At 51.1% G+C, this 199,453-nt stretch carries 161 protein-coding genes, 4 pseudogenes and 1 CRISPR repeat array (1 of these 166 only partly in view); of the genes and pseudogenes, 108 read left to right on the top strand and 57 right to left on the bottom strand.

What is annotated here, in order from left to right:
• Positions 1-147 precede the first annotated feature (147 nt).
• Both B0F88_RS08610 and B0F88_RS08605 read left to right on the top strand, forming a co-directional pair.
• Positions 148-1,635, top strand: a complete 1,488-nt coding sequence (locus tag B0F88_RS08610; RefSeq protein ID WP_104423527.1) for a phosphomannomutase — start codon at positions 148-150, stop codon at positions 1,633-1,635.
• Positions 1,636-1,670: 35 nt separating this feature from the next.
• Positions 1,671-2,012 (top strand): hypothetical protein, encoded by a 342-nt coding sequence (locus B0F88_RS08605; protein ID WP_258076605.1) that lies wholly within the window; start codon positions 1,671-1,673, stop codon positions 2,010-2,012.
• A 168-nt stretch (positions 2,013-2,180) separates the two neighbouring features.
• On the opposite strand, the gene B0F88_RS08600 is transcribed toward B0F88_RS08605, so the two are convergent.
• Complete coding sequence (locus tag B0F88_RS08600; RefSeq protein WP_104423525.1) at positions 2,181-2,531, bottom strand: DUF4186 domain-containing protein; 351 nt, start codon at positions 2,529-2,531, stop codon at positions 2,181-2,183.
• A 75-nt stretch (positions 2,532-2,606) separates the two neighbouring features.
• Between B0F88_RS08600 and B0F88_RS08595 the strand changes: the two genes are divergently transcribed.
• Complete coding sequence (locus tag B0F88_RS08595) at positions 2,607-3,347, top strand: DUF434 domain-containing protein (protein ID WP_104423524.1); 741 nt, start codon at positions 2,607-2,609, stop codon at positions 3,345-3,347.
• A gap of 258 nt (positions 3,348-3,605) precedes the next feature.
• Positions 3,606-6,638: direct repeats of the CRISPR family, unit length 28 nt; unit sequence TTTCTAAGCTGCCTGTGCGGCAGTGAAC.
• Between the two features lie 131 nt (positions 6,639-6,769).
• On the opposite strand, the gene cas6f is transcribed toward B0F88_RS08595, so the two are convergent.
• From cas6f to csy1, 4 genes are read right to left on the bottom strand one after another with little or no spacing between them, the layout of a single operon-like run.
• Positions 6,770-7,348 carry a type I-F CRISPR-associated endoribonuclease Cas6/Csy4 gene (gene cas6f / locus B0F88_RS08590; protein WP_104423523.1) on the bottom strand — a complete coding sequence of 193 codons (579 nt, stop codon included), beginning with the start codon at positions 7,346-7,348 and terminating at the stop codon, positions 6,770-6,772.
• A 2-nt stretch (positions 7,349-7,350) separates the two neighbouring features.
• Positions 7,351-8,379 carry a type I-F CRISPR-associated protein Csy3 gene (csy3, locus tag B0F88_RS08585; protein WP_104423522.1) on the bottom strand — a complete coding sequence of 343 codons (1,029 nt, stop codon included), beginning with the start codon at positions 8,377-8,379 and terminating at the stop codon, positions 7,351-7,353.
• Positions 8,369-9,283: a type I-F CRISPR-associated protein Csy2 gene (gene csy2, locus B0F88_RS08580; RefSeq protein ID WP_104423521.1), complete on the bottom strand. Its 915-nt coding sequence runs from the start codon at positions 9,281-9,283 to the stop codon at positions 8,369-8,371. Before csy2 ends, csy3 begins: the two co-directional genes overlap by 11 nt.
• Complete coding sequence (gene csy1 / locus B0F88_RS08575; RefSeq protein WP_104423520.1) at positions 9,280-10,515, bottom strand: type I-F CRISPR-associated protein Csy1; 1,236 nt, start codon at positions 10,513-10,515, stop codon at positions 9,280-9,282. Before csy1 ends, csy2 begins: the two co-directional genes overlap by 4 nt.
• Before the next feature lie 365 nt (positions 10,516-10,880).
• Here csy1 and B0F88_RS08570 point away from each other — a divergent pair, with 365 nt between their 5' ends.
• Positions 10,881-11,228, top strand: a complete 348-nt coding sequence (locus B0F88_RS08570; RefSeq protein WP_104423519.1) for a type II toxin-antitoxin system RelE/ParE family toxin — start codon at positions 10,881-10,883, stop codon at positions 11,226-11,228.
• Here the strand turns inward: B0F88_RS08570 and B0F88_RS08565 are convergent.
• From B0F88_RS08565 to B0F88_RS08550, 4 genes are all read right to left on the bottom strand, one after another.
• Positions 11,222-11,536, bottom strand: a complete 315-nt coding sequence (locus B0F88_RS08565; RefSeq protein WP_104423544.1) for a helix-turn-helix domain-containing protein — start codon at positions 11,534-11,536, stop codon at positions 11,222-11,224. The genes B0F88_RS08570 and B0F88_RS08565 overlap by 7 nt on opposite strands.
• A 108-nt stretch (positions 11,537-11,644) precedes the next feature.
• Positions 11,645-14,932, bottom strand: a complete 3,288-nt coding sequence (cas3f, locus tag B0F88_RS08560; RefSeq protein ID WP_104423518.1) for a type I-F CRISPR-associated helicase Cas3f — start codon at positions 14,930-14,932, stop codon at positions 11,645-11,647.
• Complete coding sequence (cas1f, locus tag B0F88_RS08555) at positions 14,929-15,876, bottom strand: type I-F CRISPR-associated endonuclease Cas1f (protein ID WP_104423517.1); 948 nt, start codon at positions 15,874-15,876, stop codon at positions 14,929-14,931. Before cas1f ends, cas3f begins: the two co-directional genes overlap by 4 nt.
• Positions 15,877-16,019: 143 nt before the next feature.
• Positions 16,020-16,583 carry a putative metalloprotease CJM1_0395 family protein gene (locus B0F88_RS08550; RefSeq protein WP_104423516.1) on the bottom strand — a complete coding sequence of 188 codons (564 nt, stop codon included), beginning with the start codon at positions 16,581-16,583 and terminating at the stop codon, positions 16,020-16,022.
• A 195-nt stretch (positions 16,584-16,778) separates the two neighbouring features.
• On the opposite strand from B0F88_RS08550, the gene hrpA reads away from it, so the two are divergent.
• The 3 genes from hrpA to B0F88_RS19835 all read left to right on the top strand — a co-directional run bounded on the left by hrpA (position 16,779) and on the right by B0F88_RS19835 (position 22,502).
• Positions 16,779-20,693 (top strand): ATP-dependent RNA helicase HrpA, encoded by a 3,915-nt coding sequence (gene hrpA / locus B0F88_RS08545; protein ID WP_104423515.1) that lies wholly within the window; start codon positions 16,779-16,781, stop codon positions 20,691-20,693.
• 89 nt (positions 20,694-20,782) lie between these two features.
• Positions 20,783-21,670 carry a hypothetical protein gene (locus B0F88_RS08540; RefSeq protein ID WP_146083336.1) on the top strand — a complete coding sequence of 296 codons (888 nt, stop codon included), beginning with the start codon at positions 20,783-20,785 and terminating at the stop codon, positions 21,668-21,670.
• A 592-nt stretch (positions 21,671-22,262) separates the two neighbouring features.
• Positions 22,263-22,502 carry a hypothetical protein gene (locus B0F88_RS19835; protein WP_308472004.1) on the top strand — a complete coding sequence of 80 codons (240 nt, stop codon included), beginning with the start codon at positions 22,263-22,265 and terminating at the stop codon, positions 22,500-22,502.
• A 266-nt stretch (positions 22,503-22,768) separates the two neighbouring features.
• Here B0F88_RS19835 and B0F88_RS08530 read toward each other — a convergent pair whose 3' ends face one another.
• The 4 genes from B0F88_RS08530 to ppnP form a co-directional block, all read right to left on the bottom strand.
• On the bottom strand, positions 22,769-24,358 hold the full coding sequence (locus B0F88_RS08530) for an ABC-F family ATPase (protein WP_104423513.1): 1,590 nt from the start codon (positions 24,356-24,358) through the stop codon (positions 22,769-22,771).
• 185 nt (positions 24,359-24,543) lie between these two features.
• Positions 24,544-25,080: a YaeQ family protein gene (locus B0F88_RS08525; RefSeq protein ID WP_104423512.1), complete on the bottom strand. Its 537-nt coding sequence runs from the start codon at positions 25,078-25,080 to the stop codon at positions 24,544-24,546.
• Between the two features lie 65 nt (positions 25,081-25,145).
• On the bottom strand, positions 25,146-25,619 hold the full coding sequence (locus tag B0F88_RS08520) for a LabA-like NYN domain-containing protein (RefSeq protein WP_104423511.1): 474 nt from the start codon (positions 25,617-25,619) through the stop codon (positions 25,146-25,148).
• Positions 25,620-25,623: 4 nt separating this feature from the next.
• A complete protein-coding gene (gene ppnP, locus B0F88_RS08515) occupies positions 25,624-25,935 on the bottom strand; it encodes a pyrimidine/purine nucleoside phosphorylase (protein ID WP_104423510.1) in 312 nt (103 codons plus the stop codon).
• Positions 25,936-26,404: 469 nt separating this feature from the next.
• On the opposite strand from ppnP, the gene B0F88_RS08510 reads away from it, so the two are divergent.
• Positions 26,405-27,331: a cytochrome c oxidase assembly factor Coa1 family protein gene (locus tag B0F88_RS08510; protein WP_104423509.1), complete on the top strand. Its 927-nt coding sequence runs from the start codon at positions 26,405-26,407 to the stop codon at positions 27,329-27,331.
• Positions 27,332-27,410: 79 nt separating this feature from the next.
• Here the strand turns inward: B0F88_RS08510 and B0F88_RS08505 are convergent, their stop codons facing one another.
• From B0F88_RS08505 to smpB, 7 genes are all read right to left on the bottom strand, one after another.
• The gene (locus tag B0F88_RS08505) at positions 27,411-27,803 is read right to left on the bottom strand and encodes a hypothetical protein (protein WP_258076604.1); all 393 of its coding nucleotides are present in this window, start codon (positions 27,801-27,803) and stop codon (positions 27,411-27,413) included.
• Between the two features lie 216 nt (positions 27,804-28,019).
• Positions 28,020-31,634 (bottom strand): EAL domain-containing protein, encoded by a 3,615-nt coding sequence (locus B0F88_RS08500; RefSeq protein ID WP_104423508.1) that lies wholly within the window; start codon positions 31,632-31,634, stop codon positions 28,020-28,022.
• Positions 31,635-32,573: 939 nt separating this feature from the next.
• Complete coding sequence (locus B0F88_RS08490) at positions 32,574-33,149, bottom strand: class I SAM-dependent methyltransferase (protein WP_104423507.1); 576 nt, start codon at positions 33,147-33,149, stop codon at positions 32,574-32,576.
• Positions 33,127-34,188, bottom strand: a complete 1,062-nt coding sequence (locus B0F88_RS08485; RefSeq protein WP_104423506.1) for an NAD(P)/FAD-dependent oxidoreductase — start codon at positions 34,186-34,188, stop codon at positions 33,127-33,129. Before B0F88_RS08485 ends, B0F88_RS08490 begins: the two co-directional genes overlap by 23 nt.
• Positions 34,189-34,445: 257 nt before the next feature.
• Complete coding sequence (locus B0F88_RS08480) at positions 34,446-34,805, bottom strand: HopJ type III effector protein (protein WP_104423505.1); 360 nt, start codon at positions 34,803-34,805, stop codon at positions 34,446-34,448.
• A 21-nt stretch (positions 34,806-34,826) separates the two neighbouring features.
• Positions 34,827-35,393, bottom strand: coding sequence for a hydrolase (locus B0F88_RS08475; protein ID WP_104423542.1), 567 nt, complete (start codon positions 35,391-35,393; stop codon positions 34,827-34,829).
• Between the two features lie 83 nt (positions 35,394-35,476).
• Complete coding sequence (gene smpB / locus B0F88_RS08470) at positions 35,477-35,962, bottom strand: SsrA-binding protein SmpB (RefSeq protein WP_104423504.1); 486 nt, start codon at positions 35,960-35,962, stop codon at positions 35,477-35,479.
• A gap of 143 nt (positions 35,963-36,105) precedes the next feature.
• Between smpB and B0F88_RS08465 the strand changes: the two genes are divergently transcribed.
• The 5 genes from B0F88_RS08465 (at position 36,106) to B0F88_RS08445 (ending at position 39,986) form a co-directional block, all read left to right on the top strand.
• On the top strand, positions 36,106-37,470 hold the full coding sequence (locus B0F88_RS08465) for a sodium-dependent transporter (RefSeq protein ID WP_104423503.1): 1,365 nt from the start codon (positions 36,106-36,108) through the stop codon (positions 37,468-37,470).
• Positions 37,471-37,472: 2 nt separating this feature from the next.
• Positions 37,473-37,904, top strand: coding sequence for a type II toxin-antitoxin system RatA family toxin (locus tag B0F88_RS08460; RefSeq protein ID WP_104423502.1), 432 nt, complete (start codon positions 37,473-37,475; stop codon positions 37,902-37,904).
• Positions 37,897-38,169, top strand: a complete 273-nt coding sequence (locus B0F88_RS08455) for an RnfH family protein (protein ID WP_104423501.1) — start codon at positions 37,897-37,899, stop codon at positions 38,167-38,169. The genes B0F88_RS08460 and B0F88_RS08455 overlap by 8 nt, the downstream gene beginning before the upstream one ends.
• A gap of 165 nt (positions 38,170-38,334) precedes the next feature.
• Positions 38,335-39,390 (top strand): hypothetical protein, encoded by a 1,056-nt coding sequence (locus B0F88_RS08450; protein WP_104423500.1) that lies wholly within the window; start codon positions 38,335-38,337, stop codon positions 39,388-39,390.
• A gap of 341 nt (positions 39,391-39,731) precedes the next feature.
• Positions 39,732-39,986 (top strand): helix-turn-helix domain-containing protein, encoded by a 255-nt coding sequence (locus B0F88_RS08445; RefSeq protein ID WP_104423499.1) that lies wholly within the window; start codon positions 39,732-39,734, stop codon positions 39,984-39,986.
• Positions 39,987-40,139: 153 nt separating this feature from the next.
• Here B0F88_RS08445 and B0F88_RS08440 read toward each other — a convergent pair whose 3' ends face one another.
• Complete coding sequence (locus tag B0F88_RS08440; protein ID WP_104423498.1) at positions 40,140-40,691, bottom strand: outer membrane protein assembly factor BamE; 552 nt, start codon at positions 40,689-40,691, stop codon at positions 40,140-40,142.
• 149 nt (positions 40,692-40,840) lie between these two features.
• Between B0F88_RS08440 and fur the strand changes: the two genes are divergently transcribed.
• From fur to lolD, 3 genes are read left to right on the top strand one after another with little or no spacing between them, the layout of a single operon-like run.
• Positions 40,841-41,257, top strand: a complete 417-nt coding sequence (fur, locus tag B0F88_RS08435; RefSeq protein ID WP_104423497.1) for a ferric iron uptake transcriptional regulator — start codon at positions 40,841-40,843, stop codon at positions 41,255-41,257.
• A 27-nt stretch (positions 41,258-41,284) separates the two neighbouring features.
• A complete protein-coding gene (locus B0F88_RS08430) occupies positions 41,285-42,532 on the top strand; it encodes a lipoprotein-releasing ABC transporter permease subunit (protein WP_104423496.1) in 1,248 nt (415 codons plus the stop codon).
• A complete protein-coding gene (gene lolD, locus B0F88_RS08425) occupies positions 42,525-43,205 on the top strand; it encodes a lipoprotein-releasing ABC transporter ATP-binding protein LolD (RefSeq protein WP_104423495.1) in 681 nt (226 codons plus the stop codon). The genes B0F88_RS08430 and lolD overlap by 8 nt, the downstream gene beginning before the upstream one ends.
• Before the next feature lie 59 nt (positions 43,206-43,264).
• Here lolD and B0F88_RS08420 read toward each other — a convergent pair whose 3' ends face one another.
• A complete protein-coding gene (locus tag B0F88_RS08420; RefSeq protein ID WP_104423494.1) occupies positions 43,265-43,804 on the bottom strand; it encodes a DUF2062 domain-containing protein in 540 nt (179 codons plus the stop codon).
• A gap of 74 nt (positions 43,805-43,878) precedes the next feature.
• Here B0F88_RS08420 and B0F88_RS08415 point away from each other — a divergent pair, with 74 nt between their 5' ends.
• From B0F88_RS08415 to sufD, 11 genes are all read left to right on the top strand, one after another.
• The gene (locus B0F88_RS08415; RefSeq protein WP_104423493.1) at positions 43,879-46,176 is read left to right on the top strand and encodes a DNA internalization-related competence protein ComEC/Rec2; all 2,298 of its coding nucleotides are present in this window, start codon (positions 43,879-43,881) and stop codon (positions 46,174-46,176) included.
• 65 nt (positions 46,177-46,241) lie between these two features.
• Positions 46,242-46,691: an SUF system Fe-S cluster assembly regulator gene (locus tag B0F88_RS08410; RefSeq protein WP_104423492.1), complete on the top strand. Its 450-nt coding sequence runs from the start codon at positions 46,242-46,244 to the stop codon at positions 46,689-46,691.
• 127 nt (positions 46,692-46,818) lie between these two features.
• Entirely contained in the window at positions 46,819-48,267 is a 1,449-nt protein-coding gene (gene sufB / locus B0F88_RS08405; protein ID WP_104423491.1) for a Fe-S cluster assembly protein SufB, read from the top strand.
• A gap of 17 nt (positions 48,268-48,284) precedes the next feature.
• Positions 48,285-48,479, top strand: a complete 195-nt coding sequence (locus B0F88_RS08400; RefSeq protein ID WP_104423490.1) for a hypothetical protein — start codon at positions 48,285-48,287, stop codon at positions 48,477-48,479.
• Positions 48,479-49,240 (top strand): hypothetical protein, encoded by a 762-nt coding sequence (locus tag B0F88_RS08395; protein WP_104423489.1) that lies wholly within the window; start codon positions 48,479-48,481, stop codon positions 49,238-49,240. The genes B0F88_RS08400 and B0F88_RS08395 overlap by 1 nt, the downstream gene beginning before the upstream one ends.
• Positions 49,241-49,290: 50 nt before the next feature.
• Positions 49,291-49,449, top strand: coding sequence for a type II toxin-antitoxin system HicB family antitoxin (locus B0F88_RS19195; RefSeq protein ID WP_146083335.1), 159 nt, complete (start codon positions 49,291-49,293; stop codon positions 49,447-49,449).
• Positions 49,450-49,495: 46 nt separating this feature from the next.
• Complete coding sequence (locus B0F88_RS08390) at positions 49,496-49,732, top strand: hypothetical protein (RefSeq protein WP_104423488.1); 237 nt, start codon at positions 49,496-49,498, stop codon at positions 49,730-49,732.
• The gene (locus B0F88_RS08385) at positions 49,729-50,148 is read left to right on the top strand and encodes a type II toxin-antitoxin system VapC family toxin (RefSeq protein WP_104423487.1); all 420 of its coding nucleotides are present in this window, start codon (positions 49,729-49,731) and stop codon (positions 50,146-50,148) included. The genes B0F88_RS08390 and B0F88_RS08385 overlap by 4 nt, the downstream gene beginning before the upstream one ends.
• Positions 50,149-50,164: 16 nt before the next feature.
• Entirely contained in the window at positions 50,165-50,329 is a 165-nt protein-coding gene (locus B0F88_RS19335; RefSeq protein WP_181049860.1) for a hypothetical protein, read from the top strand.
• A 27-nt stretch (positions 50,330-50,356) separates the two neighbouring features.
• Positions 50,357-51,106 carry a Fe-S cluster assembly ATPase SufC gene (sufC, locus tag B0F88_RS08380; protein WP_104423486.1) on the top strand — a complete coding sequence of 250 codons (750 nt, stop codon included), beginning with the start codon at positions 50,357-50,359 and terminating at the stop codon, positions 51,104-51,106.
• On the top strand, positions 51,106-52,428 hold the full coding sequence (sufD, locus tag B0F88_RS08375; protein WP_104423485.1) for a Fe-S cluster assembly protein SufD: 1,323 nt from the start codon (positions 51,106-51,108) through the stop codon (positions 52,426-52,428). Before sufC ends, sufD begins: the two co-directional genes overlap by 1 nt.
• Here sufD and B0F88_RS08370 read toward each other — a convergent pair.
• Positions 52,423-52,989, bottom strand: coding sequence for a Uma2 family endonuclease (locus tag B0F88_RS08370; RefSeq protein WP_104423541.1), 567 nt, complete (start codon positions 52,987-52,989; stop codon positions 52,423-52,425). The two genes, sufD and B0F88_RS08370, sit on opposite strands and share 6 nt — an antisense overlap.
• Before the next feature lie 82 nt (positions 52,990-53,071).
• Between B0F88_RS08370 and B0F88_RS08365 the strand changes: the two genes are divergently transcribed.
• The 9 genes from B0F88_RS08365 (at position 53,072) to B0F88_RS08325 (ending at position 64,889) form a co-directional block, all read left to right on the top strand.
• Positions 53,072-54,295: a cysteine desulfurase gene (locus B0F88_RS08365; protein ID WP_104423484.1), complete on the top strand. Its 1,224-nt coding sequence runs from the start codon at positions 53,072-53,074 to the stop codon at positions 54,293-54,295.
• Positions 54,296-54,303: 8 nt separating this feature from the next.
• Positions 54,304-54,759, top strand: a complete 456-nt coding sequence (locus tag B0F88_RS08360) for a hypothetical protein (protein WP_146083334.1) — start codon at positions 54,304-54,306, stop codon at positions 54,757-54,759.
• Positions 54,760-54,819: 60 nt separating this feature from the next.
• Positions 54,820-55,272 (top strand): Fe-S cluster assembly sulfur transfer protein SufU, encoded by a 453-nt coding sequence (gene sufU, locus B0F88_RS08355; RefSeq protein ID WP_104423482.1) that lies wholly within the window; start codon positions 54,820-54,822, stop codon positions 55,270-55,272.
• 64 nt (positions 55,273-55,336) lie between these two features.
• Positions 55,337-56,221, top strand: a complete 885-nt coding sequence (locus B0F88_RS08350) for a class I SAM-dependent methyltransferase (RefSeq protein WP_258076603.1) — start codon at positions 55,337-55,339, stop codon at positions 56,219-56,221.
• Between the two features lie 75 nt (positions 56,222-56,296).
• Positions 56,297-56,617: a non-heme iron oxygenase ferredoxin subunit gene (locus B0F88_RS08345; protein ID WP_104423481.1), complete on the top strand. Its 321-nt coding sequence runs from the start codon at positions 56,297-56,299 to the stop codon at positions 56,615-56,617.
• A gap of 592 nt (positions 56,618-57,209) precedes the next feature.
• Entirely contained in the window at positions 57,210-59,414 is a 2,205-nt protein-coding gene (locus tag B0F88_RS08340; RefSeq protein ID WP_258076602.1) for a bifunctional SulP family inorganic anion transporter/carbonic anhydrase, read from the top strand.
• A 428-nt stretch (positions 59,415-59,842) separates the two neighbouring features.
• A complete protein-coding gene (nhaD, locus tag B0F88_RS08335) occupies positions 59,843-61,201 on the top strand; it encodes a sodium:proton antiporter NhaD (RefSeq protein WP_104423479.1) in 1,359 nt (452 codons plus the stop codon).
• A gap of 240 nt (positions 61,202-61,441) precedes the next feature.
• Positions 61,442-64,177, top strand: a complete 2,736-nt coding sequence (locus tag B0F88_RS08330; protein ID WP_104423478.1) for a cation-transporting P-type ATPase — start codon at positions 61,442-61,444, stop codon at positions 64,175-64,177.
• Positions 64,178-64,265: 88 nt separating this feature from the next.
• Positions 64,266-64,889: a DUF502 domain-containing protein gene (locus B0F88_RS08325; RefSeq protein ID WP_258076601.1), complete on the top strand. Its 624-nt coding sequence runs from the start codon at positions 64,266-64,268 to the stop codon at positions 64,887-64,889.
• A gap of 254 nt (positions 64,890-65,143) precedes the next feature.
• On the opposite strand, the gene B0F88_RS08320 is transcribed toward B0F88_RS08325, so the two are convergent.
• The 4 genes from B0F88_RS08320 to B0F88_RS08305 form a co-directional block, all read right to left on the bottom strand.
• Positions 65,144-66,379: a glycoside hydrolase family 5 protein gene (locus B0F88_RS08320; RefSeq protein ID WP_181049859.1), complete on the bottom strand. Its 1,236-nt coding sequence runs from the start codon at positions 66,377-66,379 to the stop codon at positions 65,144-65,146.
• A 372-nt stretch (positions 66,380-66,751) separates the two neighbouring features.
• Positions 66,752-67,063 carry a DUF190 domain-containing protein gene (locus B0F88_RS08315; protein ID WP_104423476.1) on the bottom strand — a complete coding sequence of 104 codons (312 nt, stop codon included), beginning with the start codon at positions 67,061-67,063 and terminating at the stop codon, positions 66,752-66,754.
• Positions 67,064-67,094: 31 nt separating this feature from the next.
• Positions 67,095-68,381, bottom strand: coding sequence for a chloride channel protein (locus tag B0F88_RS08310; protein WP_258076600.1), 1,287 nt, complete (start codon positions 68,379-68,381; stop codon positions 67,095-67,097).
• Between the two features lie 54 nt (positions 68,382-68,435).
• Positions 68,436-69,611 (bottom strand): cation:proton antiporter, encoded by a 1,176-nt coding sequence (locus B0F88_RS08305; RefSeq protein WP_104423474.1) that lies wholly within the window; start codon positions 69,609-69,611, stop codon positions 68,436-68,438.
• A gap of 366 nt (positions 69,612-69,977) precedes the next feature.
• Between B0F88_RS08305 and B0F88_RS08300 the strand changes: the two genes are divergently transcribed.
• From B0F88_RS08300 to B0F88_RS08285, 4 genes are all read left to right on the top strand, one after another.
• Positions 69,978-72,116: an HAD-IIB family hydrolase gene (locus tag B0F88_RS08300; protein ID WP_104423473.1), complete on the top strand. Its 2,139-nt coding sequence runs from the start codon at positions 69,978-69,980 to the stop codon at positions 72,114-72,116.
• Positions 72,117-72,131: 15 nt separating this feature from the next.
• A complete protein-coding gene (locus tag B0F88_RS08295) occupies positions 72,132-72,971 on the top strand; it encodes an HAD-IIB family hydrolase (protein WP_104423472.1) in 840 nt (279 codons plus the stop codon).
• A gap of 458 nt (positions 72,972-73,429) precedes the next feature.
• Positions 73,430-75,385 carry an alpha-amylase family glycosyl hydrolase gene (locus B0F88_RS08290; RefSeq protein WP_104423471.1) on the top strand — a complete coding sequence of 652 codons (1,956 nt, stop codon included), beginning with the start codon at positions 73,430-73,432 and terminating at the stop codon, positions 75,383-75,385.
• A 482-nt stretch (positions 75,386-75,867) separates the two neighbouring features.
• Positions 75,868-76,638 carry a 4-hydroxy-tetrahydrodipicolinate reductase gene (locus tag B0F88_RS08285; protein WP_104423470.1) on the top strand — a complete coding sequence of 257 codons (771 nt, stop codon included), beginning with the start codon at positions 75,868-75,870 and terminating at the stop codon, positions 76,636-76,638.
• Between the two features lie 228 nt (positions 76,639-76,866).
• On the opposite strand, the gene B0F88_RS08280 is transcribed toward B0F88_RS08285, so the two are convergent.
• From B0F88_RS08280 to B0F88_RS08270, 3 genes are all read right to left on the bottom strand, one after another.
• On the bottom strand, positions 76,867-77,736 hold the full coding sequence (locus tag B0F88_RS08280) for a universal stress protein (protein ID WP_104423469.1): 870 nt from the start codon (positions 77,734-77,736) through the stop codon (positions 76,867-76,869).
• Positions 77,736-79,229: a SulP family inorganic anion transporter gene (locus tag B0F88_RS08275; protein WP_104423468.1), complete on the bottom strand. Its 1,494-nt coding sequence runs from the start codon at positions 79,227-79,229 to the stop codon at positions 77,736-77,738. The genes B0F88_RS08280 and B0F88_RS08275 overlap by 1 nt, the downstream gene beginning before the upstream one ends.
• A gap of 156 nt (positions 79,230-79,385) precedes the next feature.
• Complete coding sequence (locus B0F88_RS08270) at positions 79,386-79,808, bottom strand: MarR family winged helix-turn-helix transcriptional regulator (RefSeq protein WP_104423538.1); 423 nt, start codon at positions 79,806-79,808, stop codon at positions 79,386-79,388.
• Between the two features lie 644 nt (positions 79,809-80,452).
• On the opposite strand from B0F88_RS08270, the gene B0F88_RS08260 reads away from it, so the two are divergent.
• On the top strand, positions 80,453-81,508 hold the full coding sequence (locus tag B0F88_RS08260) for an FAD:protein FMN transferase (RefSeq protein WP_258076599.1): 1,056 nt from the start codon (positions 80,453-80,455) through the stop codon (positions 81,506-81,508).
• 17 nt (positions 81,509-81,525) lie between these two features.
• Entirely contained in the window at positions 81,526-84,174 is a 2,649-nt protein-coding gene (locus B0F88_RS08255) for an MMPL family transporter (RefSeq protein WP_104423465.1), read from the top strand.
• A gap of 248 nt (positions 84,175-84,422) precedes the next feature.
• Here the strand turns inward: B0F88_RS08255 and B0F88_RS08245 are convergent.
• Positions 84,423-84,704 (bottom strand): annotated as a pseudogene (locus tag B0F88_RS08245) (Crp/Fnr family transcriptional regulator); the annotation flags it as partial.
• Positions 84,705-84,834: 130 nt separating this feature from the next.
• Here B0F88_RS08245 and B0F88_RS08240 point away from each other — a divergent pair.
• From B0F88_RS08240 to B0F88_RS08205, 8 genes and pseudogenes are all read left to right on the top strand, one after another.
• Positions 84,835-85,155: pseudogene (locus tag B0F88_RS08240) on the top strand (squalene--hopene cyclase); the annotation flags it as partial.
• Positions 85,156-85,388: 233 nt separating this feature from the next.
• Complete coding sequence (locus B0F88_RS08235; RefSeq protein ID WP_258076598.1) at positions 85,389-85,781, top strand: DUF4398 domain-containing protein; 393 nt, start codon at positions 85,389-85,391, stop codon at positions 85,779-85,781.
• Between the two features lie 18 nt (positions 85,782-85,799).
• Positions 85,800-86,690 (top strand): OmpA family protein, encoded by an 891-nt coding sequence (locus B0F88_RS08230; protein WP_104423462.1) that lies wholly within the window; start codon positions 85,800-85,802, stop codon positions 86,688-86,690.
• A gap of 105 nt (positions 86,691-86,795) precedes the next feature.
• Complete coding sequence (locus B0F88_RS08225; protein ID WP_006889773.1) at positions 86,796-86,936, top strand: DUF3096 domain-containing protein; 141 nt, start codon at positions 86,796-86,798, stop codon at positions 86,934-86,936.
• 65 nt (positions 86,937-87,001) lie between these two features.
• Positions 87,002-87,160, top strand: coding sequence for a DUF3309 family protein (locus B0F88_RS08220; RefSeq protein ID WP_104423461.1), 159 nt, complete (start codon positions 87,002-87,004; stop codon positions 87,158-87,160).
• A gap of 131 nt (positions 87,161-87,291) precedes the next feature.
• Positions 87,292-87,474: a CsbD family protein gene (locus tag B0F88_RS08215; protein ID WP_104423460.1), complete on the top strand. Its 183-nt coding sequence runs from the start codon at positions 87,292-87,294 to the stop codon at positions 87,472-87,474.
• 190 nt (positions 87,475-87,664) lie between these two features.
• Complete coding sequence (locus B0F88_RS08210) at positions 87,665-87,814, top strand: lmo0937 family membrane protein (RefSeq protein ID WP_104423459.1); 150 nt, start codon at positions 87,665-87,667, stop codon at positions 87,812-87,814.
• 315 nt (positions 87,815-88,129) lie between these two features.
• Positions 88,130-88,351, top strand: a complete 222-nt coding sequence (locus B0F88_RS08205) for a hypothetical protein (RefSeq protein ID WP_104423458.1) — start codon at positions 88,130-88,132, stop codon at positions 88,349-88,351.
• Between the two features lie 491 nt (positions 88,352-88,842).
• On the opposite strand, the gene B0F88_RS08200 is transcribed toward B0F88_RS08205, so the two are convergent.
• From B0F88_RS08200 to B0F88_RS08180, 5 genes are read right to left on the bottom strand one after another with little or no spacing between them, the layout of a single operon-like run.
• Positions 88,843-89,286, bottom strand: a complete 444-nt coding sequence (locus B0F88_RS08200; RefSeq protein ID WP_104423457.1) for a hypothetical protein — start codon at positions 89,284-89,286, stop codon at positions 88,843-88,845.
• Positions 89,283-89,726 carry a phage holin family protein gene (locus B0F88_RS08195; RefSeq protein WP_104423456.1) on the bottom strand — a complete coding sequence of 148 codons (444 nt, stop codon included), beginning with the start codon at positions 89,724-89,726 and terminating at the stop codon, positions 89,283-89,285. The genes B0F88_RS08200 and B0F88_RS08195 overlap by 4 nt, the downstream gene beginning before the upstream one ends.
• 13 nt (positions 89,727-89,739) lie before the next feature.
• On the bottom strand, positions 89,740-89,970 hold the full coding sequence (locus B0F88_RS08190) for a DUF883 family protein (protein WP_104423455.1): 231 nt from the start codon (positions 89,968-89,970) through the stop codon (positions 89,740-89,742).
• 30 nt (positions 89,971-90,000) lie between these two features.
• Positions 90,001-90,243, bottom strand: a complete 243-nt coding sequence (locus B0F88_RS08185) for a DUF883 family protein (RefSeq protein ID WP_104423454.1) — start codon at positions 90,241-90,243, stop codon at positions 90,001-90,003.
• 14 nt (positions 90,244-90,257) lie between these two features.
• Positions 90,258-90,572: a BON domain-containing protein gene (locus B0F88_RS08180; RefSeq protein ID WP_104423453.1), complete on the bottom strand. Its 315-nt coding sequence runs from the start codon at positions 90,570-90,572 to the stop codon at positions 90,258-90,260.
• Positions 90,573-91,239: 667 nt separating this feature from the next.
• Here B0F88_RS08180 and B0F88_RS08175 point away from each other — a divergent pair.
• From B0F88_RS08175 to B0F88_RS08165, 3 genes are all read left to right on the top strand, one after another.
• Positions 91,240-99,777 (top strand): GH36-type glycosyl hydrolase domain-containing protein, encoded by an 8,538-nt coding sequence (locus B0F88_RS08175; protein ID WP_104423452.1) that lies wholly within the window; start codon positions 91,240-91,242, stop codon positions 99,775-99,777.
• A gap of 302 nt (positions 99,778-100,079) precedes the next feature.
• Positions 100,080-101,039 (top strand): hypothetical protein, encoded by a 960-nt coding sequence (locus B0F88_RS08170; RefSeq protein ID WP_258076597.1) that lies wholly within the window; start codon positions 100,080-100,082, stop codon positions 101,037-101,039.
• Between the two features lie 58 nt (positions 101,040-101,097).
• On the top strand, positions 101,098-102,102 hold the full coding sequence (locus B0F88_RS08165) for an Lnb N-terminal periplasmic domain-containing protein (RefSeq protein ID WP_104423450.1): 1,005 nt from the start codon (positions 101,098-101,100) through the stop codon (positions 102,100-102,102).
• Positions 102,103-102,138: 36 nt separating this feature from the next.
• On the opposite strand, the gene B0F88_RS08160 is transcribed toward B0F88_RS08165, so the two are convergent.
• Positions 102,139-102,552, bottom strand: coding sequence for a hypothetical protein (locus B0F88_RS08160; RefSeq protein WP_104423449.1), 414 nt, complete (start codon positions 102,550-102,552; stop codon positions 102,139-102,141).
• Positions 102,553-102,655: 103 nt separating this feature from the next.
• Positions 102,656-103,360, bottom strand: a complete 705-nt coding sequence (locus B0F88_RS08155) for a Crp/Fnr family transcriptional regulator (RefSeq protein ID WP_104423448.1) — start codon at positions 103,358-103,360, stop codon at positions 102,656-102,658.
• A 475-nt stretch (positions 103,361-103,835) separates the two neighbouring features.
• Between B0F88_RS08155 and argA the strand changes: the two genes are divergently transcribed.
• The gene (gene argA, locus B0F88_RS08145; RefSeq protein ID WP_104423447.1) at positions 103,836-105,152 is read left to right on the top strand and encodes an amino-acid N-acetyltransferase; all 1,317 of its coding nucleotides are present in this window, start codon (positions 103,836-103,838) and stop codon (positions 105,150-105,152) included.
• Between the two features lie 9 nt (positions 105,153-105,161).
• The gene (gene cpdA, locus B0F88_RS08140) at positions 105,162-106,013 is read left to right on the top strand and encodes a 3',5'-cyclic-AMP phosphodiesterase (RefSeq protein ID WP_104423446.1); all 852 of its coding nucleotides are present in this window, start codon (positions 105,162-105,164) and stop codon (positions 106,011-106,013) included.
• Positions 106,014-106,026: 13 nt separating this feature from the next.
• Here the strand turns inward: cpdA and B0F88_RS08135 are convergent, their stop codons facing one another.
• Positions 106,027-106,575 carry an RNA pyrophosphohydrolase gene (locus B0F88_RS08135; RefSeq protein WP_104423445.1) on the bottom strand — a complete coding sequence of 183 codons (549 nt, stop codon included), beginning with the start codon at positions 106,573-106,575 and terminating at the stop codon, positions 106,027-106,029.
• Positions 106,576-106,736: 161 nt separating this feature from the next.
• Here B0F88_RS08135 and B0F88_RS08130 point away from each other — a divergent pair, with 161 nt between their 5' ends.
• The 7 genes from B0F88_RS08130 (at position 106,737) to B0F88_RS08100 (ending at position 113,353) form a co-directional block, all read left to right on the top strand.
• Positions 106,737-107,423 carry a histidinol-phosphatase gene (locus tag B0F88_RS08130; RefSeq protein ID WP_104423444.1) on the top strand — a complete coding sequence of 229 codons (687 nt, stop codon included), beginning with the start codon at positions 106,737-106,739 and terminating at the stop codon, positions 107,421-107,423.
• A 228-nt stretch (positions 107,424-107,651) separates the two neighbouring features.
• Positions 107,652-108,542, top strand: a complete 891-nt coding sequence (cysM, locus tag B0F88_RS08125) for a cysteine synthase CysM (RefSeq protein WP_104423443.1) — start codon at positions 107,652-107,654, stop codon at positions 108,540-108,542.
• Positions 108,543-108,629: 87 nt separating this feature from the next.
• Positions 108,630-110,681: a C4-dicarboxylate ABC transporter gene (locus tag B0F88_RS08120; RefSeq protein ID WP_104423442.1), complete on the top strand. Its 2,052-nt coding sequence runs from the start codon at positions 108,630-108,632 to the stop codon at positions 110,679-110,681.
• A gap of 137 nt (positions 110,682-110,818) precedes the next feature.
• Positions 110,819-111,685 carry an ion transporter gene (locus B0F88_RS08115; RefSeq protein WP_104423441.1) on the top strand — a complete coding sequence of 289 codons (867 nt, stop codon included), beginning with the start codon at positions 110,819-110,821 and terminating at the stop codon, positions 111,683-111,685.
• A gap of 350 nt (positions 111,686-112,035) precedes the next feature.
• Positions 112,036-112,515 carry a bacterioferritin gene (bfr, locus tag B0F88_RS08110; protein ID WP_104423440.1) on the top strand — a complete coding sequence of 160 codons (480 nt, stop codon included), beginning with the start codon at positions 112,036-112,038 and terminating at the stop codon, positions 112,513-112,515.
• Positions 112,516-112,531: 16 nt separating this feature from the next.
• The gene (bfr, locus tag B0F88_RS08105) at positions 112,532-112,999 is read left to right on the top strand and encodes a bacterioferritin (protein ID WP_104423439.1); all 468 of its coding nucleotides are present in this window, start codon (positions 112,532-112,534) and stop codon (positions 112,997-112,999) included.
• A 156-nt stretch (positions 113,000-113,155) separates the two neighbouring features.
• Positions 113,156-113,353, top strand: coding sequence for a (2Fe-2S)-binding protein (locus B0F88_RS08100; protein ID WP_104423438.1), 198 nt, complete (start codon positions 113,156-113,158; stop codon positions 113,351-113,353).
• A 21-nt stretch (positions 113,354-113,374) separates the two neighbouring features.
• Here the strand turns inward: B0F88_RS08100 and B0F88_RS08095 are convergent.
• Positions 113,375-114,053 (bottom strand): annotated as a pseudogene (locus B0F88_RS08095) (IS1 family transposase).
• A gap of 661 nt (positions 114,054-114,714) precedes the next feature.
• Positions 114,715-115,858, bottom strand: a pseudogene (locus B0F88_RS08090) (IS3 family transposase); the annotation flags it as partial.
• 141 nt (positions 115,859-115,999) lie between these two features.
• Here B0F88_RS08090 and B0F88_RS08085 point away from each other — a divergent pair.
• The 17 genes from B0F88_RS08085 (at position 116,000) to B0F88_RS08005 (ending at position 135,118) form a co-directional block, all read left to right on the top strand.
• The gene (locus tag B0F88_RS08085; protein ID WP_146083333.1) at positions 116,000-117,430 is read left to right on the top strand and encodes a calcium-binding protein; all 1,431 of its coding nucleotides are present in this window, start codon (positions 116,000-116,002) and stop codon (positions 117,428-117,430) included.
• Between the two features lie 47 nt (positions 117,431-117,477).
• Complete coding sequence (locus B0F88_RS08080) at positions 117,478-119,625, top strand: peptidase domain-containing ABC transporter (protein WP_104423436.1); 2,148 nt, start codon at positions 117,478-117,480, stop codon at positions 119,623-119,625.
• Between the two features lie 110 nt (positions 119,626-119,735).
• Positions 119,736-121,226: a TolC family protein gene (locus B0F88_RS08075; RefSeq protein WP_104423435.1), complete on the top strand. Its 1,491-nt coding sequence runs from the start codon at positions 119,736-119,738 to the stop codon at positions 121,224-121,226.
• Positions 121,227-121,738: 512 nt separating this feature from the next.
• Positions 121,739-122,326 carry a YdbL family protein gene (locus tag B0F88_RS08070; protein ID WP_104423434.1) on the top strand — a complete coding sequence of 196 codons (588 nt, stop codon included), beginning with the start codon at positions 121,739-121,741 and terminating at the stop codon, positions 122,324-122,326.
• Positions 122,327-122,328: 2 nt separating this feature from the next.
• The gene (gene rlmD, locus B0F88_RS08065) at positions 122,329-123,663 is read left to right on the top strand and encodes a 23S rRNA (uracil(1939)-C(5))-methyltransferase RlmD (RefSeq protein WP_104423433.1); all 1,335 of its coding nucleotides are present in this window, start codon (positions 122,329-122,331) and stop codon (positions 123,661-123,663) included.
• 18 nt (positions 123,664-123,681) lie between these two features.
• Entirely contained in the window at positions 123,682-124,188 is a 507-nt protein-coding gene (locus tag B0F88_RS08060; RefSeq protein WP_104423432.1) for a L,D-transpeptidase, read from the top strand.
• Positions 124,189-124,215: 27 nt separating this feature from the next.
• Positions 124,216-125,019: a tRNA pseudouridine(38-40) synthase TruA gene (gene truA, locus B0F88_RS08055; RefSeq protein WP_104423431.1), complete on the top strand. Its 804-nt coding sequence runs from the start codon at positions 124,216-124,218 to the stop codon at positions 125,017-125,019.
• Positions 125,020-125,095: 76 nt separating this feature from the next.
• On the top strand, positions 125,096-125,737 hold the full coding sequence (locus B0F88_RS08050) for a DUF2231 domain-containing protein (protein ID WP_104423430.1): 642 nt from the start codon (positions 125,096-125,098) through the stop codon (positions 125,735-125,737).
• Positions 125,738-125,861: 124 nt separating this feature from the next.
• Positions 125,862-126,494: a phosphoribosylanthranilate isomerase gene (locus tag B0F88_RS08045; RefSeq protein ID WP_104423429.1), complete on the top strand. Its 633-nt coding sequence runs from the start codon at positions 125,862-125,864 to the stop codon at positions 126,492-126,494.
• On the top strand, positions 126,491-127,693 hold the full coding sequence (gene trpB / locus B0F88_RS08040) for a tryptophan synthase subunit beta (RefSeq protein ID WP_104423428.1): 1,203 nt from the start codon (positions 126,491-126,493) through the stop codon (positions 127,691-127,693). Before B0F88_RS08045 ends, trpB begins: the two co-directional genes overlap by 4 nt.
• The gene (trpA, locus tag B0F88_RS08035; RefSeq protein WP_104423427.1) at positions 127,690-128,493 is read left to right on the top strand and encodes a tryptophan synthase subunit alpha; all 804 of its coding nucleotides are present in this window, start codon (positions 127,690-127,692) and stop codon (positions 128,491-128,493) included. Before trpB ends, trpA begins: the two co-directional genes overlap by 4 nt.
• 70 nt (positions 128,494-128,563) lie before the next feature.
• Positions 128,564-129,511, top strand: a complete 948-nt coding sequence (accD, locus tag B0F88_RS08030; RefSeq protein ID WP_104423426.1) for an acetyl-CoA carboxylase, carboxyltransferase subunit beta — start codon at positions 128,564-128,566, stop codon at positions 129,509-129,511.
• A 13-nt stretch (positions 129,512-129,524) separates the two neighbouring features.
• Positions 129,525-130,796, top strand: coding sequence for a bifunctional tetrahydrofolate synthase/dihydrofolate synthase (gene folC / locus B0F88_RS08025; protein ID WP_104423537.1), 1,272 nt, complete (start codon positions 129,525-129,527; stop codon positions 130,794-130,796).
• Between the two features lie 9 nt (positions 130,797-130,805).
• Positions 130,806-131,765, top strand: a complete 960-nt coding sequence (locus B0F88_RS08020) for an SPOR domain-containing protein (RefSeq protein ID WP_104423425.1) — start codon at positions 130,806-130,808, stop codon at positions 131,763-131,765.
• A gap of 16 nt (positions 131,766-131,781) precedes the next feature.
• Positions 131,782-132,273: a CvpA family protein gene (locus tag B0F88_RS08015; protein ID WP_104423424.1), complete on the top strand. Its 492-nt coding sequence runs from the start codon at positions 131,782-131,784 to the stop codon at positions 132,271-132,273.
• A gap of 30 nt (positions 132,274-132,303) precedes the next feature.
• Entirely contained in the window at positions 132,304-133,812 is a 1,509-nt protein-coding gene (gene purF / locus B0F88_RS08010; protein WP_104423423.1) for an amidophosphoribosyltransferase, read from the top strand.
• A 124-nt stretch (positions 133,813-133,936) separates the two neighbouring features.
• Positions 133,937-135,118 carry an O-succinylhomoserine sulfhydrylase gene (locus tag B0F88_RS08005; RefSeq protein WP_104423422.1) on the top strand — a complete coding sequence of 394 codons (1,182 nt, stop codon included), beginning with the start codon at positions 133,937-133,939 and terminating at the stop codon, positions 135,116-135,118.
• A gap of 43 nt (positions 135,119-135,161) precedes the next feature.
• Here the strand turns inward: B0F88_RS08005 and grxC are convergent, their stop codons facing one another.
• Positions 135,162-135,419, bottom strand: a complete 258-nt coding sequence (gene grxC, locus B0F88_RS08000) for a glutaredoxin 3 (protein WP_104423421.1) — start codon at positions 135,417-135,419, stop codon at positions 135,162-135,164.
• Positions 135,420-135,453: 34 nt separating this feature from the next.
• Complete coding sequence (locus B0F88_RS07995; RefSeq protein ID WP_104423420.1) at positions 135,454-136,104, bottom strand: class II aldolase/adducin family protein; 651 nt, start codon at positions 136,102-136,104, stop codon at positions 135,454-135,456.
• A gap of 192 nt (positions 136,105-136,296) precedes the next feature.
• Here B0F88_RS07995 and nrdR point away from each other — a divergent pair, with 192 nt between their 5' ends.
• The 8 genes from nrdR (at position 136,297) to B0F88_RS07955 (ending at position 142,207) form a co-directional block, all read left to right on the top strand.
• On the top strand, positions 136,297-136,749 hold the full coding sequence (gene nrdR / locus B0F88_RS07990) for a transcriptional regulator NrdR (RefSeq protein ID WP_104423419.1): 453 nt from the start codon (positions 136,297-136,299) through the stop codon (positions 136,747-136,749).
• Positions 136,749-137,834 carry a bifunctional diaminohydroxyphosphoribosylaminopyrimidine deaminase/5-amino-6-(5-phosphoribosylamino)uracil reductase RibD gene (ribD, locus tag B0F88_RS07985; RefSeq protein ID WP_104423418.1) on the top strand — a complete coding sequence of 362 codons (1,086 nt, stop codon included), beginning with the start codon at positions 136,749-136,751 and terminating at the stop codon, positions 137,832-137,834. Before nrdR ends, ribD begins: the two co-directional genes overlap by 1 nt.
• 8 nt (positions 137,835-137,842) lie before the next feature.
• Complete coding sequence (locus tag B0F88_RS07980; protein ID WP_104423417.1) at positions 137,843-138,499, top strand: riboflavin synthase; 657 nt, start codon at positions 137,843-137,845, stop codon at positions 138,497-138,499.
• Positions 138,500-138,512: 13 nt separating this feature from the next.
• Complete coding sequence (gene ribBA, locus B0F88_RS07975) at positions 138,513-139,616, top strand: bifunctional 3,4-dihydroxy-2-butanone-4-phosphate synthase/GTP cyclohydrolase II (protein WP_104423416.1); 1,104 nt, start codon at positions 138,513-138,515, stop codon at positions 139,614-139,616.
• Positions 139,617-139,774: 158 nt separating this feature from the next.
• Positions 139,775-140,251, top strand: coding sequence for a 6,7-dimethyl-8-ribityllumazine synthase (gene ribH / locus B0F88_RS07970; RefSeq protein WP_104423415.1), 477 nt, complete (start codon positions 139,775-139,777; stop codon positions 140,249-140,251).
• Positions 140,251-140,685, top strand: a complete 435-nt coding sequence (nusB, locus tag B0F88_RS07965; RefSeq protein WP_104423414.1) for a transcription antitermination factor NusB — start codon at positions 140,251-140,253, stop codon at positions 140,683-140,685. The genes ribH and nusB overlap by 1 nt, the downstream gene beginning before the upstream one ends.
• A 96-nt stretch (positions 140,686-140,781) precedes the next feature.
• Positions 140,782-141,717 (top strand): thiamine-phosphate kinase, encoded by a 936-nt coding sequence (gene thiL / locus B0F88_RS07960; RefSeq protein WP_104423413.1) that lies wholly within the window; start codon positions 140,782-140,784, stop codon positions 141,715-141,717.
• Complete coding sequence (locus B0F88_RS07955) at positions 141,701-142,207, top strand: phosphatidylglycerophosphatase A family protein (RefSeq protein ID WP_104423412.1); 507 nt, start codon at positions 141,701-141,703, stop codon at positions 142,205-142,207. The genes thiL and B0F88_RS07955 overlap by 17 nt, the downstream gene beginning before the upstream one ends.
• 40 nt (positions 142,208-142,247) lie before the next feature.
• Here the strand turns inward: B0F88_RS07955 and B0F88_RS07950 are convergent, their stop codons facing one another.
• The 8 genes from B0F88_RS07950 to B0F88_RS07915 form a co-directional block, all read right to left on the bottom strand.
• Positions 142,248-144,515 carry a PAS domain S-box protein gene (locus B0F88_RS07950; RefSeq protein ID WP_104423411.1) on the bottom strand — a complete coding sequence of 756 codons (2,268 nt, stop codon included), beginning with the start codon at positions 144,513-144,515 and terminating at the stop codon, positions 142,248-142,250.
• 89 nt (positions 144,516-144,604) lie between these two features.
• Positions 144,605-146,209 (bottom strand): ShlB/FhaC/HecB family hemolysin secretion/activation protein, encoded by a 1,605-nt coding sequence (locus B0F88_RS07945; RefSeq protein WP_104423410.1) that lies wholly within the window; start codon positions 146,207-146,209, stop codon positions 144,605-144,607.
• 133 nt (positions 146,210-146,342) lie between these two features.
• A complete protein-coding gene (locus B0F88_RS07940; protein ID WP_104423409.1) occupies positions 146,343-147,827 on the bottom strand; it encodes a FecR family protein in 1,485 nt (494 codons plus the stop codon).
• Entirely contained in the window at positions 147,824-151,891 is a 4,068-nt protein-coding gene (locus tag B0F88_RS07935; protein WP_104423408.1) for a beta strand repeat-containing protein, read from the bottom strand. The genes B0F88_RS07940 and B0F88_RS07935 overlap by 4 nt, the downstream gene beginning before the upstream one ends.
• A 106-nt stretch (positions 151,892-151,997) precedes the next feature.
• On the bottom strand, positions 151,998-154,232 hold the full coding sequence (locus B0F88_RS07930; RefSeq protein WP_104423407.1) for a CHASE2 domain-containing protein: 2,235 nt from the start codon (positions 154,230-154,232) through the stop codon (positions 151,998-152,000).
• Positions 154,233-154,314: 82 nt separating this feature from the next.
• Positions 154,315-155,970: an HD family phosphohydrolase gene (locus B0F88_RS07925; RefSeq protein ID WP_104423406.1), complete on the bottom strand. Its 1,656-nt coding sequence runs from the start codon at positions 155,968-155,970 to the stop codon at positions 154,315-154,317.
• Positions 155,971-156,112: 142 nt separating this feature from the next.
• Positions 156,113-157,039 (bottom strand): histone deacetylase family protein, encoded by a 927-nt coding sequence (locus tag B0F88_RS07920; RefSeq protein WP_104423405.1) that lies wholly within the window; start codon positions 157,037-157,039, stop codon positions 156,113-156,115.
• 116 nt (positions 157,040-157,155) lie between these two features.
• Positions 157,156-157,437 (bottom strand): PilZ domain-containing protein, encoded by a 282-nt coding sequence (locus B0F88_RS07915; RefSeq protein WP_181049858.1) that lies wholly within the window; start codon positions 157,435-157,437, stop codon positions 157,156-157,158.
• A 567-nt stretch (positions 157,438-158,004) separates the two neighbouring features.
• Between B0F88_RS07915 and B0F88_RS07910 the strand changes: the two genes are divergently transcribed.
• From B0F88_RS07910 to B0F88_RS07875, 8 genes are all read left to right on the top strand, one after another.
• On the top strand, positions 158,005-159,585 hold the full coding sequence (locus B0F88_RS07910; RefSeq protein ID WP_104423536.1) for a peptide chain release factor 3: 1,581 nt from the start codon (positions 158,005-158,007) through the stop codon (positions 159,583-159,585).
• 402 nt (positions 159,586-159,987) lie between these two features.
• Entirely contained in the window at positions 159,988-162,852 is a 2,865-nt protein-coding gene (locus B0F88_RS07905) for a DUF4347 domain-containing protein (protein WP_104423403.1), read from the top strand.
• A 34-nt stretch (positions 162,853-162,886) separates the two neighbouring features.
• The gene (locus B0F88_RS07900) at positions 162,887-166,261 is read left to right on the top strand and encodes a beta strand repeat-containing protein (RefSeq protein ID WP_104423402.1); all 3,375 of its coding nucleotides are present in this window, start codon (positions 162,887-162,889) and stop codon (positions 166,259-166,261) included.
• A 454-nt stretch (positions 166,262-166,715) separates the two neighbouring features.
• Positions 166,716-167,387 carry a ribose-5-phosphate isomerase RpiA gene (gene rpiA / locus B0F88_RS07895; protein WP_104423401.1) on the top strand — a complete coding sequence of 224 codons (672 nt, stop codon included), beginning with the start codon at positions 166,716-166,718 and terminating at the stop codon, positions 167,385-167,387.
• A gap of 180 nt (positions 167,388-167,567) precedes the next feature.
• Positions 167,568-168,482, top strand: coding sequence for an oxygen-dependent coproporphyrinogen oxidase (gene hemF, locus B0F88_RS07890; protein ID WP_104423400.1), 915 nt, complete (start codon positions 167,568-167,570; stop codon positions 168,480-168,482).
• Positions 168,483-168,644: 162 nt separating this feature from the next.
• Positions 168,645-169,832, top strand: coding sequence for an acetylornithine transaminase (locus tag B0F88_RS07885; protein ID WP_104423399.1), 1,188 nt, complete (start codon positions 168,645-168,647; stop codon positions 169,830-169,832).
• On the top strand, positions 169,822-170,730 hold the full coding sequence (gene argF / locus B0F88_RS07880) for an ornithine carbamoyltransferase (RefSeq protein WP_104423398.1): 909 nt from the start codon (positions 169,822-169,824) through the stop codon (positions 170,728-170,730). The genes B0F88_RS07885 and argF overlap by 11 nt, the downstream gene beginning before the upstream one ends.
• Before the next feature lie 37 nt (positions 170,731-170,767).
• Positions 170,768-171,439, top strand: coding sequence for a TIGR04211 family SH3 domain-containing protein (locus B0F88_RS07875; protein ID WP_104423397.1), 672 nt, complete (start codon positions 170,768-170,770; stop codon positions 171,437-171,439).
• 572 nt (positions 171,440-172,011) lie between these two features.
• Here B0F88_RS07875 and B0F88_RS07870 read toward each other — a convergent pair.
• The 4 genes from B0F88_RS07870 to B0F88_RS07855 form a co-directional block, all read right to left on the bottom strand.
• Complete coding sequence (locus B0F88_RS07870) at positions 172,012-172,398, bottom strand: DUF1987 domain-containing protein (RefSeq protein WP_104423396.1); 387 nt, start codon at positions 172,396-172,398, stop codon at positions 172,012-172,014.
• A 12-nt stretch (positions 172,399-172,410) separates the two neighbouring features.
• Positions 172,411-172,965: a SiaB family protein kinase gene (locus tag B0F88_RS07865; RefSeq protein ID WP_104423395.1), complete on the bottom strand. Its 555-nt coding sequence runs from the start codon at positions 172,963-172,965 to the stop codon at positions 172,411-172,413.
• A 16-nt stretch (positions 172,966-172,981) separates the two neighbouring features.
• On the bottom strand, positions 172,982-174,262 hold the full coding sequence (locus tag B0F88_RS07860) for a SpoIIE family protein phosphatase (protein ID WP_104423394.1): 1,281 nt from the start codon (positions 174,260-174,262) through the stop codon (positions 172,982-172,984).
• Positions 174,263-174,510: 248 nt separating this feature from the next.
• Positions 174,511-174,795: a hypothetical protein gene (locus B0F88_RS07855; protein ID WP_104423393.1), complete on the bottom strand. Its 285-nt coding sequence runs from the start codon at positions 174,793-174,795 to the stop codon at positions 174,511-174,513.
• Positions 174,796-175,280: 485 nt separating this feature from the next.
• Here B0F88_RS07855 and B0F88_RS07850 point away from each other — a divergent pair, with 485 nt between their 5' ends.
• The 5 genes from B0F88_RS07850 to B0F88_RS07830 are packed head-to-tail and all read left to right on the top strand — an operon-like array spanning position 175,281 to position 183,442.
• Positions 175,281-176,309 carry an ABC transporter substrate-binding protein gene (locus tag B0F88_RS07850; protein WP_104423392.1) on the top strand — a complete coding sequence of 343 codons (1,029 nt, stop codon included), beginning with the start codon at positions 175,281-175,283 and terminating at the stop codon, positions 176,307-176,309.
• Positions 176,293-178,254, top strand: coding sequence for a SpoIIE family protein phosphatase (locus tag B0F88_RS07845; RefSeq protein ID WP_104423391.1), 1,962 nt, complete (start codon positions 176,293-176,295; stop codon positions 178,252-178,254). Before B0F88_RS07850 ends, B0F88_RS07845 begins: the two co-directional genes overlap by 17 nt.
• A complete protein-coding gene (locus B0F88_RS07840; RefSeq protein WP_146083332.1) occupies positions 178,251-181,994 on the top strand; it encodes an ABC transporter permease subunit in 3,744 nt (1,247 codons plus the stop codon). The genes B0F88_RS07845 and B0F88_RS07840 overlap by 4 nt, the downstream gene beginning before the upstream one ends.
• On the top strand, positions 181,991-183,091 hold the full coding sequence (locus B0F88_RS07835; protein ID WP_104423390.1) for an amino acid ABC transporter ATP-binding protein: 1,101 nt from the start codon (positions 181,991-181,993) through the stop codon (positions 183,089-183,091). Before B0F88_RS07840 ends, B0F88_RS07835 begins: the two co-directional genes overlap by 4 nt.
• Before the next feature lie 12 nt (positions 183,092-183,103).
• On the top strand, positions 183,104-183,442 hold the full coding sequence (locus B0F88_RS07830; RefSeq protein ID WP_104423389.1) for an STAS domain-containing protein: 339 nt from the start codon (positions 183,104-183,106) through the stop codon (positions 183,440-183,442).
• Positions 183,443-183,461: 19 nt separating this feature from the next.
• Here B0F88_RS07830 and B0F88_RS07825 read toward each other — a convergent pair whose 3' ends face one another.
• Positions 183,462-183,938 carry an ATP-binding protein gene (locus B0F88_RS07825; protein WP_258076595.1) on the bottom strand — a complete coding sequence of 159 codons (477 nt, stop codon included), beginning with the start codon at positions 183,936-183,938 and terminating at the stop codon, positions 183,462-183,464.
• A gap of 279 nt (positions 183,939-184,217) precedes the next feature.
• Positions 184,218-184,367: a hypothetical protein gene (locus B0F88_RS19330; RefSeq protein ID WP_181049857.1), complete on the bottom strand. Its 150-nt coding sequence runs from the start codon at positions 184,365-184,367 to the stop codon at positions 184,218-184,220.
• Positions 184,368-184,498: 131 nt separating this feature from the next.
• Here B0F88_RS19330 and B0F88_RS07820 point away from each other — a divergent pair, with 131 nt between their 5' ends.
• From B0F88_RS07820 to B0F88_RS07785, 8 genes are all read left to right on the top strand, one after another.
• Positions 184,499-187,177: a cation-translocating P-type ATPase gene (locus tag B0F88_RS07820; RefSeq protein WP_104423388.1), complete on the top strand. Its 2,679-nt coding sequence runs from the start codon at positions 184,499-184,501 to the stop codon at positions 187,175-187,177.
• A 121-nt stretch (positions 187,178-187,298) separates the two neighbouring features.
• Positions 187,299-188,366, top strand: a complete 1,068-nt coding sequence (locus B0F88_RS07815) for an HD domain-containing phosphohydrolase (RefSeq protein WP_104423387.1) — start codon at positions 187,299-187,301, stop codon at positions 188,364-188,366.
• A 32-nt stretch (positions 188,367-188,398) separates the two neighbouring features.
• A complete protein-coding gene (locus tag B0F88_RS07810) occupies positions 188,399-190,051 on the top strand; it encodes a diguanylate cyclase (RefSeq protein ID WP_104423386.1) in 1,653 nt (550 codons plus the stop codon).
• Positions 190,052-190,193: 142 nt separating this feature from the next.
• Positions 190,194-190,946, top strand: a complete 753-nt coding sequence (locus B0F88_RS07805; RefSeq protein WP_104423385.1) for an Hpt domain-containing protein — start codon at positions 190,194-190,196, stop codon at positions 190,944-190,946.
• A gap of 116 nt (positions 190,947-191,062) precedes the next feature.
• Positions 191,063-194,902, top strand: coding sequence for a PAS domain S-box protein (locus B0F88_RS07800; protein WP_104423384.1), 3,840 nt, complete (start codon positions 191,063-191,065; stop codon positions 194,900-194,902).
• A 7-nt stretch (positions 194,903-194,909) separates the two neighbouring features.
• Positions 194,910-195,224: a hypothetical protein gene (locus B0F88_RS07795; RefSeq protein ID WP_104423383.1), complete on the top strand. Its 315-nt coding sequence runs from the start codon at positions 194,910-194,912 to the stop codon at positions 195,222-195,224.
• Positions 195,221-197,998, top strand: a complete 2,778-nt coding sequence (locus B0F88_RS07790; protein WP_104423382.1) for an ATP-binding protein — start codon at positions 195,221-195,223, stop codon at positions 197,996-197,998. Before B0F88_RS07795 ends, B0F88_RS07790 begins: the two co-directional genes overlap by 4 nt.
• A gap of 303 nt (positions 197,999-198,301) precedes the next feature.
• Positions 198,302-199,453, top strand: the 5' portion of a protein-coding gene (locus B0F88_RS07785) for an ATP-binding protein (RefSeq protein ID WP_104423381.1). It continues 630 nt past the right edge of the window; only the first 1,152 of its 1,782 coding nucleotides appear in the window; the start codon lies at positions 198,302-198,304; its stop codon lies beyond the right edge, outside the window.

The following is a 199,453-nucleotide window of genomic DNA, read 5'->3' as shown; positions in this document are numbered from 1 at the left end:
ATAAGCTCAACCATCGCCCTCGAAAAACACTCAATTTTAAAACACCTCATGAGGTCTTTTTTCCTGAACAAGAGAGGGATGCCGCATGATTACTAGAATTGCACTTCGGAGTTGAATCCGCCATATAACTTTGCAAACCAATTTCCCATGACAAAAATCAATATCCAACACATGATGGCCGAGAGCGGCGTGGCGTTCGGCACCAGCGGCGCGCGCGGGCTGGTCAGCCAAATGACCGATCAAGTCTGCGCCGCTTACAGCCTGGCGTTTTTGCACGGTCTGGGCCTTGCTAAACCGGGGCAAAGAGTCGCCTTGGGCATGGACTTGCGCCCGTCCAGCCCGGCCATCGTCCGCGCTTGCGCGGCCGGTATCCGCCAAGCCGGTTGCGAGGTGGATTTTTGCGGGATGCTGCCCACCCCGGCGCTGGCCTTGTATGCCTTGGCGCAAGGCATACCGGCCATCATGGTGACTGGCAGCCATATCCCGTTCGATCGCAACGGCATCAAGTTTTACCGGGCAGAAGGCGAGATCAGCAAAGCCGACGAAGCGGCCATCACGGGCGCCGAAATCGAGCTGGAGGAAAAAAGCTTATTTTTACCCCCTCATCCCAGCCTTCTCCCTGAGGGAGAAGGAGCCGATGCAAATGTATTGACCGTCAATCCCGCCGCCTTGCACCAGTACCGGCAGCGTTATACCGACCTGTTTGCAGCCGATTTGTTGAGCGGCTGGCGGGTCGGGATTTATGAGCATTCCAGCGCCGCGCGCGATTGCCTGAGCGATGTGCTGGGCGCACTGGGCGCGGATGTGGTCAGCTTGGGCCGCACCGATACCTTTGTGCCTATCGACACCGAAGCGGTCAGCGAGGAAGACCGTCAGCGCGGACTGGCTTGGGCGGCCGAGCATCGTCTGGATGCGATCATCTCTACCGACGGAGACGGCGACCGGCCGCTGATTGGCGACGAGACCGGCAACTGGCTGCGTGGCGACATTGTCGGCTTGCTGTGCGCGCACTTTTTGGGTGCGGATACCGTGGTCACGCCGGTGAGCTGCAATACCGCGATCGAAGCATCGGGACTATTTCGGCAGGTGATCCGCACCCGTATCGGTTCGCCGTATGTGATTGCCGGTATGGAGCAGGCGCTCGCTACGGGCGGCTCCAGCGTGGCGGGTTTTGAAGCCAACGGCGGCTTTCTGGCGGGTAATGGCTTGACTGTCGGACGGCAGGCTCTGGCCGCGCTGCCGACCCGTGACGCCATATTGCCCGCTTTGGCGGTGCTGGCGATGGCCCGGCAACAAGGTTGCAAAGTATCGGACCTGCTAGCCGGTTTGCCGCAACGTTATACCGCCAGCGACCGCTTGCAGGATTTCCCGGTTGCGAACAGCCGCGCGTTGCTGGACAGCTTGCAACGCGACGACACCGCTTATCGAAGCCTGTGGGATGATGAGCTGGGCGCGCCTGCCCAGCGGGATTTGACCGACGGCTTGCGCCTGACTTTCGAAAACGGCGAGATCGTGCATTTGCGTCCGTCCGGCAATGCGCCGGAACTGCGTTGCTATGCGGAAGCGGGCAGCATGGAACGGGCTCAGGCGCTGGTCACATTGACGCTGCAACGCATTGCCGACGGTTATAAATAACGTAGCATGATTAGAAAATATTGATGGAGAGCGTTATGAGTGCTTATATAAAGTCATCCTTGCTTGTTGCTATACTGCTATTGTCGGATGCGGCTATTGCAGCCCCTGCTTTCCTGCCGGAAGATCCGAAACGGCCTGCCGACAAGATCAGTCACGACCTCAACATCACGCAGGAACAGTTCACTGTCTGTTTCAGGAATGTTTCTCCGGCCCCGCAAGGAACGCGGCCTACTGCTGAGCGTGTCCATTCCAACAAGGCGATTCTTCTAAGTTGTCTGCAAAAGGCGAACCCCGGCATCACCAACGATAAGCTGGACGAAGTGATGGATCGATACCGTCCCGGCGGGCGCGAAGCACAATTGCCGGCGAATGAATAACGGTCCAGGGAAGCGCCTAATAAATCGCTTCCGTTCATGGTTCGACAGGCTCACCACGAACGGAATCGATAAGTTACCGTTCGTCCTGAGCCTGTCGAAGGACTAAATCAGCGCTCCCTAACGGTGCGGTTGACTTAAGTCGTTTGCAATACGGCTTGATTCACTGCTTTACATTTCATTATGCAGCCATCGTTCCAGGACCTTGAGTACATAATCCTCTTCATCCTGAGTCAGGGGACGCCCTTTTGGTATCCTGTGCCATTTTTCCAGACAACCGCGGCAGCAACAGGCTGTTGCATGTTGCGCTACAAAAACCGGATGACCCCGGAAAGGGGTTTGTTTGCCGTCATTTTTAATCACTGCCGGGGCCAGGCGCTTTGCGATAAAATCCCCGGCATGAACGATAATCGTCGGCAGTCCTTTGGTTTGCAAATAGACAAGGTCTTTGCCCTGGAGATGAAATTTTTTGCGGAAAGCCGACTTTGAGAGCGCCGCAAAGAGTTCGTCTAAATCTCTCATCAGGATGTGTTATTAATCTGTTGAACATCATTTCATTATGGGCGGATGACTTGTGATGAATCAAGGGCTGAATAGATGAATACCCACGAACAAAGACATCGTAGCGTACATTTGAACGACAAAGTGTTATTCGGCGGCGAACAATTACACCGCTTGCATGATGCGGTTTATGAATTTTGCTGGCTGCTTAATCGCGGCTATGCAAGGCACTCGGTTATTCAACTGGTTGGCGACCATCATCAGCTAGCAAAACGCCAGCGCCTGGCAATTTCCAGGGCGGCTTGTTCCAGTATCAACCGGGAGTTAAGACAGACAAAGTGTCTCCCTATTGAACAAATCGAAGACCGGCAATTGGTTATTGACGGATTTAATCTGATTATTTCCGTTGAAACGGCTATGGCTGGAGGATTATTACTGCGTTGCTGCGATGGTTGCATACGGGATATTGCCAGTATTCATGGGACGTACCGGCAGGTGCATGAAACCCGGCAGGCGATTGAGCTGATCGGCAACGTGCTGCAATCCTTTTCCCCCGCAAATGTGCTGTGGTTGTTTGACAAACCCGTATCCAATAGCGGGCGGCTTGCGGAGATGGTTCGGGACATTGCCAAGATTCATAGCTGGAACTGGCGGGCGGAGTTAATTGAAAACCCGGACCAGGCCATTCGGAGCAGCCGTAACATTGCGATTACCTCCGATTCGGCGATACTGGACGGGGGTGTACAGTGGGTAAACCTGGTCGCTTATCTTATAACCCACTATTTTCAGGACGCTTGGTTGATCGATTTTTCAGATGCTTTAAATAAGCCTGAATAAAACCAGCGGCTTATTTGCTCCCAATGCATTGGCTTGCCATTTTTCTTGTTTCCGCGCGCTACGCTCGTCGTTATACACAAGTCTTTAAAAATACGTCATCCCGGCATGGATTGCCGGGATTCACGACTGCAGGATGCAGGAGGTAGAGCAATGCATGGAGCAATTGCCGCGAATTGAGTGCTTTCATGCACTCCATCCATGCAGCGCGACAAACAAGACAAAAACTATCTGTGCGTAACATCAGTTTTTAATATTTATTTTCTAAGCTGCCTGTGCGGCAGTGAACGACAAGGACGACGACAAAAAAGCGCCCGTGATTTTCTAAGCTGCCTGTGCGGCAGTGAACAATTTTCCCCGGCGCTACCATTTTGGTTTTTATTTCTAAGCTGCCTGTGCGGCAGTGAACGGCTGAATTGAAGCGGCTAGGCAATCTAAACTTTTCTAAGCTGCCTGTGCGGCAGTGAACTTTAAAACAGTCGGGCGCAATATCGCCGCCTACTTTCTAAGCTGCCTGTGCGGCAGTGAACATCCCGCCCCCGCGCTGTCTCCGAAGGGTTTATTTCTAAGCTGCCTGTGCGGCAGTGAACAAAATGGAGGCTCTCAGTAGATGCGGTCGGAATTTCTAAGCTGCCTGTGCGGCAGTGAACAAATGTTGCTCACAGGGTTTTCGAGCATGTAGTTTCTAAGCTGCCTGTGCGGCAGTGAACTTACAGGTTCCATTTCCAGTTTCAGGATTATATTTTCTAAGCTGCCTGTGCGGCAGTGAACAAATAAAAAAAGTTCTCTGGGTCCGTCCCTTTCTTTCTAAGCTGCCTGTGCGGCAGTGAACCCATCTATCCGTAATGCAGCCATTTTTTGATATTTCTAAGCTGCCTGTGCGGCAGTGAACATTGCCCAGCATTAGCTGGGTCTACTACGCATTTTCTAAGCTGCCTGTGCGGCAGTGAACATTGCCCGTAATTCTGAGGATCTACAACGCACTTTCTAAGCTGCCTGTGCGGCAGTGAACATAATACGGAGTATCAAGAATGGCTAGATGCTTTTCTAAGCTGCCTGTGCGGCAGTGAACGGCTATCTCGATATCGCCGTTCAAAATGCACATTTCTAAGCTGCCTGTGCGGCAGTGAACGCTTAATCTAAACGGCAATTCGGCTGAGTTTATTTCTAAGCTGCCTGTGCGGCAGTGAACAGCCGCAACAGCGCCGCCAATAGCGCCTAATTTTTCTAAGCTGCCTGTGCGGCAGTGAACTAATCTTAAAGTGGCGATTTGACTATTCACTTTTTCTAAGCTGCCTGTGCGGCAGTGAACATTTCAGTGTTTGAAACTAACCGAATGGTTGATTTCTAAGCTGCCTGTGCGGCAGTGAACATTATTCTGATGCCGACACATCTAAAATAACGTTTCTAAGCTGCCTGTGCGGCAGTGAACTGATTCTGCGAAGTTGCGTGACGATAGGTAATTTTCTAAGCTGCCTGTGCGGCAGTGAACAAGATCGTCGCTCGCTGGTAACTGGACAACTATTTCTAAGCTGCCTGTGCGGCAGTGAACGCTGTAAACACTGGGTTTACCTGTGCGGCAATTTTCTAAGCTGCCTGTGCGGCAGTGAACATTGTCGATGCGGTTGAAGATCGTCGCTCGCTTTTCTAAGCTGCCTGTGCGGCAGTGAACACTGATACCTATGCCAACAATAAGTCATTGATTTTCTAAGCTGCCTGTGCGGCAGTGAACAGTTGTAAACTCAGAAGCCCAACCATACGACATTTCTAAGCTGCCTGTGCGGCAGTGAACCGCTTCCTGTGCGATATGAAATAGTCAATACTTTTCTAAGCTGCCTGTGCGGCAGTGAACTTGGACGGGTTAGATTCTCATTCAACATTGGTTTTCTAAGCTGCCTGTGCGGCAGTGAACAACGAAAGCGGAGAGGTCGAGATTGAATTTAAATTTCTAAGCTGCCTGTGCGGCAGTGAACTTCGGCCAACACATAATCAGCCGGACGTAAGATTTTCTAAGCTGCCTGTGCGGCAGTGAACTCGGCCAACACATAATCAGCCGGACGTAAGATTTTCTAAGCTGCCTGTGCGGCAGTGAACCCAACACTCCGCGAACTGCGAATATTGCTCTTTTTCTAAGCTGCCTGTGCGGCAGTGAACAACGCCTATTTCATCTTCCGCCAGAACTATTATTTCTAAGCTGCCTGTGCGGCAGTGAACTTTTCTGGACTTGTGCAAGCAGGCCGCGAGGCTTTCTAAGCTGCCTGTGCGGCAGTGAACTCATTACCGTCCGATCGTTGACCTCGACACTATTTCTAAGCTGCCTGTGCGGCAGTGAACAGAACAGCCCGACCCGCACCCGTACCTGGATTTTTCTAAGCTGCCTGTGCGGCAGTGAACTAAATCGTTTGCTGTTTTTTGGGATCATGGATTTTCTAAGCTGCCTGTGCGGCAGTGAACGGAAACCGCATTTTATCCGGGCGCTTAAGCGTTTTCTAAGCTGCCTGTGCGGCAGTGAACAATTTAGGAAAAGCTGCTGCATTAGTGGCCTTTTTCTAAGCTGCCTGTGCGGCAGTGAACACGAAATTGCCCAGGAATCGCTTTATGATCGTTTTCTAAGCTGCCTGTGCGGCAGTGAACGCGGTCAGCGGTTCGCCTTGACCGACTCGTTATTTCTAAGCTGCCTGTGCGGCAGTGAACGAAACTGGGACTGAACAGCGAAAAGTTCAACTTTTCTAAGCTGCCTGTGCGGCAGTGAACAATAGCGACGGAGTCGGTGCCGTTGGATCGCCTTTCTAAGCTGCCTGTGCGGCAGTGAACGGCTGCGGAAAGTAATGTGCTCAGCCGGATAATTTCTAAGCTGCCTGTGCGGCAGTGAACCAATGTTTCCGGTCATCCGGTTACGCTCAAAGTTTCTAAGCTGCCTGTGCGGCAGTGAACTGGTAACTGGCAGCCGCAACGAGGCAGCGGGTTTTCTAAGCTGCCTGTGCGGCAGTGAACCCCAGCGGCGAGATGAATCAGGGCGTCGTATTTTTCTAAGCTGCCTGTGCGGCAGTGAACGGAAACCTGCCTGGTCAGATATATACGTTACCTTTCTAAGCTGCCTGTGCGGCAGTGAACCGACGATTGACCGCCCAGAGGATGGTGTGCTTTTTCTAAGCTGCCTGTGCGGCAGTGAACGTCGAGTTGCTGTTGCCGGACATATCCTCACTTTTCTAAGCTGCCTGTGCGGCAGTGAACGTATGCAGATATAAATGGCGGCATAACCGGAATTTCTAAGCTGCCTGTGCGGCAGTGAACAGCAGATTTATCCGTGATAAAACAAATGCATCAACAGCTTAGGCGTATTTTTCCGTTTTTACCATTGAAAAACACGCCCAAGCTAATCGACTGATTTAAATGTGTTTTTAAAGAGCCTGACCTACCGATGGTCAAAAAACAGGAACGCTGCTTTGCCGGCTTAAGCCATAAGCGTTAAAACCTGCGTTGATTGGTTCCGGCGCTTCGACATAGCCTATAAACAAACGAAACCTTTCCCCGCTGCTTAGGCTTTTAATCCATACAAAAGGCGCATCGCTACGTTGCTCCGGGCAGCTTTCGAGTGCGGCCAGCGCTTGTTCAATGCCGATGTTTTCCCGCTTGGCCTTGCGCCTTGCCATTCTGGCGTTGCTGCTTTTAGGCTGAATCCGGTAATAACAGGCATGGGTTTGGATGCGGCCGGGGACGTTGCGTATGCCGGTCAGGTGCACAGAGTCGCTCAGGCGGTTCAGCCAGCGGCTTGCGTTAAAGCGTTCAAGCTCGGCTTCGGTTTCGGCCAGCAGCCGCAGTTTGTCGCCGAGTTGGTGCTTTGCTGCGTTGTAGCCCGGCAACGCTATGCCGATGGGGAATTTGCCGTTGCGGTCCTGCATCTCAACCAACCCTAAATGAATCTGTTGATAGACTTTCTCCCATAAGAAATGCAAGCCGATGTCGGCATCGGGCTGTAAGGTGATTTCCAGGTAGTGGTTCATGGTCAGTCCTTGCCGCTTTCGCCGAATACGCCGCCGCGCACCAGCACGGCCATCACGTAGTGTTCGTCGTTTTTGCCGGACAGCTTTTCGCCCCGCGCAAAACGGTCGAACAGGCTGTAAAAGTCGGCTTTTTCTTTCGGCGTGCGATAGGCCTTGCCCAGGTTGGTTACCGCTCCGTAAACTTCAATTGCTATCGGGCCGATGGCTCCGCCTTCAGGTTCCGGGTACCAGGTGTCGATGGTGCGCAAGGCGTTGCCGATTTTTTGCGAGTGCATGCCGGCAACGCCGTCGATGTGGTAGAGGATTTTGCTTTTTTTCGACTTGCTGTTGCCTTTGTCTAAAACCAGCTCTTCACTCGGATAAACATCCTGCGCCAAGCCGATTTGGGCATAGGCGTTGATTTCCAGCAGCAGGAACTCGGTTTTCCCGGCCAGCGCGTCGGCGATTTTTGCCGCCAGTTGGGCAATGTCGGCGTGGTCATGGTTAAAATCGCGGGTGCCGACGGACTTGGCATCGAATATCCAGGTTTGCTGTTCGCCTTCGTTGCGCACGGTTACAGCCACTTCAATCCGTTCCGCGCCGACCCGGTTGCGCCACAAGAAGCGGCCATTGGCGATGTTGGTTGCATAGCGCTTTGCCAGTTCGCTAAAGCCTTCCGAGTCGATATAGTTTTGGGCGGCATCTTTATAGCTGGCGTAGAATTCGGCATTGTTGCAAGCGGACGGTATTTCTATGCCGCTCAGCACTTTTAAGGTGAACGCCAGTTTTAAGGTGTCCTGGTCGCTGCCCAGGGCGCAGCTGTCGACGGTTTGCAGGTTCGGTTTTTCAACTTCCGCGTCCAGTTTCATCGGGTCGTTCTGCAAGTCTTTTTTCAGGCGGTTGGAAATGGTGCCGCGCACCGATTTTTCTTGGAGTTTCAGCGGTGCGGCCGCCTCGTTCCTGCGTTCCCAGCTCGTGCCGTACAAACGGCCGTCGGAAGGAACGAGTTTTTTCTCGAAGGCCAGTACGGTGACTTTCAGGTTATTTGCCATGATATTTTTCCTTGCTGTGTTGTTGAATCAGATAAAAGTGATTTTCGGCATCGTAATGGCTGTGCCAAAGCAGCTCGTCCAGGCGCTTGATGCGGTAGGGCATCACAAACTCGCCGAGTGTGACCAGGGATTCGGCAAAGCGGTGCGGGGTGTCCGGGTCGCGCTGGTTTTCGGCACTGCCCAATGCGCTGATGCCGTGAAAGCCGGTCGCAATCGGCACTATCCAGCCGGTTTTTTTGCGTTCGTTTTTTTTGCGTTTGGCGGTCCATTCGGTTTGTCCGTCTTCGCCGCTTTCGCTGCGGTGGCGGACGGTCAGGTAATCGAGCAGCGCAGTGACGGCATCGATGTCGCCGCCCTGGTTTTGCATGGCTTCGATCATTAAATCGCGGCGCTCTTTCAGCACATGGCTGGGCATCAGTTTGCGGGTGAGTTTGGCTAAGTCGTCTGCGCCATTCACTTTGAGTAGTTCCGGCTTTTTAAATTCCAGGATGTCGCCGCCCGCCAGTTTCAGCGTGCTTAACTGCGTTTCGACGGCCGCTAAAAAGGCGTCGGCATCGTCCTGATCAACGCCTTCGTATTCAAGCACCAACGATACGCTGAGATGGCAGCGGGCTTCCTCGATAAATGACGGGCGTTCGCCGTTTTTATCCAGCGGATTGCCGGTGCCGACGATCGAATGCACGTAATCGCCCCGGCCTTTGTAGGTTTGCAGGTCGATGCTGTGGCAGGCGACGGCGGCGCGGGTAAATGCCAACCCGTTAAATTGCCCGGCGCACAGTTTACGCTGCAAGGCGTGAGCGCCGCCCAGCCAGGCGGTCATCGCCGGGAAGCCGATGGTGTAAGGGCTGGACAGCGCGTTGGCGTTGTGGATTTTTACGTGCGGGATGATTAAAAAGCGGTTCATCGTAAATCCTCCTGCATAGCGCCAAGCACGGTGCGTATATGCGCCAGTTCGACATCGCCCAAAAAGACGGCTTTGTCTTTGCCGACAGTTTTTTCGTAGGCGATATAAAACCAGTCGGCGATGGCGCGGATGATTTCGTCCAGCCAAGCGTCTTGGTTTTCGCGCTGCTCGTTGTAGGCGGCATCCAGCCAGATTTTTTGCGCCAAGGGCAGGTTGGTTGCGTCAGACCAGCCGGGCGGTAGTTGCCGGAATTGCCAGACTTTTTCGATGATTTGTTCGGCGATTGAGCTTATCCAATAATCGCGGCCGTCACGGATGTCGATGGTGTTGTGGTTGACCATAAGCAGTCGGTGCAAGGCCTTAAAGCTGTCCTGATAATGTTTGTAATACAGGCTGTCGCTGAAAAAGCCGGTTTTAGGCGGCTGGATGGCGCGTGTTTCCAGTTGCGGCGGCAATGACGGCAATAAGTACGCGGTGCCGCCGTTTTGGTTGTTGAGTACGCTGATGTTTTGCGGCTTGGTGCCGCCAAAGCCGATCACCGACAGGTTATACAGTTCGGCGAAACCTTGTTCGTTATGAACTTGATGGCGGCGGTCTTCGCGGGCTTGTTTGGCCTCGTCGGAAAAACGCAGGACGTTAATGGCTTCCTTAAGCTTGAACATCAAACCCGACGGGGTGAGTATCGACAACAGGTGATAGCCGTCACCGACCGGAAAATAAACCTGCTTGATTTTTTCCGAGGTTTTGGCGGTATCCGAGCTTTGCTTGATGGCTAACAAGCCTTGCTGTAGTTCGGAAAAGGGCAGGGTGGATAGTTCGAATTGCGTTTGAATGGCGGCGCTGGTTTGTTCCAAATGCGCCAGCACGGTTTGCCCGTCGGTTAAGGTCAACGACAGGAATTTGTGGACATCCAGGGCGGCCGCATTGCCCAGCACGTCGAGGTCGGTATCGGCATTGCCGGTGCGCAAAAAGCCGTCGGGTTTGGGCCGGGCCTCGGCAATTATTGCGCTGGTCTTTGCGCTGGGGTGGGTGAATTTGCCGGGATGGCTCAGCATCGACAGCCAGCCTGCCCGCTTGGCCGCATCGGGCAACCAGTTGTCCAAGCGGAAAAACTCAGTCGCTTCAAGTTCAATAGCTCGCCTTTCTTGATCGCTGATGCCGGGTTTTAGATTCTTCTTGATCCGGGCAGCCTTGCGCTCGGACAAGAAGTTTTCGATTGCGGGGTCTAACATATCACTGTCCTTCTAAATTGATGGCGAAGGAGAGTGTAAGGTAGGGTTGATTGTAAGTCGACCCGTGCATTCATATTTTATGCTCGTTCCCACGCTCCTGTTTGGGAATGCAGTATTGGAAGCTCCAGCTTCCTGTCACGCGAAGCTGGAGCTTCGTATACCGAGTTCCCAAGCAGGAGCTTGGGAACGAGCGGAGCATTGTATTTTTTCATCCACTGCCGAACAGGCAGTTTGGAGTCTAATATTTAAAATTGTTTGTCCGTAACTTTTATGTGATCCATATGGGAGGGGATTTTTAACCCATACGCATCGCTTATTTTTGAGGTATGGGTTATCAAACGGTTTACCGCCAATGGAATTGTTGAATGAAAAAAGCGAAAAAATTTGCCTTTGTAAACGATGCCGCTGAAAAGGAATATAAAGATTTACCCGATAAAATACAGGATGAATTTGGTAAAGATTTAAGACGCATTCAGTTTGATGAAGAGCCGAAATTACCGGTCACCCATTTGGATAGTATTGGCGCAGGTGTTATTGAATTGAGAAAAAACGGCAGCCCGGCTTTTCGCTGCATTTATGTAGCAAAATATCTGGATACGATTGTTGTGCTACATGCCTTTGTCAAAACTACCAACGGTATTGATCGGCAAGCCATGAAAGCGGCCGATCAACGCTTAAAAGAGTTGCTGGCAGGGATAAAGAAAACTCACTGAATCGCTTTCGCTTTTATGACCATCGTGGCCTTTTGTAATGATGGCATAGTCCAGTTTATTTGAAAGCCGAGCTTATCCAGCATATCAAACAGCGCATCAATGGTGAATTTTTCAATTTTAGCGTTCATTAAATCGGATATGCGGGATTGTTTGACCCCAAGCTGTTTCGCCGCCTGCACTTGTGTCCATTGTTTACTTTCGATTATACGGCTAAGCATGATGGATAAGTCCATTTTCATGACCATTTTACTGGCGGTTTCCGCGTCGTGATTAACATGAAATGGGCTGTCGTAAAATTTTAATGGCATGATGAAAATGTCCGATAGTGACTGAGAATCTATGCCTGCATTATATATAATTTTAGATAATAACATCTAAATTATTGAGCCCGGCTCTTCATCCGTGCTCCATTGGCCCTATCGCGGTTTTTTCCAAAACCCCAATTGATCGCAATAGGCAAAGCGCCGACCTTTCAAAATATCATTCTCATCAATTTGCACGTTGATTTCGCCATAACGCAATGCGGTATTACGCAACGACCAGTTATTTCGTTCGGCCACGTCTTCAAGCAAAGACTGATAATCGCGATAAAGCCACCATCTGGCTTGTGCTTGTTCGCTCAATTTGATCGAGGGATCTATTTTGTATCGGTCTTCAACCGGGTTGTACTGGCCTTGAAGCGATTTCTCGACAAATACCCAATCGTCTTTTGCATCCGGTATCCGGTATAAGGTCTGTTGCGGCTGCTGTTTTCTAAACGGGCTGAGCTGTTGCGGCAGCGCCGTCAGCCACCAATACCCGCTTAGCCAGCCTTGCAGTTGCTCCGGGCCTTGTTTGTGATAAGCGGTAAGCAACTGTTGTATGCAGTAATGCTCCAAATCCGCCAGGCGTTCGGTCTCTTGCAGTTGGGTGTTGCGCTGGATGCGCGGCAAGGCGTTGAGTGAGGTCAACTGATCGGCGGGAATCAGCGTGCTTAAGTCGTGGCTGTCCAGCAGATGGTCTTTGCTTTCATAACCGGGGCGGCAATAGGCAGGGCTGTCATCGGCTTGGATTAACGCTTTCAGGTTGTATTGCAGCAAGGCGATGTTGGCGGTATCGGGCGTTTCGTCCCGGTGCCTGAGCACCCGGCCTGCCAGTTGGATGATCGAGCGGTACGACGAGGGTTCGACCACCGCCCAATCGAAATCGTGATCGCGCCCGACTTCTTCAACCGGCGTCGCCACCAGGATGAACAGCATGTTGGCGGCGCGGCTGTTATCGAGATGTTGCCGGATCAGCGGATGCTCGAAAACTGGCTCGGGGTCGTGGCGTTTTAATACGGCGTCCAGATGCTGCTCTTGATGATGGCGCAGCAACAGCAGTTGCTGGCTGTGGTAAGCCATGACCCGTATATCCATATCGTCGGGCCATTGAGCTTCCGCTAAATATTGAGCCAGCTTGATGCACGGCGGAATGTTCGCGACACGCACTACGCCGAATGAAACCCGCTTGTTGCTGTGCGGGTCGGGTCTGGCATGGCGGTGGTGAAGCGCGGCGGCGGTTTGTTGTATGGCGGTAAAAAATAGCTGTTCGAGGGTTTGATCATCGCCGATGCAAGGTTCGGTTTTATCCAGTGCGATAATCTCGGCTTTCCGGCGAACGGCTAATTTGTTTATCTTAAGCCGCTTTTTGCCGGTATAGGCTTGGTGAACCGAGCGGTAGGCTTCTATGTCGCCGTGGGACAGTGTCTCAATGCAGGTTGCAAACTCGTCAATCCAGGCGCAACCGATACGGCCGGCGACGTCGCGGGTCTTGGCAAACAGCCGCCAGCCTTCCCGGTAGGCGTTAAAATAGCCTTCGGCCAAATCGGGCGGAATGGTTGCTGAGGAAATCATCACTTTGCGCCCCAACATACCGGCCAGATGAATCAGGCGGCCTATTGCAATCAGGTCGGTTCCGTCGAAATCGTCGATTTCATCAATGACCAAATCCGAAGACATCAGCCGCAAACAGGGCAAGATATAACGCCCGCCGCGCGTGGTTTCGGTCGCGGGCATCAGGTGGTCGATGGTGCAAGCCAGCACCGGCGCGTAGAGGAATTTCTGCTTGCGCGGATCGATGTTGCCGCTTCGATCCGTCCACACGGTGCTTAACGCGCTTAAGGTGTCATCGGGTATATCGAAATCGATTTCGTTGTCTTCCCATAATTCTTCCGCCGATTCCGAGCCGCCGGGTGGGTCTGCTTGCGTATCTTGCGGTTTATGGTTTTGCGTGTGCAATTCCAGGATTGCCCGCGAGCCGATCAGCACCGCCAGCTCGGAATCGTCCAGGCCGATACGGTCGCGGTATTCGTCTCCGGTTTGCAAGGTCAGCGTGCGCAGGCCCAGCGCCAGCGCGTAACGCAGGCTGTCGCCATCCTTGGACAGCGCCTGCATGATTTTGGCGTTAGCCAGGGTTTTGCCGCAGCCGGTACCGGCCATGTTGACGGTGAAGAAACCGTAGCGTTGCCCGCTTAAACCTTGCTCGGTTTTCCAGGTTTTGATTTTGGCTACCGCGTCGTCTTGCCATTGAAAGCGTTTATCGGCGCTTTTTTGTTTCAGGCGTTTCACGTCGTAAGCGGCGGGCGGCTCGTCTTCAAACTTGGGCAGCAGATGGGTTGCGGTTAGCGCGTTTTTGGCAACGCCGAGCAAATGCTCGTCCAGTTTTTGCTTGAGCTGTTTGGTTTTACTGTCGGTATTGGCATACAGCGCCAGGGTGCCGTTCCAGCCCGTGTCGGCCGGCTGCGAGGAATAATGATGATCGCCCAGCATCAGCGAGAGCCGGGCATGATGCAAGACTACACGCCAGCTGCCGTCGGCCATCGCTTGCTCAAGGCGCGGCAGGCAGGCGATCAGTTTGGCCGCCCATTTTTGCAGTTGCTTAAGCCAGGGTTTCGATTGGCTGGGCAGGCCGTTGGGGAAATGGAAACAGGTGTCGGTATTTATATCGTTTTGGTAGCCCCACCCGGCGGTAATCCGTTTAAGCGTCTTTTGCAAGTCTTTAGCCGGTTCGCCCCGCCAGTCGTCTGAGTCATCCCAATTGATCGGCAGTTTATGGTGGGTTACGACCAGCCAAGCGACTAAACAGGAGGCATTGGGCAAGTCCGTCATGGGGTTTTTACTTGGGCTTAATGATTTTAATGCCGCCTCGTCTATATCGCCGTCAGCCAAGCGTTTAAGCCATCCGGCGTCTTCCTGTTCGCCGTTGATCAGCGCGGTCAGCAGCATTAGCGATACCCATTCATGGCGCAACGGGTCGGACTGCGGTTTCTTGGATGTCAATTTCTGCTGAAAACAGGCGGACGCTTTGCCCCAGTCGTGAAACAGCGCCGCCAATGCGGTCAAGGCTTTAATCAGCGGCAGGTAATGCCAATCGTTTTCCCACTGGGTGTTGATAACGGTTTTTTTCGTGGTGTTGACCGGCACGATGCCGAGCGCGTTGAATTTACGGCGATTGCCGACTATCCAGACCAGTTCGCTACGGCTGCGGCTGCGTTGCCAATGGCAGGAAACGGCGGTGTTTTTGGAAGCGGTTTTGCGCAGCAGTTTTTTGACGGCGTTTAACCCTTCGTTGGTGATGACCGTTTGCCAAGTGCAATCGCCGATGCGATTGGCAAACGCATCCAATACGCGGCGTGTTTTGGCTAAGGCGTTTTTCTCGCATTGCGAGACGAAGGTCACCATCATAGTTGGCTGCCTTCTAAACTGAGGGTTTTGACGGCTTCGAACATGAAATCCAGCGCTTTGTGTTGGGTAAAGTTTTGCAGGCATTGCTGGCGAAATTCCTGCTCGCTCATTTGTTCCTTGGCGCAGATAAACGCCCAAGGCAGGATCAGCGCGTCTTTTACCAGATCGGCGACGTCGAACACTAACGCGCCGCGCCGGGTTTTGCCGTGCATCACCGCAAAGCCGTGGGGTATGCCCAGCACCCATAGCGTGGTTGCGGCCAAGCCATAGGCCAGGTAATTGCCGTGATTTAAAAAGGCGTTGGCGTCGTCTTCGCCTGCATGGTCGCGGGCAAATCCGCCGTGTTGGGTACGGGCGGCGGCTATTTTGTAAAGGCTTTTGGTCAGTTGCGCTTCTGCGGTCAGCAGGTCGGTAACGCTGGAGCTGTGGCTTATTTTATCGTTGCAGTTGCTCAGGGCCTTTTCCACGTCGGCGTCATCGATATAAAAGCCGTAAGATTGCAGCTCTTTGTCTTTGCGCCAGACCTGCTGCAAATAGTCAATGCGCAACTGTTGGAAGCGTTTGGCGATGGTCAGGCGTTTGTTTTCGTCGAACCAGAACGCCAGCCAGTTTTGGATGTATTCGGTCGGCCGGTATTCGCTCTGCGGCGAAAGCCATTCCACTTCGCCTGCGGCAATCAGCGGTGTGCCGCCGCTGCCGCTGAATCCGATCAATACTCCGGCGGAAGCCAGCATCCTGACGGCGGACTGGGTGATCGATGTACCCATGCCCAGCAAGATGACCGTGGTGTTGGCGATTGGAATGTTCCAGTACTGCTTTTGGTCGTTGTCTTCGGTGAGATACACCACCCGGCCGTCTTTTTGCATGACCCGGCATTTTTCCAGGTAATAAATATTGGCGCGCTTGGAGTGTAATATGGCTTTTAGATCGGTTAATTGTTCCATAATCCTTGGGGCGAGAGAGTATTGCCCAAATCAGGCGTTATAGAACGCGGATGACACTGATCAGGCGGATTTAAACGGATGTGATTTTTTGAAAGCGTTTGTGCAGAACTTGACGAATGATTAAGCTAGCACTTTCTTATGCTTTATGCCGATAAATTTATTTGGCTTCCCTGCCGGTCTTTATCGCCGTTCTGAGTAGCCTGTATTTTCTGCATCAATTCGACTTGCGCTTGGGCGGCCATCGCCGTTGCCGCCGCCGCAACCTGCATATCCGCGCCGGAGGGTTGGGCCGGAGCCAGCGCGGCTCTCCTGATGGTGTCTGCTTTTCGTAGCGTTGCGGCCGGGTCGCCGGAAACCGGTGAGGTGTCTATGCTGACCTCGCCGCCGATGGCATACTGGCTGCCGTCAGGGCCTTGCTGGAATTCAAAACTGGCGCCGCTTACCGCAATGCTGCCTGCCGCAGCCAGATGCGCGGCTTCATGCGCCCTGACTTCGACATCTCTTTGTTTGAGTTCGTTAACGACTTTTATATCGGATTCGGAGAGCTCTCTGGTTTTTTTTGTGTCCGTTGTTTGGGAATCGGCAGGTTTTAACGCGGGGTCTTTTTGAGCGTCCTGATCCTGGCTGTTCGTCGGGGCGACCGGCTGCCGCTGAGAATAATCAGTTGGTTGTGCGGCGAATTTGGTATGGGATACGGAAGAAATCATGATGCACCTTCACATCAGATAAACAATTTTAAGTCTAATAAACAATCATTCAACAGTCTATGGATAAAATTAAAAACAGATAAATTAACGTATAATGCCGCATTTTATCCAATGCGGTTAAGCCGTTCGCGGTGAGCTTGTCGAACCACGAGCGGCTTCACTTAACGGCATTGCTAATTTATCCGGCTGTTTTAGATGTCCACCCCCGATCTTTTTAAGCAACTCACCCATCAGTTAGCGCATTGTCTAAACCAGGACAGGCATGGTTTAAAGCGGCAGTTAGACCGCTGCCGCAGCAAAAAATCCCCGGAAGAATTAACCGCGCTGGCGAGCCGTATCGAACGATCGGTCGCGGCCAGGAACAAGCGCCTTGCCGGCATTCCCGTACTGACATTCCCCGATTTGCCGGTCACCGGCAAAAAAGACGACATCGCCAAACTGATACAGGAAAACCAGGTGGTGATTGTCTGCGGCGAAACCGGCTCCGGCAAGACCACGCAATTGCCGAAGATTTGCCTGTCGATAGGCCGGGGCGCGGCCGGATTTATCGGCCATACCCAGCCCCGGCGGATTGCCGCGCGCACGGTTGCCGACCGTATCGCCGAAGAACTCGGCGAAACTATCGGCAAGTCGGTCGGTTACAAAATCCGCTTTAACGATAAAACCCACGCCGAATCGTTGGTTAAGCTGATGACCGACGGTATTTTGCTGGCCGAATCGCAAAACGATCCTTACCTAAACCAGTACGACACCATCATCATCGATGAGGCGCATGAGCGCAGCTTGAACATCGATTTTTTGATCGGTTACATGAAATGGCTGCTGCCTAAGCGGCCCGATTTAAAGCTGATCATCACCTCGGCGACGATCGATACGCAGCGCTTTTCCGATCATTTCAACAAGGCGCCGATTATCGAAGTTTCAGGGCGCACTTATCCGGTGGACGTGCGTTATCGGCCTATCGTTCCGAAAGAGGAAGCGGACGACGAAAAAGCAACGGATGAAACGGGGGATGAATTGCAAAACGCGATACTCGATGCGGTCGACGAGCTGTACCGGGATTTGCGCGGCGACATATTGATTTTTCTCAGCGGCGAGCGGGAAATCAGGGAGACCGCCGATTCGCTAAAAAAACACCACCCGACCCAATATGAAATCCTGCCGTTGTATTCGAAACTCAGCATCAGCGAGCAGGAGCGTGTGTTCAAGCCCAAGGGCGGCAAGCTGCGCATCGTGCTGGCGACCAACGTTGCGGAAACCTCGTTGACGGTGCCGGGCATCCGTTGCGTGATCGACACCGGCCACGCGCGGATCAGCCGCTACAGTCATCGCAGCAAAATCCAGCGCTTGCCGATCGAACGCATCTCGCAATCTTCCGCCAACCAAAGGGCAGGGCGTTGCGGCCGTGTCGCCGAGGGCATCTGCATCCGGCTATATTCGCACGACGATTATTTGGCGAGGCCTGAGTTTACCGAACCGGAAATCATGCGCACCAATCTGTCTGCGGTTATTTTGCAGATGATTTCGTTAAAGCTCGGCGACATTGAAGACTTCCCATTCATTGAGCCGCCCGAAGACAAGATGATCCGGGACGGAAAAACCGTGCTGCATGAAGTCAACGCGCTGGATAAATCGGGCAAGCTGACCGAAGTGGGCAAGCAGCTGGCCAAATTTCCGACCGACCCGAAGCTTGCCCGGATGCTGATCGCCGCCGCGCATGAGCATTGCCTGACCGAGGTCGCGATTATCGTTTCCGCGTTAAGCGTGCAAGACCCGCGCGAAAAACCCGCCGACAAGATGGCCCAGGCCGACCAAAAACACGCGGCGTTTCGTCATCCCGAATCCGATTTTTTAACGCTGTTAAATATCTGGAATACTTACGAGGACAAGAAAAAACACCTGTCCAACAGCAAGCTGCGCAAATATTGCACCGACAATTTCCTGTCTTACATGAGGATGCGCGAGTGGTTCGACATTCACGCGCAGATCATGCAGGTCGTCAAAGGCGACTTGAAAATGACGCCGAACACCGATGAGGCTAGCTATGAAAAGGTTCACCGCGCGCTGTTACCGGGCCTGCTGTCCAATATCGGTTTTCGCCATGAGCAATACGAATACCTCGGCGCACGGGGACTTAAGTTCTTCATCTTCCCCGGCTCCGGCCTGCATAAGCTCAAACCCAAATGGATCATGGCCGCCGAGCAGGTCGAAACCAGCAAGGTGTATGCGCGCAATGTCGCCAGGATCGAGCCGGAGTGGATAGAGCAATGCGCCGAGCATCTGGTCAAACACAACTATTACGATCCGCATTGGGAGAAGAAAGGTGCGCGTTGCATGGTGTCCTCGCGCACCTTGTTGTACGGCCTGACGCTGCAAGCCGGGCGCAAGATTCCTTACGACCATGTCGATGCCAAAGCCGCGAGGGAGATTTTTATCCGCTCCGCGCTGGTCGATCACGATTACTACAGTAACGCGCCGTTTTATGTCGCCAACCAGAAACTGCTCGAAGAAGTGGGCATGATCCAGCATAAGGGCCGCCGCGTCGATCTGGTCGAGGATGAGCAATGGCTTTATGAATTTTACGACAGCAAACTGCCGCCCGAGGTGGTCAGCGGCGTTACGCTGGATACCTGGCGCAAAACAGCGGAACGCGCCAACCCCCTTATCCTATTTTTAACCAGAGAGGATCTAACGCGTGAGCACGAGGAAGACTATGTCAACGAATGGGATTTCCCGAACACGTTCCCAAGCCAGAGCTTGGGAACGAGGGGCAACCTGACCATCCCGCTGCAATACAGGTTCGAGCCGGGGCATGACGAAGACGGCGTGACCGCGATTATCCCGGTGCATCAACTAAACCAAGTCTCGCAAACGGCTTTCGATTGGCTGGTGCCGGGCTTGCTGGAAGAAAAATGCATCGCGCTTATTAAAGCCTTGCCCAAGAACATCAGGAAGCATTTTGTGCCGGTGCCCGAGACCGTCAAGCAATGTCTTGAAATCGAACCGGACTTTAAAGGTTCGTTGCAGGAATGGCTGGGCAACCGTTTAAAAAAACTGACCGGCGAGGCGATTCCGTTAAATGCCTGGAATACCGAGACCTTGACCGACCACTTGAAAATGAATTTCCGGGTTGTGGACGATCAGGGCCAATTGCTGGATTACGGCCGCGACCTGAAAAAATTGCAGCTCAAGCATACCGCCAAAGCCGGAGACAGCTTCGACCAGATTGCCGCCGACGAACTGAACTACACCGGATGCATCGGCTGGGCATTCGACGACCTGACGGAGACTTACCAGTTTATTCAGAAGGGACAGGCCTTTGTCGGCTTCCCCGCGATCATCGATGAAGGCGATGCGGTCGGCGTGCGCATTTTCGATACCGAGCAAAAAGCCGCGTTACAGCATCAGGCCGGATTAATGCGTCTGTTTCAGCTGCAACTGCGCAAGGAATGCACTTATGTATTGAAAAATATGCCGAAGTCGGCGGTCGCGGAACTGACCTATAACCGCTTGCCGAAACATCCTATTGTCGGTAACGACGCTGAGGTTTCGTATAAAGACGACATACTTTATGTCGCCCTATACGGCGTGTTTGTCGAAGGCCGAACCATCCGCACCCAGCAGGCATTCGAGCAAAGCCTGCAAGCCAACAAATCGGGACTGATCAGCACCGCCAATGAAGCCGGGAAAATCGCGCTGGAAATTATGGAGCTTTACGGCGCTATCAAAACTCAGCTGAACCGCCTGAATGCGAATGACCCGCTTGCTAAGGACATTAACGAGCAGCTGGACTTGATGATTTATGCCGGGTTCATCCGCAATACGCCTTATCACCAACTCAAAGCTATTCCTCGTTATCTGAAAGCCATCCAATACCGGCTGGATAAACACGATAACACCCTGCAAAAAGTCCAGGAAGCCAGCCGTTATGCGACGCGGTATTGGAAAGACGTGGAGAAGCAAGCCAAAAAAGACAAGGTTATCCCGGAGCAAGACCCGTTCCGCTGGATGCTGGAGGAATTCAGGGTTTCGCTGTTTGCCCAACAGCTTAAAACCGCTTATCCGGTTTCGGTAAAGCGGATGGATAAGGCTTGGGATGAGAGAGGGTGAGGGTAGTTTGGGCTTGAGTGCGGTATTCGTTTATATGCGGTGCCTTGTTGTATATTTGGCTTAGTAAAAACAATCAATTGGATGAATTTATGACGAAAAGCGTGCCGATCCAGACCTCAGACGAAGCTAAGACCTATACTTGTTTGGCTACAAGTGGACGCCACAATCATGAAGAGGCTGTCAGGTCGCTTGAATATTACAGAGGCATGTTCTCCGGCGCAACCGATGAAGAAAGTAAAACCGTTTGGCGCCAAAAAATCGAAGAGCTAGAAACATGGCTTTCTAGCGAAGAGTACAAGTTCGGCGATTATCCACAGGGAATCAATCACGTTATTTTGGAGCTCATAGAATGGAGGGCAATACTATACGCCTTCCAGCATGTAGAAACAGAGAGCGATCCATTTAGGGAGCATGTTTTCTATCAACAATGGCTGATCGGGGCGTCATATGCCATGTTCTCACTCTTGGCAAAACTAACAGGCGCTGATAAGCGTGAAAATTCACTTCGAAAGCTGTGGTTGAATGTAGAAAAGTTTGTCGCGCGGGATGGCGCATGTTTGAAAGAAGAGCGCAAATTCATAAGTGCGCAATTGGATAAGGCTTCGGGTCAGTTCACCAATGATCGATCTAAAGCCATTCTGTTTCGCAATACTGTAATTGCACATAACGAAAAGAGTGTACAGGTAGAGTGGGACGCGATAGATGAGGATATAAGAGTCCTTGTTAGAATTTGGTCTATCTTGGTTTCTTGGTCGTCGAGGTTTGGAGTAATTTCCCCATTTCGGTCATCCGAGCAGGCTTTTTCTGGGTTGGACGGTCTATTCCAATCTGGCGAATTGTCATTATTAGCAATCCGCAGGCAGGAATATGTTGATATGGTTAAACTCTGGGCTCGCACTCATCTGCACAATGGTCAACCGGACTCTGGCGGCACTGCATTCGCGCAGATCTCAGTAACGCCTAAGGTCATATGTTGAGCCAAGCGAGTAGCCTGGATGGAGCTTGCGGAATCCAGGAAACCTGATGATTTAATCGCGGGCTCGTCCGCGAAGTCGAGATACTTTCTTTTGCGTCGCCAAAAGAAAGTGTCCAAAGTCCTGTAGACCGGAATAAAACGCTGTAAGGCGGAGTCGCCCTCAGGTAATCCGCCAAATGGAGTACAATTCGTAAGCCTAATGATTTTCGCTGGTTCCCAAGCTCCAGCTTGGGAACCCAGTCGTGGAAGCTCTAGCTTCCCGTCCACGATCAACAGACAAAGGGGCAAGCCATGCCTAGAAGCCGCTATCGCGTCCAATGCAACCCTTGTCCTCACTTCCTAACCGCGACGGTAAATCCTGGCTGCCGTTGCTTACCCGCCCGGAAACCGTAAATATTGTGCTGGACTCTTGGCGTTTTTTTACAGCAGGACTCGGGCTTCCAGCTATACGGTTATGTCATCCTTGCTTACCACCTGCATCTTATCGCCTTATCGCCGCTTCGGAAGATTTAAGCCATGATATATAGCGATTTAAATCTTATACGGCGAAGCAAATCAGCGCGCATCTGGAACAATGCCGCTCGGTTAAGTTGTTGGAATTGCCGGCGTTCTTCAAGCGTACTCATAAACAAGAAACTACGCATCAGGTATGGGAAGAAGGTAATCATCCGCAAATCATCGAATCCGAGGCGGTTATGCATCAGAAGTTGGATTACATTCATCAAAATCCCGTGAAACGCGGCTATGCCGATCAACCTGAGTATTGGCGCTATTCCAGCGCACGTAATTATGCCGGACAGGCGGGGTTGATTGAGGCGATAAGGGCGTGGTGAGCTACTCGGGAAGCCGGAGCTTCCACGACTGGGTTCCCAAGCTGGAGCTTGGGAACCAGCTAAATCACAATTATATAATTCCCACGCTCCGCGTGGGAGTTCAGTCCGTAACGCTCCAGCGTTGCGAAACAAAACACCTCGAAGCCGCACAGGTTCATCCGGGACGCTGAAGCGTCTTTAGCAGGGCAATCCCTGAGGGGTGTAAAAATATCCGTTCAAACCGGTCCAACTCAGTGTCATCCGTGTTCTATTAACCTTCTGAAAAGTTACGAAGCCTGACTGCTCAAGTAATCCTCATAATTGCCGTTGAAGTCGACGATACCGGTTGGCGTTAACTCGATAATCCGCGTCGCCAGCGACGACACGAATTCCCGGTCGTGACTGACGAATATCAAGGTGCCGGGATAATTTTCCAATGCGGTGTTCAGCGATTCAATCGATTCCATGTCCAAATGGTTGGTTGGCTCATCCAGCACCATGATGTTGTTTTTTTGCAGGATCAGCTTGCCGAACAGCATCCGGCCTTGCTCCCCACCGGAGATGACTTTTACGGATTTGTTGATGTCGTCCGCGCTGAACAATAAACGCCCCAAGGTGCCGCGTATGGCTTGGTCATCGTCCGATTCCTTGCGCCATTGCCCCATCCATTCGATCAGAGTCATGTCTTCGGCAAAGTCTTCGGCATGGTCCTGGGCGAAGTAACCTACTTCCGAGTTTTCAGACCATTTAACGATGCCGGTATCCGGCGTTAAATCGCCGACCAGCGTGCGCAGCAGGGTTGATTTACCGATGCCGTTGGGGCCGATGACCGCAACGCGCTCGCCGACGGCTACCATCAGGTTCAGGTCCTTGAATAAAGGCTGTTCGCCGTAACCTTTGCTCAATCCTTCGACTTCCAACGCCAAGCGGTGCAGTTTCTTGGTCTGATCGAAGCGGATAAACGGATTAACCCGGCTGGAAGGTTTGACTTCATCCAGCTTGATTTTATCCAGCTGTTTGGCGCGCGAGGTGGCTTGCTTTGCCTTCGATGCATTCGCCGAGAAGCGGCTGACGAAGGTTTGCAGTTCGGCAATCTGGGCTTTTTTCTTCGCGTTTCCGGCCAGCAGCCGTTCGCGAACTTCGGTTACCGCGATCATGTAGTCGTCATAGTTGCCCGGATAAACGCGCAGTTCGCCGTAATCCATATCGGCCATGTGGGTGCAGACGCTGTTCAAGAAGTGGCGGTCATGCGAGATGATGATCATCGTGCAATTGCGCTGGTTCAGGATGTCTTCAAGCCAGCGGATGGTGTTGATGTCCAGGTTGTTGGTTGGCTCATCGAGCAGCATGATGTCGGGATTGGAAAACAAGGCCTGCGCGAGCAAAACCCGTAGTTTCCAGCCCGGCGCCACGGAGCTCATCGGGCCGTTATGCTGTTCCAAAGGAATGTCCAAGCCCAGCAACAATTCTCCGGCCCTGGCTTCGGCGGTATAACCGTTGTATTCGGCGAACACCGACTCAAGCTCGGCGGCATGCATGTAGTCGTCTTCGGTCGCTTCCATATTGGCGTAGATGGCGTCGCGTTCTGACATCGCCGCCCACATTTCGGCGTGGCCCATCAGCACGACGTCAAGGACGCGTTGGTCTTCATAGGCGAATTGATCCTGGCGCAAGTTACCCAGGCGCTCATTGGGGCTGATGCTGACGTTGCCCGCCGAGGGTTCCAAATCGCCGCTCAATATTTTCATGAAGGTCGATTTGCCGCAGCCGTTCGCGCCGATCAGGCCGTAACGGTTGCCGTCGCCGAATTTGACCGAGACGTTTTCAAACAGGGGTTTAGCCCCGAATTGCATGGTGATGTTAGCTGTAGAGATCAAGTTTTTGTTCCGAAGATTAAGGGTAAAAGATTGTTGGATTGCACAGGGATTGATTCACCACGAAGGCACGAAGAGCACGAAGAAAATAATAGAGGAAACTTCGTGCCCTTCGTGCCTCGGCAATTGCTCCTGCATTGCTCTACCTCCTGCATCCATGCAGTCGTTCGTGGTGAAAAGCTTTTAAATTAATTAAGCCATGTTTCAGGCATTATAGTGGCGGTATTTTGATCGTCGCTGACCCAAATCTGCCCGTCCTGGATGCTGATTTGCAATTGCATGGTACGCTTTACCATCGGTGCGAGTTGATCGGTCGCTTCTTTGGGTAAATTAATAACCGTCAGGTTTTTAAAGCGTTCCAGCTTGTGTTGGATCTGGTTCCACCAGACGCTATTGCGTCCGCCATAGGTATAGATGATGACTTTATCGGCGCGATTAGACGCTTTGCGAATGCGTTTGTCATCGGGCATGCCGACATCAATCCACAGCTCAATGTCGTCGGTCAGGCTTTTTTGCCAGAGCTCAGGTTCATCATCGGTGCTCAGGCCCTTAGTGAATTGCAGCCGTTCCTCGGCGTTGATCACAAAAGCGAGCAGGCGCGCCATCATCCGCTCCTCGGTTTCCGAAGGATGCAGGGCAATGGTCAGGTTATGTGTTTGATAATAGCCCCTGTCCATGTCTGAAATCTGGCAGTCGGCTTTATAGATGGTTGACTTAAGCGCCATTGAACGGTTTTTTACGGCTTTGAAAAATAAAGCTCTATTCTAACAGGTTTTAGCCCTCGGGTGTTTTACAGTAGCAGCTTATCGTCTATGGCTATAAAACGGCCGGCCGAATTAATCAGCGAGGGTGCGGTCAGCGCCGGGACGCCGTAGACTTCCGTCGTTACGCCGTAAACGCTTCGGGCCTTGTTTAATAACAGATCGAAATCGCCGTCGCCGGATAACAAAACAATCACATCGACCTTGGCGGCATACTCGATCACATCCAGCGTAATGCCGACATCCCAATCGCCTTTCGCGGAACCGTCGCTACGCTGGATGTAAGGCTTCAGTTTGATTTCAAAGCCGATGTTTCTGAGGATCTGCTGGAATCCCTGCTGCTTGCTGTCGCCCTTGTCGATTGCATAAGCAAACGCCGCGACCACTTCCCGATTGGCGGTGGCCTGCATCCAGAATGCCGCGTAATTGAAATGCCGCCGGTAATTTTGCTTGGTGGTGTAATAGATATTCTGTACATCGGCAAAGATCGCGACTTTTTCCATGCCGTTATTTGAGGAATGAACAGCAATAATCGCTAGGGGTTTTAACTTTCATCGTGAATGCCGCATTGGCTGGCACATTGAAAGATTCGCCGCCTTTAACGCTTTGCCATTCCGCACCGGGCAATAACACATCCAGGTCGCCGTCGATGATTTCCATCAGTTCAGGGTCGGCGGTGTTGAAGGTGTATTCGCCGGGCAGCATAAAGCCCAAGGTTTTTGATGAGCCGTCGGCAAACTTGATAGTCCGGCTGCTGACATTGCCGCCGAAGTAGACATTGGCTTTTTTGACGACGCTTACGTTATTGAATTCTGACATGGGTTGTCCTTTATGGGGAATGGATAAATAAGGGGCGCAATGATACCAGATTGTCTTGCTTTAGTCAGATGCTGACTGTTACGAATGGAGCGCGTAGCGAATCCGGGGTGCATGGATGTGAAATTTCATGTCGATCAATCACTTGTAAAGCCGGGTTTTCGTTTATGGTGCGTAGCGGGGGGATTACCTGCATTAATCCGTTGCTGGCCCCATTTTTGGCTTGAGCGGTTTCCATATTGTTGTCTGGGGGGCGGTGGCAGTTAAGGCGGTCAATGTGGAATTGGTTTAGGTAAGTCTGATAATCGAGGTTGCTAAAGAGCGTTTGCCGCCGCTACGGAAAAGCCGCAGTATCGGTCTTTTTGTCTTACGTTTCGACGCTTTATTAATAAAAACCTACTTCTGTTATCATGACCAACAAAGCGGTGCCGTATATTCTAAGTCTAGATCTTTTCAATCACAGGAAAACAATATGGAAAACACTTCAGGACAAGGCCAGAAAGCAATCGTTCCGGCAGAAATTGACAGGTGGAACTGGGGGGCTTTTTTATTAAACTGGATTTGGGGCGTCGGTAATAACACTTTCATAGCGCTGCTCATGTTTGTTCCCTTGGTAAACTTCATTATGCCCTTTGTGCTCGGCGTGAAAGGCAGCGCATGGGCATGGCGGAATAAAGAATGGGAAAGCGTTGACCATTTCAAGGCGGTCCAAAAAAAATGGGCGTGGTGGTCGGTCATCGCGTATTTGTTTTTTATCGCATCTTTTACCGGCTTGTTCTTTGTGGCAATGATGTCAATTAAAGATTCGGACGCTTTTAAATTGGCCGAATCCCAGTTTGAGAGCAGCCGGCAAGCGGCAGAATTGATCGGAAAACCTTTTTCCACCGGCTTACCGTCCGGGAGCATAGAGGTCTCGGAGCCCGGCGGCAAAGCCACCGTTTCCTTTAGTGTGGAAGGTCCCAAAGGCGAGGGAACTGTCTATTTCGACGCGGTAAAAGAATTGGGACAATGGAAAATCAACAGCCTGATCCTTGAACAAGCGGCTACAGGCAAGCGCACAGATATTAGCCAGTCCGCTATGCCTGCGCCTGTCGAGGAAGCTGTAGACTCTGCTAAAAAGACCGGTTCGGACGAAGCTAATGCAGGTGCTGCTAAAGCCGTAGTCGGGGTGCGCAAACCTACCGGGGATGTCAATGAGTTCTGGGACAATTTGACCTGGGATGACCTGTCCGCTGAAGAGAAAAAGCTTTGGGCCGTTTTAGGCTGGAATGGCAGGATCTGGGGGTCTGAATCTGAATCCCCGGTTTCTGAGGGTACTTCGTGGAATAAATTAAGCAAGGAAGAGCGAGCGGCGTTAACTTCTTTAGGCTATAACGAAAAATCGTGGAATAAAGAATAACGGATCGTAGCCCGTGTTTTCACCCTGCAAAATTCTTGGTGAAAACACAAGCCCTTCACTTTAGGCGAACGAACTACGGTTAGTCGAAAGTGGCTGAAGTTTCGCCAGTTTTCTTGTTCCAATGGATAGTGATTTTTTCTTCCTTGCAAAGGTCAATATCCGTCCATTCCACTTCCTCTTTATCATCATAAACAACTTTTAGGTCGTATTTGCAGATTTCATTTTGGCTGGAAAATACTATTTTTGCGTTCTCGCCATCGCCTAAAACGTCCTGTCCCAGCACATCATTTAACCAATCATTCGCATTAGAGCTTGGAGACACGTAAACTTCATCAATGGTGTAACCTGTTTTGTTGACCAAAGTAAAGTCTTGTTGCCCGGCTGCTACGCCCACACCGCTGGCTGCTGAGGCCGCTATAGCGGTTATGCCGACCAAAAACCATTTCTTTATATTTAATGTCCCTTTTTTCATGTCTTATTTCTCTTAAAGTGGAGTTGAGATCTTGGCGCTGTGCGTAAGGAGAGCGGCCAAGCTTTATGGTTTTCACCGCCCATTTTACAAATTTGTTGTTTGGGCGAGGGCGATTGTTAATTAAATAAAATACTTTGTAAATATTTAGCTGAAAACAGTGATATCCCAAATAAGCCGAGAAAAACCCAAAACCTAATTTCTCATTTCCGGCAAGCGTCATGTTTTCCTCACAAACTCCTCGAACGCCCCTAATGCTAGCGGACGGCTAAACAAATATCCTTGATAAGCATGACAGCCGTGACGAAAAAGAAAGTCCCTTTGCGCGACGGTTTCGACCCCTTCGGCAATGACGGATAGGCCCATGGTTTCAGCTAAGGCGACTATCATTTTGGCAATGGCTGCGTCGTTGAGGTCAACCAGGATATCCCTGATAAAGCCTTGATCGATTTTCAACTGATCCAGAGGCAGTTGTTTCAGGTAGTAGAGAGACGAATAGCCGGTACCGAAATCATCCAGCGAGAACCCCACACCTTTGGCTTTCAATGCGGTCATCTTGGTAATGATGTCATCTACATTGGACACCAGCAGACTTTCGGTGAGTTCCATTTTGAGTTTACGCGGATCGGCTCTGGTGCGGTCAAGCACGGCTAGAACTTGATCGACAAAGTCGGTTTGACGGAACTCGCGAGCACTGACATTAACGGCCAATTCAAGATGCGCCGTTTCGTGTCGCTTAGCCCAGGTTGCTAACTGAGCGCAAGCGCTTTCCAACACCCAGTGGCCCAACTGCAGGATCAACCCTGTTTCTTCTGCCAACGGAATAAATTCCGCAGGAGACACTGTGCCGTGCCGGGAGTGCTGCCAACGTACTAAGGCTTCGGCGCCGGTTATCCGGCCTCCATCGTCTACTTGGGCTTGGTAGTAAAGCAGAAACTGTTGTTTCTGTAGACCTCGATACAGATCCGCCTCCAGGCTGGCGCGGGCTGTGAGCGTTGTCTGCATGGTCTGGTCGAAAAAATGCAGGGTGTTGCGGCCTGCTGCTTTGGATTGATACATGGCGATATCCGCCTGTTTCAGCAGCTCATCAGTGCTCCGTCCGTGATCGCTGAACAAAGTGATGCCAATGCTTGGAGTGCTGTGGTGTTTGTGGCCTGAAAGCCGGTAGGGCTGATTCAGCCTAACTAGAATTTTCTCGCCGACAGTCTTAACTTGGATTGCGGCTTCCTGGGCGGTCTTGCTCAAATTTTCAAGCATGATCACAAACTCATCACCGCCCAAGCGGGCGACAGTGTCGCATTCGCGTACACAGGCGGAGAGACGGGCAGCTACTTGTTGCAGCAGTAGATCGCCCTTGTCATGGCCGAGGGTATCGTTTAATGTTTTGAAGTTGTCCAAATCGATAAACATTATCGCGCCGTACATGCCGCTTCGGGTACTGGCCGCTTTGGCTTGTTGCAGCAGGTTCAGCAATAAGCGCCGGTTGGGCAATTGGGTAAGCGGGTCGTAGAAAGCCAATTGCTTGATCTCTTCCTCAGCCGCCTTGCGTTCGGTGATGTCGAGATGGGTGCCGACAAAATGGGTGACTTCTCCGGCTGTATCGGTCACTGCGGTGATGGTTAGCCACTTGGGATAGATTTCGCCGTTCTTGCGCCGATCCCAAATTTCTCCCTGCCAAGTCCCTGTGTGGGTGATGCTCTCCCACATCGCGGTATAAAAAGCCGCGTCATGGAGCCCTGATTTTAGTACGCTCATTTTACGGCCTACCGCCTCGTCGGCGGTGTAGCCGGTGGAGTCGGTAAACGTTTTGTTAACCCGCAGAATAACTGAGTTGGAATCGGTGATGACCATCGCTTCATGCGATTCGAATGCTGTGGCGGCAATACGCAGCTCTGCTTCGATCTGTTTTCGTTGCGTGATGTCGCATAATACGCTGGCAATACGGAGGCCATGTTGTGTTTGAATGGGGCTTAAGCTGATTTCCACATCAATTTCGCTACCGTCTTTGCGCAATGCCCGCATCTCTCTACCTGTACCCATCGGCCGTGGGCTGGGGGCGGCAACGAACATGCTGAGTAGCGTCTTATGTCTGGCTCGCAGGTGTTCCGGTAGCAGCATATCAATGGGCTGACCCAGCAATTCGCTATTCGGGTAGCCTAATAACTGTTCGGTATACCGGTTTACCTGGGTAATAGTACCTTGCCCGTCGCAAATTAATATGGCATCCGGCGCGGCATCGAAAACGGCGCGGTGAAACTCTTCGCTGGTTTTTAGGGCTTGTTCGGCTTGCTTGCGTTCGGTGATGTCGGTGGCGATTCCGCAGATAGCGTAAATCTCGCCGGAAATCCGCCGTAGCGGGAATTTGACCGAGATGTAGGTGTGGATGCCGTCGTCGTGAGGCACTAATTCTTCCACTTCCAGGGCTTGCCCCGATTGGATCACCTCTTGTTCGCTGCTGCGGATAGCGTCGGCTATGTCCTGGGGGAATATGTCGTAGGCGGTTTTTCCCTGGATTGTTGCATGGTCAATATGAAAGAGTTCTTCATAAAGCCGGTTTACAAGAATATATCGTCCCGCCACGTCCTTCATGAATATGATCGTGCGCGCATTATCCGTGATCGCGCGCAAGCGGTTTTCGTCTTCAATATGGGTGGTAAGCAGCGCTTGGAAGCCATCGGCCATTTCGTTGAAACTGTCGGCTACCTGGCTAAGTTCGTCTTTGGTGCCGAGATTAACCCGTTCGCGCAGATCACCGCCGGCAAAGGTCCGCGCCGAACGGGCTAGCGATTGAATACTGTCTTTCATCGCGTAATAGCTGCCGGTGAAGAAGTAGCACGCCGCCAGCAACAGTAAGCTAACGGTCCCGATGCTGATGCCGATTTTACGGTTTGCGCGTTCAATGCGATTGTGGATCAGCATGCGCGCTGTCGGCAGCAGAACTTCGTATATCTGCGCGTAATTTCTGTCGATCATCTCCGTTGTGATTTTGAAAAACTCTTTAGGGGATTCGGAAAAATGACCGGTCAAAATGTCCGAGCGTACAAGGTCGACAATTTTATGCGACGAATCGATGATGTCTTTGCTGGTTTCCGAGAGTTGGGGCTGTGTCCGGCTATTGAATCGGCCCGTTTTAGCGAAATTAATGGACAGGCTATTGAGCGTATCGTCAAGCTGGGCGATCAGGGTGATCAGCGTGTTTTTTTGGTATTCTGAGAGCTGTTTTTTACCCAAGATACCGGCACCGAAAGCGCGGACTTGCCCTAGCCGTTCGAGTGCTCTGGGAAGCTTCCATATGGCAGTGTCAATCAGGTAAGACGAATCGAGGCCGGGGTCAATGGTCAAGGCGTATTCATCCGCAACGGCCATCTCGAAGTTCAGCAGTGCGTCGATTAAATAGGTATGCGCTGCAAAATTTTCTTCTACGGTCCAGTTGACGCCGTCTGCTTGCAGCCTGTTCCAGACAGTCTCAATGCTCCGCCATTCCCCGCCCAGGACCAAATGGGCAGGTAGCAGGTTTTTTAATGCGTAAAAGGCAGCCGTTGCTTCAATTAACTTTGCGGTGCGCACGGCGCGGAAGTCTTTAATGCCGCCCAAAAATCCTGCCGATAGCCCGCGATGCTGCTGTATAAGCTGAACGGTCATGGAAATGGGCTTAATTAAGGCAATGCCCTCCAACTCCTGTTGCGATGTGCGTCTAACCTGATTGAGGCTTTCATAGAGGTTGTGCATTACTACCGTAATGGCAATCAGGTATATCAGCCAAAGTACCGTGAATTTCCATGTATAACTCAGCCTGTTCATCAGAGCGATAGCCGGAGAGAATAGTCTTTTCATGGTTGCTTCACCTGAATGGGTGTTGTTGGGTAATTAAATAACTGCCAACTAAATATTGGTGGTTTTAAACCACGGGTTAGCGTATTTCCTGTGGCTTAAAGCCGGCGCCGGAATAATTGTCAAAAGTTAACCGTTCAGTTCTCTGTTTTAAAAAAGGAGGACGAGTTTTTCAACAACCCTCTGTATCTTCTTTAAACAGGGAATGGACACCTTGCAGCGCGGCTCCGGCATTAGCGATTATGTTTTTTAAATAAAATGCCGATTTGTCAATTCAACTCCACTCTGCTGCAATATCAATTAATACGTTCGTCGTCAATCTAAGAGATAAGGTTTTGCAAAGCCTATCGCTATTAAAATCCCGGTAACGCTCCTGCGTTACAATGCGACAGCGGTCTTTTACCGATTCATGTGAGAGCGATTGATAAAAATAAGGTCTCCATGTCCGGTTAAACCCAGGTTGTGCGCCGCTGCCTTCACGGCGGCTGAGATATTGATAGTTAAATAGCCGTCGAAAATTGGATTGGCTGAACGGCTCAAGCACTTGCCGGTTCTCGTGTTGCAAGATTCTTGTGGCTTGTTTAATTCAGGCCAAAAAAAAGCGTCCCCAGACGGAATGCCTGAGGGATTCAGTCTGGTTAGACGCCTTTGTCAATAGAGTTCGCCGTTGAACCAAAATTTTTAGCGGCCCCGCATTGGGGTTTTAATGGAGTTTACAGCAATCGTTATGCCAAAGTTGTTGCAACGCTTGTCTGTATCTATATTTTAGTTAATACAGAAAGTTATATGTTGTTCTTTGAACCGGTGCTGTTTGGGGATTCATGAAAATGCATCGATTTAGTGCATTCAATCGTTAACATGCACCAATAGGATTTTCTGATAATCGGTTTTTTAGAACGCCTGGCGTACAGACCTGGGCGGTTCCCCGATGAATTGCTGTTGTCAGTATGGTTTGCGGATTACCAAAAGCCGGGGCGCTATGTCTTTGTGTTCTGTGCTGTAAACAGTGCTGACTTCAAATTGCCGGGTATCCAGTTGATTGCACCAGTTTGTGACCTGATCGGTTTCCAGATCGCCGCCGGGGTGGCCCGGATAGGCCAGTAGGGTGATGACGCCGTTGACGGCCAAAATCCGACTTGCGACAGTTAAGGCCGTCAATGTGGAATCGGTTTGGGTAATGACGCTTTTATCGCCGCCCGGCAGATAGCCCAGGTTAAACATGATTGCTTTAACGTTGCAGTGGAGTTGATCCGGGATTTTTTCGGCCATATCGGCATGGCTGGCCTGAATTAAGGTCAGGCAGTCCTGCAATCCGTTATGCCGGAATTTCTCCCGAGTCGAATCGATAGCCGCCCGTTGTATGTCAAAGCCGTAAACATGGCCCGACGGGGCAACTTGTTCGGCGAGAAACAAGGTATCGTGGCCGTTGCCTACTGTCGCATCAATCGCAATATCGCCGGGATGGAGAATGTTCTTGATCAGGTCGTGGGCGGTGTTAACCAGTGAAATGCGTTTCATAATAACGTTGAATATTGCAGGTTTTGGGCAGGGGGTTGCCGCTTAATAAGGCATCGGCGAAAAGCTGACTGTACCTCGGTATTTGCAAACTGCCTTTGGCGCCGAAGCCGTTAAAAATTGCCAGTTGCTGGTGCTTTGGATGCCAGCCGATAAAAGGTTGCTTGTCCAATGTGCAAGGGCGGATATTGGCCTGATGGTTGGTCAGGGTTGCCTTAGTCAAACCGGTTGAGACTTGGCTAAGGGCGGCCAGTAATTCGTTTTTGCCTTGTTCGGTAGTTCGGGTGTCTAGGTTTTCCCGGTCGAAGGTCGCGCCGATTCTAATTTGACGGGCGTTTAACGGGATCAGCCAGTTGCCGTAATTGAGAATTTTATCGGGCAATGAGATCTGGTGTTCCAATGTCAGAATCTCGCCTTTGACCGGTTGAAAAGGCAGATCACAAAACCAGGGGTTTTGCGTTGCCTGATGGCCTTCGCAGAAAATAATCTGCTTCGGGGCGATGTCCAGCCAGCGTAAAGACGGTTGCAGCTGAACGTCGCGGTAATCGAAATCAGCCTGCCGGTAGCTGTTGTCGGCAATGAAAAACGCTTTCAGGCAACTTAATAGCGGCCGGGTTAATAGATAGCCGGTCTGTTTTTGTTCCAGAAAACCGAAGGGTGTTGCAAGATTGTCGATGGTTTTACCGGGCGGCTGGATGCCGCCTAAATAAGCCTGATAATCAGGGTTGTTAATGCGTTTGGCGGCGTTTTTTAATTCGCTGTCGCTTTGGAAAATCCGCAGCATCGGTTTTTCTACATAAAATTCTTGATAGAAAAAATAGGCTAACTGGAAATAACGGCGCTTTGCTGCGGGCAACAGTGTATCGACATCGGCGGATTTTACGAAGCGCATGCCGGTGACCGGGTTGATCAGTCCAGCCGCAACTTGCGAGGCGTTTTCCCGGCCGTTATCGATAATGACAACTTTGCAGCCGCGTTGGATGAGTTCCCATGCAAGCAAGCTGCCTGCCAGTCCCTGGCCGATGATTAGAAAGTCGATCATGATTTTCGGATAGTTAAAATTCACCACGAAGGCACGAAGGATACGAAGAAAAACAAGGCGTGCTAGTTCCCAAGCTCCAGCTTGGGAATTCGGTGCAGGCAGCTCCAGCTTCCAGTCTCGCGAAGCTAGAGCTTCGTCATCTGGGTTCCCAAGTTGGAGCTTGGGAACCAGCGTATTTCTTATCTTAATGCGGTAACGCTGGAGCGTGGAAACGATAAAGAAAAACTTCGTGTCCTTCGTGCCTTCGTGGTGGGTTTTTATGTTTTTATGGGGATTAAGGCCTCGCCGCTAAAACGAATCCCATCCCAGCCGTAGCGCATGAAATTCCTGATGTTCTGGTGGCCTGTGCCGTTCGGGTCGTTTAAAACGTCCAGCCGGTAATAATCGCCAAACAGGTTTAACGTCTGTTGTTGATCGAGCCGGTTAAGTTGGGCGAAGGCGAAAATCTTGCAGGAACCTTCGTTAGTGCCGGCTTGATTGACCAACAACTGCTCATTCAGGCCGTTGCTGAATTCAGTGGCCTGGTAATCGTAGTTTTCAGTAATGACGGCGATAGTTTCATCAAAACCGACGTTTTCGTTGTTTTTTATTTTTTCAAGAAACGATGCGAGTGACATGTGTAAGTTTTAGGTGAAAAGTTAACGAAGTAAGCCTGAAATCTTTTTAAATTCAGGATGAGTCGAATCCCTGACCCATTCGAACAAGACCGATTCATAATTGGTAATGGTCGCGCCTTGCTGTTGCATGCGTTGTAAGGCGTAGAATTTATGTTCCGCCTTGCGCGAGCAAATGGCGTCTTCGACGACATGCACCTGATAGCCGAAATGCATCAATTCCAATGCGGTCTGGATTACGCAAACATGCGCTTCCTGGCCGACCAGTATAACTTGCTTGCGATCGGTGCTGGCTACGGTGTCGGTAAAGCCGTCGGCCGCACAGCAGGAAAAACCGGTCTTGTCGAAAATCAGGGTGTCTTCCGACAGTATGTCGGTGATGGTTGTATCGGTAGCGCCTAAGCCTTTGGGGTATTGTTCGGTTAGCAATACGGGGATGCCTAATAGTTCCGCGGCTTCAACCAGGCTGCGGGCGTTGGCCGTCATCAGTTCGGCGTCGCGCTCAGGCATGGCTGCGGATAATTTTGACTGTAAATCGACGACGATCAACAGGCTGTTTTTTAACGACAGGAGGTTAGGGTGTGTGGTCATTTTAATTTGAAGGAAAGGTTTAGGAGGCAAAAGGCAAAAGGCAAAAGGCAAAAAACACATCCTTCGCCCTTTGCATTGCGCCTTTAGCCCTTTTTCATAATCCGCGCTTTTTCACGTTGCCAGTCGCGGTCTTTTGAGGTGGCGCGCTTGTCGTGCAATTGCTTGCCTTTTGCCAGGCCGATTTCCAGTTTGGCCCGGCCGTTTTTCCAGTACATCGACAACGGAATCAAGGTGTAGCCTTTGCGCTCGACCGCGCCGATCAGTTTGTTCAGTTCGTGCCGGTTCAGCAGCAGTTTTTTGGCGCGAACAGCGTCCGGGTTGACATGGGTCGATGCGGACAGCAATGCCGAAATATGCGCGCCCAACAGCCAGGCTTCGCCCCGTTTTATCGTCACGTAACTCTCTTTAAGTTGCACGCGTCCATCCCTGAGGCTTTTCACTTCCCAGCCTTCCAAAACCAGCCCGGCTTCAAACCGTTCCTCAATCGAATACTCAAATTTAGCCTGACGATTAACGGCGATCGTGGCGTTTTGTTGCTTGTTGTTTTTCTTGGACTTTTTATCGGCCATAAGTGCGGGTTGAGATTTTTAAACTGACGGAAAGGAATAATTTTGCTATTTTACTCGATATTACTGCAATAGTCAGACAAAGCTCGCCACCAAGGATGCATCCGTGGTGATTTTATAATTATAAAGTTTTTACAGGCACACAAATGACGGATACAAAAAAATCAATTCATGGTGAATGGTCATCGCGTTTCGCATTTATTCTGGCGGCGACAGGTTCCGCAGTCGGTCTGGGTAATATCTGGAAGTTTCCTTATATTACCGGTGAAAACGGCGGCGGGGCATTCGTCATCGTTTATTTGTTGTGCGTGTTGCTGATCGGCATCCCCATTATGATGGCGGAAACCATGCTCGGGCGGCGCAGCCGGCAAAATCCCATCAACACCATGATAACCCTGGCTGATGAAGCCGGGGCCGACAAAAACTGGCATTATCTAGGTTGGATGGGCGTTACTGCCGGTTTTTTAATACTCTCTTATTACAGCGTTATTGCGGGCTGGGCTTCGGCTTATGTGTTAAAGGCCTTTACCGGCAGTTTTTTCGGCGCCGATGCGCCGGCGATAAAAGAGCTTTTCGACGGTTTTGTCGCCAGTCCGGTGCAGTTAGCTTTCTGGCATACCTTGTTCATGTTGGCGACCATGTTGGTTGTGGTGCGCGGCGTTAATACCGGCCTGGAAAAAGCCGTGCGTTTTTTAATGCCCAGCCTGTTTGTGCTGTTGATGTTGCTGGTGGCTTATGCAATGACTTTCGATGACTATTATGACCAAGGCATCAAATTCCTATTCACGCCCGATTTCAGCAAACTGACCGCTAACGGCGTATTGACCGCGATGGGACACGCCTTTTTCACGCTGAGCTTAGGCATGGGTGCGATCATGATTTACGGCTCTTATTTGCCGAAAGATGTGTCGATTTCCAGAACCGTATTTTTAATTGCAGGTACCGATACCGCGGTTGCGTTATTGGCCGGTATCGCCATCTTCCCGATTGTTTTCGCTGCCGGACTGGAACCGGCGGCAGGCCCCGGATTGATCTTTCAAACCTTGCCGGTTGCATTCGGCAACATGACCGGCGGCTGGCTGTTCGGCATTTTGTTTTTTGTAATGCTGGTGTTCGCCGCGTTGTCTTCATCCATTTCACTGATCGAACCGGCCGTTGCCTGGTTGATTGAAAATAAAGACATGACCAGGCAACAAGCCTGTATCTGGTCGGGTTCTGTAACCTGGCTGCTGGGATTAGGCACTGTTTTTTCATTCAATGTCTGGTCCGAGTTCAAGATTTTCGACAGAACTATTTTTCAATTACTGGATTATTTAACCGCCAATTTGATGTTGCCTATCGGCGGTTTTTGCATCGCAGTGTTTGCCGGTTGGATCATGAAGCAGCAACACACCGAGCATGAGCTGGACATGCCTAATCCGCTTAGCTATCAAGTGTGGAGGATATTAATTTGCTATGTGTCTCCCGCCGCTGTGTTTTTAGTATTCCTGCATGTGGTCGGAGTTCTTTAAGCATGACCGTTGTTCAAAAAAGCGCCTTGGTTAAATTCTCGGCGCAGCGGATGTTTGACTTGGTTAACGACATTGAAGCCTATCCCGAGTTTCTGCCCTGGTGCAGCGGCAGCCGAATCATCAAGCGCGAAGGCGACATCGTCGAAGCCGAGGTAATGATTTCCAAAGGCGGCTTTAAAAAATCCTTTTCGACCCGGAACAAGATTGATAACGGGCGCAGCATGAAGCTGTCCCTGCTGAACGGCCCGTTTTCCTCTCTGGAGGGAAAATGGGAGTTTATACCGCTACGCGAGGATGCCAGCAAGATTTCCCTGGACCTGGAATTCGAAATGTCAGGCAAACTGGCAAGCTTGGCGTTCGGCGCAGTCTTTAACCAGATCTGCAACACGATGGTGAGTTCGTTTACCGCACGGGCCAAAGCTGTTTATGGTTAATGTCGAAGTGGCTTACGCAAAGTCCGAAGAGCAGGCGATAGTCGCGCTGGCAATGGAGGACGGCGCAACGGTTGAAGCTGCGATAAACGCCTCAAGGTTGCTGGAGCGTTTTCCCGAGATCGGCTTGTCCGGGATTAATGCGGGTATTTTTGGTGTGGCCTGCAAACTGGATCAGCCCGTTAGTGAGGGCGATAGGATAGAAATCTATCGGCCTTTGGTTCATGACCCTAAAGAGGCCAGGCGGCAACGGGCTTTGAAGACTTGATGCTTCTTGTTTCTGCATACCATGCAAAATCCCAGGTGCTATCTTCCTGGACAGGCGAGGCAACAAAGCTCATTATTGTCAAGTTTTAATGGAAATAGCGTGAATGTTGCGGAAACAAGATAATAATTTGCTAAATTTTGCGAAGTAATATTACAGGAGTATTAGGTGTCTGTTATTGGTTATAGAGAATGGGGAATATGGACAAATCTAGACTTTTTTGGAAATGAAGCAAAAGTATTTGGTGTCGCCTATCTCAAAATCACGCCGTCATTAATGGCCGAGCAAACAATAGGTTTTATCTACGAGCAGATCGAGAGCATAAGGCAGGGGCAACAAGGCCAGTTTGAAGATCAACGATTGAAAAACTACTTTGACTTAGGTTGGATAACGCCAACAAATGAACTTGTAATACAAAAAATAGCCACAATTTTTACTCGTAATGAGTCAATTCAGATTTTTATTGAAGAGGCGCTAAATGAACTAGAGGGATTATCTTTATGCCTTGACTTTCCGCTCACCTGTAATGAAATTCAGTTTATTATACCTCCCACTCAACCTCATCATGGTATTGCATTTACTGCTTCGAGAAAACCGATTGGTAGGGCGATGGGATTCCGAATTGAGGAGCGAGGTGTTGCTTCAGAAAGATTAGCTAGTGATTTTAATGGCTTAATAAATTTGAACCTCATTCAAAAAGTTGCCGCAAGGCACTATCTCAATGGTCTTACATTGCTCGGTCTTGAAGATCAATATTCAGGTCTAATTGATGCCGCTTTTATGCAGTTTTATCAGGCGTGTGAAGTGCTCTGTGGGGAAAACTATATACTCAGTAATGTAAAAAAACATATTGCAGTTAATTACCCAAGTGAAGCAAGAGATCTTCAATTAATTGCGCATCATGTTTGGCAGATTAGACATAATTACTTTGGGCATGGCAATGTTAATAACAATATTACGAATTTGGTCAGTTTAGATGACACATTCAACGCTGCAAAGCAGGTATTAGTTGCTCGCTGGTTATGTAAGCGTCTTTTAGATCTAGATATGAATGCTAATCCGCTTGTAAGAGAAATGACGCTATATCATAATTATAATTCAGTATATTTTTCAGGTTCGATTGAGCATCTAATTAGCGAGTTTTATATAGGATATGATTATAAAAATGCTCCAGTATTAGATGAAAATGGAAATACACTTGAAACTGTGCAGCTTGGTCAATAAATCTAACCACGGGGATCTCAAGCGAGTTGGGTTTTGTAACCCAGGCCCTAATTTTTTGGGGCTTGGCTAATTGTTCATACTTAAGCCTTGTACGCTGGGCGTACCTTTTTTACTTTTAGATTGGGCTTAGATTGGGCTGATGATTTTCAGTCATGTAGGGGGGGGGCACCGCGCACCATTTACGAATGCCAAAATGACCAGGCTATTTTAAAACATTCCAACGGACCCATTTCAGGTATCAAAATTTCCAGTACGGTTGGACCCCGAAAAGGGGCGCGATGCACCTCCTACAGGCTGTGGGCTCGATGCCTTAAAGTAGAAGAAAGGTAGAGGGCAATGATATGAATGAATACCAAATAGCAAAAAAATCAATCGATGTATCTGTCGGTGAGTCAGTAAGAATCATCCGTGAGCTTCAAGAATTAAGTCAAAATCAATTGGCGGAACTTACCGGTATTCCCCAGTCCACTATCTCGGCAATTGAGCATGACAAGATAAATTTAGGCATAGAGCGCGCCAAAGTTTTAGCAAAAGCGCTTAAATGTCATCCTGCGGTGTTAGTCTTCCCCGGTTGGGATGCTGAGATTGCCGCCTAGGGAAGCGCTGAACAAATCGATTCCGCTGATGGTTCGACAAGCTCACCACGAACGGAATCAACAATTTACCGTTCGTCCTGAGCCTGTCGAAGGACTTAATCAGCGCTTCCCTAGCAATGTCGGGCAACGAAAAGCTGTCGCCCGACCTACATATTAAAGCGGCAGCTGATCCGATGATGACGCCGGTTTTGCGTCTGCTTTGCCGGATTTGGGCGTGTCCTCTGTGCCGTCATAGCCAAACAGGCCGGTGATCATTTCCCACATGGTTTTTTCTAGATCGCGCTTCGGTACGTCAACTGTAGTTTCATCCGATGTCTTGATAACGGGAACGGTGCTGGGTTTAAAGTCGCCTTGCACGCCGATCAGTTGTTCTTTATCAAAGAACAATGAAATTCTTTTTTGCTCCCTGTCTCCGCCGCCCTTTTGCGCCGAGTAGAGATAGTCCCACCGTTTCTGATGAAAAAAATCGACCAGCATCGGCGAACCCATGATGTAAAGCACCTGGCGTTTGTTCATGTCGGGTCTGAGCTGGTCGATCATGGATTGATCGACGATATTGCCTTGCTGGACATCTATGGTATAGACGCCGGGCAGGTTGGTCAGAATGGTGGTGCAGGAGGCGAGCGTTAGGCTTGCCGCGACTGCAAGGATGCAAGAGCTGTGGCGGTTGCCGGCTAGGTTTAAAGCAAAAAGCGGCTTTCTCATTTAAGGCTGCGGATATGTTTAAAATATAAAATGATACAGGATGTTAAGGGATTATCCTATAAAACTGTCATGCCCATACTGCCAAAAACAGGCTACAATGCGCGCAGTTCTTTATAAATTGCCTTATCCGGCATAAGCGGAGATTAGTTTTGGAAAACCATGATTTAAGGAATGCAGGCCTGAAGGTGACTTTGCCACGGATCAAGATTCTACAAATTTTAGAAAAGCAGGTCGATGACCGTCATTTAACCGCTGAACAAGTTTATAAGATTCTGCTGAGTGAAGACGAAGAGATCGGCTTGGCTACGGTCTATCGCGTTCTAACCCAGTTTGAAGCGGCGGGACTGGTAAGCCGCCATCATTTTGAGGGCGGCAATTCTGTTTTTGAACTTGATAGCGGTAGGCATCACGATCACATACTGTGCATGAAGTGCGGCAAAGTGGATGAATTCACCGATGAGGTTATTGAAGCCCGGCAAAAAGAAATTGCGGAAAAACTGGGCTATGAGTTAACCGATCACGGCCTTTATTTGTACGGTTTTTGCGCAAAGTGCAGGAAATCCTGATTTTATTACTTTTAGATTGTAGGCTTCATGTTTAAACCTCTCATTTTTTATATCGGCTTGCGTTATACGCGGGCCAAACGCCGAACTCAGTTCATTTCTTTTATCACGTTAACGTCCGTTCTGGGCATAGCCTTGGGCGTCACTGCGTTGATTGCGGTGTTGTCGGTGATGAACGGCTTTGAAGCAGAATTGCGCGAGCGGATTCTCGGCATGACTTCGCATGCGACCGTCACCGGACGGTACGGCCAGCTGGATAATTGGCAGGAATTGGAACAGAAGTTAAAAAACTATCCGCATGTACAAGGCGCTGCGCCTTTTATCAATGGCCAGGTGATGATCAATGCCGACCGGCGCGTTAGCGGCACCATGCTGACCGGTATTTTGCCGGAATACGAGTCCAGAGTGTCGGAGGTCGCCGATAAAATGACAAACGGCAAGCTGTCCGATCTGGTTCCAGGCGAATACGGCATTGTTTTAGGCGTTGAGTTGGCTAATTATCTGGGCGTTTTCATCGGCGATAAAATTACCGTGATCAGTCCGCAGATTAACTCGACACCGGCCGGGATTGTGCCGCGCATGAGACGGTTTACCGTGGTCGGTATTTTTAAGGTCGGCATGTATGAATATGACCGCAATATGGCGTTGATTCATCTTGATGACGCGGGCAAGCTGTTTCGTTTAGAAACTGCGGTGTCGGGGCTCAGGATCAAGCTGGATGACTTGTTTAATGCGCCGAAAATTACCCGCGCGCTTTCAAACGCTTTGTATGACGATTATCAGGTCAGCGATTGGACGCTGGCGCACAGCAACTTCTTCCGGGCGATACAGACCGAAAAACGGGTGATGTTCATCATCCTGTTGCTGATTGTCGCGGTGGCGGCTTTCAATATTGTTTCCACGCTGGTGATGGTGGTTACCGATAAACGCGGCGATATTGCTATTTTAAAAACCCAGGGACTGACATCGAGATCGGTCATGGGTATTTTTATGGTGTTGGGGGCCGTCATCGGTGTAGTCGGCACCGCGCTCGGAACCGTAGGCGGGGTGTTGTTGGCGTTGAATGTCGAGACCATCGTGCCGGCGATTGAGGAATTATTTCATGTCCAGTTCATGGCGGCCGATGTCTATTACATCAGCGAATTGCCGTCCAAACTGGTCTGGACTGATGTTTATGCGATAGCGGGCATGGCCTTTTTACTGTCATTATTGGCGACTATTTATCCTGCGTGGCAGGCGGCCAAAGTCAATCCAGCGGAAGTTTTAAGATATGAATAACAGCAACATACTGCAATGCCGGCAGTTGACCATGCGCTATGACCAGGGCGGGCTTGATGTCGAGGTTTTAAAAGGGGTCGATTTAAGCATCGGTGTCGGTGAACGCGTCGCCATTATGGGGGCGTCGGGTTCAGGCAAAAGCACTTTGCTGCATCTGCTGGGCGGGCTTGAGAAACCCAGCGGCGGTAAGGTGGTGTTGGACGGCGTTAATCTGAATGAAGTCGGCGCAGGCCAACTGGCTAAGTTAAGGAATAAGTCCTTAGGCTTTATTTATCAGTCTCATCATCTGTTGGGTGAATTTACCGTGTTGGAAAATGTGGCGATGCCTTTGTTGATTGGCGGGCGCACGGTAAAAGAGGCGAGTATTCGTGCGATAGAGTTATTGAAGCGGGTAGGGCTGGGACATCGAATCGAGCACAAACCCGGTGAATTATCCGGCGGGGAAAGGCAGCGCGCCGCAGTCGCCAGGGCGTTGATCAACAAACCCGGCGTGGTTTTGGCCGACGAACCCACCGGAAACCTGGACAGTAAAACGGCGGATCAGGTGTATCAGTTAATGCTGGAATTAAATCAGGAGCTGAATGTCAGCTTTTTGGTGGTGACTCATGACCATGATCTGGCTGCAAGAATGGGTAAGGTTTTGCATATGGAAGATGGGCTGATTTTAGGTTAAGGATAACAAGGCCAAAGGCCAAAGGCACAAGTGCTACTAAGTTCTTTTGCCTTTTGCCCTTAGTCTTTCGTCATTAGTCTTTTTTCCTTCCTTTCCGCCCATTTTTTGGTTACATGCTGTTGCCAGTAATATTGAATGCCGAAATAACCGGCAGCGGACGAAACTATACCCATAATGAAACAGCCGATCAGAAACGGCTGCCAGACATCGCCAAGCCCGGAGAACATGCCGCTTAGTGAAAATTCGGATTCATCGGCGCCGGCCGGTTGATTCATAAACCAGAGTCCGACTTCATAAGCAAAATAAAACAGCGGCGGCATCGTGATCGGGTTGGTTATCCAGACCAGTCCTACCGAAAGAGGCAGATTAGCCCTGTAATAAATGGCAAGCGCAGCGGCAATGGCCATTTGCGTCGGCGTCGGAATCCATGCGCAAAATAAACCCACGGCAAAAGCCATAGAGACCGAGCGTCTGTTCAAATGCCAGAGGTTGGGCTCGTGCAGTTTATCGCCCAAAAATTGAAGGCTCTTGTGCTGTTTGATGACGTCAGGATCAGGAATGAACTTGTCGATTAGTTTTTTTATAAGTTCTTTTGGCATCGCTATTTGTTTTCTAAAGTTATATTGTTCAGTCTATCAGGTTTTTCTTAACCTAAAAAACGCCCAGGTGTTAAATGGTTGTTTCCGCCCTGTCATTTTTAGCCGGGCTGTTGTCGGTTCAACAGTTGCCGGTATTGCCGGATATCCAATGGCTGATAGTGGGCGGCGTAGCGGCCTGCATTATTGCATGGTTGCGTTATTGGCGGTGGCTGTTTTTTTTGGTCGGCGTACTGTGGGCGATAGCGTTTGCGATGTGCCGATTGTCCGACCGGTTGCCTGAGTCCGTGGAAGGTGTCGATGTTCAGGTGAGCGGCGTTATAGCCGATCTGCCTGAGCGGGATGAGAAGCGCGTCCGTTTTGATTTTATTATTGAGGATGCTGGAACTGGCGCGGGCGCGGCGACCGTCATCGATCCGGTGCAACAATTACCGGGTAAATTGCGATTAAGCTGGTATTACCCTGATCAACCCGTCAAGGCGGGTCAGCATTGGACCTTTACCGTTAAATTAAAGCGCGTCCACGGAACAATGAACCCCGGTGGCTTCGATTACGAACGCTGGCTGTTTACCGAAGGAATCGGTGCGACAGGCTATGTGCGGCCAAGTCCGAAGCCTGTTTTGCTGGGGAGCGATTCGTCCTGGAGCAATATCGCTGTCTTTCGGCAGCTCATTACCGACCGGCTCTCAAACACATTAAGCAACAGCCCAAGTCTTGCGCTGATAAAGGCTCTGACGATTGGCGACGGTAATAGTATCACTCAACAGCAATGGGAGGTTTTCCGCAAAACCGGTACGACGCATCTGGTGGTGATTTCCGGCTCGCATATCGGGCTTATTGCCGGGCTGGTTTACTTTCTGGTGTTGAAATTATGGTCGTGGACCGGATGGCTTAGCCAGTCGCCGCAAAAGGTTGCGGCAATTTCGGCGGTGCTGGTTGCGGTGTTTTACTCAGGTCTGGCCGGTTTTTCGGTGCCTACCCAGCGCTCCGTGGTCATGTTGGCTGTTGCGATGACGGCCATTATTCTGCAACGTAACAGCCGCCCTTTGAATACCTTGTCCATTGCGCTGTTCGCGGTATTGATATTCGACCCCTTGGCGGTGTTGGCGGCGGGATTTTGGTTGTCATTTCTCGCCGTGAGCCTGATTGTTTATGCCGTTTCCGGGCGCTTAGGCAGGATTAAGCATGTTTGGACAGCAATAAAATTGCACTGGGTCACGTCGGTGGGTTTGTCGCCGTTGCTGTTGCTGTTTTTTCAACAGGTCTCACTGATTGCGCCGCTGGCGAACCTGATTGCGGTGCCGGTCATCAGTCTTTTGGCGGTGCCGTTGTCGCTGCTGGCTGCCGTTGTCATGTTTGTTTGGCCAATGCTGGCAGGCAAGCTGTTCTATTTTGTGGACACTGTGCTGCAAAGTTTGTGGTGGCTGTTGGTTCATTTAGCGGAAATCCCAGTGGCCTCTATCAATCATGCGCCGCCTTCGTATTGGGCATTGCTTTTTGCCGTGCCCGGCGTGTTGCTGTTGCTCGCTCCGGCAGGTATGCCGGCACGCTGGCTGAGTGTGGTGATGTTTTTGCCGTTGGCGTTTACCGATGCAGAGCAACCCGAGACCGGCGAGATTAATATGACGCTGCTGGATGTCGGGCAGGGATTATCAGTCGTCGTTCAAACCACTCATCATCTGTTGGTTTTCGATACCGGCGCGAAATTCTCCGAGCAAAGTGATATGGGGCAGAGCGTGCTGTTGCCTTATTTGCGCTCGCAAGGCGTCGCCAAGATCGACAGCTTAATCATCAGTCACGGCGATAACGATCATATCGGCGGCGCGGCATCGTTAATGCGCGGCATGCCCGCTGAAAAAGTTTTGACCAGCGTTCCGCAGCAGTTAAGCGGGTATGCGCCAATCGAGTGTGCAGCCGGTCAATCGTGGTCATGGGATGAGGTCGAGTTCACGGTGCTGGGGCCAAAGCAGGCGTTTGTTTCGGAAAACGACAATTCCTGCGTACTACAAATCCGGTCAAAACACAGCAAGGTATTGTTGACTGGCGATATAGAGGCTGCGGCAGAATCCTGGTTGGTTGATACTTACGGGGAAGGGTTAAAATCCGATGTGCTGGTTGCGCCGCATCACGGCAGTAAAACCTCGTCGACAGCCGGTTTTTTGCAGGCCGTAAATCCTGGCTATATATTGATCCCGGCAGGTTACAAAAACCAATTCGGCCATCCGCATAAAGATATTTTAGCGCGCTACCGGCAAGTTGATGCGAAATGGTTGAATAGCGCCGACAATGGCGCGATTACCGTTAGTGTTCAAGATAACGCTCTGGTAGTGCAGGGGATACGTCAGACCGAAAGTAAATATTGGAATGTTAAATAATAACCAACTTCTTTACTCTGTAATTAAATAGGACTAGAATAGTCCTCAATTATTAGGAGCAAGGTATGCTACGGCTGAGTAAATTAACCGATTATGCGACGGTCATCTTGAGTTTTATGGCCAGAGACAAGGCGCAGGTTCATGCCGCTATGGAAATAGCGGCGGTGACCGGCATTGCCTTGCCTACTGTCAGCAAAATCCTTAAGCTGTTGGTTAACGCGAAAGTGTTGATTTCGACGCGCGGCGCCAAGGGCGGTTATGTTTTAGCCAGGACGCCTGAAGAAATCAGCATTGCGACGGTTATCAGCGCGCTGGAAGGGCCGATCGCCCTGACCGAGTGCAGTATTTCGCATCAAGGCTGCGAGCAGGCTTCGGGCTGCGATATTGGGGGAAACTGGAGCTTGATTAACCAGACCATTCATAATGCATTAGAGTCGGTGACCTTGGCCGATTTAATCAGACCTGCTGCTATCCCGGAAGAAGTGTTTGTTCCGGTTGCCAGTTTATATAGATAGGCAGAAAAATGCTCCTCGGTAATTGCCCTGCATCGCCTAAAGCGCCTACTTTTGGTGCTCTACTACCGGCCATCCATGCCTTATGCATTTTTCTGTAACCATTACTTCCATGTAATTAAGAGATTTTATGTCAGCAAGTGAACAAGAAATCAAGAATCTGATCGGTAAGGAATACAAGCAAGGCTTTGTAACTGAAGTGGAAACCGACACTTTTCCGCCCGGATTGGATGAAGCGGTTATTCACAGGTTATCGAAGGTCAAGAATGAGCCTGAGTTTATGCTGGAATACCGGCTGAAAGCGTTTCGCCATTGGCAGACCATGAAGACGCCTAACTGGGCGTTCGTCAAGTTCGATCCTATCGATTATCAGGCGATCAGCTATTATTCCGCGCCTAAACGCAAGGAAGACGGGCCGAAAAGCCTGGACGAGATCGATCCGCAAGTGTTGGAAGCTTACAAAAAACTGGGCATCCCTCTGGATGAACAGGAGCGCTTGGCCGGTGTTGCGGTCGATGCGGTTTTCGACAGCGTGTCGGTGGCGACTACCTTTAAAGGCAGGCTGCATGAAGCGGGCGTTATTTTCTGTCCGATTTCGGAAGCTTTGCGTGAACATCCTGATCTGATTAAGCAATATCTGGGTTCGGTCGTGCCGCATACGGACAATTATTTTGCCGCGTTGAATGCAGCGGTATTTACCGATGGGTCGTTCGTTTATATTCCCAAAGGCGTGCGCTGCCCTATGGAATTGTCGACCTACTTCCGTATCAACGCCGCCAATACCGGGCAGTTCGAGCGCACCTTGATAATTGCCGACGAAGGCAGCCACGTCTCATATCTTGAGGGCTGCACCGCGCCGATGCGCGATGAAAACCAGCTGCATGCGGCGGTGGTCGAGTTGATCGCGCTGAAAGATGCGACCATCAAATACTCGACCGTGCAAAACTGGTATCCGGGCGATAAAAACGGCTTGGGCGGTATTTACAATTTTGTGACCAAACGCGCCGATTGTCGGGGCGAGAATTCTAAAGTGTCGTGGACGCAGGTAGAAACAGGCTCGGCGATTACCTGGAAATACCCAAGCTGCATCCTGACCGGCGACAATTCGACCGGCGAGTTCTATTCGGTGGCGCTGACCAATAATTATCAGCAGGCCGATACCGGCACCAAGATGATCCATATCGGCAAAAACACCAGCAGCACCATTATTTCCAAAGGCATTTCGGCAGGCAAAGCGCAGAATACTTATCGCGGGTTGGTCAAGGTGTTAAAGAGCGCGGAAAACGCCCGTAACTATACCCAGTGCGATTCGCTGTTAATCGGCGATAAATGCGGCGCGCACACGTTTCCTTATGTGGAAGTCAGGCAGCCGTCGGCGCAGGTCGAACATGAAGCGACGACCTCCAAGATCAGTGAAGACCAGCTGTTCTTTTGCCAGCAACGCGGACTGTCGGCGGAAGATGCCGTGTCGATGATCGTCAACGGTTTTTGCAAGGAAGTGTTCAGGGAACTGCCGATGGAGTTTGCGGTGGAAGCTCAGGCGTTGTTGGGGCTTAGTCTGGAAGGTTCGGTAGGTTAACGACTGGAGTTAATGTTATGGAATTAAAAAGACAATATATTGTCGATGAAGATAATCATAAAGTTGCGGTACAGCTCGATATTGATACTTTCGAGAAAATTGAAGATGTTTTAGAAAATTATGCTTTAGTTCAACTTATTAATGCGGATGAAAGTGAAACATTGAGTGTTGAAGAAGCAAAGAAATACTATGCGACTCTGGATAAAGCTTGATGGAAATAAGGGGTAGTAAAAAAATTGTAAATAAAAAACCACTCATGGGTAATTTGAGTGAATCAAATAATAACAAGACAAAGCACATTAACATATTAATTTGCATTGTTGTTTTGGCCTTTATTCTTTTGTTCGTTGTTGGTTTTTATTTCACTAATTTTCAATATCTGCCAGAAAGAAATGAAGTTTGGTGGCCATTTTTTCAATTTTTATCAGAAAAAAATGAAGATTGGGGAACATTCGGTGATTACTTTGGTGGAATACTTAATCCTGTTATTGCTGCATTTGCATTTTATTTGATTGCCGAGACCTATAAGTTACAAAATGTTTTGTTACAGGAGTCAAGGGATGCGCAATATAAGCAAATAAAATTAGCTGCACTAACTGCATCACTTAATTCGAACTTAACCAATATTAGTATTTTGCAGTCCGATAAATCCTCGTTATTAAATGAATTCTGCGGTTCATCAGGTGATAAAGAATTGGCCTCAAGAGTTAAAGTTCTTTGGAGTGAATCGTCTTATAGTTGTTTGCCTGATGATGATTATTTTGAAAAATACCAAGCTGAAATGGCTGCTGGACAAGCTGAATATGAGTCTTTGATAGAGCAAATTAAGGCTGACAAAGGTGATTATTTTGTTTTAATAATTAAAAGATTTATTGAAATTGATGTCGAAATTAAAGACCTAATAAATGAGAATGGCAAATTAAAGGCAAAAATAGGGGCATTTTTAAAATTGAAAGAACCATTGATGGACTGAAGTATGAAACCCATTAACTGGGCAATAGCTTGTGAATTTTAGGTTAAGTTATGAACAATAAATACACAGCAGTAATAAAACAAGACGGTGACTGGTGGTTAGGTTGGATTGAAGAAATTCCGGGAGTCAATTGTCAGGAAGCAACTTATGATGAGTTGGTTGAAAGTCTAAAAGTTACGTTACAAGAAGCTCTGGCTTTTTATTCATAAACATAATTTAAAATCACCTCCCTGTTTACCGTAGAAGGATAAAACAATGAACACAGCGCAACTTTTAAATGACATAGAACAGTTACCCACTGAAGCGCAACATCAAATCGAAGACTTTATTGTTTTTATCAAAACGCGTTATCAATTGGTAAAAAATATCCCTAGACAAGAAACCAAAGGCGAAAACAAACTCGATTTTAAATCATTTTTGCTTAATGCCCCTAAGCTAGAAGAAATTGATTTAGAACGTCAGCGGGACTATCCAAAGGATATTGAGTTTTGAAATACTTACTTGATACTTGCGCTATTTCTGAACTAACTAAACCTCAAGCTAATAGAGGTGTTATCGAATGGTTGGAAAGTACGAACTCGGATGACCTTTATTTAAGTGTCATCAATATAGGCGAAATCAAAAAAGGCATTAATAAATTACCCGCTTCCAAGAAAAAACAAGAGTTGTTATTTTGGCTGGAAACCTTACTTGAAGATTATCAAAATAGGATTTTAACAGTTGATTTAAATGTAATGGAAAACTGGAGTTTACTCGTTGCCAATGCCGAAAAAAAGGGACAGCCGGTTGCTTCTCTGGACAGTATTATTGCAGCAACGGCTTACACTCATCACTTAACTTTAGTAACCCGCAACGAGCGCGATTTTTATGCCTGCAATATTCCGCTGATTAACCCCTGGGAATTGTAAGCAACAGGATAACATCATGAACAGAAAACAACTTTTAAACGACCTGGAGCAATTGCCTCCCGAAGCGCTACGGCAAATAGAAGATTTTGTTGCTTTTATCAAAATGCGTTATCAGCCTGAATATAATCAGCGTCAACCGGAAGCGATTCAAGGTGATATAAATACAAACTCTCCCGTTTAGATTCTTAAAAAAACAATTGGAACCCTCATGCTCAGCATTAAAAACTTAACCGTCAACGTAAACGACAAACAAATCCTCAAAGGCATTAACCTTGAGATTAAGGCCGGTGAAATCCACGCGATTATGGGGCCGAACGGATCCGGTAAAAGCACCTTGTCGCATGTACTGTCGGGCAAGGGCGGTTATACCGTGACCGGCGGCTCGGCGACTTATCAGGGCAAGGATTTGCTGGAGATGGCGCCTGAAATCAGGGCGCGTGAAGGCGTGTTTTTGGCATTCCAGTATCCGGTGGAAATTCCCGGCGTCAGCAATATTTATTTGCTGAAAGCGGCGCTGAATTCGATACGCAAGCACCACGGTCAGCCCGAAGTCGATGCGATGGATTTTTTAACGTTGGTTAAAGAAAAAGTGCGCTTGCTGGAAATGGATGAGAAGTTTCTTTATCGCGCGGTGAACGAAGGCTTCTCCGGCGGCGAAAAGAAGCGTAATGAAATCCTGCAAATGGCTATTTTGGAACCCAAGTTGTGCATCATGGATGAAACCGATTCGGGCCTGGACATCGACGCGTTAAAAATCGTCTCGGAAGGCGTTAATTCCTTGCGTTCGCCGGAGCGTTCGTTTGTGATGGTCACGCATTACCAGCGTCTGCTGGACTACATCAAACCGGATAAGGTCCACGTTTTGGCGCACGGTCAAATCGTCAAATCCGGCGGCGCCGATCTGGCATTGGAGCTGGAAGAAAAAGGCTACAGTTGGGTTGAAGAGGCGGCAGCGTAATGAATACGGCGACAGCAAGCCGTTATGCGGCTGAATATCAAACGATAGCGCCTAAATTGCCGGGGCAAAGCTTGCCTTGGTTGCAGACGTTAAGAGCTAAGGCATTGGAACAATTTTCAGCGATGGGCTTTCCATCGCCGCGCGAGGAGGAATGGCGCTATACCAATGTGTCCGGTATTGAGAAGAAACTGTTTGTACCGTCGGCAGATTTAACTGCCGGTGATGTTAATGCCGAGTGGCTAAAATCGTATCAGCTGCAAGATACTTGGGTCCTGGTTTTGGTGAACGGCCATTTCTCGGCTGAGCTTTCGGTTTTGGACGGTCTGCCAGAAGGGGTTTCCGTGATGGGCATGGCCGATGCGCTGGCAAAACAACCGGACAAAGTGGAAAAATATCTGGGTGCAGCTGCCGATCAAGCAGAGCACAGCTTTATTGCGTTCAATACTGCATGGTTTACCGACGGCTTATTTGTGCATGTTCCGGCCAAGCTGGTTTTAGACAAGCCGATACAGTTGCTGCATATTGTGAACGGCGCCGACGCAATGGCGACGACCCGCAATATCATAATTACCGACGAAATGGCTGAAGTAAAAGTCATAGAGACGTTTATTGGAAATGACAGCGCCTATTTAACCGCCGCAGTCACCGAGGTTTTTGTTGAACAAAACGCCGATCTGACGCTGTATAAAATGCAAAGCGAGTCTGAAAAAGCCTACCATTTTGGCGGCAGCTACATTAAGCAGGCTCGGGATGCGCGGTTTACCCATCATAATTTTGCGTTTGGCGGCTTGCTGGCGCGTAGCGATGTTCACGTCGATTTGGATCATGCTTCGGAGTGCGAACTGAATGGTTTGTACTTAGGTATAAAGCGCCAGCATATCGACAACCATACCCGCATCAATCACTTGAAACCTTATGCGATTAGCCGCGAGCTGTATAAAGGCGTACTGGACGATAGGGCCAGGGGCGTGTTCCAGGGGCGGGTGATCGTGGCTGTCGATGCGCAAAAAACCGATTCGCAAATGAACAACCGCAACCTGCTGTTATCGGACGATGCCGAAGCGGATACCAAACCGCAGCTGGAGATTTATGCCGATGACGTCAAATGCGGGCATGGCGTGACGGTCGGGCAGCTGGATGAGAAATCCATTTTCTACCTGCAATCGCGTTGCGTAGATGAAGAAACCGCGCGTAACATGCTGACCTTTGCGTTCGCCAACGAGATGGTCGATAAGGTCAAGATTAAAAGCTTGCACGATATGGTTTTGGAACAAGTGCTGGCGCGCTTCCCGCAGGAAGGCGTGAACAAGGAATGGCTATAAAATATCGGCAATATTGATGCTGATCTGCTCTAACTGAGACAAGGTGACGGTATCGCCAACCCGCAACGTGGTTTTTTCGCCATAACAATCACCATGCGGTTGACGGTATACTTCAACGCAGGAGTCGTTCAGGTTCATCAGCCAGTATTCAGGAACATTGTGCAGCGCATACAAACGCAACTTCTGATTTTGGTCAAATATTAATGAGCTGTCGGCGACTTCAATTAGCAGCAATACATCGCCGGCATTAGGGTGACGGGATGAATAGAAATCATCATTGGGCTTTAACAGCATGAAATCAGGTTCAGGCTCGGAAAGGTCACCGAGTTGGAGTGGATTTTGTACGCTGGGAATAATGTCATCCGGCATTAATTTTGAGAATAGCTTATTGATACGATTTAAGTGACCGGAATGATTAAAACCTATAGACGCCATTTCCAATATTTCTCCTTCGATGAGTTCAAGGCGGCTGTCAGGCGGAAAAATATTGGCTTCACCCAATCTTTGCCATTCATTAATATCGGTTAGATGTTTACGCACACCCGTAGTTGCTATAGCCATTTTCTTAATCAGGGTCAGGTAAGAACGATTGGAATATAATACCTTGCAATTGAACAATCAATAATTTATTTGAAACATAGATATGACAAATTTCCCCGTAGAAAAGATCCGCGCCGATTTCCCGATATTGGCTGAACTTATTCGCAACAAGCCGCTGGTTTATCTGGATAACGCGGCCTCTTGCCAAAAGCCGCAGGCGGTTATCGACAGCATCGTGCATTTGTACAGCCATGATTACGCCAATGTGCACCGCGGCGTACATACTTTAAGCGTGCGTTCTACCGATAAGTTTGAAGGCGCGCGCACCAAGGTTAAAGACTTTATCAATGCGGCCAGCGATAAGGAGATTATTTTTGTCAGGGGCGCTACCGAAGCCATCAACCTGGTCGCGCAGACATACGGCAAAGCCAATCTCAAAGTCGGCGACGAGATTTTGATTACTGCGATGGAGCATCATTCCAATATCGTGCCTTGGCAAATGCTATGCCAGCAGACCGGTGCAGTGTTAAAAGTTGCGCCGATTAATCTGCAAGGCGAATTGATTTATGACGAATTTGAAAAACTGATCAGCGATAAAACCAAGCTGGTTTCAGTCGTGCATATGTCCAATGCCTTGGGTACGATCAACCCGGTTGAAAAGATTATCGCGGCGTCTCATGCCAAAGATATTCCTGTATTGCTGGATGGTGCGCAGTCTATTCCGCACATGGCGGTCGACGTGCAGGCGCTGGACTGCGATTTTTATGTTTTCTCGGGCCATAAGCTTTATGGACCTTCAGGCATCGGCGTGCTTTACGGCAAACAGGCTTTACTCGAAGCCATGCCTCCGTATCAGGGCGGCGGCGATATGATCCGTAAGGTTACCTTCGAAGAAACCGAATACAATGTATTGCCTTATAAGTTTGAAGCAGGCACACCGAACATTGCCGATGTGGTTGGATTGGGCGCGGCAATCGATTATCTGAATGCAATCGGTATGGATAAAATTGCCGCCTATGAAGCCGAGCTGCTCGACTATGCAACAGAAAAAGCCAGACAAATTAAAGGGCTTAGAATTATTGGCGAGGCTGAGCATAAAGGCGCGATTTTGTCTTTTGTGCTGGATAAAATCCATCCGCACGATATTGGCACCATGCTGGACAGCTTAGGCATTGCGATCAGGGCAGGGCACCATTGCGCTATGCCGGTCATGGACTTTTTTCAAGTTCCCGCGACGGCGAGAGCATCTTTTGCAATGTATAACACCAAAGAAGAAATTGACGTCTTAATGAAAGGCATAGAGTCCTTGATTGAGGTATTTGGCTAATGGTGTCAATGTTGAAATGGAAAATACCAGTGTATATATTGGCTGGTATCTCGGTGGTTGCGCTTTGGTTGTTTACGCTATTTTTGGGGCAAACATTTTTTACGACATGGACAGAGCGAGGGCAGTTTGGCGATCTTTTTGGTTCAGTTAATGCTCTATTTAGCGGCCTTGCCTTCGTTGCTCTTATTTATACCATTCATCTCCAAAGACAGGAGCTGTCGTTACAACGCACAGAACTTGAGCTACAAAGAAAAGAAATGGCAGCATCGCGAGGTGAGCTGGCTGCTCAAGTAGCTGTTCAGAAGTCTCAGGTACGCGCAACCATCGCTCAAATAAGAGTTGCAGCGGTAGAAGCCCGTATCGAAGCAACAAAATTGACGGGGAGTGGCCGCGATTCTCTCACTAATATATATAGTGAAGCTGAAAAAATTGAGGCAATCGCTAATGAATTGGAAAACGGCTAAATTGCCATTTAATAATGGCTAATCATTTTGATGCTGAACAAACTTCATAGAGAATAAATTATGTTTGAAGATTTACGAGATCTCTACCAAGAGGTTATTTTCGACCACAACCGTAACCCGCGCAATTTCCGCGTCATGGAAAATGCCGACCGGCAAGTGGAAGGTTTTAATCCATTATGCGGCGACCGCCTGACCTTATATTTGAAAATGGACGGCGACAAGATTGTCGATGCCAGTTTCCAGGGTTCGGGTTGCGCCATTTCGACGGCGTCGGTTTCGTTGATGACCGAGATAGTCAAAGGCAAAACCGAACAGGAAGCCGAAGACTTGTTTAAAAAGTTCCATGAAATGACCACCGGCAAGGATGAACAGATTAACCTTGAAGCGGTCGGCAAACTGGCGGTATTGGCCGGCGTGCGCGAATATCCGGCGCGGGTTAAATGTGCGACATTGGCTTGGCATACGCTGGATGCGGCGTTGAAGAACGAACAAAAGTCCATTTCTACGGAGTGAAATTTCACCACGAAGACACGAAGGACACGAAGTTTTTCTCTATGTTTTTCGTGGCTACACAGCAATGACTATGAATACCTCGCAGCAATACATCAGTGCCGCGCCTGTTCCCGACAGGCTTGCGGCATGCACACCATCCCTGGCGATTGCCGAGCCAGTTCCCGACAGTCTTACGGCATACACACCATCCCTGGCGATAAAACTAGGCGTACTTTACCCTGGGCAGGGTGATAGTCTGCCGTTCCAGCAGCTTGCGGAAAAGCTGGGCGTTCCTTTATACCAATCGCTCAATAGCGAAAACCCGGAAGAATTTTTTTTAACTTGGCGCGACGGCTGCTTAAAATTACTCGATAGGGAACTGATAAAAAAAGGCGGTTTAACGGTCGATATAGATCCGCGCAACGGCGAACAGCGTTCATGGCCCGCCCCCAAAGACGGCGCTTTAGCCCAGGCGCTTGGGCGCAAAACCAGGACCGTTGTCGATGCGACCACAGGCTGGGGCCAGGACAGCCTGCATATTTTCCGCATGGGCTACGAGCTGCTGTGCATCGAGCGTTCTCCTGTGATGGCGGAGCTTTTGGCAGACGGTTTCGCCCGATTGGCGCAGCAGGACTGGATACAGCGGCTTAATCTTGAGCCTCCCCGGCTGCTACAAGGCAATGCTATTAACTTGTTGGCCGGTTTGGAAAGCCCGCCTGACTGCATTTATCTTGACCCGATGTTCCCGCCCAAGCGCAAAAAATCAGCATTAGCCAAAAAATCGATGATGGTATTGCGCGATCTGTTGGGCGATGATCAGGATAAGGATCAGCTGTTCGAGGCCGCTTTAAACTCAGCCGGAAAGCGGGTCGTGGTGAAAAGCCCCGATTACGCGGAACCTTTGGGCGGCAAGCCGAGCCAAAGTTTTCAGGGCAAGTTGCTGCGTTATGATGTTTATTTAAAAGGCTAAAGATACAAGGCGAAAGGCTCATGTGGGGCAGTCAGAAAGTCGCCGGTTTTTAAACACTACGAGAACGGATGAAAAATGTCGGATTGGATAGATGCAGTAGATGAAAATGCTTTGGCGAATGGCGAGAATGTCGTCATCGATGTCGATGGTACGGATGTCGCGATCTTTAAAATCGACGGCCAATTTTATGCGATTGAAGATGTCTGCACCCATGACGGCGCTGAAATCGCCAGCGGCAGGCTGGAAGGCGATCAGATTATCTGTCCCCGTCATGGCGCGCGTTTTTGCGTCAAAACCGGCGCGGTAAAATCCCCGCCCGCCTATGAAGATATCGACTGCTTTCCGGTCAGAATCGAAAACGGCAAAGTGCAGGTCAGGGACAATCGTTGGGATTAATGTTGCTTTCTGTCCGTGAGTAGGCCGATCATATCACTTGAAGCGCTTCGCCGAAGGCGCAATGAATTATCCTTTCATGCTTCGTATGCCCGGCACGAAAGGGATAATTCAAAATATTAGATTGGTTGTCCGCAACGCCGCAGATCAAAACTGTCGAGGACTCAGGCGTCCTCCCTTATCGACTTAAATCATCCGTCATAGTGCCGAATCAGGGCGTTACGCCTGCTTGGTTATATCTCAGCGCCCGTTAATTCTGTCTGTGCCGTCGTTCACGCAGTCAAGCTGAATAACCGCTCCGCACACTAATCCATCTATTTGCCAATACGACATTTGTTTTTCAGCCTCATCCACACTTCCAATTGCGGTTTTCAGGATCAATCAAATATTCACAAATTGGAACCCTTGTTGTGAAAGGTTGATGAAAGGGAAGCAGGGTAGAGTGATAGCCAGTTAATAAGCCGAAGCGGCTTTTCGTTACTTTTTTTACTACGCAAACGAAACATTATCTATGTGTCTATCTTATCCACATAACGTCTAAGACATTAATAGCGATAAAGTTAATACTATGAAAACGCAAACAACAGAAATACGGATGAATTCAAACTCTGAAATGAATAACGGCGGCTTGTTCGCCAACCTGAAATACGATTTACCGGCAGGTGTGGCGGTTTTTCTGATAACCATACCGTTATCGTTGGGCATAGCGCTGGCTTCGGGTGCGCCGTTGTTCTCAGGATTGATAGCGGGTATTATCAGTGGATTGGTGGTTGCACCGTTGAGCGGCTCTTCGTTGGGCATCAGCGGCGCAACCGCCGGTCTTGCGATGATTGTCTGGACGGCCATCGACAAGCTGGGTTTCAATGGTTTTCTGTTGTCCCTGGTTATTGCGGGCGTTTTCCAAATTATCATGGGACTGTCCAAAGCCGGGGTTATCGCCTATTACTTTCCGTCATCGGTCGTTAACGGCATGCTGTCGGGCATGGGCTTAATTCTTTTTCTTAAACAGATTCCCCATGCTATCGGTTATGACCGCGATTACGAAGGCGATACTTCCTTTATTCAGGCCGATAACTACTCCTCTTTTACCGAGCTGGCGCATATGCTGGAATTCAGCTCACCCACAGCAATCATGATCGCGTTGACATCATTGGCGATTCTTTTCTTGTGGGAACAGCCGTTCATGAAGAAGCATCGTTTTTTTCAATTATTCCAGGGGGCTTTAATTGCGATTTTAGCCGCAGTGCTGATCAACGAAGGCCTGCAAAGTTTTTATCCTGAACTGGCGTTGAGCGGCAATCATCTGGTTATGATCCCGGTGCTTAACAATGCCGGCGATTTATTGAGCCAACTGCATTTCCCGGATTTTTCCTTGCTCAATAACCCGGCTGTTTATTTGGCTGCGTTAGCGATAGCTGTTGTGGCGAGTTTGAAGACGCTGCTCTCTGTAGAGGCGGTCGATAAAATGGATCCCTATAAAAGGGTGACCCCCACTAACAGGGAGCTGATTGTGCAAGGCATCGGCAATGCCTGTAGCGGCTTGATCGGCGGCCTGCCGATGGCGCAAGTCGTCGTGCGCAGCTCTATTGGCATTCAATCCGGGGCCAGAACCAAGGCGACAGGGATTATATGCGGGGTGCTATTGCTGTTTGCGGTCATTTTTATTCCAACCATGATCAACAAAATTCCGCTGGCCAGTTTGGCGAGCGTGTTGCTGGTTGTCGGCTATAAATTGATCCGGCCAAAAGTTTTTACCACGATGTACAAAGCGGGCATGTACCATTTCATCCCGTTCTGCGTGACCATCTTGGGCATGATTTTTACCGATCTGCTGATCGGTCTTGTTATTGGGCTGATTTTCGCCTTATTTTCGATATTGCTGGAAAATTATAAAAGCGCTTTTTATTTTAATGAGTCGCATATCGGCAATAAAACCATACTCAGATTATCCGAGCATATCTCTTTCCTGAATAAAGCCAATATCCAGCAAACCCTTGAACAGTTGCCCGATTATTCGGAAGTGGTGATTGATGCAACCCGTTCAAAATATATTGATTACGATGTTTTCGAAATCATCGAAAACTTCAAAATTGAAGCGCAACGCAAGCATATCAAGCTGACCATTGAGAATCTGCGCGGTTTCGGCGTGTTGCAACCGGTCGAGAATGCCAGGGCGCCAACCTACGATACCCAGCAATCGCTAACACCGGCCAAGGTGTTGGCGTTGCTGAAAGAAGGCAATGAACGTTTTGTTAATAACCTGAAATCCAACCGCAATCTATTGGAGCAAATTAACGATACCCGGAAAGGGCAGTTTCCGATTGCGATTATTCTCAGCTGTATGGACTCGCGTACTTCGGTCGAATTAATTTTCGACCAGGGCTTGGGCGATGTGTTCAGTGCGAGGGTCGCGGGCAACGTCATCAATGACGACATTCTGGGCAGCATGGAATACGCCTGTAAGCTGGCGGGTTCGAAGTTGATTGTGGTGCTGGGCCATTCGCATTGTGGCGCAGTCAAAGGCGCTTGCGCAAATGTCGAGCTGGATCATTTAAGCGGACTGCTGCACAAAATAAAACCGGCCGTGGATGCGGTACAGGCCGAAGAGTCTGTCGGAATCAGCGCCGGTAATGACGAAATTGTGCAAAAAGTGGCCGATAAAAATGTGCAGTTGACCGTCGAGCAAATCAAAAGCAAAAGCCCTTTACTGGACGCCATGTTACAAAGCGGTGAAATCGGTATAGTCGGCGGGATGTATGACATTGAAACCGGAAAAGTGAAATTCTATGCGGATGTTTAGCAGCGGATTTTATTGAAACTGCCATTTTGGGGGCAGGTTATGATTCCATTGGCTAATCGAAAGTACTGAACCGGTTGATCATGATCGGACTTGTTGTCGCGCTATTATGATGCGTGCTGCTTTATTTTCGGGTGGTTCGAATGAGCTCATAGAGCGTATTTTCCATACCAATCGCCAACAAAGCCAAATCACTGTCTCTTATCTGTTGTGGTTTATGGCGAGTGCTGACGGGCTTTTATAAACGGTTTAAATCATGGCTTCTTTTACGGTGGGCGTATTCGGTTTGGTCTTTTTTGCGTCCAGTTAATAGACAAGTTAGGATAGCCCCGGCATTCCAATAAAAAATACATGAAATTATAGCGGCCTAGCCGACCGGTAGTATCCTCCTTCTATTTTGTTTTTTCTCGGACTTAATTTTTATTAAAGCAATGTATCGACTATCCATTATTTTATTATCTCTTGTCGCAGTCCCCGCCCATGCCTCTGAATTGGCTCCGACGCTGGGACAGACCGGCTCGATAATCGGCATTATTTGTTTGGCGATGTTTGTCATTTCTTACGGTTTCGTCATGACCGAGGAATTTACCGGCTTAAGGAAATCCAAGCCGGTGATCATGGCGTCGGGTTTCATCTGGATATTGGCCGCTTACCTGGCGATACAAAACGGCTACGGCCGGGAAGAGATCAGAGGGCGGCTGATGCATGATTTAATGAATTATGCAGAGCTGTTGTTGTTTTTGCTGGTATCGATGACCTACACCAATGCGATGACGGAAAGGAACGTCTTCGAGGTATTGCGTAGCTGGTTAAGCAAAAAGCATTTCAGTTACCGGCAACTGTTCTGGATTACCGGCGTTATAGCCTTCTTCCTGTCTTCATTTGCCAACAACATGACAACAGCCTTATTGGTCGGCGCGGTGGTGATGGCGTTCGCCGATAAAAATGCTAAAAGCTTTGTCAATCTCAGTTTCATCAATATTGTCGTGGCGGCCAATGCGGGCGGTGCATTCAGTCCTTTTGGCGACATAACCACACTGATGGTTTGGCAGTCGGGCCATGTGGCTTTCGTCGAGTTTTTCCGGCTGTTTGTACCCGCTTTGTTAAATTTTGCGGTACCGGCGCTATGCATGCAGTTTTTTGTACCGAACAGCCTGCCCCCGGCCAAAAAACAAGAAGAAAAGGTCCTGCTTAAAACGGGTGCCAAACGCATTACGGCTTTCTTTATCTTGACGATTGTTTTCGCGATTCTCGGGGAACACTATTTATTTATCCCGCCTTTTATGGGCATGATGGTCGGACTGTCATTTTTAATGATGTTGAGTTATCACTTTTCAGTGTCGAACGCGTTTGAAGGCCATTACGACATTTTTAATTGCGTGCGCGATTCGGAGTGGGACACCTTGCTGTTTTTTTTCGGCGTGGTATTCGCGGTCGGTGGGCTCCAATTCATCGGTTACCTCGACCTGATGTCGCATACGCTCTACATCGATATGGGGCCGACCAAGGCCAATGTCACCTTAGGCATCCTGTCTTCCGTTATTGACAATATACCGGTTATGTTTTCAGTGCTCAGCATGCACCCTGAGATGAATGTCGCGCAATGGCAGTTGATTACCCTGACTACCGGGGTCGGCGGTTCACTGCTGTCGGTCGGATCGGCTGCCGGTGTTGCATTAATGGGGCAAGGAAAAGGGTTTTATACGTTCATGGGGCATCTGAAGTGGATGCCCGTTATCTTGTTGGGGTATATCGTCAGCATTTATGTTCATTTCATACTTAACGGTTGAACAAACCGCTTCCGTTCAAGGAGGCGAATCAACACGCTACCGTTCGTCCCCTGAGCTCGTCGGAGGACTAAATCAGCGCTTCCCTAAAGATGCCGCTTTAATGATCGACATCTATGCAACTCACTGCATTAATATAGTGAGTTGCAAATCGATGCCGCAGCCTCTCCTGACGGACTGCACTGCGTAAAACGTTTTTCGCGGACAGCGCGTAATCGGTTAATAACCATAATGAGGGTAGTAATGATGAAAAAGAAGAACACATCAGGCGGCCGCTCTTGGCATGCGCTTTCCCCCGGTATAATTTGCAGTGCTTTGGCCGGCACTGAACAGGGCTTAAGCGCACAGGAAGCAAAGCTGCGGCTGGCGCAACACGGCTTTAACAGGCTGACGCAAGCGGCCGGCCGCGGACCTTTCAAACGCTTTCTCGGCCAGTTTCACAATATGCTGATTTATGTATTGCTCATTGCGGCCGGTGTAACGGCGGCCATTGATCATTGGGTAGACAGCGGCGTGATCGTCGGCGTGGTGTTGATCAATGCGTTGATTGGATTTATTCAGGAAGGCAAGGCCGAGAAAGCTCTGGATGCAATACGCAATATGCTCACACACCAAGCCATGGTGCGGCGTGACGGCAAGAATTTTCTGGTACCCGCCGAGCAGCTGGTTCCGGGCGATATTGTCAGTTTGGAAAGCGGCGACAAAGTACCCGCCGATTTACGTCTTTTACAGGTCAAAAACTTGCGCGTCGATGAATCGATGCTCACCGGGGAATCTTTACCCGTCGAAAAAAATACGGAGGTTACCGGCGCCAATGCATCGCTGGGAGACCGCTTCTGCATGGCTTACTCGGGTACCTTGGTCGCCTACGGCACTGCGCTGGGCATAGTGGTGTCCACCGGCGACCTTACCGAAATCGGCCGTATCAGCGCCATGCTGCGCACAGTTCCACAATTAGCCACGCCGCTGCTGCGGCAGATCGCGCGTTTCAGCCAGTGGTTGACCGTTGCGATTGTAATGCTGGCCTCGGCGACATTCGCCTATGGTTGGACTATTCAGCATTCTTCTTTGACAGAGCTATTTATGTCGGCGGTAGGGCTTGCGGTGGCGGCCATTCCCGAAGGCTTGCCCGCCGTTATGACCATCACGTTGGCTATCGGCGTACAACGCATGGCCAAACGCAATGCCATTATCCGACGCTTGCCGGCCGTTGAAACCTTGGGCTCGGTTACCGTCATCTGTTCCGATAAAACCGGCACCCTGACCTGTAACGAAATGACCGCCAAATCGGTCTTCGTTAATAACAAACTATTTACGGTCGAAGGCGTGGGTTATAAACCGGAAGGCCGTTTTAAACTGGCGGACGAAATAACACCTGTAGAAGATCACCCGGATTTGCATGAGTTGCTTCGCGCCGCCGTATTGTGCAATAACGCAAGATTGGAGCAAAAAGCCGGGAACGGCGACAACTGGATTGTGCATGGCGATCCTACGGAGGGGGCATTGATTACCCTGGCACACAAAGCAAGGATGGAGCCCGATTTTCTCAATCAGGAAATGCCGCGCACCGACGTTATCCCGTTCGAATCGGAACATCGCTATATGGCGACACTGCATCACGACCATGGCGGCCATGCTTTTGTATTTATCAAAGGCGCGCCTGAGCGAGTGCTGGGCATGTGCAACCGGCAACGCATCGATGGCGAAGATGTGCCGATTCATATGGCCGATTGGCATCGGATAATGGATGAAATCGCCAGCGGCGGTCAGCGCCTGCTGGCGATTGCGTTCAAGGCCGTACCTTCGTCCCAGACTCAAATCAGCTTTGCCGATGCCGAAACCGGGCTGACGTTGTTAGGGCTTGTCGGCATGATCGACCCGCCGCGCCCCGAAGCTGTCAAAGCCGTGCTCAAGTGCCAACATGCCGGGATCAGAGTCAAAATGATTACCGGCGACCACGCGGCGACGGCTGTTGCTATTGCCGCACAGCTGAATATCGGTGACGGCTCGGTGTTGAGCGGAGAAGAGCTGGACCGGCTGGCCGACAGCGAACTGACGGCAGCCATCCGGGATGTCGATGTTTTTGCCCGCACCAGCCCGGAAAACAAGCTGCGTTTGGTGGCTGCGTTGCAAGCGGACGGTCATGTGGTGGCGATGACCGGCGACGGCGTTAATGATGCGCCGGCGCTGAAACGCGCCGATGTGGGCGTGGCGATGGGCAAAAAAGGCACAGAGGTCGCCAAGGAAACCAGTGAAATGGTGTTGGCGGATGATAATTTCGCTTCGATAGCCCATGCCGTTGAAGAAGGCCGCGGCATATACGACAATCTGCTTAAGTCGATTATTTTTATCTTGCCTACCGGTGGCGGTGAAGCGTTAATGATCGTCGCGGCCATCGTGATGGGCGAAATATTGCCGATCACGCCGGTGCAAATATTATGGGTGAACATGATTACCGCAGTGACCTTGTCGCTAACGCTGGCCTTTGAGCCGCCGGAACGCAACATTATGAGCCGCATGCCCAGAAAGCCTGATGAACCCTTGCTCTCTATGTTTATGATTTGGCGCATTGTGTTCGTGTCTCTGATTATGGTAACCGGCGCCTTCGGCCTGTTTCTGTGGGAGCGTTCGCTCGGCGCGCCGATTGAACTGGCGCGGACGGTTACGGTGAACACGCTGGTGATGTTTGAAATATTTTATGTCTTCAACAGCCGTTACCTGCACCATTCCGTGCTCAATCTGCATGGCCTGTTCGGCAACCGGTTGGTGTGGCTGGCTGTCCTGCTGCTGATTGCCTTCCAAATGGCTTTTACCTATTGGCGGCCCATGCAAGTGTTATTCGGCACTGTTGAACTAGATGCGCATGCCTGGCAAATGATTGTCGCCGTTGCCTCAACTGTGTTTATACTGATTGAAATCGAAAAGTTTTTTATCCGATTGTTTCTGTCCAAAGCAGTTGCGCGGAATAGCAGGAAATGAATAAGGGTATTTTAGATGCCCCGATTTTTAAGGGCGCGATTTGTAAATCGCTTCCTACATTTTGTTGAAACAGGATCAGGAGTCAAACATGCTTAATTTAATCAAGTCGAGTCTGAAATATTTTATCGTCGGTATTTTAGCGCTTATTCCGGTCGTTATTGTCATGCAGGTTCTGGTGTTTTTGGAGACCATCCTGAGGGATTTTTTTATCTATATTTACGGATATTCCAACAATGTCTTTATAACCGCTCTGGCATTCACGTTGTCTTTTATTGCCATTGCTTACACCGGCTATCGGGTCACAGTCTCCGAAAAAATGTGGGTGCTGCATCAGGTTGAATTGTTAATTAATCGGATTCCAATGATCAGGACGATTTACAGGGTCAGTAAAAAACTGGTCAACCTGCTCGGCAGCCGGGAAAAAAGCGTCGCCAAGGAAATTGTTTTTATTGAATACCCCAAGGATGGCTTATGGGTGCCGGCTTATGTCACCAATAAAGTCGGTGAAATGCTGGTCGTCTATGTGCCGACTTCGCCCAACCCAACTTCAGGGTTCACCATTATCGTGCACCAGTCGAAAGTCGTTAAATCGAGCATGGATATTGAAGCTGTTACCAGCTTTATTGTCAGCGTCGGGGTGGATTTGGCTCAAAAGGAGGAGCTTGAAAAGCTGGCCGACCTGAACCGCGCTGGAACCAGCGACGCCGGGTAGCGGGCAACGCTTATTTCTCCGTTAGCTAAGGATCGTGCATAAATTAATTTAGGCAATTACCATGAAGGACATGAAGACTTAAACCTTTCATGTCCTTCATGGTTAAAAAATGAAAAATAAAACTTGCTCAAGTTATTTCATGCACGTTCCTAACAAAATTGATGGGGTTGCAATGAGGTCATATTGAGCAGTATTAGGGGGTGCCACTGAGGTAGGCCATAACGTCTATCGCGTTAAGAAAGTCAGCTGCGCGCTCAAAGATCCCTGATATGGCTAATCGTCGGCCAGCTCACTAAATTTTTTGTTCCGCCTTTTTCTGATTTAGCGGTAAAGGCTTGAGTAGGCCGCTTCAGTTTTCGGCCTAAGGTTGCTTTTTGCATGGCGTTGATAACTGTAGGGTTGGGTGAAAAATATTCCGGCGTGTTCCACTGACTCCATTTGTATTTGATAGTGTTTAAATCATCCGTAGCAATATCGGCAACATTGCTGTTTTGCTCTGCTGTGTTGTACATTCCCCAATTATTGCGGCCCAACACCTTATAAGACCAAGTTGTCCAGTGGCTGCCGGTTTCTGTAAATTGCTGAAGTCCGTAATTCCAGGATTCGGCATTTCCGAACAGCGTGAATTCCCCTATAAAATGCGGTACGTTATATTTTGAACCCCATTTTTGAGCGTCCTGTATCCACCCATCCACAGAATTTTTCATCACCGTGAAGTCTTCATTGTTTTGCCATTGGTAATAGTGCAACGAATAGACGACATTCTCCCAGTTTTTCTCTTGGGGATTCGGAAGTGTATTCCACCACCAGGTAGCTTCCATAATGATGATATGGTCGGGATCAATCGTTCGGATAGCGTGATATAGGCGGTCGTAAAGATTAACCACCTCGGAACCCATCCCTCCGGGAAAGGTCTCGGAGGGTTCATTCAACAGGTCATAACCGGCCACGGCGGCATTGTCTTTAAAACGCGTGGCGAGAGTTTCCCAAAGCTCTACCAGTTGATTCTGATAGAGCGGGGTTGAATAAAGCAGAGCGCCGTTTTGCCGGCCTGAATGATGGGCTCCGTTTTGTGACCCCGGCGCGCCATGCATATCAAGGATAGTGTAGAGCCCATATTCCAACGCTTTGTTTACGGTCCATTCAATCCGGGATAAATCAATGGCGCCGGTATCGTCCAGTCTCCAGTTACCCTCATCATCCATATGGTTAAGCGCATATATCGGCAAACGGATACAGTTGAGACCGGCTTCGGCGATATTCTTGAAATCGGTTTCCGTGATCCAGGAATCCCAGTAAGCGTTGTAGAGATCCCAGACAGCCTCTTTACCAAAACGTTCGGTAAGAATATTTCGCGCATCCCACTCATTTGATGCCCCGGCTAATGGCGACATCCAGGGTTCGTGCACCCTCCAGCCTCCCAGGTTGGTGCCGTAAAGATGAACATCTTTACCCACGCCGTAATTGTCCCTGATCTCCGTTCCATCCACTTTAAGAAAATCCGAAGCGGAACAATATAAAGGTAACGTTATCGTCAGCGTCCAAATGAAGATGGGTATTCCAGGTAAATTTGAGAGAAAAACAGATTTCAGTTTCATAAATATCAATAGGGCTATCTTCAAAAGACTAACCGGTTTGGCGACGTTTGGCTCGCCAATTATACAATATCGATTCGGCAAGCCCTAAATCTTTGGCCGCCTTGGGAATGCCGTCACGGTCTGCACGTTCCAACGCCTACTCCTTAAACTGAGCTGTATATTTGTTGCGTATTGTTGGGGAGGTTGGTTCTTTTTTGGTTTTCATTTTTGACCTCGGAGTCAGGGATTACGCTCTTAGCCGAGTGTCGCTAGATCGGAGCAAGATCAATCTCTGATATGGCTAATTGCCGGCCAACTCACTATATGAGATAAGCCCATCTGGGTTTGAAGATGGTTGATTACGCTCTCAACCCGTTCAGGTAAGTCGTAGAATTCGATGACCAGCGGCAAATCCAGAGACAAGGTTAGTAGATGGCTGGTACGAATTATTCCGTCCGGGCCAAACCCCATAATCCCTTGGAATACCGTGATGCCTAAGACTTTTTCTTCGTCGTGCAAAAAATCAAAGATACTACCAAGCAGATGTTCGTCTTCCCGAAGATAAATCCGCGCTATCGTAATAGATTGAGTTGCCATAACTAATTCCTAAATAACGTATTTAATCGAATTACCGTCGTGCCGAACACATTGACGGCAATCGATAGGCTTCACATAAAGCAAGGTACAACGGTACCGAATGTATTAATTTAGATGTCCCGCTGGCCAAAAAAGCGGTCGCCATCAGCGGAATCATAATTTCATGGCTATTAGTCATTTCCATAACAATCACGAACGAGGTGAGCGGTGTTTGCAGCATACCCGAGAAATAAGCGGTCATGCTCAGTAAAATCATCGCTGAAGCGGGCGCAATCGGAAACCAGTTAGCCAAGTCGACACCAATCCCAGCCCCTGTTGCCAGTGATGGGACAAAAATACCGCTGGGTATGCCGCTAAAGAAAGTGGCGCACGTAGCGAGCATTTTCAGGAACGGATAAGAAGGTTCCATCGCTTGAGCGCTGTGTAATATGGCTTTGGTTTGTTGATAACCTGTGCCCACGGTCGCACCATTGGAGAAATAATTCACTGTAGCGATGATTCCGCCGCACGCTATAGCGATCACAACCATCGAGATGCCGGTTCGCTTGAGGAGTCGGCTGCCGAAAATAGTGATTTTGCTAAACAAGCCTCCCAAAAACCCGCCGATAATCCCGCATAACGGGATAGCAAACCAGCTTTGTCCTATTGGCATGATCAGCGATTCATCTTCAAAATAAATGTAGCTGTTTAATAACGCATAGGCGGTCACGCCGGAAAAAATAATGGCGGTTAATACCAGACTGCTGATTCGTTCTTCCAAGGTTCGGCCCATTTCTTCAACAGCAAAAATAATGCCCGCCAACGGGGTGCTGAACATTGCGGCAAAACCGGCCGCGCTGCCTGCCAGAATTAAACCTTTCTCTAAATAATGAGGCGGAAATTTAATCACTTTACCGAGTGACAACATCACCGATGCGCCGACATGCACGGCAGGGCCGCCGAAACCGACTGAGGCCCCGGAAAGCAGACCCATAATCGGCAGGAACATTTTCCCGATGGCAATTCTTAAGGAAATCAATTTGGCTGTTTCTTTAAAGTTGTCAGCAAATTCCAAGGCTGTTTTAACCTGTGGAATGCCGCTGCGTTCGCTGCCGGGAAAGAAACGAAAAGTGAGCCATGCAGTAAAGCCCAGTCCGACTGGCGGAATGACAAAATGAAACCAGGGGTATTGCAGCGCAAGAACGCGGTAGGTTTGCGCGGCCCATTCGCTGAGCATAGTCATCATGACGATGACCAGACCGACCATAATTGCGCCCAGCCAGAATACCAGACGTTGTTTCCAGGCGATATACGAAAATAGATGAAGAAATGGTTTCAAAATGAAAATTCTATCTCAAGGATAAGGTCGATAAATGTAATTTTTTCGTAAACATCACCAAGGCAAAACGAATTTACCGCGTAGTTTTACCGCCAACACGGGGAACAACAACACCGAAACCATACCCGCACCGACCAGGATTGACGCCCTGTCCGGCGGCATTAATCCAGAGGAAACGCCGATTTCGCTAATGATGACGATCAACGGAAGACCTGTGGACGAATAAAACATGAAAGGTATTTTTTCCTCGGCAGTCAGCTCATGCTTGTAAAAAAACAACGGAACGCCTCGAACCAGAACCAACAAACCCGACAAAAGAGCGATTTGTATCGGAGCGAGGGGGGTAGACCACAGGGCGCTGAGTTCGAACTTCATGCCTGCAACGATAAAGAAGATGGGTATCAGGAAGCCATAACCGATTGCGTCCAGCTTATGCTGCAACAGCTCGCCCTCCGTTCCTTTAATGGCGAGTCTGACCACCATGCCCGCAGTAAATGCCCCCAACACAATATTCAGGCCGAATTTAGCGGCGAGTGTGGCTAACAAAACTTGCAACAGGATACAAATTCTCACCGGAAGCTGGCCGCTGCTCTGCATGGTGTGCGCCAGTTTATCGAGCAATGGCGAGGAGCGCATGTGCAGGGCAACATTCGCCACGGCCAAGGAGATGATAATAAAGGTCACGACAAACAGCGTGTGTAAAAAAGTGTCATGGGTAGTGATCAGCAATAGCGAAATAATCACCAAGGGGCCAAACTCACCGACAGCCGCTGTTGCCACGATGTGCTTGCCGAAATCGGTGTTAAGTTCGCCACGGTCGCGCAGAATAGGGGCCAGTATGCCCAAGGCGGTGGTGGATAAGGCGGTTGCGGCCAATAAAGGCGGGCTCTGGATGAGTCCGATGACATTGAAGAAAAACATACAAACTATCGCCGACAGGAAGGTAATAAACCAACTGCCTACCGCTAATGACAAGGGTTTGCCGCGAATCTTGTCGAAATCTATCTCAAGTCCGACCAAGAACAGCAGAAAAGTTAAACCGAGTTGCCCTAACATGGCGATCATGCCGTCAGGATTAGCCAGATGAAAGACATGAGGGCCTATCAGTATCCCCAAAACGACTTCAAGCACCACGACAGGAAAGCGCACACTGCCCGGCAACTCGGCAAGGAGCGGAGCCAGCATCGCAACGAATGTGATAAGCAGAAGTTCAGAAGGATAAGCTTCCATGTATGGACTCCGGTAGATGTTAAATGACAGAGTAGAGCTGAATTCGATTGTAACAAGTTATCCGGTGCAGACCATTGTTTATTTGAGCCTGTGAAAGCCAGGCTTCCCGTTTCGACAACGCATTTGCAGTCTCGTTTGTACCATGAAGGCCCGGATGAGTCTCGAACCTTAAGAAAGGATTAATGTGTGCAATCCTATAATTAATAAATTCCTTAGATTCACTGGGACTGATCTGCTGCAACACGAACTGGTTTACAGACGGTTAGGGACATGGAAAAACGGTTCGGAATTACTGAAGCTAAAAATCCGGAATTTATGACCGGAGCGTATTTTTAAATACACCGGTAATTAAAGAGTCTATCTGCAATGATTGAGAACACTAATACCGAACCGCTGTATATCCTGTTAATCAGCGTTCACGGCTTGATTAGAGGCTGTGACCTGGAACTGGGAAGCGACGCGGATACCGGCGGTCAAACCAAATATGTCGTTGAGCTGGCCAAGGCGCTGGCAAAACAGCCGAATGTCGGGCGGGTGGATTTGGTAACGCGGCGGATAATCGACAGCGAAGTCGGCCCCGATTACGCAGAGCCCGTCGAACCGCTGTCGGAAAATGCACAAATAGTCCGTATCGAAGCGGGTCCCGAAGCGTATATTCGCAAAGAAGAGCTCTGGGATCATCTGGATAGTTTCGCCGATAATTTACTGAGTTGGCTGCACCGCCAACCGCGCTGGCCGGATATTCTGCACAGCCATTATGCCGACGCCGGTTATGTCGGCGTCCGCCTTGCGCATTGGACCGGGTTGCCGTTAATCCATACCGGCCATTCTTTGGGACGCGACAAATGCCGCAGGCTGCTCGCGATGGGCTTGGCGATGGAGGCGATCGAGCAGCGTTATCATATGTCGCGCCGTATCGGCGCCGAAGAGGAGACGCTGACCAACGCCGATCTGGTGATTACCAGCACCCGCAATGAAATCGAAGAGCAATACGAGCTTTACGATTGCTACACGCCGGACAAGATGGCAATCATACCGCCGGGAACCGATCTCGACATGTTTCATCCGCCCGCTTCCGCCGGCGAAAGCATTGCTTTTGCAAAAAAACTCAAGATGCCGCTGCATGAACCGGATAAGCCGGTGATATTGGCGATGTCCCGTCCCGACCAACGGAAAAATATCGTCGGACTGTTGGAGGCTTACGGGGAATCGCCGCGTTTGCAGCAGCTAGCCAATCTGGTGATCGTCGCCGGTAATCGCGAAGACATCCGGGAGTTGAGCGAAGGCCCGCAAGGGGTTTTGACGGAGCTGTTATTGGTTGCCGATTATTACGATCTCTACGGTCGGGTCGCGCTGCCGAAACACCACGCGGCTGACGAGGTCGCCGACATTTACCGTCTTGCGGCGGCATCCGGAGGCGTGTTCATCAATCCGGCCCTGACCGAACCGTTCGGCTTGACGCTGCTGGAAGCGGCCGCCAGCGGCCTGCCGCTGGTCGCCACCGAAAACGGCGGTCCGGTGGACATCATCGGCAATTGCCGCAACGGCTTGCTGGTCGACCCGGTGGACAAGACGGCGATGGCTGAAGCCTTGTTGACTATTCTCGAAAATCCGGAGCTTTGGCGGGAATTTTCCGCAAATGGCTTGCAAAACGTCGCCCGGTATTATTCTTGGGACTCCCATACGCAAGCCTATTTGCGAAAGATTCAGGCGCTACCGCAGCAAGCGGGCTCACTCCCGAAAGCCCCGCCGCTCGCCAAAACCGGCCGCTTCCGAAAACAAGCCATTTTTAGCGCTATCGATAATACTTTGTTGGGCGACGCCGAAGGCTTGGAGCAATTTGTAAAACTGATTCGCGAAAAACGTAAGAAGCTTCTATTCGGCATCGCCACCGGGCGGCGGCTGGATGCGGTTCTGGCGGTCTTTAAAAAACACAAGATTCCGATGCCGGATATTTTAATCACCAGTCTCGGCACTGAAATCTACTATGCGCCGCAACTGATCGCCGATATTGCCTGGACCTATCATATCGATCATTTGTGGACGCCTAACGTGCTGCGGCGCGTCATCAGCGGTTTGCCGGGCCTGACGCTGCAAGCCAAAAGCGAACAGAGCCGGTTTAAGCTTTCCTATCTTTACGACAGCAATAGCGCGCCGCCGATGGAAGAAATCCTTACGCTACTGCGGCAGCACGAATTGTCGGTCAATACGACGCTCTCGTTCGGGCAGTTTTTGGACTTTGTTCCGGCCAGGGCCTCCAAAGGCCAGGCATTGCGCTATGTCGCCCGGCAATGGAATATTCCGCTGGAGCGTATCCTGGCTACGGGCGGTTCCGGTGGCGACGAGGATATGTTGCGCGGCAACACCCTCGGGGTCGTGGTCGCCAACCGTCATTGCGAGGAGCTGTCCATTCTGGGCGATACCGAGCAGGTCTATTTCGCCGAGGGTTCGCATGCCTGGGGCATATTGGAGGCCATCGAACATTACGATTTTTTCAATCGCTAACAGAGTCCAAAGCCCATGAACAAACGCATCCTGATTTGTACCGATCTTGACCGCACCCTGCTGCCGAACGGCAGACAGCCCGAATCGCCCGGTGCGCGGGCGGCTTTTAGCCGACTGGTTTCGCGCCCGGAGGTGACCCTGGCTTATGTCAGCGGCCGGCACCGCGAGCTGGTTGAAGACGCCATCCGGGAATACGAACTGCCGTTGCCCGATTGGGTTATCGGCGATGTCGGCACGACTATTTATCAAGTACATACCGGAGAATGGCGGCATTGGCCTGAATGGGAGCAGGACATTGCCGCCGATTGGCAGGGCTTGACGGCAAACGATTTACGGCCTTTGTTTGGCGATTTACCGTTTTTGCGCCTACAGGAAGAAGCCAAGCAAAACCGTTACAAACTCAGCTATTACCTGCCGTTGCAGGCTGACATCGACGCGCTGCAACGGGAAATGCTGCGGCGGCTGGAAACCCGGCAAGTGGCGGCCGGCTTGATCTACAGTGTCGACGAAGCGACATCGACGGGACTGTTGGACGTGTTACCCGCGCATGCGACGAAACTCCATGCCGTGGAGTTTTTAATGCAACATCAGAGCTTCGATTACGCCAACACGGTTTTCGCCGGCGACAGCGGTAACGATTTGCCGGTGCTCGCCAGCGCGATTCAGTCGGTATTGGTCGCCAACGCCGATCTTGATGTTGTCGAGCAAGCCAAAACTCAAGCCCGGAAACAGGGAACGATGGCGGCGTTTTATTTGGCGCAAGGCGGTTTTTTAGGCATGAACGGCAATTACAGCGCCGGGATACTGGAGGGCGTTGCCCATTATCATCCCGGCACGCAGATTTGGATGGAATGACTTTGCAATTGAGCATAATGAATATATTTCGTGTCTTTGCTGGTTTGCTGGTTTTGCTGGTCCCCAAGCTCCTGCTTGGGAACCCAGTGAGCAAAGCTCCAGCTTTGCGAGACGGGAAGCTGGAGCTTCCTACACTGAATTCCCAAGCTGGAGAGCTTGGGAACTAGCGTATGTGCTATTTTTTATTCACCACGAAGAAATATAGATTGGAGCGCGACGGAGCATGTCAATAGAACGCGGATTTGACGGATTCCACAAGCGGGACGGGGTTTGCAACCCCGTCCCTAACGTTTTTGTGGCATTAGAGCTAAGTGGCTATATTGACAGTCGTAAAATGTTTCGAACGGGGCAACATGCCCCGTCCGGCTTGAGGTTTTTTTAAATCCGTCTTATCAGTGTCATCCGTGTTCCATCACGCGCGAATAGTCACTTAATTTTAGTTCCGTCAGGATAACGCTATGTACGAACAAGTTTCCCACTCGCTATTGAACGCCATTCTGGACGATTTAAAACCGGAAATCAGCAGGCAGGATTTGCGGCATTTTTATACCCGGCTGGGCGCTAATTTTTACGCCATTTATTCGCTGTTTTTTAACCTCTACGGACAGCGCAAGGACTTTAAGCCGCAAATGCAGCGCCTGGTGGAAACCATGGCTAAAGGCTATATCAACCGCTCCGCGGAACTGGAAAGCGTCGATATCGCGCGCGAACAGGATCATAACTGGTTCCTGTCGCAAAAATGGGTCGGCATGGCGCTATACACCAACGGTTTTGCCGAAAACCTGGACGATTTGGCCGACAAGACCCCGTATTTCCAGGAGCTGGGTATCAACATGGTGCATATCATGCCGATTTTGATGTGCCCGGCCGGCAAAAGCGACGGCGGTTATGCGATCAGCGATTTCCGCAAAATCGACGACAGGCTCGGCGACATTAACGATTTACGCCGCGTTGCCGGGGAATTCAGGAAACGCGATATTCTGCTGGTCTTGGATATAGTGCTCAATCATACCTCCGACGAGCATGAATGGGCTCAAAAGGCGGTCACGGGGGAGCGCCGCTATCAGGATTATTATTTCATGTTCGATAACCGGGAAATTCCCGACATGTTCGAACAAAGCATGCCGGAAATTTTTCCCGAAAGCGCGCCGGGCAATTTCACCTGGAATGCCGACATGCAAAAATGGGTGATGACCGTCTTCCACGATTACCAGTGGGATTTGAATTACAGCAATCCCGAAGTGTTCATTGAAATGCTCGACATTATCCTGTTTTGGGCCAATCAGGGCGTCGATGTGCTGCGTCTCGACGCCGTTGCGTTCCTGTGGAAAAAAATCGGCAGCTCCTGCCAGAACGAGCGCAATGCGCATCTGATTCTGCAATTGATGAAGGACTGCTGCCAAGTGACCGCGCCCGGCGTGTTGTTTATTGCCGAAGCGATCGTTGCGCCGGTTGAAGTGATCAAATATTTCGGCGAAGACGCCATTATCGCCAAGGAATGCGAAATCGCTTACAACGCCACGCTGATGGCGTTGCTGTGGGACGGCATTGCCACCACCAATGCCAAATTACTCTATCAGGGCGTGAAAAACCTGCCCGCCAAACTGGAACGGGCGACTTGGCTCAACTATGTGCGCTGCCATGACGACATCGGCTTCGGTTTCGACGACAACGATGTCCGGGCGGCCGATTACGAACCTTTCGCGCACCGAAAATTCCTGGTCGATTATTTCAGCGGTCAATTCGAAGCTTCGCCGGCCAGAGGCATGGTGTTTATGCGCAATGACGAGACCGGCGATGCGCGCATTTGCGGCTCGCTGGCATCGCTGGCGGGATTGGAAGCGGCAGCGGAAAGCGGCGATTCGGCCCTGATATTAGCCGCGGTCAATAAAATCCTGCTACTGCATAGCGTGATCCTGTCTTTCGGCGGCATTCCGCTGCTGTACAACGGCGATGCGCTGGGCGTCGTCAACGACTACAGTTATCTCGATGACCCCGGTAAAAGCGGCGACAACCGCTGGATTCACCGGCCCAAGATCAATTGGGAAAGAGCCGAATTGCGAAAAAGACAAGGCACGGTGGAATACAGCCTGTTCAGCGCATTGAAAAAAATGATCGCCATCCGCAAGGAAACGACTGCGTTCGCCGATTTCAACAACCGCGAATTACTTGACGTCGATAATGAGCATTTGCTCTGTTTTATCCGCTTCAATCATTTGCGGCCGTCGGAACGGGTCCTGGTGGTCGCCAATTTCGACGCCAATCCCCAGTATCTCGACCTGGATGTCATCAGTGGCCGGGGCATTAATCTTTACGGCCGGTTCGTCGATTTATACAGCGGCAGAAGTCCCGCCCAGTTCGATCGCCGGATCGTTTTGCAGGCTTATCAATTTTATTGGTTAACGGAAATATGAGCTGATTGGCCCGGATTTGTTTCGTCCCCACGCGTCAGGTTATTACTATCAAGTTAATGGTTGCGTATTTCCAGCGGTTGGAGTGCAAGGCCTCACTGGCATTAAGTTAAGCTGTTCGTGGTGAGCCCCATTCGACAAGCTCATGACAGGCTTCGATAAACTCAGGAGAGCCTTGTCGAACCATGAATGGCTTAACGACTTGTTCCGCTCACCCTTCGACAGGCTCAGGGCGAACGGAACAAGTCTTAACTTAATGGCAGTGGTGCAAGGCCTGGGAACGCGCGCGAAAAGTTGTGTAGATAGCTATGCCCGCATGGGCCTGAGAGGTATAAATTAGTCGCTATAACCACGATTTCGTTAATGTTTTTATTTTAAATAACAGTTGATACAAAATGCTTTTCCGCAAAACTTATTTGCTCATTGCATTTTTGCGGTTGGGTTAAACGTAGTTCTGCGAGTGAATGTATCAAAGGAGATTACCATTGAACCACAAAATAAGTATCGGCCTTATCGGCTACGGCAAAACGGGCAAAGCCGTCGCCAATGTACTGAGCACGGATTCACGCTTTGAACTGTGCTGGATTGCCCGCCGCACCGTGAGTGACAACGCTCAAACGCATCCGGATACTGCTATTCCGATTATTGGGATGGCGCAACAATCGTTCGAGGCATTATTCGACCGGCAGCCGGTTGATGCGGTAGTTGATTTTTCTTCACCGGAAGCCGTCCATCGCTATGGAGAAACGGTTCGTAAACACCGAATTATGTTGGTCAGCGCGATTTCCGCTTATTCGGAAAGCGATTTGGATTATGTCCGCAGTCTTGGGCGAAATACGCGTGTCATGTGTTCGCCCAATATTACCTTGGGCGTCAATTTCCTGATGACGGCGGCCAATCTGTTGCGCAAAATAGCGCCTTTCGCCGATGTGGAAATCCTTGAGCAACATTTTAAGGAAAAACCGGAGGTTTCAGGCACGGCATTAAAGATCGCGGAAAAATTAGGCGTGGATGACGATCAAATCACTTCGTTGCGGCTCGGCGGAATTATCGGTGAGCATGAAGTTATTTTCGGCTTTCCGCACCAAACAGTCCGTCTGGTTCACTCGTCAATCAGACGCGAGGCATTCGGCACGGGCGCAGCTTTTGCGCTATCGCATTTGGCAATCTGCGATATAGGCTTTTACACTTTCGAAGACTTGCTGATACATGCGGCACGTGATTTAAAGGGTCAAATCCCGGATTTTTCATCGTAGACCCGCCGGGGGGTAAGGTGTGAAGCTGTCGTATAACAATGAGCGCAGCACTGCCATTACGCGTTGTAGGAGCGGGCCATGCCCGCGATGAAGGCGCTACAACTCTGTATCGCTCTACCGAAATATCGCGGGCGCGGCCCGCTCCTACGCTGCTGTTGTACTTAACTTAATGGCCGTGGCGTAGCGCATGGGAACAAATTTGCTGAGCGCCTGTTACGTTCCGGCCAATCAGCGCAGCAACAGCAGCGGCTTTTTGGCATTCATCAGCATTTTGGCGGTAAAGCTGCCGAGCAGCAGGTCATGAAGGCGGGTGTGGCTGAATGCGCCCATCACGATCATATCAATATCATGTTTGTCCTGATATTCACAAAGCGCTTGGTCGGGCTTGCCTTGTAATTTTTTCGTGGTCACTTCAATGCCGCCGGCATTTTTCAGTTTGCTGACAGCCGCTTCAAGCAATTGTTCGGTCGCTGCGTCATCTTTGCTGACGTTAACCAGATGGCAAGTGAGGCCTTTATAAAGCGGACTGATGGCAACCATGTCGATGGCTTTTTCTGTCGCCTTGCTGCCATCATAGGCAATCATGATGTGCTGCGGCGCTTTGAACGTGTCGTTGACTACCAAAATAGGCTTATGCAACGAGCGAATGATGGACTCAAGTTTTGCGCCTATTTTGTCCGGCCGGTTTTCATGCGCTTTGCCACGGATGCCGATGACCAGGACCCGGATGCTTTCTTCAAGCTCGATTAGCGATTCAACCAGGCTACCGTGGCGCTGGTTGCTGTCGGGGTCGGCGATGCCGGCCTGGATGACCCGATCTTTGGCGGCCTGTAGCAATAGCTTGCCTTGCTGTAGTCGCAACTTGCTGCGTTGCTGTTCGACGGCGGTCAGTTCTTCAAGCAAATGCTCCTGGCTGCCCAAGCCGATGTTGCCGGACAAGTCCAGGGTTGCGGTGGTCTCGGGATGATGGTCGATGACATGCAGCAACTTTAACGGCGCATCGACGCGTTGCGCTATCCAGGCCGCGTAATCGCAGACCGCTTCGGTCAATGACGAACCGTCGATACATGCCAGCACTCTATTGGTATTTGTGTTCATTAATGACCTCCCATGACTTTTTCAATTTCTTCCGGTTTATCGTGGATGCCGAAGCGGTCGACGATGGTGGCGGTGGCTTCGTTCATGCCGATCAACTCCACCTCCGCGCCTTCGCGGCGGAACTTGATGACGGCCTTGTCCAAGGCGGTCACCGAGGTTATATCCCAGAAGTGTGCTCGGTGTAAATCGATGACCACTTTATCGACGGCTTCCTTGAAATCGAAGGCCGCAATGAACTTGCCCGACGAATTAAAGAAGATTTGCCCGATAACGCGATAAGTCCGAATGCTGTTCGCTTCATCCAGTTCCGATTCGACATACATGAAATGGCTGATTTTGTTGGCGAAGAATAACGACGCCAGCAACACGCCGACGAAAACGCCGAACGCCAGGTTATGCGTCCAGACCACGACAATCACGGTCGCCACCATCACCACATTGGTGGACACCGGGTGTTGTTTGAGGTTGACGATGGAACTCCAGCTGAAGGTACCGATCGAGACCATGATCATCACCGAGACCAACGCGGCCATCGGGATTTTGGAAATCCATTCGTCCAGGAACACCACCATGATCAACAGAAAGCTTCCTGCGATCAAGGTGGACAAGCGTCCGCGCCCGCCGGATTTGATATTGATAACGGACTGGCCGATCATCGCGCAACCGGCCATGCCGCCGAGCAATCCGGCGCCGATATTGGCGAGGCCCTGGCCTTTGCATTCGCGGTTTTTGTCGCTGGGCGTGTCGGTCAAATCATCGATGATGGTTGCGGTCATCAACGATTCCAGCAGGCCGACGACGGCCATCGGTGCCGAATAAGGCGCAATAATTTTTAAGGTGTCCCATGTCAACGGCACCTCGGGCCAGAGAAAAATAGGCAGCGTATCGGGCAACTCGCCCATGTCGCCGACCGTGCGGATGTCCAGCTGCCAATAAATGGCGATGCCGGTCAACGCGACAATGCAGACCAGCGGCGAGGGCAGGGATTTGCCGATCACCGGGAGATACGGAAACAGGTAAATGATCGCCAGTCCGCCTGCGGTCATTGCGTAAACATGCCAAGTGACGTGGGTAAGTTCCGGCAGCTGCGCCATGAAGATCAAAATCGCCAGCGCATTGACGAAACCGGTCACCACCGAACGCGACACGAAACTCATCAGGCTGCCGAGCTTCAGGTAGCCGGAGATGATTTGCAAAACGCCGGTCAGCAGCGTTGCCGCCAATAAATATTGCAGGCCATGATCCTTGACCAGCGTCACCATCAGCAAGGCCATCGCCCCGGTCGCCGCAGAAATCATGCCCGGCCTGCCGCCGACAAACGCGGTAATCACCGCAATGCAGAATGAGGCATAGAGCCCGACTTTGGGATCGACCCCGGCGATGATGGAAAAGGCAATGGCTTCGGGAATCAGCGCAAGGGCAACGACCAGACCGGCCAACACATCGCCTCGGATGTTGCCGAGCCAGTCCTGTTTTTTCGATAAAAAGAGCATTTCAGTCCTATAAATTAAAAAGGCTATGTGGGAACACAGCCAGAGAGCATAAAAAGTTATTCAAAGATGTGAGGGGTACTAAGTCGGTCAGCTTGGTGAAAAAACAGATTATCCGCTCAGTTTTATGCATACTTTTCAATGCCCAAGCCCATTAATTCAGATAGCTTCACCCAGGCTGGATTTAATGCGTTCCAGCAGTGCGGTCATCTGTTCTCGTTCTTGTTGCGTTAAGGTTTTAAGAACCTCCGCTTCCACCGCATCGGCAATCTCCCAAAGTTCCTGCATGATGGACTGCGCCTTAGGCGTGAGTTCCAGGCGGTAAGCGCGCCGGTCTTCGACGTCTTTATTGCGCCGAACCAAGCCCGATTCCTCAAGCAAGTCGATCTGCCTTGCCAGCGTAATCGGTTTGATTTCCAGAATTTCAGCCAAGTCGATTTGGCGGCAATTTTCATTTTCAGACAAATGCACCAAGGCTCTCCATTGGGCATGAGTAAAGCCGATATTTTCGGCTTCCTTGTTAAAACGTTGACGGATAACGTGACTGATTTCGTAACTCAGAAAACCGAATTTTGAATGCATAAACAATTGAAAGCGTAGAAGCTCGTAAAAAGCGCCAAGGGAAAGAAAATAATAGATATAATAAGTAATGGGTATTATATAAAACAAGTATCTTTCCTGCAATCTACGCACATCATGCGCAACAAATAACGTGATACCTCCTCGGCAGAGGCTGATTTTGACTCGCGCCTTAGCTGTAGTGCGCTGCTGCCATTAAGTTAAGTTCAAATGGAAATACGCTGTCATTAATTTAATGGCAGTGACGTAGTGCGTGGGAATGCGGTAAACATTATGGCGACTACTCAGTGCATAGAGAAATGGAACACGGATGACGCGGATCAAGCTGATAAACTGAAATATAAAGAACTTATTTTCCCTGGCGTTACCGTTAACAGACAGATGACTGATTTGGGGAGTATTCATAGTGACTCCGAGACAGGCAAAAATGCAGCCAGAACGGTTTGCATGTCTGTTCTACTGGGACCGCAAAGGGAAAACTTATTTTTTAAAAAGCTTTAGTGTCTTTCGGATTATAATAAAGAGCGCTCTAAAGACGGCACACGCGAGCGCAGCTAGGGCGCAAAATCACGTTTGTTAACGCATATTGCGCGTTTTATGAAGTTTATTACCGATAATTTGTGATGATAAAGAAACGGCAGACATGGATGACTAACCCACGAACTATAAAAACGGCATTATCCGGCGCTTTCCCGCATCATTTTACTGCCTGCATGTTTTTAGCCATGTTGGCAGGCTGCTCGGAACCAACCATTCAAAAGCTTGAAGGCCCTGCTCAGGGTACGACTTACCATATCAGCTATTGGTCCGAATCGCCGGTGGATGATAAAGCCGTTAAAGACGCCGTCGAAAACGAATTCGCGGCCATCGATAAACTGCTGTCCAATTACCGGCCCGATTCGACTATAGAAACATTCAACAGCATAGAGAATACCGATAGCCAGGAAGTCGGCGGCGAAATCGTGTCCTTGGTTAAAATCGCGCAAGTTGTAAACCAGGCCAGCCAAGGCTGCTACGATTTAACCATTAAGCCGTTGTTCGATTTATGGGGCTTTAAGGGCAATGCGCTGACGATTCCTAAAGACTCGACTATTCTTGCCACGCTGAAGCAAATCGGCATGGAAAAACTGGAAATCGTCGATGACACGCATCTGCGCAAAAAACAGGCCGACCTGAAAGTCGATTTGTCGTCGATTGCTCAAGGCTATAGCGTGGAGCGGATCAGCAAGGTGCTGGAGCAAAAAGGCATAAGCAATTATCTGGTCGAAATAGGCGGCGAGCTGAAAACCAATGGCTACAAACCCGGCCTTCAACCTTGGCGTATCGCCGTGGAAAGGCCGTTGCCGGAAGAACGGACGATGCATAAAGTCGTTACCATGCCCAAGGATTCGCCGATGGCGGTGATGACGTCCGGCACGTACCGGCATTATTTCGATGACCAAGGCCGGCGTTACAGCCACATTCTCGATGCCCGTAACGGAAGACCGGTCGGCCATAACCTGGTTTCCGCCACCGTCCTGATCGCTGATCCGACGGTTGCCGATGCCTGGTCCACCGCGCTGTTGTGCCTGGGAGCGAAAGACGGCATGGCGGCGGCCAATATGGCTAAAATCCCCGCCCTGTTCATCGAATTGCAGGGCAGCGAACTTATTGAATCCCGAAGTGACGCGTTAAACACTTTGAACACTCTCACCCTACATTAATGCCCGAATCCTGAGTTATGACATTCCAAACCCGCAGTCACAGTATTTTTTCACGTTGGGCAAGTTTGACGCTAGGCAGGCCGTTCATGGTTCTGTCCATAGTGATTTTGCTCAGCATTTTGGCCTTGGAATACACGGCCGGCCACTTAAGCATTAATACCGATACCGCCGAACTGGTCGCGCCCGATGCGCCTTTCCAGCAAAACCGCCGCAATTTTGAAAAAGCCTTTTCGCAGGATTTGCACACGCTGTTGCTGGTGGTTGAATCGGATACGCCGGAATTGACCAAATCGGCTACTAAACGATTGCTGCGCTTGCTCAGCGCCAACAAAGAGCATTTTAATTCGGCCTATATTCCCAACGACAACGAATTTTTCCGCCAGAATGGCCTGCTTTATCTCGATACCGACGAACTGCATAACTTATCCAACAATCTGTCGCTGGCCCAACCGTTTATCGGCAGAATTGCCCAGGAACCGAATCTGACCGGCTTTTTCTCGATTTTTGAAGACGCCCTGACCAACACCGACAAGACTCAGGATGTACCTATTGATTTCACTTCGCTGGTTGATAAGGTGGCGCTGGCCTTGCATAAAACGATCAATGGCGAAAACGCGTTGATGTCATGGGAGTCGATGATTGCGGAAAAGAAAACCGATTCCAACAGCGGCTTTATTATCGTCGCGCCCAAGTTTGATTTTACGCAAATCCGTCCAGCGGAAAATGCGATTGATTCGATCCGTAAAGCCGTTGCCCAAATTCAGGACCCCAACCTGCCTGCGGTTAAAGTTTGGGTTACCGGCGAAGTCGGTCTTGAAGATGATGAGTTGTCGGGCATGAGTACCGGCACGTTTACCGCCAGTATTTTCTCCATTGTGCTGGTGCTGTTTATATTATTGGTTGCCTATCGTTCTGTTTTGCTTACCTCCGCCACGTTGATGACGCTGGCCTTGGGCATGCTTTTTTGCGGAGCGTTCGCGGCTTTTTCGGTAAAAGAATTAAACCTGATTTCAGTGGCTTTTGCGGTATCCAATATCGGCTTGGGCGTGGAATATGCGATCCATTTTTGTCTGCGCTATCGCGACAATCTGATTCATCACATTCATAAAGAGCTGGCGCTACGCAGCACATTAATGAGCACGGCGCCATCGTTATTACTGTGTGCGGGAACCACGTCGATCGGGCTTTATGCTTTTATACCGACCGATTACAAAGGCGTATCCGAACTTGGCCTGCTGGCGGGCACCAGTCTGTTTATCTGCCTGTTAATTACCTTGATTGTCCTGCCGGCGCTGTTGAAAATCATGCCTGCTCCGGCAAAGTCCCAGATTAACGGAACGCGGAACGGACTTGAGAAATTGTCGAAAAAACTGGCGATCTTGCCGCTGCATTATGCCAAACCGATTTCCATCGCAACCTTTGCCATCGCCGTTATTTCCATCGTTTTGACCTTCAACGTGAAGACCGATTTCAATCCGATTAACCTTCGCGACCCTAACACCGAATCGGTTATTGCGTTTAAAAATCTGATGAAAGGCAAGGAAACCACGCCGATGACCTTGACCGTTCTGGCCAAGGATGAGAACAGCGCCAAAGCCTTGGAGCAAAAGCTTTCGGCCTTGGCTTCGGTCGATAAAACCGTCAGTCTTTTCGATTTTGAACCCACCGGGCAGGGCGACAAACTGGCCGTGATAGAGGAAATGGGCTTGATGCTGGGGGCGCAAACGCAAAATTTTCCCGCGCTCAAAAACGATACCGATCCTGTACCCGGCATTAAGCGCCTGATAAAAGCCATCGACACTATCCTGCCTCAAAAAACCGATGCTCATGAACGCACCGCGTTAAGCAATTTTAAAAAAGAATTGCAGGATATTTTGATCGAACTTGATGCGCGGCAGCAAACCAGTCGACGCCTGTTCATTGACAAAATCCAGACCACGCTGCTCGGTACCTTGCCGAGTCTCATGAACGAACTATCGGACAGCTTCAATGCCAAGGAAGTCACTCTGGCCGACCTGCCTGCCGACATCAAGGACAAATGGCTGAGCAAGAACGGCTCGTACCGTATCCAGATATTTCCCAAGAAAGACCTGAACGATTTAACCAGCCTGGAAGAGTTTATTACCGAAGTGCAATCCGTCGCGCCTGAGACCACCGACTTGCCGATCATGTATTGGGAATCGATGAAGGAAGTTATCTCCGCTTTCCAGGAAGCCATTGTGATTGCGCTGATCACTATCGCGCTGCTGTTGTTTGCGATCAGGCGCAATGTTCTCGATACCGCGTTGGTCATGACGCCGCTGATATTGGCCGGGCTGTTTACGATGGCGAGTGCGGTTCTGACCAATACGCCGATTAATTTCGCCAACATCATCGCCTTGCCGCTGTTACTGGGGCTAGGCGTCGATAACGGCATCCATATGGTTGAGAAGCTGCATCATTCTATGTCCGAAGAGCAGAATATCTATCAATCCAGCACGGCCAGGGCCATGTTTTACGGCGCGTTGACCACCGCCTCCAGTTTCGCCGGATTGGCGTTCTCGCCGCATCAGGGCATCGCCAGCATGGGTTTGATTATCACCATGGGCATATTCTGGATTATGGTTTGTACGTTTATTATTCTTCCGGCGCTGAGTAAATTGGTGTTGAGAGTTGAAGATAAATAGGCGGGATGCAACAAACATAGTTCACAGCATCAATCCGAAACGAACAGATACCCTGCCTTATCGGGGATATAGTATCTGCCGCGAACGACTTGCATGGATGCAGGAACGATTGCTGAGGCGGGGCAATATTCACGGAGCAATACGCGGAAATCTCCGAAGATATTTACGATGAAATTGACAGCGTTGAATAGCCGGGTAAATATGTCAAACATCCTGAATACGGCGACATTACCTAATTTGACGGCCGCTTAATGATTCGCTTCTAAGCCGTTCACTCTTTTTTGTAAAGGACTATACGAGGTTAATGGTGTGCGCCGGGGAGAGAAGAGCAGGCGATCAAGCTCTGCTTTGACCACTTCGTAGCATTCACAGGCCCGTGTCTGCAATCCCCGCCTATCCAGTATCGTGATGCGTCCCCGGCGGTACTCAATCAATCCGGCTTGCTGCAATTTACCGGCTGCCTCTGTGACGCCTTCGCGGCGCACTCCGAGCATATTGGCGATCAATTCCTGAGTCGTCATCAACTCGTGCAGTGTTCCGCCGCCACATTCCTCGGAATAGTTGAATTTCTTCAACGCGATTCGCACACCCGGCAAGCTCTCAATTCTGCGTTGAATTGGCTGGCGGCTAAGCAGTTGAAGGAACGAGCCGGGCGACTGGCGGAACCGGGGCGGGTGGGGAGAGGACAATGACAGCTATTACGACACCAGGAATCGCGGTGAATTCCATACCGGCACATCATTCCATACCGCGCTGGCATTGTTGGTATTATTGTCGGCTGGTGAAGCCGGCAGCCCTGAAGTCGAAGCCGGGGTCAATTATCTGCTGAAAAACCAGCAGTCTGACGGGTTTTGGGGTGACGAAAGCTTCAATGCGCCCGGCTTCCCCAAGGTGTTTTATCTGAAATACCACGGTTACGATAAATTCTTCCCGCTCTGGGCGTTAGGCCGCTACCGTAATGAGCGCCTCGCCGCAGTGTAACTGGATCCGGTCGGCATCATTCAATTTCCGCAGTGTAGCGCTTATGTACGCTAGCGCACTGTGCGCGTCTGCGGAAAGGTATCTAATTAACGCCGATGGCTCTCAGAATCGGCTGTTTCCCCTCCCCAATAGACTCACCCGGATTTCGGTATAGAAAGTGGAAGTCGCTGCAATGTAATACCTAATTCATTGTAACGATTGTGTTCGGCATTTAACTCAAAGGATAACAAATCATGAAAAAAACAGACCTCCTCAGATCGTTTCAAATGATGCGCGGCATCGGTGTAAGCGCGGCTGTTGCAATCTTTATAGCCGGTTGTGCGAGCATTCCCGCACCCACAGAACAGATGGCCGTTTCCAAGGTCGCAGTCAGCAATGCAACCAGTGCTGGAGGCAATGAGTTTACACCTCAGGCGCTTAAATCCGCGATGGAAAAAATGGATGCTGCCGAGCGGGCCATGACGGAGCAAGATTATTTGCGCGCCCGGCAATTGGCGGAACAAGCTCAGGTCGATGCTCAACTGGCTGCGGTAACGGCGCGTTCAGCCAAGGCACAGAAAGCAGCGCAAGAATTGCAGGAAGGTAACCGCGTGCTGCAACAAGAAATCGAACGTAACGCCCAATAATCATCAATGGAGCTCATTATGCAAAATAATAAATATTTCCCCATGACCCTGATCGCTGTCGCGATTGTTTCCGGTTGCAGTTCGATGCCGAAAAACTCATCCCTCACCGAAGCGCATAACAGTTACAACAATGCACGAACCAATCCCGAAGTCACGAATCTGGCAGCGGTCGAATTGAAAACAGCCGACGATTCCCTGAACAAGGCGGATTATGCCTTAAGCGAAGGTGAAAGCGATGATACCGTTGAGCATCTGGCCTACTTAGCCAAGCAGCAAGTGGCAATCGCCGAGGAAACCGCCAAGCGGAAAGCCGCTGAATCAGCGGTCGCCAACGCCGCCGCCAAACGCAACGCGGTCCGCCTTGATGCGAGAACGGCTGAAGCCGATGCGGCTAAACAGCAGGCGGCCTATGCGCAGCAAACCGTCGACCGTCAAGCTACCGAATTGGCGGTTGCCGGCGCCAATTCGGAGCGTGACCAAGCCATTATTGCTCAACAGGAAATGCTGCTCAAAGAGTTGAATGCCAAGAAAACCGAGCGCGGCCTGGTGATTACGCTAAGCGGCGACGTATTGTTTCGCACCAACAAGGCGCAGCTGCAAGCAGGCGGTCTGCGTAATGTGCAAAAATTGGCTGACTTCCTCAATCAATACCCGCAATACAAGGTGTTGGTTGAAGGTCACACCGATAGCATCGGCAGTAACAGCGCCAATCAGGCGCTGTCTGACCGACGCGCCTATGCCGTGCGGACGGCTTTGAACGACATGGGGATCAGCGGTGACCGCATCAGGACGCGCGGTTATGCCGATGCGTATCCGGTTGCGGGCAACAACACGGCGGCCGGTCGGCAATTGAACCGCCGCGTGGAAATAATCCTCTCCGACGCAAACGGCGACATTGTCCCACGTTAGGTATATTGACCATCCGGCGATGACGTTTTTGTGTTCGATACCGTACAGACTTTGTTCAATCTTGCCCATAAACTTTTATTTGATTTAACTTGAAGGATAACTCCGATGAATATTGCAATCGAACCCTTACTGGCATTGGTAATAGGCATATTAATTTTGCTGGTTCCGAGGTTTTTAAATTATTTCGTAGCCGTGTATTTAATCGTTGTGGGTATTTTGGGGTTAACGCACCATACCCTTACGTGAATGGCGATCTCACGGTCTCAGGCCGCGCCGTTTAGTCACGTTCTTTTTCAAACAGGAGCACTATCATGTCAATTGGCACAATCTTACTCATCATTCTTATTCTTATGCTTGTTGGCGTCCTGCCAACCTGGCCACATAGCCGGCAGTGGGGTTATGGTCCCACCGGTGGATTTGGGCTGGTGCTGATCATCTTACTGGTGTTGGTGTTATTGGGCATCATCTAGCCCCTGAGAAAATACTTAATCTATGTGCGCTGCCGTACCGACCCCATTCAGTTTTACATGTATTGTTTTAATGGAGCGTTGGAAAACATCATTCCACGTTTCAATTTGAACTAACACATCAGGAGACAGTCATGAACAAAGATCAAATAAAAGGCCGAGTCGAAGAAGCTAAAGGTAAAGTCAAGGAAGCCGCCGGCGTGTTGCTGGACGACGAGGGTATGGAGGTGGAAGGAAATATTCAAAAGGTCGTCGGCAAGGTCCAGAAGGGCTTTGGTGATCTCAAGGAAGATATCAAGGATAAACTTGACGATTAATACGAGAGCTGCTGCGTTGTACAGCCAAGTTGGACGGCTGTACGACTGCAACGGGATGCGATTTTAATAGGAGATGAACTTGAACTTGCCGTTGATTGGGCGAGCATCGCTTTGACTTTCGGCAATACTTCATCTGTTTGTCTGTGCGTTATATCGCCGTCAATTGACGGCCTCTTACGGAGAAGAACAAATGTTAGAAACTCTTGCAATCCTCTTAGTCATCCTCTGGATACTGGGTTTGGTCTCCTCATACACACTGGGGGGATTTATTCACATTCTGTTGGTTATCGCGATTATCGTGATCGTGTTGCGCGTCATTCAAGGCCGACGTGTCCTGTAACCATACTGGATGAATTTATGCCGCATGGTGTCGGCCTGAGCGATTCCGCTAGGCTCAGACGGTCTGGAGTACGCATCAAACCGTTCCCACGCTTCAGAGAGTGTGAAAGTACTGTGTAAACCGACTCAAAAATAGTTTTATATTTTTTAATGTATTGCTTTTTAAAGAAGCGTTGGAGTGCAAATCCAGGTTTGCACTCCACATTCTTAACACTTTGACACTCTCTTCAGTTTGGGAACCGGCACATTGGAAGCAACCGGTTTTATAGTAAGCGCCGCTTACTTAAGGGCATCATATATATTTAGGAGAGACAAGATGGGCGCAGTCAAGATTATGGCAATCGTACTGATTATAGCCGGCCTGTTAGGGCTGGTGTACGGTCAATTCAGCTACACACGGGAAACGCAGGAAGCCAAGTTAGGCCCGTTAGAGCTGACGGTTAAAGACACTGAGACAGTCAATGTTCCGGTCTGGGCCGGTGTGACGGCGGTAGCGGCAGGCGGCGCACTCCTGCTTTTTGCGAGCAGGAAGAGCTAGAGCTGAAGAGGCTGTAACACATCTGAAAGCCGCGCAATAACTTTAGCGTCACAAGGGGCGGCGGCAAATATAGCCCGCCGTTCAATGATCTCAGATATGGCAAGACCACGTTAGATGCCGACAGATCATCATAGCTCTTTAAGTCATGTCGATGTGCTGGTGAAACCAGCGTGAACAGCGTTGTTCAACTTAACTCCAGACAAAAAGTTACGGTTATGTGCGGCAACGTACAGAAAAATATTGACAATTTTATATTATTAACTGACTGAAAATAGTAGCTATTCGATAGATAGCATCTGGGTTCCAGGTGAGCCGTTTTACGAAAGCGTTGAAAGATTTAACTATCCTCCTCCATTAGGAACTCTATGATGCCCCCATTAAAGATCAGGAGGGCATTTTTTTTGTCCAATTGATTAGCTGTGTTCCGGGCTTTGGAGAATTGATTCGGATACCGAAACAGGCAATACAATGTGGGAGGTTGAAAAGCAATGCTATTGCCTCGATCTTCGGCGCACACCCGTTGCCTTGGAAGCCGCCATCGGATGGGATTGATATTCGGGCGCTTGACCTGCTACACCGGGCTGAAAGTAGGATTTGATTATCCAGGCCAGCGGCAAAGCCGTGTATAAAGTTCGAGCCGAAGTTACAAGGTTCAGTGCGATTTTCAAGGGTGTAGTTTCGGTCGCCTCAAGCTTATTGATAGTGCCGCGGACTTTGGATGTCCGAGGCTTGGTGAGTTCGCCAATAATAAATCCTATGCCGCCCGCCAGCAGCAAAGTAGCTGGAGCGGTCATCTGTTGATGTATCTTCCGAATCAATATAGTGGTGCGGATACCGATCTTTTGTTGACGATCCAACACCTGTCGTTCGGCATCCTTGATTTGAGCCGTCAAAGACTTGGATTTACTCCGGTTTAAAAGGTAGGCCGCCTTCATGATTTTTCCTTGTCATGCGGCTCTGGGGATAAGAGCCTAAGACTGCGGAGAGTTGCGGGAAATTGTAGATAATGGCTTTTGCGGCGTATCACGCCGCATAGAAGCAGTGCTAGCAGTAAATTGAAAGCGACGGCAAGCAGTATCGCGCTACCCGCCGCCACACCGCCATGCTCGATTAGCCACAACACGGCGGCCGCGAGGAGTCCCAGCCACGCGCTGCTCAGCAAGAGGGCGACGATGATCCCCGCTACTATCATAGCCACCACGCTTTCCCCGGCCCGCCGCGTTTCCAGAGCGGCGAGCCGGAAGCGATCATGGCTTAGCCCACGTAACTCCTGCCATAACGACTGGGCATCTTCCAGCACACCGGAATCTTTCCTCGGGTCGGCGCAGGTTGTAGTTTGTCCCGGAGTATCATTATTTACGGCGTTCGTACCCATAATGTTTGCCGGTCTAACGACCGCTTAGCAGCCGGCTCAACAGAAAGCCTGCCGCTACAGCGATACCCATCGACGTTGCCGGGTTGTTTTGAATATAACTGCGGCAATCGTTCATCATTTGTTGCTCGGCATTTTTCAGTTGCTCAGTTTTTTCGCCCAGTGCTTCTACTGTCTGGTTACTCGCACCGGCTATCTTATCGACAACCTCATGTGCGGAATTGGATGCTTTGTCTATAGTTTCCATGATGTCTTCCTCTCAGTTTTGAACGGCTTGTCATTCGGGTTTACGGCGATTGTTTAACAGACGGCTCAGCAGAAAACCGCCCGCTACGGCGATACCTATTGAGGTGATGGGGTTGTCGCGGACATAACCGCGGCAATTTTTCATCAAGTGTTGCTCGGCATTTTGCAGTTGCTCACCTTTTTCACCCAGCGCTTCGACGGCCTGATGGGTTGCGCTAGCGATATTATCGAAAGTTTCATGTGCCAGATTAGCTGCTTTGTCGGTGATTTCCATGATGGTTTCCTGGTTTATTTGAGACGCATGTCATTTTTGACGGATTCCACGCCTTTGACGCTACGGGCAATTTCGACCGCTTTGTTAATATCGGCTTTGGAGTTCACGAAGCCGCTCAATTGAACGACGCCTTTGAAGGTTTCAACATTGATCTCACCCGATCTCAGGTTGGGCTCATCAAATAACATTGCTTTGACCTTGGTGGTGATGACGCTGTCGTCAACATATTCTCCGGTTCCCTCATGCTTTTCCGTCGATGCGCAACCTGCGGCAGTCAGTAACGTCAAGGCCAAAAGAAATGCGGAAAAAAATTTAATTAGGTATTTCATGATTGAATCTCCGGTTAATTGATAATTTCAGTAGGCTGAAGCAGCCCGATGAAAATCATCGAAAGGCTTCAGGGGCAAACGGTCTGCCGAGATAAGCTTTACTTGCAATCAGATACCGCTTCGGCAACCGATTACAGGCCTCGTGCCGAATGCTCGACAGGAACCTTAAAGACACTTTAGCCGAGAAATTTGCTGTAGTCGGTACGGTAGAGCACATACCGGAACTGTGGATACTACGCTGTAATAGGGAAACTATATTCCTTCAATTCGGAAATCAGGGGGGTATTCGTCTTTAAAATTGAAATGGTCCAGATCATCAATTGACCCCATAAGCCGCAGTAAGGCAAGCAAGTGGCAAGGTCATGGCAGCCTGGCAGCGAGCGGTTTTATGTGCGTTACCGTACCGACGGCGTTAAATGTTGCGAGTAGACTGCTGCTTAGTGACTGAAACGACGAGCAACTGACTTGTCACAAAACAGATTCTTTGTCGATTTCATCGTCATTTAGTCTTCGGGTTTATTTTAGTTCTGTCAGGCTGTACTCAATCTCCTGCCGATGCATGGCATATGCACTTCCCGCCCAATTATCGTTCATTGTTTTCGTAGCCGAGCGGACTGCAAAAAAGGAGTAAAGCTTGACCGAGCGCGGTCAAAACAAGGGAGTACAGATGATTAAATTACGCGGACATAGACAGAAACCCAGGCTTGCGGCTCCGGGCGGTGAGGATGAACCCATCCGGTTTGAGTTATTTAGCAACGAACGTCTGGAACAGCATGCCGTTAGTTTAGCGAAAGCGCAAAAAGCCGAAGTTCATCCTGACGGACTCAAGCTGATGCCCAGGGTGCGAGAGAATTCCAGGGTGCTGTTTGATGCTTATCAAACTATAGGCAAGGCGGCGCGCGAACATCGGGCTATTACACCGGCCGCAGAATGGCTGTTAGACAATTTTCATGTGATTGAAGAGCAGATCAATGACATTAATCTCTATCTGCCCGAAAAATTTTACAAACAATTACCCAAGTTGACCGACGGCTTCCTTGCCGGTTATCCGCGCGTCTACGGCATTGCCTGGGCTCTTGTCGCTCATACCGATAGCCGATTTTCTCCTGAGCAGCTGGCTTGTTTCATGCGTGCGTATCAGCAAGTTCAACCGCTCAGCATCGGTGAGCTTTGGGCGCTGCCGATCTCGCTACGCATAGTGATGATCGAGAATTTGCGTCGACTGGCGTTGAAAATCATGCGTTCACAAGCAGGCCGGCAGTTGGCTGATGAGTTTATTGACCAGGCCGACCAGCCCGATTTTTCGCCGCGGACAGAGGTTTTGCCCGCCGAGCCTTTGCGCCAGGCCTTTGCGGTACAGCTGGTACAACGCTTGCACGAGCCGCATCCGGGGACACCGCCTGCACTCGATTTTTTGAATCGATGGCTGGGCGAACAGGGCGTCACGCTGGATGAAGTCGTGCATCGTGAACACGCCGTCCAGATTGCTGCAAACCTGACTGTACGCAATATTATTACCAGTATGCGCACCATCTCCGCGTTTGACTGGCCGCAATTCGTCGAAGATTCGAGTCTGGTGGATAAATGCCTGAGCACTCATCCGGTTTACAGCGCAATGGATTTTCTCACCCGTGACCGTTACCGTCATGCGATTGAAGATCTTGCCAAACGTTCGCCTTATTCCGAGGTGGAAATAGCGGCTAAAGTTATCGACAAGCTTGATCGTGCCGGTAAAGAATCCGGCGCTGACCAGAAAATACATGAACCAGGCTACTACTTGATCGGTCCCGGTCGGGGCGAGTTCGAACAAGAGGTCGGCTTTAATCCTACTTTCTATCAAAAGCTCCTGCGTGCTTATATCAAACATGCGACTTTTGCTTATCTTGGCAGCCTCGGGCTGTGCACGCTGATCTTGTTGGCGCTGCCTTTGGGCGCCGCTTTCGAGGCTGAACTGGGCGGTTTCTCTGTCGCCCTGATTACACTGCTGGCTTTATTTCCCGCTTCGGACATTGCTACGGGCTTGGTCAATCGATTGGTCATTGCCGTGGTGCCGCCACGCCATTTACCCAGACTTGAACTGAAGGACGGCATCCCCGATACGTTACGCACTTTTGTGGTGGTGCCGACGATGTTTGTCAGCGAGCAGAACGTGAAAAAACAAATCGATGAAATGGAGGTTCACTATTTGTCCAACCCGGCCGGCGATGCCCGTTTTGCCCTGTTATCCGATTGGGTGGATGCGGATCAGGAAACCCTGCCGGAAGAGGCTTTGCTGCTCCGCGTCGCCATTGACGGGGTGGACGCACTTAACGCCAAGTACGGGGAGCAGCGTTTTTTCCTGTATCACCGTAAACGTGTCTGGAATCCAGGCGAGAACACATGGATGGGCTGGGAACGCAAGCGCGGCAAGCTGCATGAGTTTAATCGTCTGCTGCGCGGAGCACAGGATACGTCCTTTATGCCGACTCATGGACAGCCTGCGTTTGCTCCGCCGGATGTCCGTTATGTTATTACGCTGGATGCCGACACCAAACTGCCTATCGACTCCATTCGGCAATTGGTGGGTACGGCCGCCCATCCGCTCAATTGGCCGGTTCTGGACCCGGTTACGCGTTGCGTCGTCAGAGGCTACAGCATTCTCCAGCCTAGAGTCACGCCGACCCTCCCGCAAAGACGGGAACACTCGTTGTTTCATCAGCTTTTTTCCGGCGCGTGCGGCATGGACGCCTATTCGACCTCCGTGTCCGAAGTCTATCAGGATCTGTTTGAGCTGGGGTCGTACAGCGGCAAGGGTTTGTATGAGGTCGACACATTTGAAGCCGCTTTGGCCGGGCGCGTTCCTGAAAACACCTTGCTCAGTCATGATTTGTTCGAGAGTGTGTTCGCCCGCTGTGCGTTTGTCAGCGATATTGAGTTGTATGAAGAATTTCCATCCCATACGGAAGTAGCCGCGTCTCGCTCACACCGCTGGGCGCGCGGCGATTGGCAGCTATTGCCCTGGATTTTTGGTCCTCTCGGCAAAGGCATGCCGCTGATTGGACGCTGGAAAATGCTGGATAATTTACGCCGGACTTTTTCAGCGCCGGGCGCATTTCTTACCCTGTTGGCGGCTTGGACTATTCCGAATGCGCCGCAAGGGATGTTGATCGGAATAGTGTTGATAGCCTTAGCCGTTCCCGCCTTACTGGCTATCGCTGCCGGAATGCGGCTTCGCACCGATATTCCGCTGCGTAACCAGTTGCGCGTCACGGCAGAAAATGTATTTATGGGCTTGAGTCATAGCCTGATTACGTTAGCCATGCTGGCTCAACAGTCTTGGTTGATGACCGACGCGATCGTAAGCACCTTGGTACGGCTGTTTATCACCCGGCGGAAATTGCTCAGGTGGGTCACTGCGCTGCAAGCGAAGACATTGGCCGGGCATGCTTTGGGGAACCTTATTAGGCCGCTGGCTAGCGTGACTATCGTGGTCGTTTGCGCCGCTACGTTAGTGCTGCTGTTCAATTCCGCTTCGATAGCGGTTGCCGCGCCATTTTTGTTGTTGTGGTTACTGTCTCCTGTTATTGCCCATATCCTGAGTTTGCCGCCGAGACTGGACCCGGCTGAGTCATTACTGCCTGACGATGCGTTGCAGTTACGCCAAGTCGCCAGGCGTACCTGGCGGTTTTTTACCACCTTCGTAACGGAGCGGGAAAATTATCTGCCGCCGGATAATTTTCAGGAAGATCCCGCCCCGGTGATTGCCCATCGCAGTTCGCCGACAAATTTCGGCCTCTATCTGTTGTCCGTGCTTGCCGCGCATGATTTCGGCTGGCTGGGTCTGATCGATACGGTTGACCGGCTGGAAGCGACCTTGAACACGCTGAACAAGATGTCGCGACTGCATGGACATTTTTACAACTGGTATGACACGCAGACTCTGCACCCTCTGGAACCCAGGTATGTATCGACCGTAGACAGCGGCAATTTGGCAGGACATTTATTGGTACTTATCCAGGGATGTAAGGAGCTGACGCAACATCCGCATGCGGTTTCCGTCGTGTTAGACGGAATTGCCGATACCCACAGACTGCTGTTGTCGGCGCTGGCCAAAATCAACGATGACCGGCGCATGCTGATAGTGACACAGGAGGATCTACAGAAAACTGCGGACAAACTGGGCGGTTTGTTGGCGTGTAACCCTGTCAACCATGAAGACTGGCTGCGTTTGTGGCGGCAAATTACCCTATGCGCCGACGGCCTGTTGGATCTGGCGCGGACTTACGCCGCCGAGCGTGGCGAACTGATGGATGACAGCGAAGTGTTGGCTTGGGCTACGCTGCTGCACGCTGACATTCATTCTCACGAGCGCGACATCGAAAACCTAGGCTCGTCGATACATTTTCGGCTTCCCCTTGGCGACCCTGCGCAACCCGAAGCCCAACGCTGGACAGTATTGACCCGTCGGCTGGATGCGTTGGCGGAACAGGCGCATCAATTATTTGTCGAGATGGATTTCCGTTTCCTCTATGATCTGAACCGGCACTTGTTTTCATTGGGATACCGCGTTGACGACGGTATTATCGATGACAGCTATTACGATCTGCTCGCCTCGGAAGCGCGCCTGACCAGCTTAATCGCCATCGCCAAGCGGGAAGTGCCGAGCACGCACTGGTTTCACTTAGGGCGTCGGGTGACACGCACCGCGAACGGCACGGTGTTGTTGTCCTGGTCCGGCTCGATGTTTGAATACCTGATGCCGTCGCTGGTGACGTATACGCCGCGCTACAGCCTGCTCGACCAGGCTTGCCGCCTGTCCGTGCAAAGCCAGATTGAATACGGCAAGGAACGCAAGGTGCCGTGGGGCGTTTCCGAATCGGCGTTTAACGGCCGCGATCGTTGGTTTACTTATCAGTACTCCGCATTCGGCGTACCCGGTCTGGGCATGAAGCGGGGACTCGCCTTCGATTTGGTTATCGCCCCTTATGCCACCGCTTTGGCGGCGATGTACCACACTCATGCTGCTACGGTAAATTTTGAAAGCCTGGAAAAACTTGGCGCATTGGGTCGTTACGGCTTTTTCGAAGCGCTCGATTTCACCCCGATCCGGCTTGCCGAACATCAAAAAGTGGCGTTTGTGCGCTGCTATATGGCGCATCATCAAGGCATGTCGTTGGTGGCTTTGGCTAATGTCGTATACGATGGCGTCATGCGCCGCCGATTCCATAGCACACCGATCATTCAGGGAGCCGAAATGCTGCTGCAGGAGCGGGTTCCTCAAGGTGCTGACAGCGCCATTCCTGACTTCACCCAAGCCGAAGCCGAAGTAAAAGAAATAGTCCAGCCCGCAGTGCGCCGCGAACCTTCGCCGATGTCCCTGGTACCCTCGGCGCAGTTACTTTCCAATGGCCGGTACGCGGTGATGATCACCGCCGCCGGATCGGGTTACAGTGTTTGTGAAAAGCTGGCGGTAACCCGCTGGCGTGAAGATGTGACCCGCGACTGTTGGGGCAGTTATATCTATTTGCGCAATTTGGCAGACGGCAGGGTTTGGTCGGCAGGATACCAGCCGACGGCTGCGGTTCCCGATCGATACGAAGTGGTTTTTCTCGAAGACCGGGTGCGCATCTCCCGCGAAGACGGGACTATAGCCAGTCACCTGGAAATCATTGTGTCACCGGAAGATGACGCGGAAATCAGGTGTTTGAGTTTGACCAATAACGGCTCGCATACACAGGAAATAGAGGTGACCTCCTATTCGGAAATTGTATTGGCGCCGCCTACGGCTGATAGCGCTCATCCGGCATTTTCAAATTTATTCATACAGACCGAATTTCTGCCGCAGGCATGCGGATTGATCGCGCAACGGCGGCCTCGGGCAGGCAACGATCCGCGAATTTGGGCGGCTCATGTGCTGGCGTGTAACGACCTCGGTGCAGGATTGCAATATGAAACCGACCGGGTAAAATTTTGCGGCCGCGGGCAAACGCTACGCGCGCCTGCCGCGGTGGTTGATGGCCGCCCGCTCAGCAATACGGTCGGCGCGGTGCTCGATCCGATTTTCAGTCTGCGTACACGGGTCGGCATCGAACCGGGCGCGACGGTTCATCTGACATTTACCACCTTGGTCGCCCCGTCGCGGGAGGTGGTTGAAGATTTAGCCGATAAGTATCACAACGCGGCTACGTTTAACCGGGTTTCCGATCTTGCCTGGACGCATGCGCAAATCCAATTACGTCATCTACGCATCAAGCCTGATGAGGCCCAGTTATTTCAATCCTTGGCTAATCGATTGCTCTACGCCGATTCTTCACTGCGGGCGAACGGCAAGCTGATGCAACTGAACACATTAAATGTTACCGGTTTATGGCGGCTTAGTATTTCCGGTGATCGTCCGATTGTATTGCTGCGGTTAGCGTCGATAGAAGACAGGGCTATTGCCGATCAGTTATTGCGCGCCCATGAATATTGGCGCATGAAATGTCTGTCCGTCGATTTGGTGATTTTGAATGAAAAAGAAATTACCTATAGCAATGAGTTGCAGACCTTATTGGAAGGCATGGTTCGGGAAAATCAAGCCTTTACAGCGCTTCACGAGTACGGTGGGTATGGCGATATTTTTGTGCTGCGCGCCGATCAGCTCACGGAGGAGGAGAGCGTGCTGTTGCAAACCTCGGCCCGCGCCGTGCTGTTGAGCACTCGCGGCACCTTGGCTGAGCAATTGACGCGGCATCCGAAGCCTACGCCGGATTTTATCCAAGCCAAAGTCTTGTCTGCGCCCGATGTTGACAGGAATGAGCCGTTAATCGCCACTGCGGATCTCGAATATTTCAACGGCTTGGGCGGATTTGCCGACGACGGGCGCGAATATGTGATCGTGCTGGGCAAAGGGCAATGGACGCCGGCGCCCTGGATTAACGTGATCGCCAATGCTGAATTCGGGTTTACTGTTTCTGAACTGGGCGGCGGTTGCACCTGGAGCCTGAACAGCCGCATGAACCAGTTGACGCCTTGGTCGAACGATCCGGTCAGCGATCCTCCCGGCGAAGTATTTTATATACAGGACGACGAGACAGGCGATTTGTGGACGCCGACGGCGCTGCCGATTCGAGTCGATAACGCCGGCTATGTGATTCGGCACGGCCAGGGTTACAGCCGTTTCGAGCATGCTTCCCACGGGATTCACAGTGAGCTGCTGCAATTTGTAAGCTCGGACGATCCGGTCAAGATTTCAACGTTAACCTTGAAAAACAATTCAGGCCGCCCGCGCAAACTGTCGGTTACAGCCTATGTTGAATGGGTGCTAGGCGCATCCCGCACCAACACTGCGCCTTATATTGTGACCGAGTTGGATCAGGCGACCGGAGCCTTGTTTGCTTACAACCATTTGGATATGGATTTCGGTCGGCGCATTGCTTTTGTCGACCTTGCCGGCCTACAAACGGCCTGGACTTGCAACCGGACTGAATTTATCGGCCGTAACGGCAGCTTGGATGCGCCGATAGCCTTGACTCGATCCAGGCCGCTTAAAAATCGCGTTGGAGCGGGGCTTGATCCTTGCGCCGCAATGACGGCACAGGTAGAACTTGCAATCGATCAAAGCATCGAGCTTGTGTTCCTGTTCGGGCAGGGCAGCGACCGCGAACATGCCGGTGAGTTGGTCAAACGTTATCGGGCTGCTGACATTCAACAAACCTTCACCAGCGTGAAACAATCTTGGGACAAGACGCTCAGGAAGATTCAGGTGAAAACACCGGACAGAGGTCTGGACTTGATGTTGAACGGTTGGCTGCTGTATCAAACCCTGAGCTGTCGAATGTGGGCGCGAGCCGCATTTTATCAGGCGGGTGGAGCTTTCGGTTTTCGCGATCAATTACAGGACTGCATGGCGCTTGCGGTAGCCCGGCCCGATCTTGTCCGCGCTCATATCCTCCGTGCGGCGACGCATCAGTTTGTCGAGGGCGATGTGCAGCATTGGTGGCACCCGCCTTCCAATCGCGGCGTGCGCACCCATTTTTCCGATGACCTTATCTGGCTGCCGTATGTGGTGTCTCACTATGTCAAAGTGAGCGGCGACAGGGCTGTGCTCGACGAAATAACGCCGTTCCTGGCAGGGCCTGTGCTTGAACCGGAACAGGAAGACGCCTATTTCGAGCCGGCTCCATCGGAGCAACAAGCCAGCCTGTTTGAGCACTGTGCGCGAACGCTGGATTTAAGTTTAAAAACCGGCGCACACGGCTTGCCGTTGATGGGCAGCGGCGACTGGAACGACGGTATGAACCGGGTGGGGCATTTGGGCAAAGGCGAGAGCGTTTGGCTCGCCTGGTTCCTGATCGCTACGTTGTCGGAATTTGCCGATGTGGCGGAATTGCGCGGAGATGCCGAACGCGCGGTACGTTGGCGCGAACACGTAATCAAGCTAAAAATCGCCGTCGAAGCTGAAGGCTGGGATGTGTCCTGGTACCGGCGCGCCTATTACGATGACGGGACGCCGCTTGGGTCCGCTGCCAACGCCGAGTGCCGCATCGATTCGCTGGCTCAAAGTTGGGGGGTTATTTCCGGCGCCGCCGACCCAGAGCGGGCGCGGCAGGCGATGAATTCGGCCAGGGAGTATCTGATACGGTATGGCGACGACCTGGTGTTGCTGTTTACGCCGCCCTTCGATAAAACCCTGCTGGATCCCGGTTACATCAAAGGCTATTTGCCGGGGGTACGGGAAAACGGCGGGCAATACACCCATGCGGCGGTCTGGTGCGTTATCGCCTATGCGATGCTCGGAGACGGCGATCAGGCAGTCGATCTTCTGCATATGCTGAACCCTATCAATCGCACCGCTAACCGGGCCGGCGTCTATGCCTACAAAGTCGAGCCTTATGTGATAGCGGCGGATATTTATGCCGTACCTCCGCATGTGCGGCGCGGCGGTTGGACCTGGTACACCGGCGCTGCGGGATGGTTTTACCGTGCGGGTATTGAATGGCTGTTGGGTTTGAATATCCGCGCCGGCAAAATGCATTTCAATCCTTGCATTCCGCGTGACTGGCGCAGTTACAGCTTAAGTTATCAACACGAAGAAACTCATTACGACATTACCGTCAACAATCCTGACGGCGTATCGAAGGGTATCGTATTGATCGAGTTGGACGGCGTTGCGCAAACGGCGAGTGACGGTATTCCGCTGTTGCATGACGGACAAAATCACCAGGTGTTGGTGGTCATGGGCTAGTTCTCGTTACCGCGCACAGCGTGGCGACGAGGGAATTTATCTTGAATTAGTGCTTCGCAGTGATGGATACTAACAGCACCCCATTTTGATAGACTGAATATCGTTTATTGGGGCTGCTGATAAGCTGAATTTGTACTTAATTTTGATTCCAACGCGTAATGGTTTTTACTTTGAAAAATATCGCAAGCGTCCGCTTTTTAGTTTCTTTGTTACTGCTGTGGATGTGTGCAGCCGATGTTTACAGTGATGCGAGTCATCTAATATCGTGCGGATCCTTCTATAGAACATTGAACGACTTGAACTTGCAGCGACCGCCAAGGCGGGTGCTGCTTGTGCCTTTACTGAGCCGGGATCCGCACACGACTGAAAGTCCGAGGTGGTCCGAACAGCCTGCCCGCACTCTGGAAGCGTTTTACCGGAACCGGTTCAATGCCAACGTCACGCAACTGCGCGACGTCTGGAGCTGGACGGATTATTTTCAACAGGTCGATCAAATAGTGAGGCATTCGCCGCCTTTCGACCGGGTTATGTTCATCAGTCACGGCGGTTTCGACGGCCCGGTGCTCAAAAATGCCGTGTTTTGGCAAAACTTTAAAGTAACGGGGAACAAAGGTGAGTTAGTTCAGCTTTCCGAGGCGCAACCGGGACTTGAGAATGAGTTGTCCATCACCTACGATGTCGAAAAAAACCGCGTATTCAGCAACTATATGGTCACGCGCTGGCCGGAGTTGGCGCCGATGAAATCGTCCGACATCCTGCGCCAGCTTAAAGGGCTGGAAAAACAGATACAGCCGCTGGATAACGCCTGTTTTCAACTTTATTGCTCGCCGGAGCGACTGGCTACAAGCCCGGAAGAGCAGCGCGGATACCGGCTTGAGCTCTGCGAACAAGTTTGCCGCGAACCTCTGTTCGATCAAAAGACATCTGTTGAAATATCCCCGGAACGGTTCTTTCATTTCACAAAATCCCTGAGTTCTCTGGTAACGGCAGACGGCCTGATTTTTTTCGGTTCCTGCAATCCGGGCAGTGCGGCGCCGGAAAAAGCACTGGAGCCGGATAAAACCGAGTTGTTGATCAACTCGACTTTGGGTGGCGGGCCGCACAAGAGTTACGTGCATTTGATTAGCGCAGTGACCGATCGGCTTACCGCCGGCCCGATAGGGCAAAGTAGCGCCGACGACATTGTAAATCGAATTATCATGTTTGAAACCGGCCGCCCGCAACGCAATTTATGCATCGTCGCTCCTTCTGGAGCTAAGTAATCTTAGAAAGCCACCGATTCCGGTGCGAGAGGTTGCACGCCAAGTTTTGGGCGGAATTATGAATAAACGCATCAAAGGATTTTTCCTGGCATCGATGCTGATCGGAACAACGGTCTGGGGCGTGTTGGCTGTATATTACGGCGACTCCCGGACAGGGTTGGCCCAAACCTGTGTGGCTGCGGCATTCGGTCTGTTCGGCTTTGCGGTATTAACAGGCGTTTTATGGTTTCGTTGGCGCATTCAATGGGTTACGGGACATCTAGTCGTGTTTATCGGCATCCTGGTTTGGTGGCTAGGGATTGCGCCTTCGAATGATCGAGCTTGGCAAAAGGATGTCAGTCAACTTCCCTACGCCACTTTTGATCGGGACATCGTCACGGTACATAATATCCGCAACTTTAATTACCGGACTGAATTTGATTATCAACCGGCTTATTACGATAAATCCTATGATGTAAGCAAGCTTGATGACGTGGATCTATTCGCCTTTTATTGGATGGGGCCTGCCATTGCGCATACGATCATAAGTTTTAATTTCGGTGAGCAGGATCATCTGGCTGTTTCGATTGAAACCCGCAAAGAGCTGAATGAGGAATATTCGACACTTAAAGGATTTTTCCGCCAATACGAGCTTATTTACGTCGCAGCCGACGAGCGCGATGTCATCCGCTTGCGCAGCAACTATCGCAAGAATACTCCCGAAGCGGGGTATCTTTACCGAATAAAAGGCTCGCAGAAAGACGGGCAACGCTTGTTTCTGGATTACCTGAAAAAGATCAACGAATTGCACGAAAAGCCTCGGTTTTATAATAGCTTGCTGGATAATTGCACCACGGCGATTTGGGTTCGTTCATCGGTCACCACGGAACATTTACCCTTTTCCTGGAAAATTCTGCTGAGCGGTTACCTGCCGGAATATCTCTATGAGTCGAAGCTGCTTGAGCAGCAGCTTCCTTTATCTGAATTGCAGCGGCAGGCTTATATCAATAGCTTGGCTCAGGCAGCAGATCAGGCGACTGACTTTTCCGAGCGAATACGCCTGATTCATACGCCGCGCCCGTAACGAGGATTTTTGACCTTAGGCCGGCACAGCAAAGAGTTACTCCTGGGGCCAGTAGAATGACAGCGAGGTTGCCCTGTTATTGCCTATCCTGGCCTTTTGCCGCATGACTTTCCCGTCTTTCTCAGCGGTAACGATGTAATTGCCTGGTTTGAGCCGGGCAAAAAGATAAGGTCCGTCAGTTACGGTTTCAACAAGCACGTTACCCTTTGCATCGGCAATTCGAACATTGAGGTCGGCAGCAAATTCGCCTGATCCTTTAGCGGCAAACAACAGGTTCAAATTGTAATCGCCTTTAATAGTTTTCATGGCATTACGTTCGTCCTCACCAATGCCGCCGCTTACGAATGTAACATCGCCTTGTGTCTGCGGGTTGAGTGGATATTCATCGGCAAATGCATACAGGCTGAACAGGAAACATGGAAGGATCAATGTATAGCGTAATTTTTTCATAAATAATTTTCCTTGAAAATTGGAAGGTTCAGTACATATTTACAGTGCGCGTATCCCAGCCTGGGCCATTGTACGGATGAGCGGCATCGGCGGCAGCCTAAGCCTAACCCAGAATACGCTCGTAGGTTTCATTATTAATCCGATAACACCCGCAAGAAGCGTCTTCCAGACCGACACGGTCGAGAATCGTGATATCCCCACGTTGGTAGTTGATGAGCTTTTGCTTCTGTAGTGAGTTTGCCGCTTTGGTGATGCCGACGCGCCGTACACCCAGCAAATGGGCCATCAGTGTGTGCGTGGCATGGAAGCTGTCGGATTGCACTCTGTCCTGAGCCATCAACAGCCAGCGGGCGAGGCGCTCCTTCACCAGATGGAACCGGGTACAGACGGCCCTTTGCGCGAGTTGACTCATCGATACATAGAGATAATGTTTCAACTTTAGCTGTAGCGCGGGGCTCTGTTCGAGTTCACGTAGAAACGATGTCGCCGTTATGCGTAGCGCTGGGCCGGCTCCCTGAACCATAGCGTGAAACGGCGCAACATCGACTCCCAGCATCAGGCTAATTCCGAACATGCCTTCATTCCCGATCAGCCCCATTTCCAAGTTTTCGCCGCTATTGAGGGGCGCCATCAAGGAAACGAAGCTTCCGGTCGGAAAGTAAACATACGGAATTATGTCTCCCGCGAGGTAGAGCTCCTCGGCAAAAACGAGATCGATTTGTTCGCAATGTGCGAGCAGCTGTTCTCTATCCTTGCGGGGCAGGGCAGCCAGAAGACGATTATTAGTAGGCGCAACTTGGTTGGACACGGATGCTCTTCTCCTGAGATATTTGGTGGAAACCGACAGGCGGTACAAAAATTCAGGACAATGGTAATAGCGAAGTCGGCGGTGACTAGGGAGGATGGCTCCACTAATCAGGAAACCAATCTAACTCAGACGCTTTCTGTCGTCTGTGCGTTAGCACACGTACAGTCGTTTGACCGGGAAAGCCTGGATTGAGGAGCGAAGTTTTTAGTATAGTACTCTCCCTATTTCAGACCACGGCTTAAGATAGAAAATCTTATCGAGAGGCAAAATGAAATATGACCAAGGTACGAAAAATCATACAACGGAACTTAAGGCTACTGCATTTCCATTATGCGATTATTTGTAGAACAAAATCGGACCAATTAGAAATAATTGTTATCATGCATTTAAGAAAAAATTATTGGCAATCTCGGACATAGCAAGTACTGTAGGATTGGCCGACGAAGAAAACCCATCTCACACTAATCAAATAATCATGGAAGCACAAAAATCATTCGTCAGCTGGTTTAGGGACTCATCTCCCTACATCCATGCCCACCGCAATAAAACCTTCGTTATCTCATTCGGCGGCGAAGCGGTGCTGGCTGACGATTTCGAACACCATGTCCATGATTTCGCCTTGCTCAGCAGTCTGGGCATACGCCTGGTTTTGGTTCACGGCATACGCCCGCAGATTGACCAGCGGCTCGTCAAACTCGACGTTCCGGCCCGCTTTCACAATAACCTCCGCATCACCGACGATGTGGCGCTGCAATGCGTCAAGGAGGCCGCCGGATTGGTTCGCGTGGAGATTGAAGCCTTGTTATCGATGGGGCTGGCCAACTCGCCGATGGCTGGGGCGAAAATCAAGGTGGCTTCAGGCAATTTTGTCGTCGCCAAGCCGATAGGTGTGATTGACGGCATTGACTATTGCCACACCGGCGAAGTTCGCCGCATCGACAGCGCGGCCATTCATCAGCAACTCGATCAGAACAATGTGGTGTTGATTTCGCCGGTCGGTTATTCGCCGAGCGGGGAGGTTTTTAATCTGTCGGCCGAACAAGTCGCCACGGCGGTTTCGATTGCATTAAAAGCGGAAAAGTTGGTTTTATTGACCGAGCAAAGTTGTTGCAACCCCGATAACGGCGAACAAATCCAGCAAATGACCACCGCTGAAGCTGGCGCCTTTTTGCAGCAACATTCAGATATATCCACCAGCATCAGCTTGCCGCTCAAAGCCGCGATGCAAAGCTGCCAATCCGGCATCGACCGCGTGCATTTGATCGACAGAACGATAGACGGCGCGCTGTTGCTTGAATTATTCAGCCGTGACGGCGTCGGTACGCTGGTCAGCTCAACCGCTTTTGAAGAATTGCGCCCGGCCGCGCTGAACGACATCGGCGGTATTCTGGAGTTGATCAAGCCGCTGGAGCAGCAAGGCAAGTTGGCCAAACGCTCCAGGGAAAAAATTGAAATGGAAATCGCCGACTACATTGTTATCGAGCGCGACGGCCTGATTATCGGCTGCACCGCTCTGCACCCCGATGTGCAAAACCGGTTCGGCGCGATTGCCTGTCTGGCTGTGCATCCTGATTACCAAGGTTCGGCCAGGGGCAATCGGATGCTTGAATATGTCTATCGTAAAGCCGGAGAACTCAAGCTTAAAAAATTGTTCGTGTTGTCCACGCAAACCATGCACTGGTTTATTGACCGGGGATTTTTATCGTCATCGATCGCTGATCTGCCCGATCCGCTCAAGGCGTTGTATAACCCGCAACGTAACTCTAAAGTCCTCTGTAAAGACCTTGCATAGTATTTGCCGATGACCGATAGTCCCGCCTGCATATCCATTCTGCAATTATCAGACCTGCATATTCTGGCGGAACCGCAAGATAAAATGCTGGGAATTAATACCGAGCATTATTTTCAGGCCTGTCTTGAGCAGGCGGTTCGACTCCGCTCACGACAGCCCGTTCGACAAAGCTCACGACAGGCTTTTGATGAACAACAGCATTTCGATTTGATTCTGCTGACCGGCGATTTGGCGCAGGATCCTTGCCCTGCCAGTTACCGGCGCATCTTAGGCAGCCTTGAAGCCTATGAAACGCCATGTGTTTGTCTGCCCGGCAATCATGATGATTATGAGTTGATGCAGCAGGTGTTTAATACCGACAGGATTAACTGCCGCAAACAGGTTTTACTGGATAACTGGCAGGTGATAAGCCTGAACAGCCAGATACCTGGAAAGCCGGGAGGTCGTTTGTCGAATGAGGAGTTGGGATTTCTTGAAAACTGCCTAACCGGAAAACCGGATCACCATGCACTTATCGCCGTCCATCATCATTGTCTCGAGACCAACAGCTCGTGGATGGACACCATGATCATAGAAAACAGGCAGGCGTTGTTGGCGATAGCAGGCAAATATCCGCAAGTCAAAGCCATAACCACCGGCCATATTCATCAAGTCATGGATATAAAGACGGCAAGCTTCCGCGTATTCGGCGTACCTTCAACCTGCTTTCAATTTGTGCCGGGAAGCACCGAATTCGGTGTGAACGACACGGCTCCGGGTTATCGATTAATAGAGCTGTATGCCGACGGCCGGGTTGAATCCGAGGTTGTTCGTTTGCCGGAGCCGTTAGCCGAGCTGCAAATAAATACGCACGGCTATTAAGGCCGCTTATGGCTTACCGCTTGCGTCTTTTGCCTCTTGGATTTTCAATTTCTTTAGCCAAGTACCCGGCTGGATCAACCGGCACGCTGTCGGCGGTCAGAATAGCGCCCAATTCGCTCATCGCTTTGAGATAAACCTTGCGCTTGAAATATACCACGTCTTTAAGCGGTTCCCAGTAATCCACCCAGCGCCAGTCGTCAAATTCCGGTTTGGCGCACTGGTCGAAACGCACATTGGATTCATGCGTTATCAAGCGCAACATGTACCAGATTTGCTTTTGGCCTATGCATAGGGGCAGGGAATTCTTGCGGATATAGCGCTCGGGCAGCTGGTATCTCAGCCAATAGCGGGTACGGCCAAGCACCTCGACGTGCTGTTGCTGCAGTCCGGTTTCTTCGCACAATTCCCGATACATCGCGGCTTCTGGGTCTTCATTCGGATTAATCCCGCCTTGCGGGAATTGCCATGAGTTTACACCCATTCGTTTTGCCCAAAACACGCGACCCTCGTCATTGCAAAGGATGATCCCGACATTAGGCCGGTATCCTTTAGAGTCAATCATGTTAAAACCTGTGTCTTTACCTTTCCTAGTTCTTTAATCCCGCTGATGGTAAAATTATAAAGATAGGTCAGTAAGTTAAATTAATGACTGCATTGTTCCATAAATAAAGTGCATACGCCATAGGGCGCAGTTCTTTTTAATTATTCGAGACAGGTCTAACCGTGAGCTTAGCGATTTTTGATTTAGATAACACCCTGATTGCCGATGACAGCGACTACTTATGGGGGCAGTTTCTTGTCGACCAGGGCATCGTCGATAAAGATCGCTATGAAAGCGCCAACGCCAAATTCTACGATGACTACAAACAAGGCACGCTCGATATTGTCGAATTTCTCCGTTTTTCTCTGCAACCTTTGGCGGACAATGACCCCGAGCAACTCTATCAATGGCGGGCGCAATTTATAGAGCAAGCGATCAAGCCCTTGTTGTTAAAACCGGCGCAACAGCTGATCGACAAACATAGAGACCGGGGCGATACCTTGCTGGTCATTACCGCAACCAACCGCTTTGTGACAGAACCGATCGTTCAACTGTACGGCATTGAAAATTTACTGGCGACCACGCCGGAATTTATCGATGGACGCTATACCGGCGGATTTGACGGCATTCCCTGTTTTCGGGAAGGCAAGGTTAAATTGCTTGAAGCATGGCTGGAAAATTCAAACGAAACCATGCAGGACAGCTGGTTTTACAGCGATTCCCACAACGACCTGCCGCTGCTTAAGCTGGTAGATCATCCCGTTGCCGTCGATCCCGATGAAAAACTGAGCGAATTTGCGAGTGCCGCCAATTGGCCGATCATCAGCCTTAGGAACGGCCAATGTCCGACGCATCATTTTCATAAATAAGAAGGTTAAATAGAACACGGATGACGCAGATGAGACGGATTTAAACGGATTTTATTTTTAAACCATGAAGAACATGAAAAGCATGAAGGATTTAAGTCTTCATGTCCTTCATGCTCTTCGTGGTAATTGCTTATATTAAATTATGCATATTCGTTAATCCGCCTTATCCGTGTTCTATTATGAAATTTGCAAACTTACTCGTCACCCACAACCGAGCCTATGACTACCATGACTTTTCCAACCATTGAATCTTTCGTCGGCAACACACCTCTGGTCAGGTTGCAGCGCTTGCCCGGCAATACCGGCAATACCATCCTGGTTAAGCTGGAAGGCAATAACCCGGCCGGTTCGGTCAAAGACCGGCCTGCACTGAGCATGATTAAACATGCAGAATTAAGAGGCGAGATCAAACCCGGCGACCGGCTGATTGAAGCGACCAGCGGCAATACCGGCATTGCGTTGGCGATGGCGGCGGCGATCAAAGGCTATAAAATGACCTTGATCATGCCGGATAACATGAGCGAAGAACGCAGGGCTTCGATGAAAGCCTATGGCGCCGAGATTATCCTGACGCCTGCCGCAGGCAGCATGGAAGCGGCGATTGATCTGGCCAGGGAAATGGAAGCGGCGGGACAGGGCAGGGTGCTGGATCAGTTTTCAAATCCCGATAATCCGCGCGCCCATTATGAAGGCACCGGGCCTGAGATATGGCGCGATACCCGTGGACAAATAACCCATTTCGTCAGTTCCATGGGCACGACCGGCACGATCATGGGGACTTCAAAATTCCTGAAGGAACAGAATGCCGGTATCCAGATTATCGGCGTGCAGCCGGAAGGCGAGTCCAAGATCCCCGGCATCCGGCGCTGGCCCAAGGAATATTTGCCGAAAATCTACATGGCTGACCGGGTTGACCGGATTATCGACGTCGATCAGGAATCGGCTGAAAACGTCACGCGCGCTTTGGCCGCACAAGAGGGTATTTTTGCCGGTGTTTCATCCGGCGGCGCTGTTCATGCGGCCTTGAGTTTGTCTGAGGAAGTTGAGAATGCGGTAATTGTGGTGATCATCTGCGATCGGGGCGACCGGTATTTGTCTACGGGTATTTTTCCTGGCTAATGAAAGCCAGTCGCCCTTATTATCATTCCCACGCTCCGTCGTGGGAACGCAGTCCTTGACGCTCCAGCGCCGCGTTGAGCCAAGTTAATGTGGGCGCGTTTTGCCAAGATAATCTGGGTCATCATCGCTGTTTCAACAACACCGATTGCCTACGCACTGGACAGCGTATCGCTAAATGTCGGCACTCTCTCAGGCGATCAATGGCAATTGGAAGGCGTCAATATCGCCTTGACCGACCTGCCGCAAAGCCCGCAAAAACTGGCGTTAACGATCAAGCGGTTAACCCTGCCCAAGCCTTTCAACGACCTCAATCTGGTCAATATCCGCTGTACTTCATTCACCTGGCAAAACAAGGAACTGTTGTGCGAACAAGGCAGAGCCCAGATGCGTTCAAAACGCTGGCAGTCGCCGGCCGCCAACTTTTCTTTTCATGTCACCGAAAAGCGCAGTTCGTTCAAGTTAAGCAATCTGCATCTGGCTGGAGGAACCGTTGCGGTTGACGGCGAAGAGCGGGGCGAGCTGTGGCAGTTGCAGATTGACGCCAAAACTGTCGACGGCAAGTTGATTCAACAGCTATTGCCGCAGGATCGGTTCAAACTGAAAACCGGCAAAATCGATATTAAGTTACATGCATCCGGCAGTCATGCCGAGGTACATGAGTTTACCCTAGCAACCGGGCTTAAGGATTTGACCGGGCAGACCAAAGACGGGAAGTTTGCCGCCGAGGCATTGGCATTGCAGTCAACTTTGAGCGCCCAAAACAATAACCGCTTGTGGCAATGGCAAAGTCATTCCGATGTTAACGGCGGTGCGTTATATGTCGAACCCCTGTATATGGAGGCGGCCGGACAAGCTATAGTTTTGGATGCGCAGGGCGACTGGGACGCATCGAAGCAACGCGTCGGAATTGATGTCGCCAGTTACCGGCATGAAAAAGTCGGGATGTTAAGCGGCAGCTCAATCGTTCGGTATGGTAATAGCGTAAATATTGAAAAGGCCGAACTCTCGTTGAACAGCGGTAACTTGCAGGACTTGTCCGCAATTTACCTGAAACCGTTTTTTGAACAGACTGTACTGCAAGGCGTCTCGCTCGCAGGCAGTTTAAAAGCCGATTTTTCCATTAATCAACAATCCTTAACCGCCTTGTCGGCACGCTTTGATAGCCTCGACATTATTGATGCTACAGGGCGTGGCGAGGTTCAGGGCGGCGTCGGCACACTTAACTGGGCGAATGACGAAGCCTTTAACAAGCCATCGGAATTGGCCTGGAAACACTTGCAACTGCGCGCCTTGCCGATAGGCCCGGCCAGTCTCTCGTTTCTGAGCCGGGGCGACAGCATCCGGCTGTTAAAAAAGACCCAGCTGCCTTTTTTGGGCGGCGAAATCGCCATCAATCAATTCAGTTGGCAGGCAAAAAAACAACAGGAAGCCGAGGTGTCGTTTGAAGGCGATTCAAGCGGCTTATCGCTTGAACAACTGTCCTTGGCCCTAAACTGGACGCCCTTGTCGGGTACCATCAGCGGACACATTCCCCGAGTCGAATACAGCAATAAAACGCTGAGTCTGGGCGGCGAATTGATCGTCAAGGTTTTTGACGGTGAAGTTAAGGTCAGTAATCTGGCCTCTTCGGGATTGTTTACCGATTTCCCCAAGTTTTTCTGCGACGTGGAAATTAACAACCTGGATCTGGATCAGCTGACCGGCAAATTTGAATTCGGCGGCATTACCGGCAAGCTATCGGGATACGTCCGGCAGCTGTACATGGAAAATTGGCATCCGGTCAGTTTTTTTGCTTGGCTGGGTACGCCGGAAAACGATGATTCACGGCACAGGATCAGCCAAAAAGCGGTCAAAAATATCGCCAGTATCGGCGGCGGTGGCGCCTCGGATATTCTGTCCAGAAGCTTTTTAAGTTTTTTTGAAACTTTCGGCTACGACAAGCTGGGTCTGGGCTGTTATTTACATGACGGCGTGTGCCAGTTGATGGGCGTGGAGGCAAGGGAATCAGGCTATGCCATTATCACCGGCGGCGGCCTGCCCAGGATTGAGGTGCTCGGCTATAATTCCCGCGTTGACTGGAACGTGTTGATGGAGCGATTAGAGCGTATTTCGTCATCGGACGAAGTCATCATTGAATAAGGTCTGTTATTTGAGCCCGGCAAAACATCAAGAAGGACACGAATAAATTTTCGGCTACTCAGTTAGCTACGTGCTACGGGAAACGATTTGCTTGCGTGTTAAAAAATCTTTGAATATCTACATAAAGTTATAGCGTTATGAACATGAGAAAAACGGCAAAAATAAAGCCCCATTATAACCAGGGTGAATCCTTGTCGCCCTGGCGGGAGTCGCTGAATGACATTATTTTTGGTTCTGAAACGCGCAAGGGAAAAGCGTTCGATACCGTTTTGAGTGTTTGCATTATGCTCAGCGTGTCGGTCGTGATGCTGGAGAGCATTGATGCGATACACCGGCAGTACACCCGGATATTGGATAGCGCCGAATGGATTTTTACCGTGTTATTTACCGTTGAATACGGCCTGCGCCTGATTAGTGTGCGAAGACCCTGGCTCTATGCTAAAAGTTTTTTCGGGATGGTGGATTTGTTGGCGATTTTACCGACTTACTTGATTGTCCTGATTCCCGGCGGACAGGGGCTAATGGCCATACGCGTACTGCGGTTGCTTAGGATTTTTCGTATTTTCAAATTATCGGAATACTTAGCCGAAGCTCATATTATGGTGGAGGCATTAACCAAAAGCGCCCGCAAGATAACAGTGTTTCTGTATGCCATTTTAATGTTGGTGGTTGTTTTCGGTTCGCTGATGTATGTGGTCGAAAGCGGCGAGGCCGGTTTCACCAGTATTCCGGTGTCGATTTATTGGGCCGTTGTGACTTTGACTACGGTCGGTTATGGCGACATTTCCCCGCAAACGCCGTTAGGCCAGTTGCTGGCGTCCACCATCATGATTGTCGGCTACGGAATTATTGCCGTGCCGACCGGCATCTATAGCGCCGAATTGATTAAGACCTATAGCCGGGGAAAAATAAGAAACGATGCCTGCCCTGATTGTGGAGAAACCGGGCACGATTTCGATGCGGCGTTTTGCAAATATTGCGGTCATCAGTTGGATGACTTTTGACGGCAAATAATATTACTCAGGTTATTTCGTCAGCGGAAAAAAGCGCGCTGCCCGGCCGCGCAACTAACTTTATTGGAACGGGCTAAGGAAATTCAAGCTCTCTTTACAAAACAGACTCTGATTTAAACGGGATATTTTTGATGTCTGGCGTAGACAAAATTATGTTCCAGGCGCGTCCTGTTTTCAGTCGGCGCAATCAAGCTTCCAAATAGCTGTGTTCAAAAAAATCACTATCAATCGTAAGGATTAGTTTGACGCCAAGGCTGTAGGGGATAAAATCACTGTGAAGGCTTATCAACTTGCCGTAAGCTATCGGATGGGTTCACATTTAATTTATTGAGGGGGTTATTATGAAAGGCGACAAGAAAATTCTGGAAATTCTCAACGGCCTGCTCGCCGGAGAGCTGAGCGCATCAGATCAGTACCTGATCCATGGCGAGATGTACGCCGATTTCGGCCTAAACCATTTGTCCGAAAAAAGCCTGCACGAGTCGGAGCATGAACGACTGCACGCCCGCGCCTTGATTCAACGCATTCTGTTTCTCGAAGGCAAGCCCAACTTAGTTAAACGCGAGGTTTTGACTATCGGCGGCACGGTGCCGGAAATGCTGAAAGCCGATCTGGACGTTGAATATCATGTCGTCGGCGAACTGAAGAAAGCCATCGCCGCCTGCGAAAAAGCCGGAGATTATGTGACCCGGGAGATGCTGGTCGTGCAACTGGACGATACGGAAATGGATCATGCTTATTGGTTAGAGCGGCAATTGCAGCTGATCAGGCTGGTGGGTCTGGAAAATTATCAGCAAAGTCAAATGAAACCGGGCATTTAAGAGCGAGGACTGCAACATGAAAGGCAATAAAAAAATCATCGAAATTCTCAACAAGGTGCTCAAAAACGAGCTGACCTCGATCAACCAGTATTTCCTGCATGCCCGTATGTTCCGTAACTGGGGGCTGGAAAAACTTAACGACTATCAGTACAAGCAATCAATTCGAGTGATGAAGGAAGCCGATGAACTGATTGAGCGCATCCTGTTTTTGGAAGGCCTGCCCAATCTGCAAAATCTCGGCAAGCTGTTGATCGGTGAAAATGTCGTCGAATGTTTAAACGGCGATTTGGAATACGAAAAAAATGTGCAGCGGCCGCTGTTAATAGAAGCCGTGGCATTATGCGAGGAATTGCAGGATTACGTCAGCCGCGATTTGCTGACGGAATTACTGGAACAATGCGAACAAGCCATCGATTGGCTGGAAACCCAGAAATCGCTGATAAAGGATGTCACCCTGCCTAATTATTTACAGTCACATATATAGCTGGGTGACGTAGATATTAATGCGATATGCCTAATAGCCGCAGCCTATGTTGCGGTTTTTATCATTAAAACGAAAGAGGTATTGACAGACGCTGAGAACTAAATGAGAATGCTTCTTGATAATTGCATGTTGTTGCACTATAGAGGAGTTCATTTCATGTATATATGCGTTTGCCAAGCAGTGACGGATCGGGAGATTCATCAAGCCGCCAAAAACGGAGCCAAAACACTCAGGGATTTACGCCGCGATTTGGGAGTGAGCATTGACTGCGGTCTTTGCGCCAGTTGCGCGCGCAAGTGTCTAAAAGCCGCCAACGAGGATTTTCTGGAAAATCTGCAAACAGAAGGCAATTAACCCCATCGAAAAAGGGCATTGTTAATTAAGTATAGCGTCCAGTTCGCCATTCCATTTCAACATCAAAAGCATGACAGAATATTTCAGCATGTCTTGGCTTTTGCTATAGCATTTAGACTTTCGGCGTAACCGAGCAAGAAAATGTCTGAACAAGCTGTTATATCCTTCTACCGTATAAGTTTCGGCTTTTGATTGAGTATGCAACTCCTTCGGAACGAATTTCTCATACGGGCTCCAGTAGTCACTCATAACCTGGGTTATGTCTTTATTTTTAACGGCGTCCCATAGCTTTCGCCCTGTTTCTGTGTCGCGGGAACCCACTTCGCAGTGGAGAAATCGTTTCCCATTTCGATCAACAGCAATCCAGATCCAGTAATAGTTTTTTTGGAACCAATGTAGGTATGCATCTCATCATTTCGACGACATCAACACCCGCAGCAGAGCGAATTGACTCAATTGACTCGCCGTGCGCCTTGATCCAGTTATATACAGCAACATGACTGCATTTCAGAAACCGGCCAATTGAACGAAAACCAAGCCCTTCAAGGTAAAGCTGGAGAGCTTGCCGTTTGATGGCAGGACTGATTCCTAAATAGCTGACAGTATGTCTATAGCCGCATGATTTGCACTTATACCGCTGTCTTTCTTTTATAATGCCATCTTTAGTACAGTCAACTGAACCACATTTTGGGCAATTCATACATAGCTCCCATTCAATGTAAATTGAATAAGTATAGACTATATTATTTTAACAGTGTCAATCTCCTTTTGGGTATGGCGTCTTTTTAGTAAATAAACGCCATTTTCGATTCCAATCTAATGGCAGTTATGTTTACGGGCTATATCGGGATAGAGTTACTAAAAATCTGATTATTATCACAAAAATTTGATTACCCTTACAAAGGCATGGACATTGAACATGTTGGAAGGCAAAATCTCGCTTTAGTCGGCTTACTTGTAAAGCTAGATTAATTTTCAGTGATTTAAAGGCCAGAAATCCGCAACACCAATACCCACATCAGCGAGCAGCCAAATATAACAATGCAGGACAGAATATCAATCCGATTGATTAATCAAAACCGATGAGGAATGAGAATTGAACGATGATGGAAAGCCCAATGAGAAACAGTGAATGAAAAAACAAGATTAATCCGATCCCATAGCAATATTTGTCTATATTATTGCTACTTAGATTTAACTCATAAGTGCAATCGGCACTAATCGGAAAAGAAAAAGGTAAAGTGGACCCCATTGTCCAGACAAAAAATACCTTAATTTAAGATAGAGCTCTGTTCGTACTCCAGCGGAATGGCGCTGTCCCAGTTTTCCAGCACGGAGGCTGATGCCTCATCCGTACCGTTAAATTTATCGACAATCTTTGCTCCGCCGCCCCTAGCCGATTTATAGACGTCATCCGGCGTTTTGTACCCCAGCGCTTGATGCCAGCGTTCCTGGTTATAGAATTGGAAGTACTGCGCCAATCCCATCAACAAATCCGGCATGTTGCTGTGCTGCTTTAAATAAACTTCTTCATATTTCACCGTTCGCCACAGCCGCTCGACAAAAATATTATCCAATGCCCGGCCTCGTCCATCCATACTGATCGTGATGCGGTTCTTGAGCAACACGCCGGTAAAGGCATCGCTGGTGAATTGCGATCCTTGGTCGGAATTGAAAATGGTCGGTGTACCGTACAGCTTGATGGCCTCTTCCAAACAGTCCCCGCAAAACCCTGAATCCATGGTGTTCGACAGTCGCCACGACAACATCTTCCGACTGTACCAGTCGATAATCGCCACCAGATAAACAAATCCGCGGGGCAGCCGTCGGTACTCCACACCTGATTGGGTCGAATAATGTCAACGCCACGGAGCAGGTACGGATAAATTTTGTGCTGCGGATGCGGTTTACTGGTATTCGGGCCGGGGGACATGCCGACCAAGCCTAATGTTTGCATCAATCGCTGCACCCGCTTGCGATTGACGCTATAGCCGCATTCACTCAGGTAAAGCTTCATGCGCCGTGAGCCATAAAACGGGTGCCTTGTGTACTCTTCATCCAGCAAGCGTAATAACACGAGTTCGCACTCATTCGTTTCTTTCAATAAGCGCTTTTTCTGCTCATAAACCACTGAGCGTGTGATCTTGAGAAGCCTGCATTGCGTTGATAACGCAACAGGGGCATTTGGCTCTATCCAGCTCTGGCGGTCATTTAAAGGCTGATCCCAGACTTTTTTTTAAGCCAGTCCAATTCCATGTTCAATTGTCCAATCTTGGCGTATAACCGGTCCGGGTCGCTTGCCGTATTAGCCGGTTTCGGCCCTCGCTTGCCTTCAAACAGGCTGCCCGCATTTTCCAATAACTCTTTTTTCCATTGGCTCACCTGATTCGGGTGTACCCCATGTTCTTGAGCAATTTCATTGATCGTCTTCATGCCTTTGACGGCCTCTAAGGCAACCTTGGCTTTTTGCGCTCCGGTAAAAATCTTCCGTTTCTTTTCACTCATTTTCGGCCTCTAATTTAGCTCAGAGCATAGCTTAAACTACTGTCTGGATTTCGGGGACCACTATAGAGTTCAAGCCAGTATCAGATAGAGAGCGTCCAGTTTGCCGATGGTACGAGTCTGAGCACCGCCCAGCTTACAGTGTTGAGCAAAAAGATTTACGGCAGCGAAGGGGCGGACACGCTGACCGGTCCTGGGGATAACAGCGCCCTTTACGGCTTGGGCGGAGACGACATCATCACGGCTACCGCTGGCGGTAATATCATCTACGGCGGCGACGGCAACGACACCGTGACCTTTGGCAGCTATACCAGCAATACGATAGAAGGCGGTGCGGGTAACGACCTGATTCAGTCCAGCAACGTGCTCAGCAGCAACAGCAGCTACGCCAATACCTTTACCGGCGGTACCGGCAACGACCGCATGGTCAGTGGCGGCAGCGCCGACACCTACCTGTTCAACCGGGGCGACGGCCAGGACAGCATCAACGACAACAGCTATGTCTCTTCCGGGGTGGCCGGTTTGGACAAACTGGTGTTTGGAGCCGGGATAACGGCGAATGACATCAATGCGGGTCGAAACGGAAACAACCTTCTACTCAAACTCACAGACCGATTAAATCCTGCGAACACGGATCAGATAACGATAGAAAATTGGTGGAGTGCAGATACCTACCGTATCGAAAATTTCCAGTTTGCGGACGGCACAAGCCTAACCAAGACTCAGCTAACCCAGATGGTCGGCACAACTGGTGGTGACAATCTTATCGGCACGGACTATGCCGATACATTAGCCGGGCTCGATGGCAATGATGTGTTAAACGGGAATGCAGGCAATGATATTCTACAAGGTGGGAATGGCAACGACATTTTGAACGACACAGCAGGCACAAATTTGTTGGACGGCGGCATGGGCGTCGATACGCTTACCGGCGTAGCGGGTAACGAATTGTTTGCAGGCGGAGCAGGCAACGACATTATCAATACCGGCGACGGAGCGGATGTTGTTGTGTTCAATCGTAACGACGGTCAGGATATTCTTAATGGCGGAATTGGAACCGACAACACCTTGAGCTTGGGCGGCGGTATCCAGTATTCCGACCTTGCCCTGTCAAAATCGGGCAACGACCTGATTCTGGAGGTGGGAAATAGCGATCAAATCACCTTGAGTGATTGGTACAACACCACCGCCAACCACAAGAGCGTCCTCAATCTACAAGTCATAGCCGATGTCATGGCGGGATTCGATCCGGCGTCAAGCGATCCGCTGCTGAACAAATCAATCCAGAATTACGATTTCACCGCCATCGTCAACGCTTTCGACCAAGCGAACGGTGGCAGCGCCAACTTCATGCACTGGAGCGCTACCGACAGCCTGCTCACCGCACACCTGTCCGCCGGCGACAGCGAAGCGTTGGGCGGCGATCTGGCTAATCAGTACGGCAAAAACGGCAACTTTAGCGGCTTTAGCCAGACTGCGGCGCAAGACGTACTGAGCAGTCCCGCTTTCGGCGCAAATCCACAACTCTTGCACGACTTGGCCGGATTGAGCGAAGGCATAGCGAGGCTGAGCTAAACGATGGCGGAGAAATGGAGCAACAAACGTGAAGCAGGGCATGAACGATGAGAGACGCACTGCACCGTAGGGTGAACGGCAAGAAAAAACTCTTGCCGATCAGTACCGAAACTTTTGTCTGGGCATTGCAATGCGCCTGCCAAGTGCATCGTGTGCCGTTTGATGCGGCAATGGCGTTGCGCCAGTTCTCTTCGCCCTATAACTCGGCAATCTTGCAACACGCCCTGCATGAACTGGGACTTAAAGGCCGTTGGCGCAAGGTACGGGAAGCGGATTTCGAACACCTGAACTTTCCGTGTTTTGCAGCACTCAACCCGGTCATCGATCCAGAGCCTGCTAAAGAGCAAAGTGAACCCGATGTGCAAGCTGAACAACAATTGGAAACGCACGGTCTCGCTCTGTTGGTGCGGCTGGAAAAAGATACGGTGCTGTTTTTTGAGCCGGGTAGCCAGGAGCCGCAACATCTTCCGCTGACTGAATTCACGGCACGTTGCGCCGGGCATGTGTTGCAGTTTGCCGCACCTAAAAGTAAGGGGGGAGATGAGGATGAAGGCCAGGAGTTCGGCTTCCGCTGGTTCGTGCCAGAATTGCTCAAGCACAAGAAGGTTTGGCGCGACGTGCTGCTGGCGTCGCTGGCTTTGCAATTGGTCGGCTTGGCTACGCCGTTGTTTACGCAGACTGTCATCGACAAGGTGATTGTCCATCATACGATGAGTACGTTGGTGGTGATCGCAGTCGGCATGGGTATTTTCTTGGTGTTCAATGCGGTGATGAGCTGGGTGCGGCAGTATCTGGTGACCCATACCGGCAATCGCATCGACTCGGTGTTGGGTGCGCAGGTATTCGCGCACCTGTTTAGGTTGCCGCTGCGCTATTTCGAACATCGATCGACCGGTACGCTGGTGGCGCGTCTACAGGGTATCGAAAGCATCCGCGAGTTCTTGAGCGGAGCGGCCGTCACGCTGATACTGGATGTGCCGTTTCTGGTGTTCTATTTGGCGATCATGTTCTATTACAGTTGGTTGCTTTCGGTGGCGGCACTGTCCATGTTGTTGCTGATCGTGCTGTTGAGTCTGGCCATTACCCCTTTGATGCGCGAGCGGTTAAATCAACAGTTTTTGCTCGGTGCGCGCAATCAATCGTTCGTTACCGAATATGTGTCCGGCATGGAAACGGTCAAATCCCTGCAAATGGAACCGCAGGTGGTGTCGCGCTACGGCGAATATTTAGCCGGTTATCTGGAAGCCGGATTTAATGCACGGCAACTGTCCAACAGCTACAACGTGGCCGCCAATACCCTGGAGCAGATGATGACGATGACGATTTTGTGTCTTGGCGCTTGGTTGGCGATGACGACTCAGGATTTTACCATCGGCATGCTGGTGGCCTTCCAGATGTTTGCCGGGCGGCTTTCTCAGCCGGTGTTGCGGATGGTCGGATTATGGCAGCAATTCCAGCAGGCCAACATTGCGGTCAAGCGCTTGGGCGATGTGATGCATGCCCCTACCGAGCCGTATTCGTTGAAGCCGGCAAGGGAAGGGGGCGGACAAGGTAAGGTGGAAATTCGCAATCTGGGTTTTCGTTATGCCGAGAATCTCCCTTACCTGTACCAAAACTTTAATATGAGCATTTTGCCGGGCCAATGCATTGCCCTGATGGGGCCGTCCGGTTCCGGTAAGAGTACGCTTGCCAAACTGATGCTGGGCTTCTATCTGCCCAGCGAAGGCAGCATTCATATCGACGACCACGACATCCGCCACTTTTCCGCCAATGAACTGCGGCATCACTTTGGCGTGGTGCCGCAGGAAACCGTCCTGTTCTCCGGCACCCTCTATGAAAACCTTATTTTTTCCAATCCGCACACCACCTTCGATCAAGTGGTGCAGGCTTGCAAATTGGCGGAAATTCACGAGGCCGTTGAGAAGCTGCCGGAAGGCTACCAGACCGTTATCGGCGAACGCGGGGTCGGTCTGTCAGGCGGACAGAAACAGCGGTTGGCGATTGCCCGTGCTTTGCTCAAGCGGCCTAAGATTTTGTTGTTCGACGAAGCGACTAGCAGCCTGGACAGCGCCACTGCGGAGCATTTTGCAGCCACCGTCAATCAGCTGAAAGGCAAAGTCACCATGCTGTTCATTACGCATCAACTACCCGCGAGCCTAAAGGTGGATGAGGTGGTGCGGTTAACTCAAGCGTAACTAAACCTGATTTGGGTCGTCGGAGTTCAAAGCTTGCTTTGAAAGTACCGGAGCGGAACCGGTCAACTGAAGTATCTTGTTAATCCAGTCATTAAATACAACAATCGAATATGATGAATAAAGCGTTGCGCTGTTTTGTTTGTGTAGTGTGGATCGGTGTTTCCGTTCCGGTGGTTTCAGCGGATGCTCAACTGCCTAAGGCGGAGGCTCGCGAAACTCCATCTTGTCGTTCGGGAACGACATTTAAGCCGCTTTCCCTGGCGGAAGCGGTTGTCGTTGCGATGTCTGAGCATCCTCAGGTTTTGATAGCTGAGCTGGAGTTAAAAAAAGCCAATACGCAGGTGTTGGCGGCAGTAACGCCGTTTCTGCCCACGGCCAGTGTTTCTATGCAAGGGGAGCGTTTTGTCACCCAAAATCCATCGGCTCAAACCACCTCCGTAGGATCGTCCGTTGTGGGCGGACAGCGAAGCCAGTATTCCAGTTATGCTTCGTTGAATGCTAACTGGAATCTCTTTAACGGCGGTAAAGATTTGGCCGGCTACCGCAGTGCGAAAGCGGGCGTCCAGGCCAGTGAGAACGATCTTGTCAGGCAGACTAATGAAACCTTAAGCACCGTATTGATCGCCTATAACGATTTATTCAAAGCGCAAACGGCGCTTTTGCACCAAGCCGAGATGAGCGAATTGTTGCGCGGTGTGTTGCAGCGGACCGAAAAAAGGTATGGGGAAGGTGTTGATAATCACATCGCATTAAGCCGGGAGAAAGTAACCTTTGCCAAAAGCGAGCAAGGCATGTTTCAGGTTTGCCAGACCTTGTTTGATAAGTCTGCGGTGTTGGCAAGAACGCTGGGATTGCGCCTTCCCGCCGGACATGTTTTTCGGCTTGAGACGCCTATTCCTGAGGTGGAACAGATGAACTTGAATGATGACGAGCTTGAGTTGATTGTCCAGGATGACCCGGGCGTAAAAGCCGCAAAAGAGCGGGTGACGATGGCACGGCATAAGCTTGAGCAGACACGAGCAAGTTTTTATCCCACCGTTGCCATGACCGGACGCTATGATTGGCTGGGACAGGACCCGAATAGTGTCGATGCGGCTATCGGTTCAACTTCGGCAAATAGTTACCGTTTCGGCGTCGTGCTTCAGCAACCCTTGGGACCTTTTACTTCGGAATATGCGGCTGTCGAAACAGCGCATGCCGATGTGCTGAAAACCGAGGCGCTCTATCGACAAGCGTTGATCGATGCCGAAACCAGGCTTCGAACGGTGTTGAATGCCAAAACCCAGACAGAGCTGTCCGCAAAATCCAGCCAGTTACAAACCGCCCAAACACGTTTAACGTTTCAGCAAACAAGCCAGTTATTTAAAGACGGCTATGCGGATCTTGATGCAGTGTCCAAGGCGCAAATCAGCCTGTCCAAGGAGCAAGAGGCCACTGATGAATTGTTATCGGATGCAAAGCTCGCCGCGTGGAATGCCTATCTCGTTTTACGTCCCGATGAATTCGCGGCGGCGTTGCTCGGGATAAATCATCAGGTGCTTACGGATATGGGCAACCCGCCTGAATTGTTATCGGAACATTCGAATAAAGTGTTCAGATAGCGTATTGGGTTAGGTCCGATGCTTTAGACGTGATTACAGAATTCCTCTATGCCGCCAGCAGAGCCGGTTTGTATCAGATTGATGTGAACGGCGACAACGTTTATCCCCGTTTTTTCGCCTAAATAGAGAAACGAGCCAAGAATGCACAATGCAAAACTTGAGCTCATTGTTTTATGGGGGGCAGGTTTGTCCTGCGTAGGCCCGGATTAATCGTAATATTTTTTCTTGGATTGCTATATATCGCTTCGGACAAAGGCGAACGCATCGTGCTTTTTTATGGAAACCGGGTTTTATCAAAGCTAATAGCAAGGAACGAAAAGTGAGCATGAGTCCTGCTGCCAGTTCTCTTGATTAGAGTCCGTTTCCCTTTTTTTATCCTCATTTTTTTATCATCTGCGTCAGTCTGCCGCGAATCGATGCGATCGGCTATAATCCCCCTGTTGACTTGAATTTATTGATGGAGCGGTTAGTCGGCATCAGACCAGTAATTATTGAATAGTTTGGAGAGCGTTATGAGAAAAATATCAGTATTAAGCGCGTTATTGTTGACTGCCTGTGTCACCATCAACATTTATTTCCCTGCCGCTGCCGCCGAAAAAGCCGCAGATGAAATCATCAAAGACATTCAAGGCATCACCCCGCAAAAAACGGAACCCAAGCCTAAGGCCGGTTTGCCGGATTGGCAGGTAGGTATGTATCGGATCATTGATACCGCGATCAATACGGTGGTTTCGTCCGCGCAAGCCGATGAGGCTGATCTGGCGATCGATAGCGCCGAGATCAGGCAGTTGCGCGCCACGATGGAAGGCCGCTTTGCCAGTCTTCAACCTTTATATGCGGCAGGTTTTATCGGCATACAGGCGGATGGTTTGCTCGCGGTCAGGGATATTGAAAGCGTGCCGCTTAAAGACAGGAATCAGGTCAATAAATTGGTCGCTGCGGAAAATGCCGACCGGCAAAGCCTTTATCAGGCGATTGCCAATGCCAACGGTCATCCCGATTGGGCGGCGCAAATCAAATCAACTTTTGCCGGCCGTTGGGTAACTAATGCCCAGGCAGGCTGGTGGTATCAATCCTCGGGAAGCTGGAAACAAAAGTAAACATGGCAAATAGAAGAAGAGTTAAAAAACCGTTACCGGCAGAGCCGGTTAAAGTCACGATTGAATCGTTGGCTCATGATGGGCGCGGCGTGGCGCATGTCGATGGCAAGGTGATATTTATTGATGAGGCCTTGCCGGGCGAAAAAGTGGAGTTCGTTTATACCGAAAGCCGCAAGGATTATGCGGAAGGCAAGGTCGTCAAGCTGTTAAGCCGCGCGGCCGACCGGGTCGATGCGTTGTGCGCGCATTACGGCGTGTGCGGCGGTTGCAGTTTTCAGCATGTGGAATCGGCCGCGCAAATTCGAATCAAGCAGGATTTGCTGGTCGATCAGTTCAAGCGCATCGGTAAGACCGAAATACCGGAGCTTTGGCAGCCGCTGGAAGGCCCGCATTGGGGGTATCGCAGCAAAGCGAGGATGGGCGTTAAGTATGTCGAGAAAAAGAACCGGGTGTTGGTCGGTTTCAGGGAAAGGCGGCATCCTTACTTAGCTGAGATTGAAAGTTGCGTGGTGATGAATCCTATTGTCGGCACCCGGCTGATGGCCTTGTCGGAAATGATCGGGGGTTTGACCATTAGAGATAAAATTCCGCAGATCGAAGTGGCTATCGGCGATCAGCAATGCGTGTTGTCGTTTCGGGTGCTGGAGCCGCCGACCGCTGCCGATAAGGAGCGAATGCGCGAGTTTGGTCATCGGCACGGCATATCGGTGTGTCTGCAATCCAAAGGCCCGGATACGATCGTGCCGCTGGATGGCGAGCCGGAAGTCATACCGACTTATGCGCTGCCGGATCTGGGCTTGGAGTTTAAATTCAAACCGGCCATGTTCACTCAGGTTAATTATGAGATTAACAGGCAAATGATCAACCGGGTGCTGGAAACGCTGGCGTTGAATGAAAACGACTCGGTGCTGGATTTGTTTTGCGGCCTGGGCAACTTTACCCTGCCGATGGCGAAATTTGCAGGTCGCGTGGTCGGCGTCGAAGGCGATCAACCTCTGGTTAATCACGCCAAAGAAAACGCCCGCCACAACGGCATAGAGAATGTTGAATTTTATGCGGCCGATTTGAGCAAGGATATTAGCGATCAGCCCTGGGCTAACCGTAAATACAACAAAATCATGCTCGATCCCTCCAGGGCCGGGGCTTCCGAGGTCTTGCATCATTTTAAAAAATGGCAGCCCGAGCAGATTGTTTATGTGTCCTGTAATCCGTCGACGCTCGCCCGTGATGCGGGTATTCTGGTTAATGAATTGGGCTATAAACTGATTAAGGCCGGGGTGATGGATATGTTTCCGCAAACGGGGCATGTGGAGTCGATAGCTTTATTTGAGAAATAAAGAACAGGGGGGGCGCCAATGAAAAAGAATGGGGTGGGCGATACGGAGAATTATCTGGATATTTGCATTGCCGGTCAGCAGCTGACTGTCTATGCGGATGGAAACAGGGTGGTGCATTATCCCGTTTCCACGGCAAAAAAAGGCGCGGGCGAATTGATGGGCAGTGAATGTACGCCCACCGGCTGGCATAAAATCAGGGCCAAGATTGGTGCAGGGCAGCCGTTAAATTCGGTTTTTGTCGGCAGACGCCCCACGGGTGAAATTTACAGCGCCGATCTGGGCGAGCAGCACCCGCAACGCGACTGGATGTTAACCCGAATCTTATGGCTGGGCGGCCTGGAGCCGGGCAAGAACCGTTACGGCAACGTCGATACCGCTTGGCGATATATTTATATCCACGGTTGCCCCGATCATTTAATCAACGGCCGTCCCGAATCGCATGGCTGCATTCGGATGAACAATGCGGATGTGCTGGATTTGTTTAACCGGGTCGAGGCCGGGGTTAAGGTTTATATTCATGAGTAATTTTTTTGTAAGCGTAAAGGTGCTTGAATGACGCGTATTGTCTTAGGCATCGAATACGACGGCAGCGGTTTCTCAGGCTGGCAATGGCAAACCCATCAGCGCAGTGTCCAGCAGGTGCTTGAGCAGGCTCTGTCGAGAGTCGCCAATCATCCAGTTACCGTGCAGTGCGCGGGAAGAACCGATACCGGTGTGCATGCGCTTGAGCAGGTTGTGCATTTTGACGCGAAAACAGAGCGCGAACTCCACGCCTGGATGCTGGGCGGCAACAGTAATCTGCCGGATGATGTCAGAATCACTTGGGTAAAACAGGCGATCGGTGATTTCCACGCCAGGTATAGCGCCATTGCGCGTTTTTATCGCTATGTCATTCTAAACCGCCCGATCAAATCGGCGCTACTACGCAATCAGGTGACTTGGCACCACAATCCGCTGGATGCCGATAAGATGCATCTGGCGGCGCAACATCTGATCGGCAAGCATGATTTTTCCTCGTTCAGGGCGCAAGGTTGCCAGTCCAAAAGCCCTTGCCGGGAGATGTATTTTATCGATGTGTACCGGGAGGACGATAAGGTCATTATCGATATTTCCGCCAACGCTTTTTTACATCACATGGTCAGAAATATTGCCGGGGTATTGATCGATATAGGCGCCGGAAAGCAGCCGCTAAACTGGACCCAAGAGCTGCTCGAGATTAAAAGCCGCAAACTGGGCGGCGTTACGGCGCCTCCTGACGGATTGTACCTGGGTGCGGTTTATTATCCTGATCATTATGGCATCGTCAAACATCCGGTGTTTGATAAGCTGCCGGCCGACGCCAGGCGACATGATTAAGGCATGGCATTGCTTATTTGCAATTGCCTGAATATCGAGTAGATTGTCTTTTTTACAAATATATAGTGATGTCGATATGAATAATTTTTTATCTTTTCAGGTTCACGGCGGAGGCGATCATGGCGGCATTGCTGACAGCGTTGCAGGTCTGTTGGCTTTTTTTGAGGGGCTTACAGCCCACGATTCGCCAGGTGTTTTTCCGGCATTAATGCCCGGCATTTCCAGCATGGATAATATTCATCCCTTGCTGGTACATTTCCCGATTGCATTTTTATCGACATTTTTCGTTTTGGATCTGTTCGGTACGCTGGCTAAAAAACCGCAATGCCGTAATGTCGCCGGCTGGCTGCTGTATTTGGGGGCAGTAGCCTCGGTATTTACGGTTATCGCCGGTTTCATTGCCGCAGGTTCTGTCCCGCATGGGGAGAATGTTCACGCCATTATGGAGCGGCACGAACATTTAGGCGTATCCGTACTTTCTTTGGCGGTTCTATTGTCGGCTTGGCGCATGAAAAGCGGCGGAATCATTCAGGGCGGAGCTAACAGTTTTTTCCTGATATTGGCGGCGTTGCTCTGTGGATTAATGATGCTGGGCGCCGATTTGGGCGGCTTGATGGTTTATAAATACGGTGTGGCGGTTAAGTCGCTGCAAGTTCCTGCGGCTGATTTCCATGAACACGATCATGAACATAGTCACGATCATGAGCACGAGCATTAAGCCGGCATACAGAACCCATGATTTTTATTACTTAACCCTTGTTGTGATTACAGACAAAATCATCATGCCATTTTATGGTATTCTAGGCGGCTAACTCTTTTTTGTTAAATTCTCATACCACTTTATGCGAACTCGCGTTAAAATTTGCGGCTTTACCCGCGTTGAAGATGCTGTTTGTGCGGCTCGGTTAGGCGTGGATGCTATCGGTCTGGTGTTTTACCCGCTAAGCCCGAGACATGTCGATATTGGTCAGGCTGTTAAAATTGTTAATGCCTTGCCCGCGTTTGTTTCGGTCGTCGCTTTGTTTGTCGATGAGCAAGAGTCGCGGATAAATGAGGTTTTGGACCAAGTGCCGATAGATTGTTTGCAGTTTCATGGCGATGAACCCGCTGAAGCTTGCAGGCTTTACGGCAAGCGTTATATGAAGGCGGTGAGAATGCAGGACGGCATCGATATTCCAAGCTTGGCCCGGCAATATCATGATGCGGCAGGGCTGCTGCTGGATGCTTATGATCCGGGAGCAAAAGGCGGTACCGGCAGTCGGTTTGACTGGAACAAAATTCCTGAGCATTGCGCCTTGCCTATCGTGCTGGCGGGAGGTTTGGACGAGAACAACGCCAGGCAAGCGGTGCAGACAGTAAGACCTTATGCGCTGGATGTCAGCAGCGGTGTGGAAGCGGAAAAAGGTGTTAAGGATGCGCTAAAAATGGCGGCATTCATACGTGAAGTTAACGAGGGTGACAGAATAATAATATGACAGAAAAATATAATATGCCCGATGAGAGAGGGCACTTCGGCCCTTATGGCGGAATGTTCGTCGGCGAAACATTGATACCGCCGATTCAAGAATTGAATGCCGCTTATCAGCAGTATTTAAACGATCCTGAGTTTATTGCGGAACTGGATGCCGATTTAAAATACTATGTGGGCAGGCCTTCGCCTTTATATCATGCCGAACGCTGGAGCCGGGAGCTTGGCGGTGCGCAGATTTATTTAAAGCGCGAAGATTTGAATCATACCGGCGCACATAAAATAAACAATACGATCGGTCAAGCTTTGTTGGCCAAACGCATGGGAAAGACACGGATTATTGCCGAAACCGGAGCCGGTCAGCATGGCGTGGCGACGGCGACGGTTGCAGCAAGGCTGGGCCTGGAATGCGTGGTTTACATGGGCGCCGTCGATGTTGCGCGGCAGTCTTTAAATGTGTACCGGATGAAGTTGCTGGGTGCGAAAGTTGTCGCCGTTGAGTCCGGTTCAAAAACCTTAAAAGATGCGTTGAACGAGGCGCTCAGGGATTGGGTGACCAATGTCGACAACACCTTTTATATCATCGGTACGGTTGCGGGCCCGCATCCTTATCCAGCAATGGTCAGGGATTTTCAGGCCATCATCGGTCGCGAAGCCAGACAGCAATGCCTGGACCAAGCCGGGCGCTTGCCGGATGCGCTGGTTGCCTGCGTTGGCGGCGGATCGAACGCCATCGGTTTGTTTTACCCGTTTATCGACGACCGTTCGGTAAAAATGATCGGTGTCGAAGCAGCCGGCGACGGCATTGAAACAGGCCGGCATTCCGCGCCTTTATGCGCTGGCCGTCCCGGCGTGCTGCATGGCAACCGGACTTACCTGATGGAAGATGACGATGGTGAAATCATCGAAACGCACTCCATTTCAGCGGGTCTCGATTATCCGGGCGTAGGCCCTGAACACGCCTGGCTGAAAGATACCGGTAGGGCCGAGTATGTCAATATTACCGACAATGAGGCGTTGGAAGGTTTTCATTCATTGACCCGGATGGAAGGCATTATTCCAGCGTTGGAATCCAGCCATGCGATGGCTTACACGATGAAGCTTGCGCCGACTATGAGCAAAGACGACATTATCATTGTCTGCCTGTCCGGTCGCGGCGATAAAGACATGCAAACGATGGCGCAACGCGAGGGGATAGAACTGTGAGCCGATTAGCCGCTACATTTGAAGCATTATCCAAAACAGGCCGCAAGGCGTTAATCCCGTTTATTACCGCTGGCGATCCGAGACCCGGTTTTACCTTGCCGATGATGCATGCAATGGTCGAAGCCGGCGTTGATATTATCGAATTGGGCGTGCCGTTTTCCGATCCTATGGTGGACGGCCCGGTTATTCAGCGGGCCAGTGAGCGCGCTTTAGAACATAAAATGAGCTTACGGCGGACATTGGCGATCGCGGCGGAATTTCGGAAAACCAATCAACATACGCCGGTGGTGCTGATGGGTTACGTGAATCCTATCGAAGCTATGGGTTACGAAGATTTTGCCAATGCCGCCCAACGCGCCGAGATTGATGGTGTTTTAACCGTCGATTTGCCGCCGGAAGAAGCGGAAGAATGCGTTGCCTTGCTGAAAGCGCGTGACATTGATCCGATTTTTCTATTGGCGCCCAACAGCAGTGATGAGCGTATTAAGAAAATGGACACTGCCGGCAGCGGTTATATTTATTATGTTTCGCTGAAAGGCGTAACCGGCGCCGGACATCTGAATACTGCGGATGTCGAAGCCAAGCTCAATCGAATCAGGGCCAATACCCGCTTGCCTGTGGCCATCGGTTTTGGCGTCAAAGATGCACAAACGGCAAAGACGGTTGCAGGCTTAGGTGACGGTGTAGTCATTGGCAGCGCTCTGATCAGCAAAATTGAAGCCAATCTGGATGAGCCGGAACGCGCTAAAAACGAAATAGTCGAGTTATTGGTCGCCATGCGCCAGGCAATGGATAACTAGAGAATAGATAAGTAGGATGGGCTGACGCAAGAAAGTCCATCAGGCAACAGCAACACAATGGGGCATATGAATGAGTTGGTTTGAAAAGTTAATCCCTTCAACAATTAGAACGGAAGGGTCGAATAAAAAAGGCGCCGTACCCGAAGGATTGTGGAATAAGTGCCCTAGCTGTAATGCGATTCTTTACAATACGGAACTGGAAAGAAATTTCAGTGTTTGTCCAAAATGCGAGCATCACATGCGCATTTCGGCCAGAACGCGATTGAATATGTTTTTGGACGAGGGCGGCCATGAAGAGATCGGAAAAAATGTTAAGCCCGTCGATCCGTTGAGATTCAAAGATAGCAAGAAATATAAAGACCGTGTTACACAGGCGCAAAAACAGACTAAAGAAAACGATGCGCTGGTGGTCATGAAAGGTCAGTTAAAGGGCCGGGATATTGTTGCAGCTGCGTTCGATTTCGGTTTTATGGGCGGGTCGATGGGTTCGGTGGTCGGTGAAAAATTTGTTCGCGGCATCAACAAAAGCCTGGAATTGGGCGTACCGTTTATTGTGTTTACGGCCAGTGGTGGCGCGCGTATGCAGGAGTCGTTGTTTTCATTGTTCCAGATGGCGAAAACCAGCGCGGCGTTAACCAAGTTGTCCGAGGCGGGACTGCCGTATATTTCGTTTATGACCGACCCGACCATGGGCGGCGTTTCAGCCAGTTTAGCCATGCTGGGCGACATTAATGTTGCCGAACCCAATGCCTTGATCGGCTTTGCAGGCCCCAGAGTCATAGAGCAAACCGTCCGTGAGAAACTGCCGGAAGGCTTCCAGCGCAGCGAGTTTTTACAGGAGCATGGCGCTATCGATATGATTATCGACAGGCGTGAAATGCGCGACAAAATAGCCGCTATTTTGGCGATACTGATGGCCGGTAGAGACGCTATTGCCCAACGCGCCGCTGCGGATACAGATCTGGAAGTAATTGCTGAAGCGGATGATGCCGGCCATCAGCCGGATCAGGAAGACTGACAAATATCGGTTAATGATACATTTTGATTCGCTACAGGGTTGGCTGAAATGGCAGGAAAGCTTACATCCTTTAGTAATTGATTTGGGCTTGGAGCGGGCGGCGCAAGTTTTTCATGCACTAAACCCTGATTATGTCAAACCACCGACCCTTACCGTAGCCGGAACCAACGGCAAGGGCTCATCTGTCGCTTATCTTGAGGCCATTTATACTGCGCAGGGCTATCGGGTAGGCGCTTACACATCGCCGCATATTCTGAAATATAATGAACGAATAAAAATAGGCGGCAAACCTGTTTCGGATGACCGGATTTGCGAGGCATTTGCCCGAATAGAATCGGTAAGGGGCGATACCTCGTTAAGCTATTTCGAATTTGGTACATTGGCTGCGTTGGACATATTCCACCGTGCCGGCGTCGATGTTCAATTATTGGAAGTGGGCCTCGGCGGACGACTGGATGCAGTCAATATCGTCGACCCCGACGTGGCATTGGTGACCAGCATCTGTATTGACCATGTTGAGTGGCTGGGAGGTACACGGGAAGCGATAGGCCGGGAAAAGGCAGGTATTTTCCGGGCGGAAACCCCGGCCGTCACAGGCGATCCCTCCCCTCCCGAATCATTGATACAGAGCGCTATTGAGCAGCATGCCTTGCTGTATTGTATCGGTAAGGATTTTACTTATAAAAAGCAGACGACAGGATGGGATTGGTTTTCTGCCGACCGGCAAATGCTACAATTACCCGATCCGGGTTTAAAAGGCGAGCATCAATATCGTAATGCATCGGCGGTTGTTTTTGCGTTGACCAAGATGGCCGGGGTTTTGCCGGTCACCGAAACATCAATCAGGCAGGGACTGGCAAATGTCCATTTAGCCGGACGATTTCAGCTGATTGACGGCGAAATCCCCGTGCTGCTGGATGTGGGGCATAATCCCCAGGCAGTCAGAACATTGGCTGACTATGTGACCGCTGTATTTCCCGGCAGACGCATCCATGCTGTTTTTTCTATGATGAAAGACAAGGACATCGCCGGTGTGCTTGAAATTATGAATCCAGTGGTTTACGACTGGTTTTTCGCGCCGTTGGCGAATCCCAGAGCGGCTACGGAATCGGTTATGCGTGAAGTTTTTTCGCAAAGTTCCGTGTCCAGAGTTTCTTTTGGTTTTGCCGATTTCACTGAAGCCTTTGCGGCCGCAAAAAATCAGTCGAATGAAGGTGATCTGTTACTGGTTTTTGGATCTTTCTTTTTGGTATCTGAGTGCTTGGTTGAATTTGAGAATAAGTGAGTAGACGAAATGGATCATGAATTAAAACAACGTTTGATTGGCGCCGTCGTTGTTACGGCCTTATGCGCTATTTTTATCCCGATGCTGTTCGATGATCCTGTCGATAACAGTGGGCAGGTAGTAAGCGAATTGAGTATTCCGGCTTCAGGTGGTTCAGGCGCCGATACGGCTGCAAAATTACCGGCCGGCGCCGATCAGGTTTTAAAGTTGCCGGACCCGGAGCCTTTATCCACCGAAACTGCGGGCGATACTCTTGAAAGCACCGGAGCTGCGGAAGAGGTGACGGAAGAGCCCGAAGCCGGTCAAGCGGAGCAGGGGCGTTCCGGCGAGTCTTTATATGCCGAATCCGAAGGTTATACCAATGCGGAAGAAACCGTCGAACCTGAAGGCAATCTGCCGAAGCAACGTCAAAAACAGACTCCGGTATCGGCAGAAGCCGCAGCTCCTCGCTTACGTCCTGTAGAAGACAACAGCATAGCCTCCAAGGCGCAAGTCAGAGATATTCGCGCAGAAACGGCGGTTAAAGAGGCGGCTGCAAAGGTTAAAAAAGCCGTAGAGCCGGTAAAGCCGGTAACGGTTAAAAAACCTGAAATTGCACCGCCAGCAGTCAAAACCAGCGGAACTCCGGCTGAAGCCACGCCACCACCGGCCGTTAAGACGCCTAGTAATGCAAAGAGCATTGCCGCCGCTGTCGCGGAAGCGAAAAAGCCGGAAGCGGCCCCTAAAACGAATGCAAAATTGGTGCGATGGTATATTCAGCTCGGCAGTTTTAGTAAAAAAGAAAATGCAATGTCTCTTTGGGACAGCTTGCGTGAACAAGGCGTGCCTGCCTCGCTGGATACCATTGAAACAGATAAGGGAACCGCATATCGTCTTCGGGTAGGTCCTGAGCTTGACGGGAAAAAGGCCGCGGCAATGAAGTTAAGACTGGATAAGCAAAACATAAAGGCAATTTTGATATCCGAGTGATGCGGGCAATGAAAGCATGATCTGGATAGATTTTACGCTTATCGGGCTTGTTTTTATTTCCCTTGTAATGGGGCTGCGGCGCGGATTTATCAGGGAGTTTTTTTCATTGGTCTTCTGGGTACTGGCCATTTGGGTGAGCTTGAGGTTTAGTCGTGAGTTTTCCGGTTTTCTTGACTCGACCATCAATCACCCGCTTGCCAAGATGACAGCATCTTTTTTGGCGTTATTTGCAATCACGCTTGGCCTTGGCGGTTTAATCGGTTTTCTATTGAGTGTATTGGCTAAAGACACCGGATTAACCTTCATGGATCGTTTCGGTGGGATGATTTTTGGCGTTGTTCGCGGCATGATTGTCGTTACAATCGTTGTTTTACTGGCGGGACTGACGTCCCTGCCCAAAGACTCATGGTGGACAGAATCAAAACTGATTCCGCCTTTTCAGTTGCTCGCCGTCTGGTTGCGAGATCATATTCCGTCAGGTATGGCGGAATTCATCAGTTATCGCTAATTTCTATAAAACAATGCAGGTTAAAAAATAATGTGTGGTATTGCCGCTATCGTTTCACATCAAGCTGTTAATCAGGAGTTATATGATGCTCTGACCGTGTTGCAACATAGAGGTCAGGATGCCGCGGGCATTGTGACCTGCGAGGCCGGCAGGCTGCATTTGCGCAAGGAAAACGGCTTGACCCGTGATGTTTTTACCAATGCTCAGATGTTGAGATTGAAAGGCAATATGGGTATCGCTCATGTCCGGTATCCAACGGCCGGTTGCACCAGTTCCGCGGAAGCGCAGCCTTTCTATGTGAATTCCCCTTTTGGTTTGACCCTTGCCCATAACGGTAATTTGACCAATACCGAAGAGCTGAAAAAAGCGCTGTTCGTAGAAGATCAACGACATATCAACACCGATTCGGACTCTGAAGTTTTGTTGAATGCTTTTGCTCACGAATTGCAGAGTTTGGGTAAATTGCAGTTAAGCGTGGACGATGTTTTCCAGGCGGTTTCCGGCGTGCATCGCCGTTGTCGCGGGGCTTATGCTGTTGTAATTATGATTGCAGGATTCGGGATTTTAGGTTTTAGGGATCCTAACGGTATCCGACCCATCGTGTTTGGGGAAAGAAAATCCGAGCAGGGTTCGGAATTCATGATAGCCTCCGAGAGTGTTGCGCTGGACGTGTTGGGCTTTGATCTGATCAGGGATCTTGAGCCTGGCGAAGCGGTATTTATTGAAGAATCAGGTGTATTGCACACCAAGCAATGCGCCGACAAGATAGATCATTGCCCCTGTATTTTCGAGTATGTCTATTTTGCCAGACCGGATTCAATCATTGACCGTATTTCGGTTTACAAGGCGCGGTTGCGTATGGGCGAGAAGTTGGCCAAAAAAGTGCAAAGAGACTGGCCGGATCATGATATTGACGTCGTTATCCCGATTCCAGACACGAGCAGGACAGCGGCTTTGCAGATGGCAAACCTGCTGGGCGTAAAGTACCGTGAGGGCTTCATAAAAAACCGTTATATCGGCCGGACGTTTATCATGCCGGGCCAGAAAATGAGGGAGAAATCGGTCAGGCAAAAATTAAACGCCATCAGCCTGGAGTTTGAAGGCAAGAATGTATTACTGGTTGATGACTCAATCGTCAGAGGCACTACGTCTGCGCAGATTATCCAGATGGCCAGGGATGCGGGCGCTAAAAAGGTATACTTTGCTTCCGCTGCGCCGCCGGTGCGTTATCCGAATGTGTACGGCATTGATATGCCGGCCGCGCATGAATTGATCGCCCATGACCGTACAGAAGATGAAGTCTGCGAGGCAATAGGCGCAGACCGGGTTATTTATCAGGAGTTGGGCGACTTGATCGATGCGGTTCGCAAAGGCAATCAGAGCATCAAGCACTTCGATACCTCCTGCTTTAGTAAGGAATATATCACCGGTGATATTGACGATGCGTATCTGGAGCGTACCGAGGCTTTGCGTAATGACAGTGCGCAAGCAGAAAAAAACTCGGAAAATTTCATCATCGGCATGCAAAACGGCGATTGAGGAGCAAGCAAGACTAAAGGCGAAGGGCGAAAGGCAAAGATCGGCCGGATTGGCGCCTATTTTTTGCCTTTCGTCCTTAGCCTTTTGCCTGATCTTTTTAACAAATAAATACGTTTAAAGACAAATGAAAGACATTAACTGGAACGACTATTCTCTGGAAACCCAGGCGATCAGGGCCGGGCATCAACGTACTCATGAAGATGAGCACAGCATTCCGATTTTCGCCACATCAAGTTATGTGTTTAAGAGCGCCGAAGAGGCCGCTTTGCGCTTTACCGGCCAGAAGCCGGGCAATATTTACTCCCGTTTTACCAACCCGACGGTCAGCGCGTTTCAGGAAAGACTGGCGTTAATGGAGAAAGGCGAACGCTGCCTGGCATTCTCCTCGGGCATGGCGGCCATCATGGCGGTCGGCATGGGGCTGCTCAAAGCCGGTGATCACGTGGTCTGTTCGCGCGGCGTGTTCGGCAATACCGTATTGATGTTCCAGAATTATTTCGGCAAATTCGGCGTTGAGACCGATTTTGTCGATTTGATCGATGCATCGGCCTGGGAGGCGGCGATTAAGCCGAATACCCGGTTCTTGTTTTTGGAAACGCCGTCCAATCCGTTGACTGAAATTGCCGATATTTCGGTGCTTGCCGACATAGCCCATAAACACGGCTGCCTACTGATCGTGGACAATTGTTTTTGCACTCCGGTGTTGCAAAAGCCTCTGGAACTGGGCGCGGACATTGTTGTCCATTCGGCAACCAAGTATATAGACGGGCAGGGACGTTGTGTCGGCGGCGCCGTTGTCGCCAGTGAAGAGATTATAGAAAAGTATATTTACCCCTATCTGCGCACCGGCGGTTCGACGATGAGTCCTTTTAACGCCTGGGTGTTCTTGTCCGGATTGGAAACGTTGGCGGTCAGGATGAAAGCGCATTGCGACAACGCCTTTGAGTTGGCTCTTTGGCTCGAACAACAGGCCGGAGTCGCCAAGGTTCATTATCCCGGTTTGGCATCGCATGCCCAGCACGAATTGGCCAAGCGTCAGCAAAGTTATTTCGGCGGCGTAGTCAGTTTTGAATTGACTGGCGGTAAGGATCACGCCTGGAAGCTGATCGATGCGACAGAAATGCTGTCGATTACCGCAAATCTGGGCGATGTTAAAACTACGATCACCCATCCTGCAACCACCACGCATGGCCGATTAACGCCGGAAGTCAGAGCGGCGGCCGGTATTAAGGATGGTTTGATAAGAATTTCCGTAGGATTGGAAAATGTTGAGGATATTAAAAAGGATATTTTAAGGGGGTTGTAAGCCTGTCGGGCATGCGGTTTATGCCCGACCGTTGCCGCTACATTTATGCCGTTTTCAGCAAATCATCCAGTTTCTTTTGTTGATCCAGCGCATGCAGCTCGTCAAAGCCGCCGACATGGTAATCGCCGATATAAATTTGGGGAACCGTCCGGCGCTTGGTTTTAAGCATCATTTCTTCTCTTAAACCGGGTTCGGCATCCACATTAATTTCCGTGTAGTGAGCGCCCTTTTTGTCGAGCAGGCGTTTAGCCATCATGCAGTAAGGGCAAATATTGGTGGTGTAGATCAGTATTTCCGGCATATTTCATTAACAGTTGCTGATAAAGCTTTGCATTTTATCGGTTAAGCGATTGTTGTTCAATGCTGATAGCCAGCGATAAGTGTTTAATCAGTTCCCAAGCCGCTTCCTGCATGTTTCTGCCGAAAGCGACAACGCCGTCTTCATGCCCCAGCATGGTAAATATTGAAGTGTGCGACAGCTTGCCGGATTGGAATAAGTGTTCAACAGCCGCCGCCATTTCTACCGTACCGTAGGGAACGTCGGCAGTCGTGTGGGGCAGTCCAAGCGCTATGGTATGTTTCCAGATGTCGGGACTGTGTGCGTGGATGATGGCTTGAATGGCATTGTCCTGGGCGTAAACGCTGGCATGGGTCAGTGACTCTGAAGAGGGCTTGCACAAGCCGCAGGATTCAATCCGGTTCCGGTGCGGTTCCGCTTTGACGATAAGACAATAATGTTCCCGGCTGAGTTGCTCGATATGTCCGGTTTGAGTTCCGCTGACGATAAATTGGTTGCTGTGCGGATCGATTCTTTGGCTGATATTGCCGAAGCCGATGTTGTCGTATCGATCCGGGACTTGTCCAATCAGTTCAAGCCGGACTGCGATAGTCCGCCACGCGTTGATTTCGGTTAATGGGAATAAAGGATCAATCGGTTGTTGCGTATGATTTAACTGATATTTGATGACGCCTTCTTGTTCTTTCATTTAGCTTTGCCTTGAGCGGTGTGGTTGAGCGGACATTATAGTTTAGAAAATAAAATACAGATAAAATGCAGAGTGTTATAAAATTAGCGGTTTTCAAATTTGACGACCGATTTTCCTGGGCTGCTTCTTGCAGCCGACGGCATTTCCTCCATTCATGGTGGTCATCGGTCTATATAAAACAGTGGCTTAACTATGCGATGTCCGTTTTGTGGGGCGCAAGATACGCGGGTTCTCGATTCCAGATTGGCGCATGAAGGCGATCAGGTTCGCCGCCGACGCGAATGCAACGCCTGTAAGGAGCGCTTTACGACGCATGAAGTGGCCGAGTTAACATTGCCCCGAATTGTTAAACGCAACGGCATAAGCGAACCTTTCGAGGAAAATAAACTGCGTGCGGGCATGCTCAGGGCGCTGGAAAAGCGGCCGGTAGGCAGCGATGACATCGAAGCCGCGATCAATCGGATAAAAAAGGATTTGATGGCAAAGGGTGAGCGGGAAATACCGGCGCAGGAGTTGGGCGAGCAAGTCATGAAGGAACTCAGTTTGCTCGATCATGTCGCTTTTGTGCGCTTTGCCTCGGTTTATCGCAGTTTTCAGGATGTCAGTGAATTCACCGATATGATCGAACATTTGCAGAAGAAATAATGACGGCGCCGCACGATGCTTTCTATATGGCGCAAGCCATTTCCTTGGCGAAAAAAGGCCGCTATACGACCGATCCTAATCCCCGCGTAGGTTGTGTTTTAGTCAGGGACGATACGGTGATCGGGGCGGGCTGGCATGTTAAAGCGGGCCAAGGCCATGCGGAAATCGAAGCGTTAAAAAATGTGCCGGATGCCAAGGGCGCGACCGCCTATGTGACGCTGGAACCTTGCAGCCATCAGGGCAGGACGCCGCCGTGTTGCGATGCGTTGATAAAAGCCGGAATCGCTCGGGTTGTTGCGGCCATGCAGGACCCGAATCCGCAGGTATCGGGCAGCGGGCTGGAAAAGCTTAAAGCTGCGGGGATTGAAGTATCCTGCGGCGTGTTGCAGGAAGACGCGATGGCGTTGAATCGCGGTTTCATCAAGCGCATGACCCAAAATCGCCCGTTTGTGCGCAGCAAGCTGGCAATGAGTCTGGATGGACGCACCGCGATGGCGTCGGGCGAAAGCAAATGGATTACCGGGGCCGAGGCCAGAGCCGATGTGCATCGGCTAAGAGCGGAAAGTTCGGCGATCTTGACCGGCATCGGCACCGTGCTGGCTGACGATCCGGCGTTGAATGCGCGTGTCGATGTAGACGTCTTGCAACCGATCCGAGTCGTTTTGGACACTGAGCTAAACATGCCTGTTACCGCGCAGATGGTTAAGCTTCCGGGACGCAGCCTGATTTTGACCTGTGCAGAGGACCAACAAAAACAACAGACATTGCAGCAGGCGGGTTTTGAAGTCTATCGACTGCCGGGAAAAAACGGGCGGTTGGATTTACATGCGGTGATGGATTTTTTAGGCCGGCAGCAAATCAACGAGTTGCTTGTTGAGGCGGGTTTCGTGCTTAACGGCGCGTTGCTGGCTGAAGGCTTGGTCGATGAATATGTCATTTATATGGCCCCCTGTATTTTAGGCGACCAAGGGCGCGGATTGTTTAACCTGCCGGGTTTGCAGCAGATGGCCGACAAAGAGCAGTTGAAATTGCGCGATGTCAGGCAGATCGGACAGGATTTAAAATTAACTTATACACCATTGTAGGGGCAGCAATGTTTACAGGCATTATCTTGGCAGTGGGCAAAATATCGGTAATCGAGCAGAAAGCCGGCGATTGCAGATTGACCGTAGCGACCGGAAAATTACCGTTGCATGATGTCGCGCTGGGCGACAGTATTGCCGTCAACGGCGTGTGCCTGACCGCAGTGGAACTGGGCGCAGATTATTTTTGCGCGGATGTCTCCAATGAAACCCTGTCCAGAACCACATTAAATGCCGCGGCAGTCGGCACCCCGGTCAATCTGGAACTGGCCTTGACTCCGTCAACCCGGTTGGGCGGGCATATCGTCAGCGGCCATGTCGACGGCATCGGCGCAGTGACGGAAAAGCGGGCGGACGGGCGTTCTTTCCGCTTCAAATTTAAAGCGCCTGACAACTTGGCCAAATATATTGCCGAAAAAGGCTCTATCTGCATCAACGGCATCAGCCTGACTGTCAATGAAGTCGACGGCGCCGTGTTTAGCGTTAACATCGTGCCGCATACGCTCAAGGAGACGACGTTGGGTGACGCGGTGGTCGGAACCAAAGTCAACCTGGAAGTGGATTTGTTGGCTCGTTATCTGGAGCGGTTAATCAAGGGTGATGCGGCGGCCAGAAGCCACAGCGGCATCACGGAAGAATTATTGCAAAAAAGCGGTTTTTTAGGTTGAGCCCAAGGGTAAAATGAATACTATCGAAGAAATTATAGAAGATTTACGCTTAGGCAAAATGGTCATCATTATGGATGATGAAGACCGTGAAAACGAAGGCGATCTGGTTATGGCGGCTTCATTCACGCGCCCTGAAGATGTTAACTTTATGGCGCGTTACGGCCGCGGCCTGATTTGTTTGACCTTGACCGGCGAGCGTTGCCAGCAATTGCGTTTGCCGTTGATGGTCAATGAAAACAAAACGGCGCATTCCACCAATTTCACCGTGTCTATCGAGGCGGCAACCGGCGTAACCACCGGCATTTCAGCAGCCGACCGGGCGCGTACCATTCAATGCGCCGTGGCGGCGGACGCCAAGGCCGACGATCTGGTGCAGCCGGGGCATATCTTCCCGTTAATGGCGCAATCCGGCGGCGTATTAAATCGTGCCGGGCATACCGAAGCGGGTTGCGATTTAGCCAGATTGGCAGGCGTGGAACCGGCGGCGGTTATCGTTGAGATACTCAATGAAGACGGTTCGATGGCAAGGCGCCCTGATCTGGAGGTGTTCGCCAAGCAGCACGACCTTAAAATCGGCACGATCGCCGATTTGATCCATTACCGTATCCAGCACGAAAACACCCTGGAACGCATCAGCGAATGCGCTTATCCGACCGAATTCGGCGATTTCAGGTTGTATGCCTATCAGGACAGGAATGACAATAATCTGCACTTGGCGCTGGTCATGGGCCAGGTTTCCGGCGACGAACCGGTTCTAGTCCGGGTCCACGCACGGAATCTGCTGGATGACGTGTTTGCATCCAAACGCAGCGATTGCAGTATTTCATTGCGCGAGGCCATGCAGAAAATAGCCGGGGAAGGGCGCGGAGTGCTGGTGGTTATCAGGCAAAGTGAGGATAACAAGTCGCTGGCGGAACTGATACATCATTATCAGTTGGAAGATAACGGCATCGTTAACGCCGTCCAGGCTGCCGGAGCCGCGGATTGGCGCACCACCGGCACGGGCGCGAGAATTCTGGCCGACCTGGGTGTGCGCAAACTGAAAGTTTTAGGCATCCAGAAAAAGTATGTCGCGTTGTCAGGCTTTGATTTGGAAGTCGCCGAGCATGTGGGTTGAAGATATTGACTTTATAGGCTAAAAAAATAATACCACGAAGGGCACAACGTTTTTACCCTGGTTTTCTTCGTGCCCTTCGTGTCTTCGTGGTGAATCAATTAATTGTTACAACGCGATTCCAATAACATTACCAGTTAATCACACAGTAGAGAAACATCATGTCAACACTAAAAACCTTTGAAGGGAATTTGCTCGTTCAAGGCGGAAAATTCTGCATTGTAGCCTCCCGCTTTAACAGTTTCATCGTTGAACAACTGGAAGCCGGTGCGATCGATGCGCTGGTGCGTCACGGCGCCAACAAAGCGGATATTCATCTGGTCAAGGCTCCCGGTGCGTTTGAATTGCCGATGGTGGTGCAACGCGTGGCGGCGACTAAAAAATACGATGCGATCATCGCCGTAGGCGCAGTAATCCGGGGCGGTACGCCGCATTTCGAATATGTCGCCGGTGAATGCGTTAAGGGCTTGGCCCAGGTTTCCCTGCAATATGACGTACCGGTCAGTTTTGGCGTGTTAACCGTCGACAGTATTGAGCAGGCGATAGAGCGCGCAGGCACCAAAGCCGGTAATAAAGGCGCGGAAGCGGCCATGTCGGCCATTGAAATGGTCAATTTATTTAATAATCTGGAAAACTAATGAGTCAAGCTCGAACCAATGCCCGAAAAGCGGCTGTACAGGCATTGTATCAATGGCAGATGGCCGGTCAGAGTCTTAGCGAGATTGAACGGCAGTTCCTGGAAGAAGAGCGATTGAAAGACGCTCAGAAAAGTTATTTTGTCGAGTTGTTTTACGGTGTGCCTAAAAATCTGGAAGCTATTGATCAGGTGCTGTCGGAATTTGTAGACCGTCCTGTCGATACGATAGACCCGGTCGAAAGGGCGATTTTAAGAATCGGCGTGTACGAGTTGTTGCATCGACTGGATATGCCGTACCGGGTTGTGTTGAATGAAGGCATTAATCTGGCCAAACATTTTGGCGCCGACGGCAGCCACAAGTATGTCAACGGCATACTGGACAAAGTCGCGCAGCAAAAAAGGGCGATGGAAATAAAGGCGAAAGGCGCAAGGTGAGGGCGGAAAGGCCTATACTTTTAGCCTTTAGCCTTTAGCCTTTAGCCTTTAGCCTTTAGCCTTTAGCCTTTAGCCTTTAGCCTTTAGCCTAATCTCATGCCCCTTTCCGAGTTTTCCCTAATCCGGCGTTTTTTCACCCAGCAACGTATCGCCAATCCCTCAACGCTGTTGGGCATAGGCGACGATTGCGCGCTGTTGTCCATTCCAGACGGCTATGAGCTGGCCGTGACCACCGATACGATGGTCGAAAATGTGCATTTTTTTGCCGGAGCCGACCCCGAATTGCTGGGGCATAAACTGTTGGCCGTGAATTTGAGCGATCTTGCCGGCATGGGCGCAAAACCGATTTCCGTGACATTGGCATTAACCCTGCCTAAGGTTGATGAAAACTGGCTGACGGCTTTTGCCAAAGGTTTTTTAAATCTGGCCGAGCGCCATTCGGTGGATTTGATCGGTGGCGATACGACCTCAGGCCCGTTGACCTTGACCGTTCAGGCTATGGGGCTAGTTCCGAAAGGCAGGGCGCTGAGGCGTTCAGCGGCCCGGCCCGGTGACTTTATTTATATGACCGGCTTCTTAGGCGATGCAGGGCTAGGCTTGAAAATAAAACAGGGGTACCGCTGTGCCGATTCCGACGCCGCTTTAACCCGGTTTAACCGGCCTGATCCGCAAATCGAAGCGGGGCTGGCCTTAATCGGCGTTGCCAATGCCTGCATCGATTTATCGGACGGCTTGGCCGGTGATCTGAGCCATATTCTGGAGCAAAGCCAAGTCGGCGCGTGTATCGATTGGGAAGCGCTGCCGTTGTCAAAACCGGTGCTCAGCTACATAAACAATACCGGCGATTGGGCTATGCCGTTGACTGCCGGTGACGACTATGAATTGTGCTTTACCGTAAGCCCAGATCAGGCCGAGCAATTAACTATAGCGGCTAGCAAAATCGGCATCATTGAAGCCAAGCCGGGTTTGCGCTTGAACAAATCAGGCAATATCCAACCATTAGAGGTAAAAGGCTTTGAGCATTTTTCTTAACACCCGGCTGGGTAAAAACAAACTGACACCCCGGCAGATCCTGTCTGACCCGATCCTGTTTCTGGCCTTCGGCTTCGGCTCCGGTCTGGCAAAAAAAGCTCCGGGCACCTTGGGCACATTGGCCGCCGTTCCGGTTTACTGGCTGTTTGCGCAAACCAATCTGTTCGTTTACAGCCTGTTGACGCTGATCGTGACCGTTGCCGGGATATGGATTTGCGACATTGCCGCAAAAAAACTGGATGAACATGATTTTGGCGGCGTCGTTTGGGACGAGATTGCCGGTTACCTGATAACGATGTGGCTGGTTCCCTTCAGTTGGCAAGCGATGCTGCTGGGTTTTGTTCTGTTCAGGTTCTTCGACATACTCAAACCGTGGCCGATTAAGTGGATTGACCGGAAGGTTCACGGCGGTTTGGGCATTATGCTGGACGATGTGCTGGCGGGCGTGTTCGCGGGCGCTTTGTTGTTGGCAGCTTCAGACTATTTTTGAGTCGGCATTTGTACTTTTCTGGATTAACGCGGCCCAGTCATTAATTCCGCTTAAAAACCATCAACGTAATATCATCGTTAAAGGATTCGCTGCCGCAAAATTGCTTTAGCTGTTCCAGCAGCGCGTCAATGATGGTCTGCGGCGTTTCCTGCCCATGTTCGGCGAGAATGTCGTTGACGCGTTTTAGGCCGAAAAACTCGCCATCAGCGTTTTCCGCTTCGGTTAAGCCGTCGGTATACAGCAGAATTAAGTCGCCTTCAGACAGCGTGGTGATTTTTTCTTCAAAGACCACATTTTTGTATACGCCCAATATTAACCCATCGGCATCGAGTTGCCTGCATTCGGATTGAAAAGAACTGAGCAGTAAAGGGGGCGGGTGGCCCGCATTGGCGAAACTCAATTGATGGTTGGAGAGGTCGTATTGCAAATAAAACAGCGTGATAAAGTAGTCGGACTTGTCCAAATCCTCAAACAGAAAATTGTTCAGTATGTTTAGGGTTTTTGCGGGCGTTCCCAGGCCGCCGGCCTGGGTTCGAATGGCGCTGCGGGTTTCGACCATAAACAGCGCGGGACCGATCGAATGGCCGGAAACATCGGCAATAATCATGTCCAGATGGTTTTCATCGCGGTAAAAATAATCGAAATAATCGCCGCCGACTTGGTCGGCGGGCAAGCAATAGCCGGTGACTTCAAAATGATTGGATTTGATCGGCGCCGACGGCGACAGGGATGCCTGGATGCGTTGGGCAATCTTGATTTCGCTTTGGGCAATGGCCAGATTGATTTGCGCTTGGCGGATTGCCGCTTCCGTCGCTTTTCGCGTGGTAATGTCTACGATGGTGCTCAGCACCAATGTTTCTTCTTTGCTGTCGATCAGGCTGAGGCCTATTTCAACCGGAAATTCGGTGCCGTCTTTGCGTAGCCCGTAGAGTTCCTGGCCCACGCCCATAGGCCGGGATACCGGGGCGGCGAGGTAGGCTTGGCGAAAACCGGTATGAGCTTCGCGAAAGCGCTCCGGCACTAATATTTCAACCGGTTGCCCCACTAATTCAGTGCGTGAATAACCGAAAGACGTCTCTGTTTGCGAATTGACCATCTCGATCGTTCCGGTCTTGTTGACCATGACAATCGCATTGGGCGCCGATTCCACCGCTTGTTGAAATCGATGCTCCAGGCGTTTACGTTCGGTTATGTCATGGATAAAACCGCTGAATATATAAGTGTTGCCCTGTTTTAACGGGGAAAAGTTTAGTTCAACCGGAAATTCAGTGCCGTCGCGGCGAATGGCGGTTTGCTCGATTAACCGGTTTATGAATGGGCCAAAACCGGTACGAAGGAAATGCCCCAACGCCCGACGATGCGCATCACGTTGTGCGGGGGGGATAATTAACTGGTCAAGGCGTTGGCCGATAGCTTCTTCTTTGGACCAACCGAATATTTTCTCGGCCGGGCGATTCCAATCGATAACAATGCCGTAAGCATCCATAATCACGATCGCGCTCAACGAGCTGTCGATAATGAGCCGGATGCGTTTTTCGCTTTCGATAAGCGCATCCTGGAAATGCATTCTGGCGGTAATGTCACGGTCAACGCCCCGCCATTTAAGCAGTTTCCCTTCGCCGTCGATAATCGGCAATCCGGTCGATTCGGTCAGTATCTGGCGGCCGTCTTTATGCCGGTAGTGGGACAATAATGCATAAAAAGGCCGGCGGCTGGTCACATATCGCTGTTGGTCTGCTTTATCCTGCGGGGCTAAAAACTCGGTATAGTGTTTGCCGAGTACTTCCTCCTGACGATAGCCGAGTATTTGAGTAACCGCGGTGCTGCTGTAGCTATAGTAGCCGTCAGGATCCTGCTCCCATAACCATTCGCCGGTCATTTCGGCCATTTGCCGAAAACGTTCTTCGCTTTCGGCCAGCGCGGATTTAGTGCTCAAGTCTTCAGCGGAGTCGGTGGGCTTGTCCTGAATCAGCAAAACAATGTCGGTTTTATAGGCTGTCCGAGGGGATAACAGACCAAGGGATATGAATGCCCGGATTTTGCGCTTGGTCTTGGTGAGTATGTCGCAGGCAAAGCTTGCCGCTCCCGGCTCGCGCTCTTTACCAGCGATTACATCGGCAAGGGCCGCCCGCCAGAGCACCTTGTCGTGTTCGGCGGCGTAGATCAGGTCGACAGGGCTGCCGATCAGTTCTTGCTCGGTATAACCTAAAAATGCGGCAGCGGAGGAGGTAAGCAGTTTAATACGCGGTACGGCCTCATCTGGAGGAGCCAGCTCTATGACAATGATATGGGATGCGGCCTGATGCATGTCTGTCAACTTGTCGGAAGTGTTTTTACGTGCAACGCGCTAAAGGTCGAACAGCGCGATAAAGTTCCGCGTAGAGTATGACTCAATCTTCAGTATTTGAACACAATATTGGCATGGATGCGGTTGTCTCCCGCTTTGGTAGTCCCCGCTTCGGCAGTGTCCAGCGCATTGGCAAAGGCAATATTGCCTAGAAAATACTCCTGCCATTGAAAGCGCGCGCCGATCCCTGTGCCGCTCAGGTTCCAGTCTTTGACTTGCCCCGGTGTAGCGCTTTGCAAACGGCCATGACCGTAGTCATAAAAGACAAATAAATTGGTTTTTTGCCCTTCGACTAGGCTCAGGGCGGGCCAAGCGGGCGTAGTGACTTCGAATTTTACAATTTCACCGCTGTCTGCCCCGGTTTCGCGCTGCTCATAGCCTCTGACATCAAAACTGCCGCCAATGCCGAGCTGTTCCCCGGCGATCAGCGGATTGTTGCTTTGCTGGCCGGTAAGGCTGGTTTGTATCAGCCAATTTTCAACATTGACCGAAAAACTGCCGCCGTAACGCAGCAAGTCCCAGTTTTGCTTGGTGTTAAGGCGGGACGCTTGGTAATGCGCGTCAGTATTGTGGCCGCCGAAGTCGGTATTGCCCACCCACTGCACATAATAGCCGGTGTGAGCGTTTTGCCAGGGATATTCGCCTTTATAAAGCACGCTGAACGGTACACTGCGGACATTGGCGCCGATTTGGCTGCTTTGAAATTGAACATCGTTGATGAAATAGCGGTTATCGATGCCCAAATCCAGGCTATGCTCGTATTTGCCCAGTTTGGGTAAAAACTGCTGATAATGGATGCCGTACATTTCACCGGCCCCAGTCACCGTTAAATCGGTCGCCACGGTGCCGACATTAACCGATGAACTGGCATAGTAGGCGCTCAACCAGCCTTTGAGCCGGTAGACCGGCAGGCTGTAGCTGAAGCCGTATTGCTTTACGGAATCCGCATGATCGGGAGAAGTCGAGTAGCTGCCGTTGACGATATGATCCAGGCCCCACAAGTTGCTGTACTGCAATGCGCCAGTCAACCGGTAAGCGCCCGAACTGGGCGTGCCGTAATTAGTGGCTATCAAGGACGCCTGATAAGGGCGGCGTTCCGAGACTGCAATATTGGCGTTCAGTTTATCCGGCATTTGGCTGGGTTTGAAGATGACCTGCACCTGTTTCGACGGATGCTTATTAGCCACTTTAAGCGCTTCGGATAAGGCCTGGGTATTGGGCGATTCGGTGTTGCTAAGAACCGGTAAACTGGCAATGACGTTGTTGCGGGTAAAGTGTTCATTGCCGGTCACTTCAATTTCGCCCAAGGTAAAGGAAATGACTTGCAGTTTGACATCGCCGCTGGCCAGCGTTTGCGGCGGCACTACCACCCGGTAAAACGGGTATCCCTGTTCGCGGATAACCTGTTCAAGCGCCTTGCTGACGTCTTGAAGTTCTTTAAGCGTGTAGGGCTTGTTTTGCAGCGGTTTAAAGTAGTCGTCGATAAACGTTTGGGACAGCGGCGATAAACCCTCAACCGAAAAATGCTCAATGTTAAATCTGAATTCCTGCGGTGCTGCGGCCAGACAAAACGCTTGCGGGATCAGGTATAAACCGGCGGCGATTAGAGTCGATCCGATGGATCGGGCGGTAAACCAATGAATTTTCTTATTCATCTCTAACGCTCTTTATGTTTTTTAGTGTGTGTGGTGATGTATTGTTTTTTCATGATTTTTTGGGGTGCCGAAGCATTTTCAGCATTATTCGCGCAGAAAGGTTATCAATGCAACGCGCTTTTACACTGCTACATTAACAACCTTCGAGTGAATTACCTGGATCGTTGTCAAATACTCCCGAATTACCGGATGAAGTATTGCCGGAGGAGGCTTCATCGGACTGAAACGTCGTTGTTTGTCCATCCTGATTTGTGGAGCCGGTTTCACCTTCTTTTACCGTGGCTTTTCCGCCGTTGTTATTCTCGACGGCGGTGTTTCCCCGAGTGGACTTAACCGATGTATCGCCTTCGCTGGGAGTTTTTGACTCGAATACTTTTTTGGGGTCGGATTTATTGGTATCCGGCCTGGGTGCGGGCGGTTGCGGGGCATTTTGCGGAGTGGGATATATCCGTGGAATTTGATCCGAACCGGTCGTGGTGCTGCTGCTTCCTTCCGGCACATCGAATTCTCCTGCTTCGTTCTGCAAAAACGATGTTCCTTGCCAGGTAGAATGATTAAGGGATGATCCGTCTGTATAGGAGTCCGTACCTGTGCCTCTGATGCCGATTGTTGCAACCGGCGTATCCAACGCAAAGGCGCTATGATCGTTCTTGCCGATGCTGCCAGTCAAGGCACGCAATCCGCCGGTTGTCAAACGCAATAAAATCCGGTCTTTTTTTCCGCTAACTTTGTAGTCATATTGTTTAATATCCATGTCGCTGTCGGCCTGTAACGTGATTTTCTCACCATCAGGAAATACCAACAGCGCGTAACTGTCCTTTTCGCTGTGAATGGAATCGGAGTTATACAGGGGGGCGCCTAATGACAGGGGGCGCTCTTTTGCGTCTTTTTCGGCGCGGTTTATCGCGCTGACTTCGCCTTTAATATCGACTACACGAGCGGCTACGCTTTGTTCGGTCCGGGTCCCGGCTGCTTGCTTCGCTTTTTCCGCGCACTCTTTGTCGCAAATATTTACCGTATATTCAGCTTTTTCGGTTGTGGGTTTAACGGTGGATGTCGGGGTTTTTATCTGGAAACTTTCGGGATTAGCTTTGGCTATGTCGCCGGTGCTGGTGTTGACTCCGCCTTGATGCAATACCAACTGAGCGGCTTTGTTGGCCGATTGGCTGTCGTAATGATCAATACTGAAGTTGCTGTTTGGCCGCACGGTAACTTTGGCGCCGTCGATAAACTCGACAATCACAAAACTGCGCTCGGTCGTTTGGATGTTGTCTCCCTGAAAAATCTCCGTGTCTTTACCGAGGATACGGGGTGCGGCGCCAGGTTGTTGCGCTGCGTTGCTACCTTTGACAAAACTGATGTGACCGACGACTTGAGGCTCCGCATAAGCGGGTAGGGTGAGAATTAATAAGCATAACCATAAACCATAACCCGCCAGAGACAGCGGTTGTCGTGGTTTACTCCAATTAAGGAGTGTAGCGCGGGAGGACTGTCCTTGGCCTCGCCGAAAAACCCCGGCGAAACCAAGGGTGCGCCATCCGGGTTCCGCTACAGCGCTTCCTGCAGTTGATTGAGCCGGTATGGGCGTTTTATTGAAAGAGGATAAATGGGCGGTCATTTAGTGCACTGCTTATTGGTGGTTGTTTTGCTTGGGTCGGAGGATTCACCAGTGCCGCCTTGTGGGTTGTTACCCGGTTGATCGCCTGACTGTTGTCCCGATTGAGTTGATGGCGCCACCACAACCGATATGATTTGTTCCAGGGAGTTTGTTGTGACTTCTTGCACCGATTGCGGCAAGGAGTCCAGGGTGACAGGATTGTTAGTCTGATCGTCTTCATCGTTATCATTATCTGTTTGGGTCGAAGCAGCGTCCGTATTGCTTTCGCCAGCGTTGCTGCTGCTACTACTGCTGCTGTTACTGCTGCTGTTGCTGCTGCTGTTGCTGCTGTTGCTGCTGTTGCTGCTGCTGCTGTTGCTGCTGCTGTTGCTGTTGCTGCTGTTGTTGTTGTTGCTGTTGCTGTTGTTGCTGTTGCTGCTGCTGTTGTTGTTGTTGTTGCTGCTGCTGTTGTTGTTGTTGCTGTTATTACTGTTGTTACTGTTACTACTGGTATTAGTACCGGTAAAAAATCCGCTATATGCAGCGCTATTAGTTCCGGCAAGCGAACCGCCTGTCAGGGTAATCTGACCTGAAGAGCCGACAGTAAGCGGGGCGTTAACGGTCAGGACGGAAGCGCTGCCGGCGGCAAGGTTGATATTGCCGGATGATGAAGTAATTCCGCTGCCGCCAGACACTGTGATCGGCGATGATGCGGTGATTGCAATATTACCGCGGGCGCTGATTGGCCCAAGACTTATTCCTGTCGTGCCAAAATCCCGGAGATTAATATAACCGGTAGATGCGCTCAGGTTGCCGATTTGGGAGACCTGGGTATGCAACCCGCCTACGCCGTAGATATTGATGAATGCGCTGATATCGAGCGAGCCGGCAATAATATCCGGGCTTGTGCCTGAGCCGTAGACCGAACCGGTAGTGGCCGTCAGATTAACGTTGCCGGTGCCTGCATTGATCTGTCCGGGTATCGACACGTCGCCTGTGGCGGCAGTCAGCGAAACAGCGCCATTGTTGGTGGTGATTCCGCTAACGCCGTCTACAGTGGTGACGGAAATCGGGTTACTCGATTTATATGAAAAAGAACCGCCTGAAGTCGAACCGGAAATGACGCCAACCGGGTTGGCTTCGGTCAATGTGACTGAAGATCCTGATAAACTGAGTCCGGGGATGGCGGCTATTGTTGCACCGGAAGCCTGGGTGATGGCGCCGCCGGAAGTCAAGTTCAGCCGGTTGGAAATATTCTTCAGCGCGTCCGTTGATAAGGTGTTTCCCAATGCCGACTTGACGGTAATGGCGCCGCTGTTTGCATCGCCTATGCGCAGGATCGGTGTGGTGATGGTGTTTAACTCGGCACTGCTCAGTTCAAGCGTAGTCAATGCGTCGCCGGTGGTAATAGCGCCAAGATCGATGGCGTTAGTGCTTAATAAACTGACAGCTGTGCTGCCATTGATGGTGCCGCCCAGAGCCATCTTTCCGGCCTTGAAAGTCACATTGGCGGCGCTTAAGGCGGCGTTATTGGTGATCATGCCGGACGATGTCGTCGTCGGAGTGGCAATATTGGCGTTCCATCCGGCGCCCAATGTGATATTACCGGAAGTGCTCAGATTATTGCTCAGCGTAATATTCCCCTTGGCCCACCATTCGGTATTGCCGGTGTAGGTTGCCGTTGGGATGATGAACCAGTTTGTATTGGTTGTTCCATTCGCGAAAAACTTAGTATTGGCGAAGGTATTGCTGCCGGAAAATACCAATGTGCCTTTTTCCTCCCGTAATAGAGTAAGACTGCTGGTACTGACATTATTGAAAGTCACTGTCGGTGAGTAGCTTGAAACTGCGTAGCCAATCTGCAGGCGTCCCGGTCCATTGATGGATGCGCCGTTAAACTTGTAATAGCCTGCGTGGGTTTCAGGTATCCATAGCGTTTTGCCGCTGTCGATATTGATAGTACCCGCAGCGACATCAAGATGCTGCATGGATAAGCCGTTGTGCAGATTGAGTATCCCGCCTGCGGCTTGCGAGAACCTGGCTTCCCAAGAGGTGCTCTGATTAACGTTGACGGTACCGGCATTGTTGATATTACCGTCTTGGGTACTCGAATTACTGAGAAATGACCAAGTCCCGGTCGAGCCGATGTTCAGCACGCCTCCGGAAAGGTTTTCGAAGGTCGATGCCGAGGACAGATAGGGACGGATAACTGACTTGCCCAGCATATTGAGGGTTCCGCTGTTTTCCCAGGTCTTCCCGCCGCTTAATTGAGCTTCCAAATTAGCTCCCTGGCCATTCAGGTTCAGGGTTGCTCCATTCTCTACCATGACCTTGCCGGCGCCGGGATTGAACACGACGGTAAGACCGTCTGTGCCGGTTGTTGAAGTGGTTTCGAAAGTTGTATTGCCGGAAGAGAGAAACTTAATGTTGTTGAAAGCATTAAAAGTCAATGTGGTCGAAAACGTATCGGATGAATTCTTGCTTATTACGATCGAACCATAAGAGCCGTCAAAGAAAATCTCGCCGCTTCCGGCCGAGCCTCCGCTTGATGTAGTCAACGAAACGCTGGTATAGCCGCCAAGAGCCTGATTAATTGTGTAATCGGATATTATAGAGTTTATCGAATCCGAGGGCGGAGCAAATGGATTGGCTGCACTCATGTTCACGTCTGACGAAGTGCCGGTGGCATGAATAATTCTAATGTTATTGGGATCAAGCAGCCAAGAACCTGAGCGGCCATTCGCAGCCGAAGCGTTGATCCGAACGCCCTCGACATCGAGGTATTGGCGCCCGGATGTTTCGATAAAACCGCCGTTGCCGGATTGCATGCCGCCTTGAGCGCTGATCGAACCGAAGGCCCGTGTTATATCATCCGCCCAGACGATGACTTTGCCGCCATCGCCATTGGTTTTGGCGTCGGCTTTAATAACGGTATCTTTGCCGGCATAAGTCGCTTTGGCATTGTGTATGGCGGGGTTTTTGCCTTGATAATCACCGCCTATTAAAACCCGTCCGCCGCCGTTTTCGCCGCTTGCGTCAATACGCGCTTGGCCGAGTACGCCGACCCGCTCGCCGAGCAGTTCTATGTTGCCGCCTTTGCCTGTCGTAAGCGAAGTCGAATCGCCGGTTTGGCCGGCCTTGGCTTCTATGACGCCTTGTGCCAGGGTGGCGCCGTCCTGGCTGTCTATATGGATGTTTCCTGCATTGCCCTGACTGTTATTAGCCGATATTTTGCTGCCGGCCGCTAACGTTATATCCTGCGCCGCAACCAGCCGGATATTGCCTTGCGCGTCAACCTCGACGCTGTCGGCATTGATCTCGCCGCTGTGTTTGATCGTGCCTGCAAACACGTTGATTGCGCCGCCTTCGGTTAACAGCTTGCCGAGGTTAACGGCGCTGTCGGCGGGCGCCTGGATTTGAAAACGAATATCAGGGTCATCCAGGTTGGTAATGGTCAGTTCATGTCCGGCTGCCAGGGTAATGGAGCCTCCATCGCTCTTGATAATGCCGTTGTTCTCAATTTGCGGGGCTATAAGGATAACATTGCCGTCCTTTCCGGCCCGGATAATGCCTTCGTTGACTATCTTGCCAGCGTCGGACCCCGCCATAAAATGGTAGTTGCCGCTAAGAAAGTCCTGATCGCTCAGGTTGAGGCTGGATGCAATCAGGCCTTGGGTATCGATCGTAGCGCCTGCGCCGAACACGATGCCGTTGGGGTTTATTAGGAAGACTTTACCGTTGGAGGTCAATTGTCCCAGAATTTCACTGGGGTTCTGGCCTATGATGCGGTTGAGTACTGCACTTTGGCCGTTTTGTTGAATAAATTGAGTGAGTTCGTTTTGGCCGATGTTGAAATTTTGCCATTGGATAATCGCATTCGGGCTGTTGGTGATCGTGGTCACACCCGGCGTAGCGGCGTCAATGCTGACTTGTCCGCTGACGACTTGCGCCCCCTCAGGATTGGCATAAGAAAAAGCAGGGTAGAGTGCCGCTAAAAGAGCCAGCTTAAGCGCGCGGCGCAGAGACAGGTTTGCGTCAAACAATGACTGCTGATCCGTCGGCTGTTTTTTACGGTTGTTTTTCATCGGCCCGCTTCCACGTTAATAGTTTGTTTAGTATAACATTTAGATAAGTAGTTATACCTATTCCTTCCATGAACGTGATAAAAAATGTGAGTTAATTCTTACAAAATTATTTGCTGGTATGGGTAAACGCACCATCCCAGTCGGTTCCGGGCGGCGATTCAAGGTAGTAGGCTATCCGTTTAAGATAAATGGAATATAATCTGTCATCTGGGTGTTGCCTGGCCAATTGCTCGAAAATGATTTGCGCGCTGGCCCATTGTTGTTGCCGGTAGCCATGCAGGCCTTGATTCAATAAGTCGAGAATCCGCATTTGTTCGGAACTGACGTCTTCCATTGCCCCCAAGGGTTCGTAAATAGTAATGGGTTTGTTTTTGCCTTTGACGCGGACTTTATCGAGTTCCCGGTAAACGAATTCAGGGGCGGCCTGAAGAGTGCTTTCGCTGACAATCATTTTTACGCCGTACTGTTTGGTAAGCCCTTCGAGGCGCGAACCCAAATTGACCGCATCGCCCATCACCGTGTAAGCCATGCGGAATTGCGATCCCATATTGCCGACGCTCATTTTTCCGGTATTAAGGCCTATGCCGATGTCAATTTCAGGCCAGCCTTTGGCTTTAAATTCCTGCTGAATTGAAGTTAAGGTTTGCAAGATTGTCAGGCCCGCTTTTACAGCGTAGGCGGCATGTTGAGGGTTGTGCATCGGCGCTCCCCAAAAAGCCATGATCGCGTCGCCGATATATTTGTCGATAGTGCCTTTGGATTCGTGTATGACGCTGGTTACCGGGGTCAAAATGCCGTTGATCAGTTCGCATAGTTCCTGCGGCTCCATGCCTTCGGAAATGGTGGTAAAGCCCCGGACATCGGAAAATAACACGGTCATTTCCCGGCTTTCGCCTTTCAAAGAAAACTCTTCATCCGATTGGCTCATTTGTTCGACCAATTCGGGCGGAATATATTGGCCGAACATATTGCCCATTTGTTTTTTCTTACGGCTTTCGAAGAAAAAACCGAAAAACAGCTGGATACCGTACAGGGCGATCAATAAGGTAATGGGGGTCGCCAACAAGGTATCGATGTTCCAGATTGCCCAACAGTAAAAATTGAACGCTATTCCAGAGACAAGCAATATGCCGAAGACAACAGCGGATAACAACGCGGGTAAACGCGGAAATACAAAGATTGCGGCCAAGCAGATTAACAGCAATTCGGCCAATTCAGCCGCAAGGATGTAGTTGGGTCTGGATTTGATGGCTTGGTCGAGTAAGCCGCTGAGAATGTTGGCATGCACTTCGACCCCCGCGTAGATGTTTTGTACCGGCGTTACCCGCAAATCGAGTAAACCCGCCGCCGAGGTGCCGACAATAACAATTTTGTCTTTTAATTTCTCCACATCGGCTACGCCATTAAGTACATCGGTTGCCGAAATATAAGTAAAGCTTCCTTGCCGTCCCCGGTAAGGTACTAAAAGGGCGCCGCTCTCGTCAACGGGGATGTGGAAGTTCTCAATCTCCAGGGCTTCCAGACGGCTATCGTAGTTATTTTTGCCATAGTGTTCGCCGGTAACGAATTTAATTTCCGGCATGCCCAGCAAGGTTCTGAACAATGCCAGCGACAATGCTTCATACAGCCGGTTGTTATAATTCATTAGCAGCGGCAGTCTTCGGTAAACACCATCCTCGTCAACATTGGGATTGTTAAAAAAACCGCCGGACATTGCCGCCGTTTGCAGTTTTGCCAGATTGGCGGCATAACTTTTTCCTTTGAACAGCAAAGAGCTGAACGGCAATCCGTCCGCCGCAGCCAAAGGTCTTGGCAGTATGCCTATCTCGGGGGTCTTTTCGGTGATATGACTGGTGAAATACCCCAGAACAACAGGCCGGGTTTCAAGGCTTTTGGCAAACATGTCATCGTAAGACAATTGCGGGCGCACCGTTTCCAATGCCAATAGAAAATCGGCATCTTTTTGTAGCGGGCCGGAGGCCAGTTTTTCCAGTAGCTCCACGCCGCCGCTGGTATCCGGCTCGGAAAAAACCACGTCAAAGCCTAGCAGTTTAATGTTGTAATAATCGAACAACATATCGACCAAATAGGCCAGCTTATCTCTACGCCAAGGCCAACGTCCCTCTTTGGCGAGGCTTTCCTCGTCAATGTCGATAATGACAATGCGGGGGTCTACGGTGTTGACAACGGTGGTTCGCAAGCGCAAGTCATATAAAATGTTTTCCATGCGTTGCAGGGTTGGAATATGCAGCCAATGCGCAGTGTGCGCGATGAATAACAGCGTGACCAGGGTACATGCCAAAAAGCGGTAAGATTTAAGCCATTTATTAGTGAATTTCATCAGAAGCCGGGGGCGCTGCGGCCTTTATTGATCTTGAAGATTTGGAAAAGGGTGCGTGATGCGCACCTTGCAAGATTGTTTATTAATCGATGTCGATTTGGAAGTCATCCAGAAATTTTTCAGCATATTTTTTGTAGATTTTCTGTTCAATAAAGGCATCGTACAGATCGGGATCAATGTGCTGCTCTTCTTTCATTTTCTTCAATATGGATAAGGCTTCGGAAAGCTTTTTTCCTGCTTTATAAGGCCGGTCTTTTGCCGTCAACGCCTCGAAGACATCCGCTATGGCCATTGCCCGCGCCTGAATCGACATTTCTTCCCGGTTCAGCCCTTTGGGATAGCCTTTGCCGTCCATGCGCTCATGATGACCGCCCGCAATTTCAACGACGTTTTGCAGATGCTTGGGGAATTTAATGGCTTCCAGCATCGAAATGGTGACGTTGATATGATTGTTGATGATATGTCGTTCTTCCGAGGTCAAGGTGCCTCTGAATATGCTCAAATTGTAAACCTCTTCATCGCTTAATAACGGCGCATCGGCATTGTTCAACGACCATCTAAGCTTTTGTAACGACTGAAGACGGGCAATGTCGCCATCCGACATCGCTTCTCCGCCGGTATTGCAGCGGCGGATAAACGCCAAATCGTCGTTTAGTTGGCTGATACCTGCCTGGAAGTTTTGTTCCAATTCCGGCGACGGGGCTTTATTGACCTGCTGATCAGCAAGCTGCTGTTTGAGATAGGCAATTTCCTGATCGCGTTTTAACACTTCAAAACGCGTTTCCAGCAAATGGATACGGTCAAAAATGGTTTCCAGCTTTGTCGCCTTGTCAATGACATGCTCGGGCGTGATGATTTTGCCGCAGTCGTGCAGCCAACTCGCGATGGTGAGTTCGTAACGGTCGGCTTCGCTAAGCTTGAAATCCTGTAAATAGCCATAGTCAGTATCATGCGCCGCCTCAGTCAGCATTGAAGTCAACTCGGGAACGCGGCGGCAATGCCCGCCCGTGTAGGGCGATTTCTCGTCAACGGCCGTCGCTATTAATTTGACCAGTGATTCGAACATGTTTTCCAGCTCGGTAATGAGCTGCTGCTTGGTTAAAACGGTGGCGGCTTGCGAAGCCAATGCTTCGGCAAAGCGTTGTGAGACTGAGTCGAACTTGATAATCTCTTTGGTTACAGGATCAAGGGCGTTAATCAGTTGCAGGATGCCGATGATCTCGCCTTGGTGATTCGTCAGCGGGATGGAAAGGAAAGATTTGGAACGGTAATTATTTTGCTTGTCGAATGCTTTGGTGCCGGTAAAATCGAAATTTACCGCGTCGTAGGCGTCTTCGATATTGATGGTTTTGTTGTTGTGGTACGAATAACAAACGACGTTCTTAAGATTAGGCTCCCCATTTTCTCCGTACAGAGGGATATTGGGAATGTTAATCGCATTGCCTTCGCCCCCCAAGCAAATACCCAGGCTGTCGGAGCGGATGATTTCTATTTTAATGGTATCGCCGTCAACCCGGTATATCGTTCCGCCATCCGAATGGGTAATGGATTTTGCCCCTACCAGGATTTTTTCCAGTAACTGCATCGTATCTTTTTCGGAGGAAAGCGCAATACCGATGTCGGTTAACTTTTCAACCTGTTCTATGATTTTTTGCATGGCGGAGGAAAATTCATTGCCGACACCGTTATCCATAGCGGTAGGGTTTTCAACCGGGTCGATGATGTTTTGTGTAGTCATGTGTGGTGCAGGGGTATTTTGAAAGTATTTTTGAACTATAGTCCAAGTGAGTTGACGACGCAAAAATAGATTGCCGTTTATCCGGCTTGCTGATCAAGGATCATAAAAATCGGCTAACAAGGCTCATCATAGTAATAGTGTGCTAGCCGTTCATTAGCGCTTTAACATGAACCGCAACACTGGCCGCTAATGCCTTGAGATTATAGCCGCCTTCTAACGCGGAAATAATCCGGCCTTTGCAGCAGCTGTCCGCGATGGACATCAGTTCTTCAGTAACCCATTTGAAATCCTCTTCAACCAGCATGATGGAGGCTAACGGGTCATCCTTATGGGCGTCAAAGCCGGCTGAAATCAGCAATAAGTCAGGTTTGAAGCGCCTCAGCGCCGGTAAAATAATACTGCTGTATTTTTGCCTGAACTCAACGCCAGAATCGCCCGCAGCCAGCGGTACATTGATAATGTTGCCGACTCCGGTTTCTGAGGGATGGCCGGTGCCGGGGTAATGCGGCATCTCATGGCTGGACGCGTAGAGCACATTGGGCTGATTGCAAAAAGCCGCCTGCGTACCGTTGCCGTGGTGGACATCAAAGTCAACAATCGCGATGCGTTCAAGTTGATAGTGGTGGCGCGCATAATTAGCCGCAATCGCGGTATTATTGAACAGACAAAATCCCATTGCCAGCGCGGGCTCTGCATGGTGACCAGGTGGGCGTACCGCGCAAAAGGCAGTGTCGGCTTTGCCGGTCAGGACTTTATCAACGGCATCGCAAACAGCGCCAACCGCACGAAGGGCGGCTTGCCATGACCCGGGCGACAGCACCGTGTCATGATCCAAGCAGCGTTCACCCTGTTCGGGGATAGCCTCATGAATCGCATCAATATGGAACTGGGGATGAATCAGCCTGATTTGCTGCTCTGTACCGAGCGGCGGAGATTGCCGGATTAAACTGGAGAACTCCGGCGCCGCCAATGCTTTTTCTATGCTTCTGAGCCGGTCAGCGCATTCAGGATGCCCGGCGCCTGTTTCATGAAAAAGAAAATCAGGATGATTGTAATAAAGTGTTTTCACAAAACCTCGTTTAAATATCCGTCAATTGGACGGCAGCGAGCAAAAAGTCTTATGCCTGCGAGATGCTCGCGTTAACATTTTAGTGATAGCCTGTTTGGCGGAGTAATTGCACGCAATCACCAATCGAATGTTGTGAAGTGCAGGCCGACTTCCCAGCCGTCCGCCGATTTGGCGGCGCGTACCACCCTGCCTTCACAGCGGAGACGGGTTATATTTCCGCCTGCTTTTTGCATTAGAATGAAGCATCGCAGCATCAAGCCCGGCTCAACAGCCTTATCCGTCGTAAAGTAAACCCCCGTAGTGCTCAGATTGCGTGTTACGCCCGTACCCGAGTCAAGCTCGACGATGCACGAAGTAAGGTAACGCTTCGCCCGTCGCTTTTCTTCGCTGCCGTCCATATCTGGCTCCATTTGATGATTAAACGGTGATGAATTATCAGGATAAGTCGGTCTACCCGCCACTAAAATTGGGCTGGAAGACATCCTGTCCCAAAACTTTGGGGATAATAGACTCTTTTTATGCGCAAGACAATTGAGCTATTTAGGATCTTAAAACTGTCTTTTGTCACTGCAACAGGGAAAACAAGAGCCGTTTGAGCGCTTGTGAACTTGAAAAACTAAAATGTAATTTAGCGCCTAAAGACGAATGTCTTACATCGTCAAATACGCTTAATTTCCGGGGATGATGGGATGTATTGCTCTATCTGACGGGGCATTTTGCCTTGTTCAAAGAGACGGAGGCTTACTTATTTTATTTAAATTAGGTAAAATCAGGTAGTTGTGAAGCAGTACTGGACTTTTTAAAAGTCCGGCTAACTGTTTAAGGCCGGTAATGCCGACCACCACCGGGATTTTTTTACATCAATGGTAAGGGAAGCCTTCAATCATCCGTTCGTCCCCGTTAAATCAATGGGTACTCTATTTAGTTGTGTACCGTGCGTACCTATTTTTGCATAAAACATGTCGATTACTGAAATAAGCTCTGAAACCAAGCGTCGTAGAACCTTCGCAATTATTTCCCACCCTGACGCGGGTAAAACCACACTGACCGAAAAACTGTTGCTGTTCGGAGGCGCAATCCAGCTCGCAGGTTCGGTAAAAGGCCGTAAAGCCGCACGTCATGCGACCTCTGACTGGATGGAAATGGAAAAGGAACGGGGTATTTCGGTGACCACCTCGGTGATGCAGTTCGAGCATAAGGACAGCATTATCAACCTGCTCGATACCCCAGGCCATGAAGACTTTTCTGAAGATACCTACCGCACCTTGACCGCGGTCGATTCCGCGCTGATGGTGATCGACGTCGCCAAAGGCGTTGAAGAAAGAACCATCAACCTGATGGAAGTGTGCCGTCTGCGTACCACGCCGATTCTGACTTTCATCAACAAGCTGGACCGGGAAGGGCGGGAACCTATCGAATTGATGGACGAGGTTGAAAACGTCCTGAAGATCAAATGCGCGCCGATGACCTGGCCTATTGGCATGGGCAAACGCTTCAAGGGTGTTTATCATCTGTATAAGGATGAAATCCACCTGTTCAGCGCTCAGCATGGCGGCAAGATTGCCCAGGCCGAAATCATCAAAGGCCTGGATAATCCCAAGTTGGATGAGTTGTTGGACGATCAGGCCCAGGAACTCAGGGATGAAATCGATTTGGTCAAAGGAGCCAGCCATGAATTCGATCTTGAAGACTATCTGGCGGGCAAGCTGACGCCGGTTTTTTTCGGTTCGGCGATTAACAACTTCGGGATTATCGAATTGCTGGATGCGTTCGCCGAATATGCGCCGTCGCCCAGACCTCGGCAGGCCGAGCAGCGCGAGGTGTTACCGGAAGAGCCCAACTTTACCGGCTTCGTATTTAAAGTGCAGGCCAACATGGACCCGTCGCATCGGGACCGGATCGCTTTTTTGAGAGTCTGTTCCGGCAAATTCGACAAAGGCATGAAGATTCATCATGTGCGTATCGGTAAAAATATCCAGGTTGCGAACGCGATCACCTTCCAGGCCGACAGCCGTAAAAGCGTCGAAGAAGCGTACCCCGGCGACATCATCGGCCTGCATAACCACGGCACCATTCAGGTCGGGGACACCTTTACCCAGGGCGAAACGCTTAAATACGGCGGCATTCCTTATTTTGCGCCGGAATTATTCCGCCGGGTGGTGTTAAAAGACCCGTTAAGAGCCAAAGCCCTGCAAAAAGGACTGGTGCAGTTGACCGAAGAGGGCGCGACCCAGTTATTCAGGCCGTTAAAGAATAACGACCTTGTTCTGGGGGCGGTCGGTGTGTTGCAGTTTGACGTCACCGCCTTCAGGCTTAAGAGCGAATACAACGTCGAATGCGTTTACGATGCCGTACCTATCTCAACCGTGCGCTGGGTCAGTTCCGACAAACCGGCCAAGCTGGAAGAGTTCAAGAAAAAGGCCTTTGACAACCTGGCCGAAGACGGCGGCGGTTACCTGGTTTATGTCGCCAACAGCAGGGTCAACCTGCAACTGACCGAAGAGCGCTGGCCGGACATTAAATTCAGCGCAACGCGGGAACTATAGCCTTTTATCCATTCATCATGTGGCGGAATCCCTCTTCCAAAGAGGCTTCCGTCCTACAAAACAGTCGTCTTTCCCGTTAGAGTAAGTGTTTGCACGAATTGTTTTATTGCCTTATGTCCTCTACTGTTCACAAGTATTCTGAAACAAGGAACACGTTTCAGGGCAAAGAAGCCCTCTAATAACGCAAATGACTTGGCGTATAAATTTGGTTTAATACAGGCGTTTGCCGGTGTCAGTAAAAGAAATTTTAGAGGTGGGTAAATAGATTATCTCTTCCCTTTAAGGTCTTGCTATGCGTATCAAGCCCCCACAACTATCACCTTGCGCCGCCTTAAATTACACTGACAACGCGCAAAATACTCAAGCTCTCTACGATAGCCTGTTATTTTTGAGAGCGCCGACATGAAATTTATCAAAAACCTGTTCAAATGGAAAACAGGCAAGATAAATTCAAGCCTGCCAGCTCCAGTAATCAAACCCTGCCGGACCATGATGATGTTGGAGCCGCGCATCATGTTCGACGGTGCGGCGGCGGAGACAACCGCAGATGCCGTGACCGACTCCGATCCCCTGATGCAAGATACCGCCGTCATTGATCAGGATGCCGCCAAGCTTGCTCAAGCCGCGGCTGATGTTGTACCCCCCGCAGCCGAACCGCAACGCAATGAAATTGTCTTTATCGAAAACAACGTGGCCGATTACCAGCAACTGGAGAATGGCGTTAAGCCCGGCACGGAGGTGTATGTACTGGATGCAGGACAGGACGGTTTGGCGCAGATGGCGCAAATACTGGCTGGGCGTAGCGGCATCGACGCCATTCACATCGTCTCCCACGGTTCCGACGGGGCGGTGCTGTTCGGCGCCACGTTTCTGAGTTCCGAGAATCTCCAGCAATATTCCGGCGAACTGGCCGTCATCGGCGGCGCGCTGACGCAAAACGGCGACATATTGCTGTACGGATGCGATGTGGGGGCAGGCGCAAGCGGCGCGGCGTTTGTTTCCGAATTGGCGTCCGCGACCGGGGCGGATGTGGCGGCTTCCAGCGGCCCCACCGGGTCGGCGGCGCTGGGAGGAGACTGGCGGCTGGAAACCCAGACGGGCGTTGTTGAATCCTCCATCGCCTTGACGGACGCAGAAACTGCGGATTACGGCTATCTGCTTTTTACTGAAAATTACAATACCGATCCCGGTCTAGGCGCGTTTCCGTCTTCTTTCACGCTGAACGGCTTCACCTATGCTTTCAGCGGCGGCGATGGCGGTAGTTTTGCTTGGGACAGCAGCTTAGGCGTGGGCGGCACGGGCGCCGTGACGCCGTTTAGCAATTCCACCAATACAAATACGACAGAAACCATCACCATCACCTATGCGAGCGGCGCGTTCAGCTTCACCAGCATACAGGTGAAGTCTCAGTCCGCAGCCTGGACGTTTACCGGCAAATTGAGCGGTTCCACGGCCGGAACCGATACGACAAGCGCGGCGGCGGGGTTTCAATCGGTTTCGTTCGGCTCTCCGACGATCATCGATACGCTGGTCATCACCGCAGTGAATTTTGATTCGAGTACCGATGCCTTTGACGATTTCATCACTACCGTACCGCCCGTCAACACCGTACCCGGCGCCCAGACGATGCTGGAAGACACGACACTTACGTTTTCCTCCGGCAACGGCAACGCCATCACCGTCAGCGACCAGGACAGCACGTCCCTGTCGGTGACGTCCGGTAGCGGTGGTTTGACATTGGCAGGCACTGGTGGGCTCTCTTTCACCACAGGCGACGGTAGCGCCGACGAAACGATGACTTTCAGCGGCACAATAACGGACATCAATACCGCGCTTGACGGGCTCCAATACACGCCTATCGCCAACGCTTTCGGTTCCGGCTATTCCACGTTGACGATCGCCGCAGGGGACGGCTCGTCCACCGACACCGACACGGTAACCATCAACGTCACGGGGGTAAACGACGCACCGACACTGACGGCGACAGCCGCCAACCCAACCTTTACCGAAGGCGGGGCGGCAGTGACCCTGTTCAGCGGGTCGGCGATTTCCACGGTGGAAAATGGCCAGACCATCACCTCGCTGACGCTGACGGTCAGCAACGTAGCGTCCACCGACGTGCTGAGCATCGACGGCAGCGACATAACGCTGACTGATTTAGCGACGGTGGCATCCACGGCGACCAACGCCATGACGGTAAACGTCAGCGTAACCGGCGGCACGGCGACAGTGACCATCACCAAAGCTGCGGGCATCAGCAGGACCCTTGCGCAAACGCTGGTGAACGGCGTCAGCTACCGCAACAGCGGCGACGACCCCACAGCATCGGGCGCGACGCGGGTGGCAACCCTGACCCAGATCAAGGATAGCGGCGGCACCGCCAACGGCGGCGTGGACAGCACCACGCTCAGCGTCGCCTCCACAGTGACGCTGACCCCGATCAACGACGCGCCGACGCTGACCGCGACAGCGTCCAACCCGACCTTTACCGAAGGCGGGTCGGCGGCGACACTGTTCAGCAGTGCGGCGGTTTCAGCCGTAGAATCGGCCGACAACATCGAGCAACTGGTGCTGACGGTCAGCAACGTCACCGACGGCGCGGCGGAAATTCTGAGCATCGACGGTTCCAGCGTGGCGTTGACCCACGGCAACTCAGTGACTACCGCCAGCAACAGCATGACCGCCGGCGTTTCGCTATCGGGGAACACCGCGACGGTGACCCTCAGCAAGGCGGGCGGCATTACCGCTGCCCAGGCGCAGACACTGGTCAACGCGCTGACCTACAGCAACAGCGGCGACGATCCCACGGCCGCCAACCGGGTGGTCACGCTGACCTCCATCAAAGACACCGGCGGCGCCAGCAACGGCGGCGTGGACAGCACCAGCCTCAGCGTCGCCTCCACGGTGACCGTGACGGCGGTTAACGACACACCGACACTGACGGCGACGGCTTTCAACCCAACCTTTACCGAAGGCGGAGCGGTAGTGACCTTGTTCAGCGGGGCGGCGGTTTCAGCCGTAGAATCGGCCGACAACATCGAGCAACTGGTGCTGACGGTCAGCAACGTCACCGACGGCGCGGCGGAAATTCTGAGCATCGACGGTTCCAGCGTGGCGTTGACCCACGGCAACTCGGTGACTACCGCCAGTAACAGCATGACCGCCGGCGTTTCGCTATCGGGGAACACCGCGACGGTGACCCTCAGCAAGGCGGGCGGCATTACCCGCAGTTCAGGCGCAGACGCTGGTCAACGCACTGGCCTATAGCAACAGCAGCGACGATCCCACGGCCGCCAACCGGGTGGTCACTCTGACCTCCATCAAAGACACCGGCGGCACCAGCAACGGCGGCGTGGACACCACCAGCCTCAGCGTCGCCTCCACGGCGACCGTAACGGCGGTCAACGACGAGCCGGTGGCGACGGCGGGCGGTACTTTGGCGTACACGGAGAACGGCTCGGCGGTAGCCATCGACAATACCATCGTGCTCAGCGATGCCGACGATACCCAGCTTACCGGAGCGACAGTGACAATCAGCAGCGGCTTTACCAGCGGCGACGTGCTGGGCTTCACCACCCAGAACGGCATCACCGGTAGCTACAACAGCGGCACCGGCGTGCTGGCCCTGAGCGGCACAACCAGCATCGCCAACTACCAAACGGCCTTGCGCTCGGTGACTTACAGCAGCAGCTCGGACAATCCCACCGCCAGCAGCACCGTCACCTGGGCGGTCACCGACGCCGCCGGCACCGGCAGCAACGGCGCGCAAACCAGCACCGGGGTCACCTCCACCGTCAACGTCACTGCCATCAACGACGCGCCGACGCTGACGGCGATAGCCGCCAACCCGACCTTTACCGAAGGCGGGGCGGCGGCGACGCTGTTCAGCAGTGCGGCGGTTTCAGCCGTAGAATCGGCCGACAACATCGGGCAACTGGTACTGACGGTCAGCAACGTCACCGACGGAGCGGCGGAAATTCTGAGCATCGACGGTTCCAGCGTGGCGTTGACCCACGACAACTCGGTGACTACCGCCAGCCACAGCATGACCGCCGGCGTTTCGCTATCGGGGAACACCGCGACGGTGACCCTCAGCAAGGCGGGCGGCATTACCGCTGCCCAGGCGCAGACACTGGTCAACGCGCTGGCCTATAGCAACAGCAGTGACGATCCCACGGCCGCCAACCGGGTGGTCACGCTGACCTCCATCAAAGACACCGGCGGCACCAGCAACGGCGGCGTGGACAGCACCAGTCTCAGCGTCGCCTCCACGGTGACCGTGACGCCGGTCAACGACGAGCCGACAGTATCAGCTCCTGCCTCGATTACGGTGACGGAAGATGGGGCCACGTCGCTAACCGGCATCAGCGTTAGCGACGTGGATGCCGGTAGTTCCAATGTGGTTGCCACTTTCACGGTGGGCAGCGGCGCTTTGACCGGAGATAGCGCTATCGCCACCGCCAATAGCGTTAATGTCGGAGGCACCTCCGGCGCGTTGACCCTGACCGGTTCGACTGCCAATATCAATGCCTTTATTGCCGCCGGCGGCCTCAAGTTCACCACGGCGTCCAATGATACAACTGCGGTGACGTTAGGCGTGTCGGTGAACGACCAAGGCAATACCGGCGCCAGCGGGTCGCAAAGTTCGGCCACCACCAACGTGACCCTCAATGTTACTGCCGTCAACGATGCTCCGACCATTACCAGTGGCACCACTTATATTTTCGCCGACACCGACGAAGAAACAGCTAGCGGCGGCGTGACGGTCAATGCTCACCTTACCGGCGCCGCATCCTGGACCGACCCGGACGGTACTGACGTTGCCAAAGGCATCGCCGTCACCGGCACGACGGGCAACGGTACTTGGCAATACTTCACCGACGGTGGTACCTGGACCGATTTCGGCACGGTATCCGGCACCTCCGCCTTATTGTTGGACGGCGCCACGCAAGTGCGCTACCAGCCCGATCTTGCCAATGGCGAAACCGCCTCCTTTATCTACAAAGCCTGGGACGAAACCAGCGGCGCAGCTTCCACCAACAATATACGGCAAACGGCAAATGCCGGCACAGGCGGCGGAAATACGGCGTTTTCCAGTGACAGCGCCAACGGCAGCATCACCGTCACCAGCGTCAACGACGCTCCCACCGGAGTAGGCAGTCTGACACTGGCCGCGATAAATGAAGATACGAGCAATCCTACCGGCACGGTTATCAGCGCCTTAACCGGCTACAGTTTTCAGGATGTGGATACCGGGGCCACTACGCCCGGCTTCCTGGTGGTGGGCAATAGCGCCAATGCAGCTACGGAAGGCGCATGGCAGTACAGCAGCGAAAGTGGCGCCAATTGGAAAGCCATCGGTGCAGTCGCGGACGGCGCTACTGCCCTGGCTCTGGCGAATACCACACAGCTGCGCTTCGTGCCGGCGGCTAACTTCAACGGCGCACCCACGGCCCTGAACATTCGCGTTCTGGATAATACTTACAACGGTGCTTTCAGCGCCACTGCGAGAGGCAATGAAACTCGCGTTACAGCAGACAGCTCGGCCAATGGAGGCGCTACGGCCATTTCCGGCAGCGTCAACACTATCAGCACCAACGTCACGGCAATTAATGACGCTCCAAGCTTTATCAAAGGCGCCGACCAGACTGTCAACGAAGACGCCGGAGTGCAAACGGTCAATAACTGGGCGACCGGCCTCAGCGCTGGCCCGGCTGACGAAAGCGGCCAAACCCTGAACTTTACCGTCAACAATGACAACAATGCACTTTTCAGCCTACAGCCGACGATCGACAGCAACGGCAACCTGAGCTACACCCCGGCGGCTAATGCCAACGGCAGTGCAACAGTGACCGTATCTATCAAGGATAGCGGCGGTACGGCCAATGGCGGCGTCGATACCAGCTCCGGCCAGACCTTTACCATCACAGTGAATTCAACGACCATCAACCTCAGTCAAATAAGCGGGAATACGGATGGCAAACAGAGCCCACTCATCAGTATGGTTAATACCGTTCGTGCGGACAATATTGCGGGAGCAGGCATTAATATCGACACAGACAAGAACAAGATTATTAGCGATAGCCTCAGTACAGATTATCGCAACAGCACAATCGACAGTTTTAGCTCCGATAATACCGGTTTCAGCACTAAACAGGCCATCGTTGTGTATATGGAGCTGGGCGTTGAGGCAAGCGGAAATAAAACGCCTGGAGACACCATTAACATGCCGTTCAGTGTCTTTGCCGGGCTGGATACGTTCGGAGGGGTAACGATTACTGCCGAGCTGTCTACCGGACAACGCTTGCCGCCCTGGATCAGCGTTGATCCAATTACGGGAGCCGTTACGGTAAAAGAGGGCGCTGTCGTGACTAACCTTATAATCGTGAAAGTCACCATCAGTGACAGCCGGGGAAACGAGGTGGTTGTTCTGGTCAAAGTACAGCCGAAGCAACAACAGCCTGATGACACAGAAAAGAATCAACCACCCGTCAAGGAAAAAGGGCAAGACCAGCAAAGTCGTGCGGGACATGCCGATAAGCAACCGGTTTACGTTAGCAAGCCAGGTTTGACTCAGCAGCTACAGATGGTGGGCAGTAAAGGCTTTGAGATGCAGCGTCTAAAACTGCTGGATAGTCTGGCAAGCCTTGTTAGCAATGACAAGGATGCCGCTTGAGTTTTAAAGTGGTCTCTAAAAAAGACAGAGTTTACGGCGCAGGGATTATCCCCTGCCACTATAGCAGGGGATAGAGCCGGTTGATTGATACCCTTTATTCCTGCTATCTTGATCTTGGTGCAACCGATGAGCTCAGGCACGCGGCTTATGCACTATTCGTCATCAAATGGATGATACGTCGTTAAAAGCGATTCGTGAAGCTGTGAATAGTGGTGACAAATTCGGTGCTGAGCGGTTCAAGGACGACATCGAAGCGAGGCTTGCAGGATCGGATGGATTAGGCATGCACTTCGGAGTTGAATCCGCCTGATTTATTATTTCATGCAAGAGTTGTTTGGTGCAATGTCTGCTTTTGTCTCGTTCCTACGCGGGCGCGGAAACGAGGTAACATCCTGTTAAAGATTAAACAAAATCGAAATTTAAAGTACAGTTACGTTAACCGGGGAGGTCGATCATGAACGACAAGCAACGCGTCGCCGAACACGCCGCTCAATTAGTCAAACACGGGATGCTGATCGGCTTGGGTACCGGCTCGACCGCCAATTACTTTATCGAAGCCGTCGCCCGTCGTTGTCGTGACGACGGCCTGCAAATCCAGGCTGTCGCCAGCTCGGTGGTCAGTACTATCAAAGCCCGGCAACTGGGCTTGCCGCTACGGGCGATGGAGCATGTCGGCAGGCTCGATGTTTACGTCGACGGAGCCGACGAAGTCAGTCCCGATCTGACCCTTTTGAAAGGCCGCGGCAGCGATCTGGTGCGGGAAAAACTGCTGGCCAACGCCAGCGACGCATTTTGGGTGTTGATCGATCAAAGCAAACAGGTCGAACGCATCGGCCAGAATTATCTGATTCCTGTCGAGGTGATGCCGTTTGCCTGGCAATTGGTGCAGCGCAGTCTGGCGGCCATCGGCGGCGAAGCCCAACTCCGCGCCAACGGCGACGGGCTGGCGGTCACTTCGCACGGCAGTCTGGTGCTGGACGTGCGCTTTCCTGTCGAATTTGACGGCAAACAGCTCAACGGCAAACTGGACGCCATTCCCGGCATCGTCGAACACGGTATTTTTCACGGCCTGACTACAGCGGTATTTTGCGGGCACGACGGGCAGGTGCGTGAACAATGGGCCTGACATAACGCGTGAGGTTGATTCGCCGTAGGCAGTCCACCGGCTGAGATTCGCGTTAGGACGATTGACGGTTTGCTGCGCGAAACCGCCCAACAGGCTAAAGCGGCAACAAGTCCCTTTGTGTATGCAGCCATATACTTCTAGAATATCAAATTCGCCTTTTCACAACCCCCGATCCCGCACATGAATATTGACGACATCAGCCAAGTAAAAAACTACCTGCTAAACCTGCAAGACCGAATCTGTACCGCGCTCGAATCCGTAGAGCCTGAAGCCCGGTTTGTCGAAGACCTTTGGGACAGGGCCGAAGGTGGCGGCGGCAGGACCCGAGTATTGGCTGGGGGGCAGGTGATCGAGCAAGGAGGCGTTAATTTTTCGCATGTGTCCGGTTTTAAGCTTCCGCCGTCGGCAACGGCCAAGCGCCCGGAACTTGCAGACCGGCAATTTCAGGCGATGGGCGTGTCGCTGGTTATCCATCCCAACAATCCTTACGTGCCGACATCGCATGCCAATGTGCGGTTTTTGATCGCGGAAAAACCGGGGGAGCCGTCTATTTGGTGGTTCGGCGGCGGTTTCGATTTGACGCCGTTTTATCCGTTTAAAGAAGATGTGCTGCACTGGCATCAAACCGCCCGCGCCGCCTGTCAGCCTTTCGGCGATGACATTTATCCAACTTACAAAAAATGGTGCGACGAATATTTCTTCCTCAAACACAGAAACGAAACCCGTGGCGTCGGCGGACTGTTTTTTGATGATTTGAACGAATGGGGTTTCGAGCAGTCTTTCGCTTTTATGCAAAGCGTCGGCAACCATTATATTGATGCTTATCTGCCTATCATGCAAAAACGCAAGGACACGCCTTATGGCGACAGGGAACGCGACTTCCAGCTTTACCGCCGTGGACGTTATGTTGAATTCAACCTGGTCTATGACCGCGGCACCTTGTTCGGCTTGCAATCCGGCGGACGTACCGAATCGATTTTAATGTCGATGCCGCCGGTAGCTCACTGGAAATACAACTGGCAACCCGAGCCCGGCAGTGCGGAAGCCGTGCTTTATGATGAATATCTCAAACCGCAAAATTGGCTGGGCGATTGAAGCTGAGATGGCGAATTTTGACTATATAAAACAGGGTTTTAATTTTAAAAAACGCCTAGGGTAATCAGAGCTTGCCTGGGACTAGATTGAAACCTATAATCGAGCATTTTTTTAATGGGCCTCAGATTGAGGACTGTATTCTTTAAATTTTGAACAGAAGCAATGACTAGCCACATTATGCCGACCTACGGACGTTTACCCATTACCTTCGAACGGGGCGAGGGTGCATGGTTGTTTGATCAAAACAATACCCGCTACCTGGATGCATTGTCCGGCATAGCTGTGTGCAGCTTGGGCCATGCTCATCCTGCCGTGCATCAGGCCATCTGCAAACAAAGCGAGAAACTGCTGCATACCTCGAACCTGTACGGCATCGCCGTTCAAGAGCAGTTGGCCGACAAGCTGACTGAAAAAAGCGGCATGGATAACGTATTTTTTTGCAACTCCGGTGCCGAAGCCAATGAGGCGGCGATCAAATTGGCGCGCAAATACGGTCACGAGCAAGGCATAGAAAATCCGGCGATTATCGTGATGGAAAAAAGCTTTCATGGCCGCACGTTGGCAACGCTTAGCGCTACCGGCAACACAAAAATCCAACAAGGCTTTGCGCCGCTGGTTGATGGCTTTATTCGCGTACCGTACAACGACGTCAACGCAATCGAACAGGCTGTCCTACAGAATAAGAACGTCGTCGCGGTGTTGGTTGAGCCGATACAAGGCGAGGGCGGCGTCAATATTCCCGCCGCCGATTATCTTAACCAAATCCGCAGTCTGTGCGACAAGCATAACCTGCTGATGATGCTCGACGAAATCCAGACCGGCGTAGGCCGTACCGGCAAATTTCTCGCGTTCCAGCATAACGGGATACTGCCCGATGTATGCACGCTGGCTAAAGCGTTGGGCAACGGCGTACCGATCGGCGCGTGTCTTGCCAGCGGCAAAGCGGCCAAAATATTCACCGCCGGCAATCACGGTTCCACCTTTGGCGGCAATCCCTTAGCCTGTAGCGCGGCTTTAGCGGTATTGGCGACACTGGACGCCGAAAACCTGATCGAGCAGGCCGCGCAAAAAGGCGATGCTATCAGCGCTGCGTTTAAACAACGGTTACAAGGTAATGCGCACGTCGTCGATATTCGCCATAAAGGCATGATGATCGGTATCGAACTAGACAGCCCATGTGCCGAGTTAGTGCAGGCAGCGCTGCAACAAGGTTTATTGATTAATGTCACCAGTGAAAAAACCATTCGTTTGCTGCCGCCATTTGTTATTAACGATCAGCAAATCGCTGAACTCGTAGAAACCTTATCGACTCTTATTCATAAGCATACGGATACTCCCTATGAATCCTAGACATTTCATCAGCCTGCTTGACTTATCCGGCGACGAGTTTCGTCGCTTGATCAACCGGGCCATCGTCCTGAGAAATAACCGCGACCCGAATTACCAGCCGTTAAAAGGCCAAGTGTTGGCGATGATTTTTGAAAAATCATCGACGCGCACCCGCATTTCGTTTGAATCCGGCATGAGCCACTTCGGCGGCAGCGCATTGTTTTTATCGCCCCGAGACACCCAGCTGGGCCGCGGCGAACCTCTGCAAGACAGCGCAAGGGTTATCTCCAGCATGGTCGATTGCATCATGCTTAGAACCGACAAGCACGAAACGGTGACTACATTCGCCCAATATTCAAGCGTCCCTGTGATCAACGGCTTGACCGATTTGCAACACCCCTGCCAATTGCTGGCGGACATGCAGACCTATTTTGAGCATCGCGGCGACATTCAGGGCAAGACCGTGACCTGGATCGGCGACGGCAATAACATGTGCCACTCCTATATTCATGCCGCAATGGTGCTGGATTTCAACTTGAACATCGCCTGTCCTGAGGGGTATATGCCGTTACAAGATATCGTCGACGCAGCCGGGGAGCGCGTCCGTTTCTTCGATACGCCGGTGGCCGCCGCCCAAAATTCGGATCTGGTCGTCACCGACGTCTGGGCCAGCATGGGGCAGGAAGAAGAGCAAAAACAACGCGAAATTGCGTTTAAAGATTACCAGGTCAACGCCGACGTCATGAAGGTCGCAAATAGCGACGCGCTGTTTATGCATTGCTTGCCCGCACACCGGGGCGAGGAAGTCAGCGCCGATGTGATTGACGGTTCGCAAAGCGTTATTTTCGATGAAGCAGAAAATAGACTGCATGCTCAAAAAGCGCTGCTGGAATTTCTCCTGTGCAATAAATCACGTTAGAATTGTCTTTCAGACGACCAACAATATAGAGATTCAAGTGAAAAAAATACTCAGCTCGTTTTTTATCTTACTGGCAGCTTTTAGTTCAGCGCAGGCTGAAACCGTTTATGTTACCGACAACCTGAATTTGTCGCTCAGGAGCGAAGAAAATAACAACAGTAAAGTTGTAAAGTTGCTCCCGACCGGCACCCCGCTTACGGTAATAGAAGAAAACAAAAGCACGGGTTTTTTGCACGTCCGCATGAATGACGGCACCGAAGGCTATATGCCGACCCGTAATACCATGAAGGAACCGACCAGCCGTTCTCAATTGGAGGCCGCAAACAAGAATCTGGCGGTTATACAGTCTGAAAATGCGGCACTGAAGGCTGAGTTGGCTACAGTTAAAGAATCCATCACGCCGGGAACCTCTCTTGAACAGTCGTTGGCGTCAGAGCGGGATCAGTTAAGCAGGGAACTTAACGAACTGAAAAAAACCGCTGCCAGCACCATAGAATTAAAAAATCAGCGCGACGAACTTCAAGAGCGCGTAGTGAATGTTGAACGTGAATTACAACAGTTCAAGCTTGAAAATCAGGCGTTGCAGGACACCACCAATCAGGACTGGTTTTTATACGGCGGCATACTCGCTCTTATCGGCGTTGTTTTAGGGTTTATTTTGCCTAAACTCAGCTGGCGCCGCAGCAGAAGCGGCTGGGATTCGTATTAATTAAGGCAAAAGACGAAGGACAAAGGGTACAAAAAGCCCGGTCCTTTAGCCTTAATTATGAGCGGCAATAAAGCAAGCGCTTTCTCTTCTCTGGGGAATCTCGAAAAACCTCGCATCTCGGCAAGCTCAGTATGAACGGTTCTAGGGAAATCAACCTGGAGATCTCTTCTTTATACACATCTCTCCAAAGTCTATTTGTTTAAGTTTAGACAAGGATCAGCCGGGCTTGTGTTTAACATGGGCCCAGCGTGTGGAACGGAAAAAATGAAGAAAACCGGCCACTGGTAGGTGGAGGGATGCAGCGTATTGTCAGAGGGCCGGGTGCGAGAACCCGATTCAAATAACGTCGCGTTAGCGGCAACTTTCAGCAGATCGCGTAACATCAGTTAGCTAAACAACCGGCAGGTTTTAGCTGATGGTTGTTTAGGGAAGCGCTGAACAAATTGATTTCGTTCATGGTTCGACAAGCTCACCACGAACGAAATAAAAAACTTACCGTTCATCCTGAGCTTGTCGAAGGATTAAATCAGTACTTCCTTAGCTGTTCGGACGATACGCAACGGACAGGATAATTACGCTAACACGATCGCGTTAAAATCGATCCAGGTAAAGTCTTCCTGAATATCCTGGCCCAACTCCAGAATCGTGTCGTCCTCTTCATCATGATGCCAGTTTAATAAAACAGTGTTTGGATGGCTTTTGGCATACTCGTTCAATAATTCAAACATGCTGTAAAAGATTTTAGTGCTGACGCTGTTGAAATAAGTCAGCTGAAAATTAAATTCAACAGGAGCGCCGTTGAGCGATTTTAAATGGCTTTGCAATTGTTTAAGGATGGGGCGGAAAAATTCGACGCCGTTTTCAGGGTACGCTTCGCCGGACATGCTCAGCGTATTGCTGGAAAATTTAAAATCGATTTCAGGCGTGTCTGAAGTGGCTGGAATGTATATGTCGGTCATGATGATAACTCCTTAAATAGTAGCTTTGAGATAAAAGCAAGACAGTTCGTCTTCATAACCTACTGCGTCTCTGATAGCGTATTCAATAGGTTCGACTGAATCTCTTGCCAGTGTTAAGAATCCGAGACCCGCACCTTTGCTCGTCGTATCTTCGCTGTGCTGATCGTTTTTTAATTGTGCGCGATAAGCTTGTCTGATCTCTTCAGCGCTCATTTCCAGAATAGGATCAAGCTTGTTGCGTATGCGCGTTTCATGCTGCTTCTGAATAAAATTGGCGCAGATGACATAATATTTATCCTCTTTCTTGCTGACCAGGATAGAGCCTTCCTTGGTATCGCCGGCATCGGGAACGCTAGGCGAGTAATGCATCGCGTTTTGTATCATTTCGATAAAAGTGGAGAATACCTTCCGGGATCTGGCGCCTTTTTCGTCCTGTTGCTGCAGGTTTTGTTTCAACGAGTCACTCATGGTTTTAATGACGTTCTGCGAAACAATACCGCTGTAATAAAAAACAATCCCGTTAGTATTGGCCTCTTCACGGAACACGCTAAATACATCGATAAGCATAAAAATTTCCTGTTAATTAAAATCTGAATCCCATCAGGCAGACATCGTCGCGCCGCTTCTGTTTTCCCTGATAGTCGTAATAGGTTTGCATGATGATGGACTCCTGCTCCGGCATGGGCTTGAGATAATGCTCCTGAAGCAGTCCCGAGAAACGTTTTTTGCCGAAAGCAATTTTCTTTAATCCGCCAATCTGGTCGATCAGTCCGTCGGTAGTCAGGTAGATGCACATCCCTTTGCTCAACGCGAGTTGTTGATTGGTCCATTGATAATCCATCGGCGTGTCGACATAACCTACACCTTTACGATCAGGATCCAGTAGCTGTACGTCGGATGAGGCGTCGCCTATGTAAAATAAGGCTGTTTTGGCGCCCGCATAAGTCAATGTGCTGTTTTGCGTATTGACCCAGCAGAAAGCCGTATCCATGCCGTCATCGGATTGCCCGTTCTGCTTGGTGGAAAAACGGTCGGCGTCAAAGCCTTCAGCGGCCGAATCGTTTATCTGGCCCAGCGCCGTCTTGACCTTTTTATTCATAATCGCCAGTGCGCCGGCAGGGTCGTGACGGTTGTCTTCGAGCAGGATGTGATCGAGAAAGGATGCCATAATCAGCGTCATAAAGGCGCCGGGAACGCCGTGCCCGGTGCAGTCGATCAACGCGAGAAAAAAGCCGTCATCAAATTTTTTGCAGAAATAATAGTCGCCGCCTACTTTGTCCCGTGGCTCCCAGTGCATGAAATAATCCTGCAACACGGCGGCCATGCTTTCTCTTGACGAACGCAGGAAAGATTTTTGAATCACGCTCGCATAATTGATGCTTTCCGTGACCAGCCGGTTTTTTTCCGCCTGCAAGAAGGAAACCACCCTGACTAAATCTTCACCGTTGCCGAGCCCCAGATAATCGCCGTTTTCATCGGTGATGATAAATCCGTCGTTCAGCGTTTTACGGCCAGAGCCTAATACCTTGAAACTGAGTGTTTGAATGCTCATGTTTTGATCGACAACCAGCGGTTCTTTGTCCATAAAGGCGATACAGCTTTTGCGGTCGAATAAATCATGGTGATAGGGTTTGGCCATGCCCTCCATAAAAACGTTGCGGGTAATCAGACCCATCGGCTTATTGTCTTCGACGACAGCAATGGAAATCAGCTCAGGATGCTCGTTCAGCAGCTTGGTGACTTCAAGATTGGTATGTTGGGGTGAGACCGGCGGGCAGACTCGCAGCAGGCTGCTGGCGATATATTCTGCCTCAATTTCTGACAGTCCGGCTCTCGATTGACTTAATAAGGATTGATCTAACATTGACTCGCCTTGATGCTGAAAATGGCATCAGGATAGATGACATTTATTACAAAATGATGAATCAGGGCGTGGTTCTAATTGCCTGGCAATAAAGTGCCAATCATTTCACATTTATGATCGCTGGAATGTGCCAGCAGTTTGCAGGAGACGATGACGGGTTAGACCCGGTTTGCGCCGGGTGCTACTTATTGGATGGCTTTACAACATAGTTAGGCACAGATACTGGACGGAACACGGATTCGGTCCTTTCAATTCCGAGGCTGTGATTGCATCCGGCTGACCGTTTTTAGCAGTTGCGACAGATCGTCCGGGGTTTGCGCCGCCGGTTGCGGCCCTTCTATTTTTTCTTGGCTCCAGTCGACTAATTCACCCGATCCCCATGACATCAAGGAGGCGAGTGTAAACACTACCATGCTGCGTGTCATGCCTCTGGGCAGGCCTTGACTATTCAGATAGCGATGGAAATAACCGGCTGCGATAAAGAATACAACGGTGGAGACGATCAGGTTCCAGGCGGAGGGTAGTGTGAACATTATTGGTTTTTCTCGTGGGTTAAAATGTTGCTTTTAGGTACATGTTAACAAAAAATTCGACAGTGCATGGATGGAGTGCGTAGAAAGCACTCAATGATCGCGGCGCGCCTTTTCTTTGGTTACTTTCTTTTCGACTGCATGGATGCAGGAGGTAGAGCACCAACAGTAGGCGCTTTAGGCGACGCAAAAGAAAGTAACTCGCTTTCGGGTGCGAGAACCCGATTCAAATAACCGTCGCGTTAGCGACACCTTTCTGCAACAAATAAAGACCGCGTAACATCGGTTTTTAATTGTGAAACAAACTTCAGGCTACTTTATCATTATGGTTTATATTGTGTTGTCGGCTGTCATTCTTGACGGACAGGTACACTGAGTTTTATTGCCAGCCGCATACCCCAAAAATTACTATAATTCATTAAGTTTATAGATTATGCAGAGGTTTTTAGTGCGTTGCTCTTGTCAGGAAGAGTCAAACAGAAGCGAGCATGAGCAAGATGTGGCATAAAAACCGTCTTCAACAAAAGAAGCATTCGATCATCGCAGTGATGTCTGTACTGTTCATGGCCTGTGTGCTCGCGCGTCCTGTTGGCGCCGCCGAAGTGCCTCTGAAAAACGCTTCCTTTATGCCACTGTGGGGTTCGCAGGCCCAGTTCGCCGGATATTACGTGGCTCTCGACAAGGGAATCTACGCCCGCCACGGTATCGACCTTAAAATCCTCAAGGCGGGGCCCGGACATACGCCCACTCAAGCTCTGGAAGAGGGCGCGGCGGATTTCGCCGTGGTCTGGCTTACCACGGCCCTTCTGCATCGCGCTGCCGGCAAGGAACTCGTTAACCTGGCCCAAATCATCCAGCGCTCGGCGTTGATGCTGGTTTCAAAAAAAACCGCCGGCATCAAGACCATCGCCGACATGGACGGCAAAAAGGTGGGATTGTGGGAAGGGGACGTATCAATACCGCCGCGCACACTGTTCGCCAACCACCGCATCAAGGTTCGGGAAGTTCGCCAGTCCCATACGGTGAACCTGTTTTTGCGCGGCGGCATCGATGTGACATCCGCGATGTGGTTCAACGAATACCATACGATACTCGATTCGGGAATCGATCCTGATGAATTGAACGTCATTTTCCTGAGAGACTGGGGCATGAATTTTATAGAGGACGGGATCTACGCGATGGAAAAGACTCTCCGTAACGATCCTGCCTTGGCGGCAGCCTTTGTCAACGCCTCGTTGGAAGGATGGCGCTACGCCTTCGAGCATCCCGACGAGGCGCTGGATATCGTGATCAAATATATGCGCGAGGACCATTTACCTGCCAACAGGATGCATCAGAAATGGATGCTGGACCGGATGCGGGATCTGATGATGCCGGTCAATCCTCAGGGAAGCTTCGGCAGCCTTACGGAGCAGGATTACGAGGCCGTAGGCCGTGCGATGCAAAGAAACGGCCTGATTGAAAGTTATCCCGACTATTCGACATTTTCATGGAAGTCCGATGCTCAGGAAAAATAGCATCGTCACCAAACTTGTGCTGGTCATCGCGCTGTTCAGCTCCGTGATCTTTGCGGTGACGCTCGGCTATAACTATTACCGGTCCCGCGTCATGCTGCAAGATGAGCTGGAAAGTAATGCGCGCAACCTCGCCATGTCATTGGTCAATCGGGTGGAGACGCAACTGACGGCGGTTGCCAAAGTGACGGAAGGGGTAGCCGGAGCGCTGGAGACAAGCAAGTATACGGAGCCGCAGCTTCACTCCCTGCTCAAAGCCACCGTCGAGAACAATCCCGAAATTTACGGCTCGGCCATCGCCTTTGAGCCCTACGCCTTCAGCGCCCAATCGCGCCTGTATGCGCCGTATTATTACAGGGAAAACGGAAAGATCGCCCTCAGCCGCCTGGAAAAGTCATACCAGTTTGTGCCTTACTTGTACTGGGATTGGTATCAGATTCCGCGTGAGCTGGGTAAACTCGAATGGAGCGAACCTTACTTCGATGAAGGCGCAGGCAATATTCTGATGTCGACCTGTTCGGTTCCTTTTTACGAGGAAATCAATGGCGATAAACAACTCAAGGGAATAGTGAGTGCGGACATTTCCCTCGACGCCCTGACGGAATACATCTCCTCCGTCAAGATACTCAAGACCGGCTACGCGGCCCTGCTTTCACGCAACGGGATGATATTGGCTCACCCGATGAAAGGCTCCATCATGAACGAGACCTTCTTCAGCATTGCAGAAGCGCGTCAGGACGCCTACCTGCGTGAACTCGGCAAGAAAATGATCAGGGGAGAGTCGGGCTTCGTCCATTACACGAGCCTGGTAGGGGTCAGAAGCTGGATGTACTACGCGCCGATCGCTTCGGCAGGATGGACGCTTGCCGTCGTTTTCCCCGAGGCAGAACTGCTTGAGAATGTCGGAAAGTTGAGCATGACCATGGCGGCGATGGGTTTTATCGGGATTCTGCTGCTGACCCTGGCGGTCATCTACATTGCCAAAACGGTCATAAAACCGCTCCAATTGCTGACTGTAGCGACCGATGAGATCGCTTCGGGGAATTTTGACGTGGATCTGCCCATAGTGCATTCGAACGACGAGGTGGGCGTTCTTACGCACGATTTTCAAGTCATGCAGGAGTCGCTGAAGGAATACATCAAGAACCTGACCGAGACCACCGCTGCCAAGGAGCGGATTCAGAGCGAGCTCAAGATGGCTACCAACATCCAGGCCAGCCTGTTGCCACGCCTGTTCCCCCCTTTTCCGAATCATCCCGAGTTCGATATTTACGCATCGATGGTTCCCGCTAAAGAAGTCGGCGGCGACTTCTACGACTTCTTTTTCATAGACGATAAGAACTTGTGTTTTCTGATCGCCGACGTTTCCGACAAGGGGGTTCCCGCTGCGCTGTACATGATGGTCGCCAAAACCCTGCTGAAAACCGAAGGCCAGCGGCTTGGCGAGCCCGATAAAATACTTTTCTCCGTTAACAACATCCTCGCATCGGACAATGAAAGCTGCATGTTCACCACGGTGTTCTGCGCTATCCTTGATGTCACGACCGGAGAGGTGCGTTTTGCCAATGCCGGACACAATCCACCGCTGATCATTGACTCGCAGGGTGTGCGCTACCTGAGCTTGAAACCGGGGCTAATGCTTGGCCCCATCATGGAAACGGTCTATGAGACTGAGCGAGTGACTTTGAAACCGGGCGATACCCTGTTTCTTTATACCGACGGCGTGACCGAGGCAAGAAGCCGGAAAGACGATCTGTATGGCGAGTCGCAACTGCGGGAGGCCCTGCAACTTGCCCCCAAAGAAGAACTTTCGGGCATGATCCACTGCATAAGCGAAGCGTTGGTACGACATGCGGGCGGTGCGCCACAATCAGACGACATCACCATGCTGGCGATAAGAATGACGAAGGATAATGCGAGCATGAACCATGCAGGGAAGGGCGGATGAAAAAAACGACGCTGTTGGCGCTGATTATTCTGGCGGCGCTCGCCATGCTGGCCGGATGCAAAGAAAGTGAAACCGTCATCGCCAGTCTGGATGATGCAAAAAATGCAAGAATCGGCGTGATGACCGGCTCAACCGGAGAGTCAATCACTGCCTCAAGGCTCCCCGAGGCCCAGGTCAAAAGTTTCGACGATATTATGGACGCCGTCGCCGCGATGAAATCCGGGCAACTGGATGCGATCGTAACCGCATTTCCCGCCGCGCTTCAGGTCTCGAAGAAGAATACGGAGTTGGGGTTGCTGTCCGAGCCGCTTGATCAAGAGGACACCGCGATTGCGCTCAGGAAAGGCAATGACGCGCTTCTGGCCTCATTGAACCGGATCATCTCTGAGCTGAAGAGCGACGGCACCCTGGAATCGATGAAGAAGCGCTGGTTCAAGCCGGATTTGAGCCCTTATGAAGAAATGAACATCACACTCCCCGCGGAAGGAGCGCCCCTAAAAATAGGCGTCAGCGCCACGCGGGAGCCGTTCAGTTTTGTCGACAAAGAGGGCAGGGTAACCGGGCATGACGGTGAGCTTGCGCGAATTATCGGCGCCAAACTCCAGAGGCCGGTCGAATTTTTCAATATGAAATTCATGGCGCTGATCCCGGCGTTGCAATCAGGCAAGGTCGATCTGATCGTAACCGGAATGACCGCAACAGATGAACGCAGAAAAGTTGTCGATTTTACTGAGCCTTATTACGCCAACGCACAGGTCATGCTGGTCAAAAAAAACGCCGCGGCAGCGCCTCCGCCCGGCATTGATAAGGGTAACGGGATTTCAAAACCGGGAGACATAGACGGTAAAAGAATCGGCGTCCTGGGCGGTTCCGCCGGAGATTTGGCGGCCCGCAGGCACTTTCCGAATGCAACTTTTCAGGTGTTTGTCGCGTCAGCGGATGCGGCCCTTGCGGTAAAGACCCGCAAAGCGGACGCCTTTATTTATGACAAGAGTGTGCTGCTTAATCTTGCCGAGAAAAATCCCGAATTGGTCATTGTCGATGAACCGGTGGACAAACTTGAAATTGCCGCCGCGATCCGCAAAGACAATGCCGCATTGCTTGCCGAGATCAATAAAGTGTTATCCGAACTGGACAAGGAAGGCGTCCTGCAGCAGCTCAGAACGAAATGGATTGATGCAAAATATGCGGCCGTGCCGGAGATACCGCCAATAAAAGACTCCGGCCGCGAGGAGGTGCTGAAAATGGGGACTTGCGCGATCATCGAGCCCTTTTCATTCCATGCGCATGGAAAACTGGCCGGTTTGGACATTGAGCTGAGCCAGTTGATCGGTCAGCGTCTCGGCAAAAAAATCGAGATCACCGACATGAACTTTGAAGCCCTGATCCCCGCGTTGCAGTCAGGCAAAATCGATTTTGCGCTTTCCAACTTTAATGTCACGGAAGAGCGTAAAAAGCTCGTACTGTTCTCTGCTCCGTATGTCGAGAACGACATCTCGGCGCTGGTTAGGCGGCCGCCGGTCTCTGATTCTGCCGCCAAAAAGCAGGACTCCAAGCCGGCATCCGTTGCAGACTTGAAAGATAAGCGTATCGGTGTGTTGGTCGGCTCCGCTCATGATACCTATGCGACGAAAAATTATCCTGATGCGACTATCCTCCAATACAAGTCCCCCGCCGATGTCGCCTTGGCGGTCAAGACCGGCAAGGTCGATGCCGCACTGTTCGATGCCGAACCCTTGCGCGAAATCATGCGCCAGGACGACAGCTTGGGATTATTAGGGGATTCCTTGTTTTCATTTTCCGTCGGGGTCGGTTTCGACAAAGACAATCAAGCCCTGAGGGATCAATTCAATCAGTTTTTAGCGCAGATCAAGCAAAACGGCGTCTACGCGGACATGATCCATCGCTGGATGGAACTGGGCGAAACGCGCATGCCGACGATCGGCGACGCGAAAAAGAACGGCGTTCTGGTCGTCGGCGTCAGCGATGCCGGATTGCCGTTTACAGCAGTCAAAGACAACCGGCTGGTCGGGTTCGATATAGAGCTTTCGGAAAGATTCGCGGCGTATCTCGGGAAACAGCTTAAGTTCGCCAACATGGATTTCGGCAGCCTGATTGCCGCCGTTTCCACCGGCAAGGCCGACATGATTTCCAGTTCCATCTACGTGACCGAAGAGAGGGAAAAACAGATCATTTTTTCCGATCCGTATTATGAGATGGACACCCGGATGTTCGCGTTGAAGCAAAATATCTTGTCGGTGAACGATGCCGGATCCGAACAAGGCAAGCGGAAAAAACTGACATCGATTGCCGATCTCCAGGACAAACGCATCGGCGTACTGCTGGGTTCCGTTCACGACAGGTACGCTATGGAACATTACCCCAACGCGACCACTCTCCAGTATAAATCCCCGTCCGACCTGCTGCTGGCTGTGAAATCCGGTAAGGTCGATGCAGCTATCTACACGCGGGAAACCTTGATTGAAATGCTTCGCGAAGACAGCGAATTGGGGCTGTTGGGGGATTCTTTGCTTTCCTACCCGATCGGCATCGGTTTCCGCAAGGGCAACGACCCATTGCGCGAACAATTCAATGAATTCCTGCGGCAAATCAAGTCAACCGGCGTTTACGGCGATATGCTGAAGCGCTGGATGGAAAACGGCGATACGCGCATGCCGGAGATCGCCAATGCAAAATCGAACGGCATGCTGATTGTCGGCATTGTCAGCGACAAGGGGCTTCCATTCGCGGTGGTCAAAGACAGCAAACTGACCGGTTTCGATATCGAACTTGCGGAAAGATTTGCGGCTTATTTGGGCAAAGAGGCCAAATTTTCCGATATGGAGTTCGGCAACCTGATTGCAGCGGTTTCCAGCGGCAAAATCGATATGATTGACAGCACCTTGATGATTACCGAGGAAAGAAAAAACAAAGTCGATTTTTCCGAGCCCTATTATGAGTTAGGCGCGAACGCATTCGCGCTTAAGAAAAATATTGCAGCCTTCGATACGAAGGAGGATTCGGCAAAAGACTCGTTGCCGTTCCTGACCAAGCTGGCCGACAGTTTTTACAGCAACATCATCCAGGAAAACCGTTACCTGCTGATATGGGACGGATTGAAGACGACGGTGATTATTTCGATATTCTCGACGGTGTTGGGTACGCTGCTGGGCGCCCTGGTCTGCTTCATGCGGATGTCGAAGCGGGCTGTCCTGAACCTGCCCGCAAGGGTTTACATCACCATTCTGCGCGGCACGCCGGTACTGGTGCTGTTGATGCTGATTTTCTATGTCGTGTTCGCCTCGGTCGACATCAACCCGGTGCTGGTGGCTATTATTGCGTTCGGGATGAATTTTGCCGCCTACGTGTCCGAGATCTTCAGGACCGGCATAGAAGGGGTTGATAAAGGCCAGGCCGAGGCCGGCATTGCGATGGGCTTTACCAAGATCAAGACATTCCTGTTCATCGTTCTCCCGCAGACCGTGCAACGTATTTTGCCGGTTTATAAGGGGGAGTTCATCTCTCTGGTTAAGATGACCTCCATCGTCGGCTATATAGCGGTACAGGATCTGACAAAGGCCAGCGACATCATTCGCAGTCGCACTTTCGATGCGTTTTTTCCGCTGATCATGATCGCCATTCTGTATTTCGCAATATCGTGGATTCTGACGCAGGCGTTGGATTATGTTGAGCGGGTCACCGACCCGAAACACAAACGGCGAATGGAGGCTAAGTCGTGATAAAAGTTGAGCGTTTGTCGAAAAGATTTGATGACCTGGTCGTACTGAAAGACATCAGCACCGAAATAAAAGCAGGCGAGGTTGTCTCCATCATCGGCCCTTCCGGCACCGGCAAAAGCACTTTTCTCCGCTGCCTTAATCTGCTCGAATACCCAAGCGGAGGGGAGATTTACATCGACGGCGTAGATGTTCTGGATAAAAAGACCGATGTGGCTAAAGTTCGCCAGAAAATGAACATGGTGTTTCAATCGTTTAATCTTTTTTCTCACCTGTCCGTATTGGAAAACCTGACCATCGGGCCGGTCAAGCTTAAGGGGATGAGCAAGGACGCTGCGCAGCTGAAAGCCATGGATCTTCTGAGGCTGGTAGGGCTGGCCGAGAAAGCCGGCAAATTCCCGGACGAGCTTTCCGGCGGTCAGAAACAGCGTGTGGCTATTGCCCGCTGCATGGCCATGGACCCGCAGATCATCCTGTTTGACGAGCCCACTTCGGCGCTGGACCCCACCATGGTCAGCGAAGTGTTGTCGGTCATACGCCGTCTTGCCAGAGAGGGGATGACGATGGCGATTGTGACCCATGAAATGGACTTTGCCCGTGACGTATCGAACCGGGTCTTGTATATGGACGAAGGGATTATTTACGAAGAAGGTCCCCCGGAACAGATTTTTGGGAACCCGCAAAAGGAAAAGACAAGGGCGTTCATCCAAAGGATTCGCAGTTATACCTGCCGCATCAGTTCGCCGGATTATGATTTGTACGCGATGAATGCCGAAATCGAGGCGTTTTGCGAGAAACAGATCCTGCCGAAGAATACAAGAGACAGCTTGCTGTTGCTGGTTGAGGAATTGCTGCAAATCTATACCCCGTATCTGCCTGAGGCAGTTCTTGATCTGACAGTTGCCTATTCGGAAAAGAGCGCGCGTCTGGAGGTGGTCTGCGAAAGCAGCGGAAAGGCGGCAAACCCGCTTGAAAGCGGCAACTTATCCGGCGATGACCTGGGACTGGCGATCATAAAAAACTTGACCGAAAGCATCGACTACCAGTGGCTCAACGATAAAAACAGGTTACAATTCCTGATCAAAACCACCCCCCTTTGAGAAATAATAGCCATGGATTTGCAGACTAGAAGTGAAAATAACGCCGTCGTTGTCACGATTAGCGGCAGGCTGGATGCGGTTACTGCGCCGGATTATGAAAAAAGCATTCGGGAATTGATTGATGGCGGGAATATTTGCATCGTGGTCGACTTTGAACAACTCGACTATATCAGCAGCGCCGGCTTGCGCGGACTTTTGCTGATGGCCAAACTGCTGAATGCGAAAGGCGGGCGGGCCTGTTTGGCGAACGTCAAGGGAAACGTTCGGTCGGTATTCGATATGTGCGGTTTCAACACCTTATTCAAGATGGAAAACTCTGTCGCTGAAGCGCTTGCGGTAATCGCCGGATAAAGGTTTTCCTGGAAAAGCTTTATCCGGCAGCCTGATGCAGCTTCTTGAGCAACACAATCACATTGCCGCTGCCGTCGTAATCGGCACGGGCATCGTCCATCAGTTTCTTCACCATATGCACCCCCAGACCGCCGATGGGGCGTTCATTAATATCCAGATCCAGATTGGGGCTAGGGGCTTGCATGAAAGGGTCAAACTGCGGCGCATCATCCTTCAGAAGAATTTCCAGCCATTCGTTCGATACACTGATTTGGACCTGTATGAACCGGTCGGCGGCGCCCTTGAGGCCGTGAACAATGGTGTTTGTAATCAACTCTTCCAGACACACGTTGGCATGGAAAGCCAGGTCGGGGTCGGATAGAGCCTGATTGACAGCGTCAGCAAGTTTTTCGATTTCTTCGAGCCGTGTGGGTATCCGGTAATCCAACAACACCTTCCTGTTGTGTCCGCAAAGATCGGATTCCTTTTTAATTTGGGTAGGTTTGTCAGGTTTCACTATGTAACACCCGGTAAATTTCTTGCGGCCACCGCGATCTGCGTTTTCAGTCAAGATTTTCGCCGAAACCGGTCTGATTGGAATGGCTAGCGAACTAAGGAACGTGCATGAAATAACTTGAGCAAGTTTTATATTTCATTTTTTAACCATGAAGGACATGAAGCGGCATGAAAGGTTTAAGTCTTCATGTCCTTCATGCTCTTCATGGTAATTGCCTAAATTAATTTATGCACGATCCTAAGTAGAACAGTATTGTCCGGTATAGCCTAATAACGCCGCTTATTGATTTGGAGCGCTTTGCGCTGTCTTCGCAGCCGCCTCTTTTTGCTGCTGCGACAGGTAAGTCCCGCCCATTACCACGGCCATTATCAAAAGGTAAACCACCGAAACGATGTATCTGGCTTTTTTGCTCTGTTGATAGCTGTTCATAATCGACTCTTAAAGTATTAAAAGTTGGAATAATACAATACTTGGTCATTCAACTGATCAAAGAATTATGAAGTCCGTGGTATTTTAAACTGCGTGATGTTTAGCTAAGACCCGGTAAAGCAGGAGTCGCCATGAAAATACATCAATTCACTGCCGATGAGGCGCTGGCAAGCCTCCATAGCGGTCATGACGGACTATCGCAGGCCGAGGTCGAATGCCGCCTGGACGAGTATGGGCCGAACCGGGTCGAGGAACTGCGGGGCGAGTCTCTGATACTGCGTTTCATCAAGGAATTTATTCATTTCTTCGCGCTGATACTGTGGTTGGCGGCAGGTCTGGCGTTTTTCGCCGAATCCCGGCAACCGGGCGGCGGCATGGCGACTTTGGGCTATGCGATACTCGGCGTGATCCTGATCAACGGCGTATTTTCGTTTTGGCAGCAGTACCGCGCCGAACGCGCCATTTCCGCACTGCAAAAGCTGCTGCCTTATTACGTCAAGGTGCTCAGAGACGGCGAAGTCGCGCTGATTTTGGCCGCCGATCTGGCGCCCGGCGACGTGATCTTATTGCAGGAGGGCGACAATGTGCCGGCCGACTGCCGGCTGCTCGAAGCCTTTAGCCTGCGCGTCAATAACGCCACCGTCACCGGCGAGTCCAGGCCGCAGGCGCGGGATGCCGATCCTTCGGCGGAAGAAAACCTGGAACATAGCCGCAACACGCTGTTGGCCGGAACCTCGGTCGTGTCGGGCGAGGGCAGGGCGGTGGTGTTTGCGACCGGAATGCATACGGAATTCGGCAAGATCGCCCATCTGACGCAGACCGCCGTTAAAACCGTTTCGCCGTTGCAATTGGAAATCGTGCGTTTAAGCCGTCTTATCGCGGCGCTCGCGTTGGCCTTGGGGCTGGTTTTTTTCTTTATCGGACGCAGCATGGGCCTGTCGTTCTGGGAAAACTTCATCTTCGCTATCGGCATTATCGTCGCCAACGTGCCGGAAGGATTATTGCCGACGGTCACCTTGTCGCTGGCGATGGCGACCCAGCGCATGGCCAAGCGTAACGCGCTGATTCGGCACATGCCTTCGGTGGAAGCATTGGGTTCGGCGACGGTGATCTGTACCGATAAGACCGGCACGCTGACCGAAAACCGCATGGCGGTTTGCTCGCTTTATCTGGGCGGGGAAATGCAGACGATTACGGCGGTGCGGAGGCAGCCGCAATTGGCGTTTACTTATCGGCGCTTTTTCGAGGATGCGTTGCTGTGCCACAACCTGAGAGAATCCCTTGCCGCCGGAAAATGGCAGACTTTGGGTGACCCGATGGAAATCGCGCTGGTGCGGATGGCGAAGACCTGTCTTGGCGAAACTTGCGCTTACCCCAAGATCAATGAAGTGCCGTTTGATACCGACCGCAAACGGATGTCCACTATTCATCAGACGCCCAAGGGTGTGGTGCTTTACTGCAAGGGCGCCCTGGAAACGCTGTTGCCGCTGTGCAAACAAGTGCAGATCGGCGGGCAAATAATGCCGCTGACGGCGGAAATCCGGCAGGGTTTCATTAACGCCCAGGAACAGATGGCAAATAAGGGTTTGCGGGTGCTGGCCTTTGCCTGGCGTGAGCTGGAAGCGGAGCATCACGGCGAGGCGCACGAGCAAGACCTGATTCTGTGCGCGCTGGTCGGGCTGGAAGACCCGCCGAGGGCCGAGGTGCCTGAAGCAATGCGCAAATGCCGGGAGGCGGGCATCAAAATCATCATGGTGACCGGCGATCATCCGCATACCGCGTTGGCGATTGGCCGGCAGATCGGCCAGATTCAGTCGGATAATCCGGTGATTATCACCGGCGAACAGTTGCGTAAGCTGTCGGAAACCCAACTGCGCCTGGCCTTGAGTGCGCCGGACATCATCTTTGCCAGGGTCGGGGCCGACCAGAAAATGCGCATCGTCGCCGCGTTGAAAAAGAAAAAGCACGTCGTTGCGGTCACCGGCGACGGCGTGAACGATGCTCCGGCGCTGAAACTGGCGGATATCGGCATCGCGATGGGCATCAGCGGGACGGATGTCGCCAAGGAGGCGGCCGATATGATTCTGCTGGACGATAATTTCGCCAGCATCATCGCCGCTGTCGAGGAAGGACGCGCCGTTTACGAGAACATCCGCAGGTTTCTCGCTTATATTCTTACGTCCAATATCCCGGAAATTGTCCCCTATCTGGCTTTCGCGCTGCTTAAGATACCGCTGCCCTTGACCATCATCCAGATTCTGGCGGTGGATTTGGGGACGGACATGCTGCCGGCTTTGGGGCTTGGCGCCGCCAAGCCCGAACCGGGCAGCATGAGGCGGCCGCCGCGTCCGCGAAAGGAACGTCTGCTCGATTGGCGTCTGCTGTTGCGCGCTTATCTGTTTTTAGGTTTACTCGAAGCGGTCGTCTCGATGGCGGCTTACTTCTTTGTGCTGCACAGCGGCGGTTGGCGCTGGGGCGAGAGTTTATCAAGTCAAGAGCCCTTATATCTTCAGGCCACTACCGCCTGTCTGAGCGCGATTATCGTCACGCAGGTAGTCAATGTATTTCTTTGCAAGACCCCCGGACGCAGTGTGTTCGGTGCGCGCTTATTCGACAACCGCACCATCCTCTGGGGTATTGCGCTGGAAATTATGCTGATTTTAATTATCGACTATACCGCCTGGGGCAACCGGGTTTTCGGCACCTTGCCGATTGCGCCTGAGGTATGGCTGTTCATATTGCCGTTTGCTCTGGCGATGCTGCTGTTGGAGGAACTGCGCAAGTTCATGGTTGTCAGGCTGAACCGTTGAAACGGCTTCAGTGGGACACCCCCGTCATGAGGTCTTAGGCGGAGATCAAAACCAGTAAAGTTTGAAAAACCGAAGCGTTGATCTACAATCACGGCAGACTTATCAAATAAAAAAGAACAAGATGAATACCTTATACAAGAAAGAATTCGCCCGAATCCTGATTGTCGATGACGAGCCGGTGAACTTGAAGTTGCTGGATAAAATGCTGTCGGCTCAGGGTTACAGCAATCTTGTATTGGTACAGGATTCAAGACAGGTGTTGGACGTTTACACACGGCAATGCACCGACCTGATCTTGCTGGACATCAATATGCCTCATCTGGACGGCTTCGCAGTGCTGGAGCAACTCAAATCGCTTGACGATCCGCTGCTTCCGCCCGTGGTGATCCTCACTGCGCAGCATAGCCAGGATTTTTTGTTGCGCGCGCTCAATGCAGGCGCGCGCGATTTCATCACCAAGCCTTTTGACCGCAACGAGTTGTTGGCGCGGGTACGCAACATGCTTGACGCACACACCGCGTATCGCCTGGTTCATGACCAGAAAGACGTACTGGATGAAATGGTACAGATACGCACCGACGAGTTGCGCCGCACCCGGTTGCAGGTCGTGCAACGCTTGGGCCGCGCCGCGGAATATCGCGATAACGAAACCGGCAATCACATTCTGCGGATGAGCCACATCTCGGCCTTGCTGGCGCAATCGATCGGTTGGAACAAGGACGATTGCGAATTAATGCTGCATGCCAGTCCGATGCACGACATCGGCAAAATCGGCATCCCTGATCATATCCTGCTCAAGCCCGGCAAGTTCGAACCTGAAGAATGGGAAATCATGAAAACCCACGCCGTCATCGGCGCCAACATTCTGGAAGGCGACGATTCCGATTTGATGAGGTGTGCCGGGGAAATTGCGCTGACTCATCACGAGAAATGGGACGGCAGCGGCTATCCTTACGGCCTGTCCGGCGAGGCTATTCCGTTGACCGGGCGCATAGCCGCGCTGGCTGATGTATTCGACGCTTTAACCTCGGAGCGGCCCTATAAAAAAGCCTGGGCGGTCGAGGCGGCCGTCGACCTGATTAAAGGCCATAGCGGCACACATTTCGATCCTGATCTGGTAACCGTGTTTATGGAACGGCTCCCGGAAATCCTGACGATTCGTGACCGGTTTTCCGAACCGAAAGCCTAATGACGCCTCTCAATCAATCCGTGGACGCATAGATGACTGATTCCACCGATTTTTCAGCACAGCTTGCAGCTTTGCGCGAGCAGTACGCCAAGCGCTTGGTGCATACGCTGGATAATTTGCTCAGCCGTGTTAAGGGAAAGGGGGCGGACATTGCCCCTATCATCCTGTCTGAACTCCATGCCGATTTACATAAACTGGCCGGATCGGGCGGCACTTTCGGTTTTTTCGAGTTGTCTCGGCAGGCTCGGATATTGGAAGTGGCCGTAAAAGTCTGGCTTGACGATCTAAGCGTACTGGAGGCAGCGCAATGGGAGGCATGGAAAAACGACTTGTCGGCGTTGCGACAAGCATTCATGACTGATGCGGCTTTCGATGCGTCGGCGGGGAAAGCGCTGTTAGTTCCCCCTTTGCTTGGGCAGAATGAGCATGTCCGCGTTATCTTGATCGAAGATGAAGCGCTGATCGCCTATGAGTTGAATAAGGGCTTGAGCCAGTTTGGCTATGAAGTGAGCCATTGCGCTGATTTTTCGGCAGCCGAAGCCGAGATACGCGCCGGCATGCCTGACGTACTGGTGGTCGATAGTATGTTGCCGGGGCAAAATCCGGCCGACAGCACCGAAGCTTTGCCCTTGCTGTTCGAGCGGCTTGGCTACAGGCTGCCTACCGTTTTTCTGGCGGACCGGATTGACTTTCCGAGCCGTTTGGCGGCGGCCCGGGCCGGGGGCGGAGCGTTTTTGACTAAATCGACGGACATTTCGACGCTGGCCGGGCGCATCGAGATGCTGTTGCGGGAGCACGATCATGCGCCTTACCGGGTGTTGATTGTTGACGACGATGAAGTCTTGGCCGAGCACTACCGGTTAACCCTGAAAGCGGCCGGCATGTTGGCCGAAAAGGTCTGCCGCCCTGAGGAGACGTTGGCCGCGATGCAGAGCTTGAACCCCGATTTGCTGATCATCGATTTGTACATGCCCGATTGCAATGGCGCTGATTTAGCGCTTGCAATCCGTTACGAAGATGCCTGGATGAGCCTGCCGATTATTTATCTTTCGGCGGCGGACGATCTGGATGAACAGATTAAAGCCTTAAGCAACGGCGGTGATGATTTCCTGACCAAGCCGGTTTCGGATGCCCGGCTGGTTTCCACAGTGCAGGTTCGGGCGGCGCGCGCCCGCAAAGTCAGTGAACTGATGAGCCAGGATAGTTTGACCGGGCTGCTCAAGCATTCCACTATTAAAGACCGGCTGGCGATTGAAATCGAACGCGCTCATCGGCAGGGAAAGGTCATGGCGATGGCGATGGTCGATCTGGACAATTTCAAACAGGTCAACGATACCTGGGGCCACCCGATGGGCGATCAGGTCATTAAGACTTTGGCGCACTTGCTGCGCCAGCGCTTGCGCCGGCAGGACAGTATCGGCCGTTATGGCGGCGAAGAGTTCGCGGTGGTGCTGCCCGAATGTAATGCGGCAGATGCAATGCGCTTGCTTGACGACATTCGGCAGCGATTTGCCGAGATGCGGTTTATCCATGAAGGGCAAAGTTTTGGCATCACCCTCAGCGCCGGGGTAGCCACGAGCAAGCAGTGCACGGATGCACCCGGTTTACTCGCCGCCGCGGACGCGGCGCTTTATAAGGCTAAGGATGGCGGTCGTAATCAGGTGTGTCAATTTTGCGGATACTGAAGGGGTGGATTTATTCTTGAACGGATAAACGAACCTAAAACCATAGCGCCATTGGGCCGGGTTTTAGTTTTCTCTCCGCAGGGAATGATTTTTACGTTTCGAGCCGAATAGTCACAATAACTATAATAAAAGAAACTTTGCTATGAATACTGACTTTGCCCTATTACTGACCGGAATGCGCGACGATTTCGTCGCAGAATTGCCTGAATACTGCGATCTTCTTGAGGAATGTGTATTGGCTTTGGAGCGAGGCGCGGCCGGCGCTTTCGATGAGCTTTTCCGCCGTGTTCACAGCCTTAAGGGTTCGGGCGGCACTTTCGGCATGCCGTTGGTCACCGGCGTTTGTCACCAGTTTGAGAGTTTTATCCGTGCCGCCAAGGAGCGTTTTGACCCGTTGGCGATCAGCCAAGCCTTGAGTTATGTGGATTTACTGCGCCGTGTTGCTGAAACTCCGGCGCGGGACGGCGCTGTTGCAACGGCTATCGAGCAGGATTTGGAACTATTGCGCATTTCCAGCATGCCGGGCTGCGCATCGGTATTATTGGTTGAGCCGTCGATCGCTACGCGAAAATTCTGCCAGGGAGTGCTGGAACCGCTGGCTGTGCGTTTGGTGAGCCAGGAGCGGGGATTGTCTGCGTTGGAATTATTGTTACATCAGCCTTTCGATTTAATGATTGCCGCACGCGAACTTCCTGATCTCAACGCGCTCGCTCTGGTCGCGGCGCTACGGGAATCGGGCAGCCGCAACAAAGACATTCCGGTCATCCTTATTAGCAGTAATTCTTCTCCCGCGCCGGCTTATTTGAATATTAACACTACGATCAAACGCGATGCGGCGTTTATATCCACACTGACCCGCTGCGCCGGCGATGTGCTGGCGGCTTGCAGTAACTGACGCCAGGCAAATTAGACATGAATCGCCGCGAAGATACGATGTTCACGCAGAAAAGCCGAACCAGAGACTTCGCGTCTTCGCTTTTTCGATGATTGCAACCTTAATAAGGACCGACCATGGAAAATGACATTCAGGTTGCTCTTTCCAAAATGCGGAAAGAGTTCATTGCACGCCTGCCGGAACGATTGGAACTGCTCAAGACTTTGCTGGCGGATGCCCGGCGCGGGCAGCGCGACTCGCTAGAGGCGCTGCATTCCGCCGCGCATAATTTGGCGGGTTCGGCGGGCGTTCACCGCCTGATAATGGTTTCCGAAGCGGCGCGCAACCTGGAACAACTCGTGGCCGCTATAGCCGTTGACGGCGTATTCGGGGAACATACGCTGGATGCCGCGTATAAAGCGCTGGAAAGCCTGGAAGCGTATGCAATCAACCCGAATTATGTTTTAGTTCCGAAGACGGCCAATGGGCGGACAGAAGGTCCACGCATCGTGATGGTGGGCGATGACGAGGAGCAGGCCTATTGGCTGCGGTCGGTGCTCGAACAGGCGGGGTACCGGGTCGATGAGGTCAACGAACTTAACGCCTTAAACGCCGCAAGCTTAATATCGGAGCCGCCTGCCGCGGTGATCATGGATGTGATGTTTCCCGAAGGCGATGATTCGGGGGCGCGAGTTATCGCTGAATTGAAAGAGCGGTTTCTTAACAGTTTTCCTGTGGTCTTTACTTCGGCGCGGCAGGATATGGCGGCGAAGTTTGCCGCCTATCGGGCGGGCGCTACCAATTATCTGGTCAAACCGGTCGATGCCGCAGCCTTGCTGCGAGTGCTTGGCGACTCGGCGGCGTTGACCCCGAGCGAGCCTTTGCGCGTGCTGCTGGTCGATGACGATCCCGATCAGCGGGCGGCTCACGGCCTGATTCTAAAACAAGCCGGCATGGAGGTTCTGGAAACGGGCGATCCTTTATTGGTTCCCGAAATACTGGAGGATTTTGCGGCCGAGGTATTGGTGCTGGATCTGGTTATGCCGGAATGCTCCGGCCCGGAGCTGGCGACTCTGTTGCGGGATGATCAACGCTATGCTCAGTTACCGATCGTTTATCTGTCGGCGGAAACGCGCCTATCCAGGCAATTGCTGGCGCTCAATTGCGGAGGCGATTATTTTTTAACCGAACCGGCCGATCCTCGTCAGTTGGCCGCGACAGTGGCTTTACATGCGCGCCGGTTCCGTAAGGCTAGAGAGCAGGCGGAGTCGCTACGCGCTACGCTTTACGAGCGGGAACGTCAGCAGCAGGCGCTTGATGCGCATGCCATTGTCAGTGTGGCCGATGCGGCCGGCATCATTACTTATGTTAACGACCGGTTTTGCGCGGTTAGCGGTTACAGCCGGAACGAGCTTTTGGGACAAAATCATCGTATCGTCAAATCGAACGAGCATTTAGCCGAATTTTACCGCGACATGTGGAGCACCATCGCTCACGGCAGTATCTGGCGGGGCGAGGTTTGCAACCGGCGCAAAGACGGTAGCCTGTATTGGGTTGAAACCAGTATCGTGCCTTTCTTGGATAACGCCGGACGGCCTTATCAATATGTTTCGATTCGTACCGATATAAGCCATATCAAGGAAACCGAGCTGCGCTTGCGTATTATGCAACGGGCCATTGACGCCAGCAGCAGTTGCGTCCTGATAGCGGATGCCGAGAAAGCCAAGATGCCGTTGATTTACGTCAATCCGGCCTTTGAGCGCGTTACCGGTTATAGCCGTGATGAAGTGATAGGCCGTAACCCCCGTTTTTTACATGGCAAGGAACAGGACCAGCCGGGCCTGGCCGAGATTCGCGCGGTGTTGCGGGAGGGCCGTGCCGGCGAGGCTCTGCTGCATAATTATCGCAAGGACGGAACGCCCTATTGGAATGATTTGCGCCTTGCGCCTGTGCATGACGAACGAGGGCGGCTCACCCATTTCATAGGCATCTCGGATGATGTGAGCGAGCGTCGCGAGGCCGGCGATGCACTGCGGAAAAGCGAGGAACGTCTGCGCCGCAGCCAGCTCTACGCCAACATCGGCACCTGGGATTGGAGCATACAGACCGGAGAGCTGTTCTGCTCCGAGCGTATCAGCTCATTGTTCGGCTACCCCGAGACTACTCAGCAGGGCTTCTACAAGAATTACTTTAACAATATTCACCCGGATGACCGGCAACTGGTGGTTGAAGCGATTGACGCCTGCTTGCAGCAGGGTGTTGAATTCAATATCGAGTTTCGTTGCGTATGGCCGGACGGCACAATACGCTGGTTGTTGGAGCGTGGCGATGTGGTGCGCGACCAGAACGGCGCACCGCTGAATATGCTCGGCGTGGTGCAGGACATCACCGAACGCAAGCTGGTCGAGCTTAAAATTTTGCAGCAGCAGGCTAAGCTGGTCATCTTCAAGCATATCATCGAAAACGTCGCGGATTGTGTCATCACGATTGATTCCGCCGGCATCATTCGCTCTTTTAATCCCGCAGCGGAAAGACTTTTCGGTTATAGCGCCGCCGAGATAGTCAACTGCAATGTTAACCGCTTAATGCCCGAGCCCTATTGCAGCGAACATGACCGGTACATCGCGCGGCACATGGCCGGGCAACCGGCCGCTATTATCGGCAAGCAGGTTGAGTTGCCCGGCCGACATAAGGACGGCACCGTTTTTATGATGGGGTTGACGATTACAGTGATGGAAATCGACCAAACCAAGAATTTTGTCGGCATCCTGCGCGACATTAGCGAGCGTAAGCAATACGAGCAAGACATCATCGCCGCCAGGGATGATGCGGAACGCGCCAACAGCGCCAAGTCCGAGTTCTTGTCGAGCATGTCGCATGAATTGCGCACGCCGATGAATGCCATTCTCGGTTTTGGTCAGTTGCTGGAAATAGACAACGGACTCAATGAGGACCAAGCGGATTATGTCGATGAGATTTTGAAGGCCGGCCGCCATTTACTGGAACTGATTAACGAGGTGCTGGATCTGGCCAAGATCGAGTCAGGCAAGATCGATTTGTCATTGGAACCGTTGCTTTGCGCCGAGTTGATCGGGGAGTGTCTGGCGTTGGTCAAGCCTATTGCGCAAGTGCATGGCGTCACCATAAACGATTCGGCAATCGGCGGTTATGCGGTACGCGCCGACCGTACCCGGCTAAAACAAGTGTTACTGAACCTGCTTTCCAATGCGATCAAATATAACCGTCCGCAGGGAACGGTGTCGATTCAGGTGACAGCGCGGGACGGCTTCGTGCGGCTGGAAGTGTCGGACACCGGTTACGGTATCCCGGCAGATAGGCGGCAGGAGCTGTTTCAACCGTTTTCACGTTTGGGCGCCGAAGAATCGGCTATTGAAGGGACCGGCATCGGTCTGACCATTTGTCGCCGGCTCATGCAAATGATGGGCGGCGCCATCGAAATGACCAGCGAGGAGGGGCAGGGCAGCACTTTCTGGATTGAACTGCCGGAAGTCGCTTCGGAACAGAAGACTCGAAGCAGTCACTTGAAACAGGCAATAACGACTGAAACAATGTTGGCCGGCCGGTGCCGGTATACGGTACTTTATATTGAAGACAATCCGGCTAACCTCAGATTGGTCTCCCGGATCCTGGGCAGGAATCCGCAATTGCAGTTGATTACGGCGTATACGCCTGAATTAGGGCTGGAGCTGGTCTCGGCGCATCATCCTGAGTTGATTCTGCTCGATATTAATCTGCCGGGCATGGATGGCTATCAGGTATTAAGCATATTGCGTTCCCTGGATTCGGCAAAAAAGACGCCGGTGATTGCGATCAGCGCCAACGCGACGTCCCGCGATATTGAGCGGGGTATGGCGGCGGGCTTTGACGAATACATTACCAAGCCTATTGATGTCATGCATCTTCTTGAGACTGTGGATCGATTGCTTCCCGGTTGCACGCCGAAAGAAGCCTTGTAGGGCATGCATGGATATTAGAGATAGAATCGTATCCGGGACGGCGACATGGGGCTATTGCCGAGAACGCAGTAAAAACCGTCACAACAATGCCGCGCATACGATGGATTCGCTACCGCTCTACCGGTTTGCGCGTCTTAAACCAGGGAAATCAGGTTGTGAAAACACGCTTAAATTGATGGCAGCGTCCGCGCTAATGGACATCCTGATGCTGACCGCCGTTGGCAAGCTGGATACGAAGGTGTTTGCCTCAAACGCGCCGCCACGGCCTGGTTATCGCAGCCGCGATGAGCGGCAAGTTCTGCTTGAAGGGGGCCGGTTATGATCTTGGGCAAAATTATTCCGCGTCTGATGCTGGGTTTTTTGTTGCTTTCGCCGCTGCCGATGGCGGGGTTGGCTTGGCTTTACGTTCAGGCTTTTGAGCGCACATTGCAGCAGTCGGCGCTGGAAAATCTGTCCTCTCTCGCCGATAAAAAGGCGGATCAAATTAACGCTTATATTAGCGAGCGCCTGACCGACGGCCGGTTGCTGGCGAAATCGTTTGCCGCGCTCGACACCCTGCAAGCTCGCTCCAATCGGCAAGATAAGGCGGCCGCGCTACGCTACCGGGCGGAGGAGCGGGCTTATGGCGATTATTTCCACACGCTGATGGAGAGCGTGGGTTACTACGATTTGCTGCTCACCGACGCGGCTGGCAATGTGGTGTTTTCGATCCGCCATGAAGCTGATTTGGGCAGTAATCTCAATACCGGTCCTTACCGCGATACCGCCCTGGCTAAAGCTCACCGGGAAGCCATCGCTTTGCTCGACACGCAAATCACGCAGGCCGACCCCTATGCGCCATCCGCTGAAAGGATGGCTATTTTTATCGTTGCACCCATGTTTAACGCGGGCAGGGTGGTCGGCACACTGGCTCTGCAGATGGATTTGGATAAACTTACCGCCGTTAGCGGCGACACCACCGGTTTGGGCGTCACTGGAGAAACGCTCTTGGCGCAAGTGGACGGCGATCAGGCGGTTTATGTCGGTTCTTTGAGACATGTTCAAAATGCGGCCTTCCGCTACCGTGTGCCGTTGGACAAGCTAGCCGCGCCTATGCGATCGGCGCTTAACGGCGGACATGATAAAGGTATTACCCGAGACTATGCCGGCGTCGAGATAATCGGCGCTTGGCGCTACCTGCCTGCGTTGCGCTGGGGCATGGTGGTAAAGATGGATGCCTCCGAGGCGTTCGCGCCGCTTTATCTGTTACAGAAATCCAGCCTGATCGCGTTGGGTTTGCTGTTGCTGGTTGCAAGTTTGGTTGCACTGATGCTGGGACGAACGCTAGTGACTCCGATCAGGCGGTTGATAATCGCGACGGAACGGATTGCAGGCGGGGATCTGAATCATCGCGCCCCGCTGGCCGGATGCGATGAGTTTAAGCAACTGGCTGTTTCGTTCAACACGATGACGGAACATTTACACTTTCAGCAGTCGAATCTTGAGCGGCAGGTCGGGCAGCGTACAGCCGATATAAGGCTGGCTATGGAACAGTTGAATGAGGCGCAGCATATTGCCCAGGTGGGAAGTTGGGAGCTGGACTTAAGCAGCGGCATATTGATCTGGTCCGATGAAATCTATCAATTATTTGAAATCGACAAAAATCGGTTCGGCGCGACTTATGAGGCATTTCTCAATGCGATACATCCCGAGGACAGGGACGCCGTTAATGAGGCTTACAACCGGTCTTTGCAGACGCACGAGCCGTATCAGATTACGCACCGTTTGTTAATGCCGGACGGGCGGACCAAATACGTGACCGAACGATGCACATCCCACTTCGATACTGCGGGCAGGCCGATTAGATCGGTGGGCACAATTCAGGATGTGACCGAACTTAAGCGAACCGAGCTGGCGCTTAAAGACCTTAATGAAGAGCTCGAACAGCGCGTACAACAGCGCACCGAGCTGTTGCTGCATGCGAAGGAAGAAGCCGACCGGGCCAATAACGCGAAGTCTGAATTTTTATCGCGAATGAGTCACGAACTGCGCACGCCGATGAATGCGATTATGGGCTTTGCGCAATTACTGGAAACTGACCTGGAAACCCCGCTCACTGCCGATCAGGCCGATAATCTTCATGAAATTTTGCATGCCGGACGGCACTTGCTGGAACTGATCAATGAAGTGCTGGATTTGGCGCGTATCGAGACCGGCCGGATTGAGCTGTCTTTAGAACCGGTGGAAGCGCGGTCGCTGATCGGGGAGTGCACGGCATTGTTACAACCATTGACATCCGGGCGGCGGATCGAATTGAAGCTGGATATAGACGGCACTGGTACTGTGCGGGCAGACCGGCTGCGGTTGCGCCAGATTTTGCTTAATCTGCTGTCCAATGCGATCAAATATAACCGCGATAACGGCAGCGTCCGAATCAGCTGCCAATCCGCAGCAGAGGACAGGATCAGGATTGCGGTGCGCGACAGCGGACGGGGTATTGCGGCTGACGCCTTGCCGCGCCTGTTTAAACCGTTCGAGCGAATTGAAACGGCCTATGACGGTATTGAGGGTACCGGTATCGGCTTGGCGCTCGCCAAACGCCTGGTCGAGGCGATGGGCGGCAGTATCGGTGTGGAAAGCGTTGTCGGCGAAGGCAGTACTTTCTGGATTGAGCTGCCGGCGGTTGAGGCTGAAATTTACCCGCCGTCGGGTTTCAGCGCCGTCGAAGCCGCGCAAAGCAGCTATGTTAAAGCCCGTACCTTGCTTTATATCGAAGATAATCCGGCCAATCTGCGACTGGTGCGAAAAATAATTTCCACGCATACCCGTCTGCTGTTGCTCGAAGCCAATACAGCCGAGCAGGGGCTGGACATCGCAAAAACATATCATCCCGATCTTATTTTGCTCGACATCAACCTGCCGGGCATGAACGGATTTACAGCGTTGCGCCATTTACAGGACGATTCCGTTACTTGCGATATTCCGGTGATCGCGATTTCCGCCAATGCAATGGAACGGGACATAAAAAAAGGCTTGGCCGCCGGCTTTACCGATTATTTGACCAAGCCGCTGGATGTTCCGAAACTTCTGGCTTTGCTGGACACGATACTTAAATAAAAGGAGAATAAATGCTTGAATATAAGTTTTCAGCTTTGTTCAATGGGCCGGAGTGCAGGTTTCGTCTGCTTTGCAAGCAGAGCTTGCACTCCAAAATACCGGAGAACGTTAGCTCGGTTACTTAACACGTTACCCGCCGGAGATCAGTTGAATGGAAGATGGGCCGGTCGGCGTTAGGACTCTATCACACACCGGCCATGCTGAAAGTAATCCGTCGCCATAGGCCGTCCTTGTTTCTTTCGATAACGCGGTCGATGTTTTTTTGTTCAACTCAATCATCATTTCCGGTTAGCGTACATTTACATGCAAGTCTCTATTAACATATCTGCCGCCGAGGAGGCGGCAGCGATTCGCGCCGAGCAGGTAAGATCGCTTTACGCCAACACGCCGACGGCGGTGGTCGGGAATGCGCTGGTAGCATCGATTCTTGCCTATATGCAGTGGGGCGCCGTTGCCGCGCCTGCTGTGATCGGTTGGCTGGCGTTTTTTCTGCTTACACTGGGCGTGCGCATGCTGCTGTTTGTTGCGCAGCGCCGGGCCGCGCCGGGCGATGATCGCATCTGGTTGCGGCGTTTCCGTATCAGTATCGCGGCTGTTGGCGTGGCGTGGGGGCTGGCGAGTCTATTGGTGTTTCCCCCGCATGATCTGCCGCATCAGGTATTTCTGACTTTTGCGCTGGGTGGCATGGCCTCTGCCGCCATTACCACCCTGTCAATCGATAGGGTATCGTCGCTGACCTTTACATTGCCGGCGCTTGTGTCGGTCATTGTGCGATTGTTTGCCGAAGGCACAGCCATCCAGACGGTGATGGGCGTGATGATTGCACTATTTCTGCTGCTCACTGACATGGTCGCGCAGCGCACCTATCGTACTCTGCGCGAGAATGTGATGCTGCGTATTTCCATAGCCAGGCGCGAGCAGGCGTTGATTAAAGCCCTGGACGAAGCGGAGAGCGCCAACAACGCCAAGTCCGAATTTCTATCACGGATGAGCCACGAATTGCGCACACCTTTAAACGCCATTATGGGATTCTCGCAATTACTCGAGATCAATCAGGGAAATCCGCTCACCCCTGAGCAGGCGGAGTATATTCAGGAGATTCTCTATGCCGGACAGCACCTGTTGGAGTTGATTAATGAAGTGCTGGACCTGGCGCGTATCGAGAGCGGCCGGATTGAGCTTTCGTTAGAGCCGGTGGAAATGTCTCAACTGGTCGACGAGTGCGTCGCCTTGTTACAGCCTTTAGTCGCCGAACACCACATCAAACTGTCGCTGGATATAGACCCTACCGCCGCCGTACAGGCTGACCGTTTCCGCCTGCGTCAGGTGCTGCTCAATCTGTTGTCTAACGCGATTAAATACAACCATCATGCAGGCAGCGTCCATATTGTCTGCCAACCTGCGCACGAGGGTATGGCCAGAATCATGGTCAAGGACAGCGGGCGAGGTATTCCT

Source organism: Methylobacter tundripaludum, assembly GCF_002934365.1.
Lineage (GTDB): Bacteria > Pseudomonadota > Gammaproteobacteria > Methylococcales > Methylomonadaceae > Methylobacter_A > Methylobacter_A tundripaludum_A.
Note: the sequence above shows the minus strand (reverse complement) of the source record. Positions and strands in the feature narration are given on the sequence as shown.

Excerpts from the sequence above, each read along its gene's own strand:
- sufD (WP_104423485.1), top strand. The coding sequence starts at position 51,106 with ATGAATACGGCGACAGCAAGCCGTTATGCGGCTGAATATCAAACGATA.
- B0F88_RS08525 (WP_104423512.1), bottom strand. The coding sequence starts at position 25,080 with ATGGCGCTTAAGTCAACCATCTATAAAGCCGACTGCCAGATTTCAGAC.
- B0F88_RS08455 (WP_104423501.1), top strand. The coding sequence starts at position 37,897 with ATGGTTAATGTCGAAGTGGCTTACGCAAAGTCCGAAGAGCAGGCGATA.
- B0F88_RS08445 (WP_104423499.1), top strand. The coding sequence starts at position 39,732 with ATGAATGAATACCAAATAGCAAAAAAATCAATCGATGTATCTGTCGGT.
- B0F88_RS07930 (WP_104423407.1), bottom strand. The coding sequence starts at position 154,232 with ATGAAATTCACTAATAAATGGCTTAAATCTTACCGCTTTTTGGCATGT.
- B0F88_RS08180 (WP_104423453.1), bottom strand. The coding sequence starts at position 90,572 with ATGAAATACCTAATTAAATTTTTTTCCGCATTTCTTTTGGCCTTGACG.
- B0F88_RS08510 (WP_104423509.1), top strand. The coding sequence starts at position 26,405 with ATGGAAAACACTTCAGGACAAGGCCAGAAAGCAATCGTTCCGGCAGAA.
- B0F88_RS08120 (WP_104423442.1), top strand. The coding sequence starts at position 108,630 with ATGTGGGCGCGTTTTGCCAAGATAATCTGGGTCATCATCGCTGTTTCA.
- B0F88_RS07855 (WP_104423393.1), bottom strand. The coding sequence starts at position 174,795 with ATGTTCACACTACCCTCCGCCTGGAACCTGATCGTCTCCACCGTTGTA.
- nrdR (WP_104423419.1), top strand. The coding sequence starts at position 136,297 with ATGCGATGTCCGTTTTGTGGGGCGCAAGATACGCGGGTTCTCGATTCC.
- B0F88_RS08565 (WP_104423544.1), bottom strand. The coding sequence starts at position 11,536 with ATGCCATTAAAATTTTACGACAGCCCATTTCATGTTAATCACGACGCG.
- B0F88_RS08570 (WP_104423519.1), top strand. The coding sequence starts at position 10,881 with ATGAAAAAAGCGAAAAAATTTGCCTTTGTAAACGATGCCGCTGAAAAG.
- cas1f (WP_104423517.1), bottom strand. The coding sequence starts at position 15,876 with ATGGAACAATTAACCGATCTAAAAGCCATATTACACTCCAAGCGCGCC.
- B0F88_RS08360 (WP_146083334.1), top strand. The coding sequence starts at position 54,304 with ATGTTGAAATGGAAAATACCAGTGTATATATTGGCTGGTATCTCGGTG.
- thiL (WP_104423413.1), top strand. The coding sequence starts at position 140,782 with ATGCCCCTTTCCGAGTTTTCCCTAATCCGGCGTTTTTTCACCCAGCAA.
- B0F88_RS07945 (WP_104423410.1), bottom strand. The coding sequence starts at position 146,209 with ATGAATAAGAAAATTCATTGGTTTACCGCCCGATCCATCGGATCGACT.
- B0F88_RS07795 (WP_104423383.1), top strand. The coding sequence starts at position 194,910 with ATGGATATTAGAGATAGAATCGTATCCGGGACGGCGACATGGGGCTAT.
- B0F88_RS08465 (WP_104423503.1), top strand. The coding sequence starts at position 36,106 with ATGACGGATACAAAAAAATCAATTCATGGTGAATGGTCATCGCGTTTC.
- B0F88_RS08295 (WP_104423472.1), top strand. The coding sequence starts at position 72,132 with ATGAACAAACGCATCCTGATTTGTACCGATCTTGACCGCACCCTGCTG.
- B0F88_RS07905 (WP_104423403.1), top strand. The coding sequence starts at position 159,988 with ATGAAATTTATCAAAAACCTGTTCAAATGGAAAACAGGCAAGATAAAT.
- B0F88_RS07935 (WP_104423408.1), bottom strand. The coding sequence starts at position 151,891 with ATGAAAAACAACCGTAAAAAACAGCCGACGGATCAGCAGTCATTGTTT.
- B0F88_RS07815 (WP_104423387.1), top strand. The coding sequence starts at position 187,299 with ATGAATACCTTATACAAGAAAGAATTCGCCCGAATCCTGATTGTCGAT.
- B0F88_RS08225 (WP_006889773.1), top strand. The coding sequence starts at position 86,796 with ATGAATATTGCAATCGAACCCTTACTGGCATTGGTAATAGGCATATTA.
- B0F88_RS08370 (WP_104423541.1), bottom strand. The coding sequence starts at position 52,989 with ATGGCTATAGCAACTACGGGTGTGCGTAAACATCTAACCGATATTAAT.
- B0F88_RS08330 (WP_104423478.1), top strand. The coding sequence starts at position 61,442 with ATGATGAAAAAGAAGAACACATCAGGCGGCCGCTCTTGGCATGCGCTT.
- B0F88_RS08410 (WP_104423492.1), top strand. The coding sequence starts at position 46,242 with ATGCTACGGCTGAGTAAATTAACCGATTATGCGACGGTCATCTTGAGT.
- grxC (WP_104423421.1), bottom strand. The coding sequence starts at position 135,419 with ATGCCGGAAATACTGATCTACACCACCAATATTTGCCCTTACTGCATG.
- B0F88_RS07915 (WP_181049858.1), bottom strand. The coding sequence starts at position 157,437 with ATGGACGGCAGCGAAGAAAAGCGACGGGCGAAGCGTTACCTTACTTCG.
- B0F88_RS08345 (WP_104423481.1), top strand. The coding sequence starts at position 56,297 with ATGTCGGATTGGATAGATGCAGTAGATGAAAATGCTTTGGCGAATGGC.
- B0F88_RS08185 (WP_104423454.1), bottom strand. The coding sequence starts at position 90,243 with ATGGAAATCACCGACAAAGCAGCTAATCTGGCACATGAAACTTTCGAT.
- B0F88_RS07805 (WP_104423385.1), top strand. The coding sequence starts at position 190,194 with ATGAATACTGACTTTGCCCTATTACTGACCGGAATGCGCGACGATTTC.
- hemF (WP_104423400.1), top strand. The coding sequence starts at position 167,568 with ATGAATATTGACGACATCAGCCAAGTAAAAAACTACCTGCTAAACCTG.
- rlmD (WP_104423433.1), top strand. The coding sequence starts at position 122,329 with ATGGCAAATAGAAGAAGAGTTAAAAAACCGTTACCGGCAGAGCCGGTT.
- bfr (WP_104423440.1), top strand. The coding sequence starts at position 112,036 with ATGAAAGGCGACAAGAAAATTCTGGAAATTCTCAACGGCCTGCTCGCC.
- B0F88_RS08475 (WP_104423542.1), bottom strand. The coding sequence starts at position 35,393 with ATGACCACACACCCTAACCTCCTGTCGTTAAAAAACAGCCTGTTGATC.
- B0F88_RS08270 (WP_104423538.1), bottom strand. The coding sequence starts at position 79,808 with ATGCATTCAAAATTCGGTTTTCTGAGTTACGAAATCAGTCACGTTATC.
- B0F88_RS08305 (WP_104423474.1), bottom strand. The coding sequence starts at position 69,611 with ATGGAAGCTTATCCTTCTGAACTTCTGCTTATCACATTCGTTGCGATG.
- csy3 (WP_104423522.1), bottom strand. The coding sequence starts at position 8,379 with ATGGCAAATAACCTGAAAGTCACCGTACTGGCCTTCGAGAAAAAACTC.
- B0F88_RS08230 (WP_104423462.1), top strand. The coding sequence starts at position 85,800 with ATGCAAAATAATAAATATTTCCCCATGACCCTGATCGCTGTCGCGATT.
- B0F88_RS07840 (WP_146083332.1), top strand. The coding sequence starts at position 178,251 with ATGAAAAAAACGACGCTGTTGGCGCTGATTATTCTGGCGGCGCTCGCC.
- trpB (WP_104423428.1), top strand. The coding sequence starts at position 126,491 with ATGACAGAAAAATATAATATGCCCGATGAGAGAGGGCACTTCGGCCCT.
- B0F88_RS08260 (WP_258076599.1), top strand. The coding sequence starts at position 80,453 with ATGACTAACCCACGAACTATAAAAACGGCATTATCCGGCGCTTTCCCG.
- B0F88_RS07865 (WP_104423395.1), bottom strand. The coding sequence starts at position 172,965 with ATGCTTATCGATGTATTTAGCGTGTTCCGTGAAGAGGCCAATACTAAC.
- B0F88_RS08325 (WP_258076601.1), top strand. The coding sequence starts at position 64,266 with ATGCTTAATTTAATCAAGTCGAGTCTGAAATATTTTATCGTCGGTATT.
- B0F88_RS08605 (WP_258076605.1), top strand. The coding sequence starts at position 1,671 with ATGAGTGCTTATATAAAGTCATCCTTGCTTGTTGCTATACTGCTATTG.
- cpdA (WP_104423446.1), top strand. The coding sequence starts at position 105,162 with ATGACCGATAGTCCCGCCTGCATATCCATTCTGCAATTATCAGACCTG.
- cysM (WP_104423443.1), top strand. The coding sequence starts at position 107,652 with ATGACTTTTCCAACCATTGAATCTTTCGTCGGCAACACACCTCTGGTC.
- B0F88_RS08115 (WP_104423441.1), top strand. The coding sequence starts at position 110,819 with ATGAACATGAGAAAAACGGCAAAAATAAAGCCCCATTATAACCAGGGT.
- B0F88_RS08540 (WP_146083336.1), top strand. The coding sequence starts at position 20,783 with ATGACGAAAAGCGTGCCGATCCAGACCTCAGACGAAGCTAAGACCTAT.
- B0F88_RS08100 (WP_104423438.1), top strand. The coding sequence starts at position 113,156 with ATGTATATATGCGTTTGCCAAGCAGTGACGGATCGGGAGATTCATCAA.
- B0F88_RS08015 (WP_104423424.1), top strand. The coding sequence starts at position 131,782 with ATGATCTGGATAGATTTTACGCTTATCGGGCTTGTTTTTATTTCCCTT.
- B0F88_RS08315 (WP_104423476.1), bottom strand. The coding sequence starts at position 67,063 with ATGGCAACTCAATCTATTACGATAGCGCGGATTTATCTTCGGGAAGAC.
- B0F88_RS08280 (WP_104423469.1), bottom strand. The coding sequence starts at position 77,736 with ATGAACACAAATACCAATAGAGTGCTGGCATGTATCGACGGTTCGTCA.
- B0F88_RS07830 (WP_104423389.1), top strand. The coding sequence starts at position 183,104 with ATGGATTTGCAGACTAGAAGTGAAAATAACGCCGTCGTTGTCACGATT.
- B0F88_RS07790 (WP_104423382.1), top strand. The coding sequence starts at position 195,221 with ATGATCTTGGGCAAAATTATTCCGCGTCTGATGCTGGGTTTTTTGTTG.
- B0F88_RS08490 (WP_104423507.1), bottom strand. The coding sequence starts at position 33,149 with ATGAAACGCATTTCACTGGTTAACACCGCCCACGACCTGATCAAGAAC.
- B0F88_RS07925 (WP_104423406.1), bottom strand. The coding sequence starts at position 155,970 with ATGACTACACAAAACATCATCGACCCGGTTGAAAACCCTACCGCTATG.
- B0F88_RS07885 (WP_104423399.1), top strand. The coding sequence starts at position 168,645 with ATGACTAGCCACATTATGCCGACCTACGGACGTTTACCCATTACCTTC.
- csy1 (WP_104423520.1), bottom strand. The coding sequence starts at position 10,515 with ATGTTAGACCCCGCAATCGAAAACTTCTTGTCCGAGCGCAAGGCTGCC.
- folC (WP_104423537.1), top strand. The coding sequence starts at position 129,525 with ATGATACATTTTGATTCGCTACAGGGTTGGCTGAAATGGCAGGAAAGC.
- B0F88_RS07810 (WP_104423386.1), top strand. The coding sequence starts at position 188,399 with ATGACTGATTCCACCGATTTTTCAGCACAGCTTGCAGCTTTGCGCGAG.
- B0F88_RS19335 (WP_181049860.1), top strand. The coding sequence starts at position 50,165 with ATGAACAGAAAACAACTTTTAAACGACCTGGAGCAATTGCCTCCCGAA.
- B0F88_RS08390 (WP_104423488.1), top strand. The coding sequence starts at position 49,496 with ATGAACACAGCGCAACTTTTAAATGACATAGAACAGTTACCCACTGAA.
- argF (WP_104423398.1), top strand. The coding sequence starts at position 169,822 with ATGAATCCTAGACATTTCATCAGCCTGCTTGACTTATCCGGCGACGAG.
- B0F88_RS08480 (WP_104423505.1), bottom strand. The coding sequence starts at position 34,805 with ATGTCACTCGCATCGTTTCTTGAAAAAATAAAAAACAACGAAAACGTC.
- argA (WP_104423447.1), top strand. The coding sequence starts at position 103,836 with ATGGAAGCACAAAAATCATTCGTCAGCTGGTTTAGGGACTCATCTCCC.
- B0F88_RS07800 (WP_104423384.1), top strand. The coding sequence starts at position 191,063 with ATGGAAAATGACATTCAGGTTGCTCTTTCCAAAATGCGGAAAGAGTTC.
- B0F88_RS08350 (WP_258076603.1), top strand. The coding sequence starts at position 55,337 with ATGACTATGAATACCTCGCAGCAATACATCAGTGCCGCGCCTGTTCCC.
- B0F88_RS08210 (WP_104423459.1), top strand. The coding sequence starts at position 87,665 with ATGTTAGAAACTCTTGCAATCCTCTTAGTCATCCTCTGGATACTGGGT.
- csy2 (WP_104423521.1), bottom strand. The coding sequence starts at position 9,283 with ATGAACCGCTTTTTAATCATCCCGCACGTAAAAATCCACAACGCCAAC.
- B0F88_RS08020 (WP_104423425.1), top strand. The coding sequence starts at position 130,806 with ATGGATCATGAATTAAAACAACGTTTGATTGGCGCCGTCGTTGTTACG.
- nusB (WP_104423414.1), top strand. The coding sequence starts at position 140,251 with ATGAGTCAAGCTCGAACCAATGCCCGAAAAGCGGCTGTACAGGCATTG.
- B0F88_RS08485 (WP_104423506.1), bottom strand. The coding sequence starts at position 34,188 with ATGATCGACTTTCTAATCATCGGCCAGGGACTGGCAGGCAGCTTGCTT.
- B0F88_RS08395 (WP_104423489.1), top strand. The coding sequence starts at position 48,479 with ATGGAAATAAGGGGTAGTAAAAAAATTGTAAATAAAAAACCACTCATG.
- B0F88_RS07995 (WP_104423420.1), bottom strand. The coding sequence starts at position 136,104 with ATGAAAGAACAAGAAGGCGTCATCAAATATCAGTTAAATCATACGCAA.
- B0F88_RS08550 (WP_104423516.1), bottom strand. The coding sequence starts at position 16,583 with ATGATTTCTTCCGTATCCCATACCAAATTCGCCGCACAACCAACTGAT.
- B0F88_RS08220 (WP_104423461.1), top strand. The coding sequence starts at position 87,002 with ATGTCAATTGGCACAATCTTACTCATCATTCTTATTCTTATGCTTGTT.
- B0F88_RS08215 (WP_104423460.1), top strand. The coding sequence starts at position 87,292 with ATGAACAAAGATCAAATAAAAGGCCGAGTCGAAGAAGCTAAAGGTAAA.
- B0F88_RS19330 (WP_181049857.1), bottom strand. The coding sequence starts at position 184,367 with ATGAACAGCTATCAACAGAGCAAAAAAGCCAGATACATCGTTTCGGTG.
- B0F88_RS07940 (WP_104423409.1), bottom strand. The coding sequence starts at position 147,827 with ATGACCGCCCATTTATCCTCTTTCAATAAAACGCCCATACCGGCTCAA.
- B0F88_RS07845 (WP_104423391.1), top strand. The coding sequence starts at position 176,293 with ATGCTCAGGAAAAATAGCATCGTCACCAAACTTGTGCTGGTCATCGCG.
- B0F88_RS08175 (WP_104423452.1), top strand. The coding sequence starts at position 91,240 with ATGATTAAATTACGCGGACATAGACAGAAACCCAGGCTTGCGGCTCCG.
- B0F88_RS08460 (WP_104423502.1), top strand. The coding sequence starts at position 37,473 with ATGACCGTTGTTCAAAAAAGCGCCTTGGTTAAATTCTCGGCGCAGCGG.
- B0F88_RS08505 (WP_258076604.1), bottom strand. The coding sequence starts at position 27,803 with ATGAAAAAAGGGACATTAAATATAAAGAAATGGTTTTTGGTCGGCATA.
- B0F88_RS08415 (WP_104423493.1), top strand. The coding sequence starts at position 43,879 with ATGGTTGTTTCCGCCCTGTCATTTTTAGCCGGGCTGTTGTCGGTTCAA.
- B0F88_RS08255 (WP_104423465.1), top strand. The coding sequence starts at position 81,526 with ATGACATTCCAAACCCGCAGTCACAGTATTTTTTCACGTTGGGCAAGT.
- accD (WP_104423426.1), top strand. The coding sequence starts at position 128,564 with ATGAGTTGGTTTGAAAAGTTAATCCCTTCAACAATTAGAACGGAAGGG.
- B0F88_RS07850 (WP_104423392.1), top strand. The coding sequence starts at position 175,281 with ATGAGCAAGATGTGGCATAAAAACCGTCTTCAACAAAAGAAGCATTCG.
- B0F88_RS08500 (WP_104423508.1), bottom strand. The coding sequence starts at position 31,634 with ATGAAAAGACTATTCTCTCCGGCTATCGCTCTGATGAACAGGCTGAGT.
- B0F88_RS19195 (WP_146083335.1), top strand. The coding sequence starts at position 49,291 with ATGAACAATAAATACACAGCAGTAATAAAACAAGACGGTGACTGGTGG.
- B0F88_RS08200 (WP_104423457.1), bottom strand. The coding sequence starts at position 89,286 with ATGAAGGCGGCCTACCTTTTAAACCGGAGTAAATCCAAGTCTTTGACG.
- cas6f (WP_104423523.1), bottom strand. The coding sequence starts at position 7,348 with ATGAACCACTACCTGGAAATCACCTTACAGCCCGATGCCGACATCGGC.
- purF (WP_104423423.1), top strand. The coding sequence starts at position 132,304 with ATGTGTGGTATTGCCGCTATCGTTTCACATCAAGCTGTTAATCAGGAG.
- B0F88_RS08080 (WP_104423436.1), top strand. The coding sequence starts at position 117,478 with ATGAGAGACGCACTGCACCGTAGGGTGAACGGCAAGAAAAAACTCTTG.
- B0F88_RS08600 (WP_104423525.1), bottom strand. The coding sequence starts at position 2,531 with ATGAGAGATTTAGACGAACTCTTTGCGGCGCTCTCAAAGTCGGCTTTC.
- sufU (WP_104423482.1), top strand. The coding sequence starts at position 54,820 with ATGTTTGAAGATTTACGAGATCTCTACCAAGAGGTTATTTTCGACCAC.
- B0F88_RS07860 (WP_104423394.1), bottom strand. The coding sequence starts at position 174,262 with ATGTTAGATCAATCCTTATTAAGTCAATCGAGAGCCGGACTGTCAGAA.
- nhaD (WP_104423479.1), top strand. The coding sequence starts at position 59,843 with ATGTATCGACTATCCATTATTTTATTATCTCTTGTCGCAGTCCCCGCC.
- B0F88_RS08290 (WP_104423471.1), top strand. The coding sequence starts at position 73,430 with ATGTACGAACAAGTTTCCCACTCGCTATTGAACGCCATTCTGGACGAT.
- ppnP (WP_104423510.1), bottom strand. The coding sequence starts at position 25,935 with ATGTCAGAATTCAATAACGTAAGCGTCGTCAAAAAAGCCAATGTCTAC.
- B0F88_RS08430 (WP_104423496.1), top strand. The coding sequence starts at position 41,285 with ATGTTTAAACCTCTCATTTTTTATATCGGCTTGCGTTATACGCGGGCC.
- B0F88_RS08060 (WP_104423432.1), top strand. The coding sequence starts at position 123,682 with ATGAAAAAGAATGGGGTGGGCGATACGGAGAATTATCTGGATATTTGC.
- smpB (WP_104423504.1), bottom strand. The coding sequence starts at position 35,962 with ATGGCCGATAAAAAGTCCAAGAAAAACAACAAGCAACAAAACGCCACG.
- ribBA (WP_104423416.1), top strand. The coding sequence starts at position 138,513 with ATGAATACTATCGAAGAAATTATAGAAGATTTACGCTTAGGCAAAATG.
- sufC (WP_104423486.1), top strand. The coding sequence starts at position 50,357 with ATGCTCAGCATTAAAAACTTAACCGTCAACGTAAACGACAAACAAATC.
- ribH (WP_104423415.1), top strand. The coding sequence starts at position 139,775 with ATGTCAACACTAAAAACCTTTGAAGGGAATTTGCTCGTTCAAGGCGGA.
- B0F88_RS07950 (WP_104423411.1), bottom strand. The coding sequence starts at position 144,515 with ATGCATCAGGCCGCATCCCATATCATTGTCATAGAGCTGGCTCCTCCA.
- sufB (WP_104423491.1), top strand. The coding sequence starts at position 46,819 with ATGTCAGCAAGTGAACAAGAAATCAAGAATCTGATCGGTAAGGAATAC.
- B0F88_RS08070 (WP_104423434.1), top strand. The coding sequence starts at position 121,739 with ATGAGAAAAATATCAGTATTAAGCGCGTTATTGTTGACTGCCTGTGTC.
- B0F88_RS08340 (WP_258076602.1), top strand. The coding sequence starts at position 57,210 with ATGAATTCAAACTCTGAAATGAATAACGGCGGCTTGTTCGCCAACCTG.
- rpiA (WP_104423401.1), top strand. The coding sequence starts at position 166,716 with ATGAACGACAAGCAACGCGTCGCCGAACACGCCGCTCAATTAGTCAAA.
- B0F88_RS08235 (WP_258076598.1), top strand. The coding sequence starts at position 85,389 with ATGAAAAAAACAGACCTCCTCAGATCGTTTCAAATGATGCGCGGCATC.
- B0F88_RS08160 (WP_104423449.1), bottom strand. The coding sequence starts at position 102,552 with ATGAAAAAATTACGCTATACATTGATCCTTCCATGTTTCCTGTTCAGC.
- B0F88_RS08610 (WP_104423527.1), top strand. The coding sequence starts at position 148 with ATGACAAAAATCAATATCCAACACATGATGGCCGAGAGCGGCGTGGCG.
- B0F88_RS08440 (WP_104423498.1), bottom strand. The coding sequence starts at position 40,691 with ATGAGAAAGCCGCTTTTTGCTTTAAACCTAGCCGGCAACCGCCACAGC.
- B0F88_RS07870 (WP_104423396.1), bottom strand. The coding sequence starts at position 172,398 with ATGACCGACATATACATTCCAGCCACTTCAGACACGCCTGAAATCGAT.
- B0F88_RS08165 (WP_104423450.1), top strand. The coding sequence starts at position 101,098 with ATGAATAAACGCATCAAAGGATTTTTCCTGGCATCGATGCTGATCGGA.
- B0F88_RS08045 (WP_104423429.1), top strand. The coding sequence starts at position 125,862 with ATGCGAACTCGCGTTAAAATTTGCGGCTTTACCCGCGTTGAAGATGCT.
- bfr (WP_104423439.1), top strand. The coding sequence starts at position 112,532 with ATGAAAGGCAATAAAAAAATCATCGAAATTCTCAACAAGGTGCTCAAA.
- lolD (WP_104423495.1), top strand. The coding sequence starts at position 42,525 with ATGAATAACAGCAACATACTGCAATGCCGGCAGTTGACCATGCGCTAT.
- B0F88_RS08195 (WP_104423456.1), bottom strand. The coding sequence starts at position 89,726 with ATGGGTACGAACGCCGTAAATAATGATACTCCGGGACAAACTACAACC.
- B0F88_RS08135 (WP_104423445.1), bottom strand. The coding sequence starts at position 106,575 with ATGATTGACTCTAAAGGATACCGGCCTAATGTCGGGATCATCCTTTGC.
- B0F88_RS08275 (WP_104423468.1), bottom strand. The coding sequence starts at position 79,229 with ATGCTCTTTTTATCGAAAAAACAGGACTGGCTCGGCAACATCCGAGGC.
- B0F88_RS08595 (WP_104423524.1), top strand. The coding sequence starts at position 2,607 with ATGAATACCCACGAACAAAGACATCGTAGCGTACATTTGAACGACAAA.
- cas3f (WP_104423518.1), bottom strand. The coding sequence starts at position 14,932 with ATGATGGTGACCTTCGTCTCGCAATGCGAGAAAAACGCCTTAGCCAAA.
- B0F88_RS08420 (WP_104423494.1), bottom strand. The coding sequence starts at position 43,804 with ATGCCAAAAGAACTTATAAAAAAACTAATCGACAAGTTCATTCCTGAT.
- B0F88_RS08400 (WP_104423490.1), top strand. The coding sequence starts at position 48,285 with ATGGAATTAAAAAGACAATATATTGTCGATGAAGATAATCATAAAGTT.
- B0F88_RS08075 (WP_104423435.1), top strand. The coding sequence starts at position 119,736 with ATGATGAATAAAGCGTTGCGCTGTTTTGTTTGTGTAGTGTGGATCGGT.
- ribD (WP_104423418.1), top strand. The coding sequence starts at position 136,749 with ATGACGGCGCCGCACGATGCTTTCTATATGGCGCAAGCCATTTCCTTG.
- B0F88_RS08005 (WP_104423422.1), top strand. The coding sequence starts at position 133,937 with ATGAAAGACATTAACTGGAACGACTATTCTCTGGAAACCCAGGCGATC.
- B0F88_RS07980 (WP_104423417.1), top strand. The coding sequence starts at position 137,843 with ATGTTTACAGGCATTATCTTGGCAGTGGGCAAAATATCGGTAATCGAG.
- B0F88_RS08365 (WP_104423484.1), top strand. The coding sequence starts at position 53,072 with ATGACAAATTTCCCCGTAGAAAAGATCCGCGCCGATTTCCCGATATTG.
- truA (WP_104423431.1), top strand. The coding sequence starts at position 124,216 with ATGACGCGTATTGTCTTAGGCATCGAATACGACGGCAGCGGTTTCTCA.
- B0F88_RS08520 (WP_104423511.1), bottom strand. The coding sequence starts at position 25,619 with ATGGAAAAAGTCGCGATCTTTGCCGATGTACAGAATATCTATTACACC.
- B0F88_RS08050 (WP_104423430.1), top strand. The coding sequence starts at position 125,096 with ATGAATAATTTTTTATCTTTTCAGGTTCACGGCGGAGGCGATCATGGC.
- B0F88_RS08190 (WP_104423455.1), bottom strand. The coding sequence starts at position 89,970 with ATGGAAACTATAGACAAAGCATCCAATTCCGCACATGAGGTTGTCGAT.
- B0F88_RS08205 (WP_104423458.1), top strand. The coding sequence starts at position 88,130 with ATGGGCGCAGTCAAGATTATGGCAATCGTACTGATTATAGCCGGCCTG.
- B0F88_RS07820 (WP_104423388.1), top strand. The coding sequence starts at position 184,499 with ATGAAAATACATCAATTCACTGCCGATGAGGCGCTGGCAAGCCTCCAT.
- B0F88_RS08300 (WP_104423473.1), top strand. The coding sequence starts at position 69,978 with ATGATTGAGAACACTAATACCGAACCGCTGTATATCCTGTTAATCAGC.
- hrpA (WP_104423515.1), top strand. The coding sequence starts at position 16,779 with ATGTCCACCCCCGATCTTTTTAAGCAACTCACCCATCAGTTAGCGCAT.